Annotated in this window: 180 protein-coding genes and 1 pseudogene (2 of these 181 running past the window's edge); 98 read left to right on the top strand and 83 right to left on the bottom strand. The window is 69.6% G+C overall.

Annotated features, from left to right (window positions below):
• The 4 genes from aceB to OID54_RS30230 all read left to right on the top strand — a co-directional run.
• Nucleotides 1–822, top strand: the 3' portion of a protein-coding gene (gene aceB / locus OID54_RS30245) for a malate synthase A (protein ID WP_329024677.1). The gene continues 804 nt to the left of window position 1, outside the view; only the last 822 of its 1,626 coding nucleotides appear in the window; the start codon falls outside the window, past its left edge; its stop codon occupies nucleotides 820–822.
• 44 nt (nucleotides 823–866) lie between these two features.
• Nucleotides 867–2,090, top strand: coding sequence for an FAD-dependent monooxygenase (locus OID54_RS30240; RefSeq protein WP_329024675.1), 1,224 nt, complete (start codon nucleotides 867–869; stop codon nucleotides 2,088–2,090).
• 548 nt (nucleotides 2,091–2,638) lie between these two features.
• Nucleotides 2,639–3,502 (top strand): helix-turn-helix domain-containing protein, encoded by an 864-nt coding sequence (locus OID54_RS30235; RefSeq protein ID WP_329024673.1) that lies wholly within the window; start codon nucleotides 2,639–2,641, stop codon nucleotides 3,500–3,502.
• Complete coding sequence (locus OID54_RS30230; protein WP_329024671.1) at nucleotides 3,499–3,678, top strand: DUF397 domain-containing protein; 180 nt, start codon at nucleotides 3,499–3,501, stop codon at nucleotides 3,676–3,678. Before OID54_RS30235 ends, OID54_RS30230 begins: the two co-directional genes overlap by 4 nt.
• A gap of 213 nt (nucleotides 3,679–3,891) precedes the next feature.
• Here OID54_RS30230 and OID54_RS30225 read toward each other — a convergent pair whose 3' ends face one another.
• Both OID54_RS30225 and OID54_RS30220 read right to left on the bottom strand, forming a co-directional pair.
• A complete protein-coding gene (locus OID54_RS30225) occupies nucleotides 3,892–4,842 on the bottom strand; it encodes a fibronectin type III domain-containing protein (protein WP_329024669.1) in 951 nt (316 codons plus the stop codon).
• Between the two features lie 227 nt (nucleotides 4,843–5,069).
• Nucleotides 5,070–6,608 (bottom strand): YfcC family protein, encoded by a 1,539-nt coding sequence (locus OID54_RS30220; protein ID WP_329024667.1) that lies wholly within the window; start codon nucleotides 6,606–6,608, stop codon nucleotides 5,070–5,072.
• Nucleotides 6,609–7,003: 395 nt separating this feature from the next.
• On the opposite strand from OID54_RS30220, the gene OID54_RS30215 reads away from it, so the two are divergent.
• A complete protein-coding gene (locus OID54_RS30215) occupies nucleotides 7,004–7,606 on the top strand; it encodes a TIGR03086 family metal-binding protein (protein WP_329024664.1) in 603 nt (200 codons plus the stop codon).
• 294 nt (nucleotides 7,607–7,900) lie between these two features.
• On the opposite strand, the gene OID54_RS30210 is transcribed toward OID54_RS30215, so the two are convergent.
• From OID54_RS30210 to OID54_RS30180, 7 genes are all read right to left on the bottom strand, one after another.
• Entirely contained in the window at nucleotides 7,901–10,036 is a 2,136-nt protein-coding gene (locus tag OID54_RS30210; protein ID WP_329024662.1) for a HEAT repeat domain-containing protein, read from the bottom strand.
• A gap of 123 nt (nucleotides 10,037–10,159) precedes the next feature.
• Entirely contained in the window at nucleotides 10,160–11,536 is a 1,377-nt protein-coding gene (locus OID54_RS30205; protein WP_329024660.1) for an 8-oxoguanine deaminase, read from the bottom strand.
• 150 nt (nucleotides 11,537–11,686) lie between these two features.
• Entirely contained in the window at nucleotides 11,687–12,595 is a 909-nt protein-coding gene (gene pucL, locus OID54_RS30200) for a factor-independent urate hydroxylase (RefSeq protein ID WP_329024658.1), read from the bottom strand.
• A 5-nt stretch (nucleotides 12,596–12,600) separates the two neighbouring features.
• Nucleotides 12,601–13,008, bottom strand: a complete 408-nt coding sequence (gene uraH, locus OID54_RS30195; RefSeq protein ID WP_329024656.1) for a hydroxyisourate hydrolase — start codon at nucleotides 13,006–13,008, stop codon at nucleotides 12,601–12,603.
• 116 nt (nucleotides 13,009–13,124) lie between these two features.
• Complete coding sequence (gene uraD, locus OID54_RS30190; protein ID WP_329024654.1) at nucleotides 13,125–13,658, bottom strand: 2-oxo-4-hydroxy-4-carboxy-5-ureidoimidazoline decarboxylase; 534 nt, start codon at nucleotides 13,656–13,658, stop codon at nucleotides 13,125–13,127.
• A gap of 258 nt (nucleotides 13,659–13,916) precedes the next feature.
• The gene (locus OID54_RS30185; protein WP_329024652.1) at nucleotides 13,917–14,330 is read right to left on the bottom strand and encodes a helix-turn-helix domain-containing protein; all 414 of its coding nucleotides are present in this window, start codon (nucleotides 14,328–14,330) and stop codon (nucleotides 13,917–13,919) included.
• The gene (locus tag OID54_RS30180) at nucleotides 14,327–14,578 is read right to left on the bottom strand and encodes a thiamine-binding protein (RefSeq protein ID WP_329024650.1); all 252 of its coding nucleotides are present in this window, start codon (nucleotides 14,576–14,578) and stop codon (nucleotides 14,327–14,329) included. The genes OID54_RS30185 and OID54_RS30180 overlap by 4 nt, the downstream gene beginning before the upstream one ends.
• A 575-nt stretch (nucleotides 14,579–15,153) precedes the next feature.
• Between OID54_RS30180 and OID54_RS30175 the strand changes: the two genes are divergently transcribed.
• Entirely contained in the window at nucleotides 15,154–15,927 is a 774-nt protein-coding gene (locus OID54_RS30175; protein WP_329024648.1) for a hypothetical protein, read from the top strand.
• Nucleotides 15,928–16,078: 151 nt separating this feature from the next.
• Entirely contained in the window at nucleotides 16,079–16,585 is a 507-nt protein-coding gene (locus tag OID54_RS30170; protein WP_329024646.1) for a GNAT family N-acetyltransferase, read from the top strand.
• A gap of 97 nt (nucleotides 16,586–16,682) precedes the next feature.
• Here OID54_RS30170 and OID54_RS30165 read toward each other — a convergent pair whose 3' ends face one another.
• Both OID54_RS30165 and OID54_RS30160 read right to left on the bottom strand, forming a co-directional pair.
• Nucleotides 16,683–18,329: an AMP-binding protein gene (locus tag OID54_RS30165; protein ID WP_329024644.1), complete on the bottom strand. Its 1,647-nt coding sequence runs from the start codon at nucleotides 18,327–18,329 to the stop codon at nucleotides 16,683–16,685.
• Nucleotides 18,326–20,005, bottom strand: a complete 1,680-nt coding sequence (locus OID54_RS30160) for an AMP-binding protein (RefSeq protein WP_329024642.1) — start codon at nucleotides 20,003–20,005, stop codon at nucleotides 18,326–18,328. The genes OID54_RS30165 and OID54_RS30160 overlap by 4 nt, the downstream gene beginning before the upstream one ends.
• A gap of 136 nt (nucleotides 20,006–20,141) precedes the next feature.
• Between OID54_RS30160 and OID54_RS30155 the strand changes: the two genes are divergently transcribed.
• Both OID54_RS30155 and OID54_RS30150 read left to right on the top strand, forming a co-directional pair.
• Nucleotides 20,142–20,969 carry a response regulator transcription factor gene (locus OID54_RS30155; protein WP_443055801.1) on the top strand — a complete coding sequence of 276 codons (828 nt, stop codon included), beginning with the start codon at nucleotides 20,142–20,144 and terminating at the stop codon, nucleotides 20,967–20,969.
• Nucleotides 20,970–21,202: 233 nt separating this feature from the next.
• Entirely contained in the window at nucleotides 21,203–21,622 is a 420-nt protein-coding gene (locus OID54_RS30150; RefSeq protein ID WP_329024637.1) for an SAV_915 family protein, read from the top strand.
• Between the two features lie 20 nt (nucleotides 21,623–21,642).
• On the opposite strand, the gene OID54_RS30145 is transcribed toward OID54_RS30150, so the two are convergent.
• Nucleotides 21,643–22,815, bottom strand: a complete 1,173-nt coding sequence (locus OID54_RS30145; RefSeq protein WP_329024635.1) for a winged helix DNA-binding domain-containing protein — start codon at nucleotides 22,813–22,815, stop codon at nucleotides 21,643–21,645.
• Nucleotides 22,816–23,519: 704 nt separating this feature from the next.
• Between OID54_RS30145 and OID54_RS30140 the strand changes: the two genes are divergently transcribed.
• A complete protein-coding gene (locus tag OID54_RS30140; RefSeq protein WP_329024633.1) occupies nucleotides 23,520–24,125 on the top strand; it encodes a response regulator transcription factor in 606 nt (201 codons plus the stop codon).
• A gap of 175 nt (nucleotides 24,126–24,300) precedes the next feature.
• Here the strand turns inward: OID54_RS30140 and OID54_RS30135 are convergent, their stop codons facing one another.
• The 4 genes from OID54_RS30135 to lanKC all read right to left on the bottom strand — a co-directional run bounded on the left by OID54_RS30135 (nucleotide 24,301) and on the right by lanKC (nucleotide 31,072).
• Nucleotides 24,301–26,136, bottom strand: a complete 1,836-nt coding sequence (locus tag OID54_RS30135) for an ABC transporter ATP-binding protein (protein WP_329024631.1) — start codon at nucleotides 26,134–26,136, stop codon at nucleotides 24,301–24,303.
• Nucleotides 26,133–28,013 carry an ABC transporter ATP-binding protein gene (locus tag OID54_RS30130; RefSeq protein WP_329024630.1) on the bottom strand — a complete coding sequence of 627 codons (1,881 nt, stop codon included), beginning with the start codon at nucleotides 28,011–28,013 and terminating at the stop codon, nucleotides 26,133–26,135. The genes OID54_RS30135 and OID54_RS30130 overlap by 4 nt, the downstream gene beginning before the upstream one ends.
• A gap of 156 nt (nucleotides 28,014–28,169) precedes the next feature.
• Nucleotides 28,170–28,301, bottom strand: coding sequence for a SapB/AmfS family lanthipeptide (locus tag OID54_RS30125; RefSeq protein ID WP_329024628.1), 132 nt, complete (start codon nucleotides 28,299–28,301; stop codon nucleotides 28,170–28,172).
• Between the two features lie 32 nt (nucleotides 28,302–28,333).
• Nucleotides 28,334–31,072: a class III lanthionine synthetase LanKC gene (gene lanKC, locus OID54_RS30120; RefSeq protein WP_329024627.1), complete on the bottom strand. Its 2,739-nt coding sequence runs from the start codon at nucleotides 31,070–31,072 to the stop codon at nucleotides 28,334–28,336.
• A 720-nt stretch (nucleotides 31,073–31,792) separates the two neighbouring features.
• On the opposite strand from lanKC, the gene argC reads away from it, so the two are divergent.
• From argC to OID54_RS30085, 7 genes are all read left to right on the top strand, one after another.
• The gene (gene argC, locus OID54_RS30115; protein WP_329024625.1) at nucleotides 31,793–32,821 is read left to right on the top strand and encodes an N-acetyl-gamma-glutamyl-phosphate reductase; all 1,029 of its coding nucleotides are present in this window, start codon (nucleotides 31,793–31,795) and stop codon (nucleotides 32,819–32,821) included.
• Nucleotides 32,818–33,969, top strand: a complete 1,152-nt coding sequence (argJ, locus tag OID54_RS30110) for a bifunctional glutamate N-acetyltransferase/amino-acid acetyltransferase ArgJ (RefSeq protein ID WP_329024622.1) — start codon at nucleotides 32,818–32,820, stop codon at nucleotides 33,967–33,969. Before argC ends, argJ begins: the two co-directional genes overlap by 4 nt.
• Nucleotides 33,966–34,994 carry an acetylglutamate kinase gene (gene argB, locus OID54_RS30105; RefSeq protein WP_329024620.1) on the top strand — a complete coding sequence of 343 codons (1,029 nt, stop codon included), beginning with the start codon at nucleotides 33,966–33,968 and terminating at the stop codon, nucleotides 34,992–34,994. Before argJ ends, argB begins: the two co-directional genes overlap by 4 nt.
• The gene (locus OID54_RS30100) at nucleotides 34,991–36,211 is read left to right on the top strand and encodes an acetylornithine transaminase (protein ID WP_329024619.1); all 1,221 of its coding nucleotides are present in this window, start codon (nucleotides 34,991–34,993) and stop codon (nucleotides 36,209–36,211) included. The genes argB and OID54_RS30100 overlap by 4 nt, the downstream gene beginning before the upstream one ends.
• 137 nt (nucleotides 36,212–36,348) lie before the next feature.
• Nucleotides 36,349–37,776: a lysine N(6)-hydroxylase/L-ornithine N(5)-oxygenase family protein gene (locus OID54_RS30095; RefSeq protein ID WP_329024617.1), complete on the top strand. Its 1,428-nt coding sequence runs from the start codon at nucleotides 36,349–36,351 to the stop codon at nucleotides 37,774–37,776.
• Nucleotides 37,777–37,811: 35 nt separating this feature from the next.
• Complete coding sequence (locus OID54_RS30090; protein WP_329024615.1) at nucleotides 37,812–40,724, top strand: condensation domain-containing protein; 2,913 nt, start codon at nucleotides 37,812–37,814, stop codon at nucleotides 40,722–40,724.
• Nucleotides 40,725–40,771: 47 nt separating this feature from the next.
• Nucleotides 40,772–40,981, top strand: coding sequence for an MbtH family protein (locus OID54_RS30085; protein WP_329024613.1), 210 nt, complete (start codon nucleotides 40,772–40,774; stop codon nucleotides 40,979–40,981).
• Between the two features lie 109 nt (nucleotides 40,982–41,090).
• Here the strand turns inward: OID54_RS30085 and OID54_RS30080 are convergent, their stop codons facing one another.
• Nucleotides 41,091–41,591, bottom strand: a complete 501-nt coding sequence (locus tag OID54_RS30080) for a GNAT family N-acetyltransferase (protein WP_329024610.1) — start codon at nucleotides 41,589–41,591, stop codon at nucleotides 41,091–41,093.
• Nucleotides 41,592–41,884: 293 nt separating this feature from the next.
• Here OID54_RS30080 and OID54_RS30075 point away from each other — a divergent pair, with 293 nt between their 5' ends.
• Nucleotides 41,885–42,163, top strand: coding sequence for a phosphopantetheine-binding protein (locus OID54_RS30075; RefSeq protein WP_329024608.1), 279 nt, complete (start codon nucleotides 41,885–41,887; stop codon nucleotides 42,161–42,163).
• A 19-nt stretch (nucleotides 42,164–42,182) separates the two neighbouring features.
• Here OID54_RS30075 and OID54_RS30070 read toward each other — a convergent pair whose 3' ends face one another.
• Complete coding sequence (locus OID54_RS30070) at nucleotides 42,183–42,434, bottom strand: hypothetical protein (RefSeq protein WP_329024607.1); 252 nt, start codon at nucleotides 42,432–42,434, stop codon at nucleotides 42,183–42,185.
• Between OID54_RS30070 and OID54_RS30065 the strand changes: the two genes are divergently transcribed.
• The 11 genes from OID54_RS30065 to OID54_RS30015 all read left to right on the top strand — a co-directional run bounded on the left by OID54_RS30065 (nucleotide 42,433) and on the right by OID54_RS30015 (nucleotide 76,489).
• Nucleotides 42,433–42,885 carry an ATP-binding cassette domain-containing protein gene (locus tag OID54_RS30065; RefSeq protein WP_329024605.1) on the top strand — a complete coding sequence of 151 codons (453 nt, stop codon included), beginning with the start codon at nucleotides 42,433–42,435 and terminating at the stop codon, nucleotides 42,883–42,885. The two genes, OID54_RS30070 and OID54_RS30065, sit on opposite strands and share 2 nt — an antisense overlap.
• A complete protein-coding gene (entS, locus tag OID54_RS30060) occupies nucleotides 42,872–44,281 on the top strand; it encodes an enterobactin transporter EntS (protein WP_329024603.1) in 1,410 nt (469 codons plus the stop codon). Before OID54_RS30065 ends, entS begins: the two co-directional genes overlap by 14 nt.
• A 101-nt stretch (nucleotides 44,282–44,382) precedes the next feature.
• Nucleotides 44,383–44,541 carry a hypothetical protein gene (locus OID54_RS30055; protein ID WP_329024601.1) on the top strand — a complete coding sequence of 53 codons (159 nt, stop codon included), beginning with the start codon at nucleotides 44,383–44,385 and terminating at the stop codon, nucleotides 44,539–44,541.
• Between the two features lie 135 nt (nucleotides 44,542–44,676).
• A complete protein-coding gene (locus OID54_RS30050; RefSeq protein WP_329024599.1) occupies nucleotides 44,677–58,908 on the top strand; it encodes a non-ribosomal peptide synthetase in 14,232 nt (4,743 codons plus the stop codon).
• Nucleotides 58,909–58,928: 20 nt separating this feature from the next.
• Complete coding sequence (locus tag OID54_RS30045; RefSeq protein WP_443055800.1) at nucleotides 58,929–66,110, top strand: amino acid adenylation domain-containing protein; 7,182 nt, start codon at nucleotides 58,929–58,931, stop codon at nucleotides 66,108–66,110.
• A gap of 507 nt (nucleotides 66,111–66,617) precedes the next feature.
• On the top strand, nucleotides 66,618–67,439 hold the full coding sequence (locus OID54_RS30040; protein ID WP_329024595.1) for a 2,3-dihydro-2,3-dihydroxybenzoate dehydrogenase: 822 nt from the start codon (nucleotides 66,618–66,620) through the stop codon (nucleotides 67,437–67,439).
• Between the two features lie 159 nt (nucleotides 67,440–67,598).
• Nucleotides 67,599–68,804 (top strand): isochorismate synthase, encoded by a 1,206-nt coding sequence (locus OID54_RS30035; protein WP_329024593.1) that lies wholly within the window; start codon nucleotides 67,599–67,601, stop codon nucleotides 68,802–68,804.
• 23 nt (nucleotides 68,805–68,827) lie between these two features.
• Nucleotides 68,828–70,489, top strand: coding sequence for a (2,3-dihydroxybenzoyl)adenylate synthase (locus tag OID54_RS30030; RefSeq protein WP_329027868.1), 1,662 nt, complete (start codon nucleotides 68,828–68,830; stop codon nucleotides 70,487–70,489).
• Nucleotides 70,490–70,637: 148 nt separating this feature from the next.
• Nucleotides 70,638–71,261, top strand: coding sequence for an isochorismatase family protein (locus OID54_RS30025; RefSeq protein ID WP_329024591.1), 624 nt, complete (start codon nucleotides 70,638–70,640; stop codon nucleotides 71,259–71,261).
• Nucleotides 71,262–71,433: 172 nt separating this feature from the next.
• Nucleotides 71,434–74,661, top strand: coding sequence for an AAA family ATPase (locus OID54_RS30020; protein ID WP_329024589.1), 3,228 nt, complete (start codon nucleotides 71,434–71,436; stop codon nucleotides 74,659–74,661).
• A gap of 202 nt (nucleotides 74,662–74,863) precedes the next feature.
• Nucleotides 74,864–76,489, top strand: coding sequence for a carboxylesterase/lipase family protein (locus OID54_RS30015; RefSeq protein WP_329024587.1), 1,626 nt, complete (start codon nucleotides 74,864–74,866; stop codon nucleotides 76,487–76,489).
• 52 nt (nucleotides 76,490–76,541) lie between these two features.
• On the opposite strand, the gene OID54_RS30010 is transcribed toward OID54_RS30015, so the two are convergent.
• Entirely contained in the window at nucleotides 76,542–77,207 is a 666-nt protein-coding gene (locus OID54_RS30010; protein ID WP_329024585.1) for a hypothetical protein, read from the bottom strand.
• Nucleotides 77,208–77,866: 659 nt separating this feature from the next.
• Between OID54_RS30010 and OID54_RS30005 the strand changes: the two genes are divergently transcribed.
• Nucleotides 77,867–78,598, top strand: coding sequence for a class I SAM-dependent methyltransferase (locus tag OID54_RS30005; protein WP_329024582.1), 732 nt, complete (start codon nucleotides 77,867–77,869; stop codon nucleotides 78,596–78,598).
• Between the two features lie 70 nt (nucleotides 78,599–78,668).
• On the opposite strand, the gene OID54_RS30000 is transcribed toward OID54_RS30005, so the two are convergent.
• From OID54_RS30000 to OID54_RS29985, 4 genes are read right to left on the bottom strand one after another with little or no spacing between them, the layout of a single operon-like run.
• On the bottom strand, nucleotides 78,669–79,862 hold the full coding sequence (locus OID54_RS30000) for an XdhC/CoxI family protein (protein ID WP_329024581.1): 1,194 nt from the start codon (nucleotides 79,860–79,862) through the stop codon (nucleotides 78,669–78,671).
• Between the two features lie 49 nt (nucleotides 79,863–79,911).
• The gene (gene pucD, locus OID54_RS29995) at nucleotides 79,912–82,305 is read right to left on the bottom strand and encodes a xanthine dehydrogenase subunit D (RefSeq protein ID WP_329024579.1); all 2,394 of its coding nucleotides are present in this window, start codon (nucleotides 82,303–82,305) and stop codon (nucleotides 79,912–79,914) included.
• Nucleotides 82,306–82,310: 5 nt separating this feature from the next.
• Complete coding sequence (locus tag OID54_RS29990) at nucleotides 82,311–82,883, bottom strand: (2Fe-2S)-binding protein (RefSeq protein WP_329024577.1); 573 nt, start codon at nucleotides 82,881–82,883, stop codon at nucleotides 82,311–82,313.
• Nucleotides 82,874–83,761 carry an FAD binding domain-containing protein gene (locus tag OID54_RS29985; RefSeq protein WP_329024575.1) on the bottom strand — a complete coding sequence of 296 codons (888 nt, stop codon included), beginning with the start codon at nucleotides 83,759–83,761 and terminating at the stop codon, nucleotides 82,874–82,876. The genes OID54_RS29990 and OID54_RS29985 overlap by 10 nt, the downstream gene beginning before the upstream one ends.
• Nucleotides 83,762–84,119: 358 nt before the next feature.
• On the opposite strand from OID54_RS29985, the gene OID54_RS29980 reads away from it, so the two are divergent.
• The gene (locus OID54_RS29980) at nucleotides 84,120–85,802 is read left to right on the top strand and encodes a PucR family transcriptional regulator (protein ID WP_329024573.1); all 1,683 of its coding nucleotides are present in this window, start codon (nucleotides 84,120–84,122) and stop codon (nucleotides 85,800–85,802) included.
• A gap of 947 nt (nucleotides 85,803–86,749) precedes the next feature.
• Nucleotides 86,750–87,682 (top strand): hypothetical protein, encoded by a 933-nt coding sequence (locus OID54_RS29975; RefSeq protein ID WP_329024571.1) that lies wholly within the window; start codon nucleotides 86,750–86,752, stop codon nucleotides 87,680–87,682.
• Between the two features lie 40 nt (nucleotides 87,683–87,722).
• Here the strand turns inward: OID54_RS29975 and OID54_RS29970 are convergent, their stop codons facing one another.
• Entirely contained in the window at nucleotides 87,723–88,301 is a 579-nt protein-coding gene (locus OID54_RS29970) for a flavoprotein (protein ID WP_329024569.1), read from the bottom strand.
• A 42-nt stretch (nucleotides 88,302–88,343) separates the two neighbouring features.
• Nucleotides 88,344–89,291, bottom strand: a complete 948-nt coding sequence (locus OID54_RS29965) for a GntR family transcriptional regulator (protein WP_329024566.1) — start codon at nucleotides 89,289–89,291, stop codon at nucleotides 88,344–88,346.
• Between the two features lie 150 nt (nucleotides 89,292–89,441).
• Here OID54_RS29965 and OID54_RS29960 point away from each other — a divergent pair, with 150 nt between their 5' ends.
• Together OID54_RS29960 and OID54_RS29955 are read left to right on the top strand one after the other, a co-directional pair.
• Nucleotides 89,442–90,287, top strand: a complete 846-nt coding sequence (locus tag OID54_RS29960) for a (2Fe-2S)-binding protein (protein ID WP_329024564.1) — start codon at nucleotides 89,442–89,444, stop codon at nucleotides 90,285–90,287.
• Nucleotides 90,288–90,531: 244 nt separating this feature from the next.
• Nucleotides 90,532–91,608 carry a DUF2637 domain-containing protein gene (locus tag OID54_RS29955; RefSeq protein ID WP_329024563.1) on the top strand — a complete coding sequence of 359 codons (1,077 nt, stop codon included), beginning with the start codon at nucleotides 90,532–90,534 and terminating at the stop codon, nucleotides 91,606–91,608.
• A gap of 54 nt (nucleotides 91,609–91,662) precedes the next feature.
• On the opposite strand, the gene OID54_RS29950 is transcribed toward OID54_RS29955, so the two are convergent.
• The 3 genes from OID54_RS29950 to OID54_RS29940 form a co-directional block, all read right to left on the bottom strand.
• Nucleotides 91,663–92,301, bottom strand: a complete 639-nt coding sequence (locus tag OID54_RS29950) for an ATP-binding protein (RefSeq protein ID WP_443055692.1) — start codon at nucleotides 92,299–92,301, stop codon at nucleotides 91,663–91,665.
• Nucleotides 92,302–92,713: 412 nt separating this feature from the next.
• Nucleotides 92,714–94,456: a pyruvate dehydrogenase gene (locus OID54_RS29945; RefSeq protein ID WP_329024561.1), complete on the bottom strand. Its 1,743-nt coding sequence runs from the start codon at nucleotides 94,454–94,456 to the stop codon at nucleotides 92,714–92,716.
• A 108-nt stretch (nucleotides 94,457–94,564) separates the two neighbouring features.
• Nucleotides 94,565–96,451, bottom strand: a complete 1,887-nt coding sequence (locus OID54_RS29940) for a protein phosphatase 2C domain-containing protein (protein ID WP_329024560.1) — start codon at nucleotides 96,449–96,451, stop codon at nucleotides 94,565–94,567.
• A gap of 324 nt (nucleotides 96,452–96,775) precedes the next feature.
• On the opposite strand from OID54_RS29940, the gene OID54_RS29935 reads away from it, so the two are divergent.
• Nucleotides 96,776–98,002 (top strand): helix-turn-helix domain-containing protein, encoded by a 1,227-nt coding sequence (locus OID54_RS29935; protein ID WP_329024559.1) that lies wholly within the window; start codon nucleotides 96,776–96,778, stop codon nucleotides 98,000–98,002.
• A gap of 113 nt (nucleotides 98,003–98,115) precedes the next feature.
• Nucleotides 98,116–98,598 carry a DUF456 domain-containing protein gene (locus OID54_RS29930; RefSeq protein WP_329024557.1) on the top strand — a complete coding sequence of 161 codons (483 nt, stop codon included), beginning with the start codon at nucleotides 98,116–98,118 and terminating at the stop codon, nucleotides 98,596–98,598.
• Between the two features lie 125 nt (nucleotides 98,599–98,723).
• Here the strand turns inward: OID54_RS29930 and rsgA are convergent, their stop codons facing one another.
• A complete protein-coding gene (rsgA, locus tag OID54_RS29925; protein WP_329024555.1) occupies nucleotides 98,724–99,827 on the bottom strand; it encodes a ribosome small subunit-dependent GTPase A in 1,104 nt (367 codons plus the stop codon).
• A 375-nt stretch (nucleotides 99,828–100,202) separates the two neighbouring features.
• A complete protein-coding gene (locus tag OID54_RS29920) occupies nucleotides 100,203–100,490 on the bottom strand; it encodes a DUF6479 family protein (RefSeq protein WP_329024553.1) in 288 nt (95 codons plus the stop codon).
• Nucleotides 100,491–100,675: 185 nt separating this feature from the next.
• Here OID54_RS29920 and OID54_RS29915 point away from each other — a divergent pair, with 185 nt between their 5' ends.
• Complete coding sequence (locus OID54_RS29915; protein WP_329024551.1) at nucleotides 100,676–101,638, top strand: D-2-hydroxyacid dehydrogenase family protein; 963 nt, start codon at nucleotides 100,676–100,678, stop codon at nucleotides 101,636–101,638.
• Between the two features lie 51 nt (nucleotides 101,639–101,689).
• Here the strand turns inward: OID54_RS29915 and OID54_RS29910 are convergent, their stop codons facing one another.
• On the bottom strand, nucleotides 101,690–102,106 hold the full coding sequence (locus tag OID54_RS29910; protein ID WP_329024549.1) for a hypothetical protein: 417 nt from the start codon (nucleotides 102,104–102,106) through the stop codon (nucleotides 101,690–101,692).
• Between the two features lie 348 nt (nucleotides 102,107–102,454).
• On the opposite strand from OID54_RS29910, the gene OID54_RS29905 reads away from it, so the two are divergent.
• Nucleotides 102,455–102,934 (top strand): Lrp/AsnC family transcriptional regulator, encoded by a 480-nt coding sequence (locus OID54_RS29905; RefSeq protein WP_329024547.1) that lies wholly within the window; start codon nucleotides 102,455–102,457, stop codon nucleotides 102,932–102,934.
• 89 nt (nucleotides 102,935–103,023) lie between these two features.
• Here OID54_RS29905 and OID54_RS29900 read toward each other — a convergent pair whose 3' ends face one another.
• Nucleotides 103,024–103,509: an Lrp/AsnC family transcriptional regulator gene (locus OID54_RS29900; RefSeq protein WP_329024544.1), complete on the bottom strand. Its 486-nt coding sequence runs from the start codon at nucleotides 103,507–103,509 to the stop codon at nucleotides 103,024–103,026.
• Between the two features lie 271 nt (nucleotides 103,510–103,780).
• Between OID54_RS29900 and OID54_RS29895 the strand changes: the two genes are divergently transcribed.
• From OID54_RS29895 to OID54_RS29855, 9 genes are all read left to right on the top strand, one after another.
• A complete protein-coding gene (locus tag OID54_RS29895; protein WP_329024542.1) occupies nucleotides 103,781–104,710 on the top strand; it encodes an ABC transporter permease in 930 nt (309 codons plus the stop codon).
• The gene (locus OID54_RS29890) at nucleotides 104,707–105,504 is read left to right on the top strand and encodes an ABC transporter permease (RefSeq protein ID WP_329024541.1); all 798 of its coding nucleotides are present in this window, start codon (nucleotides 104,707–104,709) and stop codon (nucleotides 105,502–105,504) included. Before OID54_RS29895 ends, OID54_RS29890 begins: the two co-directional genes overlap by 4 nt.
• Nucleotides 105,505–105,560: 56 nt before the next feature.
• Entirely contained in the window at nucleotides 105,561–106,637 is a 1,077-nt protein-coding gene (locus OID54_RS29885; protein WP_329024539.1) for an ABC transporter substrate-binding protein, read from the top strand.
• 1 nt (nucleotide 106,638) lies between these two features.
• Nucleotides 106,639–107,754, top strand: a complete 1,116-nt coding sequence (locus OID54_RS29880; protein WP_329024537.1) for an ABC transporter ATP-binding protein — start codon at nucleotides 106,639–106,641, stop codon at nucleotides 107,752–107,754.
• A 118-nt stretch (nucleotides 107,755–107,872) separates the two neighbouring features.
• Nucleotides 107,873–108,664: a carbon-nitrogen hydrolase family protein gene (locus OID54_RS29875; RefSeq protein ID WP_329024536.1), complete on the top strand. Its 792-nt coding sequence runs from the start codon at nucleotides 107,873–107,875 to the stop codon at nucleotides 108,662–108,664.
• Between the two features lie 7 nt (nucleotides 108,665–108,671).
• Nucleotides 108,672–109,355, top strand: a complete 684-nt coding sequence (locus OID54_RS29870; RefSeq protein WP_329024534.1) for an RraA family protein — start codon at nucleotides 108,672–108,674, stop codon at nucleotides 109,353–109,355.
• A gap of 41 nt (nucleotides 109,356–109,396) precedes the next feature.
• On the top strand, nucleotides 109,397–110,119 hold the full coding sequence (locus OID54_RS29865) for a 3-keto-5-aminohexanoate cleavage protein (protein ID WP_329024532.1): 723 nt from the start codon (nucleotides 109,397–109,399) through the stop codon (nucleotides 110,117–110,119).
• A gap of 375 nt (nucleotides 110,120–110,494) precedes the next feature.
• Complete coding sequence (locus OID54_RS29860) at nucleotides 110,495–111,520, top strand: right-handed parallel beta-helix repeat-containing protein (RefSeq protein WP_329024531.1); 1,026 nt, start codon at nucleotides 110,495–110,497, stop codon at nucleotides 111,518–111,520.
• Nucleotides 111,520–112,572, top strand: a complete 1,053-nt coding sequence (locus tag OID54_RS29855; RefSeq protein WP_329024530.1) for a methyltransferase — start codon at nucleotides 111,520–111,522, stop codon at nucleotides 112,570–112,572. The genes OID54_RS29860 and OID54_RS29855 overlap by 1 nt, the downstream gene beginning before the upstream one ends.
• A 102-nt stretch (nucleotides 112,573–112,674) precedes the next feature.
• On the opposite strand, the gene OID54_RS29850 is transcribed toward OID54_RS29855, so the two are convergent.
• Genes OID54_RS29850 through OID54_RS29820 form a run of 7 tightly spaced genes read right to left on the bottom strand, consistent with a single transcriptional unit; the run spans nucleotide 112,675 to nucleotide 117,968 of the window.
• Nucleotides 112,675–113,007, bottom strand: a complete 333-nt coding sequence (locus tag OID54_RS29850) for a TcmI family type II polyketide cyclase (RefSeq protein ID WP_329024529.1) — start codon at nucleotides 113,005–113,007, stop codon at nucleotides 112,675–112,677.
• Nucleotides 113,008–113,029: 22 nt separating this feature from the next.
• Nucleotides 113,030–113,509, bottom strand: a complete 480-nt coding sequence (locus OID54_RS29845; protein ID WP_329024526.1) for an SRPBCC family protein — start codon at nucleotides 113,507–113,509, stop codon at nucleotides 113,030–113,032.
• A gap of 1 nt (nucleotide 113,510) precedes the next feature.
• Nucleotides 113,511–113,771 (bottom strand): acyl carrier protein, encoded by a 261-nt coding sequence (locus tag OID54_RS29840; RefSeq protein ID WP_329024525.1) that lies wholly within the window; start codon nucleotides 113,769–113,771, stop codon nucleotides 113,511–113,513.
• A gap of 51 nt (nucleotides 113,772–113,822) precedes the next feature.
• Nucleotides 113,823–115,085: a beta-ketoacyl synthase N-terminal-like domain-containing protein gene (locus OID54_RS29835; protein ID WP_329024523.1), complete on the bottom strand. Its 1,263-nt coding sequence runs from the start codon at nucleotides 115,083–115,085 to the stop codon at nucleotides 113,823–113,825.
• A complete protein-coding gene (locus OID54_RS29830; protein WP_329024521.1) occupies nucleotides 115,082–116,350 on the bottom strand; it encodes a beta-ketoacyl-[acyl-carrier-protein] synthase family protein in 1,269 nt (422 codons plus the stop codon). Before OID54_RS29830 ends, OID54_RS29835 begins: the two co-directional genes overlap by 4 nt.
• Nucleotides 116,347–116,790 (bottom strand): cupin domain-containing protein, encoded by a 444-nt coding sequence (locus tag OID54_RS29825; protein ID WP_329024519.1) that lies wholly within the window; start codon nucleotides 116,788–116,790, stop codon nucleotides 116,347–116,349. Before OID54_RS29825 ends, OID54_RS29830 begins: the two co-directional genes overlap by 4 nt.
• 56 nt (nucleotides 116,791–116,846) lie before the next feature.
• Nucleotides 116,847–117,968, bottom strand: coding sequence for a SchA/CurD-like domain-containing protein (locus tag OID54_RS29820; RefSeq protein WP_329024518.1), 1,122 nt, complete (start codon nucleotides 117,966–117,968; stop codon nucleotides 116,847–116,849).
• A 249-nt stretch (nucleotides 117,969–118,217) separates the two neighbouring features.
• On the opposite strand from OID54_RS29820, the gene OID54_RS29815 reads away from it, so the two are divergent.
• On the top strand, nucleotides 118,218–119,906 hold the full coding sequence (locus OID54_RS29815; RefSeq protein WP_329024516.1) for an FAD-dependent oxidoreductase: 1,689 nt from the start codon (nucleotides 118,218–118,220) through the stop codon (nucleotides 119,904–119,906).
• 125 nt (nucleotides 119,907–120,031) lie between these two features.
• The gene (locus OID54_RS29810) at nucleotides 120,032–122,710 is read left to right on the top strand and encodes a SpoIIE family protein phosphatase (RefSeq protein WP_329024514.1); all 2,679 of its coding nucleotides are present in this window, start codon (nucleotides 120,032–120,034) and stop codon (nucleotides 122,708–122,710) included.
• Between the two features lie 86 nt (nucleotides 122,711–122,796).
• On the opposite strand, the gene OID54_RS29805 is transcribed toward OID54_RS29810, so the two are convergent.
• The gene (locus OID54_RS29805; protein WP_329024512.1) at nucleotides 122,797–123,519 is read right to left on the bottom strand and encodes a DUF1775 domain-containing protein; all 723 of its coding nucleotides are present in this window, start codon (nucleotides 123,517–123,519) and stop codon (nucleotides 122,797–122,799) included.
• A gap of 334 nt (nucleotides 123,520–123,853) precedes the next feature.
• Nucleotides 123,854–124,426, bottom strand: coding sequence for a histidine phosphatase family protein (locus OID54_RS29800; RefSeq protein ID WP_329024510.1), 573 nt, complete (start codon nucleotides 124,424–124,426; stop codon nucleotides 123,854–123,856).
• 244 nt (nucleotides 124,427–124,670) lie between these two features.
• Between OID54_RS29800 and OID54_RS29795 the strand changes: the two genes are divergently transcribed.
• The 3 genes from OID54_RS29795 to OID54_RS29785 all read left to right on the top strand — a co-directional run bounded on the left by OID54_RS29795 (nucleotide 124,671) and on the right by OID54_RS29785 (nucleotide 126,203).
• Nucleotides 124,671–124,889 (top strand): CbtB domain-containing protein, encoded by a 219-nt coding sequence (locus OID54_RS29795; RefSeq protein WP_329024508.1) that lies wholly within the window; start codon nucleotides 124,671–124,673, stop codon nucleotides 124,887–124,889.
• A gap of 44 nt (nucleotides 124,890–124,933) precedes the next feature.
• On the top strand, nucleotides 124,934–125,671 hold the full coding sequence (locus OID54_RS29790) for a CbtA family protein (protein WP_329024506.1): 738 nt from the start codon (nucleotides 124,934–124,936) through the stop codon (nucleotides 125,669–125,671).
• Nucleotides 125,672–125,807: 136 nt separating this feature from the next.
• Nucleotides 125,808–126,203 carry a VOC family protein gene (locus OID54_RS29785; RefSeq protein ID WP_329024504.1) on the top strand — a complete coding sequence of 132 codons (396 nt, stop codon included), beginning with the start codon at nucleotides 125,808–125,810 and terminating at the stop codon, nucleotides 126,201–126,203.
• Here OID54_RS29785 and OID54_RS29780 read toward each other — a convergent pair.
• Both OID54_RS29780 and OID54_RS29775 read right to left on the bottom strand, forming a co-directional pair.
• The gene (locus OID54_RS29780; protein WP_329024503.1) at nucleotides 126,143–126,877 is read right to left on the bottom strand and encodes a helix-turn-helix domain-containing protein; all 735 of its coding nucleotides are present in this window, start codon (nucleotides 126,875–126,877) and stop codon (nucleotides 126,143–126,145) included. The genes OID54_RS29785 and OID54_RS29780 overlap by 61 nt on opposite strands.
• 49 nt (nucleotides 126,878–126,926) lie before the next feature.
• Entirely contained in the window at nucleotides 126,927–128,111 is a 1,185-nt protein-coding gene (locus OID54_RS29775) for a YihY/virulence factor BrkB family protein (protein WP_329024501.1), read from the bottom strand.
• A gap of 17 nt (nucleotides 128,112–128,128) precedes the next feature.
• Between OID54_RS29775 and OID54_RS29770 the strand changes: the two genes are divergently transcribed.
• The 15 genes from OID54_RS29770 (at nucleotide 128,129) to OID54_RS29700 (ending at nucleotide 142,409) form a co-directional block, all read left to right on the top strand.
• The gene (locus tag OID54_RS29770) at nucleotides 128,129–129,763 is read left to right on the top strand and encodes an acyl-CoA dehydrogenase family protein (RefSeq protein ID WP_329024499.1); all 1,635 of its coding nucleotides are present in this window, start codon (nucleotides 128,129–128,131) and stop codon (nucleotides 129,761–129,763) included.
• Nucleotides 129,764–129,960: 197 nt separating this feature from the next.
• Nucleotides 129,961–131,313: a helix-turn-helix domain-containing protein gene (locus OID54_RS29765; RefSeq protein WP_329024497.1), complete on the top strand. Its 1,353-nt coding sequence runs from the start codon at nucleotides 129,961–129,963 to the stop codon at nucleotides 131,311–131,313.
• Nucleotides 131,314–131,400: 87 nt separating this feature from the next.
• Nucleotides 131,401–131,964: a GNAT family N-acetyltransferase gene (locus OID54_RS29760; RefSeq protein ID WP_329024495.1), complete on the top strand. Its 564-nt coding sequence runs from the start codon at nucleotides 131,401–131,403 to the stop codon at nucleotides 131,962–131,964.
• 600 nt (nucleotides 131,965–132,564) lie between these two features.
• Nucleotides 132,565–132,648, top strand: coding sequence for a putative leader peptide (locus tag OID54_RS29755; RefSeq protein WP_329027864.1), 84 nt, complete (start codon nucleotides 132,565–132,567; stop codon nucleotides 132,646–132,648).
• A gap of 185 nt (nucleotides 132,649–132,833) precedes the next feature.
• Nucleotides 132,834–134,531 carry a nitrite/sulfite reductase gene (locus tag OID54_RS29750; RefSeq protein ID WP_329024492.1) on the top strand — a complete coding sequence of 566 codons (1,698 nt, stop codon included), beginning with the start codon at nucleotides 132,834–132,836 and terminating at the stop codon, nucleotides 134,529–134,531.
• Nucleotides 134,528–134,707: a hypothetical protein gene (locus tag OID54_RS29745; RefSeq protein WP_329024490.1), complete on the top strand. Its 180-nt coding sequence runs from the start codon at nucleotides 134,528–134,530 to the stop codon at nucleotides 134,705–134,707. The genes OID54_RS29750 and OID54_RS29745 overlap by 4 nt, the downstream gene beginning before the upstream one ends.
• Nucleotides 134,704–135,402 (top strand): phosphoadenylyl-sulfate reductase, encoded by a 699-nt coding sequence (locus OID54_RS29740; protein ID WP_329024489.1) that lies wholly within the window; start codon nucleotides 134,704–134,706, stop codon nucleotides 135,400–135,402. Before OID54_RS29745 ends, OID54_RS29740 begins: the two co-directional genes overlap by 4 nt.
• 23 nt (nucleotides 135,403–135,425) lie before the next feature.
• The gene (gene cysC, locus OID54_RS29735) at nucleotides 135,426–135,959 is read left to right on the top strand and encodes an adenylyl-sulfate kinase (protein ID WP_329024487.1); all 534 of its coding nucleotides are present in this window, start codon (nucleotides 135,426–135,428) and stop codon (nucleotides 135,957–135,959) included.
• Complete coding sequence (gene cysD / locus OID54_RS29730; protein ID WP_329024485.1) at nucleotides 135,956–136,888, top strand: sulfate adenylyltransferase subunit CysD; 933 nt, start codon at nucleotides 135,956–135,958, stop codon at nucleotides 136,886–136,888. The genes cysC and cysD overlap by 4 nt, the downstream gene beginning before the upstream one ends.
• A gap of 9 nt (nucleotides 136,889–136,897) precedes the next feature.
• Nucleotides 136,898–138,241, top strand: coding sequence for a sulfate adenylyltransferase subunit 1 (locus OID54_RS29725; protein WP_329027862.1), 1,344 nt, complete (start codon nucleotides 136,898–136,900; stop codon nucleotides 138,239–138,241).
• Between the two features lie 207 nt (nucleotides 138,242–138,448).
• Nucleotides 138,449–139,558, top strand: coding sequence for an ABC transporter substrate-binding protein (locus tag OID54_RS29720; RefSeq protein ID WP_329024483.1), 1,110 nt, complete (start codon nucleotides 138,449–138,451; stop codon nucleotides 139,556–139,558).
• 34 nt (nucleotides 139,559–139,592) lie between these two features.
• On the top strand, nucleotides 139,593–140,390 hold the full coding sequence (locus OID54_RS29715; RefSeq protein ID WP_329024481.1) for an ABC transporter ATP-binding protein: 798 nt from the start codon (nucleotides 139,593–139,595) through the stop codon (nucleotides 140,388–140,390).
• Nucleotides 140,377–141,279: an ABC transporter permease gene (locus OID54_RS29710; RefSeq protein WP_329024480.1), complete on the top strand. Its 903-nt coding sequence runs from the start codon at nucleotides 140,377–140,379 to the stop codon at nucleotides 141,277–141,279. The genes OID54_RS29715 and OID54_RS29710 overlap by 14 nt, the downstream gene beginning before the upstream one ends.
• Before the next feature lie 8 nt (nucleotides 141,280–141,287).
• The gene (locus tag OID54_RS29705) at nucleotides 141,288–142,043 is read left to right on the top strand and encodes a sirohydrochlorin chelatase (protein ID WP_329024479.1); all 756 of its coding nucleotides are present in this window, start codon (nucleotides 141,288–141,290) and stop codon (nucleotides 142,041–142,043) included.
• 168 nt (nucleotides 142,044–142,211) lie between these two features.
• Complete coding sequence (locus OID54_RS29700) at nucleotides 142,212–142,409, top strand: DUF4236 domain-containing protein (protein WP_329024477.1); 198 nt, start codon at nucleotides 142,212–142,214, stop codon at nucleotides 142,407–142,409.
• Here OID54_RS29700 and OID54_RS29695 read toward each other — a convergent pair.
• Together OID54_RS29695 and OID54_RS29690 are read right to left on the bottom strand one after the other, a co-directional pair.
• Nucleotides 142,403–142,954 carry a DUF1697 domain-containing protein gene (locus OID54_RS29695; protein WP_329024476.1) on the bottom strand — a complete coding sequence of 184 codons (552 nt, stop codon included), beginning with the start codon at nucleotides 142,952–142,954 and terminating at the stop codon, nucleotides 142,403–142,405. The two genes, OID54_RS29700 and OID54_RS29695, sit on opposite strands and share 7 nt — an antisense overlap.
• Nucleotides 142,955–143,035: 81 nt before the next feature.
• On the bottom strand, nucleotides 143,036–144,232 hold the full coding sequence (locus OID54_RS29690) for a S8 family peptidase (RefSeq protein ID WP_329024475.1): 1,197 nt from the start codon (nucleotides 144,230–144,232) through the stop codon (nucleotides 143,036–143,038).
• A gap of 379 nt (nucleotides 144,233–144,611) precedes the next feature.
• Here OID54_RS29690 and OID54_RS29685 point away from each other — a divergent pair, with 379 nt between their 5' ends.
• The gene (locus tag OID54_RS29685) at nucleotides 144,612–146,903 is read left to right on the top strand and encodes an MMPL family transporter (protein ID WP_329024474.1); all 2,292 of its coding nucleotides are present in this window, start codon (nucleotides 144,612–144,614) and stop codon (nucleotides 146,901–146,903) included.
• A 92-nt stretch (nucleotides 146,904–146,995) separates the two neighbouring features.
• Here the strand turns inward: OID54_RS29685 and mgt are convergent, their stop codons facing one another.
• Genes mgt through OID54_RS29665 form a run of 4 tightly spaced genes read right to left on the bottom strand, consistent with a single transcriptional unit; the run spans nucleotide 146,996 to nucleotide 151,308 of the window.
• The gene (gene mgt / locus OID54_RS29680) at nucleotides 146,996–148,201 is read right to left on the bottom strand and encodes a macrolide-inactivating glycosyltransferase (protein WP_329024473.1); all 1,206 of its coding nucleotides are present in this window, start codon (nucleotides 148,199–148,201) and stop codon (nucleotides 146,996–146,998) included.
• A 52-nt stretch (nucleotides 148,202–148,253) separates the two neighbouring features.
• Complete coding sequence (locus OID54_RS29675) at nucleotides 148,254–149,570, bottom strand: ABC transporter substrate-binding protein (RefSeq protein ID WP_329024471.1); 1,317 nt, start codon at nucleotides 149,568–149,570, stop codon at nucleotides 148,254–148,256.
• Nucleotides 149,570–150,406: a carbohydrate ABC transporter permease gene (locus tag OID54_RS29670; protein WP_329024469.1), complete on the bottom strand. Its 837-nt coding sequence runs from the start codon at nucleotides 150,404–150,406 to the stop codon at nucleotides 149,570–149,572. The genes OID54_RS29675 and OID54_RS29670 overlap by 1 nt, the downstream gene beginning before the upstream one ends.
• Nucleotides 150,403–151,308 carry a carbohydrate ABC transporter permease gene (locus OID54_RS29665; RefSeq protein WP_329024467.1) on the bottom strand — a complete coding sequence of 302 codons (906 nt, stop codon included), beginning with the start codon at nucleotides 151,306–151,308 and terminating at the stop codon, nucleotides 150,403–150,405. The genes OID54_RS29670 and OID54_RS29665 overlap by 4 nt, the downstream gene beginning before the upstream one ends.
• Nucleotides 151,309–151,509: 201 nt before the next feature.
• On the opposite strand from OID54_RS29665, the gene OID54_RS29660 reads away from it, so the two are divergent.
• Nucleotides 151,510–152,361: a phosphotransferase enzyme family protein gene (locus tag OID54_RS29660; RefSeq protein ID WP_329024465.1), complete on the top strand. Its 852-nt coding sequence runs from the start codon at nucleotides 151,510–151,512 to the stop codon at nucleotides 152,359–152,361.
• A 37-nt stretch (nucleotides 152,362–152,398) separates the two neighbouring features.
• Here the strand turns inward: OID54_RS29660 and OID54_RS29655 are convergent, their stop codons facing one another.
• From OID54_RS29655 to OID54_RS29645, 3 genes are all read right to left on the bottom strand, one after another.
• On the bottom strand, nucleotides 152,399–152,770 hold the full coding sequence (locus OID54_RS29655; RefSeq protein WP_329024463.1) for a limonene-1,2-epoxide hydrolase family protein: 372 nt from the start codon (nucleotides 152,768–152,770) through the stop codon (nucleotides 152,399–152,401).
• A 207-nt stretch (nucleotides 152,771–152,977) separates the two neighbouring features.
• Complete coding sequence (locus tag OID54_RS29650) at nucleotides 152,978–153,700, bottom strand: 3'-5' exonuclease (protein ID WP_329024461.1); 723 nt, start codon at nucleotides 153,698–153,700, stop codon at nucleotides 152,978–152,980.
• A 269-nt stretch (nucleotides 153,701–153,969) separates the two neighbouring features.
• The gene (locus tag OID54_RS29645; protein ID WP_329024459.1) at nucleotides 153,970–155,205 is read right to left on the bottom strand and encodes an SAV2148 family HEPN domain-containing protein; all 1,236 of its coding nucleotides are present in this window, start codon (nucleotides 155,203–155,205) and stop codon (nucleotides 153,970–153,972) included.
• Nucleotides 155,206–155,548: 343 nt separating this feature from the next.
• Here OID54_RS29645 and glgX point away from each other — a divergent pair, with 343 nt between their 5' ends.
• Nucleotides 155,549–157,702 carry a glycogen debranching protein GlgX gene (glgX, locus tag OID54_RS29640; RefSeq protein ID WP_329024457.1) on the top strand — a complete coding sequence of 718 codons (2,154 nt, stop codon included), beginning with the start codon at nucleotides 155,549–155,551 and terminating at the stop codon, nucleotides 157,700–157,702.
• 181 nt (nucleotides 157,703–157,883) lie between these two features.
• Nucleotides 157,884–160,217: a malto-oligosyltrehalose synthase gene (gene treY / locus OID54_RS29635; protein ID WP_329024455.1), complete on the top strand. Its 2,334-nt coding sequence runs from the start codon at nucleotides 157,884–157,886 to the stop codon at nucleotides 160,215–160,217.
• 112 nt (nucleotides 160,218–160,329) lie between these two features.
• Here the strand turns inward: treY and OID54_RS29630 are convergent, their stop codons facing one another.
• The gene (locus tag OID54_RS29630) at nucleotides 160,330–160,884 is read right to left on the bottom strand and encodes a DUF1707 and FHA domain-containing protein (protein ID WP_329024453.1); all 555 of its coding nucleotides are present in this window, start codon (nucleotides 160,882–160,884) and stop codon (nucleotides 160,330–160,332) included.
• Nucleotides 160,885–161,181: 297 nt separating this feature from the next.
• On the opposite strand from OID54_RS29630, the gene OID54_RS29625 reads away from it, so the two are divergent.
• From OID54_RS29625 to treZ, 3 genes are all read left to right on the top strand, one after another.
• The gene (locus OID54_RS29625) at nucleotides 161,182–162,081 is read left to right on the top strand and encodes a GNAT family N-acetyltransferase (RefSeq protein WP_329024452.1); all 900 of its coding nucleotides are present in this window, start codon (nucleotides 161,182–161,184) and stop codon (nucleotides 162,079–162,081) included.
• A 192-nt stretch (nucleotides 162,082–162,273) separates the two neighbouring features.
• Nucleotides 162,274–163,860, top strand: a complete 1,587-nt coding sequence (locus tag OID54_RS29620) for an SDR family oxidoreductase (RefSeq protein ID WP_329024450.1) — start codon at nucleotides 162,274–162,276, stop codon at nucleotides 163,858–163,860.
• A gap of 189 nt (nucleotides 163,861–164,049) precedes the next feature.
• Nucleotides 164,050–165,795 carry a malto-oligosyltrehalose trehalohydrolase gene (gene treZ / locus OID54_RS29615; RefSeq protein ID WP_329024449.1) on the top strand — a complete coding sequence of 582 codons (1,746 nt, stop codon included), beginning with the start codon at nucleotides 164,050–164,052 and terminating at the stop codon, nucleotides 165,793–165,795.
• Nucleotides 165,796–165,820: 25 nt separating this feature from the next.
• On the opposite strand, the gene OID54_RS29610 is transcribed toward treZ, so the two are convergent.
• Both OID54_RS29610 and OID54_RS29605 read right to left on the bottom strand, forming a co-directional pair.
• The gene (locus OID54_RS29610; protein ID WP_329024446.1) at nucleotides 165,821–166,483 is read right to left on the bottom strand and encodes a response regulator transcription factor; all 663 of its coding nucleotides are present in this window, start codon (nucleotides 166,481–166,483) and stop codon (nucleotides 165,821–165,823) included.
• A complete protein-coding gene (locus OID54_RS29605; RefSeq protein WP_329024444.1) occupies nucleotides 166,480–167,814 on the bottom strand; it encodes a sensor histidine kinase in 1,335 nt (444 codons plus the stop codon). The genes OID54_RS29610 and OID54_RS29605 overlap by 4 nt, the downstream gene beginning before the upstream one ends.
• Before the next feature lie 130 nt (nucleotides 167,815–167,944).
• Between OID54_RS29605 and OID54_RS29600 the strand changes: the two genes are divergently transcribed.
• On the top strand, nucleotides 167,945–168,919 hold the full coding sequence (locus tag OID54_RS29600) for an SDR family NAD(P)-dependent oxidoreductase (RefSeq protein WP_329024442.1): 975 nt from the start codon (nucleotides 167,945–167,947) through the stop codon (nucleotides 168,917–168,919).
• A 75-nt stretch (nucleotides 168,920–168,994) separates the two neighbouring features.
• Here OID54_RS29600 and OID54_RS29595 read toward each other — a convergent pair whose 3' ends face one another.
• The 7 genes from OID54_RS29595 to OID54_RS29565 form a co-directional block, all read right to left on the bottom strand.
• Complete coding sequence (locus tag OID54_RS29595; RefSeq protein WP_329024440.1) at nucleotides 168,995–170,119, bottom strand: aminopeptidase P family protein; 1,125 nt, start codon at nucleotides 170,117–170,119, stop codon at nucleotides 168,995–168,997.
• Between the two features lie 83 nt (nucleotides 170,120–170,202).
• The gene (locus tag OID54_RS29590) at nucleotides 170,203–171,153 is read right to left on the bottom strand and encodes a hypothetical protein (protein WP_329024439.1); all 951 of its coding nucleotides are present in this window, start codon (nucleotides 171,151–171,153) and stop codon (nucleotides 170,203–170,205) included.
• Nucleotides 171,154–171,467: 314 nt separating this feature from the next.
• Entirely contained in the window at nucleotides 171,468–172,091 is a 624-nt protein-coding gene (locus OID54_RS29585) for a nucleoside/nucleotide kinase family protein (RefSeq protein ID WP_329024437.1), read from the bottom strand.
• 191 nt (nucleotides 172,092–172,282) lie between these two features.
• The gene (msrB, locus tag OID54_RS29580; RefSeq protein ID WP_329024434.1) at nucleotides 172,283–172,687 is read right to left on the bottom strand and encodes a peptide-methionine (R)-S-oxide reductase MsrB; all 405 of its coding nucleotides are present in this window, start codon (nucleotides 172,685–172,687) and stop codon (nucleotides 172,283–172,285) included.
• Nucleotides 172,688–172,699: 12 nt separating this feature from the next.
• Nucleotides 172,700–174,112: a UDP-N-acetylmuramate--L-alanine ligase gene (gene murC, locus OID54_RS29575; RefSeq protein ID WP_329024433.1), complete on the bottom strand. Its 1,413-nt coding sequence runs from the start codon at nucleotides 174,110–174,112 to the stop codon at nucleotides 172,700–172,702.
• Nucleotides 174,113–174,384: 272 nt separating this feature from the next.
• On the bottom strand, nucleotides 174,385–174,855 hold the full coding sequence (locus OID54_RS29570) for an indole-3-glycerol phosphate synthase (protein ID WP_329024431.1): 471 nt from the start codon (nucleotides 174,853–174,855) through the stop codon (nucleotides 174,385–174,387).
• A gap of 106 nt (nucleotides 174,856–174,961) precedes the next feature.
• Nucleotides 174,962–175,735, bottom strand: a complete 774-nt coding sequence (locus tag OID54_RS29565) for a pyrimidine reductase family protein (RefSeq protein WP_329024430.1) — start codon at nucleotides 175,733–175,735, stop codon at nucleotides 174,962–174,964.
• A gap of 37 nt (nucleotides 175,736–175,772) precedes the next feature.
• Between OID54_RS29565 and zapE the strand changes: the two genes are divergently transcribed.
• From zapE to OID54_RS29550, 3 genes are all read left to right on the top strand, one after another.
• Nucleotides 175,773–176,855: a cell division protein ZapE gene (gene zapE, locus OID54_RS29560; RefSeq protein WP_329024428.1), complete on the top strand. Its 1,083-nt coding sequence runs from the start codon at nucleotides 175,773–175,775 to the stop codon at nucleotides 176,853–176,855.
• A 56-nt stretch (nucleotides 176,856–176,911) separates the two neighbouring features.
• Complete coding sequence (locus tag OID54_RS29555; protein ID WP_250917414.1) at nucleotides 176,912–177,337, top strand: OsmC family protein; 426 nt, start codon at nucleotides 176,912–176,914, stop codon at nucleotides 177,335–177,337.
• Nucleotides 177,338–177,461: 124 nt separating this feature from the next.
• Nucleotides 177,462–178,829, top strand: coding sequence for an alkaline phosphatase PhoX (locus tag OID54_RS29550; protein ID WP_329024426.1), 1,368 nt, complete (start codon nucleotides 177,462–177,464; stop codon nucleotides 178,827–178,829).
• Nucleotides 178,830–179,106: 277 nt separating this feature from the next.
• On the opposite strand, the gene OID54_RS29545 is transcribed toward OID54_RS29550, so the two are convergent.
• On the bottom strand, nucleotides 179,107–180,624 hold the full coding sequence (locus OID54_RS29545) for a S1 family peptidase (RefSeq protein ID WP_329024425.1): 1,518 nt from the start codon (nucleotides 180,622–180,624) through the stop codon (nucleotides 179,107–179,109).
• A 223-nt stretch (nucleotides 180,625–180,847) separates the two neighbouring features.
• The gene (locus OID54_RS29540) at nucleotides 180,848–181,330 is read right to left on the bottom strand and encodes a hypothetical protein (RefSeq protein WP_329024424.1); all 483 of its coding nucleotides are present in this window, start codon (nucleotides 181,328–181,330) and stop codon (nucleotides 180,848–180,850) included.
• 99 nt (nucleotides 181,331–181,429) lie between these two features.
• Between OID54_RS29540 and OID54_RS29535 the strand changes: the two genes are divergently transcribed.
• Nucleotides 181,430–182,296 carry a polysaccharide deacetylase family protein gene (locus OID54_RS29535; protein WP_329024422.1) on the top strand — a complete coding sequence of 289 codons (867 nt, stop codon included), beginning with the start codon at nucleotides 181,430–181,432 and terminating at the stop codon, nucleotides 182,294–182,296.
• Between the two features lie 12 nt (nucleotides 182,297–182,308).
• On the opposite strand, the gene OID54_RS29530 is transcribed toward OID54_RS29535, so the two are convergent.
• The 4 genes from OID54_RS29530 to OID54_RS29515 all read right to left on the bottom strand — a co-directional run bounded on the left by OID54_RS29530 (nucleotide 182,309) and on the right by OID54_RS29515 (nucleotide 184,825).
• Nucleotides 182,309–182,497: a hypothetical protein gene (locus tag OID54_RS29530; protein ID WP_443055799.1), complete on the bottom strand. Its 189-nt coding sequence runs from the start codon at nucleotides 182,495–182,497 to the stop codon at nucleotides 182,309–182,311.
• 80 nt (nucleotides 182,498–182,577) lie between these two features.
• Complete coding sequence (locus OID54_RS29525) at nucleotides 182,578–183,282, bottom strand: ABC transporter (RefSeq protein WP_329024418.1); 705 nt, start codon at nucleotides 183,280–183,282, stop codon at nucleotides 182,578–182,580.
• Nucleotides 183,279–184,100: an ATP-binding cassette domain-containing protein gene (locus OID54_RS29520; RefSeq protein WP_329027860.1), complete on the bottom strand. Its 822-nt coding sequence runs from the start codon at nucleotides 184,098–184,100 to the stop codon at nucleotides 183,279–183,281. The genes OID54_RS29525 and OID54_RS29520 overlap by 4 nt, the downstream gene beginning before the upstream one ends.
• A gap of 47 nt (nucleotides 184,101–184,147) precedes the next feature.
• The gene (locus OID54_RS29515) at nucleotides 184,148–184,825 is read right to left on the bottom strand and encodes an AIM24 family protein (RefSeq protein WP_329024417.1); all 678 of its coding nucleotides are present in this window, start codon (nucleotides 184,823–184,825) and stop codon (nucleotides 184,148–184,150) included.
• A gap of 82 nt (nucleotides 184,826–184,907) precedes the next feature.
• Between OID54_RS29515 and OID54_RS29510 the strand changes: the two genes are divergently transcribed.
• From OID54_RS29510 to OID54_RS29490, 5 genes and pseudogenes are all read left to right on the top strand, one after another.
• A complete protein-coding gene (locus OID54_RS29510; RefSeq protein WP_329024415.1) occupies nucleotides 184,908–185,669 on the top strand; it encodes an aminoacyl-tRNA hydrolase in 762 nt (253 codons plus the stop codon).
• 107 nt (nucleotides 185,670–185,776) lie between these two features.
• A complete protein-coding gene (locus OID54_RS29505) occupies nucleotides 185,777–186,556 on the top strand; it encodes a DUF4142 domain-containing protein (protein WP_329024413.1) in 780 nt (259 codons plus the stop codon).
• A gap of 154 nt (nucleotides 186,557–186,710) precedes the next feature.
• Nucleotides 186,711–188,042: a DUF692 domain-containing protein gene (locus OID54_RS29500; protein WP_329027858.1), complete on the top strand. Its 1,332-nt coding sequence runs from the start codon at nucleotides 186,711–186,713 to the stop codon at nucleotides 188,040–188,042.
• Nucleotides 188,043–188,045: 3 nt separating this feature from the next.
• A complete protein-coding gene (locus tag OID54_RS29495) occupies nucleotides 188,046–188,894 on the top strand; it encodes a TIGR04222 domain-containing membrane protein (RefSeq protein ID WP_329024411.1) in 849 nt (282 codons plus the stop codon).
• Between the two features lie 228 nt (nucleotides 188,895–189,122).
• A pseudogene (locus OID54_RS29490) lies at nucleotides 189,123–190,725 on the top strand (alpha/beta hydrolase).
• Between the two features lie 99 nt (nucleotides 190,726–190,824).
• Here the strand turns inward: OID54_RS29490 and hemQ are convergent.
• Together hemQ and hemG are read right to left on the bottom strand one after the other, a co-directional pair.
• A complete protein-coding gene (gene hemQ / locus OID54_RS29485) occupies nucleotides 190,825–191,538 on the bottom strand; it encodes a hydrogen peroxide-dependent heme synthase (RefSeq protein WP_329024410.1) in 714 nt (237 codons plus the stop codon).
• Nucleotides 191,539–191,542: 4 nt separating this feature from the next.
• Nucleotides 191,543–192,994, bottom strand: coding sequence for a protoporphyrinogen oxidase (hemG, locus tag OID54_RS29480; protein WP_329024409.1), 1,452 nt, complete (start codon nucleotides 192,992–192,994; stop codon nucleotides 191,543–191,545).
• Nucleotides 192,995–193,255: 261 nt separating this feature from the next.
• Between hemG and OID54_RS29475 the strand changes: the two genes are divergently transcribed.
• Both OID54_RS29475 and OID54_RS29470 read left to right on the top strand, forming a co-directional pair.
• On the top strand, nucleotides 193,256–194,218 hold the full coding sequence (locus OID54_RS29475; protein WP_329024407.1) for a DUF4349 domain-containing protein: 963 nt from the start codon (nucleotides 193,256–193,258) through the stop codon (nucleotides 194,216–194,218).
• 27 nt (nucleotides 194,219–194,245) lie between these two features.
• A complete protein-coding gene (locus tag OID54_RS29470) occupies nucleotides 194,246–195,631 on the top strand; it encodes an FAD-dependent oxidoreductase (RefSeq protein ID WP_329024406.1) in 1,386 nt (461 codons plus the stop codon).
• A gap of 126 nt (nucleotides 195,632–195,757) precedes the next feature.
• Here the strand turns inward: OID54_RS29470 and hemE are convergent, their stop codons facing one another.
• Nucleotides 195,758–196,822, bottom strand: a complete 1,065-nt coding sequence (gene hemE, locus OID54_RS29465; protein WP_329024404.1) for a uroporphyrinogen decarboxylase — start codon at nucleotides 196,820–196,822, stop codon at nucleotides 195,758–195,760.
• 92 nt (nucleotides 196,823–196,914) lie between these two features.
• Here hemE and OID54_RS29460 point away from each other — a divergent pair, with 92 nt between their 5' ends.
• The 5 genes from OID54_RS29460 to OID54_RS29440 all read left to right on the top strand — a co-directional run bounded on the left by OID54_RS29460 (nucleotide 196,915) and on the right by OID54_RS29440 (nucleotide 203,960).
• The gene (locus OID54_RS29460) at nucleotides 196,915–197,637 is read left to right on the top strand and encodes a DUF3000 domain-containing protein (RefSeq protein ID WP_329024402.1); all 723 of its coding nucleotides are present in this window, start codon (nucleotides 196,915–196,917) and stop codon (nucleotides 197,635–197,637) included.
• A gap of 599 nt (nucleotides 197,638–198,236) precedes the next feature.
• Nucleotides 198,237–198,902, top strand: coding sequence for a response regulator transcription factor (locus OID54_RS29455; RefSeq protein ID WP_015037008.1), 666 nt, complete (start codon nucleotides 198,237–198,239; stop codon nucleotides 198,900–198,902).
• 87 nt (nucleotides 198,903–198,989) lie between these two features.
• Nucleotides 198,990–200,273 (top strand): ribonuclease D, encoded by a 1,284-nt coding sequence (locus OID54_RS29450; protein ID WP_329024400.1) that lies wholly within the window; start codon nucleotides 198,990–198,992, stop codon nucleotides 200,271–200,273.
• Between the two features lie 343 nt (nucleotides 200,274–200,616).
• Nucleotides 200,617–201,837, top strand: a complete 1,221-nt coding sequence (locus OID54_RS29445; protein ID WP_329024398.1) for a thiolase family protein — start codon at nucleotides 200,617–200,619, stop codon at nucleotides 201,835–201,837.
• On the top strand, nucleotides 201,834–203,960 hold the full coding sequence (locus OID54_RS29440; protein ID WP_329024397.1) for a 3-hydroxyacyl-CoA dehydrogenase NAD-binding domain-containing protein: 2,127 nt from the start codon (nucleotides 201,834–201,836) through the stop codon (nucleotides 203,958–203,960). The genes OID54_RS29445 and OID54_RS29440 overlap by 4 nt, the downstream gene beginning before the upstream one ends.
• 109 nt (nucleotides 203,961–204,069) lie before the next feature.
• On the opposite strand, the gene OID54_RS29435 is transcribed toward OID54_RS29440, so the two are convergent.
• The 5 genes from OID54_RS29435 to OID54_RS29415 form a co-directional block, all read right to left on the bottom strand.
• Complete coding sequence (locus tag OID54_RS29435; protein WP_329024395.1) at nucleotides 204,070–205,140, bottom strand: C40 family peptidase; 1,071 nt, start codon at nucleotides 205,138–205,140, stop codon at nucleotides 204,070–204,072.
• A 21-nt stretch (nucleotides 205,141–205,161) separates the two neighbouring features.
• Nucleotides 205,162–205,644: a poly-gamma-glutamate biosynthesis protein PgsC/CapC gene (locus OID54_RS29430; RefSeq protein WP_329024393.1), complete on the bottom strand. Its 483-nt coding sequence runs from the start codon at nucleotides 205,642–205,644 to the stop codon at nucleotides 205,162–205,164.
• Nucleotides 205,641–207,254, bottom strand: coding sequence for a poly-gamma-glutamate synthase PgsB (pgsB, locus tag OID54_RS29425; RefSeq protein WP_329024391.1), 1,614 nt, complete (start codon nucleotides 207,252–207,254; stop codon nucleotides 205,641–205,643). The genes OID54_RS29430 and pgsB overlap by 4 nt, the downstream gene beginning before the upstream one ends.
• 6 nt (nucleotides 207,255–207,260) lie before the next feature.
• The gene (locus tag OID54_RS29420; RefSeq protein ID WP_329027856.1) at nucleotides 207,261–209,477 is read right to left on the bottom strand and encodes a HAMP domain-containing protein; all 2,217 of its coding nucleotides are present in this window, start codon (nucleotides 209,475–209,477) and stop codon (nucleotides 207,261–207,263) included.
• Nucleotides 209,478–209,695: 218 nt separating this feature from the next.
• Complete coding sequence (locus OID54_RS29415; RefSeq protein WP_329024389.1) at nucleotides 209,696–210,871, bottom strand: CapA family protein; 1,176 nt, start codon at nucleotides 210,869–210,871, stop codon at nucleotides 209,696–209,698.
• A 122-nt stretch (nucleotides 210,872–210,993) separates the two neighbouring features.
• On the opposite strand from OID54_RS29415, the gene OID54_RS29410 reads away from it, so the two are divergent.
• Nucleotides 210,994–211,887 (top strand): hypothetical protein, encoded by an 894-nt coding sequence (locus OID54_RS29410; RefSeq protein ID WP_329024387.1) that lies wholly within the window; start codon nucleotides 210,994–210,996, stop codon nucleotides 211,885–211,887.
• Entirely contained in the window at nucleotides 211,887–212,285 is a 399-nt protein-coding gene (locus OID54_RS29405) for an NTP pyrophosphohydrolase (protein WP_329024385.1), read from the top strand. Before OID54_RS29410 ends, OID54_RS29405 begins: the two co-directional genes overlap by 1 nt.
• A 16-nt stretch (nucleotides 212,286–212,301) precedes the next feature.
• Here the strand turns inward: OID54_RS29405 and OID54_RS29400 are convergent, their stop codons facing one another.
• The 6 genes from OID54_RS29400 to ngcE all read right to left on the bottom strand — a co-directional run bounded on the left by OID54_RS29400 (nucleotide 212,302) and on the right by ngcE (nucleotide 221,274).
• A complete protein-coding gene (locus tag OID54_RS29400; protein WP_443055690.1) occupies nucleotides 212,302–213,828 on the bottom strand; it encodes an amino acid permease in 1,527 nt (508 codons plus the stop codon).
• Nucleotides 213,829–213,998: 170 nt separating this feature from the next.
• Nucleotides 213,999–215,939 carry a 1-deoxy-D-xylulose-5-phosphate synthase gene (dxs, locus tag OID54_RS29395; protein ID WP_329024382.1) on the bottom strand — a complete coding sequence of 647 codons (1,941 nt, stop codon included), beginning with the start codon at nucleotides 215,937–215,939 and terminating at the stop codon, nucleotides 213,999–214,001.
• 498 nt (nucleotides 215,940–216,437) lie between these two features.
• Complete coding sequence (locus OID54_RS29390) at nucleotides 216,438–217,625, bottom strand: ROK family transcriptional regulator (RefSeq protein ID WP_329024380.1); 1,188 nt, start codon at nucleotides 217,623–217,625, stop codon at nucleotides 216,438–216,440.
• Between the two features lie 290 nt (nucleotides 217,626–217,915).
• Entirely contained in the window at nucleotides 217,916–218,842 is a 927-nt protein-coding gene (locus OID54_RS29385; RefSeq protein WP_329024379.1) for a carbohydrate ABC transporter permease, read from the bottom strand.
• Between the two features lie 11 nt (nucleotides 218,843–218,853).
• The gene (locus OID54_RS29380; RefSeq protein ID WP_329024377.1) at nucleotides 218,854–219,777 is read right to left on the bottom strand and encodes a carbohydrate ABC transporter permease; all 924 of its coding nucleotides are present in this window, start codon (nucleotides 219,775–219,777) and stop codon (nucleotides 218,854–218,856) included.
• Nucleotides 219,778–219,825: 48 nt separating this feature from the next.
• Nucleotides 219,826–221,274 (bottom strand): N-acetylglucosamine/diacetylchitobiose ABC transporter substrate-binding protein, encoded by a 1,449-nt coding sequence (ngcE, locus tag OID54_RS29375; protein WP_329024375.1) that lies wholly within the window; start codon nucleotides 221,272–221,274, stop codon nucleotides 219,826–219,828.
• Between the two features lie 1,361 nt (nucleotides 221,275–222,635).
• Between ngcE and OID54_RS29370 the strand changes: the two genes are divergently transcribed.
• Entirely contained in the window at nucleotides 222,636–223,562 is a 927-nt protein-coding gene (locus OID54_RS29370) for a DUF3152 domain-containing protein (RefSeq protein ID WP_329024373.1), read from the top strand.
• A gap of 145 nt (nucleotides 223,563–223,707) precedes the next feature.
• Here the strand turns inward: OID54_RS29370 and acnA are convergent, their stop codons facing one another.
• Nucleotides 223,708–226,422 carry an aconitate hydratase AcnA gene (gene acnA, locus OID54_RS29365; RefSeq protein ID WP_329024372.1) on the bottom strand — a complete coding sequence of 905 codons (2,715 nt, stop codon included), beginning with the start codon at nucleotides 226,420–226,422 and terminating at the stop codon, nucleotides 223,708–223,710.
• 291 nt (nucleotides 226,423–226,713) lie between these two features.
• Between acnA and OID54_RS29360 the strand changes: the two genes are divergently transcribed.
• The 4 genes in view from OID54_RS29360 to OID54_RS29345 are tightly spaced (each overlapping or abutting the next) and all read left to right on the top strand, a layout consistent with a single transcriptional unit that may run on beyond the window.
• Entirely contained in the window at nucleotides 226,714–227,466 is a 753-nt protein-coding gene (locus tag OID54_RS29360) for a TnsA-like heteromeric transposase endonuclease subunit (RefSeq protein ID WP_329024370.1), read from the top strand.
• Entirely contained in the window at nucleotides 227,463–229,337 is a 1,875-nt protein-coding gene (locus OID54_RS29355) for a Mu transposase C-terminal domain-containing protein (protein ID WP_329024368.1), read from the top strand. The genes OID54_RS29360 and OID54_RS29355 overlap by 4 nt, the downstream gene beginning before the upstream one ends.
• On the top strand, nucleotides 229,334–230,383 hold the full coding sequence (locus tag OID54_RS29350) for an ATP-binding protein (protein ID WP_329024365.1): 1,050 nt from the start codon (nucleotides 229,334–229,336) through the stop codon (nucleotides 230,381–230,383). Before OID54_RS29355 ends, OID54_RS29350 begins: the two co-directional genes overlap by 4 nt.
• Nucleotides 230,380–230,686, top strand: partial view of a hypothetical protein gene (locus OID54_RS29345; protein WP_329024364.1) — the start only. It continues 317 nt past the right edge of the window; the window shows 307 of its 624 coding nt (coding positions 1–307); its start codon is at nucleotides 230,380–230,382; the stop codon falls past the right edge of the window. The genes OID54_RS29350 and OID54_RS29345 overlap by 4 nt, the downstream gene beginning before the upstream one ends.

The raw sequence follows: 230,686 nt of genomic DNA, 5'->3' as shown, positions 1-230,686 counted from the left end.
TTGCGCGACCACGCCTCCGGGCTGAACGCCGGCCGCTGGGACTATCTCTTCTCCATCGTGAAGAACTTCCGCGACGGCGGTGCGCGGTTCGTCCTGCCCGATCGCAACGCGGTCACGATGACGGCCCCCTTTATGCGTGCGTACACCGAACTGCTCGTCGCCACCTGCCACCGGCGCGGCGCACACGCCATCGGCGGCATGGCCGCCTTCATCCCCTCCCGGCGCGATCCCGAGGTCAATCGGATCGCCCTGGAGAAGGTCACCGCGGACAAGGACCGCGAGGCCGGTGACGGCTTCGACGGTTCCTGGGTCGCTCACCCCGATCTCGTGCCCGTCGCGATGGCCTCCTTCGACGCCGTGCTCGGTGACCGCCCGCACCAGAAGGACCGGTTGCGCAATGAGGTCTCGGTGACGGCCGCCGAACTGCTCGCCGTCGACTCCCTGGAGGCCGCGCCCACGTTCGACGGGCTGCGCAATGCGGTCCAGGTCGGCATCCGGTACATCGAGGCGTGGTTGCGGGGTCTGGGCGCGGTGGCGATCTTCGATCTGATGGAGGACGCGGCCACCGCCGAGATCTCCCGCTCCCAGATCTGGCAGTGGATCAACGCCGGAGTCGTCTTCGACAACGGCGAGACGGCGACCGCGGAGCTGACGCGCGAGGTCGCGGCAGCCGAACTGCTCAGTCTGCGCACGGAGTTGGGTGACGAAGCCTTCCGGGCAGGACGGTGGCAACAAGCCCACGACCTGCTGCTCCATGTCGCCCTCGACGAGAGCTACGCCGACTTCCTCACCCTGCCCGCGTACGAGCAACTGAGCGGCTGAGTCACACCGCCCGCAGGGCCGGACGCGCTGCCATGATGTGCGGCATGAGCGGATCGAACGCACTCAGGGGATTACGCGCCGCCGTGGTCGGCGGCAGTATCGGAGGGTGCGCGGCGACCCTGGCCCTGCACCGGGCCGGCTGCCGGGACACCACGGTGTACGAACGCACCACGGGTGCCCTCGCCGACCGCGGAGTCGGAGTGGCCGTGCACACGGCGCGCTACGCGGAACTGGAAGCGGCCGGCTATCTCGACGCCTCGATGCCGTGCGTCCAACTGGCCGAGCGCCACTGGTACGTGCGCGATGAGCGCGCCCCCCTCGGCAGGATGCTGGGGAGCAACGCCTTCCCCTTCCGTACCTACAACTGGGGCCCGCTCTGGCGCGAACTGCGGGCGCGGGTCCCGGAGGGGGTGCACTTCCGCAGCGGAACGCCCGTGCTCTCCGTCGCCGAGTCGGGCGCCGGGGCGGCCGTTCACACCGAGGACGGGAGCGAACCGTACGACGTGGTGATCGGCGCCGACGGATATCGATCGGTCGTCCGTGCGACTGTCTGCCCCGCAGTGGAGCCACGGTACGCCGGATACCTCGCCTGGCGCGGGGCGTACCCGGAGAGCCGGCTTCCCGACTCCGAATCCTGGCCGGAGCACTCGTGCGCCTACGTCGTCTTCAGCGGGGGCCACGTCGTCATCTACCGCATTCCAGGGGCAGACGGAGATGTACGCGTCAACTGGGTCCTCTACACCTCGGCGCCCGTCGGCCCGGGCATCCGCCGCGACGATCCCTCCTCGGTTCCGCCCCGAGCTCTGGATGGGTCGGCACGGACCCTGTTGTACGAACTCGTGAAGACCCGCCTGCCACCGTTCTGGGCGACCCTGATCACCCTCACCCGCGCCGAGGAACTCTTCGTCCAGCCGATGTACGACTTCATGGCGACGCCGGGGGTGCGCGGCGGCCTGGCTCTGCTGGGGGACGCGGCGACCGTCGCCCGTCCGCACACCGGCGCGGGCGCGGTGAAGGCGCTCCAGGACGCCAGCCTGCTGGAGACGGCCCTCCGAGGCGCCGATGGGGATCTGTCCGGCGCTCTGGGTCGGTACGACGCCGCACGGTCAGCGGCGGGGAGCAGCATGGTGGGGCTGGGCAGGCAGTTGGGGCGGGCACTGGTCGAGGCCACCCCGGAGTGGGGCGCGCTGAGCAGTAGCGAACTCGACGCGTGGTGGCACCGGGCGGATGCGGCCGGGGTGTTCGGGGGACGCCAGCTCAAGAAGTAGGGCGGCCGGGGCGCTCCGAGGGCTGCCCGGGCCATGGCCCACCGCCGCCACCGCGACCGCCACCAGCGCATCGGGACGAGTAGAGCACCCACGGCCGCAGGAGTGGACGCATTCATCCGGAGGCGGCCCGCCGTCACTCGCCGTCCACAAGTCCACCCATGTGCGCAGAACCAGAGAAGCGGGCACTTTCCTGCCCCTGTGACGGGTATGAGGTATCGAACGGCTCAATCACCCCCACGGACTTGGAAAGCGCGACGGCACCGCGCTCCCCGGGACACCGGACGGATCGGGCGGTGATCAGGCATTCCGGGGTCGGCAGGGTCGGCTGCTCGTGCGTCTGCACGAGCAGCCGCCAGACCCCGGGGTGCTGCTATATGTACGGGACGCCCCCGGTAGGGGGAATTGCTCGCTTCATACGGAAAACCCCCTTGGTGCGTGCGTACCTTGGCCCCGAGGGACGCCCCGGCAGACACGGGCCGTACCCGTCGGGAACGCCGTTGTGAGCGACGCGGAGCGGGACCGGCTCCGGGGCGGGAGGTTCGGGGGTCATGAACGATCAGCAGCCGGAGCGCGATTCCGAGTGCGAGCCGGGAGCCGGAATCCTGTGTGTCTTTGGACAACAACTGAAATTGCTCCGGGTACGGGAAGGGCTTGAGCGACCGGAATTGGGAAGGCTGACCGGATACTCGGCATCCACCATCGCCTCCTTCGAGCAGGGCCGGCGCATTCCGCCCGGGAAGTTCATCGACCGGGCCGATGAAGTGCTCAATGCGGGTGGGGTCCTCAAAGCCAGCAAGGACGAAGTCGCCCGGGCCCAGTATCCGGCGTTCTTCCGGGACGCTGCTCGACTTGAGGCACAAGCGGCCGATCTCCATGTGTACGCCACCCATGCGGTCCCCGGTCTGCTCCAGACGGAGGACTACGCCCGGGCGGTGTTCGCCATGTGGCGCCCGCTCCTGGGTGAGGAGGTCATGGAGCAGCGGATCTCGGCCCGCCTCGCCCGGCAGGAACTCTTCTCCCGCCTCCCGTTGCCCATGCTCAGTTTTGTGATCGAGGAGACGGTCCTGCGTAGACCCCTGGGCGGGGTGGAGGTGCTGCGCGGCCAGTTGGAACAGATCCTGCGCCGCGGCCGTGAGCGCCATGTCGAGATCCAGGTCATGCCGACGGACCGGGAAGAACACGCCGGATTGGGTGGTCCCTTCAATCTGATCGGGGCAAGGGAAGGAAACCGAGTGGCCTACGTCGAGGCGTATCCCGACAGCCGAATCCACTCGGAGCGCAAGGCGGTCCGGGAGTTCGAGGAGCAATACGGACTGCTGCGAGCCCAGGCGCTCAGCCCGGGCGAATCTCTGGCCTTTCTGGAGAAGTTGCTGGGAGAGAGATGGATGTCCAAGCGACTGTGTGCACCGTGACCCGTCCTATCTGGTTCAAGAGCAGTCACAGCAGTGGGAGCGGTGGGGAGTGCGTGGAGGTGGCGGCCTGCCCCGGAACGGTTCGGGTACGGGACTCCAAGGACGCCGCGGGCCCGGTCCTCTCCCTCTCCCTCAAGGGGTGGGCGGCCTTCGTGATGTTCGCCGCCCGGTACTGAGGAACCGACGAACGGCGCAGCGGCGCAGCGGACCGTTCGGGCACGGGCATCGCTCCACCACGACCAATGGGCCGGCACCGCCGCGTACGACCCACCGTTCGGCCGGCGTCCGGCGCGTCGTACGGAAATGCGGGGGCAGGGTGCCCGCCCTTCGAGGGCGGAACGACGGTCGTCGAACACCCCGCCGGCACGCCTACGGGTTGACGGCCCGGATCAGCGCACGATCACCGTCCGTTGCGCGGAGAAGTCACCCCACTTGCCGTCGGGAAGCTTGGCCCGCAGTTTGATGCTGAGACGGGTGCCGGGCGGGTCCGGGACGACCATCTCATGGGTCACGGTCTTGCCTTCCGGTATGACGCCCCAGACGATCGTCGTCGCCAACTTGCCGTTGATGTGGAGTTCGTGCGTCTCGATCGGCCCGTCCGCCTTGGGTGGCATCCAGCTCAGATCGACGACGCCCTTGCGGACGGTGAACTTCAGATCGGTGGGTGCCGTGTTGGCGCCCTTGCCGGGTGCCGCCGCAGTGGTGAGATCGACGGGGTTGCTGTCGGGCGAGGAGTTCTCCCCGGCGTCGCGTGCCCGCACGGTGAAGGAGTAGACGGTACCCGGCCGCAATCCGGGCACCAGGGCCTTGGTCTCGGTACCCGGCACGCTGTGGATGCGGGAGTCCTCCTGGTAGATGTCGTAGGAGGTCACCTTGGTGTTGTCGCTGGCTGCCTGCCAGTCCAACCGGACCTGGGTCTTGCCGTCGAGTGCGCCCGTGAGCTTGCGGGGACTGGTGGGGGGCTGCTTGTCCTCGGGTGTCGGCTCGGGGGTGGTGACGGCTATGGCAGGGCTCGGCTTGGAGAGGTTGCCCGCCGCGTCGCGGGCGCGGACGGTGAAGCTGTAGGCGGTCTTGGGGGTAAGGCGGTTGATGTCCACCATGTTCTTGGCAGCGGGTAGCTCTTTGACCCGCTTCTCGCCCTCGAACACCTCATAACCGGTGACGGCCTTGTCATCGGAGGAGTTCTCCCACATGACGTGGACGGACGTGGCGCTGCTCGCCTGCGCGGTCACCCCGGAGGGTGTGGTGGGGGCCTTGGAGTCCTTGTCCTCGCCGGCGCAGGCGGTGAGGACGAGTGCCGCCGCGCAGACCAACGCGGGCAGTGTGGGGGGACGTTGCACGGTCTAACCTCCGCAAGGAGACGAATGGTCCAGACCTATAGTGCATGGTGAGAGGCCGTTTTCAAGCCCGATTGACGTTCAACGGGGAATGCACCCGCACAGTCTGAGGGCCTTGCAGGGCATCGGTCCGGCTATGTCCGTTGGCTCGATGACCGCCCTCCGGTGGGATCGCTTCCGCTTCGTTGAGACCGCGTCGCGTCGTTGAAGCACGGGCAACCCGCCGTCGATCAGGTCAGCGCCGCGCCGGCCACCAGGAACCCGCAAATCAGTACGGCCAGGATGGCGAGCAGCGGCCAGACGAAGCGAAGGTAGCGGTCGTAGCCGACTTTGGCGAGGGCAACGCCACCGATGGTGACGGCGGTCGTGGGCACCCAGAGGTTCATCCAACCGCTCGCGGACTGCCAGGCCGTCACCACCACGGCACGGGAGACCCCGGCGAAATCAGCCAGCGGGGCAAGGATCGGCATGGCGAGGGTGGCATGGCCCGAGGTGGACGGGATCAGGAACGCCAGGGGCAGGTTCACCACGAATACGATCACGGCGAAGGCGCCGGACGACGTTCCCCGTACGACGCCCTCGATGGAATGCAGCACGGTGTCGGTGACCATCGAGTTGTTCATGATCACGGTGACTCCGCGGGCCAGCACGATGACCAGGGCCGGGGAGATGAAGTCGGCCGCGCCCTGGGTGATCGTGGCGCTGAGCCGCTGCTCCCCCATCCGGGCGACCAGCCCGACGAGCACCGAGGCGACCAGGAACATCGCCGCGAGTTCCGGAAAGGACCAACCGAGCTCGAAACCGTACGGAGTGGCCTGCGCATCCCCGGTGAGTGCGCTCGCCCAGGGGACGACGGAGAAGATCATGAAGGTGAAGACCAGGGTGACGACCACCAGGACGGTCTTGTGGAGTGCGGTGAGGTCCGGCGGTTCGGACGTCTCGGCCCTCGCCCGCTCGCGGTCGCCGGGCAGGAATCCGGAGAGCGATCTGCTCGGGTCCCTGCGCACCCGGCGCGCATAGCGGATGACGTACGCAATGGTCACGGCGGTCAGCACCAGCCACATCGCGGCGCGCAAGGCGATGCCGTCACCTAGGGAGATGTCCGCCGCCGAGGAGGCGACCCCCGTCGCGAACGGGTTCACGGTGGAGCAGAGCACTCCGACACCGGCGCCGAGGATGATCGTTCCCGTGGCGGTCATCCGGTCGTATCCCAGCGCCAGCATCAGGGGGACGATCAGCCCGTAGAAGCCGAGGGTCTCCTCCGCGAAGCCCTCGACGGTTCCGAGCAGGGAGAAGACGAGCATGACCGCGGCGATCAGCAGCGCCCCGCGGTCCCGCAGCCGATGGGCCAGCCGTGCGATGCCCCGGTCCAGGGCTCCGGTCGCGAAAACGACGGTGATGAAGGCGCCGATGGCCAGAACGAAGAGGAACACTCCGGCGCTGCCGTACAGTTCGCCGGCGAGATCGGGGCCGACGACGCCGGTCGACTGGTCCTGGATGCCGTAGAGGCCGTTGACGGGTGCGAGGAACAGGTCGTTGAGACGGTCGACGAAGCTCTGTCCACTGTCGACGCGGTGGTAGGTGCCCTCGATGGGCGCGCCGTCGTCCGTGCGGTCATAGGTACCGGGCGGAATGACGAAGGCCAGTGCCCAGACCGCGATGGTGACCACAGCGAGGACGGTGAGAGCGCTCGGGAAGGCGAACCGCCGCTTCGGTTCGGGTCCATCGGGTGGCTCTGCGGCAGATTCCCGGACTTCGGAAGTACTCATTGCAACACTCGGCCGGGGCCGTGCGTCAACGGTCGGAACTGGACGACGGAGACACCGCGAACTGTGAGAACTGCGGGTACTGCCGGAACTGTGCGAATTACAAGAACTTCGCGACCCGGCAAGGCAGCGCGGACAGCGAACCCAGTGCGGGCGGCGAACCCAGTGCGGGCGGCGCAGACATCAGAGCCATCGGTTCCGGCTTCCGGACTCATCGCTCGGGGCCCCGTCTCTGTCCCGGCCCCGCGGCTGGTCGATGGAGTGCGGGTACCGGGATTCAATGGATCACAGGGGCAGCCGCGTCGCACGTCGGCTTAGGCCGTGTCTGAAAGTAATCGGTCGATCGGTCGATCGGCAGCCGGGCGATGAGTTCGAGCGGTGCGAACAGTCTTCTCTGCATGACGACGAATCCGGCGAACCCTCTGCACGATCTCCACCCCGCGGCCGACGCGGTCGCCCGGCTGGCGGAAGGCGTCGCGGACGCACGTCTCGACGATCCGACCCCTTGTCCGGACTACGCCGTGAAGGAACTGTTGGGACATCTGATCGGCCTTGCGGGCGCGTTCCGTGACGCCGCCCGCAAGGAGCTGGGGGCCACGACGGACACCGACCCCCAGTCGGCGCTGCCCCTCTTGCCGGACGATTGGCGGACCGCGCTGCCGCACAGGCTCGACGAGCTGTCCCGGGCCTGGTCGAAGCCGTCGGCCTGGGAGGGGCAGACCCGTGCCGGAGGCATCGATCTGCCTGCGGCCATCGCAGGTCAGGTCGCCCTCAACGAACTGGTCGTGCACGGCTGGGACCTGGCTCGGGCCACCGGTCAGCCCTATGCGCCGGACGAGGCGAGCCTGCGCGTGTCGTACGCGCTGCTGGAGCCCACCGACGGAGATGGTGGCCGGGACACGATCTTCGGCCCGGCGGTCAACGTGCCCGAAGACGCGCCACTGCTGGATCAGGTGGTGGGGCGCAGCGGTCGGCGCCCCGACTGGCATCCCGAGGTGTGACCGCACGGCCGGGGTGTCGTGGGGCGCACCGCGACCGTAGCTGCCTCTTCGATGAAGAGGAGTCATTCTCCCGCCCGGTCCGGCACGGGGCAGACCGGGCGGGTTCCCCCGTGGGTGGCGGCACTGGCCGACCCATCACCTAGCTGATGGGTCGGCCACAACCAGCGGTACGGGCAGGGCTCTCGACCGCCGGGGGCCCTGCGTGCCCTGTCACAGGGGCGGTCCCGATCACGGATACGGATACGGATACGGGGCAGGTCATCGCTTCCCCTTCAGGGGGCCGCGGTCATGAGGTCATCCGGGGAGCAGTGCTCGGGCGGAGGTCCGCAGCCTCTCGTCGGCGGCGACGATCTCCGTCCGACGGCTGGAGCCCGCCACCCTGAGATCGCCGTCGGCCAGGGCCGTAAGCCGGGTGATCACTGCCGGAGCAAGGGCCCCTGGCCCCAGCGCTCGAAGGGCTTCCAGGGCGCCTATCGGGTCCGCGTCGAGCTCGGCGGAGGTCACCAGAAGATCGGCGGCCCGGTCCTCATCGAGCGGGTGGCCCACCGCCCGGAGCGCCAGCACCGCCCCGGGGACCTGCACCGGGTCGCTCAGCAGCGCTTCAAGGGCGGGGATGAGCGGCTTGGCGGCCGGTCCGATCTCGGCTGCGGCCCGCGCCGCAATCGTCCGTGTCCTGCCGCTCCACATTCTCTCCGCGGCCTCCGCCAGCACCGCTCCGACCACGTGGACGGGCTGGTCGCCGTCGTCCGTGAGCCGCCAGAGCGCCAAGGCGATCTGTAGGTCCGTCTCCAACTCGAAGTCTGTTCGCCCGACACCAGCGGAGGTCAGGGCGGACCGCAGCTCCGCGACGAGCTCACGGCCCGCCGCCCCCAACCGTCCGGCGGTCTCGACCAGATGTGGGGCGGGGCTGCCCTCGCTCAGGGCCGCTTGCAGGGCGACCACCAAGGGGCCCGTCTCCCCCGTCAGCCGCCAGAGGGCCTCCGCCGCCGCACAGCGGGCCTCCACCTCACCGGCCCCGGCCGCTCGACGCAGCAGTTCGGCGACTGCCGAGGTGCGGTTCGGCGGGCAGATCGCCACGAGCGCGGCCGGCACCGATGCGGGGAACGCGTCCAGGGCCCGGGTCAGTTCCGGTAGGGCTGCGGCGGCCCGTGTCCCCCAGCCCGCCAGCAGTTCGAGCAGGTCCACGGGTCCGCGGCTCGGTGCCTCGTCCGCCGTCGCCAGATGGGACAGGCTGATGCGGATCGCGTTCAACAGCTCGGGCGCATAGGGCAGACGCAGTCCGGGTCGGCGCCCTCGGGCCCCCGTCACCGAGGCGAGGGTGATCGTGCGGTTCTCCAGGTCCCGAGCGAGCAGCAGGGCGGCCTGCTCCGGGGCGATCCTGGCAAGCACCGCCAGCGCCCGGTCCCCGAGGTCGCCGTCCGTCGCAGCGAGCTCCGCCAGTGCGGGCGCGGCGGGCGTGGCATGGCTGCCGAGCTGGTCCAGGATCGGCAGCAGGGACGCGACACGGTGGAACGAGGGGTCGCCCAGCAGTGGCACCAGTGCGGGGGCGAGCCGTCCCGGGGCGCTGCGCGAGATCGTGCAGGCGTGCTCCGCGGCCCACAGCGCCTCGTCCCTCGCCGCGGGCTCCGTCAGTCGGAGCGCGGCTTCGACCAGGGCGAACGCCGCGGCACGGTCATCGTCGGTGTCACGCCGCAGCAGAACGTCGACCACCTGGCGCAGGGGCTCGGTCCGTTCCTGGTCGCAGCGGTCCGCGATATGCGGTGCCGCCGGAAGCAGGGACACCAGAACGTTCTGGTGCGTGGTGGAGAACGGCATCCCGGCGTCGACGGCCGCCATGACGGCGGTGACCCGCAGCACCGCTGGTTCCGCCGCGGCCAGGGCCGACAGCAGCTCTGGACGGGTGCCCTCCGGCTCCAGCTGCGCCAGGGCCGCCAGGGTCTCCGCGCGGACGCCCGGATGCCGCTCGTCCGGGTCGGCCCACAGACGGCGCAGCGCCGACGCCGCCGACACACAGCCGGTGCGGCCGACTGCCCAGGCCGCCGTCCGGCGCACATGGACGTCGTCGGATGCCAGCAGGTCCAGGATCAACGGGAGTTGCTCCACCACGGCCGCCCGGCAGGCACCCGGCAGGGGCGCGGCGAACTCGTCCTCGCTCTCGGCTATTCCGCCGAGGAGCAGCAGCATTTCCACGGTGCGCACGTCCGCCGCGGCGAGACGCGCCAGATAGGGCACGGCCGCCGCTGTCGCCCCGTACACCGTGCCCTGGTGCAGGATGCTGGCCCCCAACTCCCCCCATGCCTCGGTTGACTGCTCCTCGTCGCCGGTGAGTGCGCGCAGCAGGTCCGGTAGGTCGTCCGCCTGCCCGTAGGCATGGTCCAGATCGGCCCAGGGCACGCCGTCCAGATCTGCGAAAACCCGTTCAAGATCCATGCCTTGAGGATGGCACGGGGGTCTGACAGTGCGGCCCGTGGCGGATCGTCCGGCCGGACGGCCGTGCGAACCGCCCGGGACGGGCTGCACCCGCCCACCTCGGTCCACCTGGCCCACCTCGGATCAACGAGGTCCTGCGATGCTCATCAGGCGTTGCGCCTCGGTACGGGTGGTGCGCGCGATCTCCTCCTCGTCCACCGTGATCAGCCGGTTGTCCTCGACGACCGGCTTCCCGTTGACGAGCGACAGCGTCACGGGAGCTGCGGCACCGAGGACCAGCGCGGTCACCGGATCGGCGATCGAGGCATGGGCGAGCGTGTCCATCTTCCACAGCACCAGGTCGGCGAGCTTCCCCACCTCCAGGGAGCCGATCTGCTCCGCGCGCCCGAGGACACGGGCGCCGCCGTGCGTGCCCAGCCGCAGCGCTTGACGGGCCGTCAGTGCCGCCTCGCCGCGGCGGCCGAGGCGATTGATCAACAGGGCGTTGCGCAGTTCGGTGTGGAGCTCGCCCGATTCATTGGACGCGGTCCCGTCCACGCCCAGCCCCACGGCGATACCAGCCGCCAGCATGTCGGGCACCCGCGCTATCCCCGCGGCCAGTCGGGCGTTGGAGGAGGGGCAGTGGGCCACTCCGGTGCCGGTACGTGCGAAGGCCGCAATATCCGCATCGGCCATGTGCACACAGTGCGCCATCCAGACATCGGGCCCCAGCCAGCCGGTGGACTCGAAGTAGTCCGTGGGCCCCATCCCGAAGAGTTCCTTGCAGAAGCGCTCCTCCTCCACCGTTTCCGAGCCGTGGGTGTGCAGACGAACGCCCTTACTCCGGGCGAGGCGTGCGCCTTCGCGCAGGAGGTCGGTGGAGACGGAGAAGGGAGAGCAGGGGGCGACGGCGATCTGCGTCATGGCGTCGCTCGCGTCGTCGTGGTGGAGGTCGATGGTCTCTTCGGTTGCCGCGAGTGCGGCGTCGAGCGTCTCCACGGCGAAGTCCGGGGGCAGTCCGCCGGCCGATGCCCCGCGGTCCATCGAACCCCTGGCCAGGGTGAACCTGACGCCCGTCTCCCGGGCGGCGTCGATGATCGCACCGGAGAGGTCGCCGCTGCCGCGTGGATAGATGTAGTGGTGGTCCATCGCGGTGGTGACCCCGCCCCGCGCCATCATGGCGAGCGAGCCCCGTGCGGCGGCCCGCACCATCTGTTCGTCGATCCGCGCCCAGGTCGGGTAGAGGGCGACCAACCAGTCGAAGAGGTTGTGGTCGGTGGCCAGACCACGGGTGATCCACTGGTAGAAGTGGTGGTGGGTGTTGACGAGGCCCGGGGTCGCGAGATGGCCCGTGGCGTCGATGCGGCGGACGACATCGCGCAGTCCTGCCGGCGCGGCTCCCGTGCCGATCGCCTCGATACGGTTCCCCGCGACCACGATGTGCCCCTTCGGGTACTCGGTGTCGACCGGATCCACCGTGGCGATGGCACAGTTCTCGATGACGATGCGGAAAGCCGCCATACGGCCTTGTCCTCTCTGCTGTGGTTCTCGCCGTTCTATACCTGAAGAACCCACCCTGACCGGTGCACACGACGCTGTCGGGGCAGGATCAGGGGTTGATCAACTGTTTGAACCTCCGCCGTTGGCCCCGGGTATGCGGAGGGCAGCCCGTCACCCGGCCGGCAGATCGACCGGAATCGCCGCGACGGCCCCGTTCCTGAGGACCGTGGCCTCGATGAGCCCGTAGGGGCGGTCCGCCGCGAAGTAGACCTCATGGTCATTGCTGAGGCCGAAGGGTTCCAAGTCAACCAGGAAATGGTGCTTGTTCGGCAGCGAGAACCGGATCTCCTCTATGCCCGGGCTTTCTTCGATGACCGAGGCGCCCATGGCGTACAGCGTCTGCTGGAGCGAATAGGAGTAGGTCGTACAGAACGCCCGGAGGATGCTCCTCTTGACCTGTTGATAGGAGTCGTCCCACGACGGCACGGGCTGTTCATCGGATTCCCAGGAATGGCGCCACCGGGCGGACACTTCGGTGGCAAGCATACGGTCGTACGCCTCTTGGAGGGTCGTGTACTCGTCCTTGGCGTAGCCCCAGAACTCGGAGTCCGTCGAATTCATCACCGTCAGGTCCTGGAGGCCGGAAATGACCTGCCAGCGCTCGCCGTCGTAGGTGATCTGGCAGACCCTGGTCTCACAGCCGCGGCGGACGAAGGAGTGACCGCCTGTCGCATCGTCGCCGATGTCCGAAGCCCCGATGCGCTCCCAGCCGAACTCCTCGATACGGATGCGTGCGCGGTGTATGGGCGGTTGAGAGTTCACGAAGTGCCGGGCAAGACGTATGCCGAACTGTTCGGCGGATTCGATTCCATGTTCCTTGGCGAAGGCGTACACCGTGTTCTTCGCGGTGTCCGTGGGGAGCACATGGGTGTTGGCACCGAAGTGGTGCACGTCCGCCATGTCGCCGGAGAGGGCTATGGAGACGTTGAGGTCCTTCAGATGGTGAACGGCACCTTCCCTCACCACGCGAACGACTCGGACCTCCGCCTTTCCGTACTGGTTCTGGCCGAGAACGGGCATCGGTGCTAGCTCCCTCGGTAAACGGAATAGGAGAAGGGACTGAGGAGCAGGGGTACGTGGTGGTGCTCCCCGGCGTTGACGGCGAACGCCACCGTCACTTCCGGGAAGAACACGGCTTCTCTCCGGTCGGTGCCGGAAAGGGCTGTGTCTTTCGGGGCGGGTTCACCCGCGTAGTACTCCTCGGTCCGGAATTCCAGGCGGACGTGCGTCGTGCCCGCCGGTGGAACGGGAAGGTCCTGACAGCGGCCGTCCCCATCGGTCGTGGACCCGCCCAACACCTGCCAAGCGCCGTTCGCCGACGATCGGACCGCCAGCACCACGGGTACGCCCTGTGCGGGACGTCCGATGGCGGTGTCCAGGATGTGTGTGGACACCGAGGCAGTGGACACCAAGGCAGTGGATTCGCTCCTCATCGCCCCTCATTCCCTACGCGATTCGGGTCTCTGGCCGGGCGTCGCGAGCACCACCGTCGTGCGTCGCCGACCAGGCTGGAAACTGAGCTGGTGGGGCTGCCGTCCGGGCGACAGCTCTAGGCCGTGAGCCGAAGGAACCGAAGCCGGTTGATCCTGCCCAACTCGGCTCGTACGACGTCGTGTTCTTGTTCTCGATCGTTCGCCAGCCGGGCGCGGAGGGCGTCTCTCAGCTGTTCGCCGCTCAGCCCGGTGGCACAGATCAGGAAGACATGACCGAACCGCTTCTGATAGGCGAGATTGAGTTCTACCATCTCGGCTCTGAGGTCGTCGCTCGCCTCGCCCATGCCCCGTTGCTCCCGCGCGGACACCGGATCTGCCGGCGTGGGTCGGCCGATGGGCGGGTGTCCGGCCAAGGCGTCGGACAGGTCCTCGACGGTCAGACTCGCGGTGATCGTGTCATTGGCGCTCAGCAGGGCTTCGGCATCCGGGTAGGGGCGCCCGGCGATGATCCCGCTTGCCCAGCGGGGGCTTGCACACACCTCGCGCAGGAGGTCGAGCGCCTCGGGTGTCGCCAGGGTGTTCAGCCGGGTGAGTCCCGGCGGCTGCGTTGATGCCGCTCTCTCCGGAGGGCGCAGTGGGCTCGATGGCACGAGGTCTCCCTGGACGTCGTTCGCAGGAGCATGGAACCGGCGTGCGCACAGCTAACGCCCCCGACCGACGGGCGTCAACAGTTTGTTGAAATTGGCGAGGATGGCCGTACGGCGACGGAGGGTGGGCGAGGACCCGTCGTCGCGATCCCGCCCATCCTGCGACCATGCGAAACGCCTGATAGGCCGCCCGATGCCAGCGATGACCGCAATGTCACCGCAGCACTCCTGCCGGGCGCGGACCTCAGGAGCGGGTTCCGATCAGTCGCCTCGCGGCGCGGCCTCCCCCGCCCCCCGCGCCTTGGCCCGCTGCTCATTGGCGTGGTTGACGTAGTTGTAGATGGTGAAGCGACTGACGCCCAACGCACTCGCCACCGTCTCCACGCCATGCCGCACGGAGAAGGCGCCCCGCGTCTCCAAGGTCCGCACCACGTCCTGCTTGGTCTTGCGGTCCAACTCGGACAACGGCCGTCCGTGGTGACGCTCCAGAGCCGCGAGGATGCGGTCGAGCGATTCGGACAACCCCGGCAGCCGTACGGCGATGACGTCCTCACCCTCCCAAGCGAGGAGCACATCGTCGGCAGCGGCCCGCGCGGGGACGATGAGCTCGGCGCCCAGGGCATCAACGAGTGGTCGTACCGCGGCCAGCAGGGGATGCTCGGCCGGCCCGGTCATTCGCCCGCCTCCCGTACGACGTTGAGCTGAACGGAGACCCGGGTGGCCCCCGCTGCCAAGGTGCGGCGCAGTACGTCGTCGAGCACGGCCAGGACCGCATCCGATGCGCCTTCCACCGTGTTGCCGAACGGCCCGACCTCCACCACATCCAAGGGAGCGGTTTCTATGACCGCACGGGCGACCGATGCATGAGCGGGTGGCTCGTCCAAGTCGAAGGGTTCGGTGGTGAATTCGACCCTCAGTCGCACTGTGCCCCCATTGCATCCATGCCGACCACTCGTTCTCCCCCGGCGACTCCAACGGGAGGGCTCCGCGGGGCCGCTCCCACCGGACAGCGCTCCGGGACGTCCCTGCCCGACCCACCACGCCCCGGTGGCAGGCCACAGATGGAGGGCGGTCGACACCGTCACGGCGACGATGCACCCGGGGGTGTTCGCGTATGACCATAACGGAATCGTCCCGGCGAGCAGCGGACCCGCGAGAGCGCATCACCCGGTCCGGACCGGCACGGAGCACGGCGTGTCCGCCCGATCGCCGATTCCGGCGCAACCGTCCCCCGCTTCCTCACGTTGGACACCTCGAAGCAGGGCCGTTGTCCGGGAAGGGCCTCCGGTCTGCCACGGCGTCAACGCCCCCGCGATCTCCACCATCATTCCGGCATACGGGAGAAAAGACTCGCCATTCGGACGGCAACGTAAGAATGTGGTTGCTTCCGAGTCAAGGGATGGCCGAGACCCTCCCCAAACCCCCCTCTACTGGTGGACGATGGACGAGCACATTGCAGGGCAACTGCCGGGATGAGCCAGGATCTGGGGGCAACTCGATGGCCGAATCACTGCGGGTGCGCTGTCCGTCGTGCCTGCGGGACCACCAGTTCGCGGCACCGGTCTACCCGTGCGTCTGCGGGGCCTCCCTCTCCCCACCCCTGTTGCACGGCGCCGCGCCCGAGAGGTTCCTCCGTCGCACCTGGGCCGAGGACTGGGTACAGGTCCGCTGTGAGCAGTGCGGACGGCTCGACCACTGGCCGCAGCCGGAACTGGGCTGCCCCTGCGGAACGCTGTTACGCATCCCCGTGAGGTCCGCGGAGGACGCAGTCGACACGGACTCGTCCGGGGCGCCCCAGAGCGCTCCCCAGCCCTCGCATATACCGCTTCCGAGGACCGCGAACTCACCCCGGCCCGCCTTCCGTCCGATCGCCATCCGCACGGCGCGCGACGCCGTGACCATGGCGGAGCTCTATCTCAAGTGGCTGGGCTTCCGCGAGGTGGTCCAGCAGGACATCCACCTCCCTGAGGCCCGGCCCGAACCCCCCGTCGACACCCCCCTCGCGCCGGCCATAGACCTCCGTGGCCCGGGTCTCACGGCACAGGTCAATCCGTCCACCCAGCCGGCCGCACCGCGCGATGTGGAGTGCCTCTGGTTGACCGGACTGACCGCGGCGGCGGAGACCACCGTCTACTTCTCCCTCGCCGGCTACGCGGGCGACGCGCGCACGCGCGCCGACGACCTCGGGGTCGCCCTCTTCAGCATGGACCTCACCGGTAGCCCCCAGCCGGTCAACACCCAGGCGGCCGAGTTGGTCTCCACCGGGGTCTGACACCGGAAGGGCCATGGAAGGGCCATGGGTGCATGGCCGAGCGCAGGCAGTGCGGGTGGGCGCGTACGGTACGGCCTCGGGCACGCCCGGCCGTGGGGCCCGGGCCCCACCCGCAGACCGCGCCGCCCCCGCGCTCAGCGATACTTCCCCCATGCGCATCCGCCCCGCCACGGCCGCTGAGCTCCCCCGGCTCCAGGACATCGAGAGGGCGGCGGGAGAGCCGTTCCGCGCCCTCGGGATGACGGAGATCGCGGACGACGATCCCCCGAGCCTTGAGGTGCTGGAGCGCCACCGACGGGCCGGGGGCGCCTGGGTCACGGTCGAGGGCGAGGGCCCACCCCTGGCGTACCTCCTGGACGAGGTGGTGGACGGCGCGGCCCACATCGAGCAGGTGTCGGTCCATCCGAGCGCCGCACGGCAAGGGCTCGGCCGGCTGCTGATCGAGGCACTGGCCGAACGGTCCGCCGCCGCCGGACTGACCGCGCTGACCCTGACGACCTTCGCCGAGGTCCCCTGGAACGCCCCGTACTACGCGCGGTTGGGCTTTCGCCCGCTCCAGGAGGCGGAACTCAGCGAGGGACTCCGGCGGATCAGGCGTCAGGAGAGGGAACTAGGGCTCGACCGCTGGCCAAGGGTCTGCATGCGCCGGGCCATCTGAATCACCTCGCCCAGAGAGAAGGCCCCCTGCGGGCAACGGACCGAAAGGTGCTGAAAGGTGCTGGAAGGTGCTGCGGGCAACGGGCCGGGGGAGCTGGTCAGCCGTACCGCTCCCGCAGCTCCACCTTGCGCACCTTGCCGCTGATGGTCATCGGGAAGCCGTCCAGGATCTGGAGCCGGCGCGGGATCTTGTAGTGCGCGAGCCGGTCGCGGCAGTAGGCGGTGAGCTCGTCGAGGGCGGGCGGATCGGTCGGGTCGTGGGGTATGACGCAGGCCAGGATCTCCTCGCCGTACCGCTGGTCCGGGACGCCCACGACCTGTACGTCGGCGACCTTCGGATGGGTGTGGAGGAACTCTTCGATCTCCCGGGGATAGACGTTCTCACCGCCCCTGATGATCATGTCCTTGATCCGGCCGACGATCTGTACATAGCCGTCGTCCCGCATCACCGCCAGGTCGCCGGTGTGCATCCAGCGCCCCGGATCGACGGCTTCGGCGGTCCGCTCCGGTTCGCCCCAGTAGCCCAGCATCACGCTGTAGCCACGGGTACAGAGCTCACCGGCCTCACCCCGGGGCAGGGTCGTCCCGGTCGCCGGATCGACGATCTTGACCTCGACATGGGGCATCACCCGGCCGACCGTGGCCGTACGGCGCTCCAGATCGTCATCGCGGCGGGTCTGGGTGGACACCGGGGAGGTCTCCGTCATGCCGTAGCAGATCGATACCTCACCCATGTGCATCTCGCTGACGACCCGTCGCATCACCTCCACCGGGCAGGGCGAACCGGCCATGATCCCGGTGCGCAGGGAGGTGAGGTCGTACGAGGCGAAGTCGGGGAGGTTCAGCTCCGCGATGAACATCGTCGGAACCCCGTACAGGGCGGTGCAGCGCTCCGAGGCCACGGCCCGCAAGGTCGCCCCGGGGTCGAAGGTGGGTGCGGGAATCACTATGCACGCCCCGTGGGTCAGGGCCGCCAGATTGCCCATCACCATCCCGAAGCAGTGGTAGAAGGGGACGGGAAGGCATATCCGGTCCTGCGCGTTGCAACCGAGGGTCTCGCCCACCGAGTAGCCGTTGTTCAGGATGTTGTGGTGGGAGAGGGTGGCCCCCTTGGGAAATCCGGTGGTTCCCGAGGTGTACTGAATGTTGACCGGATCGTCGCAGGACAACTCCGCTTCGCGTTGGCCCAGTTGCTCGGGCGCCACGGTTTGCGCCGCGTTCAGCAGGGCGTCCCAGGATCCATCGCCGATGAAGTGGACCGCGCGCAGTCCGGGACAGCGGTCGCGGACCTCGGCGACGAGCGCGCGGTAGTCACTGCTCTTGTGGTGCTGTGACGCGCACAGCACGGATATGCCGGCGTGCCGGAGGACGTACTCCAGTTCATGGGCACGGTAGGCCGGGTTGATGTTCACCATGATCGCCCCGACCCGGGCCGCGGCGTACTGCACCAGGACCCACTCGGGGCAGTTCACGGCCCATATACCGACCCGGTCGCCCTTGCTGACGCCGATGCCGATGAGGGCCCGCGCGAGCCGGTCGACCGCGGCGCCCAACTCGGCGTAGCTGAAACGGGTGCCGCTGGCCACGTCGACCAACGCCTCCCCCTCGGGGCGGGCGGCGACGGCCCGGTCGAGGCTCTGCCCGATGGTCTCCCCGAGCAGCGGGGTCGCTCCGGTGCCGTGGGCGTACGAGAGCGGGGCGTCGGCGACGCCCCGCTCCCTGGAGGGTGCCTCGGTGAGACTCATCGGAAATCTCCCTCGTCGTACTCGGTGGTGATGGAACCTTTCGCCGTGCGCTCCCGCAGTTCGATGCGGCGGATCTTCCCGGAGACCGTCTTGGGCAGTTCGGCGAACTCCAGTCGCCGCACCCGCTTGTACGGGGCGAGCACCGAGCGGGAGTGGGCGAAGAGGAGCTTCGCCGTCTCGGGGCCCGGCTCCCAGCCTTCGGCCAACACCACGTACGCCTTGGGAACCGCGAGCCGCAGCGGATCGGGTGCGGGGACCACCGCCGCCTCGGCCACCGCCGGGTGCTCCAGCAGGGCGCTCTCCAGCTCGAACGGCGAGATCTTGTAGTCGGACGCCTTGAAGACGTCGTCCGAACGACCGATGTAGGTGATGTATCCGTCGACATCGCGCGCCCCGATGTCACCGGTGCGGTAGTAGCCGCCCGACATGGCCTGTCCGGTGAGTTCGGGGTCGCCGTGGTAGGCCGCCAACAGGCCGACCGGAGCGGTGGTCAGATCCAGGGCGATCTCTCCCTCCGCTGCGCCCGGTGCACCGGTGACGGGGTCGAGCAGTTCGACCCGGTAGCCGGGACTGGGCCGGCCCATCGACCCTGCTTTGACGAGTTGTCCGGGGCTGTTGGAGACCTGGACGGCGGTCTCAGTCTGCCCGAAGCCGTCCCGCACGGTGACCCCCCACTCCCTGCGGACGGTCTCGATCACCTCGGGGTTGAGCGGCTCCCCCGCCGCGACCACCTCCCGGGGCGGGTTCTCCAGTCGGGTGAGGTCGGCTTGGATCAGCATCCGCCAGACCGTGGGCGGGGCGCAGAAGCTGGTGACGCCCGCCCGGTCCATCTCGGACATCAATCGGGCCGGGTCGAACCGGGTGTAGTTGTGGATGAAGACGGTCGCTTCGGCGTTCCAGGGCGCGAACAGATTGGACCAGGCATGCTTGGCCCAGCCAGGCGATGAGATGTTGAGGTGGACGTCCCCGGGTTGGAGCCCGATCCAGTACATCGTGGCGAGATGGCCGATGGGGTAGGAGCTGTGGGTGTGCTCCACCAGTTTGGGCCGGGCGGTGGTGCCGGAGGTGAAGTACAGCATCAGCGTGTCATCGGATCGGGTGACACCGTCCGGTACGAAGACGGGGTCGGCGGAGCTCGCGTCCCCGTAGGGGAGCCAGCCGTCGACCGGCGCGCCGACCGCAATCCGGGTGTATTCGCCCGGCACATCGGTGAACTTGTCGGTGTCCTCGGAACGTACGAGCACATGCCCGGCCCGACCCCGCTCCACGCGGTCGCGGAGGTCCGCCGGGCCCAGCAGAGGGGTCGCAGGGATGACGACGGCCCGCAGTTTCATGGCTGCGAGGGCGACTTCCCACAGCTCGTACTGATTTCCCAGCATGACGACGATCCGCTCACCTGCCCGGACGCCCTTGGTCCGCAGCCAGTTCGCGGTACGGGCTGAGCGGACGGAGAGTTCGGCGAACGAGAGGCGGGTCTCCGTGCCGTCCTCCTCCACGATGTGGAGCGCGGTCCGGTCGTTGCCCCGTGCGATAGCGTCGAACCAGTCGAGGGCCCAGTTGAACTGCTCGGGCCGGGGCCAGACGAAGCCGTCGTACGCGTGCTGGTACTCCTCCCGGTGCCGCAGCAGGAAGTCCCGGGCCACCCGGAACTCCTCGGTCGTGCTGCTTGCAGCCATGTGCCCTCCTCATTGCCACACCACTCAGTAGCATCGTGTTAGCAGTGACCTACGTCTCACCACCCCCGATCGGGGGTGGTGAGACGGAAACAGAGGGAGTGGAACGGTGTTGTCCGAGCCGACCGAGGCGGTGGAGATGCGGGCGGCGCTGGTGCGCCTGCGCCGCGCGACGGGTCTGCCGATCGCCTTCGGTGGACTGCTGCACGATGCCCAACGACTGAGGATCGCCCAACTGAGCGGAGCGCAGACGAGCGCGCTGCACGGATTGTCGATCTGCACCGGCAATGGTCTGGGCGGCAAGTCCATGGCCCTGTCCCGGCCCTGTGCGGTGACCGACTACCGCGAGGCCCGGCACATCAGTCATGAGTACGACTCCGCGGTGTCGACGGAGGGCCTGCGCTCGGTCCTCGCCGTACCGGTGGTCGTCCGCCGACGCGTTCGGGGGGTGTTGTACGGGGCGCTGCGGCGGCCGGTGCCGCTGGGTGACCGGACCTTCGACGCGGCGGTCGCCGCCGCCCGCGATGTGGAGCAGGCCCTCGTGGTCCGCGACGAGGTCCAGGGGCTGTTGGCCGTGGCCCGGGAGCCGGTGGCGGGGCGTGGGGCGTGGGAGGAGGTCCGTGAGGTGCACGGTGAACTGCGCGCACTGGCCCCGAAGGTGGCCGACCCGGAGCTTCGGCAGACGCTGCTGGCGGTCTGCGGGCGGCTGGCCGAAGCGGGGGTGCGGTCCGATGCCGCGCCGAGCGGCAGCACCAGGCGGTCCGCGCAGTCGGTGGGGCTCGCCCCCCGCGAGGTCGACGTGCTGGCCTGTGTCGCGGCGGGGGCGACGAACGCGGCGGCGGCCGAGCGGCTCGGGCTGCGACCGGAGACGGTGAAGGGCTATCTCCGCGCGGCCATGCGGAAACTGGGGGCGCACACCCGGCTGGAGGCGGTGGTGGCGGCACGACGGGCCGGCGTGCTGCCATAGAGTCGGCGGAGCGCCGCGCAGCGGATGCTGGCCACCCATGCCCGGGTGCTGGGGAGTCGTCAAGGACGGGGGCTTCGGCGTCAGCGGCGCATCAGGGCCTGTACCCGGAGCATCCGATTCGGCTTAGCGTCGCACTGACCGGTCGACGTTCGTGCGTCGACCGGGAGACGGCCCCCGGCCTGCTGGGCCGGGTCGTGGTCGTCTTCGGTGCGATGAGAGCTGCAAGGAGAACCATGTACACAGCAGATGACGGTGAGGGTGATCGTCCGGGGCCGGCAGCGGTGCTCTACGTCCCGGTGCGGTTCGGTCGGGTCGGGGGCCATCACCTGTGCTTCCTTCGTACGCCGCTCGGGGTGCGGACCGCCGTGGGATTCACCAGCCGTGAGCGGCTCGCCGCGGTTCTCGGAGCGGAGCAGCCGTGGATCAGGCTCGCGAAGTCGGTCGTACGTGCGCTCGCCGAACCGTTGGGCGTACTGACCCTCACCGTCGATCCGCAGCTGACGGCCCCGGGCCCGGCGCGGACCGTGGCGAAGGGGCCCGGGACGCCTTCGTGCGTACGTCGGTTGATCGACGCGCCCGGCGAGGGGCTCGCGGTGGAAGGGGCCTTGCGCGTGGCTCCGGCCGCCGGTGAGTTCTCGCGCCCCGGCGCCTGAGACGACGGGGTCCATCGTCCTCAGTCGAGGAACCGACCGAAGCGGATGTCGTACGTCGCCGCCGAGGTCAGGGCGCTGAGTGTCCGCTCGGCTTCCTCGGCCACCTCTGCTCGCTGTGCCTTGCCGAGGGGTGCGAAGAGCTGCACGGTGAGGGTCGCCCTGTTCGCCCGGGCCTGGCTGGTCGCCCTGGCGTCGCTGCCGGTCCTGTCGTCGGTCTGGGCGAGCTGCCAGATCCCGGCGAGGAAGCCGTCCACCAGCAGCGTGGGGTACGACTGGTTGCCGCGCCAGGTCAGCGACTTATGTTCGTCCTGGGCGACGACCCGGCTGCGGTCGGCGTGCGAGAGCAGGAGGTTGTCGTACTCGGGCAGGAAGCGGGGCGGTGCCGGGGTGCTCGGGTCGGGGCGGGGCGCGTCGGGGAGGTCGAATAGCTCGACTCCCTTCTCATCGCGGAAGACCAGCAGCTGGGGGCGCAGCCGGGCGAAGACCTCCCGCATCCGGGTCAGCCCGGACCAGGTCTGCATGTCCTTGACGGAAGCGGGCCCGAAGGCGCCGAGGTAGCGCAGCACCAGGTCGTCCGCGGTGGCCGTGGGATCTGCGGTCCGTCCGAACCAGTGCTCCGCCGTGGTCAACGTGACCTGGCCGCTGCTGCCCCACAGGCCGCGGGGCGTGATCTGCACCAGCGGGAGCAGACAGCGGGCGGCGATGGAGAGGGACTGCGGGTCGGCGTGCGGCCATCGGACGAGGAGCGCTTCGCGCAGTTGCTTCATGGTTCGGGGTTCGTCTTCGACGAGTTCGCGGGCCAGGACGGCCAACTGGTCGAGATCGACTCCCTGGAGCCCGCCCTGGAACATCCGCAGCTCACGGGCGGGGCCGCCGCTTTGGACCAGCTGACGCAGGGCCAGGGAGTCCGCCGCGGAGTGGGTGTGGATGGTCGATCTCATTGTCACCAGCCGCCCCGCCTCACGCGAGGCCATCAATGCAGAGAGCTCCTGGGGATCGAAGTCGGCAAGTCGGGCGGCGAGGGCGACGTACGGGGGCTTCACGTTCTGTGCCTGGAGGCCGACGAGGTGCTCGATCGCGCCGAGGACCGACATCCGCGCCCGCGGTGAACGACGCAGGAGGAGTTGACGGTCGAGGGTGGCGCGGTTGAGCGCGCGGGCAGTGAGCACGGGAGGCTGTTTCGCAAGGGCCATGACCCCACGGTAGTCAGAGTTGCGGACAGCTTCGGTCCGCAAACAGGCGTGGCGGGTGGGGCTGGCAATGTGTCGTACCGGGTGACGTGTCGACAGTGCGCGAACGGCGATCCGAGCGTGTGCCGTACGACCGCGGTTCAGGTGTGCGGGACTCGTGGCCCGGGAACCAGGGTGCATATCCCGCCATCTCCTGGTGTTGGCGCTTCGTCACAGGCCACAGGGCGTGGAAGGCGGGCATCTGCTCGTTCGGAGGTGCGTCGACGACCCGACGGTCGATGGAGGGTGGCAACGGGCCGCCGGGGTATCCGAGATGGCGGAGGGGTGTGCCAAGGTACGACTCCGCCCATGTCTTCGCACGTGGCGCCGGTGTCGAGCGCCCCCGTGCCTCAGCTGGAATGTGCCCCTGGCACACCTCCGGGCGCGCACTGCCCAGCTCGTGAACCCGAACGACCAGCCAACGGAATTTGGCGAGGTTCCACCCCTGGCTGGTTGGACTGCTCGGTGTCGTCATCACGGGCGCGGGCAGACGCAGCAGGGGCGCACGTCTGACGGTCCCCGTGCGCTCTCACGCCCCCCTCACGTCCCCCCTTCGAGGGTATTAGGCAGATCGTCAGTGTCGCGGCGCTCGGCTGCGGTGAACTGGTGATAGTTGCCCACCGAACGTACGCAGCGTACGTACACGTTGACAGCTGAAGGAGCAGCACATGACGACGGTTCTGCTAGTACACGCGGTATCCCTTTGGCGTGCATCGTTGGCTTGCCTGCTCAGCAAGCACCACGGCATCCAGGTACACACGACCGACAAGGGGGGCGTGCGAGCGGCCATGAACGAAAAACCCGCAGACATACTGCTGACGGATCTCGACTGTCCGGATTCCGTGGAAGTCCTCACCCTCTCGGAGTCGCTGCGGCGTTCCGCGGAGCAGCAGACGGCCCTGGTGGTGCTCGCGAGAGGAGATCGAGCCGGTGATTTACGCAGAGCCTCGGATGCGGGGGCGAGAGGATACATAGACAAGTTCGGCCCCGTGGACAATCTCTGCGACGTGGTGCGCAAGGTGGCGGCGGGCGGTCGGCACATCGACCAGTCGCTGGCCTTCGGACTGTTACAAGCGACCGAAGTACCACTGTCTCCGAGGGAGTTGCACGTGCTGTCCATGGCCGCCGAGGGCGAGTCGGTCTCGTCCATCGCCAACGCACTCCATCTGGCGAGCGGCACGGTCCGCAACTATCTGGCGGCGGCGATACGGAAGACGGGGGCACGGAACAGACTCGACGCCATAAGACTCTCGAAGGAATTCGGCTGGCTGTAGGACCAGGTCGGCCACTTCTCCCGCTCCAGTTCGACACGGCGGGACCGGCTCTCGGCCTCCTCAGCCCCTGATGTCTCCGGGCGGCGACGATCAGTCCGCTCAGGCACACCGAACGGATGCCCCCGGGACACCCTCCGTCGCGCTTCCGCAGGGACGCACGACACCGGGGCCGGGGTCATCCCTGCCACATCGTGCTCACGGCACGTTCCGATGGATCAGACGACTCCGACACCTCTGATCCGTCCGGTGCCGGGGCCTTAGGGGTCGGGGACCAGTGCCCCATCAGATCGCGGTACAGCGCCGACTGGGCGGGGAGCTCTGCCGGCGTTCCGCACACCGTGTGCGTACCGTCCATCACCAGTACCCGTCCCGCGCGGCCAGCCGATGACAGCCGGTGGGCTATGACCACCAGGGTCTTCCCCCGCTCGGCCAACGCCACTTCGGCACGGGCCTCGGCTGCCGGATCGAGATGGCTGGTCGCCTCGTCCAGGATCAGCAGGGGCGTGGTGGTGAGATGGGCCCGGCACAGGGCGATGAGTTGGCGTTCCGCGGGCGAGAGTTGCTGTGGGTCGACGGCGGCATCCAGTCCCCCGAGCCGCTCCAGCAGGGAGGTCGCGCCGATGGCCTCGATCGATCCGATGAGTTCGCGGTCGTCGGCCGTGAGCCGCAGATAGCGGAGGTTGTCGCGCAGGGTGCCGGTGAACACGTACGCCTGCTGGGGCAGCAGGGTACGCAGCGCAGTGGGCTCCCACTCCCCGGTGGGCCGGCCCAGCCAGCGCACTTCCCCCTCGGTGGGGGGCACCACCGCGGCGAGAACGGCTGCGAGCGTGGACTTGCCGCTGCCGCTCGGTCCCACCACCGCCAGGTGCTCCCCCGGTCGAAGCGTGAGGTCCAACCGGTGCAGCACGGGACGGGCGCCCGGGCCGTACGCGAAGCTCACGGAGCGCAGTTCGGCCGTGTCCGCGGACGGCGAGTGGGGCGGGGGCGGCGCGGTGCCCGGCTGCGGCGGCAGGGTCACGGTTCCGGTGAAGCGATCGAGCACCACCACCAACCGTCCGCCCACGGTGCCCAGCACGCTGAGCAGGGCGTGCACCGCGGGCGCCAGCGAAGCGGTGAGATAGGCGAACGCCCCGACGAGCGCGCCGCTGGTGAGTCCCTGTCGCATCAACCAGGGGGCGGCGAGGAGCAGGAGCAGCGGTGGGACGCGTGAGCACACGGCGAGGGCGACGATGCGTACGGCCGCCCAGCGGGCGAGGGACCGTGCCGCGGCGACCTGTTCGTCCGCGAGGTGCTCGGCACGGGTGAGGGTCGAGCTCACCGCACCCGTCGCTGCGATGTCCCGGAGCGCGGAGGCCGTGTGGCCCGCATGGGCGGCGAAGGCTTCATCGGATTCGAGGTAGGCGCTCTGGCGCGCGGCCATGGGGATGAGCGTGGCCAAGAAGAGCGCCAGTCCGAGCAGGAGCGGCGGCAGGACGACCAGGAGCAGTCGCGGGGAGAGTGCGGCCAGGCCGGCGAGCGCGCCGAGCGAGGTGAAGACGAAGGAACGCAAGGACAGGACGAGGCCGGCCCAGCCGTCCCGGGCGATCTCGCTCTGATGCGTGACCTGGGAGAGCGAACGGGTGGTGGCGGGGGTGGCCGCGGTGAGCGCCCCGGCCAGGGCGCGGGCCGTCGAACGTCGCACCAGGCCGTCGCGCAACGGCTCGACCAGGTCGGCGAGTCCGGCGAACAGCCTGCGGGTGGCGAGCGCGGCGGGGAGGGTGGCGAGCGCGGCCACGGCGAGCCAGAGCAGTCCGGTGGCGGGGGCGTCCGCGAGGAAGCCCCGGTCGATGGCGTGGGCGACGGCGTATCCGCTGATGAAGGTCTGGGCGAACTCCAACAGCGACCAGCCTGCGAGGCGGCGCATCGCAGCGGTACGGGCCCGGAGGAAGGGCACACCTTCGCGGATGACCCTGCGCAGGGCGCCTCTGATCCGTGCGGGCTCGGCCGCGGTGGGGACCGGGTCGGGCGTCATGGTGCCTCCGGTCCGGATCGCCGCCGTTGGTGGGGTGGTGCGGGTTGCGCGGGGTCCTCGGTGGGGCGATGGTTCGCCGAGACGGGGACGGGCGCTGCTGCTGCTTCCAAGGCCCCCGGGTCCGTCAGCCCGCCCGTGAGCCGCCCGGAAGGCCCGTCAGTGGGCGGGGGCGGGGCAGTGGGCGGGGCGGGGGTGTAATGGAAGACCTGTCGATAGTCGGGGTCCGCCCAGAGGTCGGTGTGCCGTCCCACCGCGCGCACTTCGCCGTCGTCCATCCACAGCACCCGGTCCGCTTGGACGGCCGATGAGATGCGATGGGCGACCACGATCCGCGTGCTGCGGCCCGTGTACCGGGCCAGGGCCTGCTGGACCTGCCGTTCGGTGACGGTGTCGAGGCTTGAGGTGGCATCGTCGAGGATCAGCAGCCGGCCGGCGTGGGCAAACGCCCTTGCCAGGCCGAGGCGTTGACGCTCGCCGCCGGACAGGGGGGCCTGGTCGAGGGGGGTTCGGTAGCCGAGCGGGAGCAGTCGGATGAATCCGTCGGCGGATGCGGCTCGGGCGGCCGTGCGGATCCCGGTGTCGGTCGGGCGGACCGCACCGGCCGCGATGGTGTCCTCGACGGTCTCGCCCCACAGGGTGGGACGGGCGAAGGCATAGCCGACCTCGTGCCGCAGGAGTACCGGGTCGACCGTATCCAGGGGGACCCCGTCGAGGCTGACGGTGCCGCCGTCGGGGTCCATGAGCCGGCCTGCGACGGCGGCGACGAGAGACTTCCCGGATCCGGATCGGCCGACGACGGCCAACGACGTGCCGCCCGGGACAGTGAAGTTGACTCCGCGCAGCAGGTGTTTTCCGTCCTCCACCACGTCGATGTCGCGCAGTTCCACGGTGCCGGGGCCCTCGGCGGGCAGGGTGCGGGCGAGATGGGGCACCGGTGGCAGTGTCAGGAGGGGCTCCAGCCGAGCCGCGGCGCTGCGTCCCCGGGCGATCGCGCCGAGGGCTCCGGTGAGCGAGCCGAGGCCGATGGCGAGGACCGCGTAGCGGGAGACGGCAAGGAGATCGCCGACACTGATCGCCCCAGCGGCGAGTCTGAGCCCGGCCACCGCCAGCACCAGTACGGAGAGCAGTGGCAGGAGCACGGCGCTGGTGCCTGCGGCGCTGCCGTGGATCTGCCAGGTCCGGCGACCGTGCGCGGCGAGGGCCGTGAGCGGTTCGGTGATGCGCGCGTGTTCACGGGTGGCGGTGTGTGCGGCCCGCAGCGTGGCCGCGCCGTCCAGTGCCTCGGTGAGTCGGGTGGCGATCAGGGCCTGTTCGCGCTGGTAGTCGGCGGCTGCGTCCGCGGTGCGGCGGATGAGGGTGCGCAGGAGGAGGACGAACGAGGGTGCGCCGACGAGGAGTGCGAGTCCGGTCCAGGGGTCGATGAGGAACAGCCCGACGATCCCGCCGAGGGGGAGGAGGACGCCGGCGACTGCGGTGGCGGCCGTGACGGGCACGGCTGCGGCGTCGGCGGCGTTGGCGGTGAGTCGGGTGGTCAGGTCACCGGGTGGCACGGCGCCGCCCCGGCGTGGCTCGGTGCGCACCACTCGATCGAGGAGGAGGGTGCGCAGTCGGGCGGTCAGGGCCGCGGTGGTGGTGCCACCGAGCAGGGCGACGAGCGCGTCGAGGAGGACCTCGGCCACGGTGAGCCCCGCGCACAGCAGCAGGGCGGACCAGGGGATGCGGCCTTCGGAGATGAGTTGGTCCACGGCGATGCCGAGGGCCGCGGGAAGGGCGACTGCGGCGAGTGCGGCGAGGGCCGAGCAGACGGCGACGGCCGCGAGGGGGAGGCGGCCAGTGCCCAGGAACCGTACGGACGTCGCCGACGGCGGGGATGGCACCGCTGGCCGACTACCTGTCACGGGGAGTCCCTTCCACTTCTTGCCGGGCACCGGCCCGCACGTACGGTCCCGGGCCTGGGGCCGCGGGACCGTACGGAGTGCCGGGAGGTGGGCAGTGAGCGGAATGCGGTTACCGCCCTACCCCCCGGCCTGGTGTCACGGGGTGCAGAGAACGACGCTCAGGGAGCTGTACTCACACACCAGCAGGCTGACCTGGCTTCCGGTGGCGACGTCGCCGTACGCCTCATCCTGCGGGGTCTCCAGGGCCTGAAGGTCGAGAAGCGCCATGATGATTTCCTTCCGTGGGGACGGTTGTTTTCTCATTGGTGCACGGTCCCTGGCTGGGACCGGTCTGTGGGCCGCGGTCGCGGCGAGAGGAACGGCAGTGCGGCGGGGGTGTCCCCGAGCGCGCTGCCGAGGGCGAGCAGACACCCTGCGGTGCCGGTGGCCAGATCCATGGATCGGCGCATCATCTGCTCACCGGGGAAGGCCAGTCCGCCGGCGTAGGGCACGGCGTGCAGACCGAGGAGTTCGATATGGCGGCGGATGGTCCGCTGCTTCAGTTCCGGGTCGCCGACGGGGGTGCGGCTGAGCTGGAGGATCAGCCCGGCGACGCCCCGGAAGAGTCCCGGTTGGACGTAGAAGGCGGAGCAGAGCGCGGGCAGCATCGCCTGGCGTGCCGTGGTGAAGGCGTCGTCCGGGCGGTGTGCGAGGTACTCGTCGAGCACCAGGGCGAGTCCTGCGCTGCCCGCTCCGAGGTACGGCATGGTCCGTTTGCCTTCGAGGACCAGCAGGGCGTCTTCCGCACCGGGACGGCAGCGGGCGAGGTCGCGGTGGAGCGCGGTGGCCGCGAGGTCGAGGAGTTGGGGGTCGCCGGTCGACTCGTAGCGTCTGATGAAGAGCAGCGCGAGTCCCGTTGCGCCGTGGAGCAGTCCGGTCCGGGGTGAGGGCGGACCGCTGAGCAGGGCGCGGGCGGCGAGTGCGGTACAGCGGTCGGCGGTGCCGGCGAGTGCGACGGCTTCCGTACCGGTGGCGGTGCGGGCGAGGTCGTCGAGGGCCAGGGCTATGCCGGCGTGTCCGCCGTGGAGATCTGCGGTGAGCCCGTCGACGGGCTGGCGGGCGATCAGTTGGGCCAGTTCTGCGGCTTGCTCGGGGTGGCCGATGCGACGCAGTGTCCAGGCGATGCCGGCAAGGCCGTCGTAGAGACCGATCGGAGTGCCGGGTGCCGGCTCCTTGACTCGGGCGAGTAGCCATTCCACGGCCTCGGGGCTGGATGGCGCGCCTGTCTCATGGAGCGCGTACAGGATGCCTGCGGCGCCGTAGCCGAGGGATTGACCACCGGCCGGGGAGGCGAATTGGGCGATGTCGCCCGGAAAACATCGGTCCTCACGGTCGGGTGTACAGGAAGCGAGAATGGCCTGTGCCATGGAGTCCCGGCTGAGCGGCCACTCGCCCGGGTCGGGTATGCGCAAGGAGCCGGCGGTTGGCCGGTGCCCGGTGGAGTCGGGGGCGGTCGAGCCCTCGGGGCCGTCATCGGCGGACGTCTGCCGTGATTGCGCCGAGCGGATGGCCTGCTCGGGCGGTGTGGTGCCATGGGCAGGGGCGTTGTCGCTCTGACCGGCGTTGCGCAGGATCTCGTCCACCGCGGGCCGGAGTTCGTCCTCCGTCACGGGGAAGATCCGGGCCGCTCCCCGGGCGAGCTGGGTGACCTTGCCCCGGTCGATCGCGAAGAGAGTGGTCAGCGGCAGAAGCAGGGCGAGACGCAAGCAGGCAAGGGCGTAGCGGTCGATCTCCACGCCTCGCCGGTCGCGAGGGGCGACGAAGGCCGGGTTGGCCACCACCTGGCGGCACCGGTCGGCCGTGCGGGAGGCCGCCTCAAAGTCGAGGAGGACGACTCTCGACTCGTCGTCCGAGACCATGACGTTGCTCATATGGAGGTCGCTGATGACCACGCCGCGCTCGTGCACCGCCTGAACGGCGTCCGCCACCAGGCCATACATCCTGCCGGCCCATTCGGCGTGCTCGGCCAGCTGCTCGCGGCTCGGCTGTGACGCGGAGAGGGGGAAGCGACGGGCGAAGACGGTGTTCAAGGTGGTGCCCGGCACATGTTCCAGCGCCAGGAAGTGGTGTCCGCCCACCTCGAAGGTGCCGCGGAGTTGGGGTACGCACTCCAGTCCGGCCAGTTGCTCCAGGGCGGTGCGTTCGCGTTCGAGCCGGGCGACGGCGTCGGCTCCATCAGCGGCCAGGCCGGCGTGCGGCCGGGCTTCCTTGAGGACGACGTCCTCACCGGTGCGGGGGTCGCGTGCCTTGTAGACCCCACCACCGTTGGAGAAGTGGAGCGCACCGCTGATCTCGTACGGCATCTGGTCCATGCCGACGGTGGTGCGGGCTTCGATGTGCGGCTGGAGGAACGCCGGGGGCGTCACCCAGTCGGGGATGCGCAGGGACGGTCCGCGGGGATCCGGGACCAGGGTGCCCGAGGGGTCGGCGACGGCTGGCACGAGTCTGCCGTCAGGCCCGGGGCAAAAGCGGGGGGCGAAGGCTCCGTACCGCACGTGGACCGGTCCGTCGCCGCACCGCAGATCGCTGAGGATGTACGGGCCGGGTTCGCCGTCCAGGAGTTCCATCAGATCGCCGCAGACCTCGGGGAAGCTCTCCTCCGAGTGCGGATAGACGGTGAGGAACTTGCCGCTGCCGGCGCGGTCCGCGTACTTGGCGTTGCGCAGCAGCAGCAGGGGCCGGGAGGGGATGAACTTCACCGGGACGCGCCGCGGAATGCAGTAGTCGAGGACGCGTTGCAGGATCGACTCGGCGTTGTCGAGAGTGGCGGAGATATGGATCTTCCAGCCCTGCTGGGGGAGTCGAAGTCCCCGGGGGCTGTAGGAGAGCCAGTCTCCGCGCCGGGAGCGCTCCCACCCCTCGGGGGCGGGCTCCTGGGTGGGTCCGAAGGAGCCGTTCCGGGCTTCGGAGCCGGTGCCGTCCACGCCGTTGGAGGAGCGGTGGGGTACGTCGTAGAAATCACGATCCGCCTGGCAGTACGTGGCGTACTCGGGGTTCATGCGTACTCCTTCCCGCTTGTCTCGGTCGTCGTTCCCGGCTGACGTGACTGAAGGTGTCATGCGTCCAAGGCGGCCGGACAGTCGCTGCTGTCACCAGTTGCGCATGTGCACGGGTATGCGATTCACATGGGTGTCGCATGGCCCTGTACTGCGTGGATGTGTGCGAGAAGCACATGCGCGGGGCGAGGGGCAGATGTATTGCACCTGTCCGGGCTCGGGCAGGTGCAGGACAGGAGTGGTGCAGTACGCGCTCGTGGTGCGCCCCGTCCGGCACGGTCGTGGACGGTCGGCGTCACCGCGCGTGGGATTCGCGAGGTGCTGGCGGTATAGGCCCTGCCTGTTTCTCCTTGTACAGCTTCTCCAGCGGGGGCCAGGGGCCCGGGGAGGGCCTTCCCGTGCTGCGAACTCCTGTGTGGGCGGGGTGGGTCGGCCATCCGCCGGGCACCTCGGCGTACGCCGTGCGCACTCGGCACCGGGCGTTGCGCCGGGGGTGGGGATGGGAGAGAACCACCAGGTGGGTGCATCGAAGGCGCCTGTGCCGAGGGTTTCGCGACGGTGCGGGGGCCGCCGCAGGCACCGTGGGGCGGGGGTCTTCTTGAGCCTTCGGCAGCGCCGCCTCGAACCACCGACGGGAACATTAGGTTAGGCTAAGCTAAGTTCCTGTCGGCGGAGCTGGCGTGCACACCGTGTCACCAGCGATCGGAAGAGAAGACTCCTGAGATGACGTTCCGCGTGGCAGTGGCAGGCGCGAGTGGATATGCCGGGGGTGAGCTTCTGCGGCTCCTGGCCGACCATCCGGACGTGGAGATCGGCGCTCTCACCGGGCACAGCAGTGCGGGCAAGCGACTCGGTGACGTACAGCCCCAACTGCACTCCCTCGGCGACCGGGTGCTCGAAGCGAACTCCGCCGAGGTGCTCGCCGGGCACGACGTCGTCTTCCTCGCCCTCCCCCACGGACAGTCGACGGCCCTCGCGAACGCCCTGGGCCGTGTCGCGCTCATCGTGGACTGCGGTGCGGACTTCCGACTGCGTGACCCCGACGACTGGAAGCGCTTCTACGGCACGCCCCACGCCGGTGTCTGGCCGTACGGACTCCCCGAACTACCGGGCGCGCGGGCGGCGTTGTGGCAGACCAGACGCATAGCGGTACCCGGGTGCTATCCGACCGCCGCCACACTGGCGCTCTATCCGGGGTACGCCGCCGGACTACTGGAACCCGAAGCGGTGATCGTCGCGGCGAGCGGAACCTCCGGCGCCGGTCGGGCGCTCAAACCCCATCTGCTCGGCTCCGAGGTCATGGGGTCCATGACGCCCTACGGCGTCGGCGGAGGGCACCGGCACACACCCGAGTTGGTGCAGAACCTCTCCAGCGCGGCGGGAGAGGCAGTGGCCGTGTCCTTCACCCCGACGCTCGCCCCGATGGCCCGGGGCATCCTCGCCACCTGCTCGGCCCGGGTGCGCCCCGGGACGACGGCCGCCGCACTGCGGACCGCCTACGAAGAGGCGTTCGCGGCGGAACCGTTCGTACGTCTCCTCGGCCCCGGGCAGTGGCCCGCCAGCGCGTCCGTCATCGGCTCCAACTGCGCTCACGTACAGGTGGCGTTGGACGAGAGCACCGGACGACTCATCGCCGTCAGCGCGATCGACAACCTCACCAAGGGCACCGCGGGCGGAGCGGTGCAGAGCATGAACATCGCCCTGGGGCTGCCGGAGACCCTGGGCCTGCCCCTGAATGGAGTCGCCCCGTGAGCGTGACCGCTGCCCAAGGATTCCTCGCGAGCGGTATCGCCGCCGGGATCAAGGAATCCGGTGCACTGGACCTGGCATTGGTGGTGAACGGTGGGCCGGCATACGCGGCAGCCGGTGTCTTCACCCGCAACCGGGTGCAGGCCGCACCGGTGCGTTGGTCACGCCGGGTGCTGCGCCGCGGCCGGACGGCGGCGGTTGTCCTGAACTCCGGTGGTGCCAACGCCTGTACGGGTCGGCCGGGCGACGAGGACACCCGTCGCACCGCCGAGTTGACCGCACAGGCACTCGGGCTGCGCACCGACGACGTGGCGGTCTGCTCCACCGGCCTCATCGGGACCCGACTGCCGATGGAGAAGCTGGCCACCGGGATCGCCGAGGCCACCGAGCAGTTGACACCGCAGGGCGGTCGGGACGCCGCCGTCGCGATCCGGACCACCGACTCGGTGGAGAAGACGGCACAGGTCTCCCAGGACGGTTGGACGGTCGGTGGGATGGCCAAGGGCGCCGGAATGCTCGCGCCGTCCCTCGCCACCATGCTGGTGGTGCTCACCACGGATGCCGACGTCGGGGCCGACGCCCTGGACACCGTCCTGCGGGAGACAGTCCGTACGACCTTCGACCGCGTCGACTCGGACGGCTGCACCTCCACCAACGACACGGTGCTGCTGCTGGCGTCGGGGGCGTCCGGCATCACCCCCGAGGCCGACGCCTTCGCCCGGGCGGTCCACACCGTGTGCCTCGATCTCGCCCGACAGCTCATCGCCGACGCCGAAGGTGCCAGCAAGGAGATCGAGGTGGAGGTGGTGGGCGCGGCCAGTGAGCAGGACGCCGTCACCGTGGGGCGCTCGGTGGCCCGTAACAACCTGCTGAAGTGCGCGCTCCACGGCGAGGACGCGAACTGGGGCCGGGTGCTCTCCGCGATCGGCACCACCGACGCCGTGTTCGACCCGGACCAACTCGACGTGGCCATCAACGGCGTCTGGGTGTGCCGCGACGGAGCGGCGGGTGAGTCCCGGGAGAAGGTCGACCTCTCCGGGCGTCGGATCACCCTGACCGTCGACCTGCGCAGCGGTCAGGAGTCCGCGGTGATCTGGACCAACGACCTCACCGCCGAGTACGTCCACGAGAACAGCGCGTACAGCTCATGAGCGCAGCGGGTACGACGGCCGCAGCGATCGATCCGACGAAGCCTCCTTCCCCTCCTCCGTCGCGCCGCGGAGCGCTCCCGCGAGCGCGCACGGTGATCGAGGCTCTGCCCTGGTTGGAGACGTTCCAGGGCAAGGTCGTGGTCATCAAGTTCGGTGGCAACGCCATGGTGGACGAGGAACTGAAGCGGGCCTTCGCCCAGGACGTGGTCGCGCTGCGCTACGCCGGGCTGCGACCGGTGGTGGTCCATGGCGGCGGCCCGCAGATCAGCTCGCTCCTGGGCCGCCTCGATCTGGAGGTCCGGTTCGCAGCCGGTCTGAGGGTGACGACGCCCGAGGTCATGGAGGTGGTCCGGATGGTGTTGGCCGGGCAGGTGCAGCGGGAGATCGTGGGGCTCATCAACGCCCACGGCCCCTTCGCCGTCGGGCTGACGGGTGAGGACGCCCACACGATGACGGCGGTGCGCAGGCCGGCGCAGGTCAACGGCGAACCGGTCGACATCGGTCTGGTCGGCGATGTGGTCAAGGTCGATCCCGATACGCTCCGGGCGCTGCTCGATCGGGGGCGGATCCCCGTGGTCTCCCCCATCGCCCGCGGCGACGACGGCCAGGTCTACAACATCAACGCCGATCTTGCGGCGTCCGCGCTGGCCGTCGCACTGGACGCGGAGAAGTTGGTGATGCTCACCGACGTCGAGGGCCTGTACGCGAATTGGCCGCACAGCACCGAAGTCATCGACGAACTGACGGCGAGCGCCCTGGAGCGACTGCTCCCCTCGCTGGCGAGCGGGATGGTGCCCAAGATGGAGGGCTGTCTCCAGGCGGTGCGCGCGGGAGTGCGCAGGGCCCATGTACTGGACGGACGGGTGCCGCACTGTCTGCTGCGGGAGGTGTTCGCCGACGACACCACCGGAACCACCGTGGTCCCCGATGCACAGGACCGCCGGGGGCCGACCCCCGTTCCACAGCGGGCCGATGGTGTCCCCGACCCCCGGCCCACCGATGTGAAGGCGGAGGACGCCAGATGACGACGGACACAACGCCCGGAGCCCATGACACCGACGACCTGTCCCAACACGGTGGCACGGCGGCGCTGACCCGACGCTGGCGTGCCGTGATGATGGACAACTACGGCACTCCCGCCATGGCGCTGGTGCGCGGAGAGGGCAGTGTGGTGTGGGACGCGGACGGCTCGGCGTATCTGGACTTCACCGGAGGCATCGCCGTGAACGCCCTGGGCCATGCGCATCCCGCGATCGTCGATGCGGTGAGCACCCAGGTCGCCAGGCTTGGCCATGTGTCCAACCTGTACGTGGCAGAACCCCCGGTGGCGCTGGCCGAACGGCTGTTGCGGCTCGCGGGCCGCGAGGGGCGGGTGTTCTTCTCCAACTCGGGCGCGGAGGCCAACGAAGCCGCGTTCAAAATCGCCCGCAGGACTGGCCGGCTCCATCTGGTGGCCACCGAGGGCGGCTTCCACGGACGGACGATGGGCGCGCTGGCGCTCACCGGCCAGCCCGACAAGCGCGCGCCCTTCCTGCCCCTGCCCGGCCCGGTGACGCATGTACCGTTCGGTGACCCGGACGCCCTGCGCGCCGCGGTCACCGAGGAGACGGCCGCGGTGCTGATCGAACCGATCCAGGGCGAATCGGGGGTGGTGCCCGCGCCGGAGGGCTATCTCCGCGCCGCCCGGGACATCACCCGCGCCACGGGCTCGTTGCTGATGTTGGACGAGGTGCAGACCGGTACCGGACGCACCGGCCACTGGTTCGCCCACCAGGCGTCCCCCGGTGTGGACCCCGATGTGGTGACACTGGCCAAGGGGCTCGGCGGCGGGCTGCCCATCGGTGCCACCCTCGCTTTCGGAGCCGCGGGGGCCCTGTTGACACCCGGGCAGCACGGCTCCACCTTCGGAGGCAACCCGGTGGCGTGCGCGGCGGCCCTCGCCGTGCTGGACACCATCGAGAACGAAGGTCTCCTGGCCCATGTCCTCAGCACGGGCGCACGGCTGCGGCACGGCATCGAAGCCATCGGGCATCCCCTGGTGCGCCAGGTGCGGGGCGCCGGACTGCTCCTGGCCGTCGAGTTGGAGCGGCCCGTGGCGCCACAGGTGCAACAAGCCGCCCGGGAGGCCGGATTCCTCGTGAACGCCGTCAGTCCAACGACCGTGCGGCTGGCGCCGGCGCTGACCGTGGGTACCGACGGCGTGGACGCACTGGTGGCAGCCTTCCCCGCCATCCTCGGCTGACGCCCCAGGCCCCTTCGAAGAGCAGACGAGCACTCACAAGCGCTCACAAGCACTGACGAGCCTCAACAAGCTCCGCCAAGCCTCAACAAGCTCCGCCGAACCCCCCGTACCACAGGCCACCATGAGTGAGGACGAACATGCCGGCAGGTCACGCGAGCATCGCACAGCGGAAGACCCCCAGCCACGATGTGGTGGGCATCGGCTTCGGCCCGGCCAACCTCGCCCTGGCCATCGCCGTCCAGGAACACAACGAACGCTCCGCCCCCGAACAGCGGCTGCGGTCGACGTTCCTGGAGCGACAGCCCGGGTTCGGCTGGCACCGCGGCATGCTCATCGAAGGGGCGACCATGCAGGTGTCGTTCCTCAAGGACCTGGTCACCATGCGGGACCCCGGGAGTCGCTACACCTTCCTGCGCTACCTCCACGAGCGAGAACGCCTCATCGACTTCATCAACCAGAAGAGCTTCTTCCCCACCCGGGTCGAGTTCCACGACTACCTCGCCTGGTGCGCCGCCAGCTTCAGCGAGCAGGTGTCCTACGGCTGTGAGGCACTGTCCGTACGGCCCGTCGAGCAGGACGGCGGGGTGACGCACCTCGATGTGGCCCTGCGGACGGCCGGGAGCGCATCGGGGGACACGGAAGGCTCGCTGCGGACCCGCAATGTGGTGCTGAGCACCGGGCTGCGCCCACGGCTGCCGGAGGGCGTGTCATTGGGCGAGCACGTCTGGCACAACCGGGACCTCCTCTTCCGTACGCAGGAGTTGAAGGAGCGCCCGCACCGGAGGTTCACCGTGGTGGGGGCGGGGCAGTCGGCCGCCGAGACCGCGGACTATCTGTATCGCACCTTCCCGGACGCGGAAGTGTGCGCGGTGTTCACGCGCTACGGCTACAGCCCCGCCGATGACAGCCCCTTCGCCAATCGGATCTTCGACCCATCCGCCGTGGACGATTTCTACGAGGCCCCCGAGGCGGTGAAGCGCGCACTGCTCGGGTACCACGGGAACACCAACTACTCAGTGGTGGACGGCGAGTTGATAGAGCAGCTCTACCGCACGGTCTACCAGGAGAAGGTGGCCGGCACCGAGCGGCTGCGCATCCTGCGCACGACCGCCCTGACCGGGGTCGAGGAGATACCCAACGGCGCCCGGGCGGTCGTGACGTCCCTCACCACGGGTGAGAGCTTCACGCTCGACTCCGACGCGGTGGTGCTGGCCACCGGCTATCGCCCCCATGACCCCAGGGAACTGCTCGGGCCGCTCGTCGACCGCTGTTTGACCGACGGCCAAGGGAGGTTGCGCATCGACCGCGACCACCGCCTGTTGACGGATGAGCGGATCACGGCCGGGGTCTACCTCCAGGGCGCCGTCACCGAGCACACCCACGGCATCACCTCTTCGCTGTTGTCGACGCTGGCCGTGCGCTCGGGCGAGATCCGTGACGCGCTCGTGAGCCGCACGCCCGCCGGGCCGCCGGTGGAGGCCGGGGCAGAGGCACCCGCGCTCCTCGACGACCAGGTGCTGGCACCGAGTGGAGCCGAGGCGGCCGGCGTCGCCCCCGGCCGTTGACCCCACCCGCTCGGACGACTCCCCAGGAAGGCGAGATGTCTCACGCGACGCTCACCCCGGCACCGCCGCAGGAACTCACGGCCGCACAGGCGCACGTCCTGTCCGCGCAGCGCACCGACCCCCACCACGCCGGCTACAACGTCGGCCAGTACATCGAATTGATCGGCCCGGTCGACGTCGATGCGCTCCAGGACGCGCTGCGGCACACCTTGGCCGAGGCGCCGGGGCTGCACTTCCGGATTCGGGAGGAGGGCGGGCGGCTCCTCCAGGAGCCGGTCCCCTTCGACGCGGCGCACTGGCGGCTACCGCGGCTGGACACCACGGGAGCGGCCGATCCGACGTCGGCCGCCGTGGAGTTGGTCCGTGAGCAACTCGCCTGTCCGCCGCGACTGGACCTCCTGTTCGCAGCCGGCACCGGCACCGGCCCGCCCGCGCTGACGGGCGCGGTCCTGGTCCGGGTGGGTGCGCAGCACCACCTCCTGTTCCAGTACTTCCACCAGTTGGCGGTGGACGGCTATGGGGTGGCACTGCTGACCCGTCGGATCGCCGAGGTCTACACGGCCGTGCTGCGGGGCACTCCCCTGCCGGACTCACCGTTCGCACCGGTGTCCACCCTCGTGGATGCCGAGTCCCGGTACACCGCGTCCGCGCAGTACGCACGCGATCGCGCGCACTGGGCGGCGAGGTACGGCGACGGCCCGCAGTTGACTCCGGTGCGGGGACGGTCCGCGCCGCCGTCCGACACCGCCCTGCGCCGTACGGTGGTCCTCGACCGGCAGACCGCCGCCGCGGTGGTGACCACGGCCCGGGCGTCGCGCTGCACCTGGGCGGAGACCATCGCAGCCACCGTCGCCGTACAGCTCCACCGGGAGACCGGTACGCGCGATGTGGTCCTGGCGATGTACGCCATGGCCCGCACCGCGCCCGGCACCTTGAGGGTCCCGGGTATGACCGTGAACGTCCTTCCCGTACGGGTGGCGGTGGGTGACGAGGACACCTTCGCCACCGTGTTGGAACGCATAGCCGCCGAGTTCACTGCCGTACGCACCCACCAGCGCTTCCGGGGTGAGGAGATCGTCGGGGAACTGTGGCCGGGGCGTATGGATGCCCACTGGCCCGGACCGCTCCTCAATCTGCGGCCGTTCGACACCGAGGTGGACTTCGCGGGGGTGCCCGGACACATCGTGACCCTCGCTTCGGGTCCGGTGGACGGACTCTCGATCTCCGCCGTGCGGTACGCGGACGGGCGGCTGAGACTCGACTTCGACGGCAACCCCGCGCTGTACGACGCGCAGGGGCTCGCGGAACAGGCCGAGCAGTGTGTTGGACTGCTGCGGCAGCTCTGCCGCGAACCGGGGCGCGCGCTGTCGGCGCTGCGCGCTCCCGATGTCGTGGAGACGATCGCACCGCGCCGGTCCCGAGCGGGCCTGTCGGTGGCCAAGAGCCCACCGTCGGGGAACGTGGCACCCGAGGAGGCGGGCGGGTTGCCCCTGCTGCCCGTGGCCCACCGGCTCCGGGAGTCGGGCGCTCCCGTCGAACGGCGGCAGGAGTCGGCGCTGTGGGAGGTTCCCGCGGGCCTCTCCGCTGTGGTGTTGCGCCGGGCGGTCGCTCGGCTGGCCCGCGCCCATCCGGCGCTGCGCCTCACGCTGCACCGGCTGGGCGGGGCCGCCGGCGAGGTGTGGACGCAGGAGGTCCTGCCGTCGGCGCTCGCTCCGGCGGTGATCGACACCGAGACGGTACGTCGGGTGGTCACCGGCCGGGCGAGGGGTGCCCAGTTGTCGGCGCTGATCGCCGGTGAGGCAAGGCGGGCCGCCCTGGCGCTCGATCCCTGGACGGGCACCGTACTGCGTCTGGTGTGGTTCGACGCGGGGCCCGGCGGGCCGGGGCGGCTGCTGCTGATTGCGCATGTGACGGTGGCGGACGATGCGTCATGGCAGGTGATCGTCCCCGAACTCGCCGCCTCTTACCAAGCCCTGCTCGGGGGCGGGGGGCCCATTCACGGAAGCGGCGGAGGCGGCGGAAGCGTCGAAGCCAACAGAACGGCCTCGGAGGGCTTGCACAGCTGGACGCGGAGGCTGCTGGCCGAGGCCAACGGGCCCGAGCGCATGGCGGAACTGCCCGAGTGGTCGGCGCTGTCGGCTCGCCGAGGCATCGCCCTGCCGCCCGGGCCTGCGCACTCGTTCCCGACCGCTGCGGAGGGCTGCCACGATGAGTTGACCACGTACGTCTCAGATGGCAGCACCGGTACCAAGACCAGCACCGACACCGACACCGACGGTGCTCGGCGCGGCGCGGACGCCCATGGCCTTGAGGTCGCGGTTCTCACCGCTCTCGCCGTTGTCTCGGGCGATGAACCACGGTTGCGTGGGGGCGGCTTGGGTCCCGGACTGGTGGTGGAACGGGAGTTCTCCGACCCGGCCCGTCCCACCCGCATGGCAGGTGGGTTCGGCGTGGTCCATCCGGTCCGCATCCCCTCTCCGGGAGCCTCCCTCACCCGCGAGGCCGTGGGGCAGGCCCTGTCCCGTACCGCCGGGGCGTTGGCCTCGGTACCCGACGGGGGACGAGGACACCAACAACTGCTGCACCTCAATGCGCAGACGGCGTCATTGCTGGCCGACGGGGCTCGCGACGTGGTGCGCGTGGTTCATCGCGTGCGCCCCGGACCCACGGCCGGCGCTGTCGACTGGAGACCCGCTCCGATCTCGGAGTGCGCAGCGCTACGGGCCGCACTGGCCGCTCTGCCCGGGGCCGAACCACCGGTCACAGGGCCGCTGGAACTCACGGTCGTCATAAACGGCGGCTCGGACCCCGGTCCGAGAGCCGAGTTGCGCTGGCGCTGGGCCGCACACGTCTTCAGCGAAGAGGAGGCTCGTCGGTTGACGGCCGAGCTGACCGAGCTGATCACCCACTTCCTCCCCTTCTCCGCCGACCCGGCTCTGCCTGCCTGACCTGTCAGCACCCATCCGTACAGCACTCACCACGAGGAGAAATCACCATGACCGCCACCAACCCCTTTGAGGACGCCGACGGAAGCTACTTCGTGCTGGTGAACGAGGAGAACCAGCATTCGCTGTGGCCCTCGTTCGCCGCGGTTCCGCCCGGTTGGACCGTCGTGCACGGCGAGGACACCAAGGAGGGATGTGCGCAGTACGTGGACTCACACTGGACGGACATGCGCCCGGCGAGTCTGGTCGCGCGGTCCTGACCCTTCGCCCGATGCCGAGCGGCCGGTCCTGAAGGAGCCCTTCCGGACCGGCCGCTCGGCGTGCTCCCGTCCCGGCACGGGCCGGGAGCACGCATCTGGGAGTCGGCCGTCAGAGCAGGGTGCGGGCGAGCACGGTGGACCCGCGCCGGGGGTCGAGCGCGTTCACCCAGGCGAGGGGGGCAAGTTCAGGGGCGATCGGGGTGAAGCCGTGGCGCAGGAAGAGCTCCCCGCCGCCGGTCGTCGCCGTGAACACCGCTCGCAGGGACCGGGCGGCGGCCTGGGCCAATGCGGAACGCAGCAGCGCGGATCCCACACCACGGCCTTGACTGGCCGGTGAGACACAGAAGTTGTAGAGCACCGCGGCGGGCCCCCGGGGCTCGTCGGGGTGGATGCGCAGCCCCAGACAGCCTGCGAGGACGTCTGTGGGGAGTTCGGCGACCAGGAAGTCCGCGGCTTCGGCGGCATAGTGGCCGCGCGGGCGCTCCCGCAGGGCGCCGCAGTGGAAGAACTGCCGGGACAGGGCGTGCAGGGCCGCAGCGTCCAGCACGCTCGCCTGCCGCACGGAGGCGGTCGAGAGCTGGACGGCGGGACGCGGCAGAGCCGTGGTCAATGGGTTCCCTCTCCTCGGTCTTGCGGAACGCCCGGGGTCACGCCGTACGCACCCGTGGACACTCACCCACAGACCGGTGACACTTAGGCAAGGCTTCCCTAATTTTCAGCCACAGTACGACACGGCGGTCGCGTCCATCCCATCACCCCGATGGGCAAGGGGAGTTGGGCGCCCGTAGCCGAGGTCCGCGCGAGCTGCCGGCTTGACTTACGACGACCGGAAGTAGTTAGGTAAGCCTAACCTAAACTCTGCTCATGGGTTGCGGAGTCCAGCCAGGGAGAGGAACACCGACGATGGCCGACACGGCCCATCCAGAGACTTCCGGACCACAGGCTTCCGGTCAGAGCACCTTCCCTCTGGAGCGACTGGTGCGCGATGTCGCCGAGATGCTGTACGTCGAGGCGGAAGACGTATTGGTCGACGAGAGCCTCTTGGACCAGGGACTCGACTCCATCCGGCTTATGACGCTCGTCGAGACCTGGCGCGCCGACGGCGCCCGGATCAGCTTCGTCGAACTCGCCGAGCGACCGACGCTCAAGGAATGGGCCGTCCTGCTGGGCGGCGGAGCCTGAAGCACGCCCCGACAGCCGGTCAGAACACCGGCGAACCACCTCGGGTACCGACCGTCAGATTCAGTGCCGAACCTGACAGAACCGGCCGGCCCACCCGTTGCCCACCGCCCGCGGCGGACGACGAGCCGGCCGCGACGGACGACGAGTTGGCTGCGACAGGCGTTTCGAGTGCCCCCAGCGCCACGGCCGCTCCCCTCGCACGGAAGCGCTCGGGCCTGCGCCCACCCGCCCGGGTACGCCGCAGGGAATCGACGGAGGAAAGACGGATCATGGGTGAGAGGCTGCGGGCCGACGGCCTGCTGCGGACGTACGAGCTGTGGACGTACGACCCGAGTGCCGCGACCGAACGGCTCGGCGCCAGCATCCCCAAAGGATCGCTGACGGCGATCGCCGGCCCGCACACCAGCGGCAAATCGACCCTGTTGCACGCGCTGGCCCGGATCGTCGACCCGCCCCGACGCGCAGCCGTCCTCGACGGTCGACCCATCATCTTCGGTCTGCGCCGCCGGATCATCAACGCCCCCGAGACCGACACCCCACCGGTGCTGCCCCTGGGCCGGGCTTTGCGGCGGGAACCGGTTCAGCCGCCCGTCGCGCGCACCCGGACCACCGCTTCCACCAAGATCACGGACAAGCCAATGGATCACGCCCAGGACCACCGCGCTGCTGCCGGGTCGACGAGAGATAACGCCACGACGGGAGCCCCCCGTGTCCGTGCGTGACTACCTCATCGACATCGAACCCCTGCGCACCAGCCCCGACTTCCGCTCCATCTTCGTCGCCCGTGTCGTCTCGCTCTTCGGCCTCGGCATGGCCAGCGTGGCGCTCGCAGCCCAGGTCTACGATCTGACCGAGTCCATCTTCCAGATCGCCGTGACCAGCATGATCATGAGTGTCACGGTGTTGATCGGATCCCTGTGGGGCGGGGTGATGGCCGACCGGATGGATCGCAAGCGGCTTATCGTCTACGCCCGGGGCGCCGCCGCGTTCGCGTTCGCCGGACTGGCCTGGAACGCCCTGTCGCCGGACCCCAAGGTGTGGGTGATCTTCCTCTGCGTGGCCTGGGACGGCCTTGCCACCGGTGTCAGCGTGACGGCCCTGATGGCCGTCGCACCCACTCTCGTACGACCCGACCAACTGCCGGCCGCCGGCGCCCTGATCTCGCTCACCGGTGAGATCGGCTCCATCGCCGCCCCGCTGCTGGGCGGAGTGCTGCTGGCGCTGTGGGGGCCGGGGCCGGTGTTCGCGTTCGCGGCCGTCACCACGGCCATCACGACCTTCCTCATCTCCCGCATCCGTCCACTGCCACCCGTTCGAGGTGACGCAGACGGCGCAGACGACGACCACGGCGCGGAGGACTCCGGATCACTGCTGGTGGCGTTCAAGTACGCCTGGCGCAACAAGGTCGTGGGAGGACTCCTCACCCTCGGAGGAGTGACGGCCCTGTTCACCATGCCGGTCGTGGTGTTCCCCGCCATGGTCGACAAGGAGTTCGGGGGCGGCGATGTGATGCTCGGCGTCCTCTACACCGCGTCCGCGGTCGGGTCCGTCATCGTCTCCGCAACCAGTGGCTGGCTCACCCGGGCCGCCCGGCCGGGCCGATTGCTGCTGATCGCCGCCTTCGTCGGCGGGCTCTCGATGATCGGTTTCGGCCTCAGCGGGAACATCGTCGTCGCCGTGGTGATGCTCGCCATCTGCGGTGGCGCGGGCACGGTCTACGAGATCCTTGAGTACGCCCTGGTCCAGCACAACACCCCGGATCGGCTGCGTGGACGCATCGTCAGCGTCATCACGACCCAGGACACCGCGGGAGACATCGTCGGCGACGCGGAAGTCGCCCTGATCGCCAAATGGTTCAGTCCGTCGGGTGCGGCCGTCGTCAATGGTGTGATCTGCGCGATCACCGCCGTGGCCATCGCGGTCGCCGTACCGGGCTTGCGCCAGGCGACGCTCCCCAAGGAAGCGTGGGAGGACGACGACGAAGACCCCGACGAGCCCCCTGCGGCCGACGGATCCGGTGAAGTCGAGGGATCCGACGGGGACCACGGGGGCAGCGGGTCCACCCAGGGCGGGCCTGAGGTGACGACCGTCGAGAAGGCCCGGCCGATCGGCGGCTGATCGGATCTTTCCGCACGCCACCAACGTGCGCCCCACCCCACCAGTAGTTCACCAGGAGCGCGCCGGGCGACCGGACGCGTGGACCGAGGAAGGCAGGGCCCGTGCTCCGCACCCGTACGCACACCGCAGTCGACGCACGACGTCCGGGCAGTCAGGTCCGTCAACTGCGCAGGGCAGCCGTCTCCCTGGTCGCAACGGTCGCCGAACGCCTCGACCCCGCGCACGAAGAGTTCGAACAGCCCCTGAAACACCGCCCCTAGGCCGGGTGGGGGTGCGTCGCTCCGGACGGTCGACGCACCCCCACCCACGGGGCCTCAATGCCCGTCGCCCCCGTCGGCCATCCCCGACCGCCCCCCACCGATCCCGCCGCGTCCGACCCCTGGAGCAAGATCCCCATGACCGAGCGTGCTTCCCAGCGTCTTCCTCTCACCGGGGCCCAGACCGGCGTCTGGTACGGCCAGCGGCTCGACGCCCTCTCCCCCGTCTACAACGTCGGTCAGTACATCGAGATCGACGGAACCCTCGACAGCACGCTCTTCGAGCGTGCCGTGCGCCGAACGATCGCCGAGACCACGGCGCTGACCGTACGCTTCGAGGAGTCCGACGGTGAGGACGGCGAACCGCACCAACTCCCGCAGAGCGCCCACCACTGGCGGGGACTGGACGTCGTCGACCACACGGATGCCGCGGACCCCGTGGCCGCGGCACTGGCCTCGATGCGCGTCGACATGGACACTCCGGCGGACCCGGCGACAGAACCCCTGTTCCACTTCGCGCTCCACCGCATCGGCCCCGACCGCACCTGGTGGTACCAGCGCGTCCACCACATCGCCCTAGACGCCTACGGCTTCTCCCTGATCAGCCGTCGCACCGCCGAGATCTACACGGCCCTGGTCTGCGGCGATGAACCGGCACCGAGCCCCTTCGGCCCGCTCACCTCCGTCATCGAGGAGGAGCACGCCTACCGGAACTCGTCCCAATGGGCCGAAGACCGCGACTACTGGCGCACCCGCCTCGCGGACCGTCCCGAGCCGGAGCCGCTCAGCGGAGCCACCTTCGCCGCCTCCCACGCCTTCCGTCGGGAGACTGCCACCCTCTCCCCCGAAACCACCGCCGGACTCTTCGCCATCGCCCGCGCTGCCCGCTCCAGCTGGGCCGATGTGGTCACCGCGGCCTTCGCCGCCTATCTGCACCGCGCCACCGGCAGTCGTGACGTCCTGCTCTCGCTGCCGGCCATGGCCCGTCTCGGCTCCGTCGCGCTCAAGGTGCCCGCGATGGTCGTCAATGTGCTGCCGCTGCGGATCTCCGTCCGTCCCGACGCTCCCCTGTCCGCACTCGTCTCCGAGGTCGCCGCGGACATCAGGGCCCTGCGCCGCCACCAGCGCTACCGCGCCGAGGACATCCACCGCGACCTCGGGCTCGTCGGCCGGGAGCGGGGCCTCCTCGGCCCCATGGTCAATGTGAAGGCGTTCGACAACGCCCTCGACTTCGCCGACTCACCCGGCACGGTCCACAACGTGGCCGCCGGGCCCGTCGACGACCTCACCCTCGGCCTCTACCACGACGCGGCCGAACGGCGCCTGCGCTTCGAGTTCGACGGGAACCCCCGGGCGTACGACGCACCGGCCCTGGCCGCACGGTGCGCCGAGTTCGCGCACTTCCTGGACGAGATCGCAGCCGGACCCGCGGACGCGCCCGTCGGCAGCCACGACCTGGTACCCGCCGCCGACCGCGACCAGCTGGTCGACGCCTGGAACACCACCGCACACCCCACGACCGAGCGCACCGTCGTCGACGCCTTCGAAGAACAGGTCATCGCCCGGGGCGAACTGCCCGCCGTCATCGCGGGCGACACCACCCTCACCTACGCCGAACTCGACGACCGCTCGGGACGGCTCGCCGCGCTGCTCGTCGCCCGGGGGGTTGGCCCCGAGTCGATCGTCGGGCTCGCCCTGCCCCGCAGCGCCGATCTGCTGGTGGCCGTACTCGCCGTCCTCAAGGCCCAGGGAGCCTACCTTCCGCTGGATCTCGACTACCCCGCCGACCGGCTGGAGTTCATGGTCGAGGACTCCCGTCCGGTGTGCGTGCTGACCACCCTCGACTCCGCCGCAGCCGCCCCCGACGTACGGGGGGTGGACACCGTGGTCCTGGACGCGCCCGACACCCTCGCCGAGCTCGCCGACCGACGCCCGGTACCCAGCGGACCGGTCCACGGCGACCACCCCGCGTACGTCATCTACACCTCGGGCTCCACCGGGCGCCCCAAGGGAGTCGTCGTCCCGCACGGGGCGCTGACCAACTTCCTCCAGATGCAGGCCGAGGAACTGGCCATGGCGGCGGGCGACCGGCTGGTCGCCGTCACCACCATCTCCTTCGACATCGCCGCACTGGAGATCTACACACCCCTCATCAGCGGTGCGACCGTGGTCCTCGCGGATCGGGACACCGTTCGCGACCCCGCGGCCCTGTCCTCGTTCATCGACACCCACCGACCCAGCGTCGTACAGGCCACCCCCTCGCTGTGGCACGCCCTGTTGGAGGACGGCGGCCCCGCCACCCTGGACCGGATCACGGTCCTCGTCGGCGGTGAGGCCCTGCCCGCCGACCTCGCCGAACGATTGGCCCGATCCGCCCGTTCGGTCACCAATGTCTACGGCCCCACCGAGGTCACCATCTGGGCCACCTCCCACACGCTCGACCCGGAGCACACGGGCGTCCCCGACATCGGCACCCCGTTCTGGAACACCCGCGCATACGTCCTCGACGGCGCGCTGCGCCCCTCGCCGATCGGCCGCCCCGGGGAGCTCTACCTTGCCGGCGCCCAGTTGGCACGTGGATACCTCGGACGGTACTCACTCACGTCCGAGCGCTTCGTCGCCGACCCGTACGGGCAGCCGGGCAGCCGGATGTACCGCACCGGCGACCTGGTGCGGCGGCGCCTCGACGGTCGCATCGACTTCATCGGCCGCGCGGACGACCAGGTGAAGGTCCGGGGCTTCCGCATCGAACTGGGCGAGATCGAGAGCGCCCTCGGCTCCCCCGATTCGGTGGGACGTGCCGTGGTCCTGGTGCGCGAGGACCGGCCCGGAGTACACCATCTCGTCGGCTATGTGACCGCTGTCGAGGGTGCGGCCCCGGAACCCGCCGCACTGCGCCAGGTGGTGGCCGAGCGCCTGCCCGAATACATGGTGCCCTCCGCGGTAGTCGTCCTGGACGCCTTCCCGCTCACCGCCAACGGCAAGATCGACCGTCGCGCGCTGCCGGCGCCCGACCTAGAGGGGTTGACGAGCACCACGGGCCGAGGGCCGCGCGGCGCCCGTGAGGAGATCCTGACCGGGATCTTCGCGGACGTGCTCGGGGTGGAGGGAGTCGGGCCCGAGGACGACTTCTTCTCCCTCGGCGGGCATTCGCTCCTCGCCGCCCGGGTGATCGCCCGGACGCGTACCGCGCTGGGCACCGACTGCACCATCCGCGATGTGTTCGAGGCACGGACGGTCGCCGCACTGGCACTGCGACTGGGTGAGCGCTCCGCCGTCGGCCGCCCCGCCCTGACGGCCGCCACCGACCGGCCGGAACTGTCGCCCCTGTCCTACGCACAGCAGCGGCTGTGGTTCCTGGACCAGATGGAGGGCCCCAGCGCCACCTACAACATCCCCTTCGTGGCCCGGTTCGACGAACCGGTGAACGCCGTCGCCCTCAACGCGGCCCTCTGGGACGTGGTGTCCCGCCATGAATCGCTGCGCACGGTCTTCGTCGATGTGGACGGCGAACCCCGACAGCGTGTCCTCACCATGGCGGAGGCCGCGGTGGAACTGCGGGTCGTGGAGACGTCGGCCGCGCGGTTCGACGAGGAGTCCCGCATCGCGCTGGGCCATCTCTTCGACCTGTCGGTGGAACCACCCCTACGGGTCACCCTGCTGCGGGACGCCGACGCCGGGGCGTACGCCCTGGTGGTGCTGATGCACCACATCGCGAGCGACGAATGGTCGATGGGGCCGTTCCTCGGCGGTCTGGAGCGGGCCTATGCGGCCGGGGTCGCCGGCCAATCGCCCAACACCACCGCTTTGCCGGTCCAGTACGCCGACTATGCGGTGTGGCAGCGGGACCTGCTCGGTGACCCGACGGACGCCCAGTCGCTCGCAGCCCGGCAGACAGCCTTCTGGCGTGGCGAACTCAGCGGAGTACCAGCGGAGTTGACGCTGCCCACCGACCGTCCACGGCCGGCCGTGGCGACGAACGCCGGCGGCATGGTGCACCGGACGGTTCCGACGGAGCTGGCGGCAGGGGTGAGGAGGCTGGCCCGGGAGAGCGGCAGCAGCGTCTTCATGGTGGTGCACGCGGCGGTGGCGGCCCTGCTGCACCGACTCGGCGCGGGCGACGACATCCCGCTCGGCAGCCCGGTCGCCGGCCGCGGCGACGAAGCACTCGACGGACTCATCGGCTTCTTCGTCAATACGGTGGTCCTGCGCACCGACCTCGCCGGCACCCCGACCTTCACCGAACTCCTCGACCGGGTCCGCACCACGGATCTCGCCGCGCTCGATCACACCGATCTGCCGTTCGACAGTGTGGTGGAGGCGCTGAACCCGGAGCGCTCGCTCACCCGGCACCCCCTCTTCCAGACCATGGTGTCGCACAGCACCGTCACCCAGGACGTCCAACGGCTGTTCGGCCTCGATGCCCGGGTGGATCGGGTGGACCCAGGTGTCACCAAGTTCGATCTGGACATCACGTTCTCCGACTCGGCCCATGGCGATGAACTCGACCTTGAGGTGTTCTACGCCTCGGATCTGTTCGATCGGTCGACGGTGGAGGGGTTGGCGGACCGGTTGCTGCGGCTGCTGGGGCAAGCGGTCACCGACCCCGGCCTGAAGATCTCCGACTTCGAGCTGATCAGCACGGCGGAACGAGCCCTGCTGGCCGAGTGGAACAGCACCGAACACCCCGTCCCACCCACAACAATCATGGACATCCTCGCCGACCAGATCACCGCCACCCCCGACGAAACCGCCATCGTCGCCGGCACCACCCGCATGACCTTCGCCGAACTCGGCACCGCATCCGACCAACTCGCCCGACACCTCATCAACCAAGGCATCGGCCGCGAAACCATCGTCGCCCTCGCACTCCCCCGCAACGCCGACACCATCATCGCCACCTTCGCCGTCCTCAAAGCCGGCGCCGCATACCTCCCACTCGACCTCGACTACCCCACCGAACGACTCGAATACCTCCTCACCGACGCCAACCCCACCCACATCCTCACCACCACCGCCACCACCCACCACATACCAGGATCGATTCCACAACTGATCCTCGACGACCCCGACACCGTGGCCACGTTGTCCCACCTCAACGAAGGACCTCTCGGGAACATCCACCCCGACCAGGCCGCGTATGTGATCTACACATCAGGATCGACCGGGCGCCCCAAGGGAGTCGTCCTCCACCACCGCGGACTCACCCACCTCTACCGAGACCACGAACGCCACCTCTACCACCCCACCACCCAACGCCTCGGCCACCGCATCCGCGCACTCCACACCGCCTCCTTCTCCTTCGACTCCTCCTGGGAACAACTCCTCTGGCTCATCGCCGGACACGAACTCCACATCCTCGACGAATACGACCGACGCGACGCCGAAACCGTCACCCACTACGTCCACCAACACCACATCCACACCCTCGACATCACCCCCTCCTACGCCCACGAACTCCTCCACACCGGACTCCTCAACACCCCCAACCCACTCCCCCTCCTCCTCCTCGGCGGCGAAGCCGTCCCCCACACCCTCTGGCAAGAACTCCACACCAACCACCCCAACACCCACACCATCAACTACTACGGCCCCACCGAATTCACCGTCGACGCCCTCACCGCAAACACCACCCACAGCACCACACCCATCATCGGCCACCCCCTCGACAACACCCACACACACATCCTCGACAACCACCTCCAACCCGTACCCCCCGGCACCACCGGAGAGCTCTACCTCTCCGGACCACAACTCGCCCGCGGCTACCACAACCGCCCCACCCTCACCGCCGAACGCTTCACCGCCAACCCCTACGGCCCACCCGGCACCCGCATGTACCGCACCGGCGACCTCGCACGCCAACGCCCCAACGGCCACATCGAATACCACGGCCGAACCGACCACCAAATCAAAATCCGCGGCTACCGCATCGAACTCACCGAAATCGAAACCGCACTCACCAACCAACCAAACGTCACCACAGCCACCATCACCACCCACCAACCCAACCCCCACACCACCCAACTCACCGCCTACATCACCGGCACAGCAAACCCCACCACCCTACGAAACACCCTCACCCAAACCCTCCCCGACTACATGATCCCCACCCACATCATCCCCCTCACCACCCTCCCCACCACCATCAACGGCAAAATCGACCACACCCAACTCCCCCCACCAACCCACACCAACACACCCACCACCCGCCCCCCACACACCACAGGGGAATGGGTAGTAGCGCGTGCCTTCACCGAGGTGTTGGGCCTGGAGTCCGTGGGCGCAGAGGACGACTTCTTCACTTTGGGCGGGCACTCCCTGCTGGCCACCCGGGTGGTCGCCCGGATTCGTGCAACCGGCGCCGAGTGCTCGGTGCGCGATGTGTTCGAGGCCCGGACGGTGGCGGCCCTGGCCGCCCGGCTCGCCGAGCGGTCCGCCATCCAGCGCCCCCCACTCACGGCCACCACCCGACCCGACCCACTCCCCCTGTCCTATGCGCAGCAGCGGCTGTGGTTCCTGGATCAGATGGAAGGTCCGGGCGACACCTACAACCTTCCCCTGGCCATGAGGTTGCGCGGCACCCTCGATGTGAGTGCGCTGGAGAGTGCCGTCGGGGATGTCATCGCCCGACACGAAACCCTGCGTACCGTCATCCGTCAGCGCGAGGGCGAGCCCCACCAGCACGTCCTGAGCCCGGACGAGGTCTCCGTACCGTTCAACGCCGTGGATGTACCGGCCGCCTGGCTGACGGAGACCGTGGAACTCGCCGCGACCGAACTTTTCTCGCTGGCGGAGGACCTGCCGCTGAGGGTCTCCCTGCTGAAGGTGGCCGAAGACGACCATGTGCTGATGGTGCTGATGCACCACATCGCCACCGACGAATGGTCGATGGGCCCCCTCCTCACCGACCTCAACACCGCCTACACCGCCCGCACCAACGGACACACACCCCACTTCACCGAACTCCCCGTCCAATACGCCGACTACACCCTCTGGCAACGCCAACTCCTCGGCGACCCCCACGACCCCACCTCACTCACCCACCAACAAACCAACCACTGGCGCACCACCCTCGCCCACATCCCCGAAGAAATCCCCCTCCCCACCGACCGCCCCCGACCCCCCACACCCAGCCATCAGGGGGACACGGTGGAGGTCTCGCTCCCGGTCGACCTGGTGGCCCGGATGGATGAGTTGGTGCAGGAGAGCGGCGCGACCATGTTCATGGTGGTGCACGCGGCGGTGGCGGCCCTGCTGCACCGACTCGGCGCAGGCGACGACATCCCCCTCGGCAGCCCGGTCGCCGGCCGCGGCGAGGAAGCACTCGACGCACTCATCGGCTTCTTCGTCAACACGGTGGTCCTGCGCACCGACCTCGCCGGCACCCCGACCTTCGCCGAACTCCTCGACCGGATCAAGGAGAGCGACCTCTTCGCCCTGGATCACACCGATCTGCCGTTCGACAGTGTGGTGGAGGCGCTGAACCCGGAGCGCTCGCTCACCCGGCACCCCCTGTTCCAGACGATGGTGGCGTACGAGGGTGGTGGCCCGGATCTGACCAGGTTGTTCGGGACCGAAGCCACCGAACTTCCCATTCGCTCGGGGGCGGCAAAGTTCGACCTGGACATTCTCTTCCGTCGGGTGCGGACGGACAGCGGTGCGGATGCGATGACGTGCGGGGTGCGGTTCGCGACGGATCTGTTCGATCGGTCGACGGTGGAGGGGTTGGCGGACCGGCTGGTGCGGCTGCTGGGGCAAGCGGTCGCCGACCCCGGCCAGAAGATCTCCGACTTCGAGCTGATCAGCACGGCGGAACGAGCCCTGCTGGCCGAGTGGAACAGCACCGAACACCCCGTCCCACCCACAACAATCATGGACATCCTCGCCGACCAGATCACCGCCACCCCCGACGAAACCGCCATCGTCGCCGGCACCACCCGCATGACCTTCGCCGAACTCGGCACCGCATCCGACCAACTCGCCCAACACCTCATCAACCAAGGCATCGGCCGCGAAACCATCGTCGCCCTCGCACTCCCCCGCAACGCAGACACCATCATCGCCACCTTCGCCGTCCTCAAAGCCGGCGCCGCATACCTCCCACTCGACCTCGACTACCCCACCGAACGACTCGAATACCTCCTCACCGACGCCAACCCCACCCACATCCTCACCACCACCGCCACCACCCATCACATACCGGAATCCCCACGAGTACCCCGCCTGGTACTGGACTCGACAGAGACCCTGACCCAACTCGCCGCCCTCACCGAAGGCCCACTGGCCGAGGTACTGCCTGATCAGGCCGCGTATGTGATCTACACATCAGGATCGACCGGGCGCCCCAAGGGAGTCGTCCTCCACCACCGCGGACTCACCCACCTCTACCGAGACCACGAACGCCACCTCTACCACCCCACCACCCAACGCCTCGGCCACCGCATCCGCGCACTCCACACCGCCTCCTTCTCCTTCGACTCCTCCTGGGAACAACTCCTCTGGCTCATCGCCGGACACGAACTCCACATCCTCGACGAATACGACCGACGCGACGCCGAAACCGTCACCCACTACGTCCACCAACACCACATCCACACCCTCGACATCACCCCCTCCTACGCCCACGAACTCCTCCACACCGGACTCCTCAACACCCCCAACCCACTCCCCCTCCTCCTCCTCGGCGGCGAAGCCGTCCCCCACACCCTCTGGCAAGAACTCCACACCAACCACCCCAACACCCACACCATCAACTACTACGGCCCCACCGAATTCACCGTCGACGCCCTCACCGCAAACACCACCCACAGCACCACACCCATCATCGGCCACCCCCTCGACAACACCCACACACACATCCTCGACAACCACCTCCAACCCGTACCCCCCGGCACCACCGGAGAGCTCTACCTCTCCGGACCACAACTCGCCCGCGGCTACCACAACCGCCCCACCCTCACCGCCGAACGCTTCACCGCCAACCCCTACGGCCCACCCGGCACCCGCATGTACCGCACCGGCGACCTCGCACGCCAACGCCCCAACGGCCACATCGAATACCACGGCCGAACCGACCACCAAATCAAAATCCGCGGCTACCGCATCGAACTCACCGAAATCGAAACCGCACTCACCAACCAACCAAACGTCACCACAGCCACCATCACCACCCACCAACCCAACCCCCACACCACCCAACTCACCGCCTACATCACCGGCACAGCAAACCCCACCACCCTACGAAACACCCTCACCCAAACCCTCCCCGACTACATGATCCCCACCCACATCATCCCCCTCACCACCCTCCCCACCACCATCAACGGCAAAATCGACCACACCCAACTCCCCCCACCAACCCACACCAACACACCCACCACCCGCCCCCCACACACCACAGGCGAAGAGATCCTGACGGGCATCTTTGCGGACGCACTGGGGATGCCGTCGGTCGGTGTGGATGATGACTTCTTCCGGCTCGGTGGGCATTCGCTGCTGGCCACCCGGGTCGTCGCCCGGATACGTTCCGCGCTGGGCGTGGAGTGTGGAATCCGGGATGTGTTCGAGGCCCGGACGGCTGCCGCTCTCGACTCCCGGCTCGCCAAGCGGTCCACCGTCCAGCGCCCCGCACTCACCGCCACCACCCGACCCGACCCACTCCCCCTCTCCCCCGCGCAGCAGCGCATATGGCTGATCGACAGCGTCCGCGGGCCTGGTGCCGCGTACAACGTGCCCTTCGCCCTTCGGTTGCGCGGCGCAGTCGACGCAGTGGCACTCGAAGCCGCCGTCCGGGACCTCGTCGCCCGGCACGAGATCCTTCGCACCCTCTATGGGGAGCGGGACGGCGAACCCCACCAGCGCATTCTTCGCGCGGACGAGGTGGGCGTGCCGTTCAGCGTGCGTCAGGTGGCAGCCGACCGATTGGTCGACGAGGCGCTATCGAGGTGTCGTGAGGTCTTCGACCTGGCGGTGGACCTCCCGCTGAGGGTCTTCCTGCTGAGTTCGGACGGCGGGGAGCACCTCCTCGTGCTGCTGATGCACCACATCGCCACCGACGAATGGTCGATGGGCCCCCTCCTCACCGACCTCAACACCGCCTACACCGCCCGCACCAACGGACACACACCCCACTTCACCGAACTCCCCATCCAATACGCCGACTACACCCTCTGGCAACGCCAACTCCTCGGCGACCCCCACGACCCCACCTCACTCACCCACCAACAAACCAACCACTGGCGCACCACCCTCGCCCACCTCCCCGAAGAAATCCCCCTCCCCACCGACCGCCCCCGACCCCCCACACCCAGCCAGGACGGCGATGTGGTGCCGTTCACGGTGTCGTCTGCGACAACCGAGGCGCTGACCAGGATCGCCCGTGGGTCGGGCGCGACCATGTTCATGGTGGTGCACGCGGCGGTGGCGGCCCTGCTGCACCGACTCGGCGCAGGTGACGACATCCCCCTCGGCAGCCCGGTGTCCGGTCGGAGCGACGAGTCGCTGGACGGACTCATCGGCTTCTTCCTCAATACGCTGGTGGTACGGGCGGACGTATCGGGCGCACCGACCTTCACGGAACTGGTGGAGCGGGTAAGGAACGCGGGCCTGAGCGCGTTCGCCCAGGCGGATCTGCCGTTGGAAGCGGTGGTGGAGGCGGTGGACCCAGAGCGGTCACGGTCGCGCAATCCTCTGTTCCAGACCATGGTGACGTACTACGCCGTGGCATCCGAGGTGGACGAGTTCCTCGGGTTGCCCGCGGAGGAAGTGCCGCTGGAGATCGGTGGATCGAAGGTGGACCTGGAAGTGGCGTTCGCCGCCACCGACGGTGGCAGGGAGCTGTCGGGCGGTATCCGGTACGCGACCGACCTCTTCGACCGTTCCGGTGCCGAAGCCCTCGTCGGACGTCTGCTGCGCCTCCTGGATGCGGTGGCCGCGGACCCGACCGTGCGGGTCGGTGAGATCGAGGTGCTGGAGCCGGTGGAGCACCGGCGCGTGCTCTCGGACTGGAACGACACCCGAAGGGTCCTGAGCGGACCCGGCACCCTGGCGGCGCTGGTGTCGGCCGGTGCCACCGCGGCCTCCTCCAGGCCCGCTCTGGTCCATGAGGGCGTCGAGCTCTCCCGGGGCGAGTTCGACGCCCGGGTGAACCGGCTCGCCCGCTTGCTGATCGGCCGGGGAGTCGGTCCCGAGTCGGTGGTCGGTGTCGCCCTGCCGCGGTCCTTCGAGCTGCTGGTGGCCGTCCATGCGGTGGTCCGCGCCGGTGGCGCCTACCTCCCGTTGGACCTGTCGCTGCCCGGCGACCGGTTGGAGTACATGGTGGACACCGCGGACCCGATCTGCGTGATCACCGAACGCACCGCGCTTGCCGTGCTGCCAGCGGGTGTGGAGCCGATCGTCCTGGACGCGCCGGGAATCGGCGCGGAGCTCGCGTCCCTACCCGGCGACGACCTGGACGACACGGAACGGGTCGCGCCGCTGCTGCCGCACCACCCCGCGTACGTGATCTTCACTTCGGGGTCCACCGGCCGCCCCAAGGGCGTCCTGGTGACCCAGGGCGCGATCGTGAACCGGCTGCGTTGGATGCAGGGCGCCTACGGGCTGACCGCCCATGACCGGGTGCTCCACAAGACACCGGCGAGCTTCGACGTGTCGGTGTGGGAGTTGTTCTGGCCGCTCGCCGAGGGCACCCCGCTGGTGATCGCGCGTCCCGACGGCCACCGGGACCCGGAGTACCTGGCCGCGCTGATCCGGGAGCAGCACATCAGTGTGCTGCACTTCGTCCCGTCGATGTTGCAGGCGTTCCTCGGTGAGGTGGAGGTGTTGTCCTGCCCGTCGCTGCGGCTGGTGGTGTGCAGCGGCGAGGCGCTTCCGGGCGATCTGGTGGCCAGGTTCCACGCATCGTCGGGCGGGGGCACGCCGATCGCGTTGGAGAACCTCTACGGGCCGACGGAGGCGGCGGTGGACGTCACCGCGTTCTCCTGCCCTCCCGGCTCGTCGGCCGCGGAAGCCGCCTCGGCCCCGATCGGGGCACCCGTGTGGAACACCCGGGTGTACGTGCTCGATGCGGGTCTGCGACCGGTACCGCCCGGTGTCGGGGGCGAGTTGTATCTGGCGGGCGATCAGCTCGCACGCGGGTATGTGGCACGGTCCGCATTGACGGCGGAGCGGTTCGTCGCCGATCCGTTCGGTGTGCCGGGCGGTCGGATGTACCGCACGGGCGATCTGGCCCGCTGGCGGCACGATGGGCAGTTGGAGTACCTCGGCCGTGCGGACGATCAGGTGAAGCTGCGTGGCTTCCGGATCGAGTTGGGTGAGATCGAAGCCGTGCTGTCGGAGGCACCGCAGGTGGCGCACGCGGTGGTCGTGGTCCGGGAGGACGTGCCGGGGGTGCGTCAGCTCGTGGCATACGCGGTGCCGGCCGCCGGAGCGCCGTGGGATGTCGACGCGCTGCGCAGGAGGGCGGCCGAGCGGTTGCCCGAGTACATGGTCCCGTCGGTGTTCTTGTCCCTCGACGCCCTTCCGACCACGGTGAACGGCAAGTTGGACCGTCGTGCGCTGCCGGCCCCGACGCCGGTGACGCCCGCGTCGACCGCGCCGCCGCGGGAGGGGGAGGGCCCGTTGGGCGTCCTCACCCGGTTGATGGGAGAGGTGCTCGGCAGGGCGGCCGTCGGGCCGGACGACAACTTCTTCGAACTCGGTGGCGACAGCATCGTGTCCATCCGATGGGTGAGCCTGGCCCGCAAGGCCGGGGTGACGATCACGGCCCGGCAGGTCTTCCAGCACCCGACGCCCGCGCAGTTGGTCTCCGTCGCCAAGGTCGCGGACGGTTCACCTCCTGCCGCCCGACCGGTGGACGACGGTGTGGGTGCACTGCCGCTGCCGCCGATCGCCCAGTGGTTCGCCTCGCGCGGTGGCCCGTTCGAGCGCTTCAGCCAGGCCCGGTTGTTGGTGCTGCCGGCCGGTGTGCGGGAGGAGCAGTTGGTGGTGGCGCTCCAAGCCGTGCTGGACCATCACGACGGGCTGCGGCAGGTGCTGTCGGTCCCGCGGCCGGGTGTCTGGGCTGCGGAAGTACGCCCCCGTGGCTCGGTGGACGCCGCGGCCTGCCTCAGCACCGTGCCGGGGATCGGAGCGGACGGGGTGCCCCTCACCGGGGAGGCCCTGCGTCGGCTGATCGCCGATGCATCGGTGCGGGCCGGCGCCGATCTCGATCCCGTCGCCGGCCGGATGGTGCGGGCCGTCCGGTTCGACCGCGGCCCGGGCGAATCCGGCAGATTGCTCGTGATCGCCCACCATCTGGTGATCGACGAGGTGTCGTGGCAGATCCTGCTGCCCGATCTCCGGGCCGCCCACGAGGCCGTGGCGGCCGGGCGGGCCCCCGTCCTGGATCCGGTGGGCACATCGCTGCGCGCCTGGAACACCCATCTGCTGGCCGAGGCACACCATCCGCGGCGTCTCGCCGAGGTGGAGCGCTGGTTGGACGCGGACGTGTGCGACCGGCTGTTGACTGATCGGCCGCTGCGCGGTGACCGGGACACCGTCGCCAGTGCGCGCGAGTTGACGGTGGAGCTGTCGGCGGAGCGTACGGCGCCGCTGTTGGAGGCGGTGCCCTCAGCGTTCCACGGCACGGTCAATGACACCCTCCTGACCGCGTTGGCACTGGCCGTAGGCGACTGGGCGGCGCGGGCCGGACGCTCGACCGGCGGTACCGGAGTCGCCGTGGAGTTGGAGGGCCACGGCCGGGAGCAGGAGTCGCTGCCAGGTGCGGATCTGACCCGTACGGTCGGCTGGTTCACCAGTCTCTACCCCTTGCGGCTGGGTGCTGGCGCCTATGACCCGGTGGCGGTGCTCGCGGGGCAGGAGGATGCCGGGGCCGCCTTGAAGGAGGTCAAGGAGCTATTGCGGGCCGTGCCCGACGGAGGTGTGGGGGCCGGGTTGCTGCGGTATGCCAACGCATCCACGGCACGCCTCTTCGATGCGGGCGCCCGCCCCGAACTGTTGTGGAACTACCTCGGTCGGCAGACGGCCGAAGCCGCCGCGTCCGAGTGGGGTCCGGCCGATGAGTCGGACGCCATCGCGGCGCGACCCGATCCCGAGACTCCGCTCTCCCATGCGCTGGAGATCAACGCGGAGATCGCCGCCGGCCCGGACGGGCCCCGGTTGACCGCCTCCTTCATCTGGGCGGGCGAGGCCCTGCCGCAGACGACGGTCAGTGAGATCGCCGACGGTTGGCTGACCGCGCTGGACACCCTGGCCGCCTGGGCGGACGGGGGCACCACCGGGGGACACACCCCATCGGACCTCGACCTGGTCGACCTCGACCAGGATCAGATCACCATGCTCGAAGCAATGTGGAGGGACCAGCAGTGACGCAGGCTCGTATCGAGGACATGCTTCCGCTGTCCCCCTTGCAGCAGGGCATGTTGTTCCATTCGGTGTACGGCGGACCGGATGCGGACGGCGCCGATGTCTACACCGTGCAGGTGACGGTCGCGCTGGCGGGGAAGGTGGACGCCGAGCGGATGGATCGCGCGGCAGCGGCACTGCTGCGGCGGCACCCCAATCTGCGCGCGGGCTTCTGGCACGAGGGCGTGCCCCAGCCGGTGCAGTTCATTCCGTCTGCGCTAAAGATCTCCCTCACCAGGGTGGATCTGTCGGGTGGCGCGACGGACGCGGATCCTGCGGCGGCGCTACGGCGGCTGGAGCGGGAGGAGTTGGCGCAGCGCTTCGCGCTGCACCGTCCGCCCCTGCTGCGGCTGGTGCTGGCGCGCACCGGCGCCGACGACCACCGGCTGATCATCACGGTGCACCACATCCTGGTCGACGGCTGGTCGATGCCCCTGCTGGTGGGCGATCTGCTGGCCCTGTACGAGAGCGACGGCGACGCCTCGTCCCTCGCCGCGGTGCGTCCCTATCGCGACTACCTCCAGTGGTTGAAGCGGCAGGACCAGCCGGCCGCGGAGGCCGCCTGGCGTACGGCGTTGGAGTCCTTCGACGAGCCCGCGTTGGTGGCACCCGTCGACCCCTCGCGGTCCTCGGTCCGCCCGGGCACGGTGGGGGTGGAGCTGACGCGGGACGCCACCGCACGGCTAACGGCGGCGGCTCGGCGGCTCGGGACCACCCCGAGCACCCTGATCCAGGGTGCCTGGGGGCTGGTGCTCGGTGGGCTGACCGGCCGGGACGACGTGGTGTTCGGGCTGACGGTCTCCGGGCGGCCGGATGAGATTCCGGGTGTGGAATCGATGGTCGGCCTGTTCATCACCACGGTTCCGGTACGGGTGTCGTTGCGGCCGGCCGAGAGCGTCGCGGGGCTGTTGCGCCGGTTCCGCGACGAGCAGAACGCCCTGCTCGCCCATCACCATCTGGGGCTGCGCCTGATCCAGAAGCAGTCGGGCGTATCGGAGTTGTTCGACACCCTGGTGGTCATCGAGAACTATCCGGTGGATCCGGATGCCCGTCCCGCGCTGTCGGACGGGTTGCGCGTCACCGATGTGCAGGCGCGCGACGCCACCCACTATCCGTTGACGTTGGCCGTGTCCCTGGAGGACCGGGCGCACCTCCAGTTGGAGTACCGGCCCGATCTCTTCGACGAGCGCCGGGCGACGGTGATCGCGGATCGGCTGGCACGGGTGCTGGACCAGCTCGGTTCGGCTCCGGACACTCCGGTGGGTGTGTTGGACCTGTTGACGGTCGCCGAGTCGGAGCAGTTGCGCAAGGGGTGGAGCGGGCCGGTGCGGGCCGTGCCCGCGGGTACGGTGGCGGACCGGTTCACCGAGCGGGCGGCGGTGGCACCGGATGCGCTCGCGGTGGTCTCCGGGTCAACTGCCTGGACGTTCGCCGAGGTGGAGGAGCGCGTGGCGCGCCTGGCGGGGCTGCTCGCGGCGCGGGGGGTCGGACCGGAGTCGGTGGTGGCGCTCGCGGTGCCGCGTTCGGCGGATTCCGTGGTGGCGATCCTGGCCGTGTTGCGGGCGGGCGGTGCGTATCTGCCGCTCGACCTGGACTATCCGCCGGACCGGTTGGCGTACATGATCGAGGACGCGTCGCCGGTGTGCGTGCTGACGACGACGGCGGCGCTCGGGCTGCTGCCTTCCGATGTTGTGCCGGAGCGGATCGTTCTGGACAGTGCGTGGACGACGGCGGAGTTGGCCGCGATCGGCTCCGGGTTCACGCCTTCGCCGGTGGACCCGCAGAGTCCGGCGTACGTGATCTACACCTCGGGTTCCACCGGGCGGCCCAAGGGCGTGGTGCTCACTCACGGGGGGCTGGCGAATCTCTACGCCAACCATGTGGATGCGGTGTTCGCTCCGGTGGTGGCGGCCGTCTCGGGGCGGAGGATGCGGGCCCTGCACACCGCGTCGTTCAGTTTCGACACCTCGTGGGAGCAGTTGTTCTGGCTGATCGCCGGGCATGAGTTGCATGTGCTCGACGAGGTCGAACGGCGTGATCCGGAGTTCGTGGTCCGCTATGTGCGCGAGCGACGGATCGATGCCATGGATGTCACCCCGACCTATGCGCAGCAGTTGTTGGAGTGGGGGTTGTTGGCCGCGGAGGCGCACCGGCCGGCGTTGCTGCTGCTGGGCGGGGAGGCGGTGCCGGACGTGCTGTGGTCGCAAGTGCGCGCGGCCAGCGGAGTGATGTCGGTGAATCTGTACGGGCCAACCGAGTACACCGTGGATGCGCTCGCGGCGGATCTCGCCGACGGTGTGTCCCCGGTGGTGGGCCGACCCATCGGGAACACATCGGCGTATGTGTTGGATGCCGCGCTGCGTCCCGCGCCGATGGGTACCGTCGGGGAGCTGTACTTGGCGGGGGCAGGAATGGCGCGCGGCTATCTCGGCCGGCACGCGCTCACCGCGGAGCGGTTCCTCGCCGACCCGTACGGGCCGGCCGGTGGCCGGATGTACCGTACCGGCGATCTCGTACGCCTGGGCAGCAACGGCGAGTTGGAGTTCCTGGGCCGCGCCGATGACCAGGTGAAGATCCGGGGGTTCCGGATCGAGCTCGGTGAGGTGGAGGCGGCACTCGCCGCCGTGGACGGGGTGCTGTCGGCCGCCGTGGTGGTGCGTGAGGACACACCCGGGGTGAAGCGGCTGGTGGGCTATGTGACCGGGGACGTCGATCCGTCGGCGGTGCGGGCGGTGTTGGCCGGCTCGCACCCGGAGTACATGGTGCCGGCGGCGGTCGTGGTGGTGGCGGAGCTGCCGACGAATGTGAACGGCAAGCTGGACCGGACCCGGTTGCCGGCGCCGGAGCTGACCGGTTCGCAGGGCTCGCGGGCGCCCGCCGATGAGCGTGAGGAGGTGCTGTGCCGGGTGTTCGCCGAGGTCCTCGGGCTGAAGTCGGCGGGCGTCGACGACGACTTTTTCGCACTGGGCGGTGACAGCATCGTCTCGATCCAGTTGGTGACCCGGCTGCGCAAGGAAGGGCTGGTGCTCACGCCGCGCGATGTGTTCGAGCGCCGTACGGTGGCGGGGCTGGCCCGGGTGGCGTCCGCCTCGTCGCAGCCGGAGAGGGCTGCGGTCTCGGGCCCGCTGGTGGTCCTGGACGAGACACAGCGCGCCGTGGTCGAGGCGGCCTTCACGGACGCCGAGGAGATCCTGCCGCTCTCCCCCCTCCAGGAGGGGTTGTACTTCCACGCCGTCTATGACGATAAGGCGCTGGACGTCTATCTGATGCAGAACTTCGTGGAGTTGCTGCACAGCGTGGACACGACCGCCCTCCGGTCGTCGTTCGACGCCCTCCTGCGTCGACACCCCAATCTGCGTTCGGGCTTCTGGCACGACCGGTTGGACGGGCCGGTGCAGGTGGTGCCGGCCCGTTGGGAGGTGCCATGGCGCGAGTTGGATTTCACGGGGCTGGACCGGGACGCCCAGGACGAGGCGTTGCAGGAGTTCTCGTTGGCGGATGCGGCCACCCGGTTCGATCTGGCGGACCCGCCGCTGCTGCGGGTGACGTTGATCAAGTTCGCCGAGGACCGTTGGATGCTATGCCTGACACAACATCACATCCTGACGGACGGCTGGTCCGAGTCGTTGTTCTTCGAGGAGTTGTTCGCGCTGTACGCGCGAGGCGGCGACAGCGAGGGACTGGCTCCCGTCACCCCGTACCGTGACTATCTGCGCTGGCTCGCCGGTACGGATGACGAGGCCGCGGCGACCGCGTGGCGCGAGCACCTCGCGGGGCTGGACCAGGCGACGCTGGTGGCGCCGGTCGATCCCACCCGGGAGCCGGTGACGGCCGATGTGGTGGAGGTCGTCCTGGACGAGACGACCAGTGACCGGTTGCGGAGCTTTGCGCGCGGCAGCGGGGTCACCCTCAACACGGTGCTGTCGACGGCGTGGGCGCTGGCCCTGTCGGGAATGACGGGCCGCGACGACGTGGTGTTCGGTGCGACGGTCTCGGGTCGTCCGGCGGAGATCGCCGGAGTGGACCAGATGATCGGCATGTTCATGAACACACTGCCGTTCCGGGTCTCGTTGCGCCCGGCCGAGTCGCTGCGCGATCTGCTGGTGCGCGTCCAGCAGGAGCACGCGGACCTGCTGCCGCACCACTATCTGGGGCTCGGTCCCATCCAGCAGCTCAGCGGTGTCGGCCAGCTCTTCGACACGCTGTACGTGTTCCGGAACACGCCGTTGGACGACGCGGCCCGGCTGGAGGCCGTGGAGCGGCACCAGATCGGTTGGACGCACAGTGTGGACGGCACCCACTATCCGCTCACGTTGGCGGTCACCCCGGAACGGGCACTGGAGCTGAGCCTCGCCTACCGACCGGACCTCTACGAGCGGGCGGAAGCAGAGCGCCTCGCCGGACGGCTGACGCTGCTGGTGGAGCAGTTGGCGGACGGCGGAGCCGCGCCGGTCGGGCGGTTGGCGACGTTGGTCGAGGACGAGCGGGAGTCCCTGCTCGCCACGGGCAGTGATCTGGGGCATGAGGTTCCGGACATCTCGGTGGTGGACCTCTTCGGCGCTCAGGCCCTGGCCACTCCGCAGGCGACAGCTCTGGTGTTCGACGCGGAACGGCTCACCTACGCCGAGTTGGACGAGCGGGCGAATCGGCTGGCGCGGGCCCTGGTGGCCCGGGGCGCAGGGCCGGAGCGGGTGGTGGCCCTGGGGCTGCCGCGGTCGGCGGACTTCGTGGTGGCGCTCTTCGCGGTGCTCAAGACGGGCGCTGCGTATCTGCCGCTGGATCTGGACCATCCCGTGGAGCGGCTGGCGGCCATGGTGGCGGACGCCCGTCCGCTGTGTTTGATCACCAACGCGCGTGGCCCGGCCCTGTCCGACGTTCCCGTACTGGACCTGGACGGTGCGCGAACGGTGTCCGAGTTGGCGGCGCTGCCGGGGACGCCGTTGGCGGAGGCGGAGTTGACCGGGCCGCGCGACGGCGCCCATCCCGCCTATCTGATCTACACCTCGGGTTCCACCGGGCGGCCCAAGGGCGTGGTCGTGCCGTACTCGGGCCTGACGAACATGCTGCTCAACCATCGTGAGCGGATCTTCGCCCCGGCGATCGAGCGGGCCGGTGCACGGGCCGCAGATCGGCCGCTGCGGGTCGCCCACACGGTGTCCTTCGCCTTCGATATGTCGTGGGAGGAGTTCTTCTGGCTGATCGACGGGCATGAGGTGCACGTCATCGGCGAGGAACTCCGGCTCGACCCGACGGCCCTGACCGCCCACTACGACCGGGTCGGCATCGACGTGGTCAATGTGACCCCGTCGTACGGACAGCAGCTCATCGACGCGGGTCTGTTGGACAAGGACCGGCACCGGCCGCTGCTGGTCCTGCTGGGCGGCGAGGCCGTACCGGACGCACTGTGGTCGCTGTTGGCCGACACCGACGGCACGATGGCCTACAACCTGTACGGGCCCACCGAGTACACGATCAATGCGCTGGGCGCCGATGTGGCGGACAGTTCACGCTCGTGTGTGGGCCGGCCCATCTACAACACCCGGGCGTATGTGCTGGACAGTGCGTTGCGACCGGTGCCGTCGGGGGTGCCGGGCGAGTTGTACCTCGCGGGGGCCGGGCTGGCGCGCGGGTACTTCGAACGGCCCGCGTTGACGTCCGAACGGTTCGTCGCCGACCCGTTCGGCGCGCCGGGCACGGTGATGTACCGGACGGGCGACCTGGTGCGGTGGCGGACCGACGGTGGGATCGACTACCTGGGGCGCACGGACCACCAGGTGAAGATCCGCGGCTATCGCATCGAACTGGGCGAGATCGAGTCCGCGGTGGCCGACGCACCGGGGGTGGCCGCGGCTGCCGTGGTGGTGCACTCCAGCGCCGCGGGGGTCAAGCGGCTGGTCGCGTACACCGTGGCTTCGAGCGAGGCCGATCCGCGCGACATCGAGCCGGCACGGCTGCGGGAGAGGCTCGCCGCGGCACTGCCCGAGTACATGGTGCCGTCGGCGTTCGTCGCCGTGGAGGCGATGCCGCTCACGGTCAACGGAAAGGTGAATCACGCCGCGCTGCCACTGCCGGACTTCGGTGACGGAGGAGGCGGCCGAGGAGCCAAGGACGCCCGGGAGGAGTTGTTGTGCCGGGTCTTCGCCGAGGTGTTGGGCCTGGAGCGGGTCGGGGTGGAGGACAACTTCTTCGAGTTGGGTGGTCATTCGCTCCTCGCGATGCGCCTGGTCGGCCGGATCAGGGCGGAACTGGGGGTGCCGGTGCAGGTCGCGACGGTGATGTCCGCGCCAACGGTCGCCGACATCGCGGTGCGGATCGGCTCCGACGCCCGGCGCGATGCCCTACGGGTGGTGATGCCCCTGCGGGAGCGCGGCGCACGGGAGCCGTTGTTCTGCTTCCACCCGGCGTCCGGGTTCAGCTGGCAGTACACGGGACTGCTACGCCATCTCGACCCGGGCCGTCCGGTGTACGGGGTGCAGTCACCGGGTCTCACCGGCGCCCTGCCGGACGTGGATGACGTCGCTGGTCTGGCCGATCTCTATCTCCAGGAGATCCGGGCGGTGCAGCCCGAGGGTCCGTACCACTTCGTGGGGTACTCCTTCGGCGGGACGGTGGCACACACGCTGGCGGCGCTGCTCCAGGAACGCGGTGAGGAGGTGGCGTTCCTCGGGCTGCTGGACGCCTATCCGCCGGAGACGGAGGACTGGGCGTTCGTGGACGCCCCCGAGTGGCGTGAGCAGGTGGAGCAGGAGGAGAGCGGGTTCCTGTTGTCGGTGGCCGGGCTGGGCGCCGACGGGGCATCGGACGGGGAGCCCGCTGCCGGGGCCGTCGGTACCGAGGAGGCCATGGCGGCCATCCGGGACAGCCAGGGGCTCCTGGCCGGGTTCGACGACGAACTGCTCGGCGCCATCGTGGACACCAATGTGCACTGCGTCCGGTTGCTCTCGCGTAGTTCGTCCCGCCACTACACGGGCGATGTGGTGTTCTTCACGGCCGCCCGTACGACGGAGGTTGAGGACGCGCCCCAGCGGGTGTGGCCGTCGTATCTGACCGGCACGCTCACGGAACACGTCCTGGACTGCTCGCACGACGAGTTGATGGAACCGGAGCAGTTGGCGGTGATCGGGCCGGTGTTGGACGCGGCGCTGAGCGCCGCCCGGACGGGCTGAGGTCCGGTCCGTCCCGGGGTGCCCACCCCGGGACGGACTCCGGGCCCCGGGTCGGCGGGCACTCACGCCACAGTGCGTTCCGGGCGACGGGTGTGCGCATGGACACCGGGAAGGCGCCCACGCCCCTTCCGCGAGGATGGCTGGGCCACCGGACGGGCAGCGGGTCCGGCATCCCTCGGGGTGCCGGACCCGCTGCCGTGCGATGCACAGGGCCTGCTCGCCTCCGCGGGGTGGCCGCCGATTTCGCGGCCCGCTTCGCGCCCTCCGCGCTCCTGCTCGACCCCGCCCCGAACACGCGGGATCCGATCGGCCTGCGAGCACCCAGATGCGCCCGGCTGGCGAATTCTCCCCCCGTGCCCGGGGTGCGCCATTCCGTGCCGGAGGTGTGAAAGCCCTTGGGGCGCCCGGCCAGTTGCCCGTCCGCATCCTGCTTCAGCCGTGCCGAGGACCGGGGTGGGCCAATGGCTTAACTTAGGTTAGGCTCACCTAAGAACGAGGAGGATGCTCATGCCTGACCACAGAGCGTTCGGCGGAGAGTTCGCCGGCCGTGTGGCACTCGTCACCGGTGCCGGACAGGGCATCGGCGCAGCCGTGACGTGTGCGCTGACCGCTCTCGGTGCAACGGTCGCCGCGACCGACCGGGCCGCCGACACCGTCTTCGCCCTGGCCTCGACGCTCACCGACGAGTTCAAGGACAACCCGTCGGCCGGCACCGTCACCCCCTTCCCGCTGGACGTCACCGACGTGCACGCGGTCGAGGACACGGTGGACCGGGTGGAGCGCGAACTCGGCCCGGTGGACATCCTGGTGAACGTCGCGGGCATCCTGCGCACCGCGCCGGCCATCGAGTTGACCGACGAGGACTGGGCGGAGACCTTCGCCGTCAACACCACGGGCGTCTTCCATCTGTCCCGGGCCGTGGTGCGCCGCATGGCCCCCCGCCGCCGCGGCTGCGTCGTGACCGTCGCGTCCAACGCGGCGGGCATCCCCCGCCCGCAGATGGCCGCCTACGCCGCGTCCAAGGCCGCTGCCGTCATGTTCACCAAGTGTCTGGGCTTGGAGATGGCCCGCACGGGCATCCGCTGCAACGTGGTGGCCCCCGGCTCCACGGACACCCCGATGCAGCGCGCACTGTGGACCGACGCATCGGGCCCCGCCACGGTCATCGACGGCGACCCACACCCCGACGCCTACCGCACCGGAATCCCCCTGGGCCGGATCGCGCTCCCCGAGGACATCGCGGATGCCGTGGTCTTCCTCGCGTCCGACCGTGCCCGGCAGATCACCATGCACGACCTCTACGTCGACGGTGGCGCCACCCTGCGCTGATCCCACCGTGCCGAACGGACCGTGGGGCCGGCCCCGTGCCGAGTCGCGCATGAGCGGCCCGGGCCCCCGATCCACCAGAACGCTTCGCTTCCAGATCGCCACCGGCGACGCACCTTCCCCGCACCCTTCACATCGAATACATCGAACAGAGGAGTCACCGTGTCGACGGCTGCCCACGAAGTCGCCACGCACAGAACGTCGGCCGACCCGGCACACCCCGCCGTGGGAGCGGCCACCTCTCTTCTCGACGCCTACCGTTCGGGGGACCGGTTCCTCGCCACCCCCACCCGCACCCTGCTGGCACGAGGAGTGCACCAACGCGTCCCCGAAGGGGGCCAACCGCTCGCGCAGCGGGTGGCGACCGCCCTGGACGACGCCCGCTCCTCACAGACGGCTCCCCTCGTCATGGGCGCCATTCCGTTCGACCAGTCGGCACCCTCCGCCCTCGTCATCCCAGAGACCGTGCGCTCCGGGCCCGCACTGGCAGCCGACCCCCTCATCGCCCTCCCCGCCGAAAGCGCTCCCGCCGTCGACTGGGAGATACGTACCGAGCCCGAGCCCGAGGTGTACGCCAAGGGCGTGGCCGCAGCCGTGGACCGCATGTGGCGCGGCGAGTTCAGCAAGGTGGTCCTCGCCCGCACGCTCACCCTGTCCAGCGGGAACCCCCTCGATCTCCCTCCGATGGTGCAACGCCTGGCGCGTCGCGACCCCTCGGGCTACACGTTCGCCCTGCCCACATCGCCCGGTCGCACCCTGCTCGGGGCCAGCCCCGAACTGCTCGTCTCCCGACGCGGTGAACTCCTCGTCGCCAACCCGCTCGCCGGCTCCGTACCACGCAGCCCCGATCTCGCCGAAGACGTACGGCGCGCCGCTGGACTCCTCCAGTCCGCGAAGGACCTCCATGAACACGCGGTCGTCGTCGACGCCGTCCACCAGGGGATGGGCCGGTTCTGTCACAGGATCGACGTGCCCGCACGGCCCACTCTGATCAGGACCGCCACCATGTGGCATCTCTCGACCACCGTCACCGGCGTACTCGCCACGCCCGAGGCATCCGCCCTGGAAATCGCGTGCGCACTGCACCCCACCCCGGCGGTGTGCGGAACCCCCACCGCGCTCGCCCGTGCGGTGATCGGCGAGACGGAGACCTTCGACCGGGGCTTCTTCACCGGCATCGTCGGCTGGGGCACCCCGGAGGGCGATGGCGAATGGGTCGTCACCATCCGCTGCGCCGAGGCGACCGAACGCTCCATGCGGCTCTACGCCGGCGCCGGTGTGGTCGCCGCGTCCGAGCCGGAGGCCGAGACGGCGGAGACCGCCGCCAAGTTCCATACCTTCCTCAACGCAGTGGGAGCCCAGCTGTGACCGCCTATCCCGCAGAAGCCCTGCTGGCACCCGCCGAAGAGGTCCTCGGGTACGAGACACCCACCTGGCCGGCGGAGTTCGCCGACCGTTACCGTGCCGCCGGCTGGTGGCGGAACGAGACCTTCGGCAGGATGTTGCGCGAGCGGGCCGCGGAGCACCCGGAACGGATCGCCATCGTCGACCCGACGGGTGGCCCGGACGGCGGTCGACGCACGTGGACCTACGGCGAACTGGATCTGCGCGCCGACCGGCTGGCGGCGGGATTCATCGCCCGCGGCATCAGCAAGGGCGACCGGGTCGTCGTACAGCTCCCGAACGTGGCCGAGTTCTTCGAGGTCGTCTTCGCACTGTTCCGGATCGGTGCCCTGCCCGTCTTCGCGCTGCCGGCCCACCGCAAGAGCGAGATCGTCTACTTCTGCACCTTCACCGAGGCCGTCGCCTATGTCATTCCGTCCGAACACGACGGCTTCGACTACCGGACGCTGGCCGCCGTCGCCTGCGCCGAGGCCCCCTCGCTCAAGCATGTGTTCGTCACCGGTGGTGACGCGGGCTACTTCGAGGACCTGGCGGATGTACCGGCCGCGCCGATCGGGCTCGGCGGGCCCGCGTCCCACGAACTCGCCTTCCTCCAGCTGTCCGGGGGCAGCACCGGCGTACCCAAGTTGATCCCCCGCACCCACGACGACTACATCTACTCGCTGCGCGGCTCCAACGACATCTGCGCCGTCGACGAGGACAGTGTGTACCTCTGTGTACTGCCCGCTGCGCACAACTTCCCGCTGTCCTCGCCCGGTTCGCTGGGCACGCTGTACGCCGGCGGTCGAGTGGTGCTGTGCCCCCAGCCGGTGCCCGATGTGGCCTTCCGGCTGATCGAGAGCGAGGGCGTCACCATCACCGGCCTGGTGCCGCCGCTGGCGATCGTGTGGACCGAGGCGGCCCCCCGCAGCGCCTATGACCTGAGCAGCCTCGACGTACTGCTCGTCGGCGGTGCGAAGTTCAGCGAGGAGGCCGCCCGCCGGGTGCGCCCCGCGCTGGGATGCACCCTCCAGCAGGTCTTCGGCATGGCGGAGGGACTGGTCAACTACACGCGGCTCGACGACCCGCTGGAGACGGTCATCGCCACCCAGGGCAGGCCGATCTCCCCCGACGACGAGATCCGCATCGTCGACGATGAGGACAACGACGTGCCGCCCGGTGCCACCGGCCATCTGCTGACCCGCGGCCCGTACACGATCCGCGGCTACTGGAACGCACCCGAGCACAACGCCCGTTCCTTCACCGATGACGGCTTCTACCGCACCGGCGACATCGTCCGGCAGACGGCGAGCGGCCACCTCGTGGTGGAGGGGCGCGCCAAGGACCAGATCAACCGCGGCGGGGAGAAGATCGCCGCCGAGGAGGTGGAGAACCACATCCTCGCCCACCCGGCCGTGCACGACGCCAATGTGGTGGCCGAACCCGACCCCTATCTCGGAGAGCGGACCTGCGCCTATGTCATCGTGCGCTCCGGCGCCGCACCACTGCGTGCTCTGGACGTCAAGAAGTTCGTACGCGAACGGGGTCTGGCCGCCTACAAGGTGCCGGACCGGGTGGTGTTCGTCGACACCTTCCCCAAGACGGGTGTGGGCAAGGTGTCGAAGAAGGACCTCCGTGCGGTGACTCCGGCCCCCGACCTGGCCGGATAGCCCCTCAGCAGGCCATGGCCGTCCGACCCGTCAGGCCCCAGGGTCGGACGGCCGTGGTCCCCTTCCCTCCACCTCCCGGCCGACGCTCAACCGCCGACCGCCCCAACAACCACCCGACCAGCACCCGACACGGAAACGGACCACTTCCATGGCACTGCCCGCCATCGCCCCCTATCCGATGCCCCAACCAGACGGGCTCCCCACCAATCGGGTGGAGTGGACGGTGGACCCGGATCGGGCGGTGCTGCTCGTCCACGACCTCCAGAACTACTTCCTCTCCGCGTTCGACACCCAGGCCGAGCCGGTGACCACCCTGCTGCACCACGTGGCACAGTTGCGCAAGGACGCGACCCGGCTCGGTGTCCCGGTCGTCTACACCGCGCAACCGGGCGGCCAGACACCCGAGGAGCGCGGTCTCCAGCAGGACTTCTGGGGACCGGGCCTACCCGCGGACGCGACCGCAGCAGCCATCGCCGACGCCGTCGCCCCCGCGGCCGGCGACACCGTGCTGACCAAGTGGAAGTACAGCGCGTTCGTCCGTACCGAACTGCGCGAACTACTGCGTGAACAGGGTCGCGACCAGCTCATCATCACCGGCGTCTACGCCCACATCGGAGTCCTGATGACGGCCTGCGACGCCTGGATGCAGGACATCCAGGCATTCCTGGTCGCCGACGCCGTCGCGGACTTCTCGGAGCGCGAGCACCGGATGGCCCTGGAATGGGCGGCGGGGCGCTGTGCCCATGTGACCACCGCCGACCGGGTCTTCTGAAGGACTCCCCCGCCCCGAAGAGCCGTCTCCCGCGCTGGTGAACGACCCCGCGCACAGGCCGCCCCGGGGGCGAGCACGCACTCACCCCAACAGGTGACCCGGGCGGACATCACCCGCCTCCCGACCGTGCGAGGGCTATGAAGGCAGTGGCCGCCGCCCGGGAGGATCCACCATGCCACCGTCGCTCATCGAACGAGAGACCCAACTCGACCGGCTACGGACCCTGATGGGGCGGGCCACCGTGAGCCACGGCGGCCTCGTCCTGGTCACCGGAGACGCCGGGATCGGCAAGACGACCCTGGTGCGCCGGGCCGCTGACGATGCCGTGCGCACCGGTGCGCTGGTCCTGCGGGGCGCCTGTTGGGACGCGGACAGCTCACCGGGCTACTGGCCCTGGACCCAGACCGTGCGCAGTCTGCGGCGCAGTGCGCGCGACGACGAGTGGTCACGTGCGACCGAAGCCGCCGCGGGACTGCTGCCCGTCCTGCTCGGCGAGGCCACCACCGACGAGGACGTGGAACGGTTCCGGCTGTTCGACGCGGTGACCAGCCTATTGATCGTCACCTCACAGTCCCGTCCCGTCCTGGTGGTCATCGAAGACCTGCACCGCGCGGACGCCGCTTCGCTGAGCCTGCTGGAATTCGCGGCCCAACATGCCTGGTACGAGCGGCTCCTGCTGATCGGCACCTATCGCGACACCGAGGTGGAGCGGCCCGACCACCCATTGCGCCCCCTGCTCAGCCCCTTGACCGCGAAGGCCACGACGATCCAGCTCAGCGGGCTGGCACCGTCCGGTGTGGCCGAGCTGATCACCCGTACCGCGGGGAGATGGCCGACACCCGAGCTCGTCGAAGCGGTGCATCGGCGCACCGGGGGCAATCCCTTCTTCGTCGAGGAGAGCGCCCGGCTGTGGGCCGCCGGGCATCCCCTCACCGCCGTTTCCCCCGGGGTGCACGACGCCCTGCGCCATCGACTCGACCTGGTTGGCGAGCCGGTCGTCGAACTGCTCCGGGCAGCGGCCGTCCTCGGCGAGCACTTCGATCCTGGCGTCCTCGCCGCCATGACGGCGCTCTCCCGCTCCCGGGTCGACACGCTGCTCGCGGAGGCCGAGCGCACGCGGGTGGTCGTCCCGTCGGGAGAGGACCGGATCGACTTCGCCCACGACCTCGTCCGCGAGTGCCTCTACGGCTCGCTGGACGGACCGCGGCTGCGCAGACTGCACGCCGCCGCGGCACGGGCGCTGCTCGCGCCGCGCCCCACCGGCCGTCCGGCGGGCGGATCGGTCTCCGTGCACACCACCGATCTGGCCCGTCACGCCTACTTCGCCGGGGCGGAGTTGCCGCACACGACGGCCGTGGAGCTCCTGCTCTCAGCGGCCCGGCTCGCCGCGGGTCGACTGGCGAGCGAGGAGGCGGCGGGCCACTTCCGGCGCGCGCTCGATCGCATCGACATCGGCATCAAGGCCCCGGATCCACAACGGGTCCTGGTCGCCCTGGAACTCGGTCTGCAACTGCAACTCAGCGGAGAGTACGAGCAGTCCTGGCTGGTCTTCACCGACGCCGCGGCACTGGCCCGACAGCTGGGCGACGCCCCGCTGCTGGGCCGTGTCGCGCTCACCCTGTACGGAGCGGACGGCCAGGGCGACGAGCGGGGGCTACGGGCCCGGGCGCTGCGGTGGGCACGGGACCTGCTGGCCCCCCAAGAGCCTGCGGGCGACGGAGCAGGCGAGGGTGACGATCCGGCCGCCGTCGTGGCCCGTTCGGTGATCGCCGCCGCCCGCACCGCGCAGGACGACGAGGCCCTGCGGCTCGGGTTGTGGGCCCGCCTCCACGCCGTGTGGGAGCCGAGCACCACGGCGGAGCGCGTCGCCATCGCCGGGGAGTTGACGCAGGTGTCACGGCGTCGTGGTGATCGGTGGATGGAACTCCTCGGTGCCTCTATGCGCTGGGTCGCTCTGTTGGAGCAGGACGATCCACGGTTCCTCGACCAGTTCCACGCCCTCGTCGCCGCCTCCCGGTCGGGCGAGGCCCCGCACCGCAATCTGACGTCGATCATCGACCGCAGTGTGGTCCACGCCTTCATGGGCCGCTTCGACGAGTCCGCGGAACTGCTCGGTGAGGCCATCGAGCTCACCGGCCGACACCCCAACTACTACCGGTACTTCATTGGCCACCAGCGGTGGGTGCTGCCCGTGCTCCAGGGTCGGTTCGCGAGCATGCCCGAGGTCCACTCGGCCCTGCGATCGGCGGAACATCCCACGTCCGAGCTGCTGTTCGCCCTGACCGCCCTGGAACGGGGGGAACGCCTGAGCGCCCCCGTTCCCCGGCCGGGCTCGGGGACGGGGGACCACGAGGTGCTCAACCGGAGCGTCCTGCCCCTGTGGCTGCGCTACCAGGCCCAACAGGCCGCCGCGACCCGGGACCCCGAGCAGTGCGCGCAGGCCAGGGCCGACCTCCTGCCGTACGAGGGCCAGTGGCTGGTGTCGGCGTACGGCTGGGACATCAGTGGGCCCACGGCCCTATGGGTCGGACTGCTGGACGCGGCCGAGGAGCACTGGGACGCCGCGGTCCTCCGGTTCACCGAGGCACAGCGCAGTGCCGAACGGCTCCATGCGCGGCCCTGGTCGGCTCGGGCCGGCGGTGAACTCGTCGCCGCGCTGCTGGCCCGGGGCGGCGAAGGTGATCGGGAACGGGCGGCGAAGCTGGTGGACCGGGTCCTGGCGGAGGCGGAGGAGTTGGGCATGGTGCACATCGCCGCCCGCGCCAGGGAGCTGGCCGCGACCACCCACCGGCCCGCACCCACACCCGGATCAGCACCGGCACCGGCACCGGTCACCACGACGAGCGCGGTTCCGGCGTACGAGTTCTCCCACCAGGGCGCCGTATGGCGGCTGCGGTTCGACGGTCGGACCGTGCATATGCCAGACGCGAAGGGGCTCAGGGACCTTCATGCGCTGCTGGGCCAGCCGGGCCGGCCGGTGCCGTCGGTGCGATTGCTCAATCCGCAGGGCGGCGAGGTCGTGGTGGCGGCGGCTGCTCTCGGCGGTGATCCGGTATTGGACGAGGAGGCGAAGGCCCGCTACCGCGCCCGACTGGCGCGCCTCGACGAGGAGATCGACCGGGCGGACGCCCTCGGTGACGAGCTGCGCGCCGCCGAGTACGACCGGGAGCGGCAGGCCCTGATCGACGAGCTGCGACGGGCCGTGGGGCTGGGCGGCCGGGCCCGCAGACTGGGGGACGAGGCCCAGCGCGCCCGCAAGAACGTCACCGGCCGCATCCGGGACGTCCTGCGCCGCCTCCATGAGCACCATCCCGAACTGGCGACGCATCTGGAGGCGACGGTCTCCACAGGCACCTCCTGCGTCTACGAACCGGAGGTTGCGGTGCCATGGCGGCTGTGACGGGCGGGGGCAGATGTCGACCAGCGCCGCCAGCTCAGCGCCGCCCGGTCGGGTGTCGTCGGGCCTAGTCAGGGCGGGCCGCGCGCACGAGGCCGCACCGGAGTGCCAGATTGCGTACGCCGGCCGCCAGATCGGATCTGGCGCCCCTGTCGTAGCGCACCACCGTCACCACCGGCTCAGCAGGCAAGGAGTGCACATCCCCATGAGCACCGGACGAAGGGCCTGGACCACGGCCCTGTTCACCGTGGCGGCGCTGACCGCCGTACTGGGCGTCACACCGCACCGGGCGCCCGTGGTCGAACCGCAGGACGAACTCACCGTGAGGGTCGACACGGGCCAGGTGCGCGGGGCCCGCTCCGGTGCACACCGGGTCTTCTTCGGCATCCCCTACGCCGGGCCACCGACCGGGGTCCATCGCTGGGCCGCTCCGCGCCCGGCCGGGCACTGGTCGGGGGTCCGGGATACGAGCCGGCCGGGACCGCTGTGTCCGCAGGTGCCGTCCGCGTACGCCGACATCTCCAGCCTGGAGGAGGACTGCCTGGTCCTCAATGTGACCGCACCGCCGAAGGGTCGGGGCGGCCCGCGGCCGGTCCTGGTGTGGATCCACGGTGACGGCTCGGTCGGTGGGGGCGAGTTCTTCGGCGCTCGGGGCTTGGCCGACCGGGGGGTCGTCGTGGTGACGATCAACTACCGGCTCGGGATCTTCGGAGGGTACGCGCAGCAGGGACTGCCGGGCTCGGGGACGTTCGGGCTCCAGGACCAGCAGGCCGCGTTGCGTTGGGTGCAACGCAACGCGGCCTCCTTCGGCGGTGACCCCACCCGGGTGACGGTGGCCGGTTCGTCCTTCGGCGCGGCGGCCATCACGGGCCATCTGACCTCCCCCGGGGCCCGCGGCCTCTTCCACCGTGCCGTGCTCTCCAGCGGGGAGGGCATGATGGACATGCCGGCCGGGATGATGGGCCCCGAGGTGCCCGGGTATCCCTGGTACGTCTGGCGCCCGGCGCGGGAGATGCGCGAGATCAGTGCGGAGATGACAGCGTCACTGGGCTGCGCTTCGGCCGATCCGGCAGGGACCTTGGAGTGTCTGCGGGGACTGCCGGTGAAGACGATCCTGAAGGTGCCCCACATCATGAACGCCTTCCAGGCGTTCGGCTACGGCAACGAGGTCCTGCCGCAACTACCGCCCACCGCCCTCGGCGCTGGGCGTTTCCATCGGGTGCCGGTGCTGTCGGGTGCGACGTTGGACGAACACCGCACCTTCGTGGGGATGCAGTACGACGCCGTGGGCGCGCCGTTCACCACCGATGACTACGACCGGGCACTGAGCACGGCGTTCGGGGCGGATGCCGCCGTGGTGGCCCGCGAGTACCCGGTGAGCGACTTTCCCTCGCCCGCGTTGGCTTGGGCCACGGTGGTCACCGACCGGATGTGGGCCCTGGGCACCGCGGCGCAGCACTCCGTGTTGTCACAGCGGGTTCCGTTGTACGCGTACGAGTTCGCCGATCGTGACGCCCCGATGTACCTTCCGCTGCCCGGTGACTTCGACTTCGGCGCCTTCCACGCGGGAGACACGCCCTATGTGTTCGACGATGCGGAGGCCCGCGCTCACTTCACGCCCGCACAGTGGCGGCTGTCGGACACGATGACGGACTACTGGGCGGCCTTCGCCCGTACCGGGGCGCCGGCGGCGGCCCGGGGGGTGCCGCCCTGGCCGCGGTACGCACCGGGCGCCCCGGTGCCGTACACGCAGTCCCTGGCTCCCGATGCGATCGGTCCGGTCGACTATGTGCGCGGGCATCGACTGGAGTTCTGGCGGCGGCTTGGCTGAGCCGCAGCGCCCCCGCACCCTCGCGCCTCGGGCCTGGTTGCACCGGGGCGCTTCACACCGCGCGTCCCGACACCAGCCGTTCGGCGACGCCCAGTCGAGCGGCCCACTCCAGGGCGGTGGATATCCGGGGCTCTTGGGGGAGGGAGCTGAACACGGAGGCGGAGTCCATCAGGTCCTGGAGCGCGGTGGCGTTCACGGTCCCTCGTTCGACCCGGGAGATGAAACGTTCGGCGGCCCGCCGGTCACGGTAACCGGCGTCGGCGAAGCTGTTGGCGAGGGACCGGTCGTCGAAGATCCCGGCGTATCCGTCACAGGAGGCGACGAGACCGTCGTCCGCGACAAAGTCGGGGTAGGGGGCACGACTCCAGTGGCCCTCCTCCCACCAGTAGAGGTAGCCGAGTTCATGGGCGTCGTTCATGTCCCGCAACTGGCGGTGCGGCAGCCAGTCGGGGGCGCCGGCGAGGAGGTCGACGGGGCCGGGTCCGCGGTGGATGGTGTCGCTGCAGTCCACGTCCTGACCGTAGAAGAGCGCTCTGCCGTCGGGCCTGAGGGCGAGTGTCCATCCGCCGTTGGAATGGGCGCAGGACAGCGCGCAGTCACTCAGGCGGAACACCGGCCTCGCGGTTCTGGTGGCGGCGATCAGTACGACGACGACGGCGCGTTCCCACATCCGCTCAGGTCGACCTAATTGCGCAGGAATCGCCAACACGTTGGTCATCTCTGTCCTTGTTGTCAACGCAAACTGTTGCTGACCGAACATTCAGCGTTACCGAACCATAAGGCCGGACGAAGTGTCGACGCCAACGCTTCGTGGGCGAGGAGCACCGCAGGAGTTGCCGTCCATGGTCGAACGAGCCGGGTTGATCCCTTTCTGTGCCATCCGGGCTTGCAGGGACTCACTGTGATGGATCGGCATTCAACGCACCAAGGGAAGCTGGGGACAAGAGGCTGAGCAGCAAAAACGCAGCGTCTCCGGTGGCATCACCGGAGACGCGGGGGAGAGTTCAGACGATCGCGCACACCAACCAGGGCGCACGGGCCACCGGACCTTCATCCAGGACCGTTCGATTGAGCGGGGGCAGCGCTGGGCACCCCGTGCTGAGGTGAGGGACCTCTTTCGCACTCATGGAGTGAACGTAGCCGCAGACGTCGCCCTCGTGTTCGCATTTGCTTATCGTTTACCGAGTCCTCATCACAGACCGGGACGGATGTCACCGAAGCTTTCAAACAACCGCATATGACTGCGCGAGGGCCTCGTACGACGGCCGGGACGATGGTGTTCCGTATGAGGAGCCCGGTCCCGCGCAGGGTGACATCGATGCCCGCCGGTACCACTCCTTCCGCGCACGATGGGCGAATGCCAGTACCGTGGCGGCGATGTTCTCCACTTCGGGCCCCACCCTCCGCGAACTCACCGTGCAGGCGCTCTCCTCGATCGAACGCGGCTACGACCTGCTCGCGCCCAAGTTCAACGCCACACCCTTCCGCACCCCGGATCGCATCCTCGATCCGGTGACCGCCGCGATCCGGACGCTCGGCCCCTTCCGCAGCGGCCTCGACCTCTGCTGTGGCACCGGAGCGGGCATGGGCGTCCTGCGGGAGGTGTGCTCGGAACGGATCACGGGCGTGGACTTCAGCGCGGGGATGCTCGCCGAGGCGCGTTCGTCGCTGTCCGCGCCAACGGACGGACCGCACGCCGGCTGGGTGCGCGCCGACGCCCTGGCCCTCCCCTTCCACCACGCCTTCGACCTGGCCGTGAGCTTCGGTGCGTTCGGCCACTTCCTGCCCGCGGAACGCCCACGGCTCTTCGCCGAGGTCCACCGGGCCCTCCGGCCGGGCGGGATGTTCGCCTTCCCCCTGCCCGCACCACCCCGTGTCGGCTCCCCCGCGTATCTGACGCTCTTGGCCTTCGATGCGGCAATGCGGGTACGCAATGCACTGTGGCATCCGTCCTTCGTGATGTACTACCGCACCTTCCGACTGCACGAGGTGCGCAAGGAGTTGATCGACGCCGGATTCACGGTGGAGCTCAGTCCGTTGGAGCAGTTGGGTCGGCTGCCGGACGGCAGCCCCCGGTGCCGTCTGGTCGTGGCCCGCCGCCCCGTCTGAGACGGTACGTCCGCCCGCTTCCCAGCCCCCATCGGCCGACCACTTGACGCGAGCCGTACGACGCCGAGTCCTACGTCAACGCCCCGAAGTGGGCTTCCCCCGATGGCGGGTGGTGCGGTCCGGAGTGGTGGATGGGGCGCTGTCCGCCCCGCAGGGGTACGCCGCTGCCGCCCCGCCGTCCCGCGACGATCTCCGCCGCGATGGACAGGGCGGTCTCCTCCGGGGTGTGGGCTCCGAGGTCCAAACCGATGGGACTGCGCAGCCCGGCCCGTTCCCGATCGGTCAGCCCGGCCGCGCGCAGTCGGGCGTCCCGCTCCCGATGGGTACGGCGGGATCCCATCGCACCGACGTAGGCCACGGGCAGCCGTAGGGCGCGTTCCAGGAGGGGGATGTCGAACTTGGCGTCATGGGTGAGGACGCACAGCACCGTCCGGGCATCGGTGCGCGTCGCGTCAAGGTAGCGGTGCGGCCAGTCGACGACGATCTCATCCGCTTCGGGAAAGCGCTCCCTGGTGGCGAAGACGGGCCGGGCGTCGCACACCGTGACGTGATAGCCGAGGAACTTCCCGATGCGCACCAGCGCCGATGCGAAGTCGACCGCCCCGAACACGATCATGCGCGGTGCGGGCCCGGTCGTCTCCACCAGGATGCGCAGGGCGGTGGCGCACCGACTGCCGTCCGCCCCGAGGTCCACGGTGGCCGTGCGGCCGGCTTCCCACAACACGGCGGCCTCGGCGGCCACGGCCCGATCCAGCTCCGGCCGACCGCCGAGCGTCCCCTCGCAGGCGCCGCCGGGCCGCGCCAGCAGGGCGCGCCCCACCAGCGAGGAGGGCCCGTCGATGACCCGGGCGAGTGCGACGCTCTCGCCGCGTGCGGCAGCGGCGAGCGCCGCGTGCACGACGGTCGAAGGATCGACGGGCCCGGCGTGGTGCGCCTGGGCCCGGCTGCCGGGCGGCCGGATCGGGGTGACCAGGACGTCGATCACACCGCCACAGCTCAGTCCCACCGCGAAGGCGTCCTCATCGTCGTGGTCGAAGCGCTCCCGAATGGGCCGACCGTCCTCGTTGGCCTGGCGGCACAGTTCGTACACGGCCCCTTCCACACATCCCCCCGAGACCGACCCGATCGCGTTCCCCTCGGCGTCGACCGCGAGCGCCGCACCCAGTTGGCGGGGCGCGCTACCGCTGATGCCCACCACTGTGGCCACGGCGAACGCACGGCCCTGCACGACCCACCGGTTCAGGTCGTCGGCGATGTCCAGCATGGCGGTCTCCTGGGGTCTTCGGCGGGTGGCGGACGGGGAGAGCCGTCCGTCACCCGCCGGTCGTACCGGTGAGGTGCTCGGGGCGCACCGGCACCCTGGTGAGCGCCAGACCGGTGGCGGCGCGGATGGCCGCGAGCACGGCCGGGGTCGAGGAGAGAGTGGGTGCTTCGCCGACACCGCGGAGCCCGTAGGGAGCGTGCTCGTCGGCGAGTTCCAGCACGTCCACGGGGATGGTGGGGGTGTCCAGGATGGTGGGGATCAGATAGTCGGTGAAGGAGGGGTTGCGCACCCGCGCGGTCACCGGGTCGACGACGATCTCCTCCATCACCGCGATCCCCAGCCCCTGGGTGGTGCCGCCCTGGATCTGCCCGACGACGGAGAGCGGGTTGAGTGCCTTGCCGACGTCCTGGGCGCAGGCGAGTTCGACCACCTTCACCAGCCCCAGTTCGACGTCGACCTCGACGACCGCGCGATGGGCGGCGAAGGAGTACTGGATGTGCCCGTTGCCCTGGCCGGTCACCCGGTCGAGCGCCTCCGTGCGGCGGGGACGCCACTCCGTCTCGGTCTCGACCGGCTCGTCCCCCAACACCTCCGCCAGATCGGCCAGCGCCTCGCCCGCATCGGTGACCACTCTGCCGCCCTCAAGTCGCAGGTCCGCGTGGGCCCAGGCGGGATGGTACGAACCGTGCGTGCGCCGCCCCCGTTCGAGGACGCGTTCGCGCACGATCTCGCAGGCGTGTTTGATCGCGCCTCCGGTGACGTAGGTCTGTCGGGATGCCGATGTGGAGCCTGCGGAGCCGACCCGGGTGTCCGCCGGTGCGATGGTGACCTGGGCGACGCCCAGTTCGGTGCGGGCGATCTGGGCGTGGACGGTCACCCCGCCCTGGCCGACCTCGGCCATGGCGGTGTGTACGGTCACCACCGGCTCGCCCGCGATGTTCTCCAGCCGGACGCGGGCGGTCGAGTAGTCGTCGAAGCCCTCGGAGAAGCCGACGTTCTTGATGCCCACCGCATAGCCGATGCCACGCACCACGTCCTCGCCGTGGGTGGTGTTGGACAGGCCCCCCGGCAGTGCGCGCACATCGGCCGCCGCGCCCGCGGTCTCCCACTGGCGCTCCGGCGGCAGCGGGCGGGCCTTGACGCGGCGCAGCAGTTCGGCCACCGGCGCGGGGAAGTCGACCCGCTGCCCCGTGGGCATGATCGTGCCCTGGGACATGGCGTTGCGCTGTCGGAACTCCACCGGATCGAGGCCCAGTTCGGCGGCGACGCGGTCCATCTGGGCCTCGTAGGCGAAGCACGCCTGGACCGCGCCGAATCCGCGCATCGCCCCGCAGGGTGGGTTGTTGGTGTAGAGGGCGATGGTCTCGATGTCGACGTCGTCCACCACATAGGGGCCGATGCCGAGGGAGGCGGCGTTTCCCACGACGGCCGGGGACGAGGACGCGTACGCCCCGCCGTCCAGCACGATCCTGCACTTCACATGGGTGAGCTTGCCGTCCTTGGTGGCGCCGTGCTCATAGGTGAGGGTGGCCGGGTGCCGATGCACATGGCCGAAGAATGATTCGAACCGGTTGTAGACCATCTTCACCGGTTTGCCGGTGTGCAGGGCGAGCAGACAGGCGTGGATCTGCATGGAGAGGTCTTCCCGACCGCCGAAGGCGCCGCCGACGCCGGAGAGCGTCATCCGCACCTTGCTCGGGGGCAGACCGAGGACGGGGGCGATCTGCTGGAGGTCCGCGTGCAACCACTGGGTGGCCACGTGGAGTTCCACTCCGCCGTCGTCGGCGGGGATGGCCATACCGGACTCGGGGCCCAGGAAAGCCTGGTCCTGCATGCCGAAGACGTACTCACCGGTGACGATCACATCGGCGCGTTCGGCGGCCCGGGCGGCGTCACCGCGGACGATCGGCTGGCGGTGCACGATGTTGGGGTGGGGTACGTAGGGGCTGTAGTGGTCGTCGCGGTCCTCGTGGATGAGCACCGCATCGGGCGCGGTGGCGGACCGCTCATCGGTGATCACCGGCAGTTCGACGTAGTCGACGCGGATCTTGGCGGCCGCGCGACGGGCGGTCTCCGGGTGGTCCGCCGCCACGAGGGCGACCGGCTCGCCGTGGTGGCGGACCTTGCCCTCGGCGAGTACGGGGGCGTCCTGGATCTCCAGGCCGTAGTGCCGGACATCGGTGGGGAGGTCGGCGTGGGTGAGCACGGCGTGCACACCGGGGACGGCCAGGGCCTCGGAGATGTCGATGGACCTGATCTCGGCATGGGCGTGCGGAGAGCGCAGGGTGTGGCCCCACAGCATGTCCTCGTGCCAGAGGTCGGAGGCGTACGCGAACTCTCCGGTGACCTTGAGGACGCCGTCCGGGCGGAGGGTGGACTCGCCGATGCCGCCGCGGGTGCGGGCGCCCTGGGTGAGTCCGGTGGCCGTGCCGATCGTGGTCATGGTCCTCACACCGTCCGTTCGGGCGCTGCCTGGCGGGCGGCGGCCAGCCGGACCGCGTCCAGGATCTTCTCGTAGCCGGTGCAGCGGCAGAGGTTGCCGGAGAGTGCTTCCCGGATGTCCGCGTCCGACGGCTCGGGCTGGCGCTCCAGCAACTCATCGGCGGCGACCAGCAGTCCGGGGGTGCAGAAACCGCACTGGACCGCGCCGGCGTCGACGAACGCCCGCTGGATGGGTGCGAGCGGATCGATCTCATCGATCTCATCGATCTGAGCGGCTGCCGTAGCGCGGGGGGTGCCGGTGGCGGGCTGCGCCGCGGCATCGTCGCGCTGCCGGGCGAGTTCGGCGAGCCCTTCCACGGTGACGACGTCCCGCCCCTCGGCCTGTCCTGCGGCCACCAGGCACGAACAGACCGGCACCCCGTCGAGTCGAACCGTGCAGGATCCGCACTCGCCCTGTTCGCACGCGTTCTTGGAGCCGGGCAGCCCGAGCCGCTCCCGCAGGACGTAGAGCAGGCTTTCGCCCTCCCACACGTCGTCGGCCTGCTGCGGGCGTCCGTTGACGGTGAAATTCACCCGCACGGGGTGCTCCTCTCTCCTCCGCGGTACGACTGCCAGGTCCAGCCCAGGGTGCGCCGGGCCAGCACCCCGACCGCGTGCCGGCGATAGCGCGCCGTGCCGCGGACGTCGTCGATGGGGTTGCAGGCGCCCGACGCCAGTTCCGCGAACTGGCCGACGACCGGGGGCGGAAGGGGCCGGCCGTTGTCCCAGAACCCCCCTTCGTCGAGAGCCGCGGCGAGGAATTCCTCCGCCGTCCTCGCCCGAACGGGTGTCGGCGCCGCCGATCCGATTCCGGTGCGGACCGTACGGGTCGCGGGGTGGAGCGCGAGCGAGAAGGCACAGACCGCGATCACCATGGCATTGCGGGTACCCACCTTGGCGAACTGCTGCGGGCCGTCGGCACGGGGGATGTGGACGGCCCTGATGAGTTCATCGGCGGCGAGGGCGTTGCGCTTGACGCCCGTGTAGAAGTCGTCGATGGGGATGCGGCGGGTGCCGCGCAGCGAGACCGCCTCGACCTCGGCACCCGCGGCGAGGAGCGCCGGATGGGCGTCACCGGCGGGCGACGCCGTACCGAGGTTGCCGCCGACACCGCCCCGATTGCGGATCTGCGGCGAGGCCACGGTGTGCGCGGCGAGGGCGAGCGCGGGCAACTCGCCCCGCAGGTTCTCCATGATCTGGGTGTACGGGACGGACGCGCCGAGCCGGACCGTATCGTCGCCGACCTCCCACTCACCGAGTTCCCCGATACGGGTGAGGTCCATCAGCCGGGAGGGCCGACGGTGGTCGAAGTTGATCTCGACCATGACGTCGGTGCCACCCGCGATGGGTACGGCCGCGGGGTACTCGGCCTTGGCGGCGAGCGCATCCTCCCAGCTGGCGGGGCGGAGGAAGTCCATGAACGGCTCTCTTCCGATCGTCTGCCGCAGGTCGGGACATCACCTGCGTTCGATCCGGTGCTGTCGTCAGCCGGCCGACGGGGGCGCGGCCGGCCGGTGGTCGACCGGCTCTCCCTCTGTGGTGTTCACCTGGTGTGGCCCCAGTACACAAGGGCGTCCGCCATGCGGTGCAGTCACCGAAACCATGAAGGAGTTGGCTGGTCGACCGTTGCATCTTGTAGATTCGAACGAAAGGCAAGCCCGGTGGTCACGGTCCCGTGGCACTCCCTGTTCCTCGATCCTCCCCGGGGCGTCCGGTGTGCGGCGTCGGGGCGGGGGCCGAGAGCACGCGACAACGAGATGGATCGGCGGCGACGAGATGCGGCTGCGCGCACTGCTGGAGAACGATGCGCTGGGGCTGCGGTTGCTCGGCGGCGAGGACGAGCTGGACCGCGGCGTGCGCGGGGTGATGACCACCGATCTGCGCGACCCCAGCCGCTATCTCTCCGGGGGCGAGCTGGTGTTGACCGGGCTCGCATGGCGGCGGTCCGCGCAGGACACCGAGCCCTTCGTACGCATCCTGGCGGCGGCCCAGGTGGCCGCGCTGGCGGCCGGCGAGGCGGAGCTGGGCGACATCCCCGACGATCTGATCGCGGCGTGTGCCCGGCATCGACTGCCCCTCTTCGCGGTGAACGAGTCCGTCGCCTTCGCCACGATCACCGAGTACGTCGTGCGCCAGGTGTCGGGCGAGCGTGCCGGCGATCTCGCAGCCGTGGTCGACCGGCACCGCAGACTGATGACGTCGGGCCCGGCCGGCGGCGGCCCTGAGGTCGTCCTCGACCTCCTCGGCACCGATCTGGACCTGCACGCCTGGGTGCTCTCCCCCACCGGGCGACGGATCGCGGGCGCAGAGCTGCCGGCCTCCGTGGGCGCCGCCCTGGCGGGTGAACAACTGGCCGCGCTGCGCGGCGGGCGACGCGGACCGCACCGGGCGAGAGTGCAGTCCCGGACCTACTCCCTCTTCCCGATCCGCAACACGGGCCGGGGCCAGACCACGGACGGCGGCGACATCCGCGAGAGCGTGCTGTCGGACTGGATGCTGGCGGTGGAGGCGGACGCCGCCGACTGGCCGGCGGCACGGCTCGATCTGCTCCAGGGTGTGACACAGCTGATCGCGGTCGAGCGAGACCGCCGCGAGGCCGCCCGTACGGTGCGCAGACGGCTCGCACAGGAAGTTCTGGAGCTGGTCCAGGCGGGCGCCGCGCCGGCCGAGGTCGCGGCCCGACTGCGGGTCGCCGCCCCGGTGCTGCTGCCCGGTCTCGGCTCGGCACCGCACTGGCAAGTGGTGGTGGCACGGGTGGACTGGGGGCCGGATTCCGCAGCCGTCGAGGCGGGCCCGGTCGCCCAGTCGCTGTTGGAGGAGATCCTCGTCGATCCCTCGTCGTCGGGGCCCGACTCGTCGGACCGGATCGCCGTGGCCCACGTCGGTCAGGAAGCCATCGCCCTGGTGCCGCTGTCGGCGGTCTCTCCCGTAGGTGAGGCGGGCACTGAGGGGGTGGCACAGGGCGGGCTGCATGCCGAAACCCTGCTCAGCGCGGTTCAGCAGCCGCTGTCAGCTGGGTTGGCCGACGACGGGCGGCTGACGCTGGGCGTCAGCGCCCCGGTGAGCTCGGCGGAAGGGCTGAGGGGAGCGCTGGAGGAGGCCCGGCACGCGCGCCGGGTGGCTGCCGCCCGACCGGGGCGGGTGTCCGCGGCCGGTCATCATGAACTGGCCTCCCACGTACTGCTGTTGCCGTTCGTTCCGGACGATGTCCGCAGGGCGTTCACCGCCCGGCTGCTGGACCCGCTGCGCGAGTACGACCAACGGCATCGCGCGGAGTTGATCCCGACGCTGGAGGCGTTCTTGGAATCGGACGGCTCCTGGACGCGGTGCGCCACCCGGCTGCATCTCCATGTGAACACCCTGCGCTACCGGGTGGGGCGGATCGAACAGCTGACGGGTCGGGATCTCTCCCGGCTGGAGGACAAGCTGGACTTCTTCCTGGCTCTGCGGATGAGCTGAACGGCACCCAGCACCTGGCGCCCGTTCCGTTCCCCGGCGTCCGTTCCGGGCTCCAGATTCCGTCGTACGGGGTGATCCCGCTGCCCTCGGGCTCTCCGGGTGAGTCAGGGCGGGGCACGCGGGGGCCGTGCTGCGCGGCAAGTGTCGACGGGGGCAGCCCGGGCCGGCACGGTTCACGGGGGTAGGCAGGCGCGCCGGCGCGGTCCGATGTCCACTCGCAGCCTCCCCGGTCGATCCTCCTTCGGGGGAACTGAACGGGGAACCGGCGGGAATGCACCTGGGACTTAGGTAAATAGCAATAACTCCGGAGAAATGCGGGGGAATTCAGCCAAAGGCTCAGCAAATCCCGCGAATTGGTGACCCACCGCACCCATCTACATCGCCTGTCCATCCGTCCCCAAGCCCTGACCGGAAACAGCGCTCGCCCCGCACACCCTTTCCGGTCGGCGTGGCCTGGTCTCCGGCCACTCATCCATCGGGTGCACCACCCCTCACGCCCGCAAAGGCACCTGGCGACGACGGGCCGTGAAGCCTCGGGAACGGCCGCCCCCTGGGGCGCGTTCCGGGCGCCGCACCCGCCCCGCGGATCAGCGCAGGGAGTCCCGAACAGGGCTTCGGCGCAACCCTCTGCCGGGCCCGGCAGCATCGCTCAGGACCCTGCTGCGACCAAGCTCGGCGGGCCGCACGGGCTCGACGGAAAGGCGGCCGATTCACAACTCCCCTGCATGCCGGCCCAATGGCGGGTTTCCGATCGCCGCCCGGGCTTTCGGGGCCGACGACCCCTTCGATCTTGGCCACCTGCCGGGTCAGTCCCACCCCATCGGCGTGCCAGGGATTGTGAAACAATTCACCAGAACCCTTGGCCGGGCAACCCCATCCATGCTGAGATGCCATCTACTCAACAGCTCAATGGCGTGCTCGGGGAGGGCATAGTGGCGCATACCGCCATGTCTGGTTCCGGAACCACCGCAGGTGACGACCCTCTCCAGACCGCGGTGTGGCGGCTGCGCTCGCGCGGCTGTTGGACCGACGCGGCGGCACTGCTCGCACCACACGCGAGCAACGCAGCGGCAGCTCTGGAGCGGGCAGGACTACTGGTCGAGCGCTGTCTGTTCACCGGCGAAGGGTGGGCGGACGCGGAGGACGCGCTCCGCACGGCGGAAGCCGTGGCTCAAGACGACGAGGAGCGCGGCGGCGCAGCGTCCGAGCGCGGCAGGCTGGCCTACGCGGCCACCGTGCTGCGTGTACGCGACCGGGCCGACGAGGCCCGCTCGGCGCTCGGGAGGGCCGCCGCTCTCCTCGCGCCCACCTCACCGGGCAGGCCGCTGCTCGACTTCCGTCGGGGGCTGGTCGCCGAGCACATCGCGAAGGCGCCCCAAGCCGCCCGGGCCGCCTACCGCCGCGCCCACGACGGGGCCAGCGCGCACGGCGATCTACTGCTGCTCTCCTTCACCTGGCACCAGCAGGCCGGGCTCTCCCTGCGCGACGGCGAGTTGGCCGAGGCCCGGCTCGGGTTCTCCGAGTCCCTGCGGATCCGCGTGGAGTTGGGCTATCTCATCGGTACGGCGTCGGCGCTCGTCGGGCTGGCCGACTGCGAGACCGAACCGGAGGCGGGGCGGTTGCGCGCCGAGGCGCGCCGGCTCTTCCGGCTCCTCGGCGGCGTCCCCGTCCGACTGTCGGGGCGGCTGAGCGCTTCCGCCGCTCCACAGGTCCCGGCCGCGCCGAGCGGCTCACCCCAGGTAGCCGCCCCTCGCGCGGTGACCAAGGGAGGGCCGACGGGAACCGCACCGGGGGCGACACCCAAGGCCGCGGCGGCGAAGCCCCCCGTACAGAAGGCGGTCACTCCGCCCTCTCCCACTCAACCAGAACCCGCCGCATAGGGGGAGCGAGTCGGCGGTGCACGGGGGCGGGCCCACAGCGTCAGCCCCGGTCGCGGGGCGCCTGCACCGCGCGGTCCCCTTCGGTGGGTGGCCGGCCCGGGGAAGGCCGTTCCAACAGCTCCAACGCGCGTGACCAGCCGAACGAGCCACCACCTGCGCCCCCGGGTGCGGCATCGTCGACCAGCACCCCCATGCTCCGCAGCCGCTGCAGGCTCTGCGCATAGGCGGGATGGGTCGCCTGCGCGGCGCTGAGACAGGGCAGGACGGCGATCGGAACACCGGAGCCCACCGATTCACAGAGGATGCCGAGCGCCAGGGTGTCCGAGATGCCGGCCGCCCATTTGTTGATCGTGTTGAAGGTCGCAGGTGCCACGACGACCGCGTCGGGCGGCGGCAGGGGGCGCGGCTCATCGGGGCGGCGCCAGGCAGATCTGATCGGAAGGCCCGTCCGCGCCTCGATGGCGGCCCGGTCGACGAAGCCGAGCGCCTGCGGGGTCACCACGACGCCCACCCGCCAGCGTCGCTCCTGCGCCGCAGTGATCAATTCATCGATCTGCGTGGCCACTTGGGCGGCACAGACCACGACGTAGAGGAAGGGTCCAGGAGTCCGGTCAGTCATGGGGCGCCTTCCTGCGATCGACGGCTTCAGCCCGGTGCACGATCAGCCTTCGGAACCGGTGAAGTGCTCGCGCACCAGCGTGCGCACCACGGCGAGGTCCTGTGCGGCGAGCGCCTCCAGCAGGGCCAGGTGCTCCGCCGCATCGGCCACCAGCTCCGCACGGCGGGGGATCGCCACCCCGGTGAGGGGCCACTGCGAGCGCCGGTGGAGGTCTTCCGCGACGCTCACCAGTTGGTCGTTGCCGGCGAGGGAGAGCAGGGCGCGGTGAAAGGAGCGATCAACTTCCGCATACCGTGCGCGGTCCCCCACGGCTGCGGCGGCCACGGTCGCCTCGGCGAGGGGGCGCAGTCCCACCCAGTGCGCGGAGGGGGTCGTCCGGGCCAACCGGAGCATGACCGGGACCTCGATCAGTGCGCGTACTTCGGCGAGCTCGGCGAGTTCGCGGGGGGTACGGACCGTGATGCGGAATCCGCGGTTGGGGACGACCTCGACCGTGCCTTCGGCGGCCAGCCGCTGCATGGCCTCGCGTACCGGAGTGGCGGAGACTCCGAAGCGCTCGGCGAGGGCGGGGGCCGAGTAGACCTCGCCGGGGGTCAGCTCACCGTCGATGAGCGCGGTGCGCAGCGCCTGGAGGATCTGTCCGCGTACGGAGTGGCGCTGAACCGTGCGCGGGAGGTGCTCGGACGGTGGCGGACGGTCGGCGGGGTCGGTCTCGTCCGGCTCGCTGCCGGGTCCGGCCGTGGAGGGCGTCGGTCCGTCTTCGGGTGCACGGGGGCGCGGGGGCCGAGCGGTGGTCCCGGGCGATCGGTCCGCGCTCCCGGCGTGTGTGTGGGAGTGTTCTCCACGTGTCTGCTCGGGCAGGCTCGCCCAACTCCCGTCGCGTGCCTCAAACGACACTTCGTCCCACTCGTTCGAGCGGGACGGGGACGCTTCCGCGGTGGTCGGGGAGCGCTCTGAGCGGGCGGTCGCGCGTGCTCGGGCCTGCTCCACTCGGGTCCTCCTCCGACCGGCGGGACGACCCGGCTGGCGGTTGCGGGGCCATGGGTGCACCATAGGCGGACTGGAGTCCAGTTCAAACACCGATCCGGTCGGGTAAGGTAAGGCTAACCTGCTAACGATCGCGATTCGGTGGTCCCCGGCATGATCCTTCCCGCCTTGACGCCCTCGCTGGCCTCACCCCTCGCGGACTCCTATGCCCGCCTTGGCGAGGTATATCCCACTTTGCGGATACGGGAGCTCACGAACGGCGAACCGACGCCCTCGGGTACCGGTTGGGTCAGCGCCCATGAGCTCGCCGCCGGCGGCGCCGCGCTCGACGCGTTCTTGGCGTGGGACAACGCCCAGGTGCTCCGGGACTACGGCGAGCAGGCCCGCCCCGACGTGATCGCGAGTTTCGGGCTGCACCGCTACGCCTGGCCCGCCTGTCTGCTGTTTACCGTCCCCTGGTTCCTGCGTCGCAGGGTGCCCAGGGTGCCCGCGGAGAACGTCTGCCTCCAGCGCACGCTCGGGCAGATGACGGTACGGATGACCGGTTTCTCCTGTCTGCCGGGAGATCCAGCGGCGACCCTGCCCGGCGCCCGGGTGGTCCCGGACGAGGAAGCACTGCGGGCGGAATTGCGGAACGCGGTCGCCGAGCACATCGAACCGCTGCTGAACGGCTTCGGCCCCCGGATGCGTCGCGGCAAGCGGGCGCTGTGGGGGATGGCGAGCGACGAGGTCGTCGAAGGACTCTGGTACATCGGCAACCGCCTGGGCGAAGAGCAGCGGGCCATGGCCGAGTTGGAACTGCTGTTGCCGGGCACCACCAAGCCCTATGTCGGCTCCCCCGGCTTCCGGGTGCTGAGCGGCCCGGCCGGCGAGGAACTCCCCACCCGGGATCGCGCGAGCTGCTGCCTCTTCTACACTCTGCGACCGGACGACACCTGCGTCACCTGCCCGCGTACATCCGACGCCGCGCGGGTCGCAAGGCTGCTTCCGGGCGACTGATCACACGTCAGTCACGGTGCGCCGAGGCGGTTACGCTATGGATGTCACGCCCCCCTTCCGGGTGATATAAATCGTACGCACCTCACTCTGACCGCGCGTCAGTTCGAGCGAAACACACCTATCCGTATGCCGTATGGCCCCATTGGCGTTCTCTTGCCACGAAACCCCCTGGGATCGCCAGGACTTCGGTCACTATGGCGGCCGAAATGCCCTACCGCGATGCAGATGCAAGGGACACCAACACATGAGAGACATATCGCTTACCTGGCTGCTTCCCGGCGGCGTGATGGTCGTGGGAGTCCTGGTGGCGGTCGTAGTGCTCGCACGCGGCAAGAAAGCCGCTGCCAAGCCCCAGGTCGAGGACTCCTGGGAGCGCAGTGAGGAGCGCCGAAGGCGCAAGGAAGCCATATACGGCACCGCTTCCTACGTTCTCCTCTTCTGCTGCGCGGCGGTTGCCGCAGCACTCTCCTTCCACGGCCTGGTCGGCTTCGGCCGACAGAACCTGAACCTCTCCGGCGGCTGGGAGTACCTGGTCCCCTTCGGTCTCGACGGCGCGGCCATGTTCTGTTCCGTACTCGCCGTCCGTGAGGCCAGCCACGGTGACGCCGCCCTCGGCTCCCGACTCCTGGTGTGGACGTTCGCCGGTGCCGCCGCCTGGTTCAACTGGGTCCACGCACCGCGCGGCCTCGGCCACGACGGAGCGCCCCAGTTCTTCGCCGGCATGTCGCTGTCCGCCGCCGTCCTCTTCGACCGCGCGCTGAAGCAGACCCGTCGGGCGGCACTGCGCGAGCAGGGCCTGGTGCCCCGCCCACTGCCGCAGATCCGTGTCGTTCGCTGGCTCCGTGCACCCCGTGAGACCTTCAACGCCTGGTCGCTGATGCTGCTTGAGGGCGTCCGCACCCTCGATGAGGCGGTCGAGGAAGTACGTGAGGACCGTCAGGCCAAGAAGGAGAGCCGTACCCGCAGCCGGGACCAGCAGAAGCTGGACCGGGCGCGGATAAAGGCCCTCAACCGGCAGCACCGCGCCTGGGGTCGGGGCCGCGTCCTTCAGGACCCCGACCTGCCGGCCCTCAACTCCGGTGCGGCGGGTGGTTCGGCACAAGCCTTGACGGGTGCGCCGGATTCGAAATCCGTCGCGGAGCCTGCCATAGGATCCGGACAGCTGCCTCTTCGTTCTCGGCACTCTCTCCAGTCCGCCAGTTCGACCCCCGGGTCTGAGCCCATCAGGGTCGACCTCACCGCTGAGGATGACACCCAGACACTTCCGCGTCTGGACTCCTTGGAACGCAAACTCAAAGACCTGGAGCAGCAGTTCGGCTAGCTGAACGCCGAACCGCACCACCCTCCCGAGGCAGTGTCAAAGGCCGGCCTGGCATCAGGCCGGCCTTTTGCGCAGCTCAAACCAGATGACCTTGCCCGCGCGCTGGGTCCGCACACCCCAGGAGTCAGCGAGTTCACGCACCAGCAGCAGTCCCCTGCCATGCGTGGAGAGATCGTCGACGGACGGCGGGTCCATCGTTTCACGGCCCTGGGTCCGCTCCTCGGGATGGAGCATGCGGGTACCGGGGTGCGGTGGATCGTGGAGGGGGAGCCCGGGCATGAAGTCGCGCACTTCCACACGCAGTACGGAGGACACAACCGTCACGGTGACCACCGCACCGTGCTCGGTGTGGATCAGTGCATTGGTCACGAGTTCGCTGGCCAGTAGTTCCGCCGAGCCCACGGTGTCGGCGCGCTGTGCTGCCAACTGCCGGGGGTCGGGACGGGGTGAGCCGTCCCCGAGTCCATGGAGGTCCTCTATCTCCTGCCAGTCCCTGAGCAGTTCACGGATGAAGGCCCGTACCGCCGGCACCGATCGGATGTCCTTGCACCCCAGGCGTCTGCGCAGCACGCCCCGTATCGCCGCCGACGGTGCCTGCTGGGGTGCCGGACTCCCCTGGTCGGCCCGCTCGCGCCGTGGTGCAGGGCCCTGCTGCCCGCGCTGCGGCGAAGGGTGGGACGGTGGCGGCGCCACTTCGGCTGGTCTGGCCTGGTCCGTCCGTGCCCGATTTCCCCCGTACATCTCGCGCCCCCCGCATCCCCCGTGCACGTCATGTGCCGTGTGCGTGCCGTCGTCCCTTCGTCCGCCCTGCTCGGCGCCTCTCTCTGCACCGGGCCCGGCCCCTCCCTGGCTCCCTGTCATCATCCCCACCTGCACGTCGGACCCATGTCACGACTCGTTGCACCGAACGCTTCCACGAAGAGCATTGCCCTTCGGCGAGTGCACCACGCATGCCGAAGGGGCAACCGCTCGCGTCGGGCCAGTCGTGTCATACAACCGGCGGATCGCTTCTACGCCCATTGCCGGAGAGCGCTCACGGTGCACTCCCGCCGTTCGACGCGGTTGGTTCAGACGGGGAACCCTTGGTGGGAGCGGGGCCGGACGCTCATGGACGCGGCACGTTGCGCAGATTGGAACGGGCCATCTGGACCATCCGCCCCACCCCGCCGTCCAGCACCATCTTGCTGGCGGACAGCGCGAACCCGGTGACCATCTCCGCACTGATCTTCGGCGGGATGGATAGTGCGTTCGGATCGGTGACCACGTCCACCAGCGCGGGCCCCTTGTGCTTCAGGGCGTCCTTGAGCGCGCCCGCGAGTTGCTTAGGCTTCTCCACCCGCACGCCGTAGGCGCCCGCCGCCCGGGCGATCGCCGAAAAGTCGGGGTTGACGTTGGTCGTTCCGTACGAGGGAAGACCAGCCACCAACATCTCCAACTCGACCATGCCGAGGGACGAGTTGTTGAACAGGACGACCTTCACCGGCAGGTCGTACTGGACGAGGGTGAGGAAGTCCCCCATCAGCATGGAGAATCCACCGTCGCCTGACATGGAGATGACCTGCCGGTCGCGGTCGATGAACTGGGCACCGATGGCCTGGGGCAGTGCGTTGGCCATCGAGCCATGGCTGAACGAGCCGATGATCCGCCGTCGGCCGTTGGGCGAGAGATAGCGGGCCGCCCACACGTTGCACATACCGGTGTCGACGGTGAAGACAGCGTCCTCGGCTGCGAGGTCGTCCAGGACCGACGCCACATACTCCGGGTGGATCGGAACGTGCTTCTCCACCTTGCGCGTGTACGCCTTGATCACGCCCTCCAGGGCGTCGGCGTGCTTCTTCAGCATCTTGTCGAGGAACCTACGGTCGGTCTTCACCCGCACCCGCGGAATGAGACAGCGCAGCGTCTCGCGGACATCGCCCCAGACGGCGAGGTCCAGTTTGGAGCGACGACCGAGGTGCTCGGGCCGGACATCGACCTGGACGATCTTCACATCGTCCGGCAGGAACGCCTGGTACGGAAAGTCCGTCCCCAGCAGGATCAGCAGATCGCACTCGTTCGTGGCCTCATAGGCAGCGCCGTAACCCAGGAGACCGCTCATCCCCACGTCGTACGGATTGTCGTACTGGATCCACTCCTTGCCCCGGAGTGCGTGTCCCACGGGGGACTTGACGCGCTCGGCGAACTCCATCACCTCGGCATGGGCGCCCGCCGTGCCACTGCCGCAGAACAGGGTCACCCGGTCGGCCTCGTCGACCATGCGGATCAACTTGTCGATCTCGCTGTCTCCGGGCCGAACGGTGGGCCGTGAGGTCACCAGGGCGTGTTCCATGGTCTTCTCGGGAGCCGCCTGGGAGGCGATGTCGCCGGGCAGCGAGACCACACTCACTCCGCTGCGTCCGATCGCGTGCTGGATCGCGGTCTGGAGCAGTCGCGGCATCTGCTTCGGGTTGGAGATCAGCTCGCTGTAGTGGGAGCACTCCCGGAACAGCTGATCGGGGTGGGTCTCCTGGAAGTAGCCGAGCCCGATCTCACTGGAGGGGATCTGGGAGGCAAGTGCGAGCACCGGAGCCATGGAGCGATGGGCGTCGTACAGCCCGTTGATGAGGTGGAGGTTGCCGGGACCGCAGGAGCCGGCGCAGGCGGCCAGCTTCCCGGTGATCTGCGCCTCCGCGCCTGCCGCGAAGGCGGCGGTCTCCTCATGTCGGACCTGGACCCAGTCGATGGCGGAGTTACGACGGATGGCGTCGACGACGGGATTGAGGCTGTCGCCGACAACCCCGTACAACCGTTGAACACCGGCGCGGACGAGGATGTCGACGAACTGTTCCGCCACGTTCTGCTTGGCCATGGGATGGGCACCCTTTCTACGGCTGGACGGCCTCAGGCTCCATCAACCCATGGCTGGCCCGGTTTCGCCTCTCAGTGCCGTCCGACGCCCAGCTGCCGGCTGTGGCCGTCAGGTCTCCCAGATGGCCACGGCCGTACGGTCGTCCGCGTAGCCCGTCGCCCGCAGTTGGACATCGGCGAGGAAGGCGGCGAGGCCGGGCGGTTCGGCAGCCGCCGTCCAACGGTTCGCCAGTTCGTCGGTGAGTGCGGTCTCGGAGCGCAGCGGTTCGGCGAACCCCGGACTGCACAGCAGCAGCGTGTCCCCGGGCTGCGCCACCGAGGCTCGGAACCGAAAGGGCTCGGTCGGCCCGGGCGTCGGGACCTCGACATAGGGCGAGGGAGGTGCCGGAATCCCCAGGTCCATCGTGAGTCGATCGCCCTCGGGGGCGGTGGGCTGCGGGTCGGGGGATCGGGCCGGCCCATCGTCCGGTCCCGACTGCTGCGGACGGGCCGACCCGTAGCCGAGCACCGGCTCGCCCACCGTGCTCTGCGGACTGGGCAGCGACGGTTCTATGTCCTGCCAGACACCGCCGCGCAGCCGAAGGAGACCACCGGCGCCGACTCCGAAGTACACCCGCGTTCGACAGGCGGGATCGGCCGAGAGCAGCAGAGCGCGCAGACCGGCCCGGTACTCCTGCGGCTCGACTCCGGCTTCGACCGCGCTGGTACGCAGTTTGCCGAGGCTTCGATCGGTCAGCCGGTGCAGTCCGGACTTGAGGTCGCCGCGGCGCCCTGCCCGGATGTCCTCGGAGAGCCGGGTGTGGCTGCGGCCGACGGCTCCGCCGATCCAGTGACAGGCGTCCGCGGCGGCGCGGTGCGCGATCTCGGGACCTGCGGACCTGGCTCCGCTGGCGACAACCACCAGGACGAGGGCTGCCGTGCCGCTGCCGAAGCGCACGGTGAGCAGCGCATCGCGGCGGGGCTCTCCGCGGTAGCGAGCGGAGTCCCCTCGGACGGATGCCGCCCGCAGGATGAAGGAGCCGTAGCGGGCGCCGTCGAGGACGGTGTCCGAGGGCGAGTGACCGAGCCCTTCGGGGGTGGCGGCGGGCAGGGCGGTGGGCTCGGGGTCGTAGGTGGGCGGGCGGTCGCCGACGTATCCGCCCCGGGGGCGGTCGGGGCCGGTGGTTCGGGGACGGTCCGGGCCGGTGGTCCGGGGACCGGGCGGCCGGGCGAAAGCAGGCGGCACGGTGGGCCGTTGTGGAACTTCGCCGGCCGGCCGGGCGTGCGTGCGGGGTGGGGTCACGGGGGCTGGCGGAGGGACGGGCTGTGCCGCCGAGTCTTCCGGAACGGGGGGCTCCCAAGGGGCGCGGGGACGAGGGGCGGTCGGCACGGCGGGGTGTTGCGGTCGCGGGAGATGCACCGGAGCCCCTGCGGGGGTCTGCGCGGTGGCCGGGGGCGCAGTGGGACGCGCGGGTGGGTCGACCGCCTCGAAGCGGCCGGTAGGAACGGTAGGGGTGGGGCCGTGTGGAGGGTCGATGTCGGTGAACGCATCGACCGATACGACATCACGGGCGGCTGCGGTCGAAGCCGGCGCCGGAGTGGCGGTCTCCGGACCGTCCGGAGGGGCGGCGGCGCCGGAGTGGCCGGCGCCCGAAGGGGGCTCGCCCATCGGCCGGCCGGGGGGCGCTGCACTTCGTTCGCTGTCGGTTCCGCCGTCCATGGTCCGGGCGGCGGTCGGTTCGGGTCGCACCGCACGTTCGCCGTGGGATTCCGTCCGGGGTTCCGTACGGGATGGGGTGGCGTTCGTCGGCTGTGGCTCGCGTCGCTGTCGCTGCGGGGTCGGCCCCGGCCCGGGCACGGGCGCCGTCCTGGGGTCGGGTACGGACGGTGTCACCGCGTCCGAGGCTGAGTCGAACCGGGTGTCCAAGGTGTCGCCCGTACGTGTCGTCGGTCCCGTGTCCGGCGTGGACTCGTCGTACAGCCGGTTCCACCAGTCGTCTTCGGCCTGCTGACTCATGCCCTTATTGTCCACAGTGAGTGCCGCATGAGAATGGGGCTTTCCGAAAACCTATAAGCACCAACAGATCTGACCTGCCTGTCTCTTGACCGTCCTTTCGGCCAAGAGCGCCTTCGCCCAACGGGGGCACCCCTCGACCGAATCACCCCGAATCCGACGCAAGTGCACGATTCCATGGGGTTGGTGAGGTGACAGTGACTCCGCAGTGGCCCAGTGATGGATGGTGCGTGGATGATGGGATTGGCGTGAACACGCCGTGGCCGTTTTCCGCCACAGATGCAGGGGAAGTGCAGGCCCGGTGGGGCAGGTGCTGGAGGGGGTCTGGTGCTCGGAGCGATAGGTCTCGATGAGGGACAGGAGTCCGCCTACCGTGCTCTCGTGGCGCTTGGCGCGGCCGAGGTGACCGACCTCGCTCGCCGGCTGGCACTGCCGGAGACCGAGATGGAACGGGCACTACGACGGCTGGAGCAGCGCGGACTTGCCGCCCGGTCCTCGGTACGTGCGGGGCGATGGGTGGCCGCACCCCCGGGGGTGGCTCTCGGCGCCCTGCTCACCGAGCAACGGAATCAATTGGACCAGGCGGAACTGGCGGCGGCCGTACTGGCCCGACAGTTCCGCGCGGAGGCCACCGCATCCGCGGACCACGACCTGGTGGAGCTGGTGACGGGCCAGAGCGCCATGGCCCACCGCTTCGCCCAGTTGCGCCTCGGAGCGGTGAAGGAGGTCTGTGCGCTGGTCACCGACCTCGACCAACTCGGGTCCGCCGCTGACCAGACCGGTGCAGCGGGCCCGGACCAGCCCGCAAACCACCCCGTAAACCACTCCTGGCACCGGCAGGACCCGCCGATCACCAGCCCCGGTCTCGCCGAACCCTGGCCCGGTGGATCGGACGGGTGCCCGGGCCACGCCGCTCCGAGCGGGTCGCTGCACCGGGACGAGCACCCGGGTACGACTCGCGGGGCGGCCAGGGAGGACCGGATCGACGGCCCCATGGACGTGGGGTGGGTCGACGGGCTCCCGCCGTACAGTGGATTCAGCCATCGGACGGTGCTCTCGCGCGAGGCGCTGTCCGTCCCCGGTGCCGTACCGCAGCTCACCGCGGCCCTGGCACGCGGAGAACGCGTGCGCGTCGTCGACGAGGTGCCGACCCGGCTGGTCATCGCCGATCGGACCATGGCCATGGTCCCCCTCACCGGGCGGGACTCCGATCCCGCCGCGCTCGTCGTCCACGGCTGTGGCCTCCTTGACGCACTCACCTGCCTGTTCGATGCCGTCTGGCGGGAGGCGGTCCCCCTGCGATTGGGGATGGGGGCCATGGCCGGCTGCCTTTCGGAGACCGCCGGGGGCCCCGATGCCACCGACCTGGAGATCCTGTCCCTGCTCCTCGCCGGCATGACGGACGCCCGGGTTGCCAAACACCTCGACCTGGGGTTGCGGACCGTGCAACGCAGAGTGAAGGGGCTGATGGAACTGACCGGTGTGACGACCCGGCTCCAGCTGGGCTGGCACGCGTTCGCCAAGGGATGGGTGGCCCGCGACTCCTCCGGGTGAGACGCGGCTGACCTGGGCCCTTGTGGCGGTCCACCGGTGGCAGGGGCGGCTTCCCCACCCGGTGGAGGCAGCTGCGACCTGCGGGAGCGGCCCCGATACCGCACCCTTGGCAGATGGGCGTGTGGCAGCTCGTGCTGGTCGGTCTGGTGATGGTGCTGGGCCTCGTCGGGGTCATGGTTCCCGGTGTGCCCGGGCGATGGCTCGTCTGGGCGGCGATGCTCTGGTGGTCACTGCACGAGCAGTCGGGACTCGCCTGGGTGCTGCTCGTCGCCTCCACCGCGCTGTTCCTCGTCGACCAGGTGGTGGTGTGGCTGCTGCCGACGCGCAGACTGCGTGGAGTGGGCATCACCCGACGAATGGCGGTCTTCGCCGGTGCGGGCGCAGTGCTGGGATTCGTCCTCCTACCGGTGATCGGTGCGGTACCCGGGTTCATCGGCGGGATCTACGGCACCGAGCGGCAGCGGCTCGGAGGGCACGGCCAGGCGATGGCGGCCACCCGACAGGTGATGCGGGCAGCCGGAACGAGCGTGTTGGTGGAGTTGTTCGCCTGTCTGATGGTGGTGGGCGCCTGGCTGGGCGCCGTCATCTGGGGTTGACCGCGCCGCCCGCGGTGGAATACAGCCGTTTCGCGTCCCGACCGGTTGCCCCACCGTCCGGTGGGGCGGGTCACCCCATGGTGCGGCGGCCGACCACACAGCTGCCGGCCGCCGCACCTGCCAGGTCACCTCACCCGACCGCGCTTCGCCTCCATGGCCGCCCGGCCCTCGGCGTGCTTGCGCCGCCAGTCCCTGCGGATCTCCGCGCGCACCCGGGCATCGGTCTTCGCGACGATGTACTGGTTCTCACGCAGCAGCTTGCGGTAGCTCTCCAGTCGGCGCTCGCCCAATGAACCGTCCGCGAGGGCGGCGAGCACGGCGCAGCCCGGTTCCGACTCATGGGCGCAGTCGTGGAAGCGGCAGCCTTCGGCGAGTTCCTCGATCTCGGAGAAGACCTGGCCCACGCCGGTCCCGGCGTCCCACAGCCCCACTCCCCGCAGTCCGGGAGTGTCAATGAGGACCCCGCCACCTGGCAGGGCGAGGAGGTTACGCGTGGTGGTGGTGTGACGCCCCTTGCCGTCGACGTCACGCGCCTCCTGGACCTCCATCACCTCTTCACCGGTGAGGGCGTTCGCCAAGGTGGACTTTCCCGCCCCGGAGACACCGAGCAGCACGGTCGTTCCACTGGAGACGACAGCGGCGAGGACGTCCATTCCCAGCCCGGTGTGAGAACTGGCGGGAAGGACCTGCACTCCGGGCGCAGTGTGCTGAACGTCGTCGACGAGGTAGGACAGCCCGGTCGCATCCGGTACCAGGTCGGCCTTGGTGAGGACGACGATCGGTTGGGCACCGCTCTCCCACGCCAGGGCGAGGAAGCGCTCGATCCGTCCGAGGTCGAGTTCCACGGCGAGGGAGACCGCGATGACGGCGTGGTCGACGTTGGCCGCGAGGATCTGCCCCTCGGAGCGCTTCGAGGAGGTGGAGCGGACGAACGCGGTGCGCCGGGGCAGATAGGTGCGGACGAACCGGGGGTCGCCGCCGGGGTCGACCGCTGCCCAGTCGCCCGTGCAGATCACCCGCAGCGGGTCATGCGGGGTGACGAACGCCGTATCGGCCCGGATCACACCGTCAGCGGTGATGACATCGCAGTGGCCGCGATCGACGCGCACCACCCGTCCGGGTACCAGGCCCTGCGCACGGTACGGGGTGAACTCCGCCGCCCAGTGCTCATCCCAGCCGAAGGCGGCGAGGGAGTGCGACGGGAAGGAGTCGGAGGTGGAGAGTGACAAGGGAAACCCTTCGAAGGGTGGTCCCGGCCGCGCGCTGAACGCGCGGTTGGCTTCGGTGTCAGCCGTGTCAGCCGAGGACCACAGGGGTGGGGTGGATGAACTCCTGATTGCGGGCAGCGCCCGGCACCATGACCGTCATCAACGTCCTCACCTCCTGCTTCACCAAGCAATCGTCGTACGGGGCGGGGCACACGGCTCCGTCCCCGGGGGAACGGCAGAACCATAACCGTCGCGGGAAGCACGCGCCAGGCGTTTTCGCCGGTCGGCGCGAGCACCCACGCCGGGCCCAGGGCAGGGGCTGCGCCCGGTCCGACGGTTCGGCCGGGATGCTGCGGCGGAGGCGGGGCCACCACCGCCTCCGCCGCAGCATCGCGGTCAGCTGTTCGGGCCCTCCCTGTCAGCGGGTCGCCCGGACGGTGTCGCGGAACCGCCCGTACCGGACGGTCCACCGCCGTGCCCGGGGTCCACGGGCCGGCGAGGTTGCTCACTGGGGCGCGGAGGCCGGTCCCGACCGCGCCCGCTGCGCCAGAAGACCATGCCGATCAGCAGGGCCACCACGGCGATCCCGATGAGAAGCGGACCCAATCCGGAAATTCCGCCGGCCTCCGCCAACGGTTCAAGCGTCCGCTCCCCTGCGAGGAGGAATTCCTCTGTCGTGGTCATCCGGGCCGTCCCTTCGTCCGATGGAATCCGGTGCTTCACAGCGGGTGCCCCGAGAACACCCGAGATCACCTGTGGTGATCCGGGTGATCAACGGCACCGGGGGAGCCGGAGGCCGGCCGCCCGGTGCCCGGTACTGTCGCCGCACATCGACCCCGCACCGGGGGTCGCCATGCGGGAGGGTCGCCTTGACGAAGCTGCACTGTGCGGTGTTGGACGACTACCAGGGCATCGCACGATCCCTGGCCGATTGGCCGAGGATCGGCCAGCAGGTGGAGACCGAGTTCCTGAGCGACCACCTCGGGTCCCAGGACGCGTTGGTGGCGGCGATCGAACACTGCGAGATCGTCGTCATCATGCGCGAGCGGACACCCTTCCCCGCCGAACTCTTCGCCCGGTTGCCCAGGCTCCGACTGTTGATCACATCGGGGATGCGCAATGCGTCCATCGATGTGGAGGCGGCGGCCCGCCATGGGGTCACCGTGTGCGGTACGGCCAGCAACTCCGAGCCGCCGACCGAGCTGACCTGGGCGTTGATCCTCGGTCTGGCTCGACGAGTGGTGCCCGAGAGCAATGCACTGCGCACGGGCGGCCCCTGGCAGCACACCCTGGGTGCCGATCTCCACGGCCGCCGCCTCGGGCTGCTGGGCCTGGGCAAGATCGGCAGCAAGGTCGCACGGATCGGGGCGGCGTTCGGCATGGAGGTGATGGCGTGGAGCCAGCACCTCACCGCCGAGCGGGCGGCCGAAGCCGGTGCGATCGCCGCCGGTTCCCTGGACGAACTGCTGACGAGCAGTGACTTCGTCTCGGTGCATCTGGTGCTCGGCGACCGCACCAGAGGGCTGATCGGCGAGAAGGAGTTGCGCCGGATGCGCAGCAGCGCCCATCTGGTCAACACTTCACGGGCGGCGATCGTCGACCAGGCGGCACTGCTGCGTGCGCTGCGCGAGGGGTGGATCGCGGGGGCGGGAGCCGATGTCTTCGAGACGGAACCCCTGCCGCTGGACGATCCGCTGCGCACGGCACCCAACTTCCTCGCACTGCCGCACCTGGGCTATGTGACCCGACGGAACTACGAGGGCTACTTCAGCCAGGCCGTCGAGGACATCGAGGCGTTCTTGGCGGGTACTCCGGTACGCGTCCTGCGGTGAGGTGTCGCACCGGGATGCCGGTGCGACACCTCAGTGGCCCACCGGCCCACCTCAGGCAGTGAACTCCCCGGTGGACAGGTTCGACCCGTCGTACGTGACCATGACGGAGGTGTATCCGTAGTGCACCTCCGGATTGGGGAAGCTGGTGAGCTGCCAGGGGGCGTCGACCACTCCGGGGCCGCACGGCAGGGTGCCCGACCCGGCCGGCATGGCCAGGGGCATGATCTGGAACCCGGAGAAGTCGACGGGCATGGTGGTTCCGGTCGGCCCGGTACAGGTGTAGGTCCCACCGACGGTGAGGGTGCCGTAACCGAAAGGCCGGGGGCTCGGGTCGGCGCTCGCCCACTGCACCACTAATGACCTGGTCGATTGCGGTAGTGCGGTGGCACTGGGAGCGCCGACACCCAGCGCGACCAGGGCGGAGGCGGCGAGGGCGGCGATCAGTCGGGGTCTGGTGATCAGGTCCATGACATTCTCCTCTGACAGTTGCGGGCGGGGGGTGAGCTGGGGCGCCCGCGGGGACGGGGGTTCAGATCTACCGGCGCCCGGGGACGCCCGACAGTCGCACGGCCCGGCGCGCGGGAGCAGGGTCCATGCACACCGGACAGGAGCCGTGGCGGCCCGCCGCGTCCCGCCCGCTGTCCGACCTCCACCCCGTTCAGTCACCGTCCGCCGCAACCCTGAAGCCGTTTCGATGCTGTTCAAGGCTGGAGATCGACGGGGGCATTTCCCTGCGCACCCCTCGTGACCAGGGGTTCGACCCCTTCTCAGGACACCGCCTTCGCCGTTTTTGACCGGCATGTCAAGGTTGGTGGTGTGATAGATGGTGTCGACCAGAAGATTATGCAGGCGCTCACCCGGGACGGCCGGACGCCCTACACCGTCCTGGCGCGCGAGGTGGGGGTCTCCGAAGCCACGGTGAGACAGCGGGTGGGACGCCTCCAGGAGAGCGGTGTGCTGCGCATCGTCGCCCTGTGCGATCCGCTGACCCTGGGGCACCAGTCGGTGCGGCTGATGATCCGCGTGCGCGACCTCACCCCCCGGGCCGTGGCCAAGACCCTCTCCGGCATGCCGATGATCAACCATGTGGCACTGGTCGCCGGGAGCCAGGACATCTTCCTGGAGGGAACCTGCCGCGACCAGGCACAGCTGGTCCAGCTCCTCGATGACATCCGGATGCTGCCGGGGGTCTCCCGGGTACAGGTGCTCCTGCTGCTCGAACTCTTCAAGGACTACTCGTGGAGCGGCCTGGCCAGCGCGGTCGGTCAGCGCGTCACCGCGGAGGAACCCCGCTGAGGAACCCCACTAAGGGAGCGTCCGACGTGTACGGCGCCGCCCGAGCCGGAAGGGCGCCGCAGGCCGGACGGGATGCGTCAGGACACAACCTAGCTCGGGATGATCCGCTCCCCCGGGCGCACCGGCACCTCACGAAAACCGGCCCAGAGGTACGAGTCCTTGAGCACTTCCAGCACGGTGAACGCCTCCGCATGTGCGACCCCGTTCACACGGCGCACCCGCTCGGTGAGCAGTTCCGCCAGGTGTTCGAGATCCCGACAGCGCACGTCCACGATCAGGTCATAGGGCCCCACACAAGAGGCCACGTAGCGCACTTCCGGCATCCGGGAGAGCTCTCGCGCCACCAGGGCGACCGGAATGTGGTGCACCCGGACGGCCAGGTGCACTTCCATCTCTCCCATCCGGACCGCGTCGGTCATCCCCACCACCTGGAGGATGCCCTTGCGCTGAAGCCGCTGGTAGCGGGCGCGCACAGAGGCTTCCGAGAGTCCGACCGTACGACCGATCTCGGCGAAGGAACGGCGCCCGTCCACCCGCAACTGGTCGATGATCTGTCGATCGAGGTCGTCGATCACCGGGCACCTCCGAGCGGACGGCCGCCGGGCGACCCCGCTGGTGAGTCGGGCCCGACAGAGGTATGTGCTAGCTCCATCTATCATCGCCCACTCATGTCGATTTACCTACCGACTACGAGATACGTGGAAATACACCCTGCTTTCCACGGTATTCGTCGCTGGTTCATCTATCCGCAGGGTCTCTCCCTACCGGACGCTGTGTCCACCCCAACCGCCCCGGACAAGGAGACCAGCGCATGCACACCACACCTCCCCCCGACCGGACGTCCCGGTGACGGTCACCACCGCGCAGCCGCCCGTTTCCCCGGCGACCGGGCCCCAGCAGCCCGGCGCTGCCGGAAAGGAGGCGCGGGCCCGCAAGGCAGTCGTGACGACGGCACTCCTCGCGCCGGCCGGGCTCACGGTGGTGGGTCTGGTCCTCGTCCCCCTGCTGCTGGTGGTCCGCAACAGTTTCGCGTCGGCCGACTCCTACGGCGGCATACAGGGCGGCTTCACCCTGGCGAACTACCAGGACCTGCTCGACCCGATCTACCTCAAGGTCTTCGGATACAGCCTGGGCATGGCAGCGCTCAACACCATGGTCTGTCTGGTCCTCGGCTATGTGGTGTCGTACTACCTCGCGAGCCGACCGCCCCAGCGTCAGATGCTGCTGCTCCTGCTGATCATCCTGCCGTTCTGGACGGACTTCCTGGTCCGCACCTTCGCCTGGATCAATCTGCTCAGCCCCGGCGGCCCGGTGAACAGCCTCACGGACGCCATCGGCTTCACCAGCGGCCCCACCCAGTGGATTCCGAGCCAGGGCGCCTCCTTCATCGGTCTGGTGTACGCCTTCCTCCCCACCGCGATCTTCCCGATCTATGCCTCCCTGCGCGGGGTGGACAACTCGCTCGGCGAGGCCGCCCGTGACCTCGGCTGCGGTTGGTGGCGGGTGCACAGCCGGGTGCTGCTGCCCATCGCCCGACCGGGAATGCTCGCCGCGGCGCTGCTGACCTTCATCCCGACCCTCGGCGTCTTCGTCATCCCCGTACTGCTGGGCGGCGGACGCGACCAACTCGTCGGCAACCTCATCGTGACCCTGTACACCGAGTTCCGTAACCAGCCCATGGGTGCCGCGGCCTCCGTGGTCCTGCTGGTGCTGATGGTCGCCTCCATGGCGGTGTTCGGACTGGCCGCCCGACGCCTGAGGAGGAAGACGGCATGAAGCACGCCCTGGACACCGTCACCGCTTGGCTCGCCCGCGGTGTCATCGCCTTCCTCTACATCCCGATCATCGTCGTCGTCGTGCTCTCCTTCAACGACTCGGAGATCACCTACAAGTGGGCCGGTTTCTCCACCCGCTGGTACGGAAAGCTCGCCGACAACACCGAACTGCTGGCCGCGCTGAGGGTCAGCGCCGAAGTCGCACTGATCTCGGCGACGCTCGCCACCGCCTGCGGTCTGCTGGCCGCCATGGGCATGGCGCGACTGCGCGGCAAGGGCAAGGCGCTGTTCTCCGGCAGTCTCTTCCTGCCGCTGATCATTCCCGAGATCGTGCTCGGCGTGGCCCTGCTGTCGGTCTTCGGAGCGATGGGCGCCGACCTGGGCATGACGACCCTGGTCCTGGGCCACCTCGTGGTGACCCTGCCGTACGCGGCACTGATCGTCCTGGGTGCCTACAACGCCCTGGACTCCTCCCTCGCGGAAGCGGCCACCGATCTCGGCTGCAACGCCTGGCAGGCGTTCCGCCGGGTGACGCTGCCGCTGCTGCGTCAGCCGCTGCTGGCCGCCTGGCTGCTCTGCTTCACCATCTCCTTCGGCAACATCGTCATGTCGACGTTCACCAACGGCGTCGGCAGCACCACCCTCCCGCTGCGGGTGTACTCGATGCTCAAGGGCGGTCTGACGCCCGAGATCAACGCACTGGGCACGCTGCTCGTGCTGTTCACCCTGCTGATCATCCTCGGTGTCGGAATGCGCCAGATGCGCCGCGTCCTCGTCGGCGGCGAACGCTCCTGATCCCTTGCACCACCACCCTCCCCCGGCTTGAGAATTCCAGTGAAAGGCACCCCGTCATGCGTGGAAGAACTCTTCGGCGAACCGTCCTGGCCGCCTCCATCGCCACCGTCACCGCCCTGGTCGCCACCGGCTGCGGCGGCTCGGACTCCGACTCCGCGGGCGGCGGGGGCAAGGAACTGAACATCTACGCCTGGGCCGGGGAGATCCCCGAGACCGTGGTGCAGAAGTTCGAGAAGGAGACCGGCATCAAGGTCACCCTCGACACCTTCGACAGCAACGAGACGATGACCGCCAAGCTCAGCTCGGGCTCGGCCGCGTACGACCTCATCGAGCCCAGCCAGTACAGCGTGCAGCAGCTCATCGGTCAGAAGCTGATCCAGCCGTTGGACCACGCGCGCATCCAGGGCCTGGACAACCTGGCGGAGAAGTTCCGGGACCCGTCCTACGACAAGGGCAACAAATACAGCATCCCCTGGATCTGGGGCACCACGGGCTTCGCGTACAACGACAAGTGCATCCCGTCCGCGACCAGCTGGAAGACCCTGTTCGACAAGAAGTACAAGGGCAAGGTCTACATGTTGGACAACATGTTGGCCGCCTACATCGCGGGCCTCCAGGTGACCGGCTCCCGGGCGACCAGCACCGACGAGGGCGAGATCAAGAAGGCCACCGAGGCGCTCACCGAGCAGAAGAAGATGCTCGCCGGCTACAACTCGACCAACTACCCGCAACTGCTCTCCACCGGCCAGGCGTGCGCCGCCGAGGCGTGGAGCGGTACGGCGATGGCGAAGGTCGTCGCGGCCAACCCGAACGTCCACTACGTCATCCCCGAGGAGGGCGGCTCCATCTGGACGGACGGGCTCTCCATACCCAAGGGCGCCAAGAACACCGATGCGGCGTACCAGTTCATCAACTACCTGCTGAAGCCCGAGATCGCCGCCATGGCCACCGACGACGGCGGCAGTGCGAGCACCAACGCCAAGGCCCGTGACCTCATCAAGGACAAGAAGACGCTGGACAACCCGGCGATCTACGCGTCCGACGAGGCCATCGCCAACGCGGACTTCCTGCTCGACCCGGGCCAGGCCATGAAGCACTTCCAGCAGGGCTGGACCAAGGTGAAGGCGTCCTGACATGACGGTATCGACACCCGCGCCGCAGAAGGCGCCCCCGGAGACGGACACACCGGCGGTACGGCTCACCGGGGTCGGCAAGACGTTCGCCGGCACCCCCGCCGTCCAGGACGTGACCCTCGACATCCGGCGCAACGAGTTCTTCTCCATCCTGGGGCCCTCCGGCTGCGGCAAGACCACCCTGATGCGGATGATCACCGGCTTCGAGGTGCCCACCGAGGGCACGGTCGAACTCGGCGGCGTCCCCGCCACGGGCGTACCGCCGCACAAGCGAGACCTCAACATGCTCTTCCAGAGCTATGCCCTCTTCCCCCACCTCGATGTGCGGGACAACGTTGCCTTCGAACTGAAGGTGCGACGCAGCCACCCCAAGGCCGACATCGCCCAGAAGGTGACCGAGGCACTCGCCCTGGTCCGGCTTGAGGGATACGGCGAGCGCTCCATCGCCCAGCTCTCCGGTGGACAACGGCAGCGTGTCGCCATCGCACGGGCACTGATCGGCCGCCCCTCGCTGCTGCTGCTCGACGAGCCGCTCGGGGCGCTGGACCAGAAGCTGCGGGCCGAGATGCAGTTGGAGCTCAAGAAGATCCAGCGCGAGGTCGGGGTCACATTCGTGACGGTCACCCACGACCAGGAGGAGGCACTGACCATGTCCGATCGCATCGCGATCATGGACGGTGGTCGGGTCCTCCAGGTCGACAGCCCCGAAGCCATCTACGAGCGTCCCGCCACCCGGTTCGTCGCCGACTTCATCGGCACGTCCAACTTCCTCACCGGCACGCTCGGCGGCGGACGGCTCGGAGTGGACGAACTCGGCAACATCCCGGTTCCGGACGGGCACGGCGTCGCCGACGGCACCGCGGTCCATCTGGCGATCCGCCCGGAGAACGTACGGCTTGGGCGGGTCGAGAACGACCTGGCCGGAGAGCCGATCAGCCTCCCGGGCACGCTCCAGCAGATCGTCTACCTGGGCAACGCCACCCGCTACCACCTCACCCTCGCGGACGGCAGCGACTTCGTCGCCGAGGCCCGTGGCGCCGACCGCAGCTCCCTGGCCGTGGGCGATCCGGTGTGGGCCGGGTGGGACCCCCAGCGCTCCCGGGTGCTGGACCGGTGAACCGCCCGCCGAGCCGTGGGGCACACCCCCCGACGGCCTACCCCGCACCGGTCCGCGCGACCGTCGAGAACTCAACGACGTCCCCCATCGCCCTGCCCCTGACCAAGGAGGCCCGACCGTGAAGGTCGCCGCAGCACAGTTCGCCCCGACCGCAGACGCGGCGGCCAACCTCGTCGTCATCGAGGAGATGACCCGGGAGGCGGCCGAGCAGGGTGCCGAACTCATCATCTTCCCCGAAGAGGCGATGATCCCGTCCGACGCCTGCGACACCCCCCTGCGGGAGCTCGCGGAGGCCCACTGGCCGGGCTTCATCGAGGGTGTCAGCCGGATCGCGTCCGAGTTGGGCATCGCGATCATCGCGCCCGGCTACGAGGACAGCGGTACGGCGCTGCCGTACAACACCATCGCCGCCGTCGACGCGAACGGCGAGGTGCTCGGCCTCTACCGCAAGATGCACCTCTACGACGCCTTCAACTACCAGGAGTCGCGGCGGGTCCAGCGCGGCGACACCGGGCCCGTCGTGGTCCGCATCGGGGACTTCAACGTCGGCCTGGTCAACTGCTACGACGTGCGCTTCCCCGAGTTCACCCGCTCGCTGATCGAGATGGGGGCGGATCTGCTCGCCGTGTCGGCGGCCTGGGTTCGCGGTCCGCTCAAGGAGGACCACTGGTCGACGCTGGTGCGCACCCGGGCGATCGAGAACACCTGCTGGGTGGTGGCGTCGTCCCTGACCACACCCGACTGCATCGGCATGAGCATGGCCGTCGACCCGCTCGGTGTGGTGCGTGCGGCGCTCGGCGAGGAGGAGCGCTCGCTGCTCGTCGTGAACGCCGACAAGGACCGCATCGACCGGGCCCGCACCGTACTGCCGGTGCTCCGCAACCGCCGCATCATCATCGGACCGAGGTAACCCCGCCATGCCACTCGACATCCGCGAACTGCCCGGCCCGCTCGACGCCGAGCAGACCGAACTCTTCGACAAGCTGCGCCAGGTGGACTTCCCCACTCTCGGCCACTACCTGGAGGAAGGTTTCTGCGAGCCCGCGCTCCAGCGGCAGGTAGGCACCGACAAACTGGTCGGCCGCGCGGTGACCGTCCGTATCACCGCCACCGACTCGACCCTGCTGCACCATGTCGCGGGGCTCGTCGGGCCCGGTGACGTGGTCATCGTCGACTGCGGTGGCGATCGACGCCACGCCCCGCTCGGCGAGGTCGTCGTCAATGCACTGGCCGCCCGTGGTGCCGCAGGCGCCGTGGTGGACGGGCTGTGCACCGACATCGACGCCCTGCGCCAGGTGGGACTGCCCGTGTACTCCTACGGCCGCACCCCCCTGACCACCAAGCTGCACGGCATCCCGGACGGCGCGATCGGCGCACCCGTCTCCATCGGCGGCGTACCCGTCCACACCGGCGATGTGGTGCTCGGCGACGCCAACGGCCTGATCATCGCGCCCGCCGCTCGGCTCGCCGCCATCGTCGACGAGGCGATCACCGATGACGCCGAGGAGCCCGAGTTGATCGCACAACTGTGGGAGGGCGAGCCGCTGGGCTCGCTCACCGGTGCCACCGAAACCGTGCGGCGGCTTCAGTCATCCGTCTGACCTGCTGAGAACCACCCAGAACCACATTCGAAAGGCCCATCGTGTTCCTCAAAGCCGCCATCAACGGCGGGCGCTTGCAGTCCGAGCACCCCGCCGTCCCGGTCACCCCGGCGGAGATCGCCGCGGACACCCTCGCGGTGATCTCCGCCGGCGCCGACGTCGTCCACTTCCACGTCCGCGAGTCGGACGGCGGACAGACCATCCGACCGGACGCACTCGCCGAGGTGCTCGCCGCCATCCGCGCCGTCGCCCCGGATGCCGTCGTCGGCACCACCACCGGACTGTGGACCTGTGCGGGCCCCGAGGAACGCTACGAGTTGGTCAAGTCCTGGACTGTCCTGCCCGACTTCGCGTCGGTCGCCTTCAGCGAGGAGGGCGCCACGGAGACGGCCGCCCTCGTCGTCGAGCGCGGCATGGTGCTGGAGAGCGCGGTGTGGACGATGGACGACGTACCGGCGCTGCTCGCCTCGCCCACGCTCCACGACAACGTGCGCATCCTGATCGAGCCCGTCGAGGAGGATCCCGCGGAGGCGGTCGTGGCGGCCCGTGCGATGGCCGCCCGGATCAAAGAGGCGGGAGTGACCTGCCCGATCCTCTACCACGGTGACGCCGCGACCGTATGGGCGCTGGTGGAGGCGGCGAAGGAGGACGGCTGCCAGGGGCGGATCGGCTTCGAGGACGGTACGGAACTGCCCGACGGCAGCCATGCCGCGGACAACGCGGAACTGGTCCGCGCGGTTCGCGCCCTGGCGCCCCGGGGCTGACCGGTCGGGCATCGCTCGCGGTCCGCGGACCGCGAGCGATGCCGTCCCCGGCAACGGCACGGGTGATCTCACCACCCGCTGTCGCCGACGCCGACCAGAACCCGTCCGCGCGGGTGGAGCCGCCCCGGGGGCACCGCACCGGGGGCGGTCAGAGCCCACCCGCGCGGACGGAGCCATGGGCGGGGGCGGCACCCACCCGGTGCGGACGGTGCGTCACCCCGCGCGGGGGCGTCCGAGCCGGCCGTCCCACCTCTTCGGGCGCCGAACCCATCCATCCGCCCCACCCCTGTGGCGAGTGGTCATGATGGCCCATAGCTTCGGCTCATGACGCAACAACATAAACGGCATAAGCGACAGATCGCATGTGTTGTGGGGATGACTGCGACACTCCTGACCGGCCTGGTCGCCACAGCGCCCACCGCCGCCTCGGCCGCCCCGCACCTCGTGCGCGCGGGCGAGTCCATCCAGGCGGCCCTGGACGCGGCCTCCCCCGGCGACACCGTCCTCGTCCTCCCCGGTACCTACCGCGAGAGCGTACGGATCACCACATCCGATGTGACCCTGCGCGGCTCGGGCACAAGGACCGTGCTCTCACCACCTGCCGGCGCCAAGGCCAGCGGCCCCTGTGCCGGCCACGGCATCTGTGTGGTGGGCACCGCCGATGAGGACCTCACGGACGTCTCCGTCCGGTCGTTGACCGTAACGGGCTTCCCGCAGCACGGTCTGTGGGCCTCCTACACCGACGGCCTGAGCGTGCGCGAGGTGACCGCCCGGGACAACGGAGTCTGGGGACTGGCCCAACAACGCTCCACCCGGGCCGTCTTCCGTGACAACACCGCCACCGGAAACGGTGACGCCGGCATCTTCCTCGCCAACGCCATCGACGCGGAGGGCGGGGCCACCGATGTCGACGGAACCCTGATCGCGGACAACCACCTGTCCGACAACCGCATCGGAATCACCGTACGACGGGTCCGCAACCTCACGGTCCGGGCCAATGAGATCTCCGCCAACTGTGCCGGGCTGTTCATCGTCGGCGACGAGTCGAAGCCGGCCGCGGGGGCGATGTCCGTCATCGGCAACACGGTCGAGCAGAACAACAAGCTCTGCCCGGCGACCCCCAGACTGCCCGCGATCCAGGGCTCGGGAATCGTACTGACCGGCTCCGAAGCGAGCATCATCCGCGGCAACAAGGTCCTGGACAACGTCGGCTCCCAGCCGATGTCCGGAGGCATCGTCCTGGTGCCGAGCATGGTGGGCGCCACCAACACCGACAACACCATCGAACACAACGACGTACGCGGCAACACCACCGCCGATCTGGTCCATCGCGGCGAAGGCAGCGGAAATACCTTCACCGGCAACGTCTGCCAGTCCTCCGAACCCGCAGGGATGTGCTGATGACCACGCTGAGCACCCGCCCCGACCAACCCGCATCGGCCGAGACGACCCCGCCACCAGCCATGCGGCTACGCGAACTCGTCTTCGGAGCGGCCGTATCGGCAGCCGTGCGGGCCGCGGCCCGACTGAAGGTCGCTGACGCACTCGACGACGTACCGGCAGCGGCGGAGAAGCTCGCCGCTGCGCTCGACGTCGAGCCAGGCCCGCTGCGCAGACTGCTGCGCGCGCTGTCCTGCTACGGCATCTTCGAAGAGCGCCCCGACGGCACGTTCGGCCACACCGCCATGTCCCGGATGCTGCGCGAGGACGACCCGCAGAGCCTGCGCGCCATCGCCCTGTGGTGCACCGAGCCCTGGACGTGGTCCGCCTGGCCGCGTCTCGACGATGCGGTGACCAGCGGCGGCATCGTCTTCCAAGAGCTCTACGGCAAGGGCTTCTTCGAGTATCTGCACCAGGACGCCCATGAGTCCGCGCAGGTGTTCAATCAGGCGATGACCACCTCCAGTCGGCAGTCGGCGGACGACGTCGCCCAACTGCTCGATCTCACGGGCGTTACCTCGGTCGCGGACATTGGCGGTGGCCAGGGCCATGTGCTCGCCAGTCTGCTGGAGAAGCACCCCAAGGTCCGTGGCTCCCTGCTCGACCTGCCCGATGTGGTGGCCAAGGCGGACCCCCGACTGAGGCCGGGCGGGGCCCTGGCGGACCGGGTGACGGTGGTGCCGGGCGATGCGCGGCGCGAGATCCCGATCGACGCCGACCTCTACATCATCAAGAACATCCTGGAGTGGGACGACGAGTCCACGCGCAGCACCCTGCGCAATGTGGTGGAGGCCGCCCGCCCGGGCGCCCGGGTGGTGGTAATCGAGAACCTGGTCGATGACACTCCGTCGATGAAGTTCACCACCGCGATGGACCTGATGCTGCTGCTGAACGTGGGCGGGGCCAAGCACACCAGGGAGTCCCTGGTGCAGCGCATGACCCAGGCGGGTCTGGCTCCGCTCGTGGTGCGTCCGGTGAACGCCTACCTCCATGCGTTCGAGTCCACCGTGTGAGCGCTCTGCGTCCCGGCTCGACCCAACGCCCGGTGCCCCGGCCCCTGTGACAGGGGCCGGGGCACCGGGCGTTGGACCCGCCTAGTTCAGGTCTGACGCTGTCTAGCGCGTCCAGGTGTAGAACTGACGGGCCATCGCGTCCTTGGGGCCGCGCCAGGTCTCCGGGTCGTACGGGCTGATGTAGGCGTTCAACCGGTCGCTCAGCCCACGGAACTCCGGGTGGTCCGTCACCTTCGCGATCTCGGGGCCGGGGGGCCGGTCCGCCTCGATCAGGTGCAGATACACATCGCCGAACTGGAACAGGCTGCGCCGGGTGACCCCGACGAGGTGCGGCAGTTCGCCCTCGTCGGACTCGGCGAAGAGCCGGGCGATGCCATCGGCGGAATCAGGGGCCATCTTGGCCACGATCAGCGTGCGATGGGTGGTGTCGGCCATCTCCACTGCCCTTTCGTCCGGCTTATCCGGCGGCCGGGGCCGCCGTGCGGCGCTCCCGGTCCCGCTGCTCGATCTTGTCCCGGATCAGGGCGAGTTGGATTTTGGAGTTGCGGTTGATGTTGTCGGTCATCCACTCGTCGTCGACCGGCGCGTCCGGCTTCATGGCGAAGTCCTGCCGCCAGTGCATCTTGGTGCCGCCGGGCACCTCGGTGTACTCCCAGTGGATGTCCATGTGCTGGAAGGGGCCGGTCTCCACCCGACGCGCCCGCACGGTGCGGCTGGCCCGGTCGGGAGTGCGTTCGGAGACCCAGCTCCACACCTTGCCGTTGTCGTCCGGGTGCATGGTCAGCCGGAAGGTGGTGGTGTCCCCCTGCCGCTCCAGCACCTCGACCGATGCGTACTCGCTGAAGAGCTGCGGCCAGTTCTCCAGGTCGTTGGTGATCTCCCAGACCAGGTCCAGGGGTGCGGCGACGGTGATCTCGTTCTCGGTGTGTCCGGGCACTTCAGGCTCCGCTCTTGGTGAGGGTGTTGTTGACGAGTGCGAGGAATTCCCGCGGGGTGGCGCACTTCTCCGCATCCGCGGGCATCGAGGCACCGCGGTGGTTCTCCAGGGCGGCGACGATGCCGAGCAGGCCCAGCGAGTCCAGGCCGTAGGCGTCGAAGCGCGAGTCGAGGTTGTCCGCCAGGTGCTCGGGTTCGACGGCTATTCCGGCGTTCTTGCGCATCAGGTCGGCGAGTTCCTGAGGGGTCAGGGCGTCAGACATGGGGTGTTCTCCTTGGGTGTGGCGTTCTCGATCTGTCGACCCGTCGATGCCTCAGTCGGGGTCGGCGATCCGTACGACGAGCGCGGCGTTCGACCCCATCAGCCCCCGGCTGAGCACCAGGGCGGTGCGCAGGGACGCACGACGGGCCCTACCGGTGACGACATCGATGTCATGGCAGACGTCGAAGACGTTGGGCGTGGGCGGGACGAGACCGTGCTCCATGGCCAGGACCGCGGCGGCCACATCGAGTACCGGACCCCCGCAGTAGGCCCGCCCGATGCCGGTCTTCGGTGCGGTCACCGGGACCCGCCGGCCGTGCTCGCCCAACGCGTCGACGAGGGCAAGTGCCTCGGCCCGGTCCGCTGCGGGCGTCCCGAGCGCATCGGCGAAGACGACGTCCACCTCCTCCGGAGCGCAGTCGGCCTCGGCGAGCGCACCCTGGATCGCCCGGGCCAGGCCCTGGCGCGACTCCTCCCAGCGGGAGGGGCCGGTGAACGTGGCCGCATGTCCGGCGATGCGGGCCCGGGGCCGGGCGCCGCGTCGTCGAGCCGCTGCGGCCTCCTCGACGACGAGCATCGCGCCGCCTTCGGCCGGTACGAAACCGTGCGCGTCCCGGGTGAAGGGCCGGTAGGCGCGCGTGGGGTCATCGCTGGTGGACAGGTCCTCATAGCCGAGTTGGCACACGACCGAGTACGGCGCGAGGGGCGCCTCAGCGGAGCCGACGACGACCGCGCCCGTGCCGCGGGCGATGGCGCCCGCGGCATGGGCGAACGCGTCCAGACCGCCCGCCTCATCGCTGCACACCACCCCACAGGGCCCCTTGAAGCCGCCGCGGATCGATATCTGACCGGTGCTCGCGGCGTAGAACCAGGCGATGGACTGGTACGGGCCCACGAACCGGGGGCTCTTGCCCCACAGCTCCTGGAGCTCGCGCTGGCCGAACTCGCCCCCGCCCGAGCCGGACGCGGTGACTACGCCGACGTCGAACGGAGAGTCCTCGTAGTCCGCCCGGCCCAGCCTGGCGTCCGCGAGGGCGAGATCGGCCGCCGCCATCGCGAAGTGGGTGAACCGGTCCGTCTGCACGAGGAAGCGGTCCTCGACCATGGTCCCCGGGTCTAGGTCGCGGACCTCGCCTCCCACCTTCAACGGCAGGTCCGCGCACCCCTCGCGGGTGATCCGGTCCAGGACGCTGATGCCCTCCTGGGTGGACTTCCAGAAGACGTCGGCGCCGATCCCGTTCGGGGCGATCACACCGATTCCGGTGATCACCGCGTCCCGGCGGGCCGGATCGCGTTGTGTACGGGAGCCGCTCATGGTGCCCTCCCATCGGGCCTGGTCATGACGACCGCGGACTGGAACCCGCCGAAGCCGCTGCCCACGGAGAGCACATTGCGCAGCTTCCGGGCCCGGGCGGTGCGCGGAACGTAGTCCAGATCGCACTCGGGGTCCGGGGTCTCGTAGTTGGCGGTCGGCGGTACGACCTGGCGGTCCATGGCGAGTACACAAGCGACCAGCTCGATCGCGCCGATCGCGCCCAGCGAGTGCCCCACCATCGACTTGATGGAGCTCATGGGCGTGTCGTAGGCGTGCGCGCCGAGGGAACGCTTGACCGCGGCGGTCTCGTGGCGGTCGTTCTGCTTGGTGCCCGAGCCGTGCGCGTTGACGTAGTCGATGGTCGAGCTGTCGATCCGGGCGTGCGCGAGGGCGGTGTCGATGGCGCGGGCCATCTCCAACCCCTCGGGGGTCAGCCCGGTCATGTGGTACGCGTTGCCGAAGGTGGCGTACCCACTGATCTCGCAGTACACGGTGGCACCGCGGGCCCGGGCGTGCTCCAACTCCTCCAGGACGAGCACCGCACCGCCCTCGCCCATGACGAATCCGTCCCGGTTGGCGTCGAACGGCTTGGACGCATGGGCGGGGTCGTCGTTGTTGGGCGAGGTCGCCTTGATGGCGTCGAAGCAGGCGACCGTGATGGGGGAGATCGGCGAGTCGGACGCACCGGCGATGCAGATGTCGGCGCGGCCCTCCTCGATGGAGTGGAAGGCGTACCCCACGGCGTCGAGTCCCGAGGTGCAGCCCGTGGAGACGGTTTGCACCGGGCCGTGTGCACCGATCTGTTCGGCGACCGCCGAGGCGAGCGTGCTGGGCGAGAAGGCCCGGTGCAGGTCCGCACCCGCCGGGCGGTGGTCAACGTCCCAACGCTCCCCGCGGGAGGACACGGCGACGTAGTCGCGCTCCAACCGGGTGGTGCCACCGACCGCCGTGCCCAGCGAAACACCGATGCGCCACGGGTCCTGCTGCTCGGGGTCGAGCCCCGCGTCGCGTATCGCCTCCCGGGCGGCCACCAGCGCGAACTGGATGTACCGGTCCGAGCGGGCCGCCTCGACCGGGTCGAGTCCGTGTGCGTCGGGGTCGAAGTCGACTTCGGCGGCGATGCGGGAGCGGAACCCCTCCGGGTTGAAGAGGGTGATGCCCCGGGTGGCCGTACGCCCGTTCTCCAGGAGGTTCCAGAACGCCGGGGCGCCGACACCGCCGGGGGCCACGACGCCCACCCCGGTGACCGCCACCCGCCGCTTCATGAGACCGCCCCGGACCGTTCCGGTGGCCTGCCCTCGTCGACGGCCGCGGCGTTCTCGGGTGCCTCGGTGTCGACGTGGCCCAGTTCGGGGCGGGGTGCGAGCGGACCGAGGTGGAAGACCATGCGGGCCTCGACATTGCCGACGTTGCGGAACCTGTGCCGCATGTTGAGCGGGATCAGCAGTCCCTGGTCGGGGCGGAGCTTGTGGGTCTCGCCGTCCAGGTCCACTTCCAGGAGGCCGCTCACCACATAGATGAACTCCTCGGAGTACGGGTGGTAGTGCTCGGCGATGCGCTCACCGGGCTGCACGATCGCCAGGCCCATGAACCCACTGGTCGCCCCCACCGCGGTAGGGGTGAGCAGGGCACGCAGATCGCCTCCGCGGCGGGTGTTGGGCAGGGTCTCGCTGAGGTCCACGATGCGTGGGCTGTGCGTGGTCATTCTCGTTCCTCCAGTTAGCCGCGGACGGCTTCGGCCGGCCGCGGAGCCGGGCAGGGTCAGGACTCGGGCGGGGCATAGCGGTCGGTGATGAGCTGCATGTCGGCGTCGCGGAGGAAGCGGGAGATCTTCGCTTCGTCGCCCTCGGCGACCCGGTCGCCGCCGATGAGCAGTCGGGCGAGGGTCGCCGCCTTGCGGTGGCCCTGGATCCCGAGCGCGAGCGAGGGGTGGCCCGTCAGCGGCCCGCTCACATCGATCAGCCGGACGACGAGGTCGTCACGTTGGAAGACGGTGCTGCTCGCCACCGGACTGCGCGGATCGTCGGCGGCGATCTCGTCCTGCTGGGCGAGGAACCGGGCGACCGCGAGCCCGCAGTCGGCCTTGGCCCGGTAGAACAGCGCATGCCGGTTGACCTCGTCGCTGTTCCGGCCGTCGGCAGCCACGTGGTGGACCGCCGGGAGCGCGGCCCGGGTGAAGAAGAGCCGGGCGGAGTTGGGGTCGTCCAGGTCCCGGTCCTGCTCCAGATAGGGGTTGATGGCCTCTTCGACGGCCCGTACCTCCGGCTGTCGTGAGACATGGCGCAGTGCGGCCATCAGGTCGCCCTGCACCTCGATCGCGCGCACGATCCGGTTGCCCTGCATGAAGAGGGATGTGCGGCGCAGCCGGGTGTGTTCGTCGACGCGGGCGGCCGGTGAGCTGTAGCCGGCCAGGATCTTGGCGACGGCCTGCTCGCTGCCCGGCTTGACGGTGAAGGTCAGGGCGTGGCGCACCACGCCCTCGCCGACGCGGGCGGCTGCCTGTAGCCCTTGGCGGGCGGAGGGGTGGGTGGCGACGAAGGGCTGCCCGGTCTCGCGGAGCACGCTGAAGCGCAGCGAGCGGGTGTCCCGGACACAGCTGTGCAGGGGCTGGACGGTCTCCACGTGTTCCTCGCTGTTGACCCAGGCGAGGAAGGGGGGTGCGCTCTCCCACTCGCTGGTGATGAGCCATTGCGAGGGGTTCTCGATCGACTGGCAGAGCTGGTCGCTGATGTGGCCGGGCACCGAGGCCACGTGGTTGCGCATGTGCTCGTACGCCTCAAGGAACTGCTTCTGGGCTCCGTCGTGGAGGTCCAGCAGCAGAATGACCCGCAGTCGTGAGCCATCGAAGGCGGACTGCGATATCCGTTCCGACAGGGTGGTCATCCCTTTTCACACTCCTTCGCGACTGAGCCGCCGCCACAGGGATGGCCCGTCGTCAGTCGTCAGTGGGAAATCCGCCCGCGGCGGCCCTCGGTGGGGTCGGGCCGCTGCGGAGATGTGCGCGATCGCCCGCTGGGCGCGAAGGCGCTCTCGTGAATCGATCGTGGTCCGGTACCACGTGTGGCGCGAGTGATGGGCACCATGCGGGTGAATGGGCGAGGCAACCACCGGCCCGGTGGGCACACAAACTGCATGGAAGAGCCCCCAGCAAACACCACCGAGACCACTGTTCACCGGGTGCCGGTACTGATCGTGGGCGGGTCCCTGGTGGGCCTGTCCACGTCGATGTTCCTCAGCAGGCACGGCATCGGGCATCTGCTCGTCGAGAAGCACTCGGGTACCTCGACCCATCCCCGGGGCCGCGGGATCAACGTCCGTTCGATGGAACTGTTCCGCCGCGCCGGGGTGGAGGGTGAGATCCGCGAGGCCGCCGCCGTCCTCTCCGACAACCACGGCATCCTCCAGGCCCGATCGCTGACCGGCGACGACCAGGAGTGGCTGTTCAAGGAGATCGACCCGGGTGGCGGGCTGGCCCGGATCAGCCCGTCCGGCTGGTGCCTGTGCAGCCAGAACGACATCGAGCCCGTGCTCGCCCGGCATTCGCGCGAGTACGGGGCCGAGTTGCGGTTCTCCACCGAACTCCTGACCTTCGACCAGGACTCCGACGGGGTGACCGCCGTCGTCAAGGACCATCTGACGGGTGAGCACACCACCGTGCGCGCGGACTATCTGGTGGCGGCCGACGGGCCGCGCAGCCCGGTGCGGGAGCAGTTGCGCATCGGGCAGAGCGGCAACGGCGAGCTGTTCCACAATGTGAGCCTGACCTTCACCTCCCGTGGGCTCGCGGCGATCGTCGGCGACCGGCGGTTCATCGTCTGCTACCTCACCGAGCAGGACGCCGATGGTGCCCTGCTGCCGGTGGACAACGCGGAGCAGTGGGTGTTCCACGTGCCCTGGCACCCGGAGCGGGGCGAGACGCTGGAGGACTTCACCGACGAGCGCTGCCGTGAGCACATCCGCAGGGCGGTCGGGGCCCCGGACCTCGATGTGGAGATCACCGGAAAGGCCCCGTGGCACGCCGCCGAACGGGTGGCTCTGCGCTACGGCGACGGCCGGGTGCTGCTGGCGGGCGACGCCGCGCACGAGATGTCGCCGACCGGGGCCTTCGGTTCCAACACCGGCATCCAGGACGCCCACAACGTGGCCTGGAAGCTGGCGGCCGTGCTGGGGGGCTGGGCGGGCCGTTCGCTGCTCGGCACCTACGGCGAGGAGCGGATGCCGGTGGCCCGGGCGACCAGCGAGCGGGCGTCGGCCCGCTCCGTCGAGCACAGCCACCCCGGCTACACCCCGGCCATCACCCCCGGTGGCGGCCCCCAGGGCGGCGTCCTCACCGTGGCCATGGGGTACGGGTACCCCTACGGTGCGGTCATCGGTGCGGACGCCGGGCGCCCGGTGGTGCCCGGCGAGCTCCGGCTCATCGGTGAGCCGGGCACCCGCGCCCCTCATCTGTGGGTGGTCAGGGCGGGCGAGCGGTTGTCGACGCTGGACCTGTACGAGCGCTCCTTCGTACTCCTGTGCGGCGCGGGATCTCCCTGGGCGGACGGGGGTCGAAGGGCAGCCGCCCGGCTGTCGGTTCCGCTGGACGTGTACGCCGTGGGCAGTGGCGCGGACGCCGATCTGGTCCCCGAGGTGGGGCCGGAGTGGGCCGAGCGGCACGGGCTGTCGGACGACGGCGCGCTGCTGGTCCGCCCGGACGGTTTCGTCGCCTGGCGCTCCCGCGGAGGGGCGTCGGACGCGCAGGAGACCGTGGCCGCCGCACTGGTCGAACTCCTACGGCTGAGCTCATTGCCGGAGGCTCCTGGCGCGGTGCACGGGCGGTAGCCGGCCGGCCGCGTCATCGGCGGTCATCCGGCGGCCGGGACCGATCCGTCCCCGTCGTCCGGGTGGCCGCCGTGTTCCACGGTGCGCGAGCAGCCCGCCGTTCACGGGAGGTGTAGAAAGAGGACATGGCCCAACGGAACAGCCGGCGCTCGGTACTGGGGATGAGGACCGTCGCGGGGCAGGTCTTCCTCCTCCAGGTGGCGATCGTGCTGCTGCTCGTCGCCACGTGCATCGTCGCGCTCGTCCTCCAGTCGCACGCCGACAGCGAGAACGAGGCGGTCAGCCGGTCGCTGGCGGTGGCGGAGACGTTCGCCAACTCGCCGGGCATGGACGCGGCGCTCAAGAGCGATGCGCCGGCGGTGATCCTCCAACCACGCGCCGAGGCCGTACGCCAGGACGCAGACGTCGACTTCCTGGTGGTCGTCGGCAGGGACGGCACCCGCTACACCCATCCGGTGCCGGGGCTGATCGGGAAGAAGTTCACCGGCGATCTACGGGCCGTCCTCGACGGCGACACGGTCACCAGGAAACTCGACAGCGGCATCGGCCCGTTGGTGCAGGTCGCGGTCCCGGTCCGGGACCGCGACGCCTCCATCATCGGTGTGGTGTCGGCCGGGGTGACGTTGGAGCGGGTCAGCGGGGCCGCCAACGACCAGTTCCCCCTGATCTTCGGTGCGGCGGGCCTGGTGCTGCTGCTCACCACGGTCGGCGCGGCGCTGGTGAGCAAGCGGCTGCGCCGCCAGACCCGCGGGCTGGGCCCCGAAGAGATGACCCGGATGTACGAACACCATGACGCGGTGTTGCACGCGGTCCGCGAGGGCGTCCTCATCGTCGGTGAGGAGGGGCGACTCCTCCTCGCCAACGACGAGGCACGGCGACTGCTCGACCTGCCCGCGACCGTGGAGGGCCGTCGGGTGGGCGAGGTGGGGATGGAGCCGCAGACCGCCGAGCTGTTGGAGTCCGGCCGGGTGGCCAGCGATGAGATACACCGGGTGGGTGATCGGCTGCTGGTGGTCAACCAGCGGCCCACCGATCAGAACGGTGGCCCCCCGGGAAGCGTGGCGACCTTCCGGGACACCACCGAACTCCAGGCGCTCAGCGGCCGGGCCGACATCGCCCAGGGGCGGCTGAAGCTGCTGTACGACGCCGGTGAGGAGATCGGCACCAAACTCGATGTCGTGCGCACCTGCCAGGAGCTCGTGGAGTTCGCGATCGGCAGGTTCGCCGACTACGCGACCGTCGATCTGGTGGAGGCGGTCCTGCGCGGCGAGGAGCCGATGAAGAGCGGCGCCGGCGCGGACATGCGAAGGATCGCCGCGGACGGTCATGGCCTCGACACCGCCCACTTCCAACTCGACACCGTCATCCGCTATCTGCCCTCCACCCGGCTCGGTGACGGGCTGAACCGCGGTGAGGCGGTGTTGGAGCCGGTCCTCGGCACCTTCAACGGGTGGGAGCAGCAGGCACCGGAGCGGGCGCGGGCGTTGGTGGACGCCGGATTCCATTCGATGATCGCGGTTCCGCTGCGGGCGCGCGGTGCCATCCTCGGCTTGGCCATCTTCTGGCGGGCGGAGCGGCCCGAAGCCTATGACGAGGAGGACCGTTCCGTCGCCGAGGAACTGGTGGCCAGGGCCGCGGTGAGCGTGGACAACGCCCGCCGCTACTCGCGCGAGCACACCATGGCCGTCACCCTGCAACGCAGTCTGCTGCCTCGCGGGCTGCCGGAGCAGGATGCCCTCGACGTCGCCTTCCGGTACCGCCCGGCGCAGGCGGGTCTCGGTGGCCTCGGCGGGGTGGGCGGGGACTGGTTCGACATCATCCCGTTGCCCGGTGCCCGGGTGGCGTTGGTGGTGGGGGACGTGGTGGGGCACGGACTGCACGCCGCCGCCACCATGGGCCGGCTACGGACCGCGGTGCACAACTTCTCCACCCTGGACCTGCCTCCCGACGAGTTGTTGTGGCACCTCGACGAGTTGGTGACCCGCATCGACCAGGACGAGGCCGAGGGCGGTGTGGAAGCGGGTGTCACCGGGGCCACCTGTCTGTACGCGATCTACGATCCGGCGTCGGGGCGGTGCACGATGGCCCGTGCGGGGCATCTGCAACCCGTGGTCCTGCGGCCGGACGGCACCGCCGAGATCGCCGACGTACCGGGCGGACCGCCGCTGGGGCTCGGGGGTCTGCCGTTCGAGACCCTGGAACTGGAGCTGGAGCGCAATAGCTCGCTCGTCCTGTACACGGACGGTCTGGTGGAGGATCGCGACAGGGACATCGACGTGGGTCTCGACCTGCTGTGCGACACCCTTCGCGGGCATCCCGACCGGACCCCGGAGGAGATCTGCGAGGCGGTGCTCGACGCCATGCTGCTCGAGCCGCAGCGGGACGACATCGCCCTGCTGGTGGGGCGCACCAAGGTCTTCGAGTCCAGTGAGGTCGCCGACTGGGAGGTGCCGAGCGACCCTTCGGCGGTGGCCGAGGTACGGGCCGCGGTCGCCCTCAAGCTCGACGAGTGGGGTCTGGAGGACGAGGCGTTCACGACCGAACTGATCCTCAGCGAGTTGGTGACGAACGCCATTCGGTACGCCACCGGACCGATCCGGGTACGGCTGATCCGGGAGCGCACCCTGATCTGCGAGGTGTCGGACCGCAGCAGCACTTCACCGCATCTGCGGCAGGCCACCATCACCGACGAGGGTGGCCGGGGGCTGTTCCTGGTGGCGCAGTTCGCCGATCGCTGGGGGACGCGCTACACCCCTGGCGGCAAGGTGATCTGGACGGAGCAACCGCTGCCGCCTGACGACTGAGCCTGGGCAGCGCCCCGGCCCCTCGCTCTGGCACCGGGTCCCCGGGTGTGGTGCGGGGGAAGGACTCCCCCGCACCACCGCTCACCTCAGGACTGAGCGCTGGAACGGCGCTTGAACACCCACATGATCACGCCGCCAGCGACCACGACGACCAGTGCGAGCACACCGATCGCGATCCCCATGCCGCCGTTGTCCTTGGTCTCCTCGCTGGCCTTGGCCTGCTCTCCGGAGCCCCCGTTGCTGCTCGAACCGCCGTCCGTGCCCTTGTCCGACGAGGAGGCGGGCGTCTTGCCGGGGGAGACCGGCGTACCCTCCCACTCGGCCTTCTTGTCGGCGGACTTCAGCTTGAGCACCGGAGCTGGGTTCTCCGTCTTCTTGCCGTCCTTGGGCTCCTCGACCCAACGGGCCAACTTGCCGTCGCTGTAGGTCTCCACGGTCTTGAAGACCAGGGACTTTGCGTCGGGCAACTGCTTCACCTGAATGCTGTACACGGCGTCCTCGCCCACCGCGAGCGGCTTGCCGGTGAGGGTGAATCCGCCCTGGGCCTGGGCCAACTGCCAGCCCGCGGGGCCCTTCTTGAGGCTGACGGCGCCGGGGCTGATGCCCTCGGGCAGGACGACCTGGAGCATGGCGAGGCCCGCCGTCTTGGATTCGCCGGCCGAGGTGAAGGTCAAGGTGACCTCCTTCGCCAGGGCGCGGGCGTCGGACGCGGTCACACCCGCGTGAGCCGAGGCAGGTGTGGCCACGGCCAGGGCCGCGGTCAACGCCAGGGCCCCGGACAGGGCTATCCGCAGGGGTGCGTTGCTCATGGTTCTCCTCGTAACAAATCGTGGGGGGACGGGAGGCGCCGAGGCACGCCAAGGGCTCCCGCGTGGGGGTGGAGTGCCGTGGCAAGGGTGGGGGTCCACGTCATGGCGGGCCCATCATTCACGACGCAGCCCGCCAAAGGTGGCTGGTTGCGATATCTGGCGCCACTCCTCCCCCACGAGTCCCGTCGCATGGCACAGCCACCTATGCAGGGGCAGGAGTTTTCAACGGATACGCCGGAAGAATCCCCCGGTACAGCACCGCTCGGCGCATGGGGCTCCGCGACCGATCCGCGCAGCGGTGTCACACGACTCGGTACGGGGTTCCAGTGACCGCCTAGCTTCCTGATCCGCCCAGGGGCCTGCCGCAGTGCAGGTTCCAACGCCCCTGTCTCCCACTGAGTTCGGTGAGTGTCAGCGGCCCCACATCGAGGCGCCAGAACGTCTCCGGCGCCAAACCCAACGCGACGATCGTCACGGCCCGCACCACGGCGGGCTCCACCACGGCCAGCACCCGCCGCGCGGGCAGCGATTCCAACCACTGCCCCACACGCACCGACAACTGCCGTAGCGATTCGCCCCCGTGCGGAGCGGCTGCGGGGTCCCGCAGCCAGAGGGCGAGGGCCTCGGGTTCGGATTCGCCCACCTCGGCCAGCGTCCGACCGGCCCAGTCGCCGACGTGCAAGTCCGCGAGCGCCTCGACCGCCTCGGCCCGCAGTCCCAACGCTTCGGCGGTCTCACGGCAGCGCAACGACGATCCCCGCAGCAGCAGATCCGCCCGCGGCACATCGTGGACCGCCGCGGCGGCGGCGCGCACCCCGCTCTCGTCCAGCGGGCCCAGCCCACCGAACCGCGCCTCCCGCAGGTCCACCGTCATCGCAGGTGAAACGAGCATCACCCGTACCGTCATCGTCACACTCCCCAACTGTCCTATCCCTCAACGGCACAAGAACATCACGGTGTCCCGCGCCATGGCGGCAGCCGCCCCACAGGCGGTACGGTCGCGTGGACATGACGACGGTGTGAAGGAAGTCCGGTGAGAATCCGGCACGGTCGCGCCACTGTGTACCCGCAACCGCTGCGGGAAGTCAGACCCGGCACCTTCGTCTCAGGCACCACGATCGGGACGCGTCGTTCCCCCAGGAGGTTCTGCCATGGCCCAGTCCGCTGCGCCCGCCACCCCCGCCGCACCGGCCATCACCCCCATCTCGCTGAAGGCCATCGCCCCCTGGGCCGCCTTCGTCGGAGTGCTGATGCTGGTCCTGCTCTACTTCGTCGGCGCCGAACAGGGCGCCACATCCCTCGTCTCCGGCGAGAACGTGCACGAGTGGGTCCACGACGGACGCCACCTCCTCGGCTTCCCCTGCCACTGAGAATCCCCCGCTCCACACCGCTCGACATCCCCAGGGGAACGTCCATGAACTCCATATCCGTCAGAGACCTGCTCATCCGCGGCATGCTTGCGGGCCTGATCGCGGGGGCCGTCGCCATGGCCGCCGCCTACTTCCTCGGCGAGGGCCCGGTGGACGCGGCCATCGCGTTCGAGGAGAGCCACAGCCATGAACACGGCGGCGAAGAACTCGTCAGCCGCGCCCTTCAGTCGACCGCCGGCCTGGCCACCGGTGTGTTGGTGTTCGGGGTGGCCGTCGGTGGCATCGCCGCCCTCGCCTACTGCGTCGCACTCGGTCGCATCGGCGGGTTCGGCCCGCGCGCCACGGCCGCACTGGTCGCCGGCGGTGCCCTGCTGACCGTCTATGTGGTGCCGTATCTGAAGTACCCGCCCAACCCGCCCGCGGTCGGCGACCCCGACACGATCGGGCAGCGCACTGCGCTGTACTTCCTGATGGTCCTGCTCAGCGTGCTGCTCGCGGTGGCCACTGTGATCCTTGGCCGACGGCTCACGGCCCGGCTCGGCAACTGGCACGCAACGGTCGTCGCGGCGGCGGGATTCCTCCTCGTCACCGGGCTCGCCTTCGCCTTCCTGCCGTCCTTCAACGAAGTGCCCAAGGGCTTCCCCGCCACCGTGGTGTGGGAATTCCGCTTGGCGACCCTGGCCATCCAGGCCACCCTGTGGACGGTCTTCGGGCTGGTCTTCGGAGAACTCGCCGAGCGTCTGCTCACGGCGAAGAAGCCGCTGTCGGCCGTCGCGGGCTGATCACTGCCTCCCCGGCGCCGCCGCCCGCACCACGGGGGCGGTCGGCGCCCGGGCATCCGAAGGAACAGGGAATCGGCACGGCCGTCCGTCCGATTCGTTCAAGACGTACCGCGCCACCACTGCCTACGGTGGGCCCATGACTCCACGACTCGATGCGATCGGCATCGTCACCGCCGACATGGCTGCGTCCCTCGCCTTCTACCGTCGACTGGGCCTCGACATCCCCGCGGACGCGGACACCGCCCCTCATGCCGAGGCGACCCTGCCCAGCGGCTTGCGCGTGATGTGGGACACCGAGGCGACCATCGCCTCCTTCGACCCCACGTGGCAGCGGCCCGCCGTAGGTGGGGAGCGGGTGGGTCTCGCCTTCCTCTGTGCCGATGCGGCGGAGGTGGACTCGCTCTACGCCGAGTTGATCGAGGCGGGCCACCAGGGGCATCTGAAGCCCTGGGACGCGGTCTGGGGACAGCGCTACGCGGTCGTGCTCGATCCGGACGGCTGTGGCGTCTCCCTCTTCGCCGACGCACGGTAGTCGCTGAGCGTCATACCGGTGAGGGCGCGCATCTCCCGCGCGAGATGGGCCTGATCGGCACAGCCCGAGCGGGTCGCGGCGGTGGCGTAGGAGACCCCGAGCCGGACGAGGCCCAGCGCCCGCTGGAGCCGCAGGATCCTGGCCAGGGTCTTGGGCCCGTAGCCGAAGGCTTCACGGGAACGACGGTGGAGATGCCGGGTGCCGAGGCCGGCCACGGCTGCGACGGCGGCGACCGGCTCCCCCGCGGCCAACCGGCGCACAATGTCGCCCACCAGGGGATCGGGCCGGCGCGCCCGGGCCGCGGCAGTCCGCGCCACCGCCTCCAGGGCTGCGCCGGGGTCGTCGGCCTCGTCCACCCTCCCGGTGAGCCCGCGCGCCCGGGAGACGCCCCAGAGGTCGTCCAGATCCACCCGTAGATCGCGCAGTTCGTGCGCCGGAACGCCCAGGACGGCCGGCGCGGTCCCCGGTGCGAAGCGCACCCCGGCGTACCGGGCCCCGGGAATCGGGTCCGGCAGATGGGAGCGGGTGTCGGGTCCGGCCACGAGCAGCCGGCCGGGCGTCCAGATCAGGTCCATGCATCCGTCGGGGAGCACCGGAGAGATGATCGCGCCCTCGGTGGGGGTCACGGTCCAGACGACGGCGCCGTCGAGCCCGGCGGGCCGTTCTTCGTACATGCGGTCGAGGGTAGTACGCCGTCCGGCAGCGTGCGGTCGACCGGTGTCCTCACTGCCAGGGGTAGTCGTCCCGGTCCGGGGGCGGCGACGACTTGTGCGGATCTCGGCCCGTATGGAGTCGGGACTTGACGTCGTCCGGGGGTAGGAAGCGCGACCAGCGCTCGGGGAACTCGGACGGCATATCCCCCGACCCCTCGTCGTCATCGTCGTCATCGTCGTCGCCGACGCTGTCGTAGAGGTGGGCGGCCCGCGCCCGTGCGACCAACTCGGCCGCCTGTTCCGCGCGCAGCCGCTCGTTGGCGGCCCTGGCTGCGGCAGTCGCGGCGGCCGGCCACACCCGGTCGATGGCCGCGTTAACCGCCGCGCCCACCAGAACCGCGAAGGCCGAGATGCCGATCCACAGCAGGACGGCGATCGGCGCCGCCAACGAGCCGTAGATCGTGGGTCCCTCGACGGTGTTGGTGAGGTAGATCCGCAGCAGGAAGCTGCCGAACACCCACATGCCCAGGGCGACCAGCGCGCCGGGAACGTCCTCGATCCAGGGCGAGCGCACCGGAACCGACACGTGGTAGAGCGTGGTGAGGAAGGCGATCGTCAGCAGGCTGACCACCGGCCAGTACAGGATGGTCACCAAGGTGGTGCCCCACGGCAGCAACGCCACCACCCGATCGGGTCCGACGACCGCCAGCGGCAGCACCACCGCACCGATGAGCAGGGCGATGAGGTAGAGCAGGAACGCCAGCAGTCGGGTGGCGACGATGCCGCGCTGGCCGTCGAGGCCGTACATCACGGTGATCGTGTCGATGAAGACGTTGACCGCCCGCGACCCCGACCATAGGGCGATGGCGAAGCCGATCGAGATGATGTCCGGACGGCCGCCGTGGGTGACGTCCTCCAGCAGCGGTCTGGCGATGTCGTTGACACCCCGGTCGGACAGGACGGTACCGACGGCGTTAAGGATGTTCTCCTCGATGGAGGCGACCGTGGTGGTGTTGGTCCAGTCGTCTATGTATCCGAGGAGTCCGATCAGCCCGAGCATCAGGGGCGGCAGGGACAGCAGCGTGAAGAACGCGGCTTCGGCGGCGAGCCCCAGGATGCGGTACTCGATGCACGAGTTGACCGTGTCCTTCAGCAGCAGCCATGTCATCTTCCGCTTGGAAACGTTGCGGTAGAGGACTCGCGCTCGATGGAGCCGGCCCGACGGCCGCTCGGGTGTTTCATTTGCTGCCTGCACCTCCTTACCGTATCGGCATGGCAGCGAGCACCCACACAGTGACCAACCAGCCTCCGCCCCTGGTGGGGTACGACGTCTACGCAGCGGACCAGGCGCTGACCGAGGCCGTGGAGCGACACGTCGTCCCCGAGGCGCTCGACGAGGCCCGGGCCGAGCTCACGGAGTTGGGCCGTGCTTCCGGTTCCGCGCAGGTGCAGCGCTGGGGAGCACAGGCGAACGAGCATCCGCCCCGATTGCACACGCACGACCGGTACGGGAACCGGATCGACGAGGTCGAGTTCCACCCGGCCTGGCACCGACTCCTCGGACACGCCGTGTCCGCGGGCCTCACTGACGCCTGGAGCCGACCGTCGGGGCAGGTGCGCAGGGCGGCGGGGTTCTTCGTGTGGACCCAGGCCGAGGCCGGGCACGGCTGTCCGCTGTCGATGACCCATGCCGCGGTGCCTGCGCTGCGCACCGATCCGGAACTGGCCGCCCGCTTCGAGCCCCGGCTGACGTCACGGACGTACACGGCGGATCTGCTGCCCCCCGAGGCCAAGGCGGGCCAACTGCTCGGCATGGGGATGACGGAGAAGCAGGGCGGCAGCGACGTACGGACCAACACGACGTCGGCCCGCGCGCTGGATGCGTCCGGGGAATACCTGCTGACGGGCCACAAGTGGTTCTGTTCCGCGCCCATGTCCGACGGGTTCCTGGTGCTGGCGCAGGCCCCCGGCGGGTTGACGTGCTTCCTCCTGCCCCGGGTGCTGGAGGACGGCACGCGCAACACCTTCCGCATCCAGCGCCTCAAGGACAAGTTGGGCAACCGGTCCAATGCCTCGGCCGAGGTGGAGTTCGCCGACACCTGGGCACGGCGGGTCGGTGAGGAGGGCCGTGGGTTGCGCGCCATCCTGGAGATGGTGGCCGCCACCCGGCTCGACTGCGTCGTCGGCTCGGCGGCCTTGATGCGGCAGTCGGTCGCGCAGGCGATCCACCACTGCTCGTACCGCGGCGCGTTCGGCGGGCCACTCGTCGACAAACCGCTGATGCGCAATGTCCTGGCCGATCTCGCCCTGGAATCGGAGGCGGCGACCGCTCTGGCCCTGCGGCTGGCCGCAGCCGTCGACAGTGGCACCGAGGAGGAGCGGGCATTCGCCCGGCTCGCGGTCCCGGCTGCCAAGTACTGGGTGACCAAACGCTGTACGCCCGTGGTCGCCGAAGCCCTGGAGTGTCTCGGCGGCAACGGCTACGTTGAGGATTCCGGGCTGCCCCGGCTGCTGCGGGAGTCACCGCTCAACTCCATCTGGGAAGGGGCGGGCAACATCCAGGCGCTGGATGTGCTGCGGGTCCTTCAGCGCGAGCCGCTGGCCCTGAACGCCTTCCTCCAGGAAGTGGGCAAGGCTCGTGGGGCGGACCACCGGTTGGACCGGGCGATCAGGGATCTACTGACGGACCTGGCGGATCTGGAGGGAATCGAGGCACGGGCCAGGCGGGTGACCGAGCGCATGGCCACGGTGCTCCAGGGGTCGCTCCTGGTGCGGTGGGCCCCGTCGGAGGTGGCGGACGCCTTCTGTGCATCCAGGCTCGGCGGGGACTGGGGAACTGCGTTCGGGACGCTGCCGCACACGATGGCACTGGGGGCCGTGGTGGACCGGGCCCGCGCCGTGGAGTGAGCAGGAGGCCGGGCGGGGGCCCGAGGGGGTGGTCACCGAACGGCGACCACCATCAGAGATGATCATGCTCAGGGTGGTGCCGCGCCGACACGGCACCACCCCTCGCGCTGTACACCTTCGTACACACGAACACTCGTTCGCGAGGGTTGCAAGAGGTTGCAGCCCGCGTGCCCGTCGCCGTCCAGGAGGAACATCGCGTGCAGACCAGACCGATCGACCTGGCCCGCCTCGCAGCGATGGACACCGGGGAGGCCGCCCGGCTGCTGAAGGGCATCCGCGAGGACGCCCTCATCGGGCGGCGCTCGGCCGTCGGCCCCCGTACCGTGATCGGGGAGTCCTGGCAGCGGCTGCTGCACCGGGGGCTCGACCCCGACCGGGACCGTCAGGTCGGACTGCTGTCCCGCGAGGAGGTCGAACGCCGCCGCGACACCTCCCCGCTGCGTGAGGTGCTGCATGTCCTGCGGGACGGACTGGTGTCGGTGGCGGAGGCGGCGCAGCACATCATGTTGGTCTCGGACTCCGACGGTCGACTGCTGTGGCGCGAGGGCAAGACATCGGTCCTGCGCAAGGGCGACGCCCACGGCTTCGTCCTCGGGGCAAACCTCGCCGAGGAGTACGTGGGCACCAACGGCGTGGGGACGGCCCTCGTGGTGGGCCGACCGGTCCAGGTGCACGCCGCCGAACACTTCGTCTCCGCGCACCACAGTTGGACGTGCACCGGTGCGCCGGTGACCGATCCGCGCGACGGCAGGTTGCTGGGCGTCATCAACGCCAGCGGACCGTTGTCCACCATGCATCCGGCGACGCTGCCGCTCGTCACCTCCATCGCCCGTTTGGCGGAGGCCGAACTGCGGCAGCGGCATTCCACGGCACTGGACCGGCTGCGGAGCGTCGCGTCCCCGTTGCTGTGCCGGCTCACCGGCCGGGCGATGGCGGTGGACGCCGACGGCTGGCCCGCAGCGGTGACGGGCATGCACCTTCCGGGGCGGCTTCGGCTGCCCACGACGCCGACGGCCGGTCGGCTGTGGCTGCCGTCGCTGGGCCTGTGCGTCCTGGAGCCGCTGCCGGGGGGCTGGCTGGTGCGGGTGGTCGAGGAGCACTCCAGCGGTACGGCCCGGGTGGTGCTGGATCTCCGTCGACGCCACCGTGCATCGGTCTCGGTCCACGGCGAGGCGGGCAGTTGGACCCAGGGGCTCAGCCCGCGCCATGCGGAGCTGTTGTATTCATTGGCGAGGAACCGTGGCGGGCTGAGCGCCGCGCAACTGGCACAGGACCTCTTCGGTGACGCGTCACGCACCGTAACCATACGGGCGGAGATGTCCCGTTTACGACGGCATCTGGCACAGGTGCTGGCCAGCCGCCCGTACCGGTTCGCGGACTGTGTGGAGGTGGAGGTCCTGGAACTGGCCGCCCGCCCGCTCTCCGAGCCGGACACTCTGCGGAACGACCCGGACCACGAGCATGGCCACGCGAACCAGAGCACGAACGAGAACGAGGGCCAGAGCCAGGGGCAGGGTCAGGGGCAGTTCGTTCCGGTGGGTCCGGTGTAGCGGGTCGCCACCGCCCCCGCCAGCGTGACCGGTATCGCACCCGGCACGGCTTTGGCCTGGGGTGATCGGCATGATTCCCTGGCATTCATGAGCATCAGCATGACCACCTGGTCCCTGGAGCAGACGTCCCCGGCCGATCAGCGCCCCTCGGCGACGGCCGGCAATGTGCGGATCGTCCGCGCCGAGGTACCTTCGCCCGAGTTCAGCCGTTTCCTCTATACGGCGGTGGGCGGAGACATCCACTGGACGGATCGACTCCCCATGACCTACGCGGAGTGGGACGCGGCGCTCACCCGACCCGGCACGGAGACGTGGGTCGCCTACGAAAGCGGCACCCCCGCCGGGTACGCGGAGATCGAGGCGCAGGAGGGCGGCGCGGTGGAGATCGTCTACTTCGGACTCATCCCCGCGTTCCGGGGACGCCGCATCGGTGGCCATCTGTTGTCGTACGCGGTGGCCAGGGCCTGGGACCTGGCGGAGCGCTGGCCGGACCTGGAGCCGACCAAGCGGGTCTGGCTCCACACCTGCTCCAAGGACGGCCCGCACGCGATGGACAACTATCTGCGCCGCGGATTCATGGTGTTCGACACCAAGGTGACCGAAGAAGAGGAGACGGTGACGCCGGGCCCCTGGCCCGGCGCGCGCCCCTGACGCAGCTCCGCACGCGAGGGCCGCCGCATCCATCGTCGACCGCCGCCCGACGATGGGTGCGGCGGTCCGGTGCGTCGGATACACCGATCCCGGACCTCGCGCCTCGGTCGATGTGCCGCCCGACGAAACCCCCCTACACACCCGCACGCACCCCCGAGCGGACCGGACCGCACCCCTATCGCCCCTCCTACGCGCCCCTGTTTACCCGCGAGATACCGGTGAGATACCCGTGAGCGGTCGGCCGGTCGGGACCGCCGAGGCCCCAAGCCCCTCCGGTCCCGACCGCCGCACCGCGTGGCACTCCCACACCCTCGACCCCTGCCGCAGCACCGAAGCAGGCCGGCCGGACGGGACCAGCGCCGAGGCAGCCGCGGAACCTCCATCACCGGCGCATCACCTCGACGAACAAGAGATGATATTCCGGGCAGCGATTCGATGGGCGATGGCCTCCGACCCCATGCCAGTCCCCGGCCCGACCAGCCCCCGGGCCGAGCAATCGACGGTGAGCGCCAACAGGGGGAGTCTCGCGATGCGAGACATCACTGTCCGACATATGGATGATGGTGGACTGCCATCGGACCGCCGTGCCACGCTTCCGTCATGTCTCGGACTGGAATTGCCTTGGTGAGTCGACGCCACGTCGACCTCGGCCGCATGTCCAGCGCCATCTGTCCCGCCTGCTGACAGCCCAGCACCGCCGAGCATTTCACCGTCTGAGCCCCACAGAGCACCGCCAGCCCCCGCTGAGTCACCGAGCCCGCAGCCGTCGCACTTAGCCCCTTGGGTTCACCTGCCCTGCGCACCGTCGCGCGCCCTCACGAGTGTGCAGCTCAGAGCCGCCCTCCTGTTGTCTCGAAGGACATATCGCCATGGCCGCCACCCCGGACAAGCCCGCCCCCGCAGTGTCCCGCCGTAGAACCGGACGTCACCGCGGCGAAGGCCAGTGGGCCGTTGGCCACATGACGCCCCTGAACGCCAACGAGCAGGCCAAAAGGGACGACGACGGCCTCAATGTGCGGACGCGCATTGAGACGATCTACGCCAAGCGCGGCTTCGACTCCATCGACGGTGCCGATCTCCGCGGCCGGATGCGCTGGTGGGGCCTCTACACCCAGCGCAAGCCCGGGATCGACGGCGGCAAGACCGCGATCCTGGAGCCGGAGGAGCTGGACGACAAGTACTTCATGCTCCGGGTGCGCATCGACGGCGGACGGCTGACGACCCACCAGCTCAGGGTCATCGGCGAGATCTCCCAGGAGTTCGCCCGCGGCACCGCCGACATCACCGACCGGCAGAACGTCCAGTACCACTGGATCCGCATCGAGGACATGCCCGAGATCTGGCGGCGGCTCGAAGCCGTCGGCCTCTCGACGACCGAGGCGTGCGGTGACACCCCGCGCGTCATCCTCGGCTCGCCCGTCGCGGGCATCGCCGAGGACGAGATCATCGACGGCACCCCGGCGATCGATGAGATCTACCGCCGGATCGTGGGCAACAAGGACTTCTCCAACCTGCCCCGCAAGTTCAAGTCGGCCATCTCCGGATCACCACTGCTCGACGTGGCCCACGAGATCAACGACATAGCCTTCGTCGGCGTTCACCACCCCGAGCTCGGCCCCGGATTCGACGTCTGGGTGGGTGGCGGCCTCTCCACCAATCCGAAGATCGGAGTGCGCCTCGGCACCTGGGTCTCCCTGGACGAGGTGCCCGATGTGTACGAAGGCGTCATCTCGATCTTCCGGGACTTCGGCTACCGGCGACTGCGCACCCGTGCACGGCTGAAGTTCCTCGTCGCCGACTGGGGCCCGGAGAAGTTCCGCCAGGTCCTCGAAGACGACTACCTCCAGCGAAAGTTGGCGGACGGGCCCGCGCCCGAGCGTCCCGTACAAGAGTGGCGCGATCACGTGGGAGTCCACCGTCAGCGGGACGGCCGGTTCTACGTCGGGTTCGCACCGCGTGTGGGACGCGTGGACGGCACCACCCTGCTGAAGATCTCCGAGCTCGCCGCCGAGCACGGTTCCGACCGGCTGCGCACCACCGCCGAGCAGAAGATGATCGTGCTCGACGTGCCCGAGGACCGGGTCGACTCCCTGGTGGAGGGCCTGGAGGCACTCGATCTGCGGGTGACCCCCTCGCCGTTCCGGCGCGGCACGATGGCCTGCACCGGCATCGAGTTCTGCAAGCTCGCGATCGTGGAGACCAAGGCGCGCGCCGCCTCGCTCATCGACGAGTTGGAGCGCCGGCTGCCCGAGTTCGACCAGCCGATCACCATCAACGTCAACGGCTGCCCCAACGCCTGCGCCCGCATCCAGGTCGCGGACATCGGCCTCAAGGGCCAACTGGTCCTGGACGACTCGGGCAACCAGGTGGAGGGCTTCCAGGTCCACCTCGGCGGTGCCCTCGGCCTCGACCCCGGTTTCGGCCGCAAGGTCCGCGGACTCAAGGTCACCTCCGCCGAACTGCCCGACTACGTCGAGCGGGTGGTGCGTCGTTTCCAGGACGAGCGCGAGGAGGGCGAGCGCTTTGCCACCTGGGCGGCCCGCGCCTCCGAGGAGGCCCTGTCATGAGCGAGCGCGCCGCCCCCTTCTACTGCCCCTACTGCGGCGACGAGGATCTGCGTCCCAATGAGCAGGGCCACGGCGCATGGGAATGCGCCGCCTGCAACCGGGCCTTTCAGTTGAAGTACCTCGGGCTGCTCGCCCGTGGATTTCAACGCAAGGACACCGGAGGGGAAGAGATATGACGGTCACTCACCAGACCAATCTCCAAGAACTCGCCGAACGTGCCGGTCGTGATCTCGAAGAGGCATCCGCCCTGGAGATCCTCACCTGGGCCACCGAGACCTTCGGCCCCCGGTTCTGTGTGACGTCGTCCATGGAGGACGCGGTCGTGGCCCACCTCGCCTCCCGGGCGCTGCCCGGGGTGGACGTGGTGTTCCTCGACACCGGATACCACTTCCCCGAGACCATCGGGACCCGGGACGCCGTCGCCGCGGTGATGGACGTCCGGTTGATCACCCTCACCCCGCGTCGCACCGTGGCCGAGCAGGACGCCGAGCACGGCCCCCGGCTGCACGACCGCGACCCCGATCTGTGCTGCAAGCTCCGCAAGGTCCAGCCGCTCGAAGAGGGGCTGACCGAGTACGACGCATGGGCGACCGGCCTGCGTCGCGACGAGTCACCGACCCGTGCGAACACCCCGGTCGTGGGGTGGGACGCGCGTCGGCGCAAGGTGAAGGTCTCCCCCATCGCCCGGTGGACCCAGGACGACGTCGACACCTACGTCGCCGAGTACGGAGTGCTCACCAATCCCTTGCTGATGGACGGCTACGCCTCCGTGGGCTGCGCCCCCTGCACCCGTCAGGTGCTTGAGGGCGAGGACGTGCGCGCCGGCCGCTGGGCCGGGCGGGGCAAGACGGAATGCGGACTGCACGGCTGATGACGACGCTGGGAGACGAAAACGTGACTGGGGCCACCATCTGGCTCACGGGCCTGCCGAGTGCCGGCAAGACCACCATCGCCCTGGCGTTGGCGGAACGCCTGGCCGCCGACGGACGGCGGGTCGAGGTGCTGGACGGCGACGAGATCCGTGAGTTCCTCTCGGCGGGTCTCGGCTTCAGCCGTGCGGACCGGCACACCAACGTGCAGCGGATCGGCTTCGTCGCCGAACTGCTGGCGTCCAACGGGGTGACCGTCCTCGTACCGGTGATCGCGCCCTACGCCGACAGCCGGGACGCGGTCCGCAAGCGCCATGGCGCAGAAGGCACGTCCTATGTGGAGGTGCACGTCGCCACTCCGCTGGACGTGTGCTCCGAGCGCGATGTGAAGGGGCTCTACGCCCGTCAGGCCGCGGGGCAGATCAGCGGTCTCACCGGGGTCGACGACCCCTACGAGGTGCCGCTCGCCCCCGATCTGCGCATCGAGTCGCAACACCAGACCGTGCAGGAGTCCGCGGCAGCGCTGCACGCGCTGCTCACCGAGAGGGGTCTCGCATGATGGCGCTCGCCGATGTCCAGGACACCGACAGTCCCTATGCGCTCAGCCACTTGGACGCCCTGGAGTCCGAGGCGGTCCACATCTTCCGCGAGGTGGCGGGGGAGTTCGAGCGACCGGTGATCCTGTTCTCCGGCGGCAAGGACTCCATCGTCATGCTGCACCTGGCGCTGAAGGCGTTCGCGCCGGCCGCGGTGCCGTTCACGCTGCTGCACGTCGACACCGGACACAACTTCCCGGAGGTCCTCGAATACCGGGACCGCACGGTGGCCCGGCACGGGCTGCGGCTGCACGTCGCCTCCGTGCAGGATTACATCGACGCCGGCAAGCTGCGCGAGCGGCCCGACGGCACCCGCAACCCGTTGCAGACCGTGCCGCTCACCGAGGCGATCCAGGAGCACCGCTTCGACGCGGTGTTCGGCGGCGGGCGCCGCGACGAGGAGAAGGCACGTGCCAAGGAGCGGGTGTTCTCGCTGCGGGACGAGTTCTCCCAGTGGGACCCGCGCCGGCAGCGGCCCGAACTGTGGCAGCTCTACAACGGGCGCCACGCCCCGGGCGAGCATGTGCGGGTCTTCCCGTTGTCGAACTGGACCGAGCTGGATGTCTGGCAGTACATCGCACGGGAGAAGATCGAGCTGCCCGAGATCTACTTCGCCCATGAGCGCGAGGTGTTCAAGCGCTCGGGCATGTGGCTGACCGCGGGCGACTGGGGCGGGCCCAAGGGCGCCGAGCAGGTGGAGACCCGGCTGATCCGCTACCGCACCGTGGGGGACATGTCCTGCACGGGCGCGGTGGACTCCGAGGCCACCACCCTCGACGCGGTGATCGCCGAGATCGCCGCTTCCCGGCTCACCGAGCGCGGCGCCACGCGCGCCGACGACAAGATGTCCGAAGCCGCCATGGAAGACCGCAAGCGCGAAGGGTACTTCTAAATGACCGCCATCACTTCGGCGGCCGAGCAGCTGTCGGCCACCACCCTGTTGCGCTTCGCCACCGCGGGCTCCGTCGACGACGGCAAGTCCACCCTCGTGGGGCGGCTGTTGCACGACTCCAAGTCGGTGTTGACCGATCAGCTGGAGGCGGTGACCACGGCTTCGCTCTCCCGCGGCCAGGACACCCCCGACCTGGCACTGCTCACGGACGGTCTGCGGGCCGAGCGCGAGCAGGGCATCACCATCGACGTGGCGTACCGGTACTTCGCCACCGCGCGGCGGCGCTTCATCCTCGCCGACACCCCGGGGCACGTGCAGTACACCCGGAACATGGTGACCGGTGCGTCCACGGCCGAACTCGCGGTCGTGCTGGTGGACGCCCGCAACGGCGTGGTCGAGCAGACCCGTCGCCATGCCGCCGTGGCCGCCCTGCTGCGGGTGCCGCACGTGGTCCTCGCCGTGAACAAAATGGACCTGGTCGACTACGCGGAGCACGTCTTCGCCTCCATCGCCGAGGAGTTCACCTCGTACGCCGCGTCCCTGGGCGTGCCGGAGATCACCGCGATCCCCATCTCGGCGCTCGCCGGTGACAATGTGGTGGACCCGTCGGCGAACATGGACTGGTACGGCGGCCCGACGGTGCTGGAGCACCTGGAGACCGTGCCCGTCTCGCACGATCTGGCGACCTGCCACGCACGGCTCCCGGTGCAGTACGTGATCCGTCCGCAGACCGCCGACCACCCGGACTACCGGGGGTACGCGGGGCAGATCGCGGCCGGTACCTTCCGCCTCGGCGAAGAGGTCACCGTACTGCCGTCGGGACGCACCTCGCGGATCAAGGGAATCGACCTGCTGGGCCAGGCGGTGGACATCGCGTGGACCCCGCAGTCGATCACCCTGCTGCTGGAGGACGACATCGACATCTCGCGCGGCGATCTGATCGTGCCGAGCGGGGATGCGCCACCGACCACGCAGGACGTCGAGGCCACCGTGTGCCACGTGGCCGACCAGCCGCTCACCGTGGGGCAGCGGGTGCTGCTCAAGCACACCACGCGCACGGTGAAGGCCATCGTCAAGGCGATCCCGTCCCGGCTGACCCTCGACGACCTGTCCCAACACCCGGAGCCCGGGCAACTCGTCGCCAACGACATCGGTCTGGTCACCGTGCGCACGGCCGAACCGCTGGCGCTCGACTCCTACGCCGACTCGCGGCGCACCGGCTCCTTCCTCCTGATCGACCCGGCCGACGGCACCACGCTGGCCGCCGGGATGGTGGGCGACTCGTTCGCCACGACGGCCACAGCGGCCGTACAGACGTCAGACAGCATCGAAGACTCGGGGTGGGATTTCTGATGACCGACGTATATGCGACCTTCGCGAAAGAAGGGGGCCGTGTGGGCAGCGGCACCCTCGGCGCAGGTTCCGGAGGTGTCGTGTGTTGTGCGCGATGAACCGTACGCACCACCGGATGACGCTTCACCGACGAAGACACCGTTCTGCCGACTTCCCGGCCACGACTTACGTTCGTGACCGCCGGGGCCTTCGAGAGGAAACCCTCCCGTGCCTGCCACCCGTACCACTGTGCGCCGCGGCCTTGCCGCAGCCGCCGCCGTCCCGCTGCTGATCGGCGCACTCGCCTCTTGCGGCTACGGTTCCGACGCCAAGAAAGACGACAAGACCACCCCGGCCGCCAAGGGCAAGAAGCTCTCGGCCGACTCGGTGAAGCTGGGCTACTTCCCCAACCTCACCCATGCCACCGCGCTCGTCGGTGAGCAGGAGGGCATCCTCCAGAAGGAACTGGGCGGCACCCAGATCAAGTCGACCACCTTCAACGCCGGCCCTTCGGAGATCGAGGCCCTGAACGCGGGCGCCATCGACATCGGGTTCATCGGCCCCTCCCCCGCGATCAACGGTTTCACCAAGTCCAAGGGCAAGAACCTGCGGATCGTCGCCGGCTCCGCATCCGGCGGTGTGAAGCTCGTGGTCAACCCCAAGAAGATCAAGACCCTGGACGACCTCAAGGGCAAGAAGATCGCCACGCCCCAGCTGGGCAACACCCAGGACGTCGCCTTCCTCAACTGGATAGCCGAAAAGGGCTGGAAGGCCGACGCGCAGAGCGGCAAGGGCGATGTGTCGGTGGTGCGCACCGACAACAAGATCACCCCGGATGCCTACAAGTCCGGTTCCATCGACGGCGCTTGGGTGCCTGAGCCCGTGGCCTCCAGACTTGTCGCACAGGGCGCCAAGGTGCTGCTCGACGAGTCGACGCTCTGGCCGGACAACAAGTTTGTGATCACCCACATCATCGTCTCGCAGAAGTTCCTCAAGGAGCACGCGGACGTTGTGGAGGCCGTGGTGCGCGGCTCGGTGAAGACCAATGCCTGGATCAACGCCAACCCGGACCTGGCGAAGGCGTCCGCCAACGCCAAGCTGAAGGCCCTCACCGGCAAGGAACTGCCCGCCGAGATCATCGACCCGGCGTGGAAGTCGATCCAGTTCACCGATGACCCGCTGGCGTCGACCCTCAAGACCCAGGCGGACTACGCGGTGAAGGCCGGCCTGTTGGAGAAGCCCGACCTGAACGGCATCTACGACCTCACGGAGCTGAACGAGGTCCTCAAGACCGAGGGCAAGCCCGCGGTCGCCGATGCCGGACTCGGCGTCAAGTAGACCGGCACAACCGAGTTCCCAGGAGGTGACGACCATGGCCAACACCCTCACCAAGGACCAGGCGACCGGCCGTACGACGACGGCCGGGCCCGCCGCCCGCATCGAACACGTATCGAAGTCCTTCTCGGGACCCGCGGGACGGCAACTCGTCCTGGACGACATCACCCTCGATGTCGCTCCGGGAGAGTTCGTCACCCTCCTGGGGGCCTCGGGGTGCGGAAAGTCCACCCTGCTCAATCTGGTCGCGGGGCTGGACAAGCCCAGTGCGGGGTCCATCGAGACCCCGGGCGGGCGACCCGCGCTGATGTTCCAGGAGCACGCGCTCTTTCCCTGGCTCACGGCGGGCAAGAACATCGAACTCGCGCTGCGGCTGCGCGGGGTCGCCAAGACCGAACGCCGTACGGAGGCGGAGCGACTGCTGGAGCTGGTGCGGCTCGGCGGTGCGTACCGCAAGCGGGTGCATGAACTCTCGGGCGGCATGCGCCAGCGGGTGGCCCTCGCTCGCGCCCTGGCGCAGGACAGCCAACTCCTGCTGATGGACGAGCCGTTCGCGGCCCTCGATGCCATCACCCGCGATGTACTGCACGACGAGCTGACTCGGATCTGGCGCGAAACCCAACTGTCGGTGCTGTTCGTCACCCACAACGTCCGCGAGGCTGTGCGGCTCGCCGAACGGGTGGTGCTGCTCTCGTCCCGACCGGGCCGGATCGCCCGGGAGTGGACCGTCGGCATCGAACAGCCGCGTCGTATCGAGGACGCCGCCGTGGCGGAGTTGTCCATCGAGATCACCGAAGAACTGCGTGGGGAGATCCGCCGACATGGCCAGCACTGAGACCTCAACCGAGGCCAAGGCCAAGGCAAAGCCCGACGATCTCGCCGGTCTGGAAGCGGGACTCGATGCCCTGGATGCGGTGCAGTCGCACCGCACCCCGGTCAGCGAAGTCCTGCTGAAGAAGGTCCTGCCGCCGGTGGTGGCCGTCGTCCTGGTGGTTGCCTTGTGGCAAGCGCTCGTCTGGGCGAAGGTCACCGACGAGGGCAGTCTGCCCGCACCCTCCGCGGTGTGGGACAGCGTGTCCAAGCTGTGGTTGGCGGGCACCCTGCTGGAGGTCGTCTGGACGAGCGTGTCCCGCGGTCTGCTCGGCTTCCTGCTGGCGCTCGCGATCGGTACCCCGCTGGGGTTGCTGGTCGCCCGGGTCAAGTTCGTCCGGGCGGCCATCGGGCCGATCCTGTCCGGTCTCCAGTCGCTGCCGTCGGTGGCGTGGGTGCCGCCCGCGGTGATCTGGCTCGGGCTGAACAACCAGATGATGTACGCGGTGATCCTGCTCGGTGCCGTCCCGTCCATCGCCAATGGACTGGTCTCCGGTGTCGACCAGGTCCCGCCGTTGTTCCTTCGCGCGGGCCGCACCATGGGTGCGACCGGCCTCAAGGGGACCTGGCACATCGTGATGCCCGCGGCGCTGCCCGGCTATGTGGCCGGGCTCAAGCAGGGCTGGGCGTTCTCCTGGCGCTCGCTGATGGCCGCGGAGATCATCGCCTCGTCGCCCGATCTCGGCCTGGGGCTCGGGCAGTTGTTGGAGAACGGCAGGAACAACTCCGACATGCCGGGGGTGTTCTTGGCGATCCTGCTGATCCTGTTGGTCGGCATCGCCATCGATCTGCTGATCTTCAGCCCGTTGGAGCGGGCGGTCCTGCGGGGCCGCGGGCTCCTCGTCAGGAACTGAGTGGTGTGATGCGTCCTCCCGTCCTTCTCGTCATCGCCCACGGCAGTCGCGATCCGCGCCATGCCTCGACCGTCGAGGCGCTCGTGCGTCGGGTGCGGTCGAGCCGGCCGGAGCTGTCCGTGGAGATCGCCTTCCTGGACTTCAACACCCCGAGCGTGCCGCGGGTGTTGGAACGGCTGGCGCTGGAGGGCGTCGAGGACGTCATCGCACTCCCCTTGTTGCTGACCCGCGCCTTCCATGCCAAGTCGGACATCCCGGCCGTACTGCGGGAGGCTTCGGCCCGGCTGCCGAGGCTGCGGATCCATCAGGCCAAGGTCCTCGGGCCGTCCCCGCTACTGCTCGCCGCACTGGAGCGCAGACTGCGGGAGGCGGGACTGAGGGAGGCCGACAAGCGCTCGACGGGGCTGGTTCTGGCCTCGGCGGGTTCCACAGACCCGGAGGCGATCGCGGTGATCGCAAACATAGCGCGGGAGCTGCGGCGTACCGGTTGGTGCGCCGTGCGGCCCGCGTTCGCCTCCGCACTCCTTCCCCGTACCGACGAGGTCGTGCGCTCGTTGCGCACCGATGGATTCGAGCGGGTGGCGGTGGCGCCGTACGTCATCGCGCCGGGCCGACTGCCCGACCGCATCGCCGAGGGCGCCCGCACCGCGGACGTACTGGCGGATGTGCTCGGTCCGGCACCGGAGCTGGCGCGGCTGCTCGTGGAGCGGTACGAACAGGCCCTGCCGGCACTGGTGGGCGGTCGGATGGCCGCGTTCGTCTAAGTACTTTCCCGGACCGGGGGCGGGGAAGCCGAGGCCGGGGCCCACGGGCCCCGGCTTCTGAGTGCCCCCTGCGACTGCGGGGCGGGCGGCGGGGCAGTGACCGTTTCGTGGCGTCCTGGTGACGTTCGAAGGGCGTGCACCGTGCAGAATCGGGGGAAGGAGGCCGACATGTCGTTTAACTACCACAAGCGCATCACCTTGATCCCGAAGCTGCTCCACCTCACCATCGGCACCCATGGCTGGTCACTGAGCCTGGGCGGGCGCCGGGCCCATCTCACCCGGGACAGCCACGGCAGGCGCGGTGCGGCGGTCCGGTTGCCGGGCGGCTTCACCTGGCGCCGCCACTCGCGCCGCCACCGTCACTGAACGGTGAGTTCCACCAGTTTGCGGACGGTGTTCCAGTTGCGGGTGGTGGCGATGACTCCCGGCAGCAGGCGGGGCTTGGCCAGGGTCTCGGCGAGCTTGGACCGGCCGATCCCCTCCGGTAGGTATAGATAGAGCGCGCGGTCCCCGAGCTGGAAGTCCTCGGGGGCGAAGGCCGCCCGGTCGACTGCGGCAAGACGGTCGGCCGCGACCTGCTCGGAAAAGTAGGTGACGTGGAGTTGCTTGGGCTCCAACTCATCGGCGGGGAAGGGACAGTCGTCCCGTACGGCCGCGAGGTAGGCGTGGTCGCGCACCAGGCAGTCCACCGTGAATCCGAAGTGCTTCTCGATGGCGCGCTCCAGGGCCGCGGCGAGGGCCTGCTCATCGTCTCCCAATGAGCTGCTGAAGGCTGCGTTGCCGCTCTGGAGGTAGGTGGTCACGTCCGAGTGGCCCAGCTCGGCCAGGACCTCCCTGAGGGCAGCCATGGGGACCTTCCTGCTGCCACCGACGTTGATGCCGCGCAGCAGGAGTGCGTATCTGGTCGTCATGGTGCTCAGGGTAGGACGGTCGCCGCACCCCGTGGGGGAGGGTGCGGCGACCGTCGTTGGTGGAGCAGGGGCTCCGCTCGGTTACGGGACGATCTTGAGGAGCTTGTTGATCGTGCCCGGACTGGCGTTGGAGATCCTGCCGGGGGTGGCGCCGTCGGTCAGGGCCTTGGCTATCTGCGCCGGGGTGGCGCCGGGGTGGTTGGCCAGGTAGATGGCTGCCGCGCCGACGACGTGCGGGGTGGCCATGGAGGTTCCGGAGATCGTCTTGGTGGCACTGTCGCTGGTGTGCCACGTCGAGGGGATGTCGGAACCGGGGGCGTAGAGATCGACGATCCCACCGAAGTTGGAGAAGCTGGACTGGGTGTCCGTACGGGTCGAGGACGCCACGGTGATGGCCTCCCGGACGCGTGCGGGAGACCCGACACTGGCATTCTGCGACTCGTTGCCCGCCGCGACTCCGAAGGCGATGCCGGAGGCGATCGCCCTGCGGACGGCCGCATCGAGCGCCGGGTCGGCGCTGCCGCCGAGGCTCATGTTGGCGACCGAGGGCCCCTTGCGGTTCTTGGTGACCCAGTCGATTCCCGCGATGACCTGCTCGGTGGTGCCGGACCCGCGGTCGTCGAGCACGCGCACGGCGACGATCTTCGCCTGCTTGGCGACTCCGTACCGGGCGCCCGCGATGGTGCCCGCCACGTGCGTGCCGTGGCCGTTGCCGTCCGTGGCGATGTTGTCGTTGTCGATCGCGTCGAACCCGTGCACGGCTCTGCCGCCGAAGTCCCGGTGGCTGACCCGTACTCCGGTGTCGATGACGTACGCCGTCACTCCCGTACCCGCGGTGTCGGGGTAGCTGTAGCGGCGGTCGCCCGCGGTCGTGGCCTGGTCGATTCGGTCCAGGCCCCAGGTCGGGTTGGTCTGCGTCGCGGAAATGCTGAACCGCTTGTTCTGGACCACCTTGGCGACGGCCGGGTGCAGGGCGAGGTTCCGGGCCTCGTCCTCGGTCATTCCGGTGGTGGAGAAGCCGTTGACGGCGGAGCTGTAGTCACGCTTCAGCTTGCCGCCGTACTCCTGGGCGAGGCTGCGCTTGTCCGCCTTCTCGTCCAGCAGCACGATATAACTTCCGGCCACCGCGCCCTCGGCGTTGATGCCGTGCACGACGCCCTCGGGCGCCGTGGAGGCGCCGGCGAACGTCGTTCCGAAGAACAGACCGCCGGACACGGCCGCGATGGCTGCCATGGCCGACGTTGACTTGATCCTGCTTTTCCGTCTGTGAGTTGCCATGGAGAGGATCTCCTCGTCAGCAGGTGTGGGGGGCCATTTCCCGGTCGCGAGATCCTCCGGGAGATGGCTCGAAACCTTGGCCGATTGACGCGCCCAGTTCAAGCGGTTCCACCATCTGTGACTTTGGCAACAAGAATTCACAACTACAACAGGCCAACTCCCCCAAGTCGGTTGCGGAGTTGCCCGGGAGGGGTCCCGCTTCTGACCGAAAATAGATGTAAGGGGCTCGGACCGTTCTTGTCGGGGATGCCCCCCCGTCCCAGAGGAGTAGAGAGCGCCTCCAGGTTCGTCGGACAGTACGACGAGGTGGGAGCGGGTGCGGCCGTAACGTCGTGGATCGAGACAACGGGACTGCACCCACTGGGGGATTGAGGCTGTCATGGAGAACGCGCAGCACACGGAGAACTCCAAGAACGCCGAGACCCCAAGAACACGACCCCGTGGCTTTGCCGCGCGGGCCGGGGGATGGAGCGCGCAGCACCGCTGGGCGGCCGTCGGCATCTGGGTGCTGTTCGTCCTGGTCTCCATGGTGGCCGGCTCGGCCATGGGCCGACAGGACATCGACGGCAGTCAGCAGCTCAAGGGCGAGACGACGCAGGCCGCCCGGATAGCCGAGCGGGCCGGCATCGAGGAGCCGGTCAGCGAGTCCGTGCTGGTGCAGGCCAGGGACGGCGCCCTGAAGACCTCCGCCCCCGAGTTCCGGGCAGCCGTGGACGCGGTGATCAAGGCGGTGGAGGCCACCGGCGAGGTGACCGCGGTGACCTCCCCGTACACGAGCCGGAGCATCTCCAAGGACGGTCGCAGTGCGCTCGTCCAGTTCGATATGCGGGGGGACCCCGATACCTCGACGGAGCGGATCGAACCGGTCCTGAAGGCCGTGAAGGGGGTGCAGGCCGACCATTCCGAGCTGCGGATCGAGCAGATCGGGGGCGCCAGCATGACCAAGACCTTCGACGACGCCTTCGGGGACGACTTCCGGCAGGCGGAGCTTTCAGCCGTACCGGTCGCGCTGGGGATCTTGCTGATCGCGTTCGGGGCGCTGGTCGCAGCGCTGCTGCCCGTTGCACTCGCCATCTCCGCGATCATGGCGACGATGGGTCTGGTGGCGGTCGTCAGCCACATCATGCCGATGAGCGAGACGGCCAACTCGGTCATGCTGCTCGTCGGACTGGCAGTGGGGGTCGACTACTGCCTGTTCTATCTGCGGCGCGAACGGGAGGAGCGGGCCGCCGGGCGGGACGCCCGAACGGCCATGCAGATCGCTGCTGCTACCAGCGGTCGGGCCATCGTGGTCTCGGGTGTGACGGTTTGTGTCGCCATGGCGGGAATGCTCTTCACCGGAATTGGCGAGTTCGAGTCCATGGGTCTGGCGTCGCTGATGGTCGTCGCCGTGGCCATGGTGGGCTCGGTGACGGTTCTCCCCGCGCTTCTGTCCTTGCTCGGCGACCGGGTGGAGAAGGGCCGGGTGCCCTTCATCGGAAAGCTGAAGGGCGGCGCGAACGGCAAGAGCCGCTTTTGGAGCGCGGTGCTCGGCCGGGTGCTCAAGCGCCCGGTGATCTCCCTGCTGGTGGCGACGGGCGCGCTGGTCGCGGTGGCCCTGCCCGCACTCGGGATGAAGACCCAGGAACTGAAGCTGAACCAGGAGTTCGGCGACTCGCTGCCGATCGTGGCGACGTACGAGCGCATCAACGAGGCGTTCCCGGGCGGGGCGGAGCCCGCCGAGGTCGTGGTGAAGGCGGACGACATCAATGCGGCGCCGGTGAAGCGGGCGATCGCCGAGTTCCGTGAGCGGGCGGTCACATCGGGCGCTTCGGGCGGTCCGGTCGAGGTGGTGACGCATGATGCCGAGAACCTGGCGTTCGTGTACGTACCGCTGACCGGCGGCGCCGACCAGGACAAGGCGGCGAAGAGTCTGGACCTCCTGCGCAACGAGGTCAGGCCCGCCACCCTCGGCAAGGTCGACGGGGTCGAGGCGCCCATCACCGGGCAGGTCGCCGGTTCGAAGGACTTCAACGACCAGATCACCGGAGCGGTCACCCCGGTCTTCGTCTTCGTGGTGGTCTTCGCGTTCGTCCTGATGCTGCTGTCGTTCCGCTCGCTGACGATCGCGGTGACGTCGATCGTGCTGAACCTGCTCTCGGTCGGGGCCGCCTACGGCATCCTGACCGCAGTCTTCCAGCACGGTTGGGGTGCTTCCCTGGTCGGTGCGGAGGGCGTGGGAGCGATCGTCGCCTGGTTGCCGCTGTTCCTCTTCGTCATCCTGTTCGGGCTCTCGATGGACTACCACGTCTTCGTGGTGTCACGCATTCGCGAGGCCCGGATGCAGGGTCGGACGACTCGGGACGCGATCACCCACGGCGTGGTGACCACGGCAGGCGTGGTCACCAGCGCTGCGGTGATCATGGTGGCCGTGTTCGCGATCTTCGGAACGCTGTCGATGCAGTCGATGAAGCAGATGGGCGTGGGTCTGGCAGCGGCGGTGCTGATCGACGCGACGGTGATCCGGGGCGTGCTGCTGCCCGCCGCGATGGCGCTGCTCGGGGAGCGCAACTGGTACTTCCCGAAGTGGCTGGAGTGGCTGCCCGACATGACGCACGACGAGAGCGGACCGCAGACCCCTGCCGCGGTGATGGGTCACGACGACGAGAGTCGTACGCCCGTGGCGGTCTGAAGTCCTGCGGGGGGGCAGGTCGAGGGGCCGGGGTCCTTGGGGGGACTCCGCCCCTCGGTGTCCGCGGACCGCACCGCTGACGGTGCGGCCGGTCAATCGGCGCGATGGAGCTCCGATTCGATCAGGGCGACCGCCCGGTGGGTTCCGCCCTCCTGGGCCATGGCGACACGGATCTCCGCGAGGCGGCGGGCGACGTCCGGATCGCCCACGAGGTCGAGCACGGCCTCTCGCAACTGCTCGGCCGTGGCTGTGGCGGAGTCGAGTCGGCGGGCCACCTGGAGACTCACCAGCATGTCCGCGTTGCCGAACTGGTCCACCGCCTGCGGGACGGCCACCATGGGGGTCGCGGTGGCCAGACCCTCCTGGCTGCCGCCGGCCCCTGCATGGGTGATGAAGGCATCAGCCTGCCGTAGCACGGCGAGTTGCGGCACCCACGCATGCACCTCGACGCTTGCCGGGATCTCGCCCAACTCGTCCCGGTCGACATGGCGGCCGATCTGGAGGACGGTGTGCCAGCCGGGCAGTTCGCCGAAGGCCCGCACGCACTCCCGGTAGAACGCGGGGTGCTTGGTGTAGGACGAGCCGAGGGACACCAGGAGCACACGCTCCGCATCCTCGGGGCGGTGCCACTCCCCCTGTTCGCTGCGCTCCCCCTGACAGGCGCCGACGAAGGTGAACACGGCCGGGTCCACCCGGTCGGCGTGCGGCTGGAGCGCTGCGGGGATGAGGACGATGCCCCGGCGGGGCCGGCCCACCAGGTGGTCGGGGTCCGTGTCGTGCAGTCCGTGTTCGTCGAGCCAGGCCCGGAAGCGTGCGTAGTACGCGCGTCCGCGCTCCGACGCCATCAGCCCTTCGACCAGCGGCGCCGAGACCTCCTCGTGGTACCCCTCCCAGGGTACGAGGTTGGGCCAGAGGGCGACGGCGGGCACGTTCCATCGGCGGGCCAGCACGGGGGCTGGATAGGCGGTGATGTCATGGAGGACGAGATCCGGTTCATCGCCTTCGAACGCCTTCGCCAGTTGGGGCAGCACCTGGATCGCATCGGCCAGGAAGGGCTCGATGTTGTCGATCAGTTCGGTGCCCCATGCCTCGGGGTCGTCCTCGGTCGGCAGGATCGAGTCGTAGACGACGGGCGTGGCACCCGTCTCGGCCACGCGATCCGCGAACGAGGCCGGGATCGCGTAGCTGACCCGGTGTCCGCGTGCCACCAGCTCTCGGATGACCTCGATGCTGGGGTGCACATGGCCCGGTGCGGCGATGGAGAACATGGCGATGTGGGCAGGTCGTGGCGCGTTCATGACTCCAGACTAAACGAGACGATACGTTTCGTGCAAACGATGGCTCCGCCGCTCAGCGCTGATAGCGGGCCAGCACCAGATTCCCGTCCTCGACCAGACGTTCCCGCAGTTCGTCCAGGTCGATGGCGCCGCTGTAGTACTCCTGGTACGCAGGGGTCGCCACCTTGTCCTTCCACTCCGGATAGCCGCGCACCGACTGGGCGGGGGCCGATCGCAGCCCGCGCGCCAGTTCCGCTCCCACGGCCCAGCCGTATCGCCGCACCCGCAACGAAGGGTCGGCCAGCGCGGACAGTCCGGTCGGCAGCATCCAGTCCCCCCGGGCGAGGCGGACCATGTTGGCCGGCTGGAGCAGATGATCGATGAACTGCATCGCCTCCCGCTTGTGCGGACTGTCCTGTGCGATGGACAGGGTCTGCGGGCTGACCCCCTGCACCGCACCCGCCACACCGACCGGCATCGGCAGTACCGTCCAGGAGAATCCGGGGGGCGCCTGCTGAACGATCTGCTGCCGGTAGGAGAAGCCGAGCGGCACCATGGCGTACTTGCCACCGAAGAGACCCGGGAGCGCGTCCGAACCTCCCATGCCCAAGGCGGTACGGGAGGCGGTCCGGTCCTCGTTCACCTGGTCGTGGATCGTCCTGGGCACCACACCGTCCGCCGCCGTGAAGTCGACCTCCACCTTGTTGGAGTCCTCGCCCCTTCGGTGGAACAGCCGGCCGCCCGCGGAGAGCCCCAGATTGAGGGTGACGGACACGGGTTCCTTCAACGGCCAGGCCACCGCGTACTTCCCCTTGCCCATCGAAGCGGTGATCTGCTTGCTCACCTGGCGGAACTCGTTCCAACTCCAGGGCCGTTCCACCGTCGGCATGCGGACGCCCGCAGCACTCAGGACCTTCTGATGGGCAATCAGTACCCGGGGCTCCTGGAGGAAGGGGACGCCGTACACCCCCCGCCCGAAGGTCACCGTCTCCCAACTCCGCTCCGGAATGTCCGACCGCAACCGCTGCGGCAGCAACTCACGGAGATCGGCGAGATAACCGCCGTAGGCGAAGTCCGCGAGATCGTCGGACGCGTCATGGATGATGTCGGGCGCTTCGCCCCCTTCGAACGAGGTCAGCAACTGGTCGTGGACGCTGTCCCAACTGCCCTGGACATAGTCGACCTGGATGTCGGGGTGACGCGCATTCCACTCCTGCACCAGTTGTTCGTTGGCATCGACTGACTCCTTCTGCCAGGCGAGCGACTGGAAACGCAGTCGAATCTGTCCTGGTGTCCGCTCCTGGCCCGCGGCGCAGCCGGTGAGCAGGAGGGCGCAGATGGCGAGGAGTGCCACCGGACGGAGGCCCATCAGAACCGGACGGGTACGCATCAGGACTTCACCGCCCCCGCCAGCATGCCCCCGGTGATGCGTCGCTGGATCAACGCGAAGATCACCAGCGAGGGAAGGGTCGCCAGGAAGGCAGCGGCGGCGAGGGGACCCAGATCGGCGACCCCCTCGGCCCCCAGGAAATGCGTCAGCACGACCGGCAAGGTCTGTTTCTCCGGTGTCTTCAGCAGGACGAGCGCGAAGAAGAACTCATTCCATGCGGTGATGAAGGCGAAGAGCGCCGTGGCGGCGATGCCGGGCGCCAGCAGGGGCCCGGTGACCGAGACGAGCGTACGGAGTCGACCTGCGCCGTCGACGGCCGCGGCTTCCTCCAGTTCGATCGGAACCGCGCGGACGTATCCCGCGAGCATCCAGAGCGCGAACGGCAGCGACCAGACGACGTACACCAGCACCAGTCCGGACAGGGTGTTGATCAACCGAAGGTTCTTCAGGACGAGGAAGAGCGGGATGATCACCAGGACGAAGGGAAAGGCTTGGCTGATCACCACCCATCCGGTGGCAGCCGTGGAGAGCCTGCTGCGGTGGCGCGCCATCACATAGGCCATCGGGGTGGCGATGGAGATGGAGATCACCGCCGCGCAACACGCGGCGATCAGACTGTTCGCCGCCGCCTGGAGCAGTGGCTGTTCGTCGAATGCCTGACGGAAATTGTCCAGGGTGGGGTTCTGGGGAATCCAGGTGGGGTGGAGCGAGCCCAGTTCACGTGCCGGCTTGAAGGCGGTGGAGATCAGCCAGAGGAAGGGGAACACCAGGAAGACGAGATAGCCCAGCAGCGCGAGGTACTGACCTGCCCTGGCCAGGGAGCTGGTCTTGTTCATCGGGCTTCCCCTCCCCTGATCCGGTTCACCAGATAGACGGCGAGCAGTACCGAGATCACCGCGACCATCACGCATCCCATGGCGGCGGCATAGCCGAACTGTCCATAGCGGAAAGCCTCTTCGTAGGCGAAGAGCATCGGTAGGCGGGTGCGCCCACCGGGGCCGCCGTTGGTGAGCACGTAGACCAGCGCGAACGCATTGAAGTTCCAGATGAAGTTGAGTGCGCTGATGGCCAGGGCGATGGGTTTGACGGCGGGCCAGGTGACGGTCCAGAACCGCCGCCAGGCTCCGGCGCCGTCCAGGGCCGCTGCCTCGTGGAGTTCATGGGGGGTGTTCTGGAGACCCGCCAGGAGGGTGACCGTGGTCTGCGGCATTCCGGCCCAGATGCCGACGATGATCACCGCGGGGAGCGCGGTGCCCAATCCGGTCAGCCAGTCGCGGCCGTCACCGAGTCCGAGGTCGCGGATCGTCTCGTTCAGGATTCCCGCGTCAGGGTTGTAGACGAGCCGCCACATGATGCCGACGACCACCTCGGGCATCGCCCACGGCACGATGGCCAGTGCCCGGGCCAGCCAACGCAGTCGCAGCTTCTCGTTGAGCAGCAGGGCGAGACCGAGACCGAGCAGGAACTGGGGGACGGTCACCCCGACGGCCCAGATGAGCCCGATGCCGAAGGAGTCCCAGAAGAGGGTGTCCTTGAGGAGGTCACGGAAGTTGAGGGTGCCGATCCACTGGGTCGGGGCGGTGCGGCCGGCCTGCGAGTCGGTGAAGGCGAGCGCGATTCCGTAGAGCAGCGGTCCCACGCTGAGCACGAGGATCGGGATCAGTGCGGGGAGGACCAGAAACCAGGCCCCTCGGTCCGTTCGCTTCCCGGCTCGCCGTTCCGCGCTCGCCGATGTCACAGATTCAACTCCTTAGGCTCTTTTGACCTTCTTTATGGAGGTTGATCCTGATCTATGGTCGAACGACGGCTTACGTCATCGTGCTGACGGGCCCGGGCTTCGTCAAGGAGGTCGGGCGGTGGATGCGAGACTTTGGCGGGTTAGAACCGGTGTGGCCGGTGGGACCAGTGGTCAGCAAAAGCAAGCGGAAGAGGCACGGCGATGGATGAGGCACGAGCACGGGAGGTGCTGGCCGCGGCGGGCGTGGCCGCTGACGCAACCCTGCTGGCACTGGGTGAGAATGCGGTCTTCGCCTCGGGCGACGTCGTCATCAAGGTCGGCCGGTCGGACGAACTGCTCGGGCGGGCCGAACGGGAGGCTGCCGTCGGCGCGTGGCTCGCGGAGGCCAGAGTGCCCGCCGTACGCCCGGCGTGGCCCGGGGCACGCCTGATCGACGGTCACCCGGTGACCATGTGGCACCGGCTCCCGGAGGCGGTGCGGCCGGCCGAGCCCGCGGATCTGGCACTGTTGCTGCGCCGGGTGCACGCCTCGCCGGCACCGGGGTTCGCGCTACCACCACGGGAACTGCTCGGCGGAGTGGAGCGCTGGCTGCGACTGGCCGGAGATGCGATCGATCCCGAGGACGCGGCGTTCCTGCGGGAGCGCAGGGACGGCTTCGCCGAGGCTTCGGCAAAGCTCACGCCCCATCTGCCCCGTGGCCCCATCCACGGGGACGCGCTACCGCGGAATGTGCACGTGGGCCCCGCCGGGCCGGTGCTGATGGACCTGGAGACATTCTCGTCGGATCTGCGCGAGCACGATCTGGTGGTGATGGCGCTGTCCAAGGATCGCTACGGCCTGCCGGCCCGCTCGTACGAGTCGTTCGTCGAGGCGTACGGATGGGACGTGCGGGAGTGGTCCGGGTGCGGGGTGCTCCGCGGCGCTCGCGAGACGGCGAGCTGTGCCTGGGTGGCTCAGCACGCACCGACCAACTCCAAGGCGCTGGAGGAGTTCCGACGGAGGGTTCGCTCGCTGCGCCAGGATGAGCCGGAGGTCCGCTGGTACCCGTTCTGATGAGAGCGGGGGCGGGCGCCGGTAAGGCATGGTGGGATCAGTCGCCCTGGACTGCGCCAAGGTCGAAGTAGTCCCGCCATGCGGTGATCTGACCGTCGTGCATCTCGAAGACCCCCACCACGGGGATGTCGACGGACCTTCCCGTACGCAGCCGGACCGAGTCGACGCGCTCGTTGAACACGAGCTCCCCCGACGGTCCCGCGACCTGGCGGTGCACGGTGACGCCCAGCGAGCTGAAGCGGCCCAGGAATGCGGCGAAGTGGTCGCGGATCGCCTCCCGCCCGACGACCGGTTCCAACGGGATGCTGTGGTACACGCCGTCCGGTGCGAAGCATCCCGCGAGCTCGTCCGCGTCCATCCGGGTCAAGGCCGCGAAGAACGCCTCGACCACCTGTTCTCCACTACTCATGGCCACCCTCTCGATGCAACTGGGCTCACCACGCTACTCGCGGGTGGGCACCGACCCGGCCACGGCGGTGGGACACCACCCCGCCCCACCAGCGGGGCGAGGACGGGACGAACACCTCAACTCCGCCCTGGGCAGGGATTCCCCGGCGACTCGGCAGCGGGCGACCCACACCCGGGCCAGAGCGTTACGAGGTCGCTCAACGAGCCGTCATGTGATCGCCGGCGCAAGGTCCCGCAACGGCCATGCGCCGTCGACGGAGGCATCAGCCGTGCCCTTGCTGCGCAAGAACGCCTCGAAGTCCTGCGCCCACTGCGCGTACCAGCCGATCTGACGCTGATGGAGCTCCGCAGGATCGAGCGCCGCCACCTGGGCGTGACGCTTCGCCAGCGCCCTGGCCACCCGTACGGCGGCGACGGCGTCCGATATCGCGTCGTGGGCGTCGTCAAGCGGTGTGCCGTACTCGGCGGAGACGGCCTCAAGAGTCCGCTTGCCCTTGCGGTACCGGTCCACGGCACGATCGATCGTGTACGGGTCTATCACCGGGCCGATGGACCGACCCTGAAGACGCTCGCTCAGGGAGGGCAGTCCGTGCCGCTGCAACTCGGCCGAGAGCAGGGTGAGATCGAAGGCGGCGTTGTAGGCGACGACCGGGACATCGCGCTCCCAGTGCGCGCACAGCGCGCTCGCTATCTCGTCCGCCACTTCGCGCGCAGGGCGGCCTTCCGCCGCTGCCCGTTCGCTGCTGATCCCATGGATCGCCGATGCCTGCTCGGGGATGCGGACCCCCGGGTCCGCAAGCCAGAAGCGCAGCTCCAGCGGATCGCGCTCTCCCACCTGGACGACGGCCGCGGTCACGATCCTCGCTTGCAGCGGATCGGTCCCCGTCGTCTCCAGGTCGAAGCCGACCAGCGGTTTTGCATGCCAAGCCATCGTGGCCCCCTCCTGTGTGCTGTGGTGCTCTCCCCCAGTGGGTTCCCACCTTCGCACGGGCCACTGACAACGACTCCGAGTTCCGGGCCGATGGCACGAGGTGGGGTCTCGAAGGGTGGGCGACGGCGGGAACGGGTCCCGCGAGGGGCGCTGCCGTTCCCGGTCGATGGCGCCAGGCGTGGGGCCTCGGACGCCTCCCGAGGGTGCGTACGGTCCGGGCATTTGTCCGGACGTCGTCCGGGCGTTTGTCAGGGTGCCGTCCGGGCGTTTCAGGAGACCGGCCGCGAGTCGGCCCAGATGGACTCGAACTCCTCGCGGTAGGTCTGGAACAACCCGTGCTCTCCCTCGGCCCCCGGTCGCACCACGCTGCGGGCCCCGCCGCGCAGCACCAGGACGGGCGCCTCCATGCCGCGCGCCTTGCGCAGATACGTCTGCACCACGGCCACTCCGTCGGGCCCGTCCCCGTCCACCAGATAGGCGGTGAAGCGGGGGGTCTCGTCGAAAACCTGGATCTCGAACGCACCGGGGTCGCGCAGCCGGGAGCGCACCCGCCGCATATGGAGGATGTTCATCTCCACCGTGCGGCTCAGCTCGCCCTTCCTGATGCCCAGCTCTCGTTCGCGCCGCTTGACCGAGCTGCTGGCCGGGTTGAGGAAGAGCAGTCGTACCCGGCAGCCCGACTCGGCGAGCCGGACCAGTCGGCGGCCGGAGAAGTTCTGCACGAGGAGGTTGAGGCCGATCCCGACGGCGTCCACCCGCCGTGCGCCTCCGAACAGGTCCTCGGCCGGCAGTTGCCGCTGGAGCCGCACCCGGTCCGGGTGCACGGAGACCACATCGGCGTAGCGGTCTCCAACGAGGTCCTCGACCGCGTCCACGGGCAGCCGGTCCGACGAGCGGGTGCCGATCCCGCTCCCGAGCATGTCCAGCAGCCGGGCGGACGCCCGTTCGGCCTGGGCCAGGACGGCTTCGTTGAGGGCACGGTTGCGGGATACGACGTTGCGCGTGACTTCCAGCTCGTCCAGCGCCAATTCCACATCGCGCCGCTCGTCGAAGTACGGCTCGAAGCACGGCCAGTGTTGGAGCATCAGTTCCCGTAGCTGGGGCAGGGTCAGAAAGGAGAGGACGTTGTCGTCGGCTGGGTCGAGCAGATAGCCCTTTCGGCGGGAGACCTCGCGCACCGCGACGGCCCGCTGCACCCATTCCTGTCCGGCGGGACCTGCCGCGGCCACCACCCAGTCCTCGCTGCCGTGCACCGGCTCGTAGATGGGGCGCAGCACGCCGGCCACGACGGCACGCAGCCGCTGTTCCACCAGATTCAGCCAGATGTAGGCCCGCCCCGCCCGCTGGGCGCGGGTCCGCACTTCGCTCCAGGCTTCGGCGTCCCACTCCAGCTCGGCCCCGATCTCCAGGGGCCGGGCGAGCGAGACCGCACCGGGCGGGATCTCGGGGGCGCCCCCCTCGTGACCCGTGTCACCGGGGGGTAGCTCCAGCCCTCCAGAGCTCACCCGCGCACCGCCTTCCGTCCCCCACCCAACGATCAAGGAAGACTACTCGCCCGAGGGGACGGGGTGCAGCCCGATCGGCGCGCTCATTTCCCAACTCCCTTCTGTCTCAGGTGCGTTCTTGCTGGCGAGATCAACCGTAGTGAGGTGATTCATAGGGGTACGACCCTGCTCCTCCTCCGGGGGACGCCCACCTTCGCCAGGTTGACAGCGGGCGCAACCGCGTCGCCCACCGTTCCCACGGGAGGATCCAGCGATACTTTCCGGGAGAATTCGGACCAAGCGCCCCCTGGTGCGCCCGGTCTGAATCGACGATCGCCGAAACAGACGCGGAAGGGCTCTACGCATGCAGGTCTGGCCAGGACAGGCGTATCCCCTCGGCGCCACCCACGACGGCGCGGGCACCAACTTCGCGGTGTACTCGGAGGCCGCGAGGCGCATCGAGCTCTGTCTGCTGCACGACGACGGTTCGGAGAGCAGGGTGGAGCTGCGCGAGGCCGACGCCTTCGTGCGACACGCCTATCTACCGGGGGTGATGCCGGGGCAGCGGTACGGCTTCCGGGTGCACGGTCCGTATGCGCCGGATCGGGGGCATCGATGCAACTCGGCCAAGTTGTTGCTGGACCCGTATGCCCGTGCCATGAGCGGAAGCATCGACTGGGGCGAGTCGGTGTACGGCTATCGCTTCGATCGACCGGACTCCCCCAACGAGCTGGACTCCGCCCCGCACACGATGGCCTCCGTCGTGGTCGACCCCTCCTTCGACTGGGGGGACGACCGGCCCCCGCGCATCGACTACCACCGCACCGTGATGTACGAGGCGCACGTCAAGGGCCTGACCATGCTGCACCCGGAGCTGCCGCCGGAGGTGCGCGGCACCTACGCGGGACTGGCCCACCCCGCGGTGATCTCGCATCTGACGGAACTGGGCGTGACGACGCTCGAACTGATGCCGGTGCACCAGTTCATCCACGACCATCGGCTCGTCGACGCGGGTCTGAACAACTACTGGGGCTACAACACGATCGGGTTCTTCGCCCCCCACAATGCGTATGCCTCCCGTGGTGACCGGGGCGAACAGGTCACCGAGTTCAAGGAAGCGGTACGGGCACTGCACCGGGCGGGCATCGAAGTCATCCTCGACGTGGTCTACAACCACACCGCGGAGGGCAATGAGCTCGGCCCGACCCTCTCCTTCCGCGGTCTGGACAACGCCTCCTACTACCGTCTCGCCGAGGAGGACCGCCGGCTGTACACCGATACGACCGGCACCGGGAACTCACTGCTGATGCGCAGCCCCCATGTACTCCAGCTGATCATGGACTCGCTTCGGTACTGGGTGACCGAGATGCACGTGGACGGTTTCCGCTTCGATCTGGCCGCCACCTTGGCGCGGCAGTTCCACGAGGTGGACCGGCTCTCGTCGTTCTTCGACCTCGTCCAGCAGGATCCCGTCGTCAGCCAGGTGAAGTTGATCGCCGAGCCGTGGGACCTGGGCGAGGGCGGCTATCAGGTCGGGAACTTCCCCCCGCTGTGGACCGAGTGGAACGGCAAGTACCGCGACTGCGTGCGCGATCTGTGGCGGGGGGAACCGCGCACGCTCGCGGAGTTCGCCTCCCGGCTGACCGGATCGTCCGACCTCTACCAGAACGACGGTCGACGCCCGCTCGCCTCCGTCAACTTCGCCACCTGCCACGACGGCTTCACCCTGCGCGACCTGGTCTCGTACGACGAGAAGCACAACGAGTCGAACGGCGAGTCGAACCGGGACGGCGAGAGCCACAACCGCTCCTGGAACTGCGGTGTCGAGGGGGAGACCGACGATCCACGGGTGCGGGAGCTGCGGATGCGTCAGATGCGCAACTTCATCGCCACGTTGATGCTGTCGCAGGGGGTGCCCATGCTCAGCCACGGCGATGAGTTCGGCCGCACCCAAGGCGGCAACAACAATGCGTACTGCCAGGACAACGAGGTCTCCTGGGTGCGCTGGCCCACGCCCGGGGAGATGGAGGGGGACGACGGCGGGGAGTCCCTGCTCTCGTTCACCCGGGCGATGGTGTGGCTACGGCGCGAGCACCCCGTCTTCCGGCGCAGACGGTTCTTCCGCGGCGGTCCGGTCGACGACAGCCAGGACGAGCTCACCGACATCGCCTGGTTCAATCCGGCAGGAGAGCAGATGACCCAGCGGGACTGGCAGTCCCGGCACACCCGGGCCCTGTCGGTGTTCCTGAACGGGAACTCCGTCTCCGAACCCGGTCCCCGGGGGGAGCGCATCCGCGATGACTCCTTCCTGTTGATGTTCAACGCCGGCCCCGGGGAGGTGGACTTCGGGGTGCCGGTCAGCCACGGCCCGCTCTGGCGGATCATCGTGGACACCGCACGCGCCCGGGCCGTTTCGCTGGAGGAACTGGATGAACTGGCAGAAGGAGAGAAGGTGGCCGCAGGCGAGCGGGTGACCTTGGCGGGGCGCAGTCTGGTGGTGCTGCGCCGGCCCGCGTAGGGGTCGTTCCACCGCGGTAGGGGCATCGGTTCGCGGGTGTGCTGCCGCCCCGGGACGGTCCATCGGGCCCGGAACCGTCCCACCCGTCCGCCGACCCCGGTGCCGTCCACCACCCGTCCGCCACCCGTCCGCCGCTGCCCGTCGTGACACAGAACCCGCGCGGGCGGGTACGTACGCCACCATGACGCCCAATGCCACCTACCGCCTCCAGCTCCAGCCCTCCTTTCCGTTCGCCGCCGCCGCGGCGGCCGTGCCCTACCTCGCCTCCCTCGGCATCTCCCATCTGCATCTGTCACCGGTGTGGGAGGCGGTGCCGGGATCGACGCACGGGTACGACGTCACCGATCCGACCCGGGTGCGGGCGGAGCTGGGCGGTGAGGAGGGTCTGCGGGCACTCGCGGCCACGGCCCGCGAGCACGGCCTCGGGCTCGTGCTCGACCTGGTGCCGAACCACATGGCCGCGGTGCCGCGGTACAACCCCGCGCTGTGGGAGGTCCTGCGCGAGGGGCCGTCGTCGCCGTACGCACGCTGGTTCGACATCGACTGGGCCGCGGGCGGCGACCGGGTGCTGCTGCCGGTGCTCGGTGGGCCGATCGGGGACGAACTCGGGGCGCTGAGCGTCGACGGCGCCGAGCTGCACTACGGCGACCACCGGTTCCCGCTGCGGGCCGGCACCGAAGGACTGCCGCTGCCCGCGCTGCTGGACGCCCAGTTCTACCGGCTCGGCTGGTGGCGCCTGGCCCGCACGGAACTGACGTACCGAAGGTTCTTCACCGTCTCCGAGCTGATCGGGGTGCGGGTGGAGGACCCCGAGGTGTTCGACGCCACCCATGCGAAGGTCGTCGAACTGGTCCGCGACGGTGTCGTGAGCGGACTGCGGATCGACCACCCGGACGGGCTCGCCGACCCGGAGGGCTATCTCCATCGGCTCGACACGGCCACCGGTGGCGCCTGCTGGACCGTGGTCGAGAAGATCCTCACCGGCGCCGAGCAGCTGCCTGCGACCTGGCCGGTGGCGGGAACGACCGGGTACGACACGTTGCGGCACATCGACGGGCTCCTCACCGACCCGGTGGGCGCGGACGCGCTCGCCGGCCAATTCCGGCGGTACGCCAACCCGGCCGGTGATCGCGGCGGGTACTGGGATGCGACGGTCCGCCGCGCTGCCCACCGGGTCGTCACCCGGGAACTGGCGGCCGAGACAGCGGCGCTGACCCGATTGGCCGAGCGGGCGTGCGCCGAGGACATGGCCCTTCGGGACCATGCGCCGTGGGCGCTGCGCGCGGCGGTGCGCGAGCTGCTGGTGCGGGTACCGGTCTACCGCCCGTACGGCAGCGGGGACGAGGTGGCGCTGCCGTTGAAGGCGGCGGCGAGCGCCCGGGCGACCTTCTCGGTGGCCGAGGAGGCCAAGGCCGTGGACACCGTGCGGGATCTCGCCCTCGGACGACTCGGTGAAAGCCCTGACCGGGTCGCCTTCCGGGTGCGGTTCGCCCAGACCTGTTCCGCGGTGCGGGCCAAGGCCGTCGAGGACACCGCGTTCTACCGGTACACGCCGTTGGTCTCGGCCAACGAGGTCGGTGGCGATCCGGGACGGCCGGCGGTCGGGCCGGACGAGTTCCATGCGCACTGTGCGCGGCTGGCCCGTGACTGGCCCACCGGCGGTGTGGTGCTGACCACCCATGACACCAAGCGGAGCGCCGACGTCCGAGCGCGGATCGCGGTGCTGTCCCAGTGCCCGGAACGGTGGGAGGAGTTCTTGCGCCAGATCACCGCGGAGACCGCCCACCAGGAGGGGGGTAGGGCGCCCGACCCGCAGCTGGCGTGGGTCACCTGGCAGACTGCGATCGGATTCGGCTTCCCCTACGGGGAGCGACTGCGGTCCGCCCTGCTCAAAGGCGCTCGGGAGGCCGCCCTCCAGACCGGTTGGACCGAGCCGAACCCCGCCTATGAGCAGGCCCTCGCCGATTTCGTGGCCGCCGGCCCGGCCGGACATCCACTGCACTCGGTGGCCCTCTTCGCGCGGGCGCTGACTCCCCATGTACGGGCCCAGGTGCTGGCGGCGACCCTGCTCCAACTGACCGTGCCGGGGGTGCCCGACCTCTACCAGGGCACCGAACGCACCTATCTCGCCCTGGTTGATCCGGACAACCGGGACCCGTTCACAGAAGAGGCCGCGGACGAGAAGACCGCGCTCACCTGCGCGGCACTGCGGCTGCGCGCGGAGCGCCCGGAGGTCTTCGGTGCCTCGGGGACCTACGCACCACTGGCGGTGCGCGGAGCAGCCGCGGCCCACTGCGTCGCCTATTCCCGTACGGGACAGGTGGTGGTGGCCGTCACCCGGCTGTCGCTGCGGCTGGAGCGGGCGGGCGGCTGGGAGGACACCGAGGTACTGCTGCCGGAGGGGGTGTGGAGCGATCTCCTGACGGCGGGACGGCAGCTGACGGGTGGTCCGGTACGGGCGGCGGACCTCTTCGGACCGGGGCCCGTCGCGCTCCTGGTGCGGGCCGAGCGCTGAGGTGCCGGCGACCCGTGCCACGTCTCTGCCCATCGATCCCGACCGTCCGGCGCGGCGCACGGCCGTCCCGCCCCCGGTACACGATCAAGCCCCGGCCAGTGGTCACAACCGATCAGCGAGCGGTCAACCGGAAGCACATATGGCCGAACCCGACCATGTCACCGTCCCGCACCGGCACCGCGCCCGTGACCCGCCGACCGTTGACCGTGGTCCCGTTGGTGGAACCTAGATCGCGCAGCAGCCAGACGCTGTTGTTCAGGATCAGTTCCGCGTGCGACCGCGAGACGCTCTCATGGCTCAACCGCAGACCGTTGCCCGGGTCGCGACCGATGCGCAGGGGATAGGGGCCCGGCTCCGGGAACAACAGCGGTGGCAACTTCTCCGTGTGCCAGGCCCTGCGCAACCGGACGAAGAACGCGGACACTCCGCTGACGGCGCCGACAACGCGGTGCGAGAGCCTCCCCTCGGCTCCGAGGTCCGCGGTCAGGGCCTTCAGATCCTCGGGACGGTGGGCCACCAGGGCCAGTTCCATCCGGCGCAGGAACGTGTCGTGCGACAGCTTGCCCTGGGCAGCGCCCTCCCTGAGCACACCGACGACCCGATCCCGCTCGGCGTCCGAAAGCCGTACGGGAGCGGAGTACGTGGGGAACTCGGGGGGCGACGTCACATCCTCAATTGTCCGCGGCCGGGCGGAAGGTGTCCAGAAAAAAGCAACAGTGGCACTCCATGGCCGGTTGGCACCGGTGGGGACCTCCTGGACGGCCAGGCGGCACTCACTAGGCCCCCACCGGAAATGAGTGGACGGCACACGCACCGAAGGGCTAGCGTGATCATCAACGCCCAGGTCCGACGGAGAGGAGGCGAGTGCCGTGCACATCTCACAGTTCCCGCGCTCCCGCCCCGTCCGCCCGGCGTTCGCAGTCTGACCGGGAGCGCTCACGCATCTCTTCCCGGAGGCTTCTCCATGACCGATCTGGTCATCCGCGCGCTCGGCGAGCGCGACGCACATCTCTTCGACTCCCTGCCCGACCCGCTCCGCGTGGGCGAGGCGATGTCCCATGTGACCTTCCGCCCCGAGTGGCAGCGGGTCGCCCTGCGCGACGGTGAGGTCGTCGCACGGGCCGCCTGGTGGGGCGGTCCCGAGGACACCGCTCCCCTCAGTCTGAACTGGCTCGATGTCGCCGAGGGCGAGGAGGAGGCGGGCGCAGAGCTGCTGCGCACCTCCCCGTACGCGGTCGAGTACCTGCTCAGTCTGCCCGCCGGCTGGCGGGACGACCCGGTGCTCCTCACGGCCGGTGAGACCCGGCTCAGGGTCGCGCGGGCAGCGGGCCTGCACCCCTTCGTGGAGCGCTACCAGTACCGCTGGACGCCCGACTGCGGGCTGCCGGAACGACCCGGACGGCTGGTGTTCCGGCCCGAGCCCGATGACGCGGTGATCCTGGACGTGCTGCGCCGGGTCCACTCGTCGACGCTCGACGCACACGCCCTGCGCGCGATCGAGGAAGGAGGGCTCGACCAAGCGGCCCAGGAGGAGTTGGACTTCTTCCACTGGTGTCCCTCACCGCGCAACTGGTGGCAGTTGGCGTACACCCCCGGCGGCGAACTCGTGGGCCTGCACATCCCCGCCCACAACCCGTCCGGCCCCTGTATCGGCTTCATCGGTGTCGTCCCTGAGCAACGCGGCCACGGCTACGCCTACGACCTGCTGGTCGAGTGCACCCAGGTGCTGGTCGCCCAGGGAGCCGAGTTCATCGCGGGGGCCACCGATCAGGGGAACTTCCCGATGGCGGCGAACTTCGCCAGGGCCGGACACCCGGTGGTCCGGGAGCGCATCCATCTGGTCACCGGCCCGTCGAAGCCCTGACCCCTCCTGCCGCCGTGGTGCCCGGTCGTACCGGCCACCACGGCGGCACCTTCCAGGGCCGTCGCCCGGGACGGCCCAACGAATCGTGCATGGTGGTGGCCGGGTCCGGGCAGCCGGCCGTCGACAGGGGCCGGCCGCCCGAAGCGCGGGCAGCGCAGCGATCCCCGAGGATGGGGACGGAGGGAGACCGCTATGACGACGGACGGACCGCAGGACCCCCACCCGCCGCACACGGACGGCTCGGACCCCCGGCGAGGAGCCGAAGGCTCCACGGCGGAACCGGGCCCGGCCCTGCGCACTCTGGTGACCGGAGCCACCGGGTACATCGGGGGCCGACTGGTGCCGGAACTGCTGGATGCGGGCCATTCGGTGCGTACGGTCGCCCGCTCCCCCGAGAAGCTGCGCGACCACCCCTGGGCGAAGGACGTGGAGACGGTCCGCGGCGATGTGCTCGACGCGGACTCCATGGCGCGTGCGATGGAGGGCATCGACGTGGCGTACTACCTGGTCCACGCCCTGGGCACCGGATCGGACTTCGAACGCACCGACCGGGAGGCCGCCCGGATCTTCGCCGAACAGGCCCACGCGGCGGGAGTACGCCGCATCGTCTATCTGGGCGGGCTCACCCCGCAGGGGGTTCCCGTGCACACCCTCTCGCCCCATCTGCGCTCCCGGGCGGAGGTGGGCCGGATCCTGCTGGACTCACCGGTGCCGACCGCGGTGCTCCGGGCCGCGGTGATCATCGGATCGGGCTCGGCCTCCTTCGAGATGCTGCGCTATCTGACCGAGCGCCTCCCGGTGATGGTCACCCCCAGTTGGGTACGGACGCGGATCCAACCGATCGGCGTCAGGGACGTACTGCGCTACCTGGTCGGCTCGGCCCGGATGCCCGCGGACGTCAACCGCACCTTCGACATCGGCGGACCGGACGTCATCACCTACCTCGACATGATGCGGGGGTACGCGGCCATCGCGAAGCTGCCCCGACGGCTCATCGTTCCGGTCCCGGTGCTCACCCCCCGGCTGTCGAGCCACTGGGTCGGCCTGGTCACCCCCGTACCGCACTCCATCGCCCGTCCGCTCACGGAGTCCCTGCGGCACGAGGTGATCTGCCGGGAACACGACATCGCACAGTACGTCCCGGATGCACCCGGGCGGCCGTTCGGCTTCCAGAAGGCGCTGACGCTCGCGCTCCAGCGGGTCCAGGACGCCAATGTGACCACGCGCTGGTCCTCCGCGTCCCTCCCCGGAGCGCCCAGCGACCCCCTGCCGACGGACCCCGACTGGGCCGGCGGAAGCCTCTACACCGACCGGCGGCAACTGCTGGTCGACGCCTCACCACAGGACCTGTGGCGGGTGATCGAGGGCATCGGCGGGGACAACGGCTGGTACTCCTTCCCGCTCGCATGGGCGGTCCGCGGATGGCTGGATCGATTCGTCGGCGGGGTGGGCCTACGTCGGGGACGCCGCGACGCACAGCGACTGCGGGTGGGCGACTCACTGGACTTCTGGCGGGTCGAGGAGATCGAACCAGGACGACTACTGCGGCTGCGGGCGGAGATGCGGCTGCCGGGTCTCGCCTGGCTGGAGATGCGCGCCGATCAGGACGACCGGGGCCGTACGAGGTACCGACAGCGGGCCGTCTTCCATCCTCGCGGGCTGCTGGGCCACGCCTACTGGTGGAGCGTGTCGCCGTTCCACTCCGTCGTCTTCGGCGGGATGGCCCGCAACATCGCCCGGGCGGCCGTGGCAAAGGGGTCCGGCCGAGGGAAGGACTGACGGCCGACCGGGGGACCGTCCGCGGCCCGCGCTCCGACGGGTCGCTGTCGTTCGGCGCATCATCGGCGCGGGCGCCCCGCTTCGGACACCGTTGGTTGCCAGGATGGTTCCACCGGAAGCAGACGCCGCACGGTCTGACCCCTTCCGGTGATCGTGGCGGGCCGGGTACCGACGACGAGGGGACCACCAGTGCAGTTCGACGTATGGGCACCACGGGCCACGGCACGGGTGACGCTGTGGCTGGACGGCACCGAGAAGGCGATGGCCCGGACGCCGGACCGGGACGGGTGGTGGAGCGTCGAAGCCGATGCGGGCGAGGGAGCACGCTACGGCTTCGCCCTGGACGACGGAGTGGTCCTGCCCGACCCCCGCTCACGCCGACAACCCGACGGGCCGGACGGACCCAGCGCCGTGGTCCTGCCCGACACCCATGTCTGGCGCCACGGCTGGGCGGGGCTGGACCTGCGCCACGCGGTGCTCTACGAACTGCACATCGGCACCTACACGCCCGAGGGCACCTTGGACGCGGCAGCCGCCCGCTTGGACGAACTCGCCGACCTCGGCATCACCCATGTGGAGTTGATGCCGCTGTGTCCCTTCCCCGGAGTGCGCGGCTGGGGTTACGACGGTGTGGCCCCCTGGGCGGTGCACGAACCCTACGGCGGCCCCGCGGCGCTGAAGCGGTTCGTCGACACGGCCCATGAGCACGGCCTCGGCGTGGTGTTGGACGTCGTCCACAACCATCTGGGCCCCTCCGGCAATCATCTGCCGTCCTTCGGACCGTACTTCAACCCCGCGCGCACGACGCCGTGGGGAGCCGCGGTGAACCTGGATGCGCCGGGCTCGGACGAAGTCCGCGCCTATCTGTCGGGCAGCGCACTGGCCTGGCTGCGCGACTACCGGCTCGACGGTCTGCGGCTGGACGCGGTCCACGCGCTCGTCGACGACCGGGCCCTGACCTTCCTGGAGGAGTTGTCCACCGACGTCGACGCGCTCTCCCGGGAGTTGGGGCGTCCGCTGTCGCTGATCGCCGAATCGGACCGCTGCGACCCACGGACCACCACCCCTCGCGAGGCCGGTGGCATCGGACTGCACACCCAGTGGAACGACGACGTCCACCACGCCGTGCACACCGCGTTGACGGGTGAGGCCCAGGGCTACTACGCGGACTTCGCCACCGCACCCCTCGCGGCACTCGCCAAGACGCTCACCCACGGCTTCTTCCACGACGGTACCTATTCGACCTTCCGCGGGCGCGCGCACGGCCGGCCGGTCGATGTGACCCGCACCCCCGCCCACCGCTTCGTCGGCTACGCACAGACCCACGACCAGATCGGCAACCGCGCACTCGGCGACCGGCTTTCCGCCTCCCTCTCCCCCGGGTTGCTGGCCTGCGCCGCCGTGCTGGTACTGACCGGTCCCTACACTCCGATGCTGTTCATGGGCGAGGAGTGGGGCGCGGGCACCCCCTGGCAGTTCTTCACCGATCACACCGATCCCGAACTCGCCGCGGCCGTACGGGACGGCAGACGGCGGGAGTTCGCCGCGCACGGATGGGCGGAGTCAGAGGTCCCCGACCCTCAGGACCCGGCCACATGGGACCGCTCACGGCTGGACCGCTCCGAACGCGACCGGGAACCGCACGCCCGACTGTTGGCCTGGTACCGCGAGCTCATCGCCCTGCGCCGCGCCCAGTCCGACCTGGCCGACCCCGACCTCGCGGCGGTGAAGGTGGCGTACGACGAACAGGCGCGGTGGTTGGCGGTGCGCCGGGGCGATCTGAGGATCGCCGTCAATCTGTCCCCTGAGCGCGCGGCGATTCCGCTCGGTCGCGGCGGACGCGTCCTCGCGGCCTGGGACGAGGTGTCGGCGCCGGGTCCGGACGGACTGCTGGAACTGCCCGGACACTCCTGCGCGGTCCTGGCGGACTTCTGATGAACGCCCTTGACCCGGTCGGCTCTCACTCCGGCTCCGCCACGATGCCCGCACGGACGGCGAGCACGGCCAGGCGGATGCGGTTGTCCCGACCCGTCTTCGCCATCAGGTTGGCGATATGGGTCTTCACGGTCGTCACCCCCAGATGCAGCCGGTCGGCGATGTCCTTGTTCGCCAGTCCGGCTCCGACCAGGGCGAGCACCTCGCGTTCCCGCGGGGTGAGCTGCCGGGTCAGCAGGTCGGGGCCGTCTTCGCGGGCGGTGTGCGTGATGTGGACCGCCCGGGTGACCAACCGGCCCAGCACCGCCCGGCTGAAGGGTGCCTCCCCTGCGGCGGCCCTGCGCACTCCGTCGAGCAGTTCGGCCGGCGGGGTGTCCTTGACGAGGAATCCGCAGGCTCCCGCGGCCAGGGCCGGATAGAGGTGGTCGTCGTCGTCGAAGGTGGTCAGGGCGACGACCCGGGTGGCGGGCCGGGCCGCCAGGATGCGCTGGGTGGCCGTGATGCCATCCATGCCGGGCATCCGCAGGTCCATGAGGACGACGTCGGGCGTCAGGTGGGCGGCCAACCGCACGCCTTCGGCGCCGCTGCCCGCCTCGCCCAGGATCTCGATGTCGACCGCCTGCTCGAAGAGCATGCGCAGGCCCATGCGGACGAGTTGCTGGTCGTCGACCACGAGCAGACCGATCATCGGCGCGGCTCCCGTTCCGGTGCGGGCGGTGGCAGTTCGGCTGCGAGGCGCCAACCGGTGCCCGAGGGGCCGGCGTCCAAGCGTCCGCCCAGGAGTTCCACGCGCTCCCGCATGCCGATCAGCCCGTGCCCGTCCGTGTGCGCCGCAGGCGGTCCCCCATCGGTGGGGCCGTCGTCCTGGACGGTGATGAGCGCGGCCCCGTCGTCAGCCATCCGTACGGTCAACTTCGCGCGTGCTCCCGGCCCGGCGTGCCGGGCTGCGTTGGCCAGGCCCTCCTGGACGAGTCGGAGCACGGCGAGCCCGCGGACCACGTCCAGCCGGGCGACGGCCGGGTCCAGCGTGGCGTCGACGGCCAATCCGGTGGGTCCGCTGCGGGCCACCACCGCTTCCAGGGCGGCGGTCAGCGATCCGGGCGTGACGACGGTGGCGTCTCCGCGTTCCACACCGTCGGGATCGCGCAGCACCGCGACCAGACGTCTGAGGTCCGCGAGGGCTGCGCTGCCGCTGGTGTGGAGGTCGTCGAAGACCTCCACGATCCTCGGGTCCACGGGTGAGCTCCCCATCGCCGTGCCGGTGCCTGAACCGGTGGCTGTGGCGGGTTCTGCGCCTGCTCCGGCGCGGCTTTCGCTCGTCCTAGTGGTGGAATTCGGGCCCGAGGGCACCGGGACGCACTCCGTGGTGTGGGGTGTCCGTGCGTCGAGGATGACATGCCGGGCCACCCCGACGCGCAACACCATGGACGACACATGGTGCGCCACCAGATCGTGCAACTCCCGTGCGATCGCGGTGCGTTCGGCGGCCCGAACGGCCAACAGCCGCTCCTCCTGGCGCTGCTCCTCCTGCCGGGTCCGGTCGCGGGCCTGCTCGGCGGCATCGCGGGCGACCCGTACGTAGGAGCCCATCAGGAGCGGCACCCCGGCGACGATCCCCATCTTGTAGAGGACCGTGGGGAGTTCCTGCGGCAGGTCCGCCCACCGGTTGGCGGCCACCGCGGCGGCCAGGGCCATCGTGCCGACGACCAGCCGGGCGCCCCGGTGGCGCAGGGCCAACTCGAAGAGGGTGATGGCGGCGAGCACCTTCAGCGCGGGAACCACCTCCGAGCCCAGCGCGTGCGCAGCCATGAGCAGGCACGACTGCGCGAGCAGCGCCGCAAGCGCCCAGCGGATACCGATCAGGCTCAGCAGCAGGCCAACCGCAGCAGGCCACCACTCCCGCCAGCCGGACACCGACTCCACCAGCAGCACATTGCCGATCAGCGCGGCACCGGTCACCACGACGCGCAGCACAGCGAATCTCTCGTCGAACGCCAGCTCAACCCTTGGGCGGTTCACCCGCCCCACGATAGGGCGGGCACGGGCGGCACCGGGTCCTGCCGTGGGAGGAGGCGACTCCTCCCACTGGCCGCGACCTCGGCCCGAACGGTGGAGCCGCTCGCCCCGGCGCCCTGCGAGGGTCGGTGCCATGAACACCACACCACATACGAGTACACAGGAGAACCCAACCCCCGCAGAGCGCCCGGGCCCGGTGGGCCCGGTGGGACGCAGGTCCCTCATCGGTGGCGCGGCGGCGCTGGGAGTCGCGGGTGTCACGGGTGCAGGGGCGACCCGGGCCGCGGCGAGTCCACGGGCGCCTCGCGGTGGAGGCCGTTTCCGGGACAGGACGGTCCTCATCACGGGCGCCACCTCGGGCATCGGCAGGGCGAGTGCAAAGGCGTTCGCCGCGGCCGGCGCCCGGGTCGGATTCTGCGGCAGGCGCGAGGAGTTGGGACGACAGGTGGAGCGGGAGATCCGGGCCGCGGGCGGCGAAGCCCTCTACGTACGGGCCGACGTCCGGGTGCCCGAGCAGGTGCGGAGCTTCGTCGACGAGGTGGCGAACCGGTACGGCCGCATCGACGTGGCGTTCAACAACGCGGGCATCGGCAGCAATCGGCTCCCCCACGAACTCAGCGTCGAGGAGTGGGACGACGTGCAGTCCACCAATGTCCGGGGGGTCTTCCTCGCCATCAAGTACGTGATCCCCCACATGCTCGAAGCGGGCCGCGGCGTCATCATCTGCACCTCGTCGTCGGCCGCCGAACAGGCGCGGCCCACCGGGTCCGCGTACACCGCGAGCAAACGCGCCGTCCAGGGCATCGTGAAGGCCGCCGCCCTCGCCTACGGGCCCAGCGGGATCCGGGTCAACGCCTTGCTGCCGGGGACGACGGACACGCCCTTCGTCCGCCCCGCTGGCATCCCCGACACGGGATGGGCGCAGTACAAGGCGGCGTTCGGGCCGCTCAACATCGACGGTCTGGAGCGCATGGCGGAGGCGGACGAGATCGCCCGAGCCGTCCTCGGGCTGGCGTCGGACGACTTCGCCTATATGACGGGCGCTTCGGTGTCCGTGGACGGCGGGGTCTCGGCCGGGCGCAAGATGGTCCAGCCGAGCAGGGCGTAGTGTTCCGCGCGATGGTTTCGGGGCGGTGTCGGGGCGGCCCGGCAGCATCCGGGGGCCGCCCCGACACCGTCCGGTTCAGCCGACGATCGCCATCGCATGGTCGGTGTTGTTCAGTCGGCGCCCGCCGTCGTCCGTCACCGTGACGATGTCCTCGATACGGACCCCGAACCGGCCCGGAAGGTAGATTCCGGGCTCCACGGAGAAACACATCCCGGGTACGAGGGGCTGTTCCTCACCCTCGATCATGTAGGGCGGCTCATGGGTGGTGACCCCGATGCCGTGGCCCGTGCGGTGGATGAACAGGTCTCCGTATCCCGCCTCTTCGATGATCTCGCGGGCGGCCCGGTCCACCTCCTGGCAGGCGACCCCGGGGCGCACCGCCGCGAAGCCCGCCTCCTGTGCCTCCCGTACGACGTCGTGGATGTGCTGCTCGGCTGGGGACGGCTCGCCGACGTGCACCGTGCGGGTGGTGTCGGAGCCGTACCCGTGTTTGAGGCCGCCGAAGTCGAGGACGACCATGTCGCCGACGTCGATGGTCCGGTCCGATGCCTCGTGGTGGGGGTTGGCTCCGTTGGGGCCGGAACCGACGACGGTGAAGTCGACCTGGGAGTGGCCGAACTGCCGCAGCAGGTCGGCGAGGTCGCCGGCGACCTCGGTCTCCCTGCGGCCGGCGAACGGGACCTTGATGATCTCTTCATAGGTGGCGTCGGCCGCTGCGCCAGCCGCGGCGAGCCGTTCCAGCTCATGGGCGTCCTTGACGGCCCGCAGCATGGGCAGTACCTCGGTCAGGGCGATGTAGGAACTGGCCGGCAGGAGTTGTTGAAGACCGAGGAGATGCATCGCCCAGGTGTTGTCGCTGACGGCGAACCTGCCGTCGGACACCAGCAGCGGGGCGGTCACGGCATACGGGTCGTGGCCGTCGGTCCAGTCCCGCAGGGTGAGCGCCGCGGCACCCGCGGCCTGCTCGGCATCGGGAGCTTCCAGCGTGGGGACGACCAGCACCGGATCCCGGCCGTCCCGCAGGACGAGGACGGTGAGCCGCTCGGTGGCCGCCGTGGGCCGGTAGCCGGTGAGGTGGACCAGATCGGGGCCGGGCGCGACCAGCACACCGGCGAGTCCCGCGTCCGCGGCGGCTCGGGCGGCGCGCGCCATCCGGGCCCGGTAGTCGGCTGCGGTGAAGGGCGCGGGCGTGGTGGACATGAGCCCATACTCCCCCCGCCCGGCAGGGGACGCGACCGCGCACCGCCGGGCATCGGCCCCGGGACCCACCGCGGATGCGGCCCTCAGTCGTCGTCGGCCACCAGTCGCTCCAGCAGCGCCCGGAACTCCTCGCCGACGACGATCCGCAGTCCGTCGCCGTCCTCCTCGCGGTCGCTGAGCTGGGTGAGCACACCGTCGTGCCACCAGTAGACATAGGGGCTGATCGCACCGGGCGTGTCCGTGAACCCGGAGGCGGCGAAGGAAGCCATGGCATTGAGTGCCGGGATCACCCGGGTGTCCCGGATGACGTGGAAGGCCAACTGATGGCGGAAGGGCATCGCCACCAACGCGCCGTCGCCCGTGAGGGTGTCTCCGGTCACCTCACGGACCACGCTCTCTAGGGCCAGCACCCGACTCGCCGTGTAGAAGGAGTCACCGAGGATGACCTCGAAGCGCATGCCGTCATCGCCCTTGACGGTCTCATGGGCTTCGATGGGCAGTCCGCGGAGGTTGTAGAGGGCCTGTTCCCGCAGATAGGGAAGGTCACCGAGGGGTTCGAGCGCCTCGTCGGTGAGCATCATGACGCTCTCGGGAAGGTCCAGCGCGATGATCTCGTGGAGTCCGGGGGCGAGCGCCCGCGCATACGCGAAGTTCCGCGGGTCGAAGCCGTCGGCGCCCAGCACCCTGGGGTAGAGCTGGGCCCGGATCTGTTCGGTGGGGAGCGTGTCGAGCGCCGAGGGCGCGTCCATCGTCCGCAACACCATGCCGACGTGTCTGCGGACCAACTCCGGCCAGGAGCGCGGACCCCGATCGTCGTTGTGCAGTACGGCGGCGAGATTGGCCAGACCGAACTGACGGCCCGCACTGTCGGTCACGGCATCCGCGAAGACCGTCACTTCCAACCCCTGCTCGGCGAACGCCTCGCGCACCTGCCCACGGAATCGAGCGCCCTCATCGACGGAAAAGTAGGGAAACTCGGCGTCCCGGGGTGCATCCTGTCGATCCCGCTTCGGCCCTCGCCGGAACAACCCCACATCAACCGCCTTTCATCCGACGCTCCACCCACCTGCGCTCCTGCGCCGATCCCTGCCCGCTTTCGAGCCTACCCACCGCGACTGACACCCCTCATCGCAGAGGGTGTCATCACGGCTACTCACCACGGGTGCCGGGCACGGGGAAACGGGCCTGCGTCGGAATCAAGAGGCGGCTCTACGGGCTTGGGCGGGGGGATCGGCACCGTGAGGCCGGGCGTTGATCGCGACGTCGGGCGTCGAACACCGATGGCGAGGCCGGGCGCGTCCACCGATGGATCGGATGCCGATGGCCGTGCTGCCCCGCTCCCCGACCGTCAGTCCATCGACACGATCAGGTCGGCGCGGTCCCGCCCCGGGGCGACCAGTCGGGCGTTGGACTCGTCGGACCCGCGCACCCAGCGCTCGGCGGCGGGGTGTTCCTTCCCGTGGCGCACATGTCGGCCGATCAACCGCCGGTGGCGCACCTGGTCGTCCAGTTCCAGGAACCAGACGTCATCGAGCAGGGGACGGACCGCCGCCCAGGGGCCTTCGTCGTACAGGAGGTAGTTCCCCTCGGTGATGACCAGTGGCACGTCCGGATCGACGGGGATGCTGCCGGCGACGGGCTCCTCCAGCCTTCGGTCGAAGGCCGGGGCATAGACGGTGGAGGCCGGCGTGGGGGTGCGCAGTCGGGTCAGGAGCGCGAGGTATCCATCGGCGTCGAAGGTGTCGGGCGCGCCCTTGCGTCCGGCACGGCCCAACCGGAGCAGTTCCGCCTGGGCGAGGTGGAATCCGTCCATGGGTACAAGGGCGGCCCGGCCGTCGAGGGCCTCGACGAGGCGGGCGGCGAGCGTGGACTTTCCCGATCCCGGGGCTCCGGCGATCCCCAACAGCCGCCGTGTTCCGGGCACCGCCAGGGCTCGGGCCCGGGCCAGCAAGGGGGTTGGGACGGTGCGCATGGGGACATTGTCACGCATGCGCACCCTCCCGAGCCCCAGAGGTGTTACGTATGACTCCGACACGCATGACTCCCGACGGGACGCAGGTGCCGATCGCCGGTGGGGCCCCTACGCAGGGGGCCGAACCGCACCCGATCGCTGCGGACGGGGTGCGGTTCCGGACGCGCCGGGAGGGCCCGGGGGCCATCCGATCACTCGTCCGGCGTCAGCTTCAGCGAAATGCTGTTGATGCAGTACCGCTGGTCGGTCGGGGTGGGATACCCCTCCCCCGCGAACACATGGCCGAGGTGCGATCCACAGCGGGCGCAGCGCACCTCGGTGCGGGCCATCCCGTGGGACCGGTCCTCGATCAGTTCGACCGCGTCCGTGTCCTTGGGGTCGAAGAACGACGGCCATCCGCAGTGGGACTCGAATTTGGTGTCGGAGCGGAACAGCTCCGCACCGCACGCGCGACAGGAGTACACCCCTGCGGTCTTCGTGTCCGTGTACTCACCGGTGAAGGCCGGTTCCGTGCCGGCCCTGCGGAGCACCTGGAATTCGGCAGGGCTCAGTTCCGTCTGCCACTGCTCGTCGGGCTTCTCGATGTCGTACGCCATGAAGCGGCTCCCTCAGTTCGCCGGGCCCGAGTGCGTCAGATGCGCCAGGATCGCCGGACCGAGGTCCGTGACGTCTCCGGCGCCCATGGTGAGAACGAGATCACCGGGCTTGACCATTCCCGCGACGGCCACGGGGACGGCCGCCTTGTCGTGGACGGCGGTGACCGCGGCGCTCGCCGCCAGTGCGGCATTGACAATCAGCTCGCTGGTGACGCCCGGGATCGGGTCTTCGCGCGCCGGATAGATGTCCAGGACGATGGAGGCGTCGGCCAGGGCCAGTGCCTGTCCCATCTCGGTGCCGAGTTCCTGGGTGCGCGAGAACAGGTGCGGCTGGAAGACGACGACGAGCCGGGTGCCCGCGGCGACGGCCGAGCGCATGGCCTCCAGGTCGGCCGTCATCTCGGTCGGGTGGTGGGCGTAGGAGTCGATGACCTGGACGCCCGCGGCCTCGCCCTTCAACTGGAGCCGGCGCTTGACCCCGGTGTAGCCGCCGATCGCCGAGGCGAGGTTGTGCGCGGGGATACCGAGGGCGACGCCCGCCGCCAGTGCGGCCACCGCGTTGTTGGCGTAGTGCCGGCCGGGGACGGAGACGGTGAAGGTCAGGAAGCGGCCGGCCAGCAGGATCGTGACCTCGCTGGTGAGCCCGCGCGGGGTGATCTTGTGGATGCGTACGTCGGCGTTCTCGGACTCGCCGTAGGTGACGACGTTGAGTCCGGAGCGGTCGCGCACCCGCGAGGTCAGTTCGACCGCGCCCGGCTGGTCGGCGGAGATCACCAGGGTGCCACCCGGGACGATCTTGCCGATGAAGGTCTCGAACGATTCGTAGATCTCGTCCATCGAGGCGTAGTTCGCGTGGTGGTCCAGCTCCACGTTGAGGACGATCGCGACCTCGGGGTCGTACTTCTGGAAGCTGCGGTCGCTCTCGTCCGCCTCGGCGACGAAGATGTCGCCGCTGCCGTGGCCGGCGTTCGTCCCGGGGCCCTCCAGATCGCCGCCGATGGCGTACGAGGGGTCCAGGTCGAGCCCGGAGAGTGCGACGGCCAGCATGGACGTGGTGGTGGTCTTGCCGTGGGTGCCCGCCACCGCGATGGAGCGCAGACCGGTCATGACCGAGGCGAGGGCGTCGGAGCGGTGCACCACCGGAATGGCGAGCTCGCCGGCGCGCACCAGTTCGGGGTTGTCGGCGCGAATGGCGCTGGAGACCACGACACAGCTGGCGTCCTCGGCGAGGTGGGCAGGGGCGTGGCCGATGTGGACGGTCGCACCGAGGGCGCGCAGGGCTTCTGCCGTGGGCGAGTCCTTGGCGTCGCTGCCGGCGACCTTGGCCCCCCGCTGGGCGAGGATCTTGGCGATGCCCGACATCCCGGCGCCGCCGATGCCGATGAAGTGCGGGCGCTCCAGAGTGCCAGGGACGGCGGGTGCCATGCGTGTGTCTCCCCACGGTGTACGGATGGTGCTGACCGCGCCGCGGACGCGCTGCTGAGGGCACGTGCGGGCGGGTCCAGCCTATGCGCTGGCGGTGACGTGGGCGGCGCACCGGCGTTCCGCAGTGGCCACCACCGGCAGGAGCCGCGGCGTCGGCGGGAACGGCGCCCGGTGTGAGCGCCCGACCGCGAACCCCACCGGGCCGCCCAGCTCGAATGAAGCCGGGCGGAGCGGCGAGCCGTCGTGACCGGGCGCCCCGACGGCTGCGCGGCCTACTCGCTGTGCGCGAAGAGCTTCAGGACGGGTACGCCCACCTTGTGGCGGGCCCTGGATGCCCAGTCCCGGTGGAAGAACTCCTCCACGTAGTGCGGGGCGGTCAGCACGATCACTTCGTCCGCGCCCTTGTCCTCCACGACGGCCTTCAGCCGGTCCAGCGGGTGGTCTTCCACCACCTCCCCATCGGCTTGGCAACCCGCTTGACGCAGGGCGGCCACGGAGTGCTCCAAGGCCCGCTCGGCCGGTGCCTTCGCCTCGTGCCCTTCGGGCTCGTCCCCCTCGTGCACCGCCTGGTCGACCTCGCCGAGCGCCATGTCGTCGATCGCGCGGAGCAGGACGTCGGCCTGATCTCCGCGGGGCTGCATCAGTACGAAGAAGGACACGCCTTCCGCCCCGTGGAGGGTGGTGACGAAGTCCACGTCTTCCGAGGTCAGGGGCTTCTCGATCATCAGTACGCTCGTGAACACGTCGGAACCCCTTCTGCGGAAACCATCCTTCCCCGTGCCCGCACGGGGTCTGCGAGAGTAAGTCTGCCCAGCCGAAGCTAACCGGAACGGTAAATTCCGCTGATTGTCAGATGCGACGGTAGCGGGTGAAAAGGAACCCCGCCTCTTCCAGCAGCCCCACGAGGGCGAACTGCTCCGGCACGGCCACCGCGGGCCCGCCCGCGATCCGCTGGGCATCACCCGCCGTCATCGTCGGCGACAGGGTCAGACAGAACTCGTCGAGGGTCCCGGAGGCGACGAACTGCCCCAGCAACCGCGGCCCGCCCTCGGTGAGCAGGCGGACTAGGCCGCGGTCCGCGAGCGCCACGAGCGCCCTCGACGGATCCACACCGGGCCCGTCCCCCGCCACCACCACATCGACGCCCGCCGCCCGGGCCGCCCGAACCCGTTCCGCGGGCGCCTGGGCCCCCGTGAGCACCACGGTGGGCACCAGCGGCTCGGTGAACAGGGGCAGCGAGAAGTCGAGCCCGAGCGAGGCGCTGACCACGGCGATCGCCGGCGCCGGACCCTGACCCGCGGCGAGGCGGCGGGCAGCGAAGGCATCCCGGGCCCTGGCTGGCCGGTAACCCTCTTGGCGTACCGTTTCTGCACCGACTACGACCGCATCGGCCAGCCCTCGGAGCGTGCCGAAGATCCGCATGTCGGCGGAGCAGGAAAGGGGCTGCGAACGACCGTCGTGCTGGGCCGCCCCGTCCAGCGAGGAGACCATGTTTGCCCGCAGCCAGGGGGTCGCCGAACCCCCGGTCTCCTCGGGGTACGCATAGGCGTCCGCCAACTCGTCGAGGTTCCATTCGCGGTCCGTGCCGAGTGTCTGATCGGTCACAGGGAGCAGGCGTCGCATAGGTAGCAGTCTGGCATGGCGCTTACAGTTGGACCTTGTGTCGACCCGTGCCACCAGCGCAATAGCCGAAGCAGTACCCATCTCGCTGTGCGCCCGCGAGCCGTACGTCCCTGCCGACCGACTCGTCGCGGAGATGGTCCCTCCGCCACGCTTCGACGCCGTCCGCTTCGACACCTACGTACCCGATCCCCAGCAGCCGAGCCAGAGCGCGGCGGTCACCGCGCTGAGCAGCTTCGCGGCGAGTCTGGGCGGTGGCGCGCACGCCAGCGGCTCGGGCCGCCGCCGGTGGTTCAGCCGCAAGCCCCCGGCTCCCGCGCCCGTCCGGGGCGTCTATCTGGACGGCGGCTACGGCGTCGGCAAGACCCATCTGCTGGCATCGCTGTGGCACGCCACCTCGGCCGAGCCCGCGCTGAAAGCATTCGGCACCTTCGTGGAACTGACCAATCTGGTCGGCGCCCTCGGCTTCCAGCAGACGGTGCAGACCCTGAGCGGGCACCGACTGCTGTGCATCGACGAGTTCGAGTTGGACGACCCCGGTGACACGGTCCTGGTCTCGTCCCTGCTGCGCAAGCTGGTCGAGGCGGGAGTGGCGCTCGCCGCCACCTCCAACACCCTGCCGGGCAAGCTGGGCGAGGGCAGGTTCGCCTCCGCCGACTTCCTGCGCGAGATCCAGGGTCTCTCCGCCCACTTCCAGCCACTGCGCATCGACGGGCAGGACTACCGCCACCGCGGCTTGCCCGAGGCGCCGATGCCGTACTCGGACGAGGTGGTCGCCAAGAGCGCCTACGCCACCGACGGCTCCTCCCTCGACGACTTCCCCCATCTCCTCGACCATCTGGCCAAGGTGCATCCGAGTCGGTACGGCGCACTGATCGACGGGGTGGAGACGGTGTGCCTCACCGACGTGGGTCCGGTGCCCGACCAGTCGACCGCATTGCGCCTGGTGGTACTCGCCGACCGTCTGTACGACCGTGAGGTCCCGGTGCTCGCCTCCGGGCAGCCCTTCGACCGGTTGTTCAGCGAAGAGATGCTCAACGGCGGCTACCGCAAGAAGTATTTCCGCGCCATCTCCCGGCTGACAGCGCTGGCCCGTGACGCAAAGGGGCTGACAGGGCGCTAGGTTCGGGGGTGTAACCCTGCTCCACCCAGCTTTTCCGTCAGAAGGGAACCATCAGCATGGCCACCACGCGCACGGCGCACACGGTCTGGGAAGGCGAGCTCCTCAAGGGCTCGGGCACCGTCACCTTCGACTCTTCCGGCATCGGATCACAGCCGGTCTCCTGGCCGTCCCGCGCCGAGCAGGCCAATGGCAAGACCAGCCCCGAAGAGCTGATCGCCGCCGCCCACTCCAGCTGCTTCTCGATGGCTCTCTCGCACGGGCTGACCGGCGCCGGCAACCCGCCCACCCGGCTGGAGACCAAGGCCGACGTGACCTTCCAGCCCGGCGAGGGCATCACCGGCATCCACCTCACCGTTCGTGGCGAGGTGCCCGGTCTGGACGCGGATGCCTTCGCCTCCGCGGCCGAGGACGCCAAGAAGAACTGCCCGGTGAGCCAGGCGCTCACGGGCACGACGATCACGCTGACCGCCGAACTGGCGTAGCGGCAGTGACGCCTGTCGCACCACGCGACACATGAGGCGTTGTGGCCCGCACTGTTCACCTGTCCCACGGGGCGTGGTAGACCGGTGCGGGTCACATCTCCTGTCCCCCAACAGGGAGCGCCTCATGTCAGTGACACGACGCCATGTCCTCGCCCGCGCGGGGTTATTAAGTACCCAGATCGCGTTCACCGGTGCCCTGTCCGAACTCTTCGCCGGCACCGCGGTCGGCAGCGGCCACAGCGGGGAACACGGCTACGGCCCGCTGGTTCCCGACCCCGCAGGGCTGCTCGACCTCCCCCGGGGCTTTCGCTACCGGGTCCTCTCCCGGGAGGGCGACCCACTGCGCTCCGGTGAGGGAACCGTCCCCGGCAACCACGACGGCATGGGAGCCTTCCACGGCCGACACGGCCGGACCCATCTCGTCCGCAACCACGAGAACCGCCACTCGGCCCGACTCGGCGTCCCACCGATCACCGGGCTCACCTACGACCCGACGGCCAAGGGCGGCTGTACGGCCCTGGAACTCGACGACGAGGGCGAGGTGCTCGCCGAACGCGTCGCGATCGCCGGCACCGCCGTCAACTGCGCCGGCGGCTCGACCCCCTGGGGAACCTGGCTGACCTGCGAGGAGAACGAGGACCGGGCCGGCACCAACGGATACACCAAGGACCACGGCTTCATCTTCGAGGTCGACCCGATCGCTCCCCATCGCACGGGCGCCGTCCCCCTCACCTCCATGGGCCGCTTCCAGCACGAGGCCATCGCCCTCGATCCCCGCACCGGGATCGTGTACGAGACCGAGGACGCCTTCGACCGTCCCTTCGGGCTCTTCTACCGCTTCCTGCCGCGCAAACCGCTCGGCGGTACCGGCTCGCTGCGCGCGGGTGGGGTGCTGGAGGCGATGCGGGTTCCCAACGTGCCCGACCTCTCGGCGATCGACGAGCCGGGGGCCGTCTTCGAAGGCGTCGAGTGGGTCCCGGTGCCCGACAGTCAGGCGCAGCAGACACCCATCCGACTCCAGGACTTCGGCACGCGCGGCATCACCCACGCCCAGAAGCTGGAGGGCTGCTACTGGGGCGGACGCTCCGTCTACTTCGTCTCCAGCTACGCCCGCAGCGCGGAGGGATCCGCGGGTGACCACCACGGTCAGGTGTGGCGCTACGAGCCGGCCCACCGAAGGCTCACCCTGGTCATCGTCTTCGGCCCGGGCACCGACGTCCAACTGCCCGGTGAATCACCCGACAACATCTGCCTCGCTCCGAGCGGTGGGTTGATGGTGTGCGAGGACGGCGGCGGCGGGCAGCACGTGTACGGACTGACCCGGCACGGCACGGTGTACGAGGTGGCCCGCAATCGACAGTCCATCGGCACCCCGCAGGCGCCCCGCTGGGGTGAGTTCGCCGGAGTGACCTTCGCACCGGACGGGGAGACGATGTACGTCAACGTCTATCGACCGGGGACGACCTTCGCGGTCACCGGCCCCTGGCGCTAGGTCGTTCTCAGCGCACTGGTGCGCACACAGCATGGGCATCGCGCGGCGACGCGGCACTGCCCGCCCCGGTGTTTCGAGGCGGGCAGTGCCGTTCCCCTCGGCACCCGGTCTGGCCTGACATCGGAGCGGAGTCAGGAGCACACGGCGTCTGCTTCACCGGGACCGGTCCGTTCGAAGGGCAAGGACCAGCGGGCGGGGTCGGCATCCCGCCCGAGGTAGAAGAACGACCCTTGCGGACGGACCGCGGTACGGACGTCCCGATCGGCGCCTTCCGAGGTCAGAAGCGGTACACGGAATCCGTCCCCGCGGCTCCACCGGTGGCTTCTTCGCCACCTTCACCACCACCGTCAGCGCCCTGATCCGCGCCTTCCTCGCCGCCCTCGCCACCACCGTCAGCGCCCTGATCCGCGCCTTCCTCGCCGCCCTCGCCACCACCGTCAGCGCCCTGATCCGCGCCTTCCTCGCCGCCCCCGCCACCACCGTCAGCGCCCTGATCCGCGCCTTCCTCGCCGCCCTCACCACCACCGTCAGCGCCCTGATCCGCGCCTTCCTCGCCGCCCCCGCCACCACCGTCAGCGCCCTGATCCGCGCCTTCCTCGCCGCCCCCGCCACCACCGTCAGCGCCCTGATCCGCGCCCTCTTCGCCGCCCTCGCCACCACCGGTGTCGGAGCCCGTACCGTCGCCGATCTGGGCGCCCACCGCGGTCAGTGCCGTGGTCACCGGCTGGAAGAAGGTCTCCCCACCGCTGGTGCAGTTGCCGCTGCCGCCCGAGGTCAGGCCGATCGCGCTGCCGTCGCTCCCGAACAGGGCACCACCGCTGTCGCCGGGTTCCGCGCACACATTGGTCTGGATGAGACCGGTGACGGTGCCCTCCGGGTAGTTCACGGTGGCGTCGAGCCCGGTGACCTGCCCGTTCCGCAGACCCGTGGTGCTTCCCATCCGGGCCACTTCCTGCCCGACGGTGGCATCCACGACTCTGTTGATCGCCAGGAGTTCGCCACCGCCGACGTCGACGCTGCTCGGTGCCTGGGTCGCCGGGTCGTCGTACGTCACGAGGGCGAAGTCACCGGCTCCGGGGAAGGTCGCCGACCGTACGGTACCGACGGGAGCGCCGCCCTGGGTCTCGGACCAGCGCTCGGCGGCCACGGCGCAGTGACCTGCGGTCAGGAAGCCGGAGCCGCCGTCCTGGAGGGTCACGTTGAAGCCCAGCGAGCAGCGCGCGCCGCCGCCGAAGATGGCGTCACCGCCTTCGAGGAAGGTCTTGAACTCCCCCGCGGACTTCTTGATGCGCGCGACTCCGGGGCCGAGGCCCTGTACCGCGGTCTCCAGTCTGTCCCAGCGCTCGCCCGTCACCGTACGGTCGGCCATCACCAGAACCTGATTGGTCCGGGGATCCAGGGCCCAGGAAGTGCCCGGGATCGTGGCCTCACGTGCCAGCGTGCGGCGTGCGCTCAGCAGGGTGCTGGCACTGTTGCGCACTTCGCGCGCCACCGCCCCGGCCTTCGTCACCCGTTCCACGGCCTTGCTGTCGTCGCCGGCGATGTTGACGACGAGTCGCTTCTTCTTGGCGTCGTAGTACGCGCCCCCGTAGGAGTCGCCGAGGGTGCCGTCGAGTTCTTGGAGGAGGTCGGCGGCCGAGGTCGCGCTCATGGTCTTGGGAGCGTTGGATCCAGCTGCGTCGGAGCCGTCCTGGGATGCGTACGCCTGGGGCAGCAGTACGGCCGCGGCCGTGATGGAGATGGCCGCGGCTCCCGCCAGAGCCGCCTTCCGCTTGGGTATGCGCCTGTGAGTCAACTCGCCGCCTCCTGTGGGGGGTGATGGGGTCCGATCCGGCTGAGCACCGGAGGACGCGTCCGCCCCTTGGTACGGATGAGTCGTGTGGTGTGCTCAATGTGGAGACGGGTGAGTTGACTGATGGTCCGTCAGGAGCCGTACGGAACTCCACCGCTCGTCGGGCCATCGGACCGCGCGGACCTGCGCCGAGCACAGCGATGGACGGGCACCGAAACGGGCTTCCTCAGAGGGAAAGTTGCATTCCGCATCGTGCGCAGAAACGGGCGCCGGGGTCGTCCGCCGGGCGGTCGCAGGAGGGGCAGAGGCGGTTGAGCATGCAGGCCGACTCCCCGCCCTCAAGGCCCTGCGCGCCGGTGATGGCGAGGCCGGGGCGCCGACGGTGCGCGGTGAGGTAGACGAGCCCGTCGCCCCCCGCCCGCAGCGATCGACGGGCACCGCGCGGCAGCCAGACCAGACTGTCGACGGCGAGGGCCTGGCGCTGGCCGTCGATCTCCACCTCGCCGTCGCCGCTGAGCACGCACAGCAGTACGTCGAGGTCCCCTTCTTCGTGCGTCTCGACCCGCTCGCCCGCGGGGAGACGGACGACATTGGCGTCCAACTGCCGGCCCGCGGCTTCGAGCCGCCACAGCGCTCCGCCGCGGTCGGCCGGCACATCGGCCACCTCGGTCCATCGGACGAGCACTCCGGCTGCGGAGACCTGGGCCATGTCACTCCTCCTGGGGGTGGGATCCGGCGTAGGGATCGTAGTCCCGACACAGAAGCGACATATCAGCAGATTGCCCTACTGATCATATATTTTTGACCAGTGATCATTTCCGTACGAAGACTCTTCGCCGTGGCGGTCCTCGGTGCGGCACTCGTCGCCTGCGGCGGTGCACGGGAGCCCACCGACCGAACCGAACCGACTGCCCCCCGCACCGGGGCCGGTCCCCGTGCCGCCCCCGAGGCAGCGCCCGCGCCCCAACTCGCGCGACCGCGCTCCGGCCTCACACCGGTCTTCGAGCGCGCCCCCGCCTCGGCGACGGCGCCGAAGACCGTGGCACTCACCTTCGACGCCGACATGACCGCCGACCAGGGTCCACGGGCAGCCCGCGGCGAACACTTCGACAACCCGGAACTCATCAGCACTCTGCGACGCCTCAAGGTCCCCGCGACGATCTTCATGACCGGCCGCTGGGCCGAGGAGTACCCGGCGCAGGCGAAGTCGATCGGCACCGATCCCCTCTTCGAGATCGCCAACCACTCCTACAGCCATCACGCCTTCGCCGCTCCCTGCTACGGCCTGCCGACCGTCGCCAAGGACGCCATGCGGGCCGATGTGGAACGGGCGTTCACCGCATTCCGCAAGGTCGGCGCGGAACGGGTGGTGCCGTACTTCCGGTTCCCGGGGGGCTGCTACGACACGACCGCACTGCGCGCGATCGCACCCACCGGGGTGACGGCCGTGCAATGGGACGTGGTCAGCGGGGACGCGTTCGCCAGCGATGCGGACGCCGTGGCCGAGCAGGTGCTCGCGGGAGTGAAGCCCGGCTCCGTGGTGGTCATGCACTGCACGCGCAGCGCGGCGCCCGTCACCGAGCAGGCGATCCGCACCATCGTGCCGAAGCTGAGGGAACGCGGCTACCGCATGGTCAGGGTCTCCGACGTGATGCGCGGGGCGACCACCGGATGACCCATGGACGGCTCAGCCGGAGCACGCCGTCCGCTGTGCCTCCTGCCATTCGCAGACCGGGCAGAGCGTGCTGCCCCGCACCGACTCCGGATACTCCGTCGGCTCCCGACAGAGCACGCACTCCGCGAAGGGCGGCCCCTCGTCCGGGGCCGCTTCGGGTCGTTCCGGTGTTGCGCAGTACGCCTCGTCCGGCTGGTCCATGACACCCATGACACCGAGCCTACGGGTGGTGCTCAACGATCGCTGAAGCGGCCATCCCCCGGCAGGCGGCGCCCCCGCTGTCAGCCGCTGGTCTCCGTCGCCACGTCGGTGCCGCGCAGCGGACCCATCGCACAGGCCGCCGCCCCGGCGAGGACCGCGAACAGCAGCGCCCCGGCGAAGGCGAGCAGGGGCAGCCGGGGGTCACCGGTCCGGGAGCCGGAGACCAACACCGTCACCGCGTACTTGGCGGGCGAACCGGTGGTCACCAGCGCGAGGAGCGAACCGAGTGCGGTGAGGGCGAGCGACCAGCCGCGCGAGTAGAGCAGCGGCCGGGTGCACAGCGCCGCAACCGCCGCGCCCGTCAGCGCGCAGACGGCCGCCGCCAGCAGCCCGGCGAAGGTGGCCTCCGGCAGGGGGACCACGGTCCGGTTGTCGGCGCCCATCGCCTTGCTGACCAGCACCACCACCGTGGTGCCCACGCATCCCAGCAGCCCGGCGCCCATGAGCGCGGTGAGCAGCGGTGCCAACTGGACGCGCTGGGGGCTGGTAGCCGCCGAGGTGATATCCCGGGCGGACGTGGGCTCCTGGGTGACACAGACCCGGACCAGCCAGGCGGTGACCGGCAGCAGCGCGGCGGCCGAGTAGCCGAGCGCATCCAGCACGGGGCGGCCCGGTTGGATGCCCACGGCGAGGATGATCCCGTACAGCAGGAACGGCGGCAGCCAGCGCTGGGAGCGCAGCAGCAGGGCGGACTGGTAGCCGAGCAGCGCGAAGAGCGCACTCATCCTTGGCTCACCTTCGTGGCCTCGCGGTGTTCGACCTGGCGGACGTGCCAGGGCGGACGGGCCGAGAGCAGGGCTCTGAGCAGCGAGTCGGAGTAGGGGGCGGTGACCGTGAACACGATGTCGCCGTCGGGCCGCACCTCGTGCTCGGGTGTGCCGGGCAGTCCGTCGGGCGGGGGTTCACCGGGAGGACCCGAGGCGATGATCTGCACCTGCGGTCCAGCCGCCGTCGCCGAGGGGGGTGGGGCGCCCGGTATCGACGCCGGCGCCGGGATGAGGGTGCCCGCGCTCACCGAGTGGACCGCGTCGGCCGCGTCGGCCAGCCGCAGCGGGTCGTGGTCGACGTAGACCGCGGTGGCACCCGCCGCGACCCGTTCGGCCACCGCGCGGTCGAGTTCGGCCCGGGCTGCCGCGTCGAGTCCGGTCCATGCCTCGTCCAGGACGAGCAACTCGGGCTCGGCCAGCAGCGCTTGGGCGACGGCCACCTTCTGGCTGGTGCCCTTGGAGAGCTCGGCGAGGGGCGTGCCCGCGTGCTCGGACGCGCCGAAGCGCTCCAGCCACTCATGGGCGCGCGTGGCCGCCGTACGGCGGTCGAGACCGTGGATGCGCCCGATGTGGCGCAGATAGCCCACGGCGGTGAACGGCAGTACGCCCGGGAACCGTTCGGGGACGTACGCCGTGCGGGGCCGGCCGTCGATCCGGCCCTCGCTGGGCGCGTCGATCCCGGCGATCAGCCGGAGCAGGGTGGACTTTCCGGTGCCGTTGGTCCCGGAGATCCGGACCAGGGTGCGTGCCGGGAGTTCGAGATCCACTCCGCGCAGTACCCAGGGGCCGCGCAGTCCGTAGCGGCGGCCGACCGACTGGAGTATCAGTTGGACGCCGCCTTCTGCGGGACCAGCTCGCTGGGCCGGACGATGACGAAACCCTCGCCCTGGAGCATCAGCTGGACCGCTTCGCCGGAGCCGCCGCGGATCATGGAGCCGAAGGACTGCGAGCGGTTGAGGGAGGTGGTGAGACTGGCGCTCCACCCGACGACCGCGTCCGTGTCGACGTAGACGGGCTGCTGGGCGGTGACGGGTATGACGATGGGGTTGCCCTCGCAGATGATGGCGAGTTTGCCGTGGCCGGTGAAGACGCTGTTGAAGAGTCCGCCACCGGCCGAGCCGACACCCTTCACCGTTTTGATCTCGTACGAGAGGGATGCGTCGAAGCACAGGACGTTGCGCCCGTTGATCGTGAGGGCGTCACCGGGCTCGATGTCGACGATGAAGCAGTTGGCGGCCTCGTGGGCGAACCATGCCTCGCCCTGTCCGCGCACGGCCATCAGCGGCAGCCCCTCACCGGTGACCGCACGCTTGAGCATGCCGCCGATGCCCTGACCCTTGCGCTCGAACTGGAGATTGCCCCGGAAGGCGATCATCGATCCCTGGCGCGCGTGCATCTCGCCGTTCACGGCGTACTTGATCGACTTGGCGTTCTGCTGGGTCATTCCGGGAACGGTGGCTTGCTGCGCCATATTCTCGGAGGCGAAGAGGTCGCTTTTCATGGAGTGCATCCTCACCCGGAGGTCGGGGTTCCGCCAAGCCGTTCCCATGGTTGCACCGTGCACTGCTGGCACACTGGCAGCTGTGAGCAGCGAAAACGTAGAACCCGCCAATCCCGCGAACCCGTCCGCTTCAAATGTCCCGCCAAGCCAGGACAGTCCGTTCCAGCACGAGAACGTCGATCGCGACACGGCGCCCCAGTTCGTCCTGCCGCTGGTGGTGCGGATCGAGAAGACGGCTCCCCCGGCCCGCACGGATGCGCTGGAGACCGCGGCCCGCGCGGTGCTCACCCTGCTCGGCGACGAGCGGTCGGTGGGCGAGGGGGAATGGGCGCGGGCGGTCAGCGACTGGCAGGACGCCCGGATCCGCAAGGTGGTGCGGCGGGCGCGCGGTGCGGAGTGGCGCAAGGCGTCCGCCCTGCCGGGCATCACGGTCACCGGGCGGGAGTGCGAGGTACGGGTCTTCCCTCCGGTCCCGTTGGACGGCTGGCCCAAGGAACTGGCCAAGCTCCAGGTGTCGGGGACGGATCTGGAGGACCCGGAGCCGCCCGCTCAGCCGGCAGCGGGAGTGCCGGTGCTGTGGCTCAGCCCGGAGGTGGAGATGTCGGCGGGCAAGGCGATGGCACAGGCCGGGCACGGCGCCCAGCTCGCCTGGTGGGAGCTATCGGACGCGGACCGCACCGAGTGGGCGAAGGCAGGCTTCCCGTTGGCCGTGCGCACGGCGGACGCGGAGCGTTGGGCGCGCCTGGCGTCCAGTGGGTTGCCGGTCGTCCGGGACGCCGGCTTCACCGAGATCGAAGCCGGGTCACGGACAGTGATCGCTGATCATCCCGCGCTGTACCGCTGAACGCCCGACGGGTAGGTTGCGTACCTCTCAGTACCGCCAAAACGATGGCGCCCAGGCTCCGTTGACGGTTGGTTGGCCTCTGGCACATCAGCTCGGGAGGTACTTTGTTGCGGCGCATCAACGGGACGGCTCTGATCATTGCGGCCCTGGTCGCCACCGTGGGGGCCCTGGCCTTCCCGGTGTGGTCGTACGCGGACCGTTCGGGAACCGGTCAGGACAATCTGAACGCCTCGACCGTGGCGACGCAGTGGGGCCCGCTGTCGGCCACCGACCGGGACTTCCTGGTGAAGGTCCGGCTGGCCGGGCTCTGGGAGCTGCCGGCGGGACAGCAGGCGATCGAGCGGGCCCCGACCAAGGCGATCAAGGACACGGGCGACCACCTCGTCGTCGGCCACGCCGATCTCGACCGACGGGCCCGCGAGGTGGCGGGCAAGCTCGGGGTGGAGTTGCCCAACCAGCCGAACGAGCAGCAGCAGGCGTGGCTGCGGGAGCTGTCGGCGGCGAGCGGACGCGAGTACGAGTTCAAGTTCGCCAACATCCTGCGCAACGCCCATGGCAAGGTCTTCTCGCTGATCGCCCAGGTCCGGCACACCACGCGCAACACGCTGATACGGCAGTTGGCGAGCGATGCCAACCAGACGGTGCTGGACCACATCACCATGTTGGAGGGGACCGGCATGGTCGACTTCGACGCCATCGCCAACGAAGCGGCCGGGGGTGCGAAGGCGAGCCCCACCGGGCCGCCGCCGCCGGGCGGGAACGTGCCCGCCGCTCCGCAGCCGGTGGAGCCCAACGGCAGCCAGCAGCTGACCTCCCAGCCGTCCGTACCACCCGGCCCTCCCGGCGCCATCAACACCGGCAGGCCGGAGCCCTCGCTCAGCCCCTGACCTTGCAATCCCTACTCGTCGGGAACCTCAAATCCACCTCTGAACGTCTCACCCCCGGGATTTACCCTGTCCTTACAGGGCGATGACACCACCACGCGTCCTCGGCGGTGACCGAGGCGCGACCGGGAGTTGGGGACACACCGCAGGGGGCGGCATGGCACTCGGCATGGGCATCGGTTGGCGTCCGGAGATAGCACGGACCGTGGAGGAGTTGTCGGGGCTCGACTGGGTCGAGGTGGTGGCGGAGAACATCTGCCCCTGCCATCTGCCCGACTCGCTGTCCCGGCTGCTGGCACGCGGTCTGACCGTCGTGCCACACGGGGTGTCCCTGGGGCTCGGCGACGCCGACCGGCCGTCCGAGCAGCGGCTCAAGGACCTCGCCGAGCGGGCGACCGCACTGGGCGCGCCCCTGGTCACGGAGCACATCGCGTTCGTGCGGGCCGGGGGGAAACTGACCGCGTCCCCGCAGTTGGAGGCCGGTCATCTGCTCCCGGTGCCAAGGACCTGGGACGCCCTGAAGGTCCTGGTTGAGAACGTCCGGATCGCGCAGGACTCCCTGCCCGTACCGCTGGCGCTGGAGAACATCGCCGCACTGATCTCCTGGCCCGACGAGGAGCTGACGGAGGGGCAGTTCCTCGCCGAACTCGTCGAGCGCACCGGGGTTGGCCTGTTGATCGACGTGGCGAACCTGCACACGAACCACGTCAACCGTGGCGAGGACCCGGCAAAGGCCCTCGCCGAACTCCCGGTGGAAGCGATCGCGTACGTCCATGTGGCAGGCGGCGAGGAACGGGACGGCGTCTGGCACGACACCCACGCCCATCCGGTCACCGAACCCGTCCTGGAGGTGCTGCGGGAACTCGCGTCCCGGGTCAGCCCGCCGGGGGTGCTGCTGGAGCGGGACGACGACTTTCCGCCATCCGACCAGGTGCATGGCGCGCTGGCGGGTGAGTTGGCGGCGATCAGGGAGGCGGTGGGAGGCGCGGTGCAGGCTCCGCCGGCAACCCGCCCGGCTTCGGCGACCGCGACCGACCGGGAAGCCGACGCATCGCCCGGATCGCCCGGATCGGCCGATCCATCGGCCCGGGACCGGCTCGGCATCTGCCAGACGGCGCTCCTCGCCTCCCTGGTGGCGGGCGGTCCGGCCCCCGAGGGCTTCGACCACCAGCGGTTGCGGGTGCAGCGGCGGGCGCTCGCCGCCAAGCGGGCGTCCGTCGTCGCCCGCATCGCCCCGGAACTGCCCGAGATCCTCGGCCCCGGCTACCGGCCCGCGTTCCTCGCGTACGCCAAGGGTCGCCCGATGGGCTCGGGATACCGCAAGGACGCACTCTCCTTCGCCGAACACCTGCTGATTTCCGGCCGGCCCGCCAACGCTCGGGCCCGGCGCCAGCTCACCCGGTGGTGGGAGGATCGCATCGCAACCCGCCCACCCGGGCGTGCCGCACGGATCGCCCGGGCGGCACGGATGAGACTTCTACGGAGGTAGTCCATGGACGCAGCAGCCGTGTTGGTCTGGATCGCGATCGCGGCCTCGTCGATCCCGCTGATCGTCACCGTCGTCCGGGCCCAACGGGACAGTCGGGCCCGTGGGGTGGCGGAGGAGATCCGCAGTGTCTACGAGGCGGCCTTCCTAAGTGGCGGTCCGGTACGGGTTGTGGACACAGCGGTGACAGCCATGCACGCGGACGGACGCCTACAGATAGGCGGACCTGGCATCGTGGGCGTACACAACGACGTCTCCCACGATCCCGTGGAGCGGGCCGTGCTCACACATCTGGCGAACTCCGACGACCACCAACTGAACACGCTGCGGTACAAGGTGATGCGCAAGCCAGCGGTGACCGGCATCGCCAGTGGGCTGACCGATCGCGGACTGATGATGTCGCTCCGGCGCATCGGCGCGGGGCCCGTTCTCTGGGGGCACGGCCAGGCGACCCTGTGCTGGATGGGGCTGACGACCGCTACCACGCTCACCGTCGTCAGCCATGTCCATGATTGGGACCGTCCCGCCCTGCCCTTCGTCCTGTTGGTGCTGCCGGCGCTGGTCTGGGGCATCGTGACCGGGCATCTGATGGCGCGCCGGGTCAGTCGGCGGGTGACGAAGGCGGGGCTGCGGGCCCTGCGCGACTACGGCCGACGCTCCGCAGGCTCCACGGCTCCCGGGCAGCGGGTGGCGGTGCAGGGGGCGAGCGCCGCGGGTCATCCGCTGCTGCGGACGCTCCTCGCCGCTTCCGTGGCGGTGCCCCTGATGGCCGCCACGACAGGGGGCGGGGACGGTGGCGGAGACGGCGGTGGTGGCGACGGCTGCGGAGGGTGCGGCGGCTGCGGCTGCGGCTGACCCCCCGACGGCCATCGACCCGACGCCCCCGGTGGCTCCCCGGCCTGGGCGCCGCACGGGGCTCGACACCGCATCACGGGGGCGCACTGGAGGCCGAAGGGCGCATCGGAGTCATTGACCGCGACACCGTTCGGCGGTGCTTTACTCGCCCCGAAGCGCCACGAAGGATCGATCCCTTGACCGCCGTCCGCACACGAACCGAGGACGGCGGGCGACGAAGGGATCTGGATGAGAGCACGCGCACGACACGGGGTCCTCATCGGCCTCGGCTCCCTGGCGATCAGCACGTTGATCGTCCCGCCCGCGGGCGGCGCCACGACCACCGTGCCCGAGTCCCACGGCACCGCCATCGCAGCCGCACGGGCCGCCAGCGCGGGCATCTCGTTCGATGCCTGCCCCGAGGTGGAGCGGCTCCCCTCCTCGGTGAAATGCGGCGCCGTCGAAGTGCCGTTGGACTACGCACAGCCGTCGGGCCGGCAGATCTCCCTCACGGTCAGTCGGGTCCCGGCGAGCGGTGATCCGGCCGACTACCAGGGCGCGTTCGTCTACAACCCGGGCGGTCCCGGCGCATCCAGCATGTACTTCCCCCTGGCCGGACAACTCCCGGAGTGGAAGCGCATCGCCCGCGCCTACGACCCTGGTGGGCTACGCGCCCCGCGGTGTCGCACGTTCCGCGCCGCTGTCCTGTGAGGAGCCGTCCGAGCGGGCCCAGGGCCCGACCCCGGATCCGACCCACCCCTCCCCCGCCGACAAGCAGCGGCGGATCGCCGGGGCAAAGGCATACGCCGAGGGCTGTGCCCGACGGAACGGCAGCGCGCTGCGGCACTACACCTCATTGAACAACGCGCGTGACCTCGATGTGCTGCGGGCCGCACTCGGCCAGCAGCGACTGACCTTCATGGGAGCTTCCTACGGCACCTACTTCGGTGCGGTGTACGCCACCCTCTTCCCCTCCCACGTGCGTCGCATGGTCTTCGACTCGGCGGTGAACCCGGCCCCGGAGAAGATCTGGTACCGGAGCAACCTCGACCAGAACACCGCCTTCGAGCGCCGCTGGACGGACTTCCGCACCTGGATCGCCAAACACGACGACGTCTACGGGCTGGGCGCGACCCCCGATGCGGTGGCGCGCAGCTATGAACGGGCGAGTGCCCGACTGGCCGTGGAGCCCGCGGGGGGCACGGTGGGACCGGGCGAGTTGCACGGGGCGTTCCTGGGCGCGGGGTACTACGACGACTACTGGGTACCGAGGGCCACGGCCCTCTCGGAGTATCTGCGCGGCAACGACAAGCCGTTGATCGCTCAGGCCGCACCGCGGACCGGGGCGGCGAAGGAGTCGGAGAACGCGCGGGCCGTCTACTCCGCCATCGAGTGCAACGACGCCCCCTGGCCCACCGACTGGGCGGTGTGGGACCGGGACAACACGGAACTCGCCCGTACCGCGCCCTTCGAGACCTGGGACAACGCCTGGATGAACCTGCCCTGTGCCTTCTGGCAGGGGCCTCGACAGGAGCCCCTGGACGTGGGCACCCGGCGGGGCGCGCTGCCGCCGGTGCTGATCCTCGCGGCGGAGCGGGACGGGGCGACCCCGTACGAAGGGGCGAAGGAACTGACGCGCCGGTTGAAGGGGGCGGTCCTGATCACCGAGGAGGACGCCGGTACGCACGGCATCGGCGGCGGCGCCAACGCCTGTGTGAACGCCCATCTGGAGGAGTACCTCCTTCAGGGGAGGACGCCGGTGCGGCGCGCGTCGTGCGCGCCGCACCCGGAGCCGGACCCGGTGTCGCTGGAGCGGCGGAGCGAGCAGCGCAGGCTGCCGAACGCCGTCTGACCTTCCGGGTCGGACAGACCGGGGCCGCTGGTGTGCGGTCCCGGCCTTCGTCATGTCCGGGGCCGCTGAGGCGCGGCGCCCGGAACGGGTGGAGACCCGTCAGGCGAGCGAAGCCACCAGTTCGGAGACCTCCTTGCGGCGGCCCGTGTAGAACGGGACCTCCTCGCGCACGTGCATCCGGGCCTCGGACGCCCGCAGATGACGCATCAGATCGACGATCCGGTGCAGTTCGTCCGCCTCGAAGGCGAGGATCCACTCGTAGTCGCCGAGGGAGAACGAGGCGACCGTGTTGGCGCGGACGTCCGGGTAACCGCGGGCCATCTTGCCGTGGTCGGCGAGCATGCGTCGACGGTCCTCGTCGGGCAGCAGGTACCAGTCGAAGGAGCGGACGAAGGGATAGACGCTGACGTAGTCGCGCGGGTTCTCGTCGGCGAGGAACGCCGGGATGTGCGACTTGTTGAACTCGGCGGGCCGGTGCAGGGCCATGTTCGACCAGACCGGGTCCAGCGCCCGACCGAGGCGGGTGCGACGGAAGAGGTTGTACGCCTCCTGGAGCTCGTCCGAGGTCTCGGCGTGCCACCAGATCAACACGTCGGCGTCGGCGCGCAGCCCGGAGAGGTCGTACGTGCCGCGCACCGTGATGTCCTTGGCGGCGAGCTGGTCGAACAGCTCCTGGACCTCGTCGGCGTAACCGGAGCGGGCCTCGGGCAGCACGTCGCGCAGCTTGAAGACGGACCACAGCGTGTAGCGGATGACCTCGTTGAGGTCCTTGGCCTTCTTGCCGGCGTTCGGAATCTTTTCAGGTGCGCTCATGGGGCTATTGTCCCGCGCCCCGATCGGTGCCCCGCGCCAGGGTGTGCGTGGCGAGGATCTCGTCAGCGGCGCGCTGCCCACCGGCGATGCAGGCAGGGATGCCGACGCCGTCGTAGGCCGCGCCGCAGAGCGCCAGACCGGGCAGCTTGGCGACCTCCCGGTGGATGCGCGCGACCCGGGCGGGATGGCCCACCGGGTACTGGGGAAGTCCTCGCGTCCATCGGGTGACGGTGGCGGCGACGGCAGTGGCCGTGACCCCGGTCGCCTGGCGGAGGTCGCCCGATGCCACGTCGATCAACTCGGCGTCCTCGCGCTGCAACTGCTCCTCCTCGCCGTGGCGACCGATGGAGGCGCGCAGCACGAAGAGTTCGGGCGAGCGGTCGCCGACCCACTGCCACTTCTGGGTGGAGAGGGTGGACGCCTTGATGGTGCGGCCCTCGATCGGAGGGACGAGGAAGCCGCTACCGGCGGGGAGGCCGGTCATCGCGGAGCGCGGGAAGGCGAGGGTGACCAGGGCCATCGAGGCGTACTCGATCCGGTCGACCTCGGCGGCTGCGGCGGGGGACTCGGCGGCGAGCAGGGTCGCCGCGGGGCCTGCAGGCACCGCGAGGACCACGGCGTCGGCGGTCAGGGTCCGGTCCGTGAGGCGGACTTCCCAGCCGTCCGAGCGGCGGTTCAGCGCGATGACGGGCGTGCGGTGGAGGATCTCGCCACCGCCCGCGCGCACCGCGTCGGCGACCGCTTCCGGCAGGGTGCCGACACCGCCTTCGATGCCGAGGAACACGGGCCCGTCCTGCTGCTGTTCCCGGGCCCTGCGCTGCACCTCCTGGACGCCCGCGAGCAAGGAGCCCCGCTTCTTGGCCGCGGCGTAGAGGTGGGGCACGGCGGCCTGCATGGAGATCCGATAGGCGTCACCCGCGTACACACCTCCGAGCAGGGGTTCCACTAGGCGGTCGACGACTTCACGGCCGAGGCGTTCGGCGGCGAAGGCGCCGATGGCCACGTCCTCGTCGAGTTCGGCGGCGGGCAGGTCGCGCTCCTCTGCGATGCGTGCGACACCGCGCGGCGACAGGATTCCGGCGAGCGCCTCGGGGGTCCCGGGGACTCCCATCACATGTCCCTTGGGCATGGGGCGCAGGGCGTCGCGGGTCCACAGTGCAGCGGTGGCCGTGGCGGGCGCCTGGAGTCTGTCGCCGAGGCCGACCGCCCGGGCGAGGTCGATCGCTTCGGGGCGTCGGGCGAGCAGGGACTCGGCGCCGAGGTCGATCGGGGCGCCTTCGATCTCTCCGACGAGCAGTTTGCCGCCGAGCCTGTCGGTGGACTCAAGGAGGGTGACCCTGACCCCCGCGCCGACGAGCCGGTGTGCGGCGGCGAGCCCGGTGATCCCGCCCCCGATGACGACGACGTGCCCGGGGTCCGTCCGGGGTCCGGTACCGGTGTCCTGGGAAGACTGCATGCCTCCACTGTCTCAGATCTGCTTGGGGCGGCCTTGAGCGACCGGTTGCGCACCATTCGGTTCTCTTGGGTTCTCTTCAGTTCACGTCGGGTCTCTTCGGGTCGTGTCGCTTCCCGTGTCGCATGTCTTGCGTCCCATGTCCCGTCCGATCCGATTCGAGTCCTGACCGTGACCGGTTCGCTACCGCCGGGAGGAAACCGGACGCAGGAACCCCCCGTCGAAAGGGCGATATCCAGCGACGGAATCGATATGGGGGGCCATATGCGTGCACGACGTACGTGCGCCGTAGTTCTGCTGACCGCCTCACTCGCGGTGGCGGGCTGCGCCGCGGATGACGGGGACAACAAATCGGCCAAGGCGGTCGACGCCGCGGCCCAACGGGCGGCGGTGGGCGGCGCCAAGGAGGCGGCAACCGATCCGAAGTCGGACCAACAGGGGTCCCCGAAGGCGGCACCGGCTCTCAAACTGGCGCCCTCGCACATCATCCGCACCGCCGAACTGCGGGTCCGGGTCAAGGACTCTGCGAAGGCACTGACCGCCGCCCGCAGGACCGCCGAGCAGGTGGGCGGCCATGTCGCCGAGGAGTCCACCGAGCGCATCGGCGACGACGAGATGGACACGCGGGTGGTCCTGCGCGTTCCGCAGGAACGCTACGACGGGGTGCTGGCCGAGTTGGCGGGCGCGGGAAAGCTCCTGCTGCGGACCTCGAACGCCACCGATGTGACCGATGAGGTCGTCGACGTGGAGAGCCGCATCGCCACCCAGCGGGCGAGCGTGACCCGGGTGCGGGCGCTCATGGACCGGGCCGACAAGCTCGCCGACGTGGTGACCCTGGAGGGGCAGCTCAGCAGCCGTCAGGCGGAACTAGAGTCGCTGCTCGCCCGACAGGCGTCACTGAAGGACCGGACGAGTCTGTCGACGATCGAGCTCACGCTCTCCGAGACCGAGGAACCGAAGGACGAGGAAGAGGGCGACCCGGGCTTCCTGGACGCGCTGGAGGGCGGCTGGGACGCCCTGGTGACCTCGCTGCGCTGGACCGTGGTGGTGCTCGGTGCGGCGGCGCCGTTCGCCGCTCTGCTGGGCCTGTTGTACGCGCTGTGGCGGTGGGCGGTGCGCCCCCGGCTGAACGGACGCCGGTCAGTCCCGGAGCCGTCACCCGCTCCCCTGCCCGCCTACGCGGCGACGCCCCCGCAGACCGAACAGGAGGAACCTGACCGCAGCTGACCAGGCACTCCCCCGTAGCGTGGGGGCATGACGAGTCCCAGAACGGTCGAGCGACTGGTGGTCATCGGAGGCGATGCGGCGGGCATGTCCGCCGCATCGCAGGCACGCAGGCTCAAGGGGCCGGACGAGTTGGAGATCGTCGCGTTCGAACGCGGCCACTTCAGCTCGTTCTCGGCGTGCGGGATCCCGTACTGGATCGGCGGCCAGGTCGACGAGCGCGCCGATCTGATCGCCCGTACGCCGGCCGAGCACCGCGAGCGCGCGATCGACCTCCGGATGCGTACGGAGGTCGTGGAGATCGACACGGCGCGCGGGCGGGTGCGCTCGCGCGATCTGGAGAGCGGCGCGCACGCGTGGACCGGCTACGACAGGCTTGTACTGGCCACCGGGGCGCGCCCCGTGCGACCGCCGCTGCCCGGCATCGACGCCCCTGGTGTGCACGGTGTGCAGAACCTCGACGACGGCCAGGCACTGCTGGACACGCTCGCGGCCACCGAGGGGCGCCGCGCGGTGGTGATCGGCGCCGGCTATATCGGTGTGGAGATGGCGGAGGCCCTGCTGAACCGGGGCTTCGAGGTGACGGTGCTCAACCGTGGCGAGCAGCCGATGGCGACGCTCGACCCGGACATGGGTTCCCTGGTGCACCAGGCGATGGACGGCCTGGGTATCACCACGGTGAATCGCGCCGAGGTGACCGCGATCCACACCGATGACGCGGGCCGGGCCTGTGCGGTCGCCACGCGTGACGCCGTCCATCCGGCGGATGTCGTGGTCCTCGGCATGGGTGTGGAGCCCGAGACCTCGCTGGCGAAGGCCGCGGGACTACCGCTGGGCGCCTACGGGGGGCTGCTCACGGACCTGTCGATGCGGGTGCGCGGCGAGGACCGCATCTGGGCCGGTGGGGACTGCGTCGAGGTGCTCGACCTGGTCTCGGGCCGGGATCGCCATGTCCCCCTCGGCACCCATGCCAACAAGCACGGCCAGATCATCGGCTCCAACGTGGCCGGGGGCTACGGCACGTTCCCGGGCGTGGTGGGCACGGCGGTCAGCAAGGTCTGTGAGCTGGAGATCGCCCGAACCGGTCTGCGGGAGCGGGAGGCATCGGCGGTGGGCCTACAGTTCGTGACGGCGAAGGTCGAGTCCACCAGCCGGGCCGGCTACTACCCCGGGGCCGCCCTGATGACGGTGAAGATGATCGCCGAGCGCCGTACGGGGCGGCTGCTGGGCGTGCAGATCGTGGGCCGTGAGGGCGCGGCGAAGCGGGTGGACATCGCGGCGGTGGCGCTGACGGCCGGGATGACGGTCGAGCAGATGACCGCCCTGGACCTCGGGTACGCGCCCCCGTTCTCCCCGGTCTGGGACCCGGTGCTGGTGGCGGCCCGCAAGGCGGCCACGGCGGTACGGGCGGGCTGACGGCCCCGGGCAGGGGGTCCGGGTGGCTCCCCTGCCCACGGCATCCGCAGCAGTTCCCTGTGAGACGTCAACGGCCTTGCCGGAAGGCGTGATTGCGCCTTGGACGCCGTGCGCGGGCGCGCAGGTTCAGCGGGCCGTCTGCTCGTGGACCGATGCCACCAGACGCGTCAGCGCGTCCGGGTCGGTCGTGGGGAGCACACCGTGGCCCAGATTGAAGATGTGGCCTTCCAGGCCCTCCGCCGCGTCGAGCACCTCTCGGGTCTTGCTCTCCACCGCCTCGCGGGAGGAGAACAGCACCGCGGGGTCGAGGTTGCCCTGGAGCGCCTTGCCCGGGCCGACCCGTCGGGCAGCCTCGTCCAGCGGAACGCGCCAGTCCACGCCCACCACATCGGCGCCGGCCTCACCCATGAGGCCGAGGAGCTCACCGGTGCCCACGCCGAAGTGGATCCGGGGCACCCCGTAGGAGGCCACCGCATCGAACACCTTGGTCGAGGCGGGCATCACGGAGCGACGGTAGTCGGCCGGTGCGAGTGCGCCGACCCAGGAGTCGAAGAGCTGGACGGCGCTGGCTCCGGCTTCGATCTGCACCTTCAAGAACGCCGAGGTGATCTCGGCGAGACGGTCCAGCAGATCGGCCCACAGCTGCGGGTCGCCGTACATCATCGCCTTGGTGTGCTCGTGGTTGCGGGAGGGCCCGCCCTCCACGAGGTAGCTGGCGAGCGTGAAGGGCGCGCCGGCGAACCCGATGAGCGGGGTGGTGCCGAGCTCGGCCGTGAGCAGGCCGATCGCCTCGGTCACGTACCAGACGTCCTCGGGTGTGAGGTCCCTGAGCCGGGTCAGGTCGGCGCGGGTGCGGATGGGGTCGGCAACGACCGGGCCGACGCCGGGCTTGATGTCGAGGTCCACGCCGATCGCCTTGAGGGGGACCACGATGTCGCTGAAGTAGATCGCGGCGTCGACCTTGTGGCGGCGGACCGGCTGGAGCGTGATCTCGGTGACCAACTCGGGCCGCATGCACGATTCCAGCATCGCCGTGCCCTCGCGCACCTTCAGGTACTCGGGCAGGGAACGGCCGGCCTGGCGCATGAACCAGACCGGTGTGTGCGGGACGGGCTCCCGCCGGCACGCCTTGAGGAAGGCGGATTCGTACGGCTTCGGCTGCTGGCCCGTGGGGCGGTCGTTGACGCTCACGCCCCAAATCTTCGCACGCCGGGTGGAAGTGGCTGCCCCGGGCCGGGTGTCCTTCCCTGCGCTCAGGGCCCGTTCCGCCTACTCTTCCCCGCATGGCCGCGGCTCAGGGACGTTATTCGGATCATTCTGACCAGTCTGATCAGTCACATCACGCGCAATCCGGTTCGCCCGGCTCGGGCGGGGACGACAAGGACGGTGCTGACGACGGCACGCAGGACACTGTGCCCCGCGCGTTCCGGCTCGCGGTCGAAGGGCTGCGGTCCGCGCGACTGCGGCCCGGGATCGAAGTGGACCCCACCCGCCCGCCGCAGCGGCTCGCCCCGCATGCGTACGCGCTGGAGGCCGCGGTCGTGGAGGACGACGAGGACCTGGCGGACGGGCGGCTGGTCCTGCTGCACGATCCGGCCGGGCACGACGCCTGGCAGGGCACGTTCCGGTTGGTGACCCTGATCCGCGCCGAGCTGGAGCCGGAGATGGCGGCGGACCCCCTGCTGCCCGAGGTGTCCTGGTCGTGGCTGACGGGGGCGCTGGAGGCCCGCGGGCTGGCGTACGGCGAACCCAGCGGGACGGTGACCCGCGCCGGGTCGCACTACTTCGGCGGACTCGCCGAGCGCCGGCCCGCGACCCAGATCGAGATCCGGGCTTCGTGGACGCCCCGGGAGGGCCGGGACGGTGTGCCCGACACGGCTGCTCACCTGGCCGCCTGGTGTGATCTGCTCTGCCAGATCGCCGGGCTCCCGCCAGCCGCGGTCGGGGTGGAGCCGGGTGCCGGTGTGGTGTCGTTGCCGCAGCGCCGGGGGCCGCAGCACCGGTGAACTGAGAACTGAGGGGCGGCTCGCACCGCGCCATCGCCCCTTTCGGACGGCGGCGCGGGACGGCTGCGCGGGACGACAGGGGCAGTGCGCCCCGCCCCGCGCAGCCCCGGGAACGGATCCGGCCACGGACCCTTCGGGACCCGCCACGTCCGCTCGCCGCCCCCGCCGACGTACGCCGTGGTCAGCGGCAAAAGGCGATACGGTCAGCTCAACCGATGCGGCTACCTCGGCTGACGCAACAGTGCGTCGGTCGATAGGGCTGTCGCGCCACCCGACCTGGCTCGGGCGCGGCGCCGACCCGCCTTCGGAGCGACCGCTCCCCCTGTGGAAACCGCCTCACCCGGCACACCCTTCCGGGGCGGATTCAGCGGCCTCACAACGCCCCTCATCAGCGATGGCCCCGTGGGTAACAACCCGTCAGCTCATTCGTAGGATGATCGATCACCCGTCCTAATTGCACCAATTGTTACTCACCAAATCGTGATCATTCTCTAAAGGCGACCGGCTTCGGTGCCGAAGAGGTCAGTGACCCTAACTGCACGGTTCGCCCCGGCTTCATCCCCGAGCCGGCCCGTCCCGCACCTTCCTCAGGAGGCCTGGTGTCCGTTCTACTTGAGCAGCCCGCAAGCCTGGTCGCCTACCGCCCGAACAAACCGACGGCCATGGTCGTCGTGGCCGACCCGCGCGTCCGCTCCACCGTGACCCGCCATCTGTGGGCGCTCGGTGTGCGCGACGTGATCGAGGCGTCGTCCATCGCGGAGGCGCGTCCCCGCGTCGGCAACCCGCGCGACATCTGCGTTGCCGACGTCCACCTGCCCGATGGATCCGGGCTGACCCTTCTGTCCGAAACCCGCGCGGCGGGCTGGCCCAACGGCCTCGCCCTCTCCGCGGCCGATGACATCGGCGCCGTGCGCAATGCGCTCGCCGGCGGTGTCAAGGGATATGTCGTCACCGGGACCCGAACCAACATCGGGCATCCCACTCGCCCCGGCGCCGCCCCCATCGGCGCCGCAGCGGCCCGTCTCGGCCACCGTCGTCCCCCGGGTGCTCCGAGCCACCCGGGTGGCTACCGTGAGCTCTCAGGCCGCGAGGTCGAGGTCCTCAGGCTGGTCGCCGAAGGCCAGTCCAACAAGGCGATCGGTGTCTCGATGGGGCTCTCCGCCCTGACGGTCAAGAGCCATCTCGCCCGAATCGCGCGCAAGCTCGGCACGGGCGACCGCGCCGGAATGGTGGCCGTGGCCCTGCGCACGGGCATCATCCACTGACCCCTCCGCCCCCACTCAATCCCGTACGCGCCCGTCGACGGAACGTTACGTCGACGGGCGCGCTCCGCTGACAGATACCCTTGACACGTGACCGACGCCCATGACCCCGCAGCTAAGACCGCACTGCGAACCACCGGGGGCGCTCCCCCGGACGACGGCGTCGCAGCCGAAGTACCCCCCGTCGCCCTGCTGGAGCCCCGAGAAGGCATCCCCCCGGTGGTCGCGGACGCCGACGCGCTCGCCGAGGTGATCTCGGCGTTCGCCGCCGGTACCGGCCCCGTGGCCGTCGACGCCGAGCGGGCCTCGGGCTACCGCTACGGCCAGCGCGCGTATCTGGTGCAGCTGCGCCGGGAAGGCGCCGGCAGCGCACTGATCGACCCCGTCGGCTGCCCCGACCTCTCCGCATTGGGCGACGTCCTCGCCGACACGGAGTGGATCCTCCACGCAGCCACCCAGGACCTGCCCTGCCTGCGGGACATAGGCATGGTGCCGACCCAGATCTTCGACACCGAACTGGCCGGGCGGCTGGCAGGCTTCCCCCGGGTCGGACTCGGCGCGATGGTCGAGTCGGTACTCGGCTACGCCCTGGAGAAGGGCCACTCCGCAGTCGACTGGTCCACCCGCCCGCTGCCCGAGCCCTGGCTCAGGTACGCGGCCCTCGACGTGGAACTGCTCGTCGACCTGCGCAACGAACTGGAGAAGGAGCTGGACCGGCAGGGCAAGCTGGACTGGGCCCACCAGGAGTTCGACGCCATCGCCAGTGCCCCACCGGCCCCGCCGCGCAAGGACCCCTGGCGGCGTACGTCGGGCATGCACAAGGTGCGCAGGCGCCGTCAGATGGCGGTCGTGCGCGAGCTGTGGACGGCCCGTGACACGGTCGCCCAGCGCCGCGACGTCTCACCGGGCAAGGTGCTGAGCGACAGTGCCATCATCGAGGCCGCCCTGTCCGTGCCGCCGAACGTACAGGCGCTCACGGCGCTCACCGGTTTCGGCCATCGGATGGGACGTCGACAGCTGGAGCAGTGGCAGGCGGCGGTCGACCGGGCGAAGGCCCTGCCCGATGCGGAGCTGCCCCAGCCCGGTCAGCCGCTGAATGGTCCGCCGCCGCCGCGGTCCTGGGCCGACAAGGATCCGGCCGCTGCGGCACGCCTGTCGGCGGCACGGACCGCGGTTTCGGCGCTGGCGGAGGAGCTCAATCTGCCGCAGGAGAACCTGATCACGCCGGACACGGTCCGCAGGGTCTGCTGGGAACCCCCGGGCGACCACTCCGTCGAAGCGGTGGCCCAAGCGCTGACGGAGCTCGGAGCGCGGCCATGGCAGGTGGAGCTGGTGGCTCCGCTGCTGGCCCAGGCGGTGACGGTCACCGACTGACCGGCGCTGGACGCCGCCAGTGCCGGCCGGCCGCTGCTCGACCGGCCGCAGCTCTGCCGACACCGGTCCCGCCCCCGTATCGAGCGCGAACCGATCGAGACACGCCCACGAACCGTGCCACGCCCGCCCACCCGGGCCGTGGCACGGTTCTTCCGTCGCGCCCGGGTCCGCGCTCACGACCGTCGAAAGCCCTCCCCCGCACCGGCAGCTGCGGTTGTGACCTTCGACGCTCACCGGGAGGGGGCTGGGCACGATGGTTACCCGCAAGTAGCATGGGGGAGGAAAGCGCGCGCTCAGCCGCGTCCCGCAGCAGTGCCACCCCGCACCCTGGAGGAGAGCCATCGTGCCTCGTACCGTCAGGGACGTCGTCTTCGTCGACGGCGTCCGCACCCCGTTCGGCAAGGCGGGCCCGAAGGGCATTTATCACGAGACCCGGGCCGACGACCTCGTCGTCAAGGCCATCCGGGAACTGCTGCGCCGAAACCCCGGCCTCGACCCCGCCCGGATCGACGAGGTGGCCATCGCCGCCACCACCCAGATCGGCGACCAGGGCCTGACCATCGGACGCACCGCCGGCATCCTCGCCGGACTGCCCCAGTCCGTGCCCGGCTACTCCATCGACCGGATGTGCGCCGGCGCGATGACCGCCGTCACCACCACCGCGGGCGCCATCGCCTTCGGCGCCTACGACGCGGTGATCGCGGGCGGGGTGGAGCACATGGGCCGCCACCCGATGGGCGAGGGCGTCGACCCGAACCCGCGGTTCGTGAGCGAGAAGCTCGTCGACGAGTCGGCCCTGTTCATGGGCATGACCGCGGAAAACCTCCACGACCGCTACCCGACCATCACCAAGGCGCGCGCCGACGAGTACGCGGTGCGCTCCCAGGAGAAGGCCGCCAAGGCGTACGCGAACGGGAAGATCCAGCAGGACCTGGTGCCGATCTCGGTGCGCCGCACCTCCCCCGAAAGCGGTGAGACCGGCTGGGGACTCGCGACCCAGGACGAGCCGATGCGCCCGGGCACCACCCTGGAGAACCTGGCCTCGCTGAAGACCCCCTTCCGACCCCACGGCCGGGTCACCGCGGGCAACGCGGCGGGGCTCAACGACGGTGCCACCGCCTCCCTGATCGCCTCCGAGGAGTTCGCCCGCGAGCACGACCTGCCGGTGCGGATGCGACTCGTCTCCTTCGCCTACACCGGTGTCGAGCCTGAGGTCATGGGATACGGACCCATCCCGGCGACGGAGAAGGCGCTCGCCAAGGCCGGTCTGTCGATCGACGACCTCGGACTCTTCGAGATCAACGAGGCGTTCGCCGTCCAGGTGCTGGCCTTCCTTGAGCACTACGGCATCGCCGACGACGATGCGCGCGTCAACCAGTACGGGGGCGCCATCGCCTACGGCCACCCGCTGGCCTCCTCCGGCGTCCGGCTGATGACCCAGCTGGCCCGGCAGTTCGAGGAGCAGCCGCACGTCCGCTACGGCCTGACCACCATGTGTGTCGGCTTCGGCATGGGCGCATCGGTCATCTGGGAGAACCCCCACTTCAACGGAGGCGACAAGTGAGTACCGCTGAGCTGCTGAAGGGCGCAGCCGAACTGTTCGCCGACGAGGTCGTCACCAGCGCCCACGTACGCCATCTCGATCTGCCGCTCGCCGCCGGCCGGTTCGCGCTGATCACCCTCGACAACGGGCTCGACCACACCAAGCCCACCACCTTCGGCCCGAAGTCCCTGGCCAATCTGAACGCGGCGATCGACCAGGTCGAGCGGGAGGCGGCCGAGGGCTCGATCGTCGGGGTCGGGCTCACCGGCAAGCCGTTCATCTTCGCGGTCGGCGCCGATCTCAAGGGCGTGGAACTGCTGAAGCGCCACGAGGACGCACTCGCCATCGGCAAGGGCGGCCACGACGTCTTCAAGCGGTTCTCCGGGCTCGCCGTGCCCACCTTCGCGTACTACAACGGTGCCGCGATGGGCGGCGGCGTCGAGGTCGGGCTGCACTGCTCGTACCGTACGGTCTCCAGCGCGGTGCCCGCGTTCTCGCTGCCCGAGGTGTTCCTCGGGCTGGTGCCCGGTTGGGGAGGCTGCACCCTGCTGCCGAACCTGATCGGCGCTGACCGTGCGGTCACGGTCATCATCGAGAACTCGCTCAACCAGAACCGCCAGCTCAAGGGGCGCCAGGTCTTCGAACTGGGCATCGCCGACGCGATCTTCGAAGGCGCGGACTTCCTGGAGCAGTCGCTGACCTGGACCGCGGCCGTCCTCAAGGGCGAGATCGCCATCCAGCGGGCCGAGGTGGACCGGGGTGAGCCCTGGGATGCGGCTGTGGCGCGCGGGCGGGCCATCGCCGACGCCAAGGTGCACGGCGCGGCCCCCGCCGCCTACCGCGCCCTCGACATCGTGGCCGCGGCCAAGGACGGGGACCTCCAGGCCGGTTTCGACGCCGAGGACCGCGCCCTGGCCGACCTGATCATGGGCGGCGAACTACGCAGCGGTATCTACGCGTTCCATCTGGTGCAGAAGCGCGCCAAGCGTCCGGTCGGCGCCCCGGACCGGGCCCTGGCCCGGCCCGTCACCAAGGTGGGCGTCGTGGGCGCCGGCCTGATGGCCTCTCAGCTCGCACTCCTCTTCCTGCGCCGCCTTGAGGTGCCGGTGGTGCTCACCGACATCGACCAGGAGCGGATCGACAGGGGCGTGGGTTATGTCCACGGCGAGATCGACAAACTGCTGGCCAAGAAGCGGATCAACCAGGACCAGAGCAATCGGCTCAAGGCTCTGGTGACCGGTGTTCTGGACAAGGCGGAGGGCTTCGCCGACGCCGACTTCATCATCGAGGCCGTCTTCGAGGAGATGGCGGTCAAGCAGCAGGTGTTCGCCGAGGTGGAGGCCGTCGCCCCCGCCCATGCGATCCTCGCCACCAACACCTCGTCGCTCTCGGTGTCCGAGATGGCGTCGAAGCTGAAGCACCCGGAGCGGGTCGTCGGCTTCCACTTCTTCAACCCGGTGGCGATCCTGCCGCTGTTGGAGATCGTGCGCGGGGTGCAGACCGACGACGCCGCCCTGGCGACGGCCTTCGGTGTGGCGAAGAAGCTGCGGAAGACCGCCGTCCTGGTCAAGGACGCACCGGCGTTCGTGGTGAACCGCATCCTGACGCGCTTCATGGGCGAGATCCAGAACGTCATCGACGAGGGCACTCCGGTCGTCGTGGCGGAGCGGGCCGTGGCGCCACTGGGCCTTCCGATGTCTCCGCTGGTCCTGCTGGAACTCGTGGGTCCGGCGATCGGACTGCACGTGTCCGAGACCCTCAACCGGTCCTTCCCCGACCGTTTCACGGTCTCCCCGAACCTGAAGGCAGTCGTCGAAGCGGGCAAGCGCGGCTTCTACGTGTACGACTCCGGACGTCCCGAGTTGGACCCGGAGGTCGCGGCGCTGCTGGTCCAGGGCGATGTCGTCCTGACTGAGGAGCAGACCCGGGCCCGGGTGCTGGACGCGGTTGCCCAGGAGATCGGGCTGATGTTGGCCGAGGGCGTGGTGGCCGAGGCCCAGGACATCGACCTCTGTCTGATCACGGGTGCGGGCTGGCCCTTCCACCTGGGCGGCATCACCCCGTACCTGGACCGGGAAGGCGTGTCCCAGCGGGTCAACGGAAAGCCGTTCCTGGCCGCGGGTGTGGCGAGCGTGCCCGCCTGAACGACCGGCTGAACGACCGAAGGGGCCGTACGGAAGACTCCGTACGGCCCCTTCGACGCGGGCGGCACCGGCTGGGCTACGAAGCCCTAGGGGCGCCCGGCAGGCGTACTCACAGGCGCTTGGCGCTGCGCAGCGTCTTGGCGTAGTAGCCGTTGCCGTTGAGCCGCGATGCGCCGCCCTTGTCGCCGATCGTGGGCCCGTTGACCTCTTCCCGGCTGGACAGGAAGATCATGTTGCCTTCCGTGTCATGGCCCAGGTAGATCCCCATGTGGTCGAGGCGCTGCTTGGTGCGGGCGTCCAGCTTGAAGAAGACGAGGTCACCGGGCTGAAGCAGGTCGATCGACTTCGGCCGGCCCTCAGGGCCCACGCTGGTGAGCGGTATGACGTTGGCGCCGAGGTCGGACCGCGCCATGCCGTTGGCCGTGCGCGGCAGTCCGTCGCCCGACTTGTCCGACGAGGCCAGCGGGTAGCGGGCGCGGTAGCCGAGCAGGAGCCGCATAAAGCCGGAACAGTCGGCGGAGCGGGCCCGCCTGGTCTCCGACTGGGCGGTGACGCCGTCCCGGAAGGTGTACGAGATGCCGAGGTAGTCGTAGAAGTCGGACAGTTCCTCGCGGAGGTCGTTGCCGGAACTTCCGTTGGGGTTCAGCGGCCCGAAGTTGGCGTCACCCGCGTAGGCGAGGCCCTCGTCGTCCTTCTTGACGGGCTGGTCCTGGACGTACTGGAAGCCCATGGCGAAGATGTCGTCCTCCTGGCTCCCGAAGAACTCCTTGAACCAGTCCTTGAACCACTTCTCCTTCTCCGCGCCCTTGCGCCACGGCTCCGGCATCAGCCGGACCCAGTTCTCCGTCACCACCCGGGTCTTGGTGTTGGTGGGCTCGGAGAAGGTGCGGGAGGGGCCCTTCAAGGTGGCGGTGCGCGCCTTGTCGGTGAAGGTGGCGAGCACCTCCCCGCTGCCGTCCCTCAGGACGGAGCGCTCGGGGTTCTTCAAGCGCTCCCAGGTCTGGGCGCCGCTCTTGCCGGTCGCGGCACCCTGCAACTTGGGGGTGTCGGTGACCGCCTGCACCTTGGGCGCCTTGGCTTGCTCGTCCTTGCGGAGTTCCACGGTGAGATACGCACTGCCGGCGAGCAGCGCGAGGACGGTGACTCCGTGGACGACGGGGCGTTTCTTCTTGGGGCTCATGGGATCGGCTCCAATGGGTGATCAGGCGGTCGGCATGACGCCGAGGAGGATTCCGGCGGTGAGGACGACGTACGCCATCAAGGTGACCGAACCGGTCGCCAACAGCGTCGGCCCCTTCGGCTGGCGGACCAGCTGGTAGGCGATCAGGCCGGGGACGATGAATCCGAGGGTCTGGTTGCTGTACATCAGCGGGAATTCGAGCGAGAGGATGATCATCACGGTGGCCTGGAGCATCACACCGGTGAGCACGACCGCCGCGAACAGGCGCTTTCCGTACAGGATGATGAACTTCTGCATCACCAGGGTCGACACATAGGTGAGCACGGTGACACCGAGCACCATGGCCGCGCGCTGAAGGTCCTCGACCAATGTGAGCGCCAACCAACCCGGGGTGATCATTCCGCCGGGTGAGAGATTGGTCGTCAGATAGCAGACCAGCGAGAAGAGCAGGCCCAGAGCGATACCGATGGCGGCGATCTCTGGGGTGAGGACGGACGGGATCAACGCTGGTCTCCTGGGCTGTGCCACTGATGGTCGTCGGCGGGCGGGGCGGGTGGGCGGCGGGGTTCGAAGAGGCCGCGCTCCTGCGGCTGCTCGCCGTAGGGGGCGGGTCCGTTGTGGACCGTAGTCGGCCAGGGTTCCCTGGGCGCCGCCGGGTCGCCTTGTGGGCCGGGCTCGGGACGGTAGTCCTGCGCCGGGGCGGCGTACTGCTGCTGGTAGTGGCCGCCCGCGGGCTGCTCCGGAATCACGACGCGGGGCATCTGCTGGGTGGAGTAGCGGGACTCGTACGCCTCCGAGTACTGCTGGTACGGGTCGATCCGGGGCGCGTACAGCTGCATCGTCTCCGACGGGTCGACGGTGCGCTGGGGTACTGCCTCGGTCTTCGTCGGGGCCGGCTTCTTGCCGCCCGGTGTGGTGCTGTCGTCGGGGGTCTCGTCGGCGGGCAGTTCGGCGAGGTGCTCCAACAGCACCTCGCCCTGGCCGTGGATATTGCCGATGGCGACCAGGGAGGAGTTGGGGCTCAGCTGGTTGATCAGCGCGGCCATGAACTCCTCCGGATCCCGTCGGTCGCCGCCGAGGTCGACCGCGCGGGAGCGGAACTCGGCCGGGATGGCGTCGATGGCGGACTTGGCGGGGTGTCCGATCACGAACACCTTCTCCGGGTCGAGCTCGGGGATGATCTCGCCCATCTGGCCATTGCGCTCCACCCGGTCGGGGCGGCAGTTGATGACCACGTTCAGGGGCCGGTGGATGGCGCCGAGGTCGAGCAACTGGTTGATGTTCATCAGCGTCGACTCGGGGTCGTTGGCCGCGAAGACGTTGGCGAAGCGCAGCCGCTTGTCGTCCTCGGTGACGTAGCGCTCGACGGAGAGCACACCCGGGTCCGGCGGGGCGTCGTACATGCCCTGGAGCGCGGTCTCCCGTTCGACTCCCAGCAGATCGGCGACGGTGAGGGCGATCGCCACGTTCTCCTTGAAGGTGAACCAGCTGAAGCCGCGCAGCTCCTCGTCGCTGACCGTCTCCGGGTCTGCGTAGATCAGCTTGCAGTTACGGGCGTCGGCCTCTTCCTGAAGGATGTGGAAGCGGTCCTTCTCGGCGGTGACGCAGATCCCGTCCTCGGGCATCGAGCGGCACAGCGAGCGGGCCACGTCGTCGAGGGTGGGGCCCATCTCGGCGAGGTGGTCCTCACGGACGTTGCACAGGACGCCGATCGTGGAGCGGATCAGCTTCGACTGGTTGATCTCCTGGAGCGCCGGCATCACCGCCATGCACTCGATGACGAGGGCGTGCGGACGGTACGCGGCAGCGCGGCGGACGATCCCGATCTGCTCCACGACGTTGGCGATGCCGAACTTCCGGTAGACCGGTTCCTCGGTCGCGTCCGGGTGGATGAACCGCGCCGCGGTTCCGGTGGTCTTGGCCACGGTGATCAGCCCACCGCCGCGCAGCGCCCCCGCGCACAGTCGGGTGATCGACGACTTGCCGCGGATGCCGTTGACCAGGACCCGGGTGGGTATCTGGTCGAGGTTGGTGTAGTGCCGCCGCTGCTCGACGACGCCCGCCGCAAGCAGGATCGCGCTGCACACCACCAGCACGGTGTAGAGGAAGAGCACGGTGGTTCAGTTCCTTCCGGCCGGCGTCTTGGCGCCGTCGCGCTTGCGGAGCTCCGCCAACTGCTGGCGGAGGAGTTCCAGGCTGCGGGTGACGGCTCCGACCTCGTCGTGGTGACGGGGGTAGAGGACGGTACGGCGGTCTCCGCCCGCGAGGGCTTCGGCCTGGTCGGTGACGGCACGCAGGGGGCGCACCACCACGATGTGGAGCCAGCCGAGGCAGGCGGCTGCGGCGGTGATGCCGAGCAGTCCGGCCAGGACGGTGCGGTTTTGCAGGCTGTACTCGGGGATCGCGAGGCCGGATGCGGGCTGGTAGCTCACCACGGTCCAGCCGAGCGACTTGGCGGCGCCACCGCCCACGAAGGGCGCGGCAGCGGCGATCTGGATGTCGTCGCCGGTGCGGTACAGGACGCCGCTGGGGCGTGCGCTGAGGCCGACCTTCTGGTTGGAGCCCGCGACGAGTGCGTCGAGGCGGCTGTTGGCGAGCTTCTCGAACGCGAGGTAGCCGGTGTTCCCGCCGATGACCCGGCGTTCGGCGTCCACGACCCGCACCTGACCGAGGCCGGGGCGCTTGAGCAGCGAGTTGAGGAAGTCGATGCGGAACTCGCCCACGACGGCCCCGCCGCGCCCGGAGATCTCGGCGGTGCCGACGATCACGGGTTCCTTGGACTTGGTGTCGAGGATGCGGACCGGCTGGGTGGAGGGTGCCACGCCGTCGCTGCGCGGATCGCCGCCGGCTCGGGCGAGGACCTCGCCCTCCTTGTCCACGACGTACAGCGACTCGTAGCGCAGGTGCTGGGCGAGGGTGCGTTCCAGCACGTCGGTCATCTCGGCGCGCTCGGTGTTGTTGCCGACGAGCGAGGCCACCGAGAGCAGGTCCGCATGGCCTTCGTTGAGGGCACGCCTGACCCGGTCGGTGAGGGTGTCGGTGCGCTCGCGCTGGTCGTTGATGATCTGCTGCGGTACGACGACGGAGTCGCCCGCGCGGTTGAGGAGCAGCATCAGGGGCGCCGACCAGACCAACAGCAGCACGGCTGCGACGGCGAGCAGCGGGCGGGCGCCGAGGCGTCGCTTGCGGGTCGGGCCGTCGGAGTCGCCCTGGCCGTGGAGCTGGCGGCGGATGCGTTCGAGCGCGTCGCCGATGCGGGCCGCCTCACCGTACTTGGGCACGGTGACGGGGCGGGTGAGGTCGCCCCGGGTGAGGCGGCGACTCTCCAGGTACAGCCGGATGAGCGGGCGCTGGACGGTGCCGAGGAGCAGGGCGACGGTGATGCCCCCGATCAACAGCAGTGCACCGGCGGCGGCGAGGCCGAAGCCAGGCCCGCCTGCGGCCATCGGCGGGTCGGCGATCTTGACCATGGCGATGACGGTGAGTCCGAGGCTGGTGGCGACGGTGGCGCCGCCGGGTTCCGGCGCGGCGAGGGTGGCATAGCCGGCCACGAGCCGGTCGCCCGCGAAGTGTTCACCGGTGATGCTGCCGCTGACGCCCTTGAAGCCGCCGGAGCCGGGTTCCTTGGACTGGAGGGGGTTCTGCTTGGCCTTCTTGGCCGCGTACTTGGAGAACGACTTCAGCTGCTTCTTGGAGTCTTTGATCTCCAGCCGCTGGAACTCGGTCATCACTTGCTCGGCCGGATCGATGCCGTCGCTGCTGAGGACCTGCGCGCGTTCGTCGATCACGGCGATGGCCCGAAGTTTACCGAGGCTGATTCCGGGAAAACGGAGACTGCTGGAGGCGACGAGCAGCTTCTGCGGCTCGCCCTTCCAGGTGAGGACGGCGAAGGCGAGGAGTCGGGTCTCGCCGTTCTCCAGTCGAACCATCCGGGGTGCGAGGCCGTTCTTCTCCGAGAGCTTGGAGCGGTCGACCACCGTCAGGGGGACGTTCTCCCCACGGGCGGCGAGGAGTTTGCCCGACTCGATCTCTACGACGGCGGTGCCCATCCACTTTTGGTAGACGTTGCCGATCTTGTCGAGCACGGCGTCGGGCGACACCGACCCGGAGGCGCTGAAGAGGTCGGCGGTCCGGGTGAGGTCCGTGACGCTCTCGTCGATGGAGGCGCGCAGGGCGATGGCGCCGTCCTCGGCGAAGTACTGCTGGGAGTTGAGGACGGCCTTCGGAACGCGCTCTTGGTCGACCCGTCCGAGGGTGAGGGCGGTGACGCCCGCGAGGGCGAGGAGCAGAACCGACAGAACTGCTATAGGTGGGCGAATACCGCCCAATAGCGACATGTCGGCCCGTCGGCGGACCTTGTGCCGCCGCTTCGACTGCGAAGCGGCCAACAGGGGGCTCCTCTCATGGAAATCCTTGCGCATCAGGGGCGCCCGACGGCAGGTGGGCGCGGCAATGCGCAGCGCTGCACGAAAGCGCAGTGCCGGAAGGATCTGACTGACAATACGGTAAAAGGGTTGTACAAGTTCCAGCGAATGTGACCTCAAACGCCTACTGCTCAGTCAGGAAGAGACTGGAGCGGTTTCAGGTCGTCGCCGCCCGCGCCACGGTTGAGCATGGTGCCCGCCGTACGTTCGAAAGCCAGTCGATACCGGGCCCGCTGCTCCTTGGTCAGCTTGTCGTCCTCGCGAAGAATGCGGGCCACATCGACGAGTCGATGGTCCTTCACCGCGTCCTTGGGGACATTGCCCGTGTCGTCCGGGTCCGGTGGAATGTCGACGTACGTGGGCACGTACCGGGCGCGCACGTCCCACCCCTTGCCCTTCTTGATGAACTCGAACCAGCCGATGACGCCTTCCTCGCTGAGACCGGAGGGCACGTCATGTCGGGCGAGTTGATTGCCGAGTCCGTACGCGATCCAGGTGCCGTCCACCTTCTCCATCGGCTGCACGATGTGCGTGTGGTGGCCGACGATGAGGTCGATGGTGGTCCTCCTAGCAATCTGAGGCCCCAGGGTGAGCTGTGTCTTGCTGAGGTTCGCCCAGTTGTCCCGACCCCAGTGCAGGCTGAGGATCACCACCTGGGCCCCCTCCATCCTGGCCTTCTTCTCCGCCGCAGCGATCGCGTTGAAGTCGATCAGGTTGGCCGTCCAGGGGGCGTCCTTGGGGACCTCCCGCCCGTTGAACATGGAGGCGAAGGAGAGATGGGCCACCTTGACGCCCTTCACGTCCAGGATGAGCGTCTGGTCGCCCTCCTCCTCGGTACGCGCCGTCCCCGTGTGCTTCAGGTTCGCCTTGTCCAGGGCGTCGAGGGTGTCCTTGACGCCCTTCACCCCGTGATCGAGGGCGTGATTGGACGCGGTGGAGCACGTGTCGTATCCCACGTTCTTGATCGACGTGGCGATCTGCGGCGGCACGATGAAGTCGGGGAAGCCGACGAAGGGCCCCTCGGGTTTGCCGGCGACCGGCTCGAAGTGGCAGATGGCGAGATCCGCCTTGCTGATGACGGGCTTGATCCCCTCCATCATCGGGTCGAAGTCGAGCCCCGCCTCCCCCTTGCCGGTCTTGGCCGCGTCCTTGCGCGCCTGCTCGATCAACTGGGGGTGGGGGAGAATGTCCCCGGCCGCAGCAACCGTGAAGGCGGGTTCGCCGGAAACGGCTTTGTCATCGGAACCGAACGGGCCACAGGCGACGGCTCCGGAAAGCGTTGCCACGAGGGCCACGGAGATCGTCATCGACCGGCGGTAGGGGCGTTTCATCACTCGGCTATCTTTATACAACGATGATGGTCAACCGGACCAAGACGATAACGATTGCAACAATGATGATCGCACTGGCGATCATTCTGGCAATCACCATGACTCTTGTGCTAAAGGAACGCTCCCAACGAGACACATCCGAAGGAGAGAAGGACGGCCGTAGCCGAGCCTCCGCCGTCGAGGAGGACCTCGTGAAGCGGATCGGGCGGTACACCGCCGGCTTCGCGGAGGAGCGCGGCTACCAACCGCCCACGCGAGCCGAGCGCAAGGCCGCGGCGGAAGGCGTGGGACTCTTCCTCGACGGCCAACGCGACCAGGCACAGCGCCGTCTGGCGAGCATCGGGTTCGAGGTGCGCACGGTCTCCGACGAGGTCAGCGGTCGGTCCTTCGCCGAGATCGCCGATCGCAAGGAGAAGTCGTCGGCCCGCGGTTGGGGCCGGGTCTATCTGGCGCTCGACGCACCGATCCGCTGGTCGATCCAGGTCCCCCACCCCGTCGCCGACAAGAACACCGAACAGTTCGGGGCGCAGGTGCTCCGTGGTTCACCGGGGGGCGCGCTGGTGATTGCTGGTGCGCATCGCAAAGCCGGCGAGGGGGACGAGGCCGATGTCGCCCATCGTACGGACACGGTCTTCGACACCGTCTGCGACGAACTCACCGAGCGCGGACTGCCCGGAGTCCAGGTGCACGGCTTCGCCGACGACTCCGTACCTGATCATGATGTTGTCGCCTCCACGGGCAAGGGCAAGGTGGCGCTGGCCGAGGGCCGCGTCCTCGCCGACGCGCTCAAGGCACGGGGGTTCGCCGTGTGTCGGGGTTGGGTCCGCGACTGCCCGTTGGAGGGCCGCACCAATGTGCAGGGACGCAAAGCCGCCGCCGACGGCATCTCCTTCCTGCACATCGAGTTCAGCAATCGACTGCGCACCAGCGAGCAGCGCACGGCCCGCGCGGTCGCGGCCGTGAACACCGTGACCGCCAACTGGGCGCGCTGATGCCCCAATCCCCAAGCCCGGCGACCCTGCTGATCGTGGACGGGGCGAATGTCATGGGGTCGGTCCCCGACGGCTGGTGGCGCGATCGGCATGGAGCGGCCGAACGGCTGCGGGACCGACTGGCCGCCACCGCGGCCAGCGGCTTCCCCGGACTTCCCGGTGATCTGGAGATCGTGCTCGTGGTGGAGGGCGCGGCACGCGGGGTGCGGTCCGTGCCCGGGGTGACGGTCAGCGAGGCCGGGGGAAGTGGGGATGATCACATCGTCTATCTCGCCGCCGAGGCCCGCGACCGCCCCTGTGTGGTGGTGACGGCGGACCGCGGGCTACGACTTCGGGTGACGCAGATGGGCGCCCAGACCGTGGGCCCGCGCACGGTGTACGGTCCCGCGGCGGACTAGCGTCCGTCCGTATCGGCTAGGAACTCTCCTTGGTGGAGGAGGTGTTCCGGTGAGGGGCGAGACGGCTGTGGCGTCGGCCGTAACAGAAGTAGACCAGCACGCCCAGCAGCATCCAGATGCCGAAGCGCAGCCAGGTCTCGGTGGGCAGGTTCAGCATCAGCCAGACGGAAGCGGCGACCGAGGCGATCGGCAGCCAGGGCACCAGTGGTGTACGGAAGGCGCGCGGCAGATCGGGGCGGGTGCGGCGCAGGATCACCACTCCGATGGCCACCACCACGAAGGCGAAGAGGGTGCCGATGTTCACCAGCGTCGCCAGCTCCTCGATGCTGGTGAAGCCGGCGATGATCGCGATCAGTACACCGAGGAGAACGGTCGCCCGGTAGGGCGTCCGGAAACGCGGGTGCACCCGGGAGAAGAACCGCGGCAGCAGCCCGTCACGGCTCATCGCGAAGAACACCCGGGTCTGGCCGAGCAGCAGGATCATGCAGACGGTCGTCAGTCCGACAGCGGCGCCGAAGCTGATGACGCCCGCGTACCAGGGGTGGCCGGTGGCCTTGAAGGCATCGGCGAGGGGCGCGTCGATGGACAGTTCGGTGTAGTGCTGCATCCCGGTGACGACGATTGAAACGGCGACGTACAGCGTCGTGCAGATCAAGAGCGACCCGAGGATGCCACGGGGCATGTCCCGCTGCGGAAGCTTGGTCTCCTCCGCCGCCGTCGCCACGACGTCGAAGCCGATGAAGGCGAAGAAGACCACCGAGGCAGCGGTGAAGATGCCGAGGACACCGAAATTGGTCGGTGCATACCCGAACAGCACCTGGATCAGGGGCTCCTGGAGCCCTGACTCCCCTTCGGTCTTCACCGCCGGCGGGATGAAGGGGCTGTAGTTCGACGCCTTCACGAAGAACGCGCCGGCGATGATGACGATCAGTACGACCGCCACCTTGATGGCGACGACCACGGACGTCACCCGGGCGGAGAGCTTCATACCGAGGACCAGTACGCCGGTCAGGATCAGGACGAGCAGAAACGCCAGCAGGTCGAAGGCGAAGCCGTAGGTGTGATTGGTCCCGGCGAGGGCGTCCGGCAGGTGCCAACCCACGTTGTCCATCAGCGAGCGGACATAGCCGGACCAGCCGACGGCCACCACCGCCGTACCGAGCGCGAACTCCAACACCAGGTCCCAGCCGATGATCCACGCCGGCAGCTCGCCCAGCGAGGCGAAGGCGAAGGTGTACGCCGACCCCGCGACGGGGACCGTGGACGCGAACTCCGCGTAGCACAGGGCGGCGAGGCCGCAGACCACACCGGCCACGGCGAAGGCGATCGCGGTCGCCGGACCGGCGTTCTCCTTGGCCACCGCACCGGTGAGGACGAAGATGCCGGTGCCGATGATGACACCGACTCCGAAGACGGTGAGGTCCAGCGCGGACAGCGATCTGGTGAGCGCGTGCTCCGGCTCCTCCGTGTCGCGGATGGACTGCTCGATGCTCTTGGTTCTCAAGACACCCGTTCGGCCTGTGGGGTCTGTGTGTGTGCTCACCGCGCACCTCCACGCTCGTCGTCCCGTCATGATCGGGACGGGCGGTGGCCCAGGTGCGGCCTTCGGGTGGGGTTCACGCGAATGGGCCGGAAGGACCACCCATCCAGGGTGACCCTTCCGGCCCGATTCATGCCTCACGCGCTCATGTCTTCGCACGAGCACGGGTGGTGTCAGTCGCGCACCGGCTCCACTGCCTCGCCGGCCGTGGTGGACTCATCGGCGAACCGACCGTCCAGCTTGGCGACGAGACCAGTGACCTGACGTGCGATGTCAGGAGCGGTCAGGCCGATCTCCGTCATCACCTCATTGCGGGTGGCGTGGTCGAGGAACCTCGGCGGAATGCCGAAGTCGCGCAGTGGAACGTCGACGCCCGCATCCCGCAGGGCCTGCGCCACCGCGGAACCCACACCACCGACGCGGATGTTGTCCTCGACGGTGACGACCACCCGGTGGCGCTCGGCGAGCGGCGCCAACGCCTCGTCCACCGGCTTGACCCAACGCGGGTCGACGACGGTGGTGGAGATGCCCTGCTTGTCGAGGAGATCGGCGATCTCCAGACACATCGGCGCCAACGCACCCACGGAGACCAACAGGACGTCGGGGCGCTCCGAGGGGTCGGTGCCCGCATGGCGCAGCACGTCCATTCCGCCGATGCGACCCACGGCCTTCACCGCGGGTCCGACCGCTCCCTTGGAAAAGCGGACCACGGTCGGCGCATCATCGACGGCGACGGCCTCGCGGAGTTGGGCCCGGACCTGGTCGGCGTCACGAGGAGCGGCCAGCCGCAGACCCGGCACGATCTGGAGGATGGACATGTCCCACATGCCGTTGTGGGAAGCGCCGTCGGTGCCCGTCACACCCGCCCGGTCCAACACGAAGGTCACCCCGCACTTGTGCAGGGCCACATCCATGAGGACCTGGTCGAAGGCGCGGTTGAGGAAGGTGGCGTACACGGCGAAGACGGGGTGGACCCCACCGGTGGCCAGCCCCGCCGCGGAGACCGCGCCGTGCTGTTCGGCGATGCCGACGTCGTAGACGCGGTCGGGGAACGCCTTGGCGAACCTGTCCAGGCCGACGGGCTGGAGCATGGCGGCGGTGATCGCCACGATGTCCTCGCGCTCCTGGCCGAGCTTGACCATCTCCTCGCCGAAGACGGAGGTCCAGTCCAGACCCGAGCTGGCGATGGGCAGACCGGTGTCAGGGTGGATCTTGCCGACGGCGTGGAAGCGGTCCGCCTCGTCCTGGAGGGCGGGCTGGTAGCCGCGGCCCTTCTCGGTGAGGCAGTGGACGATCACGGGGCCGCCGAAGCGCTTCGCGCGGGCGAGCGCCGACTCCAGGGCCTCGATGTCATGGCCGTCGATCGGGCCGACGTACTTCAGACCGAGGTCCTCGAACATGCCCTGCGGGGCGATGAAGTCCTTGAGGCCCTTCTTCGCGCCGTGCAACGTCTCGTAGAGCGGCTTGCCGACGACGGGGGTGCGACCCAGGATGTCCTTGCCGCGGGCGAGGAACCGCTCGTACCCGTCGGTGGTGCGCAGGGTGGCCAGATGGTTGGCGAGGCCGCCGATGGTGGGTGCGTACGAGCGCTCGTTGTCGTTGACGACGATGACCAGCGGGCGGTCCTTGGCGGCGGCGATGTTGTTCAGCGCCTCCCAGGCCATGCCGCCGGTGAGCGCGCCGTCACCGATGACGGCGACCACGTGGTCGTCGCGCCGGAGCACCTCATTGGCCTTGGCGAGGCCGTCGGCCCAACCGAGGACCGTGGAGGCGTGCGAGTTCTCGATGATGTCGTGGTCGGACTCGGCGCGGGCCGGGTAGCCCGAGAGGCCGCCCTTCATCTTGAGTCGCGAGAAGTCATGACGGCCGGTGAGCAGCTTGTGCACATAGCTCTGGTGCCCGGTGTCCCAGAGGACCTTGTCCTTCGGGGAGTCGAAGACCCGGTGAAGGGCGATGGTCAACTCGACCACGCCGAGGTTGGGACCTAGGTGGCCTCCGGTCTTGGAAACGGCGTCCACGAGGAAGGTCCGGATCTCTTCGGCCAGCTGATCGAGCTGCTCCGGGTTGAGTCGGTCCAGATCGCGCGGTCCCTTGATACGGGTAAGCAGTGCCACCCGTGCCTCCTTGCGTATTGAGCTGGTCGAGCGTTGCGTATCGAACCGGCCGAGAGTGCCGATTTGATCGAGTCTAATGTTCCGCGCCCGGCGTGGGTCATCGGGCGGTGGGTTCCGCCTCACGCCAATGGCGGATACCCACTCCGGTCCGTGACAATGCGGGCCGCCTCGCTCCGGGGCGAACGGTGCGGGAGAGCGGGATGCACGGACACGGCGCGGTCCCACCGGATCACGCCCCCCGCATCCGTCCACGCTCGGACCGGCCCTGTGGTTCCCGGCTTCCGGGCACTGTGAGGAGTCCCACCGCTGGGTTTTGCGGGCGATCGCTGACGCTCCCATCGCCGGCTCACGGAATGATCAAGAGATACGGAACTACAACGTCCGATGTCAAGACTTCAACACTCAACGCAATGACAACGCTGCCATGAGTTCTTCCTGTAAACGCGTGCATTCGGGCGGGTCCCACCCCTGCGGCACCGGAAATCGCCGCGGTGGGGCTCAACGGAAGGCCGGTGCCCGCCCCTCGTCCAGAAGGTCGGAATCACCGAGTTCGCCCAGGACCAAGGTGAGCGCGCCGAGCACCTCCGCCCGCTCGCCGAGCGCTCCCGACACCACGGTCAGTTGCTGTGCGGCACTGGGGAGTGCATAGCGGGCCACCGATTCACGGATCGGCACCAGGATGAGTTCCCCCGCCGCGGCGATGGGCCCGCCGAGGACGACCAGGCCGGGGTTGAGGAGATTGCACAGGCCCGCCACGCCACTGCCGATGTGGCGCCCCGCGTCGGCGAGGACGCGGCGAGCGCCGAGGTCACCGTCCCGGGCCAACCGGACGACCCGCTCCATGGTGAGGCCCGGCCCGTGGTTCGGAGCGAGCAGGGACAACACCGGGCCCTCGGCTGCGAAGGTCTCCAGACAGCCGCGGTTGCCACAACGACACACGGGCCCCGACTCGTCCAGCGTGACGTGCCCGATCTCCCCCGCAGTCCCCCCGGGCCCGCGATAGATCCTGCCCTCCATCACCAGCCCCGCGCCGATGCCGGCGCCCACCTTGATGTACGCCAGGTCCCGCACGCCGCGACCGCCCCAGACCAGTTCGCCCAGGGCCCCGAGGTTGGCGTCGTTGTCCATGTGGACGGGTACGCCGAGCCGCTGGGCGAGGGCCGTACCCGGATCGGTGCCGCTCCAGCCCGGGAGCATCGAGGTCGGGCCGAGGATCCCGGTCCGGGCGTCGACGGGAGCCGGGACCGCCAGTCCCACGCCCAACAGCTTCTGCCGCTCCACTCCGGTGGTGGCGACGAGCCGATCGACCAGGTCCCCGGCGCGGGCGACACCCTCGGTGACGGAGACGTCCGACGGCAGGGGCTGTGACTCCTCCGCGAGGATCTGATGGGCGAGGTTGGCGACCGAGGCCCGCAGCCGGTCATGGCCGAAGTCCAGACCGACGACGATGCCGGCATCGGCCCTCAGCGAGATGCTGCGCGCCCGTCGACCGCCCGCCGATGTGGGCGTGACCTCGATCGTTCCGCCGTCCTTGAGCTCTCGGACGATGTTGGAGACGGTGGCCGCCGACAGACCGGTGCTCCGCGCGATCTCGGCCTGGGTGAGCGACCCCGCCATCCGAACCGCCCGCACGACGCGTTCGCGGTTGGCCCGGTGCAAAGAGGTCTGCGATCCCGGAGTCTGCATCGGCCCGTCCACTCTGCCCGCCGGGCGCCCCGATCGTGCCGCGCATCGGGAAGGCCCTGCGGAGCGTCCCTCTTGTCTCCACCTTCTGAAGGCCAACCTCACTGCTGGGGGATCGTTCCGTCAAGCCCGCACGGGCGGGCAGGCCGCGGGGAACGGCGAAGGCCCCCGCCGCGGCGGGGGCCTCGCTCGGTCATCTGTGCTCGTATCGAGATACGCGACATACGCGATTTGCGCGGTTTGGGCGACTCACGTGGCGCGCGGAGGGTCAGGGCCGCGCGGGGAGCCGGCGACTACTTGATCGCGCCTGCGGTCAGACCGGACTGCACCTGACGCTGGAAGATCGTGTAGACGACGAGCACGGGGAGCATGGCGATCATCATGCCCGCCATCAGGGCGCCCCAGTCGTTCTCGTAACCCTGCTGGAGGGCGATCATGGCCAACCCCTGGGTGAGGACGTACTTGTCCTCCTCCTGGTTGAGGACCATCGGCAGCAGGTACTGGTTCCACTGCCCCAGGAAGTTGAAGATGCCGATGCTGATCAGTCCGGGCTTGGCCATCGGCAGCATGACCTGGAAGAACGTCCTCGTGTGCGAGGCACCGTCGATCATCGCCGCTTCCGCCACCGAGGACGGCAGGGTGCGGAAGAAGGACGTCATGAAGAAGACGGTGAACGGCAGCGAGTAGGCGATGTAGACCAGGATCAGTCCGTGGTACGACGCCAGGAGCGAGGTGAGGGGGAAGTCCCTCATCACGAAGAAGAGCGGGATCACCAGCATGAAGACGGGGAAGGACATTCCGGCGACGAACAGGTAGTAGATGAACCTGTTGCCCGGGAAGGTGAAGCGGGCCAGCACGTAGGCGGCCATGGAACCGAGCACCATCGTGCCCACGACCGAGCCGCCGACCACGATGCTCGTGTTGATGAAGTACTGGCCCATGTTCGCGTCATCCCACGCATTGGACCAGTTCTCCCAGTGGAGGGAGGTGGGCAGACCCCAGGGGTCGGTGAGGATGCCGTTGCTGTCCTTGAACGCGCTCCACAGCACCCAGAGCAGCGGCACACCGACCATCAGCCCCCAGACGACGAGGATGCCGTGCGAGAAGACATTCAGCACCCCGCCCTCGGTGTTGCGTCCGCCGGTCGGGCCCGGCTTCTTGGCGGGCGGGGCAGGAGTGGTCTCCTGCTTCGCCACCACGTCGATTTCTTCGGTCGTCATCCGCTGTACCCCTAGTACTCGATCCGCTCACGCCGCGCAAAGCGCATGGTGAGCAGTGCGAACGTCATCGTGACAATGAGCATCGCGATTCCCATCGCGGACGCATATCCAAACTGGCTGTCCCGGAAGGCCGTCTGATAGAGCCTCAGCGGCATGACGTCCGTGGCCCCGTCGGGGCCGCCCATGTTCACCGACATGATCTGGACCAGGGCGAAGGCGTCCAGGGCGATGATGCCCATGTACACCCAGCCGGTCTGCACCGTGTCCCACAGCAGCGGGAGGGTGATCTTGAAGAAGGTGTGGAACCGGTTGGCACCGTCCAGCAGGGCCGCCTCGTAGATGTCCCGCGGGATGGAGGCCATGGCGGCGGAGAACAGCACCACGTAGAAGCCGACGTGGCCCCACACCATGACGGCGCTGATGCACCAGAGCGCGATGCTCTTCTCGCCGAGCCAGGCGTTTTGCAGGTTGTCCAACCCGACCGCGCCCAGCAGCGAGTTGAGCATTCCGTCGTTCGGATCCGGGTTGTAGATGTTGAACCAGATCACGGCGACGATGGTGATGGAGATGACCTGGGGGAAGAAGAAGACGAACTTGTAGATCTTGGAGCCGGTCACACCGGTGACGACTTCGTTCTTCTTCTGCTTGCCGCCAACGTTGAGCATGAAGGCGAAGAAGAGGCCCATGCCCAGGGTGACCACCGGGACCAGCGCCAGCATGTAGACGTTGTGGCGCAGGGCGTTCCAGAAGTCGTCGCTGTCCCAGAGCCGTTCGAAGTTGTCCAGACCCACGAACTTGGACGAGCCCACCAGGCCCGACCAGTCGGTCAGCGAGATCTGGAACGCCTGGATGAACGGTGAGATCACGAAGATCCCGTAGATGATCAAAGGTAGGGCCAGGAAGCCCACGATGAATCGGTATTTGCCGTGTTGCATGTGCTTCCCGGCCCTTCCCCTCTTTCGATGGACTACGTCCGTGTCAGGTCAGCTGGTGCGCTTGAACTTGGTGACGGAGGAGTCCTTGGCAACCTTGTCCGCCTCCGCCTGGGTCTTCTTGATCCAGTCCGCGGCCTTCAGGTCACCGGTGAGCAGCTGGCCGGTCAAGCCGCCGATCTTCTCGTCGGTGAGAGCCGGGTACCACTCCTGGAGCTGAAGGCTGATCAGGTTGGGGCCGGCCGCCTTCACGGCCTTGCTCGCGGAGGCGAGACCCGGAGAGAGGGTCATGCCTTCGGTGGCGTCCTGCACACAGGTCAGGGACTTCACCTTGGTGGCGAAGTTCTGTGCGTGCTTCTTGGAGAGCATGATGCGCAGAAGCTCCATGCCGCCAGTCGGGTTCTTGCCGTTCGCCGAAACGATGTACGGCTCGCTGGGCTCTCCGCGCAGCGTCCCGCTCGGCATCTTGTCACCCGAGCCGTCGAAGAGGGCGCCGACCGACATCCCGAAGTCCTTCGGGGTGGTGGGGGCGGCCTCGTTCTCGACCCAGGAGCCGTTCGGGATGAAGACGGCGTTGCCCTTGGTCCAGGCCGTCTGCGACTGGATGTGGGTCAGGCCCTGGCTGCCTGCGAGGAAGTACTTCTTGGCTGCCAGCTCCTCGTAGTGCTCAGCGACCTGCTTGACCGCGTCGTTGCTGGTCCAGGCGTTGGGCTCCAGGTTGTCGATCGCGATCCAGGACTCCATACCGCCGATCTTGGCGATCTGGCCGAACAGGTTGAAGTGGACGTAGTAGGGGAACTTGCCCGCGTACGTCCAGGGGGCGAGGCCGGCCTTCTTGATCTCGCCGCAGAGGGTGACCATCTCGTCGAGGGTCTTGGGGTAGGCCCAGCCCTTGTCGTCGAGCAGCTTCTGGGAGTACCAGGTGCCGTAGATGGTGAAGGCGTAGTAGAGCACGTCGAACTTGTCGCCGTGCATGCCCTTGTCGAGGGTGCTCGGGTGGATGACGTCGCGGATCTTCTTGGTCGGGTCGTCCATCGAAGGCGCGTCCAGCAGCGCCTTCAGGTCCTGGAGCTGTCCCTGGCCGGACAGCTTGTTCATGTCCAGGTGGTCGGCGCCGGAGTTGTCGATGACGTCCGGCGGGTTGCCGCCAGCGAAGCGCGGGGTGAGCTTCGGACCGACCTGCTGGGTACCGGTGTGCTTGACCTCCGCCTTGTACTTCGTCTTGTAGTCGGCCTCGGCGTCCTTGGCGTACTGGTCGCCCAGGCCGCCCTTGAAGATGAACGCCTCCAGGGGGGCGCCGTTCTTCACGCCGAGCGGGTTCTCAGCGGAGGTCTCGCCCTTGGGCGCATCGGTCTTCTTGTCGTTGTCGCCGCCACCACCGGTGGCACAGGCGGAGAGGAAGCCCATCGTGGGAACAGCGATCAAGCCCAGCGCTGCTGAACGCTTGATCACATCACGACGGCCGAGGCCCCCATTGTTGTGGGCGGAAGTGGATCCCATGCTCAAGTCCTCGCCTTCATCAGGACTCAGGCGGTGAACCGGTCGCCCGTCCGTGTCGCCTCAGGCGAAGGGCCCCGTTACCGCAGTCAGTTGCTGTGTTTTCCCGAAGGAAAATCAGTGAAGCTCGGGTCGTGCACGATCACAGGTGAGATCGGATCGCGGCAGCCGTGAATAGACACACGGCTGGCCGTCTCCCGTTCCCCCCTGACCCGTCAGTGTGTGCGACAGCTGAGCGGGTGCCGATAGGTATAGTCCACTTCACGTCAACGGAGCAAGATCGAAAGCAAGGTTGGTCGGCAGTCTTTCCCGAGTTGAGACCTCGGGGATATCTGACACGCGTGAGCGGCCATTCGAGCACAGCATTCTTCGCGGACCCCCATAATCCGACTGCGACACCGCAGGGACAGGCTTGACACCGCACGCCCCTCAACCCCCTGGCGTTGCCTTGTTCCTCGTTAGACAACGTTGTCTGATTGGGCGCCCACCTGGGCGGGCCAAGATTCATTTGATGGCCGAACCCCACCCCCGACGGCACGAACGGGCGGCCGGGAGGCTGACTCGCCGACGCCATACCCGCAGGTAATGGCGGAGTGGGGTAAGCGGCGACAGGCCCCGTCCGCGCATTCTCCGGGTATCGCAGAGCGCCGGGATCATCCAACACGGCAGCATTTCACCCCGTTCCCGGTCGATCACTATCCGCTACTCGGCGAGCAATGACCCCTAATCCCCCAGGGGACGAACGGAAGCACCATTCGGGGGCAGATGACCCGCTTCTCATGGGGAATTCCAGGCGATATCGACACAGGCACGGAAGGCCCGGCGATTCGATGGCGCATACATGTTATGGAGTCAATGGATCAGACCAATGAAGAATCAAGGCGACATGCGATGAAGGCAAGCAATTGAGCCATATGGCCGAAATTGACTAGTTCGAACGGCCACCGGGTCGCCGATCGATCCCACCGCCGACTCGACGGCGGACAGGCACCGGCCGCGACCCCCGAGGAGGCCCACCAGCAGCACCGGAGCACCCTCGCGACCCCGGAGTACGGCACTCACCCAGGACGCCAGAGCTGCCGGACCACACAGGTGCCGACGACTCCAGGAGCGGTGGCAGCCGGGGCCCGCCCTCAGAGCGCGAGTGCGTCAGCCCACCAACTCCACCGAGCCGGAACGATGTTGGTGAACCGAGGGAGGGCGGTACATCGGAGCTCGCCGGTCCGACCACCTTTCGCCCCACTTCGCCCAGGAGTCAGATGTGGCTTAGGTCACAACATACTGCCGAGAGGTGACGTGAGCGGGCTCCAGGCACTCAAGCCTGATGAGTGCCCCACCCCCGTCCCTAAGGCTGGATATGCCAAATGCCACCAACCCGGCTCAGCTCCGCCCAGAACCGACGGCGTCCCGCTGCCGGCGGGCGCACGGGTGGGACGGACCAGGTCAGCGCCCTTCGGCGGGGCCGTCACCCGCCCGAACGCAACATCCGCCTGCTCGCCAAACCGCTCCTGGTCGGCCTGGCCACACTGATGGGCGTCGGCGCCCTGGTGTGGGGAGCCTTCACGGTGCTCTTCGAGCCGTCGGGTCCGTCCGTCACCAGTGGTGTGCAGGCCACGCCCACCGGGACCGATCGACCCCCGCGACCCACGACCCCGCCCGGGTCCCCCGGTGCGGCTTCCTCCACCGTGCGCCCCTCCCCCGAACCCTCGCGGTCCCCGACATACAAGGAGCGCGGCTCCGGCACCTACACCTGGGCCGAAGGCACCAGCCCTCGCGCCGGCACTGAAGGTCGCCTCGTTCGGTACGGAGTGAGCCTGGAGGGCGGCACCAGCCTGAACGTGGATGCGATCGCCGCCGAGATCGACGGCATTCTGCGGGACCCCCGCGGCTGGACCCGCCAGGGCGAGGCGTCCTTCCAGCGGGTCGACTCACCGCCGTACGACATGCTGGTGCACGTGGTGTCACCCGCGACCACGGACAAGCTCTGCGGCGCCTGGGGACTGGACACCCGGGGGCAGGTGAACTGCGCCAACAGCCCCGATCTCGTGGTGAACGCACGGCGCTGGATCGAACTGAGCGATCAGTACCCGAACCGGCCTGACGACTACCACGCCCTGATCATCAATCACGAGGTCGGCCATGTCCTCGGCCATGGGCATCGCACCTGCCCGGGACCCGACGAGCCGGCACCGGCGATGATGCAACAGATAAAGGGGTTGAAGGGGTGCCGCGCCAACCCCTGGGTGTACGACGGGGAAGGTCGGCTCATCGACGGACCGCCGGCACCCTGAGCCGGGCCCTCTTGAGGGCATCCACTCTTGAAGGAATCCGCCCCAGCAGCGCTGGCGGGCCTGGGCATCGCAACTGTCGGCCCCTGGTACGACCGAGAGCCGCACCCCGCAGATCTGCGGGGTGCGGCTCTCGGTCGTGACTGGATCAGCCGCGGATCAGGTTCCGCAGCACGTACTGCATGATGCCGCCGTTGCGGTAGTAGTCCGCCTCACCGGGGGTGTCGATGCGGACGACCGCGTCGAACTCCACTCCGGTGTCGGTGGTCACCTTGACCGTGCGGGGGGTGACGCCGTTGTTCAACTCGGTCACACCGGAGAAGGAGAAGGACTCCTCACCGGTCAGACCCAGCGCCTCGGCGGACGCACCCTCCGGGTACTGGAGCGGCAGGACGCCCATGCCGATCAGGTTCGAGCGGTGGATGCGCTCGTAGGACTCGGCGATGACGGCCTTCACACCGAGCAGCGCGGTGCCCTTGGCGGCCCAGTCGCGGGACGAGCCGGAGCCGTACTCCTTGCCCGCGAGGATCACCAGCGGAATGTCCTGCTCGATGTAGTTGCGGGAGGCGTCGTAGATGAACGCCACCGGTCCGCCGTCCTGCGTGAAGTCGCGGGTGAAGCCGCCCTCCGTGCCGGGTGCGATCTGGTTGCGCAGCCGGATGTTGGCGAACGTACCGCGGATCATGACCTCGTGGTTTCCACGGCGGGAGCCGTAGGAGTTGAAGTCACGACGCTCGACCTTGTGCTCGGTGAGGTACTTGCCGGCGGGGGTGTCCGCCTTGATCGCACCGGCCGGGGAGATGTGGTCGGTGGTGACCGAGTCACCGAGCTTCGCCAGCACCCGGGCGTTCGCGATGTCCTCGACCGGGGTGGTCTCCATCCGCATGCCCTCGAAGTAAGGGGGCTTGCGGACGTAGGTGGACTCGGCGTCCCACTCGAAGGTGTTGCCGGTCGGGATCGACAGTGCCTTCCACTGGGCGTCGCCCGCGAAGACGTCCTGGTAGGACTTGTTGAACATGTCCTCGCCGATGGAGTTGGCGACGACGTCGTTCACCTCGGCCTCGGTGGGCCAGATGTCCTGGAGGTAGACGGGCTTGCCCTCGGTGTCGAGTCCGAGCGCCTCGCGGGTGATGTCCACCTTCATGGAACCCGCGAGGGCGTACGCGACGACCAGCGGCGGGGAAGCCAGGTAGTTCATCTTGACGTCGGGGTTGATCCGGCCCTCGAAGTTACGGTTGCCGGAGAGCACCGAGGTCACGGCCAGGTCGTTCTCGTTGACCGCCTTGGAGACTTCCTCGGGCAGCGGGCCGGAGTTGCCGATACAGGTGGTGCAGCCGTAGCCGACGAGGTTGAAGCCGACCTTGTCCAGGTAGGGGGTGAGCCCCGCCTTGTCGAAGTAGTCGGTGACGACCTTGGACCCGGGCGCCAGGGTCGTCTTGACCCACGGCTTGCGGGTGAGGCCCTTCTCGACCGCCTTCTTGGCCACCAGCGCGGCGGCGACCATGACGTACGGGTTCGAGGTGTTGGTGCAGGAGGTGATCGCGGCGACGGTGACGGCGCCGTGGTCGATCTCGTACGTCGAACCGTCGGGGGCGGTCACGGTGGTGGGCCGCGACGGTACGCCGTTGGCCGAGGCCGGCGAGTCGGAAGCCGGGAAGGACTCCTTGCCAGCCTCCTCGTCGTCGGAGACGTAGTTGCGGACGTCCAGCGCGAACTGCTGGGAGGCGTTGGCGAGGACGATCCGGTCCTGCGGGCGCTTGGGGCCGGCGATGGACGGGACGACCGTGGCGAGGTCCAGCTCCAGCTTCTCGGAGAAGTCGGGCTCGGCGGCCGGGTCGAGCCAGAGGCCCTGCTCCTTGGCGTACGCCTCGACGAGCGCGACCTGCTGCTCCGCGCGACCGGTCAGACGCAGGTACTTCAGGGTCTCGCCGTCGATCGGGAAGATGGCGGCGGTGGAGCCGAACTCCGGCGACATGTTGCCGATGGTGGCGCGGTTGGCGAGCGAGGTGGCGGCGACGCCCTCACCGTAGAACTCGACGAACTTGCCGACGACACCGTGCTTGCGCAGCATCTCGGTGATGGTGAGCACCAGGTCGGTGGCGGTCGTACCGGGGGTGAGCTCGCCGGTCAGCTTGAAGCCGACGACGCGCGGGATGAGCATGGAGACCGGCTGACCGAGCATCGCGGCCTCGGCCTCGATACCGCCGACGCCCCAGCCGAGCACACCGAGGCCGTTGACCATGGTGGTGTGCGAGTCGGTGCCCACGAGCGTGTCGGGGTACGCCTGGCCCTTGCGGACCATGACCGTACGCGCGAGGTGCTCGATGTTCACCTGGTGGACGATGCCGGTGCCGGGCGGGACGACCTTGAACTCGTCGAACGCGGTCTGGCCCCAGCGCAGGAACTGGTAGCGCTCCCGGTTGCGGCCGTACTCCAGCTCGACGTTCTGCGCGAAGGCGTCGCTGGTGCCGAACTTGTCGGCGATGACGGAGTGATCGATGACCAGCTCGGCCGGGGCCAGCGGGTTGATCTTCGCCGGATCGCCGCCCAGCTCCTTGACGGCCTCACGCATGGTGGCGAGGTCCACGACGCACGGCACACCGGTGAAGTCCTGCATGATCACACGGGCCGGAGTGAACTGGATCTCCTGGCTTGGCTGCGCCTGGGAGTCCCAGCCGCCGAGCGCCCGAATGTGGTCGGCGGTGATGTTCGCGCCGTCCTCGGTGCGGAGCAGGTTCTCCAGCAGCACCTTCAGGCTGTACGGGAGGCGTGCAGAGCCCTCGACCTTGTCCAGCCTGAAGATCTCGTACGACTCGTCACCCACGCGCAGCGTGCTGCGGGCGTCGAAGCTGTTCGCCGACACGACAGTCTCCTTCATCAATGTGCGCGTACTACGTCCATGCTGCCGCCACGGCTCCTTGCCGATCCGCTAAGGTAGGGCTTAGTTAGGTAACCCTTACCGAGTGGCGGCCCCTGGCACGTCTTCGGCAGATATCTCGATGTCGAGATAACTCTAGTACATCGGTGCGGCTCGGTCATGCCCGGGCGCCCGATGACCGCTCTCATCCAATCGAGTCGTTTACTCAACGAACCCAGCCGTATGGCCTTCCGTCTCAGTGAACCTAGTCGAGTGGGTGATCGCACTGGGGACTGGGTGGCCGTGCTGGCTGGGGTAGATCTTGCGGGGGCGTACGTCGAGCTGTCGTACGTGGACGCTGTACGCGTACGTCGGCGGCGTCCGCTGCTGGACTGTGTGACAGCCCGTTTCGAGGACGTGGCGCCAGTGCGGCCGTTTCGCTGGTCGCGGGGTGAGCGTCACTTTTCCGGCTGGTACTGGGCGGCCACGACCGGGCAGCATGTCGGCTTCGAGTCTTGGCTGGAGCGGGACCGGCTTGTGCTCATGGACTTCGATCCCGGGGTGGTGGGGATCGCCTCTCAGCCGTTCTGGCTGCATTGGGACGACGGCAAGCGGGAGCGTCGGCACGCCCCGGACTACTTCGTACGCCGAGCGGACGGCTCGGCGGTGGTCATCGACGTCCGCGCGGATGAGCGGATCGAGCCGAAGGACACGGAGGCGTTCGAGGTGACGCGGATCGCCTGTGCTCAGGCGGGGTGGGGGTTCGAGCGGGTCGGGGTGCCGGAGGCGGTGCTGGTGGCGAATGTCCGGTGGCTGTCGCGCTACCGGCACCCGCGGTGCCTGCACCGCACGGCCGCGGACCGGCTGCGGGAGGTCTTCGCGACGCCGGGTCCGCTGCTGGGCGGGGCGGACGCGGCGGGTGACCGGCTTGCGACGCTGCCAACCCTGTTTCATCTGCTCTGGTTTCAGGAGCTGGCCGCTGCGGATCTGTCGGTTGAGATGATGGGGCCGCACACGGTTGTGGGCCTGACCGGCAGCGGTGTCCGATGAGCGGGAGGGGGCGGAGGGTCCCGCCCACGGCCCGGCTCGCGGAGTTTCCCGAGACGGCAGCCGAACGGGCCTGCTGGTGGGAGTGGCACATCCTGGAGGTGCTGCACGGCCTCGCTCCGGACGCCGTCGAAGGAGCGGTGCCCCGGCCACAGTTCGACCCGAAGCGGCATTCGCTGGCTGAGCGCGAGCGCGCGAAGGCTGCCGAGCTGACGGCTGCCGGGCATCAGGTGACGGCCAGCGGGATCAAGCAGCGGCGTCAGCGATATCAGCGAGACGGGCTGATCGGATTGGCCGATGGCCGGTCGGCCAAGCAGATGCCGGCCTTCGGCAAGGTCGATCCCGCTGTGGTGGAGGCGATGCGGCAGGCGATCGGCGAGACGGGCGAGGATTCGTCGAAGACGATCGGGTTCGTTGTCTGGCGGGCCAAGGAGATCCTGGCCGACCGCGCGGACGCCGCCGCCATCGAGGCTCCCTCACGGGCCACCCTCTACCGGCTCTACAGCAAGTTGGCGATCGGCACTCACGCGACGGGCTCGGCCCGCGCCCGCCGGTCGGTCAACGCCCGGCCGTCCGCCCCGTTCGGGGAAGTCCCCGCCAGCGCGCCGGGCGAGCTGATGCAGATCGACTCGACCCCGCTGGATGTGCTGGTGCGGCTGGACGACGGCATCGCGGAGAAGGTCGAGCTGACCGCGATGGTCGATGTCGCGACGAGGTCGATCACCGCGGCGGTGCTGCGGCCGACCACCAAGGCCGCGGACGCGTCCGCGCTGCTGGCCCGCAGCGTCACTCCGGAGGCGATGCGTCCGGGCTGGTCACAGGCTCTGCGGATGTCCCGTTCGGTGCTGCCGCACCGGCGGTTGCTGAGCTTGGACGAGCGGCTGGAGCACGCGGCGGCGAGGCCAGTGATCGTGCCGGAGACAATCGTCTGCGATCACGGCAAGGTGTTCATCTCGAACAACTTCCGTGCCTCCTGCCGGTATCTGGGCATCAATCTGCAACCGGCGCACAAGGCGACGCCGACCGACAAGGGCACGATCGAGAAGACACTGGGTTCGGTGGCCACGCTCTTCGCGCAGTTCGTCGCGGGTTACACCGGCTCTAACCCGGACCGCCGCGGCCGGAAGCTGGAGGACAGACCCCTGTGGTCGCTGCCCGAACTCCAGAACCTCCTCGACGAGTGGATCATTGCTGTGTGGCAAACCAGGCCACATGACGGGCTACGCGACCCGGACGCCCCGAAGCGGGCGTTCTCGCCGAACGAGAAGTACGCGACGTTGCTGCAGTCCTGCGGCTACGTCCCGGTCCCACTGAACGGCGAGGACTACATCGAGCTGCTGCCCGAGCGCTGGCAGGCGATCAACAGCTACGGCATCCGGATCAAGCACCGCACCTACGACGACGGCGAGTTGGGCCCCATGCGCCGCCAGCACTCCGGCGCGGTGGAAAAGAAGGGGTTGTGGGAGATCCACCACGATCCCTACGACATCTCCCGGATCTGGGTACGAGACCGCCAGCACGATCGGTGGATCACCGTCTTCTGGAAACACCTGCGGCGCGTCGGCGTCCCGTTCGGGGAGCTGGCCTGGGACCACGCCTGCGAACAGGTCCCCGGCGGCACCGAGGAACAGATCGCGGACGCCGCCGCTGCCCTGCTGCGACGGGCCCACGACGGCCCCGCCCCGAAGAAGGGCCCTGCGGCGAAGCGGTCCCGACGCGTCGCCGCTCGGACCTGGGCCACCGCCCCCGAGAGGCCGGTCCCCGAGCCGCCCGCCGCCGAGGCCGCTCAGGAGGACCCAGCGGACAGCGAGCTAGCCGAAGTCATCCCACTGGGCCTGTTCGACCCGCTCGCGAACCCCTGGAGGCGTCCGTGACCATCTCCGAACCGGCAACCCGGCACACCGTTCTGCAGGAGGCAGACGCCGAGGCCAACCGGCAGCTGACCACCCTGGACGGATGGCGGAGGTTCGCCGCCGGCCCACCCGAGCCACCGGTCCTGCTGTCTTCCAGCGAATTGGGCAAGCTCTCCCCGGCCGAGCGGGCGCTCTATGACGAGGACCGGCTCGACCATCACGCACGGATGCTCGTGGTCGCCACCTCGTTCGTCGAGAAAACGGTGGTCTGCGGCCGGAGACTGGTCCTGCTCAACCGGCACGCGATCAGCGCCCGTCGCGGCCTGATGGTCTCCGGGCTGCCCGGCACGGGCAAGACCAGCGCAATCACCCAGCTCGGGCTCGCCCACGAACTCCTCGACCAGGCCCGCCATCCGAACGTCGCCGACCGCATCCCGGTGCTTTACATCACCGTCCCGCCTGCGGCGACCGCCCGCATGGTCGCCGCCGAGTTCGCACGGTTCCTGGGACTGCCGGTCCGGGGCAGGTCGAACATGACGGACATTATCGAGGCGGTTGTCGGCGTCTGCACGGACACCCGCACCGGCCTGGTCCTCGTCGATGAAATCCACAACGTCTCGCAGGTCACACGGGCCGGAGCCGAGGTCTCCGACACCCTGAAGTACTTCTCCGAGCGCATCCCCGCGACATTCGTCTACGCGGGCATCAACCTGGAAACAAGCGAGCTGCTGGCCGGCACCCGGGGCGCCCAGATCGCGGGCCGCTTCACTCTCGTCCCCACCCGCCCGTTCCCCTACGGCGAGGAGTGGAAGGGACTGGTCGCGACCATGGAAGCGACCCTGTTGCTACACGATCACCCGCCGGGCAGCCTCGTCAGGCTGGACCGTTACCTCCACGATCGGGCCGACGGCATGATCGGAGCGCTGTCCCACGCCATCCGAGGGGCCGCGATCGACGCGATCCTGAGCGGCACCGAACGCGTGACCAAGCGAGGAATCGACGCGATCCCCCTGGACCATGCGGCGGAGACCACCGTGAAGCCGTCAAGAAGGGTGGTCACCCGGTGACCGGGGCTCTGGCGGGGCGGCTGGCCCGGCTGCCAGTCCAGGTCGCACCACGACTCGGTGAGGAAACCGACTCCTTCATCCGGCGTCTCGCCCGCGCCAACCACCTCAAGCCCAGCTACCTGCACGGATATCTCTGCGGGCCGCCGTTCTGGTTCGGCAAGCCCCTCCTGGACCGGCTCGCCGACGCCGCCGGACGGTCCCCCCAGGCCCTGGAGCGGGCGCTCGCGGACGCCAGCTCGCCCCGAAGACGCGCGAAGCCCAACCCCCGCTACCCTGGCAAAGACCTGTTGCAGGGACGTGGCG

Source organism: Streptomyces sp. NBC_00690, from assembly GCF_036226685.1.
Lineage (GTDB): Bacteria > Actinomycetota > Actinomycetes > Streptomycetales > Streptomycetaceae > Streptomyces.
Note: the sequence above shows the minus strand (reverse complement) of the source record. Positions and strands in the feature narration are given on the sequence as shown.

Coding starts and splice junctions, on each gene's coding strand:
- OID54_RS30125 (WP_329024628.1), bottom strand. CDS start 28,301: ATGGCGCTTCTCGACCTTCAGGCCCTGGAGACCCCGCAGGATGAGGCG.
- OID54_RS29650 (WP_329024461.1), bottom strand. CDS start 153,700: ATGGCTTGGCATGCAAAACCGCTGGTCGGCTTCGACCTGGAGACGACG.
- OID54_RS30005 (WP_329024582.1), top strand. CDS start 77,867: ATGTTCTCCACTTCGGGCCCCACCCTCCGCGAACTCACCGTGCAGGCG.
- OID54_RS29920 (WP_329024553.1), bottom strand. CDS start 100,490: ATGACCACGACAGAGGAATTCCTCCTCGCAGGGGAGCGGACGCTTGAA.
- OID54_RS30050 (WP_329024599.1), top strand. CDS start 44,677: ATGACCGAGCGTGCTTCCCAGCGTCTTCCTCTCACCGGGGCCCAGACC.
- OID54_RS29600 (WP_329024442.1), top strand. CDS start 167,945: ATGAACACCACACCACATACGAGTACACAGGAGAACCCAACCCCCGCA.
- uraH (WP_329024656.1), bottom strand. CDS start 13,008: ATGAGGAGCGAATCCACTGCCTTGGTGTCCACTGCCTCGGTGTCCACA.
- OID54_RS29800 (WP_329024510.1), bottom strand. CDS start 124,426: ATGACGGTACGGGTGATGCTCGTTTCACCTGCGATGACGGTGGACCTG.
- OID54_RS30150 (WP_329024637.1), top strand. CDS start 21,203: ATGTACACAGCAGATGACGGTGAGGGTGATCGTCCGGGGCCGGCAGCG.
- OID54_RS30145 (WP_329024635.1), bottom strand. CDS start 22,815: ATGGCCCTTGCGAAACAGCCTCCCGTGCTCACTGCCCGCGCGCTCAAC.
- OID54_RS30000 (WP_329024581.1), bottom strand. CDS start 79,862: ATGCTGGACATCGCCGACGACCTGAACCGGTGGGTCGTGCAGGGCCGT.
- OID54_RS29540 (WP_329024424.1), bottom strand. CDS start 181,330: ATGGCCCAGGTCTCCGCAGCCGGAGTGCTCGTCCGATGGACCGAGGTG.
- OID54_RS29690 (WP_329024475.1), bottom strand. CDS start 144,232: ATGGCAACTCACAGACGGAAAAGCAGGATCAAGTCAACGTCGGCCATG.
- pucL (WP_329024658.1), bottom strand. CDS start 12,595: ATGCCCGTTCTCGGCCAGAACCAGTACGGAAAGGCGGAGGTCCGAGTC.
- OID54_RS29970 (WP_329024569.1), bottom strand. CDS start 88,301: ATGACTGACCGGACTCCTGGACCCTTCCTCTACGTCGTGGTCTGTGCC.
- lanKC (WP_329024627.1), bottom strand. CDS start 31,072: ATGAACCCCGAGTACGCCACGTACTGCCAGGCGGATCGTGATTTCTAC.
- OID54_RS30220 (WP_329024667.1), bottom strand. CDS start 6,608: ATGAGTACTTCCGAAGTCCGGGAATCTGCCGCAGAGCCACCCGATGGA.
- OID54_RS30165 (WP_329024644.1), bottom strand. CDS start 18,329: ATGAGTCTCACCGAGGCACCCTCCAGGGAGCGGGGCGTCGCCGACGCC.
- OID54_RS29380 (WP_329024377.1), bottom strand. CDS start 219,777: ATGCAACACGGCAAATACCGATTCATCGTGGGCTTCCTGGCCCTACCT.
- OID54_RS29930 (WP_329024557.1), top strand. CDS start 98,116: ATGGGCGTGTGGCAGCTCGTGCTGGTCGGTCTGGTGATGGTGCTGGGC.
- hemG (WP_329024409.1), bottom strand. CDS start 192,994: ATGCAGTCTTCCCAGGACACCGGTACCGGACCCCGGACGGACCCCGGG.
- OID54_RS30065 (WP_329024605.1), top strand. CDS start 42,433: ATGGGTGAGAGGCTGCGGGCCGACGGCCTGCTGCGGACGTACGAGCTG.
- OID54_RS29525 (WP_329024418.1), bottom strand. CDS start 183,282: ATGAGTGCGCTCTTCGCGCTGCTCGGCTACCAGTCCGCCCTGCTGCTG.
- OID54_RS30155 (WP_443055801.1), top strand. CDS start 20,142: ATGCGGGCGGCGCTGGTGCGCCTGCGCCGCGCGACGGGTCTGCCGATC.
- mgt (WP_329024473.1), bottom strand. CDS start 148,201: ATGAACGCGCCACGACCTGCCCACATCGCCATGTTCTCCATCGCCGCA.
- OID54_RS30185 (WP_329024652.1), bottom strand. CDS start 14,330: ATGACCGGGCCGGCCGAGCATCCCCTGCTGGCCGCGGTACGACCACTC.
- OID54_RS30020 (WP_329024589.1), top strand. CDS start 71,434: ATGCCACCGTCGCTCATCGAACGAGAGACCCAACTCGACCGGCTACGG.
- OID54_RS30215 (WP_329024664.1), top strand. CDS start 7,004: ATGACGACGAATCCGGCGAACCCTCTGCACGATCTCCACCCCGCGGCC.
- OID54_RS29955 (WP_329024563.1), top strand. CDS start 90,532: ATGAGAGACATATCGCTTACCTGGCTGCTTCCCGGCGGCGTGATGGTC.
- OID54_RS30090 (WP_329024615.1), top strand. CDS start 37,812: ATGTCTCACGCGACGCTCACCCCGGCACCGCCGCAGGAACTCACGGCC.
- OID54_RS29385 (WP_329024379.1), bottom strand. CDS start 218,842: ATGACGACCGAAGAAATCGACGTGGTGGCGAAGCAGGAGACCACTCCT.
- OID54_RS29410 (WP_329024387.1), top strand. CDS start 210,994: ATGACTCTTGTGCTAAAGGAACGCTCCCAACGAGACACATCCGAAGGA.
- OID54_RS29960 (WP_329024564.1), top strand. CDS start 89,442: ATGATCCTTCCCGCCTTGACGCCCTCGCTGGCCTCACCCCTCGCGGAC.
- OID54_RS30015 (WP_329024587.1), top strand. CDS start 74,864: ATGAGCACCGGACGAAGGGCCTGGACCACGGCCCTGTTCACCGTGGCG.
- OID54_RS29855 (WP_329024530.1), top strand. CDS start 111,520: ATGACCACGCTGAGCACCCGCCCCGACCAACCCGCATCGGCCGAGACG.
- OID54_RS29740 (WP_329024489.1), top strand. CDS start 134,704: ATGACGGTCACTCACCAGACCAATCTCCAAGAACTCGCCGAACGTGCC.
- OID54_RS29660 (WP_329024465.1), top strand. CDS start 151,510: ATGGATGAGGCACGAGCACGGGAGGTGCTGGCCGCGGCGGGCGTGGCC.
- OID54_RS29670 (WP_329024469.1), bottom strand. CDS start 150,406: ATGAACAAGACCAGCTCCCTGGCCAGGGCAGGTCAGTACCTCGCGCTG.
- OID54_RS30160 (WP_329024642.1), bottom strand. CDS start 20,005: ATGGCTGCAAGCAGCACGACCGAGGAGTTCCGGGTGGCCCGGGACTTC.
- OID54_RS29655 (WP_329024463.1), bottom strand. CDS start 152,770: ATGAGTAGTGGAGAACAGGTGGTCGAGGCGTTCTTCGCGGCCTTGACC.
- OID54_RS30240 (WP_329024675.1), top strand. CDS start 867: ATGAGCGGATCGAACGCACTCAGGGGATTACGCGCCGCCGTGGTCGGC.
- OID54_RS29910 (WP_329024549.1), bottom strand. CDS start 102,106: ATGGACCTGATCACCAGACCCCGACTGATCGCCGCCCTCGCCGCCTCC.
- OID54_RS30070 (WP_329024607.1), bottom strand. CDS start 42,434: ATGATCCGTCTTTCCTCCGTCGATTCCCTGCGGCGTACCCGGGCGGGT.
- OID54_RS29495 (WP_329024411.1), top strand. CDS start 188,046: ATGGACGCAGCAGCCGTGTTGGTCTGGATCGCGATCGCGGCCTCGTCG.
- OID54_RS29460 (WP_329024402.1), top strand. CDS start 196,915: ATGGCCGCGGCTCAGGGACGTTATTCGGATCATTCTGACCAGTCTGAT.
- OID54_RS29550 (WP_329024426.1), top strand. CDS start 177,462: ATGTCAGTGACACGACGCCATGTCCTCGCCCGCGCGGGGTTATTAAGT.
- cysD (WP_329024485.1), top strand. CDS start 135,956: ATGATGGCGCTCGCCGATGTCCAGGACACCGACAGTCCCTATGCGCTC.
- OID54_RS29985 (WP_329024575.1), bottom strand. CDS start 83,761: ATGGACTTCCTCCGCCCCGCCAGCTGGGAGGATGCGCTCGCCGCCAAG.
- OID54_RS29475 (WP_329024407.1), top strand. CDS start 193,256: ATGCGTGCACGACGTACGTGCGCCGTAGTTCTGCTGACCGCCTCACTC.
- OID54_RS29620 (WP_329024450.1), top strand. CDS start 162,274: ATGACGACGGACGGACCGCAGGACCCCCACCCGCCGCACACGGACGGC.
- OID54_RS29890 (WP_329024541.1), top strand. CDS start 104,707: ATGAAGCACGCCCTGGACACCGTCACCGCTTGGCTCGCCCGCGGTGTC.
- msrB (WP_329024434.1), bottom strand. CDS start 172,687: ATGGCGTACGACATCGAGAAGCCCGACGAGCAGTGGCAGACGGAACTG.
- OID54_RS29795 (WP_329024508.1), top strand. CDS start 124,671: ATGGCCCAGTCCGCTGCGCCCGCCACCCCCGCCGCACCGGCCATCACC.
- OID54_RS30075 (WP_329024608.1), top strand. CDS start 41,885: ATGGCCGACACGGCCCATCCAGAGACTTCCGGACCACAGGCTTCCGGT.
- OID54_RS29940 (WP_329024560.1), bottom strand. CDS start 96,451: ATGAGTCAGCAGGCCGAAGACGACTGGTGGAACCGGCTGTACGACGAG.
- ngcE (WP_329024375.1), bottom strand. CDS start 221,274: ATGGGATCCACTTCCGCCCACAACAATGGGGGCCTCGGCCGTCGTGAT.
- OID54_RS29585 (WP_329024437.1), bottom strand. CDS start 172,091: ATGCGCACCGTCCCAACCCCCTTGCTGGCCCGGGCCCGAGCCCTGGCG.
- OID54_RS29780 (WP_329024503.1), bottom strand. CDS start 126,877: ATGTACGAAGAACGGCCCGCCGGGCTCGACGGCGCCGTCGTCTGGACC.
- OID54_RS30140 (WP_329024633.1), top strand. CDS start 23,520: ATGACGACGGTTCTGCTAGTACACGCGGTATCCCTTTGGCGTGCATCG.
- OID54_RS29470 (WP_329024406.1), top strand. CDS start 194,246: ATGACGAGTCCCAGAACGGTCGAGCGACTGGTGGTCATCGGAGGCGAT.
- OID54_RS29610 (WP_329024446.1), bottom strand. CDS start 166,483: ATGATCGGTCTGCTCGTGGTCGACGACCAGCAACTCGTCCGCATGGGC.
- OID54_RS29685 (WP_329024474.1), top strand. CDS start 144,612: ATGGAGAACGCGCAGCACACGGAGAACTCCAAGAACGCCGAGACCCCA.
- OID54_RS29850 (WP_329024529.1), bottom strand. CDS start 113,007: ATGGCCGACACCACCCATCGCACGCTGATCGTGGCCAAGATGGCCCCT.
- OID54_RS29555 (WP_250917414.1), top strand. CDS start 176,912: ATGGCCACCACGCGCACGGCGCACACGGTCTGGGAAGGCGAGCTCCTC.
- OID54_RS29625 (WP_329024452.1), top strand. CDS start 161,182: ATGACCGATCTGGTCATCCGCGCGCTCGGCGAGCGCGACGCACATCTC.
- hemQ (WP_329024410.1), bottom strand. CDS start 191,538: ATGAGCGCACCTGAAAAGATTCCGAACGCCGGCAAGAAGGCCAAGGAC.
- OID54_RS29870 (WP_329024534.1), top strand. CDS start 108,672: ATGCCACTCGACATCCGCGAACTGCCCGGCCCGCTCGACGCCGAGCAG.
- OID54_RS30210 (WP_329024662.1), bottom strand. CDS start 10,036: ATGGATCTTGAACGGGTTTTCGCAGATCTGGACGGCGTGCCCTGGGCC.
- OID54_RS30040 (WP_329024595.1), top strand. CDS start 66,618: ATGCCTGACCACAGAGCGTTCGGCGGAGAGTTCGCCGGCCGTGTGGCA.
- OID54_RS30025 (WP_329024591.1), top strand. CDS start 70,638: ATGGCACTGCCCGCCATCGCCCCCTATCCGATGCCCCAACCAGACGGG.
- OID54_RS30085 (WP_329024613.1), top strand. CDS start 40,772: ATGACCGCCACCAACCCCTTTGAGGACGCCGACGGAAGCTACTTCGTG.
- OID54_RS29810 (WP_329024514.1), top strand. CDS start 120,032: ATGGCCCAACGGAACAGCCGGCGCTCGGTACTGGGGATGAGGACCGTC.
- OID54_RS29700 (WP_329024477.1), top strand. CDS start 142,212: ATGTCGTTTAACTACCACAAGCGCATCACCTTGATCCCGAAGCTGCTC.
- OID54_RS29975 (WP_329024571.1), top strand. CDS start 86,750: ATGTCTGGTTCCGGAACCACCGCAGGTGACGACCCTCTCCAGACCGCG.
- OID54_RS29790 (WP_329024506.1), top strand. CDS start 124,934: ATGAACTCCATATCCGTCAGAGACCTGCTCATCCGCGGCATGCTTGCG.
- OID54_RS29945 (WP_329024561.1), bottom strand. CDS start 94,456: ATGGCCAAGCAGAACGTGGCGGAACAGTTCGTCGACATCCTCGTCCGC.
- OID54_RS29820 (WP_329024518.1), bottom strand. CDS start 117,968: ATGACCACCCTGTCGGAACGGATATCGCAGTCCGCCTTCGATGGCTCA.
- OID54_RS30170 (WP_329024646.1), top strand. CDS start 16,079: ATGCGCATCCGCCCCGCCACGGCCGCTGAGCTCCCCCGGCTCCAGGAC.
- OID54_RS30235 (WP_329024673.1), top strand. CDS start 2,639: ATGAACGATCAGCAGCCGGAGCGCGATTCCGAGTGCGAGCCGGGAGCC.
- OID54_RS29390 (WP_329024380.1), bottom strand. CDS start 217,625: ATGCAGACTCCGGGATCGCAGACCTCTTTGCACCGGGCCAACCGCGAA.
- OID54_RS29420 (WP_329027856.1), bottom strand. CDS start 209,477: ATGTCGCTATTGGGCGGTATTCGCCCACCTATAGCAGTTCTGTCGGTT.
- OID54_RS29355 (WP_329024368.1), top strand. CDS start 227,463: ATGAGCGGGAGGGGGCGGAGGGTCCCGCCCACGGCCCGGCTCGCGGAG.
- OID54_RS29530 (WP_443055799.1), bottom strand. CDS start 182,497: ATGGACCAGCCGGACGAGGCGTACTGCGCAACACCGGAACGACCCGAA.
- argB (WP_329024620.1), top strand. CDS start 33,966: ATGAGCGCAGCGGGTACGACGGCCGCAGCGATCGATCCGACGAAGCCT.
- OID54_RS29760 (WP_329024495.1), top strand. CDS start 131,401: ATGAGCATCAGCATGACCACCTGGTCCCTGGAGCAGACGTCCCCGGCC.
- argC (WP_329024625.1), top strand. CDS start 31,793: ATGACGTTCCGCGTGGCAGTGGCAGGCGCGAGTGGATATGCCGGGGGT.
- OID54_RS29805 (WP_329024512.1), bottom strand. CDS start 123,519: ATGAGCAACGCACCCCTGCGGATAGCCCTGTCCGGGGCCCTGGCGTTG.
- OID54_RS30095 (WP_329024617.1), top strand. CDS start 36,349: ATGCCGGCAGGTCACGCGAGCATCGCACAGCGGAAGACCCCCAGCCAC.
- OID54_RS29980 (WP_329024573.1), top strand. CDS start 84,120: ATGCGGCTGCGCGCACTGCTGGAGAACGATGCGCTGGGGCTGCGGTTG.
- OID54_RS29785 (WP_329024504.1), top strand. CDS start 125,808: ATGACTCCACGACTCGATGCGATCGGCATCGTCACCGCCGACATGGCT.
- murC (WP_329024433.1), bottom strand. CDS start 174,112: ATGGCACCCGCCGTCCCTGGCACTCTGGAGCGCCCGCACTTCATCGGC.
- pucD (WP_329024579.1), bottom strand. CDS start 82,305: ATGACCACGATCGGCACGGCCACCGGACTCACCCAGGGCGCCCGCACC.
- OID54_RS29595 (WP_329024440.1), bottom strand. CDS start 170,119: ATGTCCACCACGCCCGCGCCCTTCACCGCAGCCGACTACCGGGCCCGG.
- OID54_RS29835 (WP_329024523.1), bottom strand. CDS start 115,085: ATGAGCGGCTCCCGTACACAACGCGATCCGGCCCGCCGGGACGCGGTG.
- OID54_RS29860 (WP_329024531.1), top strand. CDS start 110,495: ATGACTGCGACACTCCTGACCGGCCTGGTCGCCACAGCGCCCACCGCC.
- OID54_RS30205 (WP_329024660.1), bottom strand. CDS start 11,536: ATGGCGGCTTTCCGCATCGTCATCGAGAACTGTGCCATCGCCACGGTG.
- OID54_RS29405 (WP_329024385.1), top strand. CDS start 211,887: ATGCCCCAATCCCCAAGCCCGGCGACCCTGCTGATCGTGGACGGGGCG.
- OID54_RS29710 (WP_329024480.1), top strand. CDS start 140,377: ATGGCCAGCACTGAGACCTCAACCGAGGCCAAGGCCAAGGCAAAGCCC.
- glgX (WP_329024457.1), top strand. CDS start 155,549: ATGCAGGTCTGGCCAGGACAGGCGTATCCCCTCGGCGCCACCCACGAC.
- OID54_RS30100 (WP_329024619.1), top strand. CDS start 34,991: ATGACGACGGACACAACGCCCGGAGCCCATGACACCGACGACCTGTCC.
- OID54_RS29750 (WP_329024492.1), top strand. CDS start 132,834: ATGGCCGCCACCCCGGACAAGCCCGCCCCCGCAGTGTCCCGCCGTAGA.
- OID54_RS29705 (WP_329024479.1), top strand. CDS start 141,288: ATGCGTCCTCCCGTCCTTCTCGTCATCGCCCACGGCAGTCGCGATCCG.
- OID54_RS29830 (WP_329024521.1), bottom strand. CDS start 116,350: ATGAAGCGGCGGGTGGCGGTCACCGGGGTGGGCGTCGTGGCCCCCGGC.
- OID54_RS29770 (WP_329024499.1), top strand. CDS start 128,129: ATGGCAGCGAGCACCCACACAGTGACCAACCAGCCTCCGCCCCTGGTG.
- OID54_RS30010 (WP_329024585.1), bottom strand. CDS start 77,207: ATGACCAACGTGTTGGCGATTCCTGCGCAATTAGGTCGACCTGAGCGG.
- OID54_RS29840 (WP_329024525.1), bottom strand. CDS start 113,771: ATGTCTGACGCCCTGACCCCTCAGGAACTCGCCGACCTGATGCGCAAG.
- OID54_RS29825 (WP_329024519.1), bottom strand. CDS start 116,790: ATGACCACGCACAGCCCACGCATCGTGGACCTCAGCGAGACCCTGCCC.
- OID54_RS29880 (WP_329024537.1), top strand. CDS start 106,639: ATGACGGTATCGACACCCGCGCCGCAGAAGGCGCCCCCGGAGACGGAC.
- OID54_RS30045 (WP_443055800.1), top strand. CDS start 58,929: ATGCTTCCGCTGTCCCCCTTGCAGCAGGGCATGTTGTTCCATTCGGTG.
- OID54_RS29500 (WP_329027858.1), top strand. CDS start 186,711: ATGGCACTCGGCATGGGCATCGGTTGGCGTCCGGAGATAGCACGGACC.
- OID54_RS29885 (WP_329024539.1), top strand. CDS start 105,561: ATGCGTGGAAGAACTCTTCGGCGAACCGTCCTGGCCGCCTCCATCGCC.
- OID54_RS29415 (WP_329024389.1), bottom strand. CDS start 210,871: ATGACGATCTCCGTGGCCCTCGTGGCAACGCTTTCCGGAGCCGTCGCC.
- OID54_RS30135 (WP_329024631.1), bottom strand. CDS start 26,136: ATGACGCCCGACCCGGTCCCCACCGCGGCCGAGCCCGCACGGATCAGA.
- OID54_RS29815 (WP_329024516.1), top strand. CDS start 118,218: ATGGAAGAGCCCCCAGCAAACACCACCGAGACCACTGTTCACCGGGTG.
- OID54_RS29675 (WP_329024471.1), bottom strand. CDS start 149,570: ATGCGTACCCGTCCGGTTCTGATGGGCCTCCGTCCGGTGGCACTCCTC.
- OID54_RS29565 (WP_329024430.1), bottom strand. CDS start 175,735: ATGCGACGCCTGCTCCCTGTGACCGATCAGACACTCGGCACGGACCGC.
- OID54_RS29755 (WP_329027864.1), top strand. CDS start 132,565: ATGTCTCGGACTGGAATTGCCTTGGTGAGTCGACGCCACGTCGACCTC.
- OID54_RS30175 (WP_329024648.1), top strand. CDS start 15,154: ATGGCCGAATCACTGCGGGTGCGCTGTCCGTCGTGCCTGCGGGACCAC.
- treY (WP_329024455.1), top strand. CDS start 157,884: ATGACGCCCAATGCCACCTACCGCCTCCAGCTCCAGCCCTCCTTTCCG.
- OID54_RS29715 (WP_329024481.1), top strand. CDS start 139,593: ATGGCCAACACCCTCACCAAGGACCAGGCGACCGGCCGTACGACGACG.
- OID54_RS29435 (WP_329024395.1), bottom strand. CDS start 205,140: ATGAGCCCCAAGAAGAAACGCCCCGTCGTCCACGGAGTCACCGTCCTC.
- OID54_RS29370 (WP_329024373.1), top strand. CDS start 222,636: ATGCCACCAACCCGGCTCAGCTCCGCCCAGAACCGACGGCGTCCCGCT.
- OID54_RS29515 (WP_329024417.1), bottom strand. CDS start 184,825: ATGAAAAGCGACCTCTTCGCCTCCGAGAATATGGCGCAGCAAGCCACC.
- OID54_RS29695 (WP_329024476.1), bottom strand. CDS start 142,954: ATGACGACCAGATACGCACTCCTGCTGCGCGGCATCAACGTCGGTGGC.
- OID54_RS29745 (WP_329024490.1), top strand. CDS start 134,528: ATGAGCGAGCGCGCCGCCCCCTTCTACTGCCCCTACTGCGGCGACGAG.